The following is a 230,686-nucleotide window of genomic DNA, read 5'->3' on the forward strand; positions in this document are numbered from 1 at the left end:
GTTGGATTCTCGTGTGTGATACACACAACTCAAAATTACTGCTTCTTCCCAGATTGGTTCTGTTGGCCACGCCAGCAGAACAACCCCCTTTGCCTGATGACCATAGCGAGTCGGTCCCACCCCTTCCCATCCCGAACAGGACCGTGAAACGACTCTACGCCGATGATAGTGCGGATTCCCGTGTGAAAGTAGGTAATCGTCAGGCTCCCCTCAAGCCAGAAACCCCCGCCCGAAAGGCGGGGGTTTTTGCATTGGCGCGCCATAAAAAGCGATCGGCGAAGAGTTAACGAAGGCTACGGATACGGCTTCCCGTTGACCCACAATCACAACGCCGAGCCCGTCAATTTCGCGCTCCGCCGTTCGCGAGGACTCCGCAGTCGTGTCGTCCGGAAACCTCGGCACGTCCTCCGCCAACCGAACCCCACCCGTCTTCAAGAATCGATTCCGACCGACGGCGCAACGTCCGCCAGCGATTTTGCGATGGCAGATGATGGACGATGTTGACCGGCGATGATCGATACACGTCACTTTCTGGGCGAAAACTCCCGCTTCCTCCCGCTTCATCTGGCCGTTCGTCGATGCGCAGTGTCATGCGCTCCTCTCCGCGAACACCGCGCGAAAGCATCATAAAAATCTATGCGCATAAAGTTCATTCGCGTGACTTGTTCGACAGAGCGGCGGGCAAGCCCTTCGAGGTAATATCACCGCTTGTCCTGATTCCCCGGTACTTGCTTGCATCCGCTGGCGATCGGTGTCCTTTGTACTCCGCCTTCTGCATTCTTCATGACTGACAGCCCCGCCCAAGGTGGTCGGACGACCGACTTCTTGCCATACCTCGTCGCCGCGACGTTCTTCATGGAGTACCTTGATACGACCGTGATCGCGACGGCGCTACCGCAAATGGCCCACTCGTTCGGCGTGGGGCCTAACGCGCTGAGTCTCGGGATGACGGCCTACATGTTGGCGCTGGCGGTGTTCATTCCTATCAGCGGCTGGATCGCGGATCGCTATGGCTCGCGTACGGTGTTCGCGAGTGCGATCGTTGTCTTTACCGGCGCGTCGGTGCTGTGCGGGCTGTCCGAAGGCGTGATGTCGTTCACCGCTGCCCGGCTGCTGCAGGGTGTCGGCGGGGCGATGATGGTGCCGGTCGGGCGAATGATCGTCGTGCGAAGTACCGAGAAGGCGAAGCTGATGCGTGCGATCGCGACGATCACGTGGCCGGGCATCGTCGCGCCCGTCGTCGGGCCGCCGATCGGCGGCTTCATCACGACCTACGCGTCGTGGCGATGGATCTTCCTGTTGAACGTCCCGTTCGGCCTTGCCGCACTCGTTTGTACCTGGCTGATCGTCCGGAATACGCGGGCCGACGAGCAACGGCCGCTCGACTGGGTTGGCTTCGTGCTGGCCGGTGGCGCATTGACCTGCTTGCTGATCGGCACCGAAGCGGCTGGCCAGCAGGATGTCGACTTCACGCGCGCGGGGGGCCTGGTGGGCGCAAGCGTGCTGTTCGGTATCGCTGCGTGGCTGTATGCGCGACGCTGCGCGCATCCGCTGCTCGATTTCACGACGCTGAAGGTGCCGACGTTCTCGGTGACGGTCATCACCGGCTCGATCACGCGGATGGCGATCAACGCTGTCCCGTACCTGCTGCCGCTGCTGTTCCAGATCGGCTTCGGGCTGTCGCCGTTCCAGTCAGGTCTGCTGCTGCTCGCGAGCGCGCTCGGCAATCTCGGGATGAAGGCGGGCACGTCGTGGATCCTCGACCGTTACGGCTTTCGGCGTGTCGCGCTCGTCGACGTGACGATCGTCGGCATCTTCACCATCGCATGCGGCTGGCTGACCGCGTCGACGCCGCTGGCGATCACGCTGCTCGTCGTATTCGTCTACGGGCTCACGCGGTCGATGCAGTTCACGACGCTCGCGACGCTGGCTTATGCGGATATCCCGTCTCACCAGACGAGCGCGGCCAGCACGCTGTGGAGCGCCGCGCAGCAGATGACGATCGGGATGGGGATCGCGTTCGGTGCATTGTCGCTGCGGCTCGCGGCATTGGTGCGCGGCGATGCGGCTGGCATGCACTACGTGCTCGACGATTTCCGCTGGGCGTTCGTCGCGGCGGGCGTGCTCGCGCTGCTGACGTTGCCGGGCTATGCACGGCTGGCTTCCGATGCTGGCGACCGGCTGCGGGCCAACGTGGCGCGAGGATAGGCCAGACTGCTCATCGTATTGGCGGGGTGACGGGCGAGAGCGCATGTTTTGCGGCGCTCACCGAAAGCGCTGGTTCGTTGCGGCTGCGATTGCTTGACGGTCAGCGCAATCGGCCTCCAGTCACCGCGGGCGAACGGCCTCCTGGCTGACCATACTTGGTCCGAGCGCTCACGGAACGATGACGTGCGGTGCTGGGACGAGCAGGAATGCGATGCGCGACAAGCGGCACGGCGGCAGCGCAGCGGTCCCACCTCCCGCTACTGCGCGTCGTGGAAGATGATGCCAACCGTATGGCGGTGGCCGCTTCGAATCCGGCTGACGCCGTGGCGCAGGTTGACGCGATAGACGCCTCGGGTTCCCTGCACCGGCCGGCCGTGTACTGCGAAGATCACCGCGTCGCCTTGCGTCAGCGGCACCACTTCCGCACGCGACTGCATGCGTGGCCGCTGTTCCGTCAACACGAATTCGCCACCAGTGAAATCACGGCCCGGCGCCGACAGCAGGATCGCGATCTGCAGCGGAAACACGTGCTCGCCATAGAGGTCCTGATGGAGGCAGTTGTAGTCGTCGGTGCCGTATTGCAGGATCAGCGGCGTCGGTCGCGTCTGTCCCGCCGCGTGGCAGCGAGCGAGGAACGTCGCATGGTCTTTGGGATAACGAACGTCGATCCCGAGCGCCTGGTTCCAGCGATTCGCGATCGGCGCGAGATGCGGGTAGATCGTCGCGCGGAGCTCGGCTATGACCGCAGGCAGCGGATACGCGAAATACTTGTACTCGCCGCGGCCAAAGCCGTGCCGCGCCATCACGACACGTGAACGATAGAGCGCGTCGCGCGGATAGAGCGACGTGAGTGCATCGCACTCGCTGGCCGACATCAGGCCCGGTACGCGCGCGCATCCGTAGCGGTCGAGCTCGGCATCGACGCTCGGCCAGTCGAGGGTGTCGACGCGCTGCGCGATGTCCAGCGATTCGACGGCGGGGTGCAGATCGGCAATGTTCACGGGCGTACCTCGGGCATCGGCAGTGTGGCGCCGTGCGGTCGCGCACGGTCGAGTTCACGATGAAAGTTGATGAACCCAGTCTAGCGGCGTCCATGCGCGGGCACGCTCCAGATCTTGCGCTTTAATTCGGACGAAACGGGGAGGCGGGGACCGCAGCATCGGGACACTGAAGGTGGCGACGTGCCAGAGCGGGGAGGCGGAGAGGCGGAGAGGCGGAGAGGCGGAGAGGCGGAGAGGCGGAGAGGCGGAGAGGCAGGGAAGCAGAAAAGCGAAGCCCCAGACCCAACCTGCCGCGGCGGGCAGCCGGCTATCGCCCGCTACCCGCCGCGCCCATGATCAGGCCAGCGACCGGAACAGCCAGTAAAGCGCTCCCGCCAGCGCGATCGACGCCGGCAGCGTCAGCACCCATGCGAGGACGAGGCTGCGCACCGTGCTCCATTGCAGCCCCGAGCCGTTCGCCGCCATCGTGCCCGCGACGCCCGACGACAGCACGTGAGTCGTCGACACGGGCAGCCCGTACATGTCGGCGGCGCCGATCGTCAGCATCGCGACGAGTTCGGCCGATGCACCCTGTCCGTACGTCAGGTGCTGCTTGCCGATTTTTTCGCCGACGGTCACGACGATCCGCTTCCAGCCGACCATCGTGCCGAGGCCCAGCGCGATCGCGACGGCCACCTTCACCCACGTCGGAATGAACTTGGTCGCGTGGTCGAGCTGCTTGCGATAGTTGTCGATCGCGAGCTTGTCGTCGGCGGCGAACGCGGGCTGGCCCGCCTTCTCGAGCAGACGAATGGCTTCGGACACCAGATACATCGTGTTGCGCACGTTGTCGACGTCGCGCTGCGGCACGGCCGCCATCGAGCCCGACGCGCCGACGGCGGTCGCGAGCGACGTGGACAACTGCGCGACGGCCGGCAGCACGGCAGGCGTCAGTTCACGATGCTGCACGTAGTGTTCGACATCGGCGCGCGGGTTCGCGGACGGCGCGACGCCATTCGTGTACTTTCCGAACGTCGCGGCCGCCTGGTTCGCGACCGCCACGAAAGTCTGCGATTCGGCGGGCGTGACGGCCTTGTTCAGCGCATAGGCGGTCGGCACCGTGCCGATCAGGATCAGCATGATGAGGCCCATCCCTTTCTGCCCGTCGTTCGACCCGTGCGCGAACGACACGCCGGTGCAGGTGAGGATCAGCAGGCAGCGAATCCAGAACGGCGGCGGCTGGTCCTTCGGCGGCTCCTTGTACAACTCCGGAATCCGCACGACGGCCTTCAGCACGAGCAGCAGCAGCGACGCACACAGGAACCCGACGATCGGCGAGAGCAGCAGCGACTTGCCGACGCCGAGGGCCTGGCCCCAGTCGACTCCGCTCGTGCCGGACGGCCCGTGCATCAGCTGGTTCATCAGCCCGACGCCGATGATCGACCCGATCAGCGTATGCGAGCTCGACGACGGCAACCCGAAATACCAGGTCGCGAGGTTCCAGACGATCGCGGCGATCAGCAGCGCGAACACCATCGCGAAACCCGAGCCGCTGCCGACCTGCAGGATCAGCTCGACCGGCAGCAACTGCAGGATGCCGAACGCGACGGCGCCGCTCGAGACCATCACGCCGAGGAAGTTCCACATGCCCGACCAGATCACCGCGACGTTCGGCGTCAGCGAGTGCGTGTAGATCACGGTCGCGACCGCATTCGCGGTGTCGTGGAAGCCGTTGACGAATTCGAAGCCGAGCGCGATCAGCAGTGCGGCGCCGAGCAGCAGGTACGGGAACAGCGTCCCTTCGCGGACCGGCGCCAGATCGGCGACCAGGTGCGTGGCGATATAGACGGCGCCGAGCACGAGCACCAGCAGGAACGCGGCATAGCCGACCTGCCTGGTGCGTGCGACGGAGCCCGGATTGTTCGGGGCGGACGAAGCGGGTTGATTCATGACGGCATCTCGTGAGGGAACCGCGTCCGATGCTAGCCGGGGCTAGCAGTCAGTTTGATGACAGTCGGGATGACGAACGGTGCGTCTTACGGGATGTAAGGCGAGCGGCTGCATGCGAAGTGGGGGGCGCGCATCGTCGGCTCACATGGTGAACACGCCAAGCGGTTTACGCGCTGGTGCCGAGCACGATGTCCGTCGCGGCCAACGTCCAGCCGGCCGGCGCCGCGACGAACGTCGTGCACGACAGCGGCGCGACGTGGAGACGCGCGGCCACTCCAGGAGCCATCCGCAGCACGTGCGCGATGGCCGCGCGGACGATCGGCGCATGCGTGATCGCAATGACGTCGCGATCGGGCCGCAGCACGTTCAACCAGGTACCGATTCGATGCGCGGCGGCTTCGAACGATTCGCCGCGATGCGGCGACGCGGACGGCGTGCCGATCCACGCGGCAAGTTCGTCGGGCAGGTCGCGTGCGAGATCATGCAGCCGCTTGCCGCGCCAGTGGCCGTAATCGATGTCGCGCAGCGCGTCGTCGATATCGGCGCGCAGCCCGAGCGCATCGGCGGTCTGCCTGGCGCAGCGTGCCGGGCTGCACCGCACGAGCGAGCCGGCAGCAGCCGCCCACCGGCCGCGCAGCGCAGCGGCTTCGGCGAGCCCGTGCGCGTCGAGCGGATCGTCGTCGGGAAACGTGCCGGTGCGCATGGCGCGGGTCGATGCGTGGGCGATCAGGCGCAGTGAGGCAGGTAGGGTCATGTCGGTTGTCGGATGATCCGGAACGGGGCGCGCTCGCCCATGTGTCATCGCTTCAATACGCGAACGTTCGCGCGTACAATTCGCCCGATACGAAGCGCGGAAGCCGGTGCAATTCCGGCGCGGTCGCGCCACTGTAACCGGGGAATCGATGATCCCGGAAGCCAGACCTGCCTTCGTACCCATCCATCATTTGTCGGGGCGCGATTCCCCTGAGGTGCATCCATGAGCGAAGCAGTGCTGAAGCCGGCGGTCGTGCCGGCACCCATCCCCGTCCGTGAGCTGTTGCCGTGGGCCGTGTTCGTCGGCCTGATGCTGCTGCTCGCGCTGTATTTCGTCGGTGCGGAACAGGGCGCGACGTCGCTCGTGCCGGGCATGCTCGTACACGAATTCGTCCACGACGGCCGCCATCTGCTCGGCTTTCCCTGCCACTGACGCGGAGCCTACGATGGTCGGAAAGCTGCTCATGCGCGGGATGCTCGCAGGCATCGCCGCGGGCCTCCTCACGTTCGGTTTCGCCAGGATCGTCGGCGAACCGCAAGTCGATCAGGCGATCGCCTTCGAAGAAAAAACCACCACCGCCCAAGGCGAGGCGCCGGAGCCCGAGCTGGTCAGCCGCCACACGCAGGCTGGCCTCGGGCTCTTGACGGGCGTCGTGACCTACGGCGCGGCATTCGGCGGGCTGTTCTCGCTGGTCTTCGCGTATGCGTATGGACGCGGCAGCCGCCTGCCGGCACGGCCGCTGGCCGCGTGGCTCGCGCTGGCGGCGTTCGTCGCGCTCGTGATCGTGCCGAACCTCAAGTACCCGGCCAATCCGCCGTCGGTCGGCGACCCCGACACGATCGGTTATCGCACCGGCCTGTTCTTCCTGATGATCGCGATCTCGGTCGCGACGATGGTGTTCTCGGTCAGCGTGCGCCGCCATCTGCTGGCGAAGCTCGGCCAGTGGAACGCGTCGATCGTCGCCGGGCTCGTGTTCGTCGCGATCGTCGCGGCCGTGCAGATCGGGCTGCCGTCGGTCAGCGAGTTGCCGGCCGATTTCCCGGCGGCGTTGCTGTGGAAGTTCCGCGTGGCGGCCATCGGCATGCAGGTGATCATGTGGACGACGATCGGCCTGCTGTTCGGCGCGTGGGTCGAGCGCGGCGAACGCGCCGGCATGCGCGCCGCCTGACGCGCGGGCAGGGCAGCGGGCGCGCCTAGCGCAGCATGCGCGGCGCGCTCCACGTCGATTCGCGCGCGAGTGCGACGAATGCGGCCAGATAGTCGATCGCTGCGTCCGCTTCACGGATGCCGAGGAAGATCTGCTTCGCGATGCCCTGCTTGCCGAGCTTGACCGGCACGACCGGCATCCGGTCCGCGTACTCGTCGGCGAGCCACCGCGGCAGCGCGGCCACGCCGCGTCCGCTCGCGACCATCTGCAACATGATGTCGGTCGTCTCGATCGACTTGTGCCGCCTCGGCACGATGCCGGCCGGCGTCAGGAACTGGTTGTAGATGTCGAGCCGGTCGGTTTCGACCGGGTACGTGATCAGGATCTCGTCGGTCAGTTGCTCGGGCGTCACGTGGTCGACGTTCGCGAACCGGTGCGACTCCGCGACCACCAGCACCTGTTCGTAGTCGAACACGGGATCGAAGCGCAGCCCCGGCTTGTTCAGCGGATCGGGTGTGACGAGCACGTCGATGTCGTAACCGAACAGCGCGCCGATGCCGCCGAACTGGAAGCGCTGCTTCACGTCCACGTCGACGTCGGGCCAGCGCGACAGGTACGGCGACACGACCTTCAGCAGCCACTGGTAGCACGGATGGCACTCCATCCCGATGCGCAGCGTGCCGCGCTCGCCCTTCGCGTACTGCTTCATCCGCTCCTCGGCGAGCTCGAACTGCGGCAGCAGCCGGTTCGCCAGCTTCAGCAGATATTGCCCGCCCTGCGTGAGCCGCAGGCCGCGGCCTTCCCGGTCCCAGATCGGCGTGCCGAGCTGCTGCTCGATCTTCCGGACGGTGTGACTGAGCGCCGATTGCGTGAGGTGCAGCGCATTGGCCGCCGCGGTCAGCGAGCCCTGGCGCTCGACTTCACGAATGACGACGAGATGGAATCGTTCCAGCATGGATCGCGCGCATCCCACGGATGCATGAATAATGTTAATGGATGAATGAAATAATGCCATTTTATTTCATGGTTTGAAATCCCTATGATGGCTGCCGGATCTACTATTTCTTCTGGACGGCAGCTTCATGGTCACGACACACAACCTCGGTTTTCCGCGCATCGGCGCGAAGCGCGAACTCAAGTTCGGTCTCGAACGCTACTGGAAGGGCGAATCGTCGCGCGACGAACTGAAGGCGCTCGGCGCCGAATTGCGCAGGCGCCACTGGCACGACCAGCGCGATCTCGATCTCGCGCCGATCGGCGACTTCGCGTTCTACGACCAGGTGCTCGACATGAGCTTCACGCTCGGCAATCTGCCGAAGCGCGTGCAGGACTTCCACGGCGATGCGCTCGACAATTATTTCCGCGTCGCGCGCGGCCGGTCCGCGCAGTCGGCGGAGGAGCACGCCGCATGCTGCGGCGGCGTCGCGGCCGGCGAAATGACGAAGTGGTTCGACACGAACTATCACTACATCGTGCCGGAGTTTCATGCGGACACGAACTTCTCGCTTGATCCGTCGCGTCTGCTGCAGCAACTGGCCGAAGCGAACGCGCAGGGCGTGCACGCGAAGCCGGTGATTCTCGGCCCCGTCACGTACCTGTGGCTCGGCAAGGCGAAGGACGATTCCGATCGCCTCGCGCTGCTGCCGAAGTTGCTGCCGGTGTACGGTGCGCTGCTCGACACGCTGACCGCGCAGGGCGTCGAATGGGTGCAGATCGACGAGCCGATCCTCGTCACCGAACTCGATGCCGAATGGCGCCAGGCATTGCGCACCGCGTATGCGGCGCTGGAAACGCGGCGCATCAAGCTGCTGCTCGCCACGTACTTCGGCCAGCTTCAGGACAACCTGACGCTCGCGGTGTCGCTGCCGGTCGACGGCCTGCATATCGACGCGATCAATGCGCGCGATGAAGTCGACGCGCTGGTACGCGAACTGCCGGCCGAGCGCGTGCTGTCGGTGGGCGCGATCAACGGCCGCAACATCTGGAAGACGGACCTGAACGCGGCGCTCGACTGGCTCGAACCGCTCGCGACGCAACTGGGCGACCGGCTGTGGCTCGCGCCGTCGTGCTCGCTGCTGCACGTGCCGGTCGACCTCGCGAGCGAGGAGAAGCTCGACGCGGACATCCGTTCGTGGCTCGCATTCGCGCTGCAGAAGCTCGACGAACTGAAGGTGCTCGCGATCGCACTGAACGAAGGCCGCGACAAGGTGGCCGACGCGCTTGCCGCAAATGCCGCCGCGATCGATTCGCGCCGCCGCTCGCCGCGCGTGAACAACCCGATGGTGAAGGCCGCGATCGCGCGCATCGACGCGCGGCTCGGCAATCGCACGAGCCCCTATACGCAGCGTGCGTCGAAGCAGTCGGCGCGCCTGAACCTGCCGGCGTTCCCGACGACGACGATCGGCTCGTTCCCGCAGACCGCCGAAATCCGCCAGGCGCGCAGCCGGTTCAAGGCGGGCGCGCTGGATGAAGCCGGTTACCGCAAGGCGATGCAGGCCGAGATCGAACGCAGCGTGCGCGAACAGGAATCGCTCGAACTCGACGTGCTCGTGCACGGCGAAGCCGAGCGCAACGACATGGTCGAATACTTCGGCGAACAGCTCGACGGCTACGCATTCAGCCAGTTCGGCTGGGTGCAGTCGTACGGTTCGCGCTGCGTGAAGCCGCCGATTCTGTTCGGCGACATCAGCCGCCCTAAGGCGATGACGGTCGAGTGGATCGCCTATGCGCAGTCGCTGACGGACAAGCCGATGAAGGGCATGCTCACCGGCCCGGTGACGATCCTGAACTGGTCGTTCGTGCGCGACGACCAGCCGCGCTCGGTATCGTGCTACCAGCTCGCGCTGGCGATCCGTGACGAAGTGCTCGATCTCGAGAAGGCCGGCGTGCGCGTGATCCAGATCGACGAGGCCGCATTGCGTGAAGGATTGCCGCTGCGCCGCGCGCAATGGAGCGAATACCTGAAGTGGGCGGTGGAGTCGTTCCGCATCACCGCGAACGGCGTGCAGGACGACACGCAGATCCACACGCACATGTGCTATTCGGAGTTCAACGACATCATCGCGTCGATCGCCGACATGGATGCCGATGTGATCACGATCGAGACGTCGCGTTCGGACATGGAGCTGCTCGATGCGTTCGATACCTTCAAGTATCCGAACGAAATCGGGCCGGGCGTGTATGACATTCACTCGCCGAACATCCCGACGCAGGATCACATCGTCGGGCTGATGAAGAAGGCGGCCGAGCGGATTCCGGCGGAGCGTCTGTGGGTGAACCCGGATTGCGGGCTGAAGACGCGTCAGTGGGCGGAAGTGATTCCGGCGCTGACGAACATGGTCGCCGCCGCGAAGACGCTGCGCAATCAGGTGCGATAACGCGATAACGCTGCGCGCGGGCCGTTGCGATCGACGATCGGGCGGCATACAAGCGGCCCGCATGTGCGGGCCGCTTGTCGTCATGAATGTTCAGGGAGAGGCGGGGGCGTTGCGGCGTGCAGCCGGATGCCCGGTGCAAACGGGCAGGCGATGTCGCTTGCCCGTTGCATGAGGTGGGTTACGCGGTGCGCGTGCCGCGCGGCAGCGCGCCGTCCGTCTTGCCGGGCGCGCCCGCATCGTCGATGCTGACGCGGCGCGAGATCAGCCACACGCACAGCGACGACAGCACGGCGGCGCTCGTGTACTGGAGCGCGAGCGGCCACCATTGCGGCGCGGTGTTCTGCGCGATGACGGTTGCGACGAGCGGCGTGAGACCACCGGCGAGCGCGCCGCACACCTGGTATGCGATCGAGATCGCCGTATAGCGAATCCGCGCGACGAAGATGCCGCTGACGAAGCCCGCGACGACCGAGTAGTAGCCCGATTCCGCGAGCGTCGCGAGGCCGACGCCGACCGTGATCGATACCGGCGTGCCCAGGTGCACGAGCGGCAGCATCACGAACGGGACGATCATCGCCCAGGCGCCGGTGATCAGCAGCACGCGCGTGGTGCCGAAGCGCTGCGCGAGGAACGCGGCGGCGAGCTGCACGACGAACTGCAGCACCGCGACGATCGTCATGCAATGCAGCACCATCGACCGGTCGAGCGACAGGAACTGCGTCGCATAACTGATCATGAAGATGTTGCTGAAATACACGCCGGCGATCCCGTACACGTTCGCGCCGATCGCGAGCAGCAGCAGCGGCCAGACCTTGAGCGCTTCGCGCAGCGGTTTCTGCGCGATGTTGCCGCTCTTCCTGACTTCCTCGAATTCGGGCGATTCCGACACGCTCGCGCGGATCACGAAGCCGACGATCAGCAGCACGGAACTCGCGAGGAACGGCACGCGCCAGCCCCAGCTCATCATGTCGTCCTTCGACAGCGTGCTGATCGCGCCGAACGCGAGCATCGACAGGATCAGGCCGCTCGCGCTGCCGAGCTGCGCGAACGACGCGAAGAACGTGCGCTTGCCTTCGGGCGCGTGCTCGCCGGCCAGCAGCACCGCGCCGCCCCATTCGCCGCCCACTGCGATGCCTTGCAGCACGCGCATCAGCACGAGCAGGATCGGTGCGACCACGCCGGCTTGCGCATGGGTGGGCAGCAGGCCGATCGCGACCGTCGACACGGCCATCAGCATCAGCGTCGCGAGCAGCGACCGCTTGCGGCCGAAGCGGTCGCCGAGATAGCCGAACATCACGCCGCCGAGCGGCCGCGCGAAGAAGCCGACCGCGAACGAGCCGAACGACGCGAGCAGGCTGATGAAGCGGTTTTCGCCGGGAAAGAACAGCGGCCCGAATACGATGGCGGCGGCGGTCGCATAACTATAGAAGTCGTACCACTCGATCGTGGTGCCGACGAACGACGCGAGCGCCGCCCGCTTCGGTTGCTTGACGGAAGTCCCCATCTCGATGTGTGCTCCTCTGGAATCCTCTGATTTTGGAATAGTGGCGGCGCCGGTGTCAGTCGCGGTACGCGACGCCCGGCAGCACGCACAGCAGTTCGTACGCGAGGTTCGCGCCGAGCAGCGCCGTGGTGCCGAACGGGTCGTACGGCGGCGCGACTTCGACGAGATCGCAGCCGACGATGTTCAGCCCCTTCGCGCCGCGGATGATCTCGAGCGCCTGCGGCACCGTGAGGCCGGCGATTTCCGGCGTGCCGGTGCCCGGCGCGTAGGCCGGATCGATGCCGTCGATGTCGAACGTGATGTAGACAGGCGTGTCGCCGATGCGCGCGCGCACTTCTTCCATCAGCGGCGCGAGCGACTTGTTCCAGCATTCCTCGGCCTGGACCACGCGGAAGCCTTGCTCGCGGCACCAGTCGAAATCCTCGGCCGCGTAGCCGGTGCCGCGCAGGCCGATCTGCGTGACCTTGTCGCCGTGCAGCAGGCCTTCCTCGACCGCGCGGCGGAACGGCGTGCCGTGCGCGATCTTTTCGCCCATCATCGTGTCGTTCACGTCGGCATGTGCATCGACGTGGATCAATGCAACCTTGCCGTGCTTGCGGTGGATCGCGCGCAGGATCGGCAGCGCGATCGTGTGGTCGCCGCCGAGCGTGATCGGCTTGCAGTCGTGCTCGAGGATCGCGTCGTACGCGGCCTCGATGCGGGCGATCGAATCGTGCAGGTTGTACGGATTGACAGCGACGTCGCCGATGTCGGCGATCTGCAGTGAATCGAACGGCGCTGCGCGCGTGGCCATGTTGTACGGACGCAGCAGCACGGATTCGGTGCGGATCTGGCGCGGGCCGAAGCGCGCGCCGGTGCGGTTGGAGGTGCCGAGATCGAACGGCACGCCGACGAAACAGGCGTCGAGGCCTTCGGCGCTCGACACGTGCGGCAGGCGCATCATCGTCGCGATGCCGCCGGAGCGCGGCATTTCATTGCCGCCGAGCGGCTGGAAATGGGTGTGGTCGTTCATGGGGTCGTCTCTTCCGATGTGGGGTTGCCGTATCATGCGACGCGGCCTGGCGCACAGTTTTACGCGCTCCGCCGGGAAAGAAGAATGCGAAGATATCGACGTAAACATCGATCTTCATCGATGTATGGAAGGGGATGAACGTGCTGGGGAATCTGTCGACCCTCGATCTGCGGTTGATCCGCGTATTTCTCGCGGTCACGGACGCGGGCGGTGTGTCGGCCGCGCAGGCGATGCTGAACGTCGGCCAGTCGACGATCAGCGCGCAACTGTCGTCGCTCGAGACGCGGCTCGGCTACCGGCTCTGCGAGCGCGGCCGCAGCGGCTTCCGGCTCACGCCGAAGGGCGAGCGGTTCCATGCGATGAGCCGCAAGCTGCTCGCGGCGCTCGACGAATTCGGGATGGCCGCCCGGCACATGGATCGCCAGCTGGTCGGCACGCTGAACATCGGCCTGATCGGCCATACGCCGGTCAGCCAGAACGCGCGGATCGCCGAGGCGATCGCCGCGTTTCGCACCCGCGACGAGGCCGTGCGCTTCTCGATTTCGGTGCGCGCGCCCGGCGATCTCGAGGAAAAGCTGCTGAGCAACGAGATCCAGATCGCGGTCGGCTATTTTTGGCATCGCGTGCCGACGCTGCACTACACGCCACTGTTCATCGAGCGGCAGATCGCGTATTGCGGCCGCGGCCATCCGCTGTTCGACGGCGCCGGCACGCTGACGCCGGCCGACGTCGCCGGCTTCGAGTGGGCCTGGCGCTCGTATCCGCTGCCGGAGGCGCAGATGTCGACGACGCCCGATCGCGTGACCGCGACCGCCGACAACATGGAGGCCGTCGCGCTGCTGATCCTGTCCGGCCACCATCTCGGCTACCTGCCGCAGCACTTCGCGGCGCCGTATGTCGCGCAGGGGCTGCTCGCGCCGCTCAATCCGGATCGACTGCACTACGAGGTCACGTTCCACATGGTCGTGGCGCGCGACGGGCGCGGCGATCCGGTCGTCGAAGCGTTTCTCGAGGATCTCGAACGCGCGCATCAGTCGCCCGACGTGGTGTGACGCCGGCGCGGCCGGCAATGTGAGCGAGCGTTGCGCCCGGGCCGCTTGCCGGCCCGGCGCGCGTCACGGCACCGGCAACCCGGCGTCGTGCTTCACCTCTCGCAGCGACAGCGCCGATTCGATCGACGTCACGCCCGGCAGCATCCGCAGCGAATCGCGCAGGAACGTGCCGTAGTCGTCGAGATCGCGCGCGACCACCTGCAGCAGGTAGTCGGCCGTGCCCGCGACGTTGTGGCACGCGAGAATCCGCTCGATGCCGAGTACTTCGCGCTCGAACCGGTCGGCGACCTTGCGGTCGTGCGTCGCGAACCGCACGAGCACGAACGCGACCACGCCGAAGCCGAGCGCCTGGCGTGACAGTTGCGCGCGATAGCGCTCGATGTAGCCGTCGTTTTCGAGGCGTTTCAGGCGCCGCGCGCAAGGCGTCTCGGACAGCCCGACGGATTCGGCGAGCCGTGCAATCGGCAGGCGGCCGTCGCGCTGCACCGCGGCGAGGATCGCGCGGTCGGTTTTGTCGAGGTCGATCATGTTGGCGGAATCCTTGTCGTGATTTCATGATTGTGGCGGATTCCCCTATGAATCGCCAATTCTGTGCCAAAGATGGCCAGTAATCCCTCCACCTTCAGCGGCAACATATCGTCAACGAAGGATGGGGGCAGACCATGATTTCCACGCATTTGCTGTTGATTTATCTCGCCGCGCTGGCGGCCATTTACGCGGTACCGGGGCCCGACATGGCGCTCGTGCTGCAGACCAGCATCGGCCGCGGCGTGCGGCCGGGGATGGCGGCGGCGGCCGGCCTGTCGCTCGCGCGCACCGCGCACGTGACGCTGTCGGCGTGCGGCGTCGCGGCGCTGATCCGCAGCGCGCCGTGGCTCTACGAGGTGATCCGCTATGGCGGCGCACTCTATCTCGCGTATGTCGCGATCCAGGTGTTCCGCTCGCCGGTGTTCGCGCTCGGGGACGGCGACGCGCCAGCGGGAGCGTTGCGGCAGTCATTCGTGAAGGGGCTGCTGACCAATCTGCTGAACCCGAAGGCGCTGCTGTTCTGTTCGGTGCTGCTGCCGCAGTTCGTGCGGCCCGAGGTCGGGCCGGTCGTCTGGCAGATGTTCGAGCTCGGCGCGCTACTGGTGGCGGCCGGCGTGTGCTTCGACCTCGCGTGCGTGTTCGGTGCGTCGCGCATTGCGGCGTGGATGCGCGCGCATCCGCTCGCGCAGACGGTGCAGCGCTGGACCTTTTCCGCGGCGTTGATCGGTTTCGCACTGCGGCTGTCGATGGACTGAGGGTTGCGCCGACATGGCCGCCGCGCGGATCGATCGGCCGCGCAGGCAGGCCCATGCTCGAATCGATACGGGCCGCGCGCGATGCCGGCCGGAGCGCGTGTGCCTTGCCGCGGAAGGGTGTGCGCGCAAATCGTCTGACTGTTCTAAACTTCCTGTTACTTCGCGCGTCGCGAACGCAGTGGCAAACGCGCCGTCGCGAATCGACTGACCGAACGGAACCGTCTTCCGCGGGCTATGTCCGATTTCCTGGCTGTTCCGTGCAACGCGGTACCAAGGAGGGTCTGAACATGGCAAGGCATCTTCAAGCCGACCGTGAACCCCGCATCGTCGCCGAGTCCAAGTGTCTCGGCCAGTGCGATCCGGCAGAACGCATCCACGTCACGATCATGTTGCGGCGGCAGGAAGAAGGGCAACTCGACGCATTGGTTCACCAACTCGCCACCGGCGACGCCCGTGCAAAACCGGTGTCGCGCGACGCATTCGCGCAGCGTTTCTCCGCCAATCCCGACGACATTCGCAAGACCGAGGACTTCGCGCACCGTCATCAGCTGACGGTCGATCGCGTCGATCCGGTCGAGAGCGTCGTCGTGCTGTCCGGCACGATCGCGCAGTTCGAAGCCGCGTTCAGCGTGAAGCTCGAGCGTTTCGAGCACAGGTCGATCGGCCAGTATCGCGGCCGCTCGGGCCCGATCGTGTTGCCCGACGATATCGGCGATGCGGTCACGGCCGTGCTCGGCCTCGACAGCCGCCCGCAGGCGCGGCCGCACTTTCGCTTCCGTCCGCCGTTCAAGCCCGCGCGCGGCGCGGCGGCCGTCACGTTCACGCCGATCCAGCTTGCGTCGCTGTACGACTTTCCGGCCGGCGACGGCGCGGGGCAATGCATCGCGATCATCGAGCTCGGTGGCGGCTATCGCGCGGCCGACATCCAGCAGTATTTCCGCGGGCTCGGCATCACGACGCCGCCCAAGCTCGTCGACGTGAACGTCGGCACCGGCCGCAATGCGCCGACCGGCGAGCCGAACGGCCCGGACGGCGAAGTCGCGCTCGACATCGAAATCGCCGGCGCGATCGCACCGGCCGCGAAGATCGCGGTGTACTTCGCGCCGAACAGCGACGCGGGCTTCATCCAGGCCGTCAACGCGGCCGTGGCCGACAAGACGAACCAGCCGTCCGTGATCTCGATCAGCTGGGGCGGCCCGGAAGCGATCTGGCAGGCGCAGTCGGCTCAGGCGTTCAACCGCGTGCTGCAGGCGGCCGCCGCGCAGGGCATCACCGTCTGCGCGGCGTCGGGCGACAGCGGCTCGGGCGACGGGCTGCAGGATGGCGCCGATCACGTCGACTTTCCCGCGTCGAGCCCGTACGTACTCGGCTGCGGCGGCACGCAGCTCGACGCGCTGCCCGGGCAGGGCATCCGCAGCGAGGTCACGTGGAACGACGAGGCATCCGGCGGCGGTGCGGGCGGCGGCGGCGTCAGTGCGCTGTTCGACCTGCCGGCGTGGCAGCAGGGGCTGAAGGTCGCGCTCTCCGATGGCACCACCACGCCGCTCGCGAAGCGCGGCGTGCCGGACGTGGCCGGCGACGCGTCGCCGCAGACGGGCTACGAAGTGTCGGTGGCCGGCACGCCCGCCGTGATGGGCGGCACGAGCGCGGTCGCACCGCTGTGGGCCGCGCTGATCGCGCGAATCAATGCGGCGAACGGCGGGTCGGCCGGCTGGGTCAATCCGGTGCTGTACAAGCATCCGGGCGCGCTGCGCGACATCACGAAAGGCTCGAACGGCACCTATGCGGCCGCGTCCGGCTGGGACGCCTGCACGGGCCTCGGCAGCCCGAACGGCGCGCAGCTCGCCACGATCCTCGCGCGCAAGCCGTCGAGCTGACGCACGGGCACACGCCTTTCCGTTCGACGCGGGTGGTCTGCCCGCGTCTTTTTTCACCTCCAGGAGCAGCACGATGGACATCGATTCCGCATCTTCCGGCGGCGTGTATCCGCTGCATCACGGCGACCACAATTCGCATGGCGTGCCGCCGACCATCAACCCGGTCGCGCTGAGCCACGGCCGCGACCAGCCGTTCTTCGATCCGGTCGCGTACGGCAACGGCCCGGACGACTCGGTGACCGACACGACCGAGGCGGCCGCGATCACGCACCACACGATCCTGATCGACGGGAAGCGGATCGCGTACACGGCGACGGTCGGCCACCTCGTGACCGTCGATCCGAGCAGTTCGCAGCCGGCCGCGAAAATCTTCTATGTCGCGTTCACGGCCGACGGCGCGAAGGAGGAAACGCGGCCCGTGACGTTCTTCTACAACGGCGGCCCCGGTTCGTCGTCGGTGTTCGTGCTGCTCGGCTCGTTCGCGCCGAAGCGCATCAAGACGTCGATGCCGGGTTTCACGCCGCCCGCGCCGTACCAGATCGAAGACAACCCGGACAGCATGATCGACCACAGCGACCTGGTGTTCATCAACCCGGTCGGCACCGGCTATTCGGCGGCCGTCGCGCCGAACAAGAACCGCGACTTCTGGGGCGTCGACCAGGATGCAAACTCGCTGAAGCAGTTCATCAAGCGCTACCTGACGAAGAACAATCGCTGGAATTCGCCGAAATACCTGTTCGGCGAATCGTACGGCACCGCGCGCAGCTGCGTGCTCGCGTACAAGCTGCACGAGGACGGCGTCGACCTGAACGGCGTCACGCTGCAATCGTCGATCCTCGATTACCGGCAGGCCGGCAACCCGGTCGGCACGCTGCCGACCGCCGCGGCCGACGCGTGGTATCACAAGAAGCTCGGCATCAAGCCGGCGCCGACCGATCTCGGCGCGTTCGTCGAGGAGGTTGCGCAGTTCGCGCGCACCGACTACCTGAGCGCGCTGCGTGCGGTGCCGCATGCGAACCCGGCCACCGTGCAGAAACTGTCGGAATACACGGGCATCGACACGGCGACGCTACAGACGTGGGGGCTTGACATCGCCGGCTACGACACGCGCGGCAATTCGCTGTTCCTGACGACGCTGCTGCATGCGCAGGGGCTCGCGCTCGGTTCGTACGACGGCCGCGTGACCGGGATCTCGTCGGGCATCGCCGGCAAGATCGACCCGAATTCGGGCGGCAACGATCCGACGATGACGGCCGTGACGGGCGTCTATACGGCGATGTGGAACAGCTACCTGAACGAGCAGTTGAAGTTCACGTCGAACTCCGCGTTCACGGACCTGAACGACCAGGCGTTCCAGAACTGGGATTTCAGCCACATCGACCCGACCGGCGCGCAGCAGGGCATCGATGCGCAGGGGAACGTGATCCTCTACACGGCCGGCGACCTCGCCGCGGTGATGGCGCTGAACGTCGACCTGAAGGTGCTGTCGGCGAACGGCTTCTACGATTTCGTCACGCCGTTCTACCAGACCGTGATCGATCTGCAGCAGATGCCGCTGGAGGACCGGAAGGTGCGGCAGAACCTGTCCGCGCGGTTCTATCCGTCGGGGCACATGGTGTATCTCGACGGGGGCTCGCGCACCGCGCTCAAGCGCGATCTCGCGGCAATGTACGACGCGACGGTCAGCGATACGGGCGCGCGGCTGCGCATTCGTGCGCTGCAGGCAAAGAAGACGGGCGGGAACGCGTAGCGTTGCCCCGCGCCGATGTGCCGCGCGCGGCCGGGACGGTGCGCGCGGCGGTAGGTCGGCCGCGGGGCGCCCGGCTTGTGCGGTTGGCTTACGCGGTCGGCTTATGCGGTCGGCCAGTCGAACATCGTGTACGGCAGCGCGCGCTTGTGGCGCGAGCCGTCGTAGAAGCGCAGCACCGTTTCGTACACACGATCGGCGACCGGCTTGCCTTCGAGGAAATCGTCGATCTCGTCGTAGGTCACGCCGTACGCGTGCTCGTCGGGGCGCAGCGGACGCAGTTCCTCCAGGTCGGCCGTCGGCACCTTCATCACGATCAGCTCCTCGCCGCCGAGCGCGCGTGCGACCGCGCGCACGCGGCGCTTGCTCAGGCCCGCGAGCGGCAGGATGTCCGCGCCGCCGTCGCCGAACTTCGTGAAGAAACCCATCAGCGATTCGGCCGCGTGATCGGTGCCGATCACGATGCCGCGCCGTGCGCCGGCCACCGCGTACTGCGCGATCATGCGCTCGCGCGCCTTGATGTTGCCGTGCACGAAATCCTGCTGCGCGGGCGTTTCGAATGCGTGGCCCGACGCGACCAGCGAACGGAGCATCGCATCGGCGGCCGGCTTCACGTCGACCGTCAATACCTCGTCCGCGCGCACGAATGCGAGCGCGCGCTGCGCATCCTCTTCGTCGTTCTGCACGCCGTTCGGCAAGCGCATCGCGATGAAGCGCGCATCGTAGCCGTCGGCGCGCAGGCGCTCGACCGCCAGTTGCGCGAGCCGGCCGGCCGTCGACGAATCGACGCCGCCGCTGATGCCGAGCACGTAGGTCCGCAGGCCGGTCGAACGAAGGTACTGCGCGAGGAAATCGACGCGGCGCTCGATTTCGGCTTCGACGTCGAAGTGCGGGGCGACGTTCAGTTCGGCAATGATCGCGCGTTGGCGGCTGGCGTAATCGGCGGAGGTCATGAGGGAAGATCCGGAACGAATTGCAAGGCGCTCATCATAAGCGCAATCGCGGCGTGCCGCCGCGCCGGGCCTGCGTTTCCGGCGGTGTCGCGTTGCATCGACGAGACGCGGCGCATCGCCGTGGTGCACGGTGCGCCGGGCGGGTGCAGGATGCCGCGCGAAGGGCGGCCGTGCGCGCGGCTTCGGCGAGGCGGGATGGAGGCTCGATGACGGCGTGGCAGCTCGATCCCGCATGCGTCGTCGCCCGTCAGCGCCGTGCGAGCACGACGCCCACCAGCGCGAGCGCGAAGCCCGCGAGCTGGATCGGCGCGAGCGTTTCGCCGAACAGACCGTAACCCTGCAGTGCGGCCAGCGGCGGCGCGAGGAACAGCAGCGACGTCGCGCGCGCCGCGTTGCCGCGCCGCAGCATCCACATCAGCATCGTGACCGCGCCGCCCGACAGGAACACGACGCCCCACACCAGCGACACCCACAGCGCCGGCGCGCCGATCCAGCGGGTCTCATGGAGCAGTACGACGAACACGGCCGCGACGATCGCCGCGCCGAAGTTCTGCACGGCGACCGCCGTGCGCAGATCGCTCTGCGCGAGCTTGCCTTTCTGGTACAGCGAACCGGCGGTGATCGATCCGACCGCGAGGACCGACACGGTGACGACGAGCCATGCAGGCGCGGCGCCCGGCGGCGGCGCGACGCCGCCCGTGACTTTCGGCGCGAGCACGAGCGCGACGCCGGCCAGCCCGAGCGCCATTCCGAGCCAGCCGCGCGCGGGCAGGCGTTCGTCGAACAGCGGGACCGCGAGCACGGCGGTGGCGAGCGGCTGCAGCGCGCCGAGCAGCGCCATCACGCCCGCATTCAACCCTTGCGCGACGGCCCAGTAGCTCGCGCCGAGATAGACGCCTTGCAACAGCGCGCCGGCGATCAGGTGGCGCGGCCATTCGCGGCGGGCCGGCCACGGTGCGCGCGCGACGAGCGCCACCACGGCGAACAGCGCGGCCGTGCCGGCGAAGCGCGCGAGCAGGAACAGGTTCGGATCGGCGTAGGGCTTGATCGCCCGTGCGACGATGAAGCCGGTGGACCAGAGCGCCACGAAGGCGGCGGCGACGATCGAGGTAAGCATGCGTGACGGGCCGCGAGGCGGCCGGACAGAACCGGGAAGTCGGCCAGTATCGGGCGAAGCGGCGCCGGCGTCTTGTCGAATCCTGCACTCATGCCGCGCGGCGCGTGACCGGGCCGGCGGTCATCGCGCGCCGGGTGCTCGGTGCGGCGGCGATCAGCGCTCGCCGCCGGCCCGGCGCAAGGCGGGCGCGCAGCCGCGACGATCAGTCGATCGAGAACGTGTCGAGCGGCTGGTTGGCGCGCGCGTCGGTCGCGAAGCGCGCGGCGAGCTGTTCGTAGAGCCGGCGTGCTTCGTCGAGCGTCAGGTCGATCCAGTACGGATCACCCGCCGCGTCGTTGAGGCGTTCCGGCGGAAACTGGATTTCGATCACACTGCCTTTGCGATACATGGCGCGAGCCCCTTTGATGGTCGGTATTGGTCGGTCGTTCGGCGAAGCGCAAAGTGTAGCAACCGGCGCCGCGCGAATTCACGCGCGCCGGACAATACTGAATTTCGCTTTCGGGAAACGCGCCCGGATGCTGCGTGGCCGCTTACCCGGCGCAGTCAAATGGTCGTCAAACGTCCGTAATACAATGGCCGGCTTACCCATTACCAGTCGCCTCGGGCGCACACGCGATGCTGGCGGAACAACGTCATCAATACATCCTGTCGGAGCTCGGACGCTCGGGCGCGCTGTCGGTCGCGGAACTCGTGCGTTCGCTCGACGTGTCGCGCGAAACCGTGCGGCGCGACCTGAATGCGCTGGCCGCGCGCGGCCTGCTCGTGATGACGCACGGCGGCGCGCTGGCCGCGGATCGCCGCGAGCCGAGCCTGTCCGAGCGCGAAGCCGCGAACGCCGACGCGAAGCGCACGATCGGGCGGCGCGCGGCCGAATTCGTGCCCGACGATGCATCGGTGCTGATCGATTCGGGCAGCACGCCGCATGCGGTCGCGCTGGCGCTCGCCGACCGGCACCGGCTGTCGATCTACACGAACGACTGGCGGACCGCATTCGTGCTCGCGCGGCGCAACGGCAACCGTGTGACGCTGCTCGGCGGCGAGCTGTCCGACGACGAGGACGCCACCTTCGGGCTCGACACTATCCACCAGCTCGCGCAATACCACGTCGATTTCGCGTTCGTCGGCGCCGGCGGCATCACGCCCGACGGCGAGTGCACCGACTACTCGCGGCTCGCGGCCGAAGTGCGCAGCCGGATGATCGCGGCGGCGGGCACGGCGATCATCGTCGCCGACCATTCGAAATTCGGCCGCGTGACGCCGGTGCGGATCAACGGCGCGGCGGCCGCCCGCTATCTGGTGACCGAGCGCGCACCCGACAAGGCCGTGCGCCGCGCGCTGACGGCGCGCGGAATCGAACTGCTCGTGTGCGACTGACGCGCATCCGACATACAAGGTTCATCGAAGCGTCATCGCGCGGGAAGAACCGTCGTCAAGACTGACTCATTCACCTCGACCGGCCGCCGGGCCAGGGAGCAACGAATGACCGTCAGCGTGCGCAGCTATCTTTCCCCCACTCTGGTCCTGCTGGCTTTCGACTGGCCCGATGCGGCGTCGCGGTCCGATTTCCTCGGCTTCGCGATCCGGCGCACGCCGGGCTTCTGGTCGGCCGACGGCAAGACGCGTGCGCCGGACAGCTGGCTGCCCAACCGCCTGACGTTCGACGGCCCGGCCGCCGACACGCAGGGCGATGCGCCGACCGACCAGGCGCCGATCCAGAAATTCATGTGGTGGGATGCACGCATCGATCCGCAGGATCGCGGTGCGTCGTTCCGCTACGACGTCTATCCGGTCGTCGGCACGCCGGCGAACCTGCAGGTGCTCGACGCGCAAGCCGGGGTGTGCGACGTCGTGCTGCCCGCGCACATCGAGGACGGCATCGGCACGTGGTTCAACCGCGCGGTGGTCAGCTCGCAGGCGTTCGCGAAGCAGGTTGCTGTGCTCGGTCTCGCGCCGAACGAGGCGCCGAGCGCCGCGCAGGCGCTGAAGCTGCGCACGTGGCTCGCGAACGACATGGAGCAGGTGTTCGCCGAGATGCTCGATCCCGCGTCGCGCGCGGTGTCGGCCGTCTATCACCTGACCGACACGCTGTGGGCGCTGCCCGCGTTCGTCGGGTTCGGCCGCCGGCACGGTGAAGCGTCGCTCGCGATCGTCTACGACGCGCACACGACGGCGCGCAAGGGCAGGCCGCCGCTGCCGTCGCCGAACCAGCCGGCCGTCGATGCGTTGCAGGGCCTGGCGACGCTCGCGCCGCGCGACCGGACGCACATCATGCACGACAAGTTCATCGTGACCGATGCGCCGTCGAACCCGGCGCCCGCGCGCGTGCTGACCGGCTCCGCGAACTTCACGACCGAGGGGCTGACCGAGCAGGCCAACGTGCTGCATGCGTTCGACTCGCCCGCGCTCGCCGCGCTGTACAACGCGCGCGCCCACGCGCTGGCTGGGAATCCGTCGATCGCGGAGACCGCGCGGCTGTCGTCGGGCTGGTCGGCGCCGATGACGATCGGCAGCGCGCAGGTGCGCGTCGCCTACTCGCCTGAGCCGGCGGGGCAGCGTACCGAGATCGATACGATCGTCGCCGCGATCGCGGCCGCGAAGCATTCGGTGTCGTTCTGCCTGTTCATGCCGACCGACGCCGCGCTGCGCGATGCGTGTTTCGCGGCCGGCGACCGCGGGCTGATGATGTTCGGCCTGGTGAACAAGATCAACGTGGGCAGTGCAACGAAGGCCGATACCGCGCAGCAGGCCGGCCAGACGCTCGATGCGGCGACGCTCGCGAACCTGGAGCTGTACCACCGCAGCCGCGACAACCACGACGTGATCGACGCGTCGTATTTCTCGCCGGCCACCGTGCCGCAAGGCTTCGAGCCGGAGTTGCGGCTGTTCCCGGGCGAACCGGCGCCGGCCTTTCCGCCCGTCGTAATCCATCACAAGTTCATCGTGATCGACGCGGAAGGCGCGAATCCGGTCGTCTATACGGGCTCGGCGAACATGAGCCGCAATTCCGAGCAGTACAACGACGAGAACCTGCTCGAGATCCGCGACAAGCGGATCGCGGCGATCTATCTCGCGGAATTCCTGCGTCTGTATGAGCACTACCGCGCACGCGCGCTGGCGATCAACGCGAAACGGCAGCACGGCACGGATACGGATGCGGGCGCGCATGCGCGGCTCGCGCTTGCGCGCGATTCGAGTTGGGCGAAGAAGTATTACGTGGCGGGCAGCCCGGAACAGAAGGCGCGGATCGCGCTGGCGTCGGTCGCGCCGACGGACTGATGCGCTGAAGGGCTGAAGTTGGAGGGGGCGCGGATATCGCGTGCCCCGGTCGGCGACTGCCGCCGCTTACGCGGCGACGTAGCGGAGCACCGCGTCGGCGATCGTGTCGCGATGCCGCGCGCGCAGGCGCGGCGCCGACGGGTCGCGGCCGAATGCGGCGCCGAACGTGTAGCGGTTCGACACGCGGTGGAAGCAGAACGAGCTGATCAGCAGATGCAGGTCGAACGCGTCGATGTCTTTGCGGAACGCACCGCTCGCCGCGCCGCGCTCGAGCAGTTCCTCGAGCGTCTTGATGATGCTGACGTTGCGGTTCTTGAACGACTTCAGCTGTTCGACATACTTCGCGCCGTGGATGTTCTCGATCGACACGAGGCGGACGAAATCGCGATGCTTGTCGTGATAGTCGAACGTGAACTCGACGAGGCGGCGCATGCCTTCGCGCGGCTCCATGTCGCCGACGTGCAACTCCTGCTCGAGTGCGCGGATGTCGCCGTACACCTTCTCCAGCACGGCCTCGTACAGGCCTTCCTTGCTTTCGAAGTAGTAGTAGAGCATCCGCTTCGTCGTGTTCGTGCGCTCGGCGATCGCGTCGACGCGCGCACCGGCGAGACCCATCGCGGAGAATTCCTGCGTGGCGACATCGAGGATGTTGCGCTTGGTTTGCTCGGGATCGTATTTACGCCGCGCATCGGACGCAAGCGCGCGGGGGTCGGACGTGGCGGCCTTGCTTCCTGCTTTCATGTGACTTTGTTGTGGTTCGCGGCGGCTTGGAAAAGGCATTCTAGCATGTGGAAAATGCCCGCCCGGCCGACCTTCCGCTCTAATCGGCAAGGCCGTCGGCACGGTCGTTTCGGCCGCCGCGGGCGCTCAGCGGCGGCAGGACGCGAGCGCGTCGCGAGCCTGGTACGCCGTATACGTGAGCTGCGCGGCGGCGAGGCCGGCCAGCCCGAACGTGCGCGTGAGCCCGAACGCCGCGAAGCCGTCCGGCACCGGCCGGCCTTCGGCCAGTGCGGCGGCGAGCGCCTCGCCGGCTACCGTGGTCGGCGCCATCCCGTGGCCGCCGAACGCGATCGCGTGCCATACGCCGTCCGCGTCGCGGCCGATCTGCGGCATCTTGTGCCGCGCGTAGCTCATCAGGCCGCCCCACGCGTAGTCGACCTTCACGCCTTCCAGTTGCGGATACACGCGCAGCAGGTCGCGCCGCAGCAGGCGCGCGATCGCGTCGGGGCCGCGGTCGAGCACGGAGATCCGGCCGCCCCACAGGATCCGCGTGTCCTTCAGCGGACGGTAGTAGTCGAACGCGAAACGCGTGTCGTAGATTGCGTACGGCGCGTCGATCGCGTCGGGCAGGCGCGTGCCGAGCGGTTCGGTCGCGATCACGTAGGTCGCGATCGGCAGCACCGCGCGCTCGATGCGCGGCGATACGCCGCGCGCGTAGCCGCCGCCGGCGAACACGACGTCCTTCGCGCGCACCGCGCCCTGCGCCGTGCGCACGACGTAGCCGGCGCCGTCGCGCGCGATGCCGAGCGCGGCCGAGCGTTCGTACACGCGTGCGCCGCCGCGCGACGCGGCCGCCGCGACGCCGAGCACGTACTTCAGCGGATGGAAATGGAACGCGTTCGGCTCGAACAGGCCGCCGTAATAGCGCTGTGTTTTCAGCCGCTCGCGCAGCGCGCCGGTCGGCACGGGCTCCCAGTCGACGCCGAGTTCGTTCTTCATCAGCGTGCGCACGCTGTCGAGCCGCGATGGATCGTCGAACCAGTTCGCGAGCATCACGCCCTGGTCGACGATGTCGCAGTCGATCCCGTAGCGGGCGATGCGCGCGCGGATCAGGTCGACCGCGTCGACGGTGAGCCGGTACAGCCGGCGCCCTTCGTCGCGGCCGAGCGTGCGCAGCAGGTCGGCGTTGTCGAGGCTGTAGCCGCCGAACACGAAGCCGCCGTTGCGGCCCGACGCGCCGAAGCCGACCCGCTCGCTGTCGAGCACGACGACGTCCGTCACGCCGCGCTCGACGAGGCCGAGCGCCGTGCACAGGCCGGCGAGGCCGCCGCCGACGATGCAGACCTGGGTATCGATCGTGCCGGTCAGTTGCGGGTGGGGCTGGCGGGTAACGGTGGCTTCGTAGAAGTTCTGCATGCGTGTTGGTGACTCGTGACGGCGGAAAAACGGACGGCGCGCGTCGATCTTGCCTGAACGCGCGCGCCGCGTCGAATGGGGTTTCAGCGCGGCGGCCGCCGTGGTGGGGCGGCTGCCGCGTTACCGGGCGTCAGGCGCCCGGCGTCGGGTTGACCGGACGGGCGACATAGGCCGGATAGCCGGCGTTGGCCTTGTCGGTTGCTTCGTGCGTCGCGTTGCGTTCGATCCACGGCGCGATTTCCATGTCCTCGTAGCGCACCAGCCGGCATTTGCGCACGAGCGCGTAGCCGAGCCAGATCGCGAGGAAGAACGGCAGGCCGATGTAGGTTGCGGCGACGCCCGCCCAGTCGATCTTGTCGGCGAGGAACGCCTGGTAGTCCTGGCCGAGCGCGACGACCGCGCACAGCGCGAACGCGAACAGCGGGCCGAACGGGAACCACTTCGACCGGTACGGCAACTGGTCGAGCCGGTAGCCCTGCTTCAGGAAACCCTTGCGAAAGCGGTAGTGGCTGACCGCGATGCCGAGCCATGTGATGAAGCCGGCCATGCCCGACGTGTTCAGCAGCCACAGGTAGACCGTCTTGTCGCCGTACAGCGACGTGAGGAAACACAGCGCGCCGATGGCGGTCGTTGCATACAGCGCATTGCGCGGCACGCCGCCCGGCGACAGCTTCGCGAACAGCTTCGGCGCGCGGCCTTCGACCGCGAGGTTGTAGAGCATCCGCGTCGACGCGTACATGCCCGAGTTGCCGGCCGACAGCACGGCCGTCAGGATCACCGCGTTCATCACGCCGGCGGCAAAGGCGAGGCCCGCGTGGCGGAACACCAGCGTGAACGGGCTCACGCCGATATCGGTCACGTCGCTTTTCAGCAGGCTCGGATCGGTGTACGGAACCAGCACGCCGATCACGAAGATCGCGAACACGTAGAACAGCAGGATGCGCCAGAAGATCTGGCTCACCGCGCGCGGAATCGTCGTGCGCGGGTTTTCCGATTCGCCGGCCGCGACGCCGATCATCTCGGTACCCTGGAACGAGAAGCCCGCGATCATCGCGACGCCGAGCATGGTTGCCCAGCCGCCGACGAACGGCGCGTCGCCGATCGTGAAGTTGCCCCAGCCGGCGCTCGGGCCGCCCTGCATGATCCCGAAGATCATCAGCAGGCCGACGCCGACGAACGCGAGCACGGTGAGTACCTTGATCAGCGCGAACCAGTATTCGGCTTCGCCGAAGCCGCGCACCGACAGTGCGTTGAGCGCGAAGATCAGCGTGAGGAACAGCGCGCTCCACCAGACGCCCGGCACGTGCGGGAACCAGTAGTGCATCACGAGCTGCGCGGCGACGAGCTCCACCGCCAGCGTCACGGCCCAGCTGTACCAGTAGTTCCAGCCGAGCGCGAAGCCGAAGCCTTCGTCGACGAACTTCGCGCCGTAGGTCGCGAACGAGCCCGACACCGGCATGAACGCGGCCATTTCGCCGAGGCTCGTCATCAGGAAATAGACCATCAGGCCGATCAGCATGTACGCGACCATCGCGCCACCGGGGCCGGCTTGCGAGATCGATGCGCCGGACGCGACGAACAAGCCCGTGCCGATCGAGCCGCCGATCGCGATCATCCGCAGATGGCGGGCCTGCAACGCGCGGTGGAGGGAGGGCTTCGCGGGCGGCGAGGCGGACGGGCGGGACGAATCGGGGCGGGCATCTGAATGCATGGCGGGCGCTGGGCGCTGTCTCCGGGATTGTTTTTCGGTGACGAAGCGCGACGCGTTGCCGCCCGCGGGCCGGGCAGCGGTGATGCGGTGCGAAACCGGTCCGCTGAGCCGGGCCGTGGTACGTGTCGCCTTCGTCGGTCGTCCGGCTGCCGTGGTGGCGGCCGGCGGCGCGCCGGGTGCGTTGCACCTCGACGTCGCACCGATTGTGTGTGCGCCGGGGCACGGCCGGCAAACGATATTTCCGAACAGGGTGATGCGGGATGGTCATCAACTTGTGTCGGGCCGTGATACGTCCGAGTACTCGCCTGCGGGCTTTGGAAACGTCCGATATTGCCGTGGGCACGGGCGCGGCTGGCCTGCTCACTTCTTGCGTTTTGGGAATGAAGTCGTGAGTTAATATCAATAGCGGCCCGACTTGTGGCCATCGACAATGTGTTTCATGGATCGTGCCTCGCGAGGCTGGGGTGCGCCGTTTGGCCGAGCTTGCCGGCGGCGGCGCAGCGCAATGCGCCGGATGGCGCACCGGGCCCGCCGCGCGGCGCGTCCGCTTGCACGACGCGCTCGAACGCGCTCCAATCGAATCACGCGGGCGGCGCTGCCGCCGCACCGATCAATCTGTCCCTGAAGAGGAAGTGATGCAATTCAACGACATTCTCGCCGCGCTCGACATCGATCTCGCCCAGTGGAAAGGCAACGCGCTGACCGCGCGTTCGCCGCTCGACGGCGCGACGCTCGCGACGCTGGCCGTCGACACGCCCGCCGACGCCGAGCGCAAGATCGACGCCGCGCACGATGCATTCCTCAAGTGGCGTACGGTGCCGGCGCCGGTGCGCGGCGAACTCGTGCGCGTGTTCGGCAACGTGCTGCGCGAGCACAAGGCCGAGCTCGGCCGCCTCGTCACGCTCGAAGCCGGCAAGATCACGTCGGAAGGCCTCGGCGAAGTGCAGGAAATGATCGATATCTGCGACTTCGCGGTCGGCCTGTCGCGTCAGCTTTACGGCCTCACGATCGCGTCCGAGCGCCCGGGCCACCGGATGATGGAAACGTGGCATCCGATCGGCGTGTGCGGCGTGATTTCGGCGTTCAACTTCCCGGTCGCGGTGTGGGCGTGGAATGCGGCGCTCGCGTTCGTGTGCGGCGATTCGGTCGTGTGGAAGCCGTCCGAGAAGACGCCGCTCACCGCGATCGCGTGCCACGTGCTGCTCCAGAAGGCGCTCCGCGAGTTCGAGAAGACGCATCCGGGCGTCGCGCCGGCGGAACTGAGCCAGTTGGTGCTCGGCATGCGCGACGTCGGCGAGGTGCTGACCGCGTCGAAGAAGGTGCCGGTCGTCAGCGCGACGGGCAGCGTGCGGATGGGCCAGGAAGTCGCGAAGGTGCTGAGCCAGCGCCTGGCACGCGGCATCCTCGAACTCGGCGGCAACAACGGGATGATCGTCGCGCCGAGCGCGGATCTCGACCTCGTCGTGCGCGCGGTCACGTTCGCGGCGGTCGGCACGGCCGGCCAGCGCTGCACGACGCTGCGCCGCCTGATCGTGCATCGCAGCCTCGTCGAGCAACTGCTGCCGCGCATCGAGAAGGCCTATGCGTCGGTGAAGGTCGGCAATCCGCTCGAGGAAGGCACGCTGGTCGGCCCGCTGGTCGATCGTGCGTCGTTCGACGCGATGCAGAAGGCGCTGGCCGATGCGCGCGAGCAGGGCGGTGAAGTGAAGGGCGGCGAGCGCATCGACGTCGGTCACGCGGATGCGTACTACGTGCGTCCGGCCATCGTGCGGATGCCGAAGCAATCGGCGGTGGTCGAGCGCGAGACGTTCGCGCCGATCCTGTACGTGATGGTTTATGACAACTTCGAGGACGCGATCGACGTGCACAACGCGGTGCCGCAAGGCCTGTCGTCGGCGATCTTCACGAACGACATGCGCGAGGCCGAGCAGTTCATGTCGGCGGCCGGCAGCGATTGCGGGATCGTCAACGTGAACATCGGCACGAGCGGCGCGGAAATCGGCGGCGCGTTCGGCGGCGAGAAGGAAACGGGCGGCGGGCGTGAATCGGGTTCGGATGCGTGGAAGGCGTATATGCGCCGTGCGACGAATACGATCAACTACAGCCGGCACCTTCCGCTGGCGCAGGGGGTGAAGTTCGACGTGTAAGGGCAGGCGCCCGGCCAGGGCGCGTCGACGGTCGAATGGCAAGGGCCGGTTGCCGCGAAAGCGGTAACCGGCCCTTGTCGTTTACTGCGGTGCGCGCGGCGCGCCGAGCGATCGCGAGCGTACTCGCTCGATGGCTCGCCTACGATTCGTGCGGCGTGGAACCCTCGTTCGCCGGCATGTTCTGCACGACCAGCATCTGCGGGCTCGACAGCGTGATCCCCGCCGCGCGCAACTGCTTGAGGATCTCGAACAGCAGATCGCTCTTCGTCGAACTCGCGATCCGCGGGCTCGACACGTAACCCGTCACGCTCAGCGTGATCCCGTCCGGCGCGAGCTGGCTGAACGTCACCGACGGCGCCGGTTTCTCGAGAATCGCCGGGTGTTCGCGATACGCATCGAGCAGCAGGTCGCGCACCTGCTCGGGATCGGTGTTCAGCGGGAACGTCAGCACCAGCGTCGCAACGCCCTGCGTGCTGTTGCCCATCGTCACGTTGCGCACGTTCTGCGAGATCAGTTGCGAATTCGGCACGATCACGGTCGAGCGGTCGCTCAGCTGGATCTCGGTCGCGCGCACGTTGATGCGGCGGATGTCGCCTTCGACGCCCGCGATGCTGACCATGTCGCCCACCTTCACCGGGCGCTCGGTCAGCAGGATCAGCCCCGACACGAAGTTCTTGACGATTTCCTGCAGGCCGAAGCCGATACCGACCGACAACGCGCTGACGATCCACGCGAGGTTGTTCCACCGGACGCCGAGCAGCCCGAGCGTCATCAGCACGAGCAGCACGTAGCCGACGTTGGTGAACAGCGTGATCAGCGACACGCGCATGCCCGTATCCATGCCGAGCGCGGGCATGAATTCGCCGTCGAGCCAGCGGCGCAGCGAGCGCAGCAGGTAGAAGCCGATCGCGAAGCCGATCACGGCGTTGAAGATCCGGTCGGGCATGATGTTCAGGCTCTGCAGCCGCTGGCTGCCGATCATCGCGACCGCGCTGTCGAGCAGGTCGCCCGGCGTCGTGCCGAAACCGCCGGTCACCAGCGCGATCGCCGCGATCAGCATCAGCAAGCTCGTGCCGAAACCGGACAGGACCGTGCGTGCCTGATCGAGGTGGCGGTCTTCGAGCGCGAACAGGTGCTTGATCTGCTGGCCCGTCGACAGGCTCGACGAGAACAGGCTTTCGCTCGCGTCGCGCGTCAACTGGATCAGGATGTAGGTCGCGCACAGCACGATTTCGAACCACACGAGCTCGTACGTGATGAAGCGCGCGACCGTGATGTAACCGATCAGGAGTGCGATCAACGACGCGACGATCGCAAGCGTGACGCCGGCATGGATCAGCCCGGCCAGCGTCGAGCGCTGCTCCGGTGCCTCGCCTGCCGCCGCGAGGGCGCTGCGCGCACGGTTCGCGCGCAGCAGCGACGCGCCGACCGTCAGCGCGACGACGAGCGACACGATGCCGCGACCGAACAGCGTGACCGACAGGCTGGTGTCGACGATCCGGTTGATCGATTCGAGCGTGCCGGATACCAGCAGCAGCCCGGCCAGGATGCTGGGGAACGGCTTCATCGCGAGCGCGACGGGATCGGCGAGCGCGGGCAGGCGCCACGACGGATGCTTCGTGCAGAGCAGTGCGCGGCCGAGCCCGGCGATCAGCGCGCAGGTCGCGGCGAGCTTTGCGAACTGGTCCCACAGGTCGGTCAGCGACGGCGTGAGCTCGTAGTGGCGCGCGACGGCGAGGTAGAGGATCTGGATCGCGATGGCCGTCGCGAGGAAGGTCGACAGGGCGGTCGTCAGCGCCAGGGCGCTGCGGCGCAAGCGGGAGGGCGGCAGGCGGTTCAGCGCGATCCACGCGAGCCCGCGCTCGATGAGCCGGCGGCCGCCGAGCCAGGCGGCGAACGCGGCGACCAGCAGCAGCGCGGTGATCGCCCGTTGCCCAGGCACCCACGACGAATGCAGCATGTCGATCAGCTCGCCGTTGAAATCGTCGAGCCGCTGGCGATCGTCCGGTGACAGGTGGAACAGCGGCAGCCAGAACTGCGCGCTGAAGATGCTGCCCGAACGGAACGCGAGCTGGTTCTTCAGCAGGCTGCGGTGCAGCTTCGCGAACTGCTCGGTCAGGTTCGCGAGGCTTGTCTTCTGGTCGGCGGCCTGCTTCAGCGCGGCGTCGATCTGCGTCTTGCGCGCGTCGAGCGCGGCGCGCTGCTTCGCGACGGCCGGCGCTTCCGGCGCGGCGCCCTCGGCCGGCGCCGGCCCGAGCACGTCGAGCTGCGCCTGAACCTGCGCACGTTGCGGTGTGAGATCACTCTGCAGTTTCGCGACATCGGTGCTCAGTTCCTGCGCCGAGTCGTCGAGCGCGTCCAGCTCCTTGCTGTTGGACGCGGTCGAGGTCTGCTGCTTGATGCGGTCCAGCTCGGCCTGCATCTGCTTGAGTTGCGCGATGGCGTCGGGCAGGGAAATGGCCGGCGCGGCGGCGCCGACGCCGCTCGCGACGGGCGCGGAGGCTGCCGCCGGAAACGCCGACGCGGTCGCGATCGCCGCGAACTGCAGCAGCGCGATCAGCGCGATCCGGCGGGCGTACGTGGAAAGTCGTTGTATGGACATGGAATGCTTACGTTTTGCCGACAATGCCGGTTGCCGAAAGGCAGCCGGAAGCCGGTAGTTGGCCCGGTAGCATGTTACCGGGGCGCGGAACGCGTGGTTGTACCGATTGCGTGTCCTCCTTCGCCGCGATTCGGGCGGCGCGCGCCTGCGCGAAACAGCGGGGGAGGCTTGTCCTTGCCGGTCTGCGCGGGGCCCGAGCGGAGGCCAACGGCCGGGGAACGCCGCGCCGACGCGCTTCCCGTATTCGACATACGGTTACGCAATTTACACAATGTCCGGGGGAAAACGGGGCGTCGAACGGCTTCGGCAGCCGGCGCGGCCGTCATGCCGGCTTGCCGATGCGCCGAACGGGCGTGCCGGTACAATGCAGCGATTCGCACGGCGGCGGTTCGGCTGTCCGCCGGAGAACGACGCACAACGCGACACAACACGACACGATCAGGAGACGCGCCCAAGATGGCCTCAACGGACAGCCTTCCGCAGGCACAAGCCCCATCCCCCTCCATCGACCCCGGCTCCATCTCGGCCCGTCTCGACCGCCTGCCGCCGACGCGCAGCGTCTGGAAGCTCGTCGTGCTGCTGAGCCTCGGCTTCTTCTTCGAACTCTACGACCTGCTGTACAGCGGCTACGTCGCGCCGGGCCTCGTGAAAAGCGGCATCCTGTCCGCGACGACGCACGGCCTGTTCGGCACCACGGGCGTCGCGAGCTTCATCGCCGCGTTGTTCTCCGGCCTTTTCATCGGCACGATCGCGTGCGCCTTCCTCGCCGACCGCTTCGGCCGCCGCGCGATCTTCACGTGGTCGCTGCTGTGGTACACGGCCGCGAACGTCGTGATGGCGTTCCAGGACACCGCCACGGGGCTGAACTTCTGGCGCTTCGTCGTCGGTCTCGGCCTCGGCGTCGAGATGGTGACGATCGGCACCTACATCTCCGAACTCGTACCGAAGCAGATCCGCGGCCGCGCGTTCGCGTGCGAGCAGGCGGTGGGGTTCGTCGCGGTGCCGGTGGTCGCGTTCCTCGCATACCTGCTGGTGCCGCACGCGCCGCTCGGCCTCGACGGCTGGCGCTGGGTCGTGCTGATCGGCGCGCATGGCGCGCTGTTCGTGTGGTGGATTCGCCGCGAACTGCCGGAAAGCCCGCGCTGGCTCGCGCAGCAGGGCCGGGTCGACGAAGCCGACCGCATCATGCGCGCGCTCGAGGCGAAGGTCGAAGCCGAATACGGGCGGCCGTTGCCGCCGCCCGCGCCGGCCGAACCCGTGCCGCCGCGCGGCAGCTTCCGCGACATGTGGGTGCCGCCGTATCGCAGCCGCACGATCATGATGACGATCTTCAACGTGTTCCAGACGGTCGGCTTCTACGGCTTCGCGAACTGGGTGCCGACGCTGCTGATCAAGCAGGGCATCACGATCACGTCGAGCCTGATGTATTCGAGCGTGATCGCGCTCGCGGCGCCGATCGGCCCGCTGATCGGCCTCGTGATCGCCGACCGCTTCGAGCGCAAGTCGGTGATCGTCGCGATGGCGGCGGCGATCGTCGTCTGCGGGCTGCTGTTCAGCCAGACGACGGTGGGCGCGTTCCTGATCGTGCTCGGCATCGGCCTCACGCTCGCGAGCAACATCATGTCGTACAGCTTCCACGCCTACCAGGCCGAGTTGTTCCCGACGTCGATTCGCGCGCGGGCCGTCGGTTTCGTCTATTCGTGGAGCCGCTTCTCGGCGATCTTCTCGTCGTTCGTGATCGCGGCCGTGCTGCGGGGCTTCGGCACGTTCGGCGTGTTCGCGTTCATCGCGGGCGCGATGGTGGTCGTGATGGCTGCAATCGGATGGATGGGGCCGCGTACGAAGGGCATCGCGCTCGAAACCATCTCGAAGTAGTCGGCGCGGTGTGCACGCGTGTCGCATGGTTCGTGCGGCATGCGCGCGTGCGATGCGGGCGAAGTCCCGGTTTCCGATCGCCCAGATCGCCGGATCAAAAAAATGCTTCGTCATGCAAATCATAAACAGGGCGACACGCTCGATCCGGATGAAACCTGCGTGCCTTCGGACAACGTGTGCCGAAACTGCCCAACGCGTCAGCCTGCCACGCAGCGAACACGCAAGCGGAAACGAGTTGAAACAAAGCGTGACGAAGCGCAATTCCCCGTAAAAGCGTGCTTCGGGCCGCGGCCGATTCGCGTATCGACGAGTAAAATAGGGGGCCTGACGACTCATTAGCCGCCATCGGAGTGCCCGCGTTGCATCAGCGAACGGCTCCGCCGCGAAGAGGCGTCGGCGCCTGGCGCACGCGATGCGCCGGACGTGTCGATGGCTCGCGCGGAAGATGCGCCGCTCGCGGCAGCACCATGCGGCGGCCGGATCGGCCGATGGCTTCGAACATATGATTCTTTCCCACCTGGCGCGGCGCTCTGCGCGGCCGCGTTGCCGCAACCGCGCAGTCGCCGCATACGTGTGGCTCGCTGCCGCGGTGTCGATTTCCGCTGTCGCCGAACGGCCTGCCTTTGCCGCGTCCGACACGCCGTCGTCTGCTGTGCAATCCTCGTCTGTCGCGTCGCCTGCTTCGGCGGCCTCTCGCACGCATCCGGCTTCGTCCGCGCATGCGGTGTCGGGTGCATCGGCCGCAGCGCCGACATCCGGGGCGTCACACGCGAATCACGCGGAATCCGCGAGCGCGGCCTCCGGTGCGTCGGCCGCTTCCTCGGCTTCCGCGGCATCGGCGGCATCGGCGGCATCGGCGGCATCGGCGGCATCGGCGGCATCGGCGGCATCGGCCGCCGCACCTGCATCGGCCGCATCCGGCACGCCCGCGAGCGAAGCCGAGCCGCCTCCGCCCACGCCGCCGCGTCGGCATCCGCCGCTGTCGGCCGAGGAGGCGCAAAACGCGACGGCGCGCGCACTCGACATGCGCAAGCGCTTCACGCAGGAAGTCACGCGGCGCCTGAACGTGCCCGCGAGCGAGCAGCGCGCGTACGGCGACCGCCTCCAGAAAGCGCTCGCCGATGCGGATCTCGGCGATCTCGCCGGCGAGTACGTCGCGCTGGTCGACCGCGCGCCGAACGTGCAGGCATTGTTCATCTACTTTCGCGCGACACCGGCCAATGCGTGGCTGATGATCGGCGCATCGCCGGTCGGCACCGGGCTGCCGGGCCAGTACGACCATTTCCTGACGCCGCTCGGTGTGTTCCATCACTCGCCCGACACGATGGATTTCCGCGCGGAAGGCACGACGAACGAGAACGGCATTCGCGGCTACGGCCACCGCGACATGCGTATCTACGATTTCGGCTGGGTGGACGGCGAGCGCGGCTGGGGCAAGGGCGGCGTGTCGCCGATGCGTTTCCAGATGCATGCGACCGACCCCGACCGGCTCGAAGCGCTGCTCGGTATTCGACACTCGAAGGGCTGCGTGCGGATTCCCGCGTCGCTGAACACGTTCCTCGACCGGCACGGGCTGCTCGACGACGACTACCAGGCACGCGTCGAAGCCGGCAAGTCGCTATGGGTGCTGCGTCGCGATCGCGACATCACGCCGATCGCGGGCCGCTATCTGGTCGTGATCGACAGTGCCCGCAAGACCCGCCCGGTCTGGTCGCCGCTGCCGGGACGCGGCGCGTGGTCGAAGCTGCCGAAGGGCGGCGACACGGCGGACTGAGCGCCCGTTCGCCGGGCGCGGGCGGGGTAGAGATGAGAATAAGTCCGTTTTATTGAGATATAAGGAAAGCAAACTTTTATTATCCGATCCGGGTTCGTATAGTCGAGTCCAGTTTCGCGGAACCCTGCCGCGCCTGGACCACCACCGACCACACGACCCGCATGAAAACTCTCTACAAGCTCGCCCCGCTCGCGATGCTCGGCGCCTTCGCGACCCATGCCGGGGCGCAAAGCAGCATCACGCTGTACGGTCTCATCTCGGCCGGTGTCGGATTCGCGACGAACCAGGGCGGCAAGAACGCGTGGCAGGCGCTGTCCGGCACGAACCAGAACCCGCGCTGGGGGTTGAAGGGCAAGGAGGATCTCGGGCAGGGGCTGTCCGCGGTGTTCCAGCTCGAGAACGGCTTCAACGTGATGACGGGCACGGCCGCGCAGAACGGTCGCGAGTTCGGGCGCATGGCGTACGTCGGCCTGGCCGACCGCACCTACGGCGCGCTGACGCTCGGCCGCCAGTACGACGCGATCCACGACTACATCGGGCCCGTGATCATCGCGAGCAACGGCGTGAACATCGGCGACAACGACAACGGCTACAACGACATCCGCGTGCAGAACTCGGTGAAGTACGTGAGCCCCGTCTACTACGGGCTGAAGTTCACCGCGCTGTACGGCTTTAGCAATGCGACCGGTTTCGCGAACAACAGTGCGTACAGCTTCGGGCTCGGCTATGAGCGGGGCCCGCTGCGCTGGAGCGTGGTCTATGCGCAGTACAACCATCCGTATAGCGCAACGAACCAGGACGGCGCGATCGCGAACGACTATGCGTCGCCGCTGCTGATCTTCAGCAAGAGCGCGATGTCGCCGGCCGCGTATGCGAGCCGACAGCGGATCGCGGGCACGGGCGGCTTCTATACGATCGGCCGCGCGCAGTTCGCGGCGATGTTCACGGACGTACGCTACGATTACCTCGACAATTCGCACCTGCACTTGCAGAACCTCGGCGTGAACGTCGTCTACGCGATGACGCCGCAGCTCTTTCTCGGCGCGGCGTATGCGTTCACGAACGGCAAGTACGACGTGATCGACAAGCGTCCGAAATGGCATCAAGTGAACCTGCAGGCCGACTACTTCCTGTCCAAACGCACCGACGTCGCGCTGACGGTGATCGCGCAGCAGGCGGCCGGCGATGCGGATCATGCGCAGATCTTCGCGTATGCGCGTTCGACCGGCACACGCCAGATGATGGCGACGCTCGGCGTGCGGCACGTGTTCTGAGCCCTCGACCATGACCCATCCGATCGCATCCCGCCGCACTTTCCTGAAACTGTCCGCCGCGCTGGCCGGCACCGCGCTGCTGCCCGAGACGGGCGCATTCGCGGCTGGCGGCGACGCCGCGCGCCGCACGGTGATCATCGATACCGATCCGGGGCAGGACGACGCCATCGCGATCCTGTTCGCGCTGGGCGCGCAGGACCGGCTCGACGTGCGCGCGCTGACGGCCGTGGCCGGCAACGTGCCGCTCGATCTCACCGAACGCAATGCGCGGATCATCCGCGACTGGGCCGGCCGCACGAACGCGCTGCCAGTATATGCGGGCTGCCCGCGCCCGCTCGTGCGCGACCTCGTGACGGCCGCGAACGTGCACGGCAAGACGGGGCTGGAAGGCGTCGAACTGCACGCGCCGCGCGCGCCGCTCGCCACCGGCCACGCAGTGTCGTACCTCGTCGATACGCTGAGCCGCGCGGCGCCGAACAGCGTGACGCTGTGCGCGCTCGGCCCGCTGACCAACCTCGCGACCGCGCTGGTCGAAGCGCCGCAGATTCGCGCCGCGCTGCGCGAGATCGTGCTGATGGGCGGCGCGTTCTTCGAGCGCGGCAACATCACGCCGGCCGCCGAGTTCAACATCTACGTCGATCCTCAGGCGGCCGAAGTGGTGTTCGGCAGCGGCGTGCCGATCGTCGTGCTGCCGCGCGACGTCGCGGTGAAGGCGCCGATCACGCCGGCGCGTGTCGCGCCGTTTCGCGCGCTCGGCAACCGCTGCGGCGCGATCGTCGCGGACATCATGGAGGCAGAGCTCGCCTACAACAAGAAGCGGCGCGGCGTTGAAGACGCGCCGATGTACGACCCGACGGCCGTCGGCTATCTCGTCGATCCGACGCTGTTCGGCGGCCGCAAGGTGAACGTGATGGTCGAGACGACCGGGCAGTGGACGCTTGGCGAGACCGTCGTCGACTGGAACGGGCGCAGCGGCCGTGCGGCGAATGCGACATGGATCAACGAGGTCGACGCGGACCGCTTCTACACAGCGCTCGTCGAACGGATTGCGAAGCTGCCCTGAACATGGGCAGCCACCCGGCGGACCGCGAACGTAATCAGATCTGCTTCGCAATCCATTCACGGCACGCGCGCACGTGCGGGCCGCGATCGTCGGCGGCGAGCGAGATCAGCGAGATCGCGCGCGTGACGCGCGGTTTGTCGACGCGCAGCGCGACGAGTTCGGGATCGTGCAGATGCATCGTGTAGAGGCTTGGCAGCACGGCGGTCGCGAGGCCGTTGCGTGCGAGCGCGTACAGCGGCTCGGTGTATTCCATCCGGTACGTGACGTTCAGGCGCAGCTTTTCGGCGCCGCCGGTGCGATGCAGCGATTCGCTGACGCTGCCGCGCACGAACACCGCGAGTTCGCGATCGACCAGCTTCGCCCACGTGACGCTCTTCGCGCGGGCGAGCGGATCGTCGTGCCGCACGACGATCACGATCTCGTCCTCGAACAGCTGCTGATAGCGCAGCGTGCCGTCGTCGCCGTCCGGTTCGCGCACGCCGATGCCGAGATCCGCGACGCCGTCGCGCACCGCTTCGACGAGCGCGCTGTTCGGCAGATCGGTGAGCGTGAAGCGCAGCGTCGGATGGGTGCCGCGCAGTGCGTTGAGCGCGGGCAGCAGGCGGCCCGCGACCGACGGGATGAAGGCCATGCGCACGGTCTGGATGCGTTCGCCGATGAGCCGCGTCATGTCGTCGAAGGTGCCGCGCGCCTGGTTGAGCAGGCGTTCGGCGAGCGGCAGCACGGCTTCGCCGGCGGTGGTGAGCGTGAGCCGGTGCGCGCTGCGGGCGAACAGGCGGCCGCCGAGCAGGAATTCGATCTGGCGGATCGACGCGGTGAGCGCGGGCTGCGTGAGCGACAGCGCCTGCGCGGCCTGCGTGAAGCTGCGCGCATGCGCAAGGACGACGAAGTGCTGGACCTGCCGCAGCGTGAGCGCGGGGAGCAGCGACGAGCGGTCGGACATCGGGTAATAGCGGTCGGGATGCGGTACGCGGCAGTATAAGACCGCGCCGCACGAATCGACACAGGACAATATTCGGAATCACGGGAGAACCACCATGTCAGCGACTGACACGATGCCGGCGCGCACGCCGGCCAACTGGCTCGAACGACGCTTCGCGCTCGCCGCGCGCGGTACGAGCGTGCGCACCGAGACGATCGCGGGCGTCACGTCGTTTCTCGCGGCCGCGTACCTGCTCGTCGTGATTCCGTCGCTGCTCGCGACGGGCGGCATGGAGCGCGGCGCGGCGACGACCGCGACGATCGTCGTGTTCGTGCTGTTCACCACGCTGATGGGGCTTTACGCGAACCTGCCGTTCCTCGTCGGCCCCGGTATCGGCGGCTCGGTGATCATCGGCGTGACGCTCGCGACGACCGAGCACGTCGGCTGGCAGACGGGCCTCGGCATCGCTTGCGTGTCGGGCGTGCTGTTCTTCCTGCTCACGATACTCGGCGCGCGCGGCGTCGTGGTGCGGCTGATTCCGGTGCAGATCAAGCTCGGGCTCGGCGCGTCGATCGGGCTGTTCGTCACGATGCTCGGGCTGCGCAATGCAGGGATGGTCGTTGCGAACGCGAAGACCAACGCGTTCGCGCTCGGCGACTTCTCGCACCCGGGCGCGCTGGTCGCGCTGATTGGCCTCGCGGTGGCGATCGTGCTGCAGGCCCGCAAGGTGCCCGGCGCGATCCTGATCGCGATCCTCGTCGCGGCCGCGGCCGGCGTGCCGCTCGGCGTCACGCATCTGCCCGCGTCGTTCATGTCGCTGCCGCACAGCATCGCGCCGATCGCGTTCAAGCTCGATATCGGCGGCGCGTTGAGCCTCGCCGCCGCGCCGTACCTGTTCGCGTTCTTCGCGGCGGAATTCTTCTCGACGCTCGGCACCGCGCTCGCGGTCGGCGCGAAGGCGAACCTGCTCGACGAACAGGGCAACCTGCCGGACATCAACCGGCCGTTCCTCGTCGATTCGCTCGCCGCGACGCTCGGGCCGGTGTTCGGCATTCCCGCGCTGACCGCGCTGATCGAATCGGCGGCAGGCGTCGAGGCGGGCGGCCGCAGCGGGCTGTCGTCGCTGGCCGCGGCCGTGCTGTTCGCCGCGATGCTGCTGTTCGTGCCGGTCGCGCTCGGGATCCCGAAGGAGGCCACCGCGCCGGCGCTGATCCTGATCGGACTGTCGATGTTCGCGACGATCCGCCATACGCATTTCGACGACTTCACCGATGCGCTGCCCGTGATGTCGATGGTGCTGCTCACGCTGATGTCGAACAGCTTCGGCACCGGCATCGCGGGCGGGCTGCTGTGCTACGTGCTCGTCAAGCTGCTGGCCGGCCGCTGGCGCGACGTGTCGTGGGGGCTCGTCGTGCTCGCGCTGCCGCTCGGCTATTACTTCTGGACCGTCGTGAAACCGCACTGAGAGACGGCTTGCGCGACGCATCGCACTACCGAAAAAAGAGACTGACATGAAGGGAACACCAGGCAACGTCCCGGCCGCGCGCACGGGCATCGAGATCACGCCCGCGCATCGGGCCTTCTTCCGCGCGCTGCCGAAGGCCGAGCTGCATTGCCACCTGCTCGGCGCGGTGCGGCACGACACGTTCGTCGCGCTGGCCGAACGCAGCGGCGCGCCGATCGAGCGCGCGGAGATCGACGCGTTCTACGCGCGCGGGGAGAAGCCGGTCGGCGTGCTGCACGTGCTGCGCGCGCTCGATAAATATCTGCTGACGCAACCCGACGATCTGCGGCGCATCGCATACGAGTATCTGGAAGACGCGGCTGCGCACAACGTCCGGCACGCGGAATTCTTCTGGAATCCGACGGGAACGGTGCGCGTGTCGGGCATCGCGTATCCGGACGCGCAGGCCGCGATCGTGACGGCGATCCGCGACGCCGCACGCGATTTCGGCATCGGCGCGCACCTGATTCCGAGCATCGACCGCGAGCAGGACCCCGACGAAGCGGTTGCGATCGTCGAATGGATGAAGGCGAATCGCGTGGACGAAGTCGCGGGGCTCGGCATCGACTATCGCGAGAACGACCGGCCGCCGGAACTGTTCTGGAAGGCGTACCGCAACGCGCGCGCGGCCGGCTTCCGCACGACCGCGCATGCGGGCGAGTTCGGGATGCCGTGGCGCAACGTCGAGACGGCCGTCGATCTGTTGCAGGTCGACCGCGTCGATCACGGCTATACGATCGTCGACAACCCCGATCTGTGCGCGCGCTACGCGGAGCGCGGCATCGTGTTTACCGTCGTGCCGACGAATTCGTACTACCTGCGCACGCTGCCGCCGGAGCAATGGGCCGAACTGCATCCGATGCGCAAGATGCCGGGGCTCGGGTTGAAGATCCATCCGAACACCGACGATCCGACGCTGCACAAGGTCGATCCGAGCGAAGCGTGGGAGCTGATGTTCAGCCATTTCGGCTTCACCGTGGCCGAGTTGAAGCAGTTCATGCTGAACGGGATCGACGGCGCGTGGGTCGACGACATGACGAAAGCCGCGTGGCGTGCGGCGTGGGCGTCGGAGTTCGATGCGCTCGCAGCAACGCTCGCGGCGGGCTGAACGCGTTTCCTGGCCAGGCCCTGCGCCGGCACGATCAACGGAAGAAGCGCAGCCAGTCGAAAAGGCCTGAATGCTGCGGCGCGCGCCGCTTCGGCGCCGGCGCGCTGCGTGGCCGGAAATCGGGCGAGAACTGCACATGCGGATCGATCGCCTGCGCGCGCAGCGCCGCATCGTAGAACGATCCGACGATCGGCAGCGCACTGTGCGCGCCCGCACCCCAGTAGTCGCTGCGCAGCGTCACGCTGCCATCGTCGAAGCCGACCCACGCGCCGGCCACCAGTTGCGGATGCATCAGGATGAACCAGCCGTCGGTGTTGTCCTGCGTCGTGCCGGTCTTGCCCGCGACGTCAGTGCGAATCCCGTAGCGCGAGCGGATGTCCGCGCCGGTCCCGTAATCGACCACGCTGCGCATCGCGTCGACGAGCGTCAGTGCGGCGGGCGCCGGCAGCGCGCGTTCCGGCGGCGCGCTGCCGAACGCGGCGAGCACCTTGCCGTCGCGATCCTCGATGCGCGTGATCATCTGCGGCGCGACGTACACGCCACGATTCGCGATCGTGCCGTACGCGGACACCATCTCTTTCAGCGTGACCGGGCTCGTGCCGAGCGCGAGCGACGGCACCGCGTCGAGCGGGCTGTCGCGCACCCCCATCGCGCGTGCAAGCTGCGCGACCTTCGCGGCGCCTTCCCGCTGCATGACCTGCGCGGTGATGCGGTTGCGCGACAGCGCCAGCCCGTCGCGCAGCGTCATCGGCGCGCCGGTCGGCGGCTCCGCATCGGTCGGCCGCCACACGGCGCGGCCGTCGATCGGGATCGCGACGGGGCCGTCGACGAATGTATCGCCCGGCCGCATGCCGTCCGCGAACGCGGCGCCATAGACGAACGGCTTGAACGTCGAACCCGGCTGGCGGCGCGCCTGTACCACGTGATCGAACGGCTCGCTGCCGAAATCGGGGCTGCCGACCCACGCGCGGATCGCGCCGTTGCGCGGATCGATCGCGACGAAGCCGGCCTGCACCTGTGTCTTGCGCTCGCACAGCGCCCGCATGAATTCGCGGTTCGCGCCGAGCTGCTTCAGCGCAACCACGTCGGCGAGCCCGGTGTCGCGGGCCTGCCGATACTCCGGTGTCTGACGCATGAAGCCGCGGAACAGGTCGTTGCGTAGCCCGCAGCCGGACGGCCCGCGCCATGCGCCGTCGGCGATCGCCTGCAGCCGTTCGGTCTGCCGCGTCAGCGCCTGCGTGGCCATGTCCTGCAGCCGCGCATCGAGCGTCGTGCGCACGACGAGGCCGTCCGAGTACAGATCGTAGTTGTTGCGGTCGGCCCACGCGATCAGCCACTTGCGCAGTTGCACCGCGAAATGCGGCGCGAGGCCCGGCTGCGCGGTCTGCGGTTCGAAGTCGACGCGCAACGGCTGGCGCTGCAGTTTCGCGAACTGCCGCGGCGACAGCATGCCCATCTGTGCCATCCGGCCGAGCACGACGTTGCGCCGCTGGACCGCGCGTTCCGGATTCAGCACCGGGTTGTAGTAGCTGTTGCCCTTCAGCATCCCGACGAGCGTCGCGCTTTCCGTGAGGTCGAGCTGGTCCGCCGACTTGCCGAAGTAGGTGCGCGCGGCCATCTCGACGCCGTACGCGTTGTACAGGAACGGCACGGTGTTCAGGTAGGTTTCGAGAATCTCGTCCTTGCTGTACACCGCTTCGATCTTGAACGCGGTGATCAGCTCCTTCACCTTGCGCGTGAGCGTCGGCGCGCGGCCGACTTCGTCGGGATACAGGTTGCGCGCGAGCTGTTGCGTGATCGTCGAGCCGCCCTGCCGGTCGCCCGAGAACGTATGCAGGCCGGCCGCAAGCGTGCGGCGCCAGTCGATGCCGTGATGCGCGTAGAAGCGGTGGTCCTCGGTCGCGATCAGCGCGTCGACCATGTGCGGCGAGATCTGCTTGAGCGGCACCCATTCGCGGTTCACCGGCCGGAATTCGGCGATCAACTGGCCGTCGGCCGACAGCACGCGCGCGGGGCGGTCGATGCGCGCTTTGCGGATGTCGCCGATGCTCGGCGTGAACGGAACGAACGCGAGCAGGACCAGCAGGCCCAGCACCGGGATCGCGGCGAGCGTCAGCGCCATGCCGCGCCGGGTCGGATGGCGCAGGCGATGGAGCATGCCCGCGCCCAGCGCGCGGACGCGCGTGCGGCCCGCGGCGGCGAGCGGCGCGACATGGGCGCGGCAACGGAGCCACGCGTCTCGGAGAAACGGCACGAAGCGATTCAAGGCGTCAGGAGCGCGGAGGGAAGACGCGCGATCCTAGCAAACGGAACCCGTGCGCCGGCGGCCGAAACGGCCGTTTGCTTGCAGGATTTACAGACGATTACGTTTGTTGCCCGCCGCCAACCTTTTACCGTGCGCGGGGCCGCGATTCCGCTGACGAAACCACGTCCGCGAGCCGCTGCGCGGCCGCTTCCATCTGCGCGCGGCCGAACCCGCCGAAGCCGAGCACGAGCCCGGGGCGCGCGGTGCCGGGTGCGAACATCGGCGACACCGCACGCACGGCGACACCGGCCCGGGCGGCGCGCGCGACCACGTCGAGATCGTCGATGCCTTCCGCGAGCCACAGCACGACGTGCATCCCCTGGTCGCCCGGCTGCACCCATGCGCGCTCGCGCGGCAGCCGCGCGCCGAGCGTGTCGATCAGCGCCGCGCGTTGTTCCGCATAGACGCCGCGCACGCGACGGATGTGGCGATCGAGATGACCTTCGGCGATGAACGCGGCGAGCACGTGCTGGTCGGCGGTCGGCGCGTGGCGGTCCATCAGCACGCGCGCGCCGCAGAAGGCGGGCACGAGATCGTCGGGCGCGATCACGTAGCCGAGCCGCAGCGACGGAAACAGGATCTTGCTGAAGGTGCCGAGATAGATCACGCGATCAGGCGCGAGGCCCTGCAGCGACGGGAATGGGTAGCCTTCGTAGCGTAGCTCGCTGTCGTAGTCGTCCTCGACGATCCATGCACGCTGTGTGCGCGCCCATGCCAGCAGCGCATTGCGCCGCGCCATGCTCAGCGGCATGCCGAGCGGGTACTGGTGCGACGGCGTGACGAATGCGGCGCGCGCATCGGGCGCGAGCCGGATGCCGGCGTCGACGTCGAGGCCGTCGGCATCGACCGGCACGCGCACCATCGCATCGCGCCGCCCGGTGCTTTCGAGCAGCGCGGTGATGCCGCGATAGGCCGGATTCTCGACCCATGCGCGGTCGTTTGCGCCGAGCAGCACCTGGGTCGCGAGATGCAGCCCCTGCTGCGTGCCGCTCGTGATCACGACCTGGCCGGCATCGCAGCGCACCGAGCGCGACCGGCGCACGTAGTCGGCGATCGCTTCACGCAGCGGCAGCGCGCCTTGCGGATCGGCATAGCCGGACGGCGCGCCGGCGCCGCGGGCGCGCAGGCGGTTGCCGAGCCGGCGCCAGATGTCGTCGGGCGCGGTGAGGCCGAGCGGCACCGAGATCGCGAACGGCATCGCCGGCAGCGGGCTGAATTCGCGGGCAAGCCGCGCGAAGGCGGCGGCCGGCTCGGGCAGGGCATCGCGCGCCGGGTCCGGGCGCGGCGTTGGCGATTCCGGCGTGTTGGCGGGCGATGGTTCCGCGAGCGCATTCGCGACTCGCGTACCCGCGCCGCCGCGCGATTCGAGAAAGCCTTCGGCGATGAGCTGCGCATACGCGTCGACGACGGTGCCGCGCGCCACCTGCAGCGATGCGGCCAGCAGCCGTGTGGAAGGCAGCGTATCGCCGGGCCGGACGTCGCCGCGGCGCACCGCGTCGCGCAGCGCCTGCGCGAGCTGGCGGCTCAGGTCGCCGGCCGCGCGGTCGAGCACGCCGAGCGACGGGATTTCGAGGATCCGGGCCGTTCTTGCCATGATTCTGGTCTGCTGAAATTGTTTCAAACCGGCTCTACAGAATAAACCAGTTTAAGGCCACAATCGACGCATGACGGGCCTGCGCCCACGCCTATTTCCTACCCCGCACGACCGTGGAGCCGACATGTACGTCCCCGCCGATTTCAACGAACCCAACCCCGACGCGCTGCGCGAGCTGATCGTCCAGCATCCGTTCGGCAGCCTGATCACGCACGGCAAGCGCGGGCTCGACGCGAACCACATTCCGTTCGAACTGATGCCCGGCGACGGCGGGCTCGGCGAACTGCACGCGCACGTCGCGCGGGCGAACCCGGTCTGGCAGGACGTCGCGGACGGCGACGAGGTGCTCGTGATCTTCCGCGCCGGCGACGCATACATCTCGCCGAACTGGTATCCGAGCAAGCACGTCGCGCATCGGCAGGTGCCGACGTGGAACTACCGGGTCGTGCATGCGCACGGCCGCATCACGGTGCGCGACGACGAGAAGTTCGTGCGCGGCGTGGTCGCACGGCTCACGCGTACACACGAGGCGTCGCAGCCGGTGCCGTGGAAAATGGGCGACGCGCCGCCCGACTACATCGACACGATGCTGCAAGCGATCGTCGGGCTGCAGATCGAGATCACGCGGCTCGTCGGCAAGCGCAAGCTCGGGCAGAACAAGGCCGAGGCCGATATTCGCGGCGCGGGGGAAGCGCTGGTCGCGGACGGGAAGCTCGCGATCGGGGAGGCGATGCTGGCGGAGGCCGACGCGAAGCGCGAATGAGCGCGTGACGCGAGCGGGCGCGGGCGAGTATCGCGCCCGCTCGCCACCCAGGTCACTGCGTGCGCGTTGCACCCTTCATCTCTTCCCCCGCCTGCGCCAGCGCCCCCCGAATCGCCGCCTCCGTCTTGTCGTACCCGCCTTCGCCATACCGCGTATAGACGATCTTGCCGTTCGCATCGATCAGGTACAGCGCGGGCCAGTACTGGTTGCCGTATGCGCGCCACGTGTCGTAGCGGTTGTCCTGCGCGACCGGATACCGGATGTCGAAGCGCCTGATCGCATCGGCGACGTTCTTTGCATCGCGTTCGAACGGATATTCCGGCGTATGCACGCCGACCACGACGAGCCCCTGGTCGCGATACTTCCGGTACCAGTCGTTCACGTACGGAATCGTATGAATGCAGTTGATGCACGAGTACGTCCAGAAATCGACGAGCACGACCTTGCCGCGCAACTGGTCGAGCGTCAGCGGCGCGCTGTTGTGCCAGCGGTCGATGCCGGTGAAAGCGGGCGCCGTCATGCCGGCCGGCGATGCCTGCACGCCCGCGTCGTCGCGGGTGCCGGCGAAGGCGGCGAGCCCGGCCGTGGCGGCGAGGGCGATGACGAGGGCGGCGGTCTTGAAGCGAGGCAGCATGGCGTTCTCCTGATCTTTGGGGGCCGCGACGCAAGGGCGGCGGCCCGACGGGTTTCGACAGGCCCCATTAGGCGGCGCCGACGTATCTGCGATGTGTCCGGCCCGCCGCGCGTGTGCAACGTTGTGTGTCGCCACGCTGGCGCGATACATTGCGATACAAACGCGTGCCCGCCGTGCGGTATAACAGCGGACATCGCCCCGCCCGAACCCCGACACCGATACCGGCAACGACTCATGGACAAGATCGACCACGTGCTGATCGTCGACGACGATCGCGCGATCCGCGAACTGATCGCGGACTACCTGGAGAAGAACGGCATGCGCGTGTCGCTGGCCGCGAACGGCCGCGAGATGCGCAATGTGCTGGATGACGGCGCGCCCGACCTGATCGTCCTCGACCTGATGCTGCCCGGTGAGGATGGCCTGACGCTGTGCCGCGACCTGCGCGCCGGCAAGTTCCGCACGGTACCGGTGCTGATGCTGACCGCACGCGGCGAGGAAACCGACCGCATCATCGGCCTCGAGATGGGCGCCGACGACTACCTGGCCAAGCCGTTCGCGGTGCGCGAGTTGCTCGCGCGAATCCGCTCGGTGCTGCGCCGCGCGCGCATGCTGCCGCCCGGCATGCAGGTGACGGAGACGGCCGCGCTGCTCGCGTTCGGCGAATGGCAGCTCGACACGACCGGGCGCCATCTGCTGGACACCGAAGGCACGCTGGTCGCGCTGAGCGGCGCCGAATACCGGCTGCTGCGCGTGTTCCTCGACAACCCGCAGCGCGTGCTGACGCGCGACCAGTTGCTGAATCTCACGCAGGGGCGCCAGTCCGACCCGTTCGACCGCTCGATCGACCTGCTGGTGAGCCGGCTGCGCCAGCGGCTGCGCGACGGCGCGCGCGAGCCGCGCTACATCAAGACGCTGCGCAACGAGGGCTACGTGTTCTCGTCGGCCGTCACCGCCGTCGACGGTACGTCATGAGCGCGCGCACGCCGTGGCACTGGCCGCGTTCGCTGTTCGCGCGGCTCGCGCTGATCCTGTGCGTGGGCCTCGCGCTCGCGCAGACGCTGTCGTTCTGGCTCACCGTGACCGAGCGCGACCAGGCGACCACGAACATGATGATGGGCTACATCGAGCGCGAGGTCGCGAGCTCGGTCGCGTTGCTCGACCATCTGCCGCCTGCCGAGCGCACCGCATGGCTGCCGCGTCTCGCGCGGCGCAGCTATACGTTCATCCTGGGGCCGGGCCAAACCGGCACGCCGCCGGAAGCGCGGCTGTCGGCGCGCGTCGAGCGCTCGATCTCGGACGGCATCGGCGGCGACTACCCGCTGACCGCGAATTCGATCCCCGGCGACCGCGAGCATCTGCAGGTGCATCTGCGGCTGACCGACGGGTCGCCGCTGACGATCGACATTCATCCGATGTCGACGGTGCCGATGTCGGGCTGGCTGCCGGCCGTGCTCGTGGTGCAGCTCGCGGTGCTGGCCGCGTGCTGCTGGCTCGCGGTGCGGGTGGCGACGCGGCCGCTCAAGCAGCTCGCGCAGGCCGCCGACGCGCTCGGCCCCGACCTGAAGGGCGAGCGGCTGAACGAAGGCGGGCCGTCGGAAGTCGCGCGCGCCGCGCGGGCGTTCAACGCGATGCAGGACCGTATCGCGCAGTACATGGCCGAACGCATGCAGATCCTCGCGTCGATCTCGCACGACCTGCAGACGCCGATCACGCGGATGCGGCTGCGCGTCGACGTGATGGACGACGACACGCAGGGCGCGAAGCTGCGCCAGGACCTGCTCGAGATGGAGCATCTGGTGAAGGAGGGCGTCGCGTACGCGCGGACGCTGCACGGCACCGAGGAAGCCGCGCGCCGCATCGATCTCGATGCGCTGCTCGACAGCATCGTGTACGACTACACGGATGCGGGGCAGGACGTCGCGCTGCACAGCCGCGCGCCGCTCGCGCTCGTCACGCGGCCGAAGGCGCTGCGCCGCATCGTCGGCAACCTCGTCGACAACGCGCTGAAGTTCGCGGGCGCGGCCGAGATCGACGTGCAGGCGGCGCCGGACGGCGGCGCGGTGATCGCGGTGCTCGACCGCGGGCCCGGCATCCCGGACGATCAGCTCGATGCGGTGTTCGAGCCGTTCCGGCGCGTGGAGACGTCGCGCAATCGCGAGACGGGCGGCACGGGGCTCGGGCTTGCGATCGCGAAGCAGCTCGCGCTCGCGATGGGCGGCACGCTCACGCTGAACAACCGGCCCGACGGCGGCGGCCTCGAAGCGAGGCTGACGCTGAGGAACGCGGGATGATGCGACGCGGCGCGCGAGCGTCGCGGCTTCAGGTGCGTGCCGAACCGTGCGATGCGTGCGGCGTCATACGCGTTGCAGATGCGCGTCGACGAGCGGCGCGAGCGCTTGCGAATGCACGGCCGCGAGATCGTGCCGGCCGCCCGGCACGACGTGCAACCGCGCATCGGGCAGCCGTTCGAGCAGGCGCCGGCCGGCCGCGACCGGGCTGATCGGATCGTCGTCGCCCCACAGCAGCAGCGTTGGCTGCGCGATACGGCCGATGTCCTGCGACAGGTCCGCGCGAAACGTCATGAACCAGTCCGGCAACCGCGGGTTCGCTTCGGCGAAGCCGGCGCGCCAGTCCTGCGCGCCGAGCCCGGCCATGTCGAGGCCGCCGGACGTGACCGTCAGCACGAGATGCGTGACGAGATCCGGCTTGTCGAGCGCCGCGCGCATCGCGATCACGCCGCCCATCGATTGCGCGATCACGGCCGTCGGCCGGTCGATGCTGGCGAGCACATGGCGCACGAGACCGTCGAAATCGTCGACGGCGGGATGGCGCGGCGTGTCGCCGAAGCCCGGATACGCGACGATCCGCCGCTCGGCCGGATGCGTGAGCATGCCGGCCAGCGGTTGCCAGAACGCGGTGCTGCCCGATGCGCCGGGCAGGAAGAGCAATTGCGATGGAGCGGGCATGATGTTTCGTGTTCCTGTGATCGAAGCGAAGTGGGGTGACCGGGCGCTGCGTGCGCGTCAGCAGCGGCCGGTGCGCAGCGCAACGGTCCAGTCGTCGCGCCCACGCGAGGCCGCTGTGGCGGCGGCCATGCGCCAATCGTATTCGACCGCATGGAATTCGACGTTCCAGCCGGCGGCGGTGCGCGACACCATCGCGTAGCGGGCATGCGGCGAGCCCGTCTCGATCCGGTGCGGATGCGGCAGGTCGTCCGTGTACGCCTGCAGCCCGACGCTGCCCGGATTGACGATCAGCCGGCCGTCGTCGAGCTTCGCGGTACGCGGCACGTGCGTGTGGCCGCACAGGATCAGCGAGGCCCTCGTATCGCCCGCGCGCTGCGCGACTTCACCGGGCGTGGCCGCGCGGCAGCCATCGGGCGTGACCGTTTCGAGGAAATAGACGAGGTCGCTGTCCGGCGTGCCGTGCACCATCAGCACGTCGCTGTCGAGCGTCAGGCGTTCGGGCAGCGCGGCGATCCAGGCGCGATGGTCGGCGCTTAGCGTGTCGTGTGCCCAGCGATCGGACAGCCGCATCGCGTCGCGCTCGAGCGTCAGCAGTTGCCGTTCGTGATTGCCCTTGATGGTCGGCAGGTCGAGCGCGATCAGGCGGTCGGCCGTTTCGGCCGGATGGAGCGCGCCGGACACGATGTCGCCGAGATTGACGATCACGTCGGCGCCGCGGCGGCGGACGTCGTCGAGCACCGCGTCGAGCGCGGCGAGGTTGCCGTGGATGTCGGAGAGCGCGGCGATTTTCATGGCGGCAAGTCGATGAGGGGAGTGGCGATTGTCGCCAATTCGGCGCGGGTCGTGCAATCGAGTCGTGCAATCGCTTCACGGCATCGGTACGCGATGCCGCGGCGCACTCGTCAGTCGGTCGCGAGGCGTGCGTACATCGCGAAATCACCCGGCGTGCCGCGCACCATCCTGTAGGCGCGCAGCAGCCCTTCGTAGCGGTAGCCGCACTTCTGCAGCACGCGCGCGGAGCCCGCGTTGCTGGTCAACACGACCGCCTGCATGCGCATGAAGCCGCCGTGTGTGTACGCCCACGCGGTGACGGCTTCGCACACCGCGCTCGCGATGCCGCGCCCCCAGTGCGACGGCGCGAGATCGTACGCGATCTCCGCCGAGCGGTTCACGGTGGACACCGTATGCAGCCCGACCGTCCCGGCGAGCACACCCGATGCGGTGTCGACGATCGCGAGACGCCGGATCGAATCCGGATCGGCCGATTCGATGTTGTCGAACAGCGGCAGCAGATCGTCGGGCGAGCGCAGGTTCCAACTGGTGTGACGGAAGACGTCGGGATTCGACAGGTACGCGTACCACGCGTCGAGATCCGCGCGCTCGAGTTGCCTGAGCGACAGGCCGGGGAAACCGGCGCGGGGCGGTGCGGCGATTTTCATCGAGCCCGGCTCCTACGCGGCATGGCGCCGGTACAGCGCCAGCGAACCGGCGAGCGCGAGCAGCATCGCGCCGCACGTGCGTTCGAGCCACAGCGCGCCCGAACGCTTCAGCAGCCGCACCGCGCGTGCGCCGAGCAGCGCGTAACCGAACATCACCGCGCCGTCGAGCAGCGCGAACGTGACCGCGAGCGCGACGTACTGCGGCGCGAGCGGTGCCAGCGGATCGAGGAACTGCGGCAGGAACGCGGAGAAGAACAGATAGCCCTTCGGGTTCGTCACCGCGGTCAGGAAGCTTTTCGCGAAGATCGACGCGTTGCGTCCGGAGGCCGTGCCGCGCTGTGCGGCCGCGATGTCGAGCGCTCCCTTCGACATCAGCAGCCGGATGCCGACGTAGGCGAGGTACGCGGCGCCGAGCCACTTCACGACCGGGAACCAGAACGCCGACGCCATCAGCAGCGCGCCGAGGCCGAGCGCGACCGCGACGATCAGCACGAAGTCGGACAGCATCGCGCCCGCGAAACCGTAGGCCGCGCGGCGCACGCCGTAGCGCGAGCCGTTGGTCAGCGCGAGCAGCACGGTCGGACCGGGTGTCGCGATGCCGACGAACGCGACGGCGGCGAAGATCAGCAGGGTCGTTTCATGCATGAAGAAGCTCCCGGTCGAAAGCGCGCAGCCGATTATCGTCCGCGTCGCCTCGCGCTGTACAGGCGCGGCAGCCGCGACCGTAGCGGCGCTCCGACTATCTCAATTTTGGCAAGAAACTGTTGTCATTATTCCGCTTTGGAACGGAACCGGTTCCAACTACCATACCGGCCGCAGCGGGCATGCCCGCCACGTCGTCGCGCGTGGACGTCGCCGGTCTTGCACCGCCGGCGGATGTCGGCGCCCGCGCGCGCTACTCGCAAACAGCCAGCCAGAACAACGGGTTCACCGCCCGGAGACATAAAACCATGAACAAGCAACTGATCGCAGCGCCGCTGCTGCTCTCGCTCGCGGGTGTCGCCGCCGCGCAAAGCTCCGTCACGCTGTACGGCATCGTCGACGCGGGCGTGACCTATCGCAGCAACGAACGGGTCGGCTCGGCGGGCGCGTACACCGGGCATTCGAGCGTCGGGCTCACGACCGGCAACCTGTCCGGCAGCCGCTGGGGCATCAAGGGTTCCGAGGATCTCGGCGGCGGGATGCGCGCGCTGTTCGTCCTCGAGAATGGCTTCGACATCACCAACGGCACGTCCGGCCAGGGCGGCCGCCAGTTCGGCCGGCAGGCGTTCGTCGGCGTCGGCAGCGACCGCTACGGCACGGTCACGCTCGGCCGCCAGTACACGTCGCTAGACGATTTCGTGAGCCCGGTCGGCCCGTCGTCGTTCATCGGCGGCTTCGGCGCGCACCCGGGCGACATCGACGATCTCGACCAGACCGCGCGCGTTGACAGCTCGATCAAATATACGAGCGCGAACTACTCGGGCTTCACGTTCGGCGCGCTGTACGGCTTCGGCGGCCAGCCGGGGAGCATGAAGCAGCGCAACACGTGGAGCGTCGGCGCCGCATACGCCGCCGGCCCGCTGCGCGTGGGCGTAGGCTACGAGCGCTCGGACAACAGCAAGAAGGGCGCGACCGACCCGACGGCGGGCAAGTGGCAGAGCACCGACGACGGGCTGTTCAATTCGTCGATCAACGAAGGCTATGCGAGCGCGCAGTCGCAGCAGGTGATCGCCACCGGCGCGACGTACGACTTCGGCCCGGCCGTCGTCGGCGTGAATTACAGCAACGTGCAGTACCGCGGCGGCGCGCAGTCGCTGTTCAGCGGCCATGCGACGTTCAACGTCGCGGGCGTGTTCACGCGCTGGAACGTGCAGCCGCAGACGCAGCTGTTCGCCGGCTACAGCTACACGCGCGGCAGCGACGTCGACGGTATCGACAACCGCGCGCAGTACCACAACGTCACGCTCGGCGCGGTGTACGACCTGTCGAAGCGCACCAGCGTGTACCTGCTGGGCGCGTACCAGCATGCGTCCGGCACGACGCTCGACGCGCTCGGCCGGCCGGTGGCCGCGACTGCGTCGGTGTCGGACAAGGCGAACGGCCATTCGTCCGATTCGCGATCGCAGGCGATCGTGAGCCTCGGGCTGCGCCAGAAGTTCTGACGCAGCGGTCGTTGCGCGTGCAACGGGGCTCGCAGCCGATGCGGGCCTCGTTGTCGACATGCTCGTCCGCAGCCGACGAGGCACCTGTTCCACCGGCAACGCGTGATCGACGTCGTCGATGCGCTGCCAGATACGTCGACGGCCGGGCCGGCCCGACGCGTGATCCGGCGAGCTGAACGATTGCCGCCGCGTGCCGGTACGGCCGGTGCGCGGTTTTCCCCTCCGTATTCCCCCTTTCCCTCCCGCTCTGCCTTCCGTGCGCGAAATCGCAAAAAACCGATCGCGCCGGACAATATTTTTTCTCTTTCATTTTGATTTCGATTTGTAATAATCAAAGTGACTTCCGGGGAATGAAAATGCAATGCGGTCATATCAGAAAAAATGACGTATTCGCATTGAATGACCCGGAACAAAATGCCGGGAAATGCGCTGAAACCGCGTGGCTGGCAGGCTGTCGTGGCGCGGTTTCGGAGATTTTGCGATCGTTGACGAAAAAGCGCCGGACGGCAAAGGGAGTGGAGTGAATAATTCGAGGGAACGGCGAATACGCATTTGCCGAAATCACCAATATTTCATGCGCCGCGATTTACAGTGTCGACCATTGTTCGTCTGGGAGCATTATTCATGTCAATGAAACAAATCCGCGCGGCGTTGCTGATCATGTGCATGGCGATGCTGGCGCCGGCTAGCCACGCGCAGGCGCAGTACTCGACCGACTGGCTCGCGAACACGTACGGCACACTGGCCTCGCACGTCGGCAACGGCGCGCGTTCGATGTGGGTCGCACCGGAAGGCGTGATCTACACGGCGTCGCGCTGGGACGAGAACGCGGGCGGCGTCGCGATCTACCAGAACGGCCAGCCGCTCGGTACGATCGGCATCCACGACGAATTCCATGGCGGCGCGATCACCGGCAATTCCACGTCGCTGTTCGTCGCGCTCGGCTACAACCGCACGTTCGGCAGCGGCTCGGTGGGCCGCTACAACCGGAGCACGAACCAGCGCGACCTGCGCATTCCGGTCAGCACGTGGACGGGCATCCAGTATGCGGACGTGATCACGGGCCTCGCGACGGGCGGCAACCTGCTGTACGTGAGCGACTTCTACGGCAACCGCGTGCGCGTCTATACGACCGATGGCGTGTGGCAGCGCGACATCGGCGTCACGGGCCCCGGCGCGCTGGCGCTCGATGCGGCCGGCAATCTGTGGGTCGCACGCAAGAGCGCGGGCGTCGTCGCGCAATTCAGCCCGACCGGTACGGCGATGAACACGCTCCAGATGGCGGCCGGCGCGCGGCCGGCGTCGCTGTACTTCGATGCGTCGATGGGCCGGTTGATGGTCGGGGACGAAGGGCCCGACATGAACATCAAGCTATACGGCGGGCTGCCCGGGCTGCCGGTGCAGGTCGGCACGTTCGGCGTGCAGGGCGGCTATCTCGACACGACGACGGGCATCAAGGGGCAGGTCGGCGACAAGCGTTTCACGCGCGTCGCGGCGCTCGGCAAGGATGCGGCCGGCAACCTGTACGTGCTGAACAACGCCTGGGGCGGCGGCTGGGATCTCGGCCGCAACGGCAGCACCGATCTGCATGCGTACAGCCCGGTCGGCACGCTGCAATGGAAGCTGCAGGCGCTGAACTTCGAGGCAATCGCCGCGCCCGATCCGGTGACGGACGGGACGTTGTTCTACAGCGGCAACAACGTGTATACGGGCACCGCGGGCGGCACGTTCGTCGCGAACACGGTCGACCCGTTCACCTATCCGAAGGACCCGCGCCTCGACATGAACGACTATCAGCGCGGCCAGCACTTCGGGCAGCTCGTGAGCGTCGGCGGCAACCGGATCCTCGTCGCGTCGGGCCAGAACCCGGGCAATTTCAACTTCTACTACTTCAACACCGCGAGCGGCTACATCGCGATTCCGGCCGGTTCGCTGCCCGGCAAGCCGTTCAACACGACGCTGCAGGTGACGGCCGGCTTCGACATCGACGGCAACGGCGACGTGTGGGCAGGACTGGACGGCTCCAACGTGATCACGCGCTACCCGATGACGGGCTTCGACGCGACCGGCAAGCCGTCGTGGGGCAAGCCGGTGACGACGGCCGTGCCGAGCAGCGTGGCGCCCGTCACGCGCATCATCTACCAGGCCGACAGCGACACGATGATCCTGGCGCAGGGCCTCGCGGGCAACTGGGACTGGACCGCGATGAACGGGCACATCGAGGTTTATCACGGCTGGAAGAACGGCAACACGAGCGCGCCGAACCCGGTGATCAATCTGACGAGCGCGAACCCGAAATCGATCGCGGCGGCCGGCCACTACCTGTTCGTCGGCTATGTGCACACGGTGCCGAACATCGACATATACGACCTGAACACCGGCGCGCTCGTCACGACGCTGACGAATTCGAACCCGTCGGCGATGGACGTCGGCAACGACGTCGACTCGATGTACGGCGTGCGCGCGTACCTGCGTTCGACCGGCGAGTACGTGATCACGAAGGACAACTACAACGGGTCGAGCATCGTCGTGTATCGCTGGCGTCCGTGAGCGCGCTGGGGCGTCAGAACGATACCGTCGTCGTCAGCGTGACGAGCCGCGGCTCGCCGACCGCGACGATCAGGTTGCTGTTGCTCGACGGATAGTAGGTCTTGTCGAGCAGGTTCTTCACGTTGAGCTGGAAGCGGGTCGGAAACTTGCCGATCGTCGTTTCGTACGCCGCGAACGCGTCGACGCTCACGTAGCCGGGCAGCGTGAAGCTGTTCGCCGTGTCGCCGGAGCGGGCGCCGACGAGACGCGCGCCGCCGCCGAAGCGCCAGCGCCCGGGCAGGTTCGCGATGGCCGTGTCGTACACCGCGAACAGGCTGCCCGTGTGGCGCGCGACGTTGACGAGCGGCGTGTTGCCGTCACGATCGTTCGCGTTCGTATACGCATAGCTGCCGATCACGCTCAGGTGGCGCGTGATCTGCCCGGCCACGTCGAGCTCGATCCCGCGCGAGCGCGCGGTGCCGATCGTCGACGTGAGGTCGCCGACCGTGACCGCGACGTTGCGCTTGTCGATCTGGTACACGGCGAGCGTGCCCGTGATCGCGGGCTTCAGGCTGAGCTTCAGCCCGGCCTCGAGCACGCGGCCGTATTCCGGCGCGAGCGGCGCCGCGACGTTCGATGCGACGTTCGGCTTGAACGAGCGGCTCACGTTCGCATAGGCGGTGAGCGCCGGCGCGAGCGCATACGCGAGCCCGAACTGCGGCAGCCAGACGCTGCCGCGCGAGCGGTCGGCGAACCCGAACGGCCGGCCCATTCCCGATTCCTGCTGCCAGTTTTCCCAGCGCAGCCCGCCTACCGCGGTGAGGCGGTCGGTGATCTTCACCGAGTCCTGCACGATCGTCGAATACGCATGCACGACCGAGCGCGAATCGCTCTGCTTCGCGTTGGGCATGCCGCCCGACGCGAGCAGGCCGTACACGGGATCGTAGAGATTGAAGCCCGTCGTCGCCTTGCCGCGGATCGTGTCGCCGCGGAAGCTGCGCTGCCGCTCGTATTCGCCGCCGACGTAGATCGCGTGCTGCATTCCCGCGAGCGTCACGTTGCCGAGCAGGCCGAGCGTCGCGATCTGGTCGGAATCGTTGCGACCCAGGTTCGCATCGGACGAGCGCGTGAGCGCGCCGGTTTTGCTGTTGAACGCGGTGGCGCGGGTGATGTATTGGTCGTAGCGGTCGCGGCCCCAACCGTAAGTCGCGCGCACGCGCCAGGCATCGGAGAAGCGGTGCTCGATGCGCGTGCGCAGCGTTTCCTGGACGCCACTGCTTTGCGACCACGCTTCCTCGTAGCGGCGATAGCGCAGTGCATCGTCGAGCTGGCCGTTCACGAGCACGGTGCCGCGGTCGAACGGCATCGTGTAGTCGACGTACTGATAGCTGACGTCGATCGACGTGTTCGCGTCGTGCCACGACAGCGCGGGCGCGATCAGCGCGTTGCGTTCGCGGCCGAAGCTGCGCCAGTAGCGGCTCGTGTCGTATTCGCCGGTCAGCCGGAAGGCGAGCGTGCCGCCCGCGACCTGGCCGGGCTTGCCGAGCGGCCCCGTGAGATCGAACTGTGCGTTGCTGCCGCCGTGGTTCGTGCGTGACGCGGAGATCGAGCCGCCGAACGTATCTTCCAGCTTGCGCGTGACGAGGTTGATCACGCCGCCGGGGTCCTGCATCCCGTACAGCAGCGAAGCGGGGCCCTTCAGCACTTCGACGCGGTCGATCGTCGCGAGATAGCTGTGCAGCACCGGCGTGCGCACGCCGTCGACCAGCACCGAGCCGTCGTTGTTCGATCCGAAGCCGCGCTTGATGAACGCGTCGCGCGTGCCGCCGAGCGTGTTGGTCTGCGTGACGCCGCTGATGTTGCCGAGCACGTCGTCGAGCGAGCGCGTCTGCTGGTCCTGCATCACGCTGCTGCTGACCACCGCGACCGATTGCGGGATCTCTTTCAGCGCACGGGCGTCGCCGCCCGCGATGCTCGTCGTGCGCGGCTGATAGCCGATCGTCGGATCGACGGCGGCCGATGCGTTGATGCTGATGGCCGGGAGTTCGTGTTCGGCGGCCGGTGCAGCGGCGGGGGCGGGCGCAACGGGTTCGGCGCCGGCTGCATGCGCGCCGCCGGCGACGCACAGGGTAAGCAGGGCAGACAGGCGCGTGCGCCACGGATGGAGGGTCCGGGCGCGGCAGGGCGTTCGACGGGATGGCATGAATCGATGCAGGACGAGGAGTGCTAAGGATCGTGTTGCTGGCCGCGGCATTGCATGGCGGCCAGGGTGCGCATGATATATGTAATGAGAATCATTTGCAATTGTAATGGCGTGGCCGGCGATCCACTGCGCCCGGTTGCCGGGCCGCCGGCCGTCTGCTACCGTAGCGGCCAAAATCAGACGCAGTGAAATTCAACGAGAGAACCGGGGGCCGCACCATGTCATCTTCCTGTCCCGTCGCGTTCGGCGCGACGCCACGCACCGCGCACGAGCGTCCGGGCGATGAAGTGATCGCAGCCGTGTACCGCCATTCGAACGATTAAAGCGACGCAAGCGAATTCGACCGGCGTCATGCCGGGCTTCGATCATTTCAACCACCACGCTGGACGGGAGACCACCTATGAAGAAAATTTCCGCGCCGTTCGCGGCGGCCGCGCTGGCGGCCTGCGCGCTGCTGGCGGGCGTTTGCCAGACCGCCTGTGCGGCGTCGAACGCCGAACCCGCGATCGACGCGCACTACGGCGCCGTGATCGAGGCCTATACGCAGGACATGGCCGCCGCGAAGGCGAAGTACGACGGCAAGCGCCTCACGTTCGTCGGCGCCGTGATCCGGATGGGCAGCGATCCGGGCGGCACCTATTTCGGCGCGCTGACGGCCGACGGTGAGCAGTTCGATACGCATTTCGACGTGGCCGACCAGGACGCGTTGAAGCCGAAATTCCCCGGCGGCGAGATCAAGCCGTTCGTCACATCGGCGGCGTTCCGGTTCAGTTGCATGAACGAAGGCTATATCGATGCGCCGGTGCTGCCCGGGTTGAAGCTCGCGCATTGCCGGCTCGCCGATTGATTCGATCGATGCGCGGTATCTGGCGCTCAGAACTTCTGCTGGATACCGGCCATCGCGCCGAGCTGATTCATCCCGGTGCCGACCGTCCCGCCGGCCGCGACCGCGTTCGCGGCGAGCTTGCTGTTGAACATGTAGCCCACCGACGTGTAGACGGTCGTCCGCTTCGACAGGAAGTAGTTCGCGCGGCCGACGAGCAGCGTGCCGTTCGCGCCCTCGCTGTTCTCGCGGCGTTGCAGATAGCGCACGCCCTGCACGTCGAGCGCGAGGTAGGGCGTCGCGTAGTACGTGCCGCCCGCGAACATGATGTCGGCCTGCAGGTGTGCGGCCGCCGCGAGGTTGCGGCGGATCCACCCGGCGCCGAGCTTCGCGGGGCCGAGCTTCACGTAGCCGGCCACGATGTCGCGCGTGTCGGTGTACGCCGGATTGTTCAGCGGCGCGAGCGCACCGCCGCCGCCGCGCATCACGTCGTGCGATGCGGCGAGCCCGAAATTGCTCGCGTCGTACGCGAGCATCGCCGTGTATTGGCGGCACGCGACGATGTCGCCGGCGACTTGGCCGGCACAGCCCGTCGCCGACGGTCCTGCCGGCCCGGCTGCGTCGCGGCCGAAACTGTAGGTGGCGCCGAGCGTCACGCCGTGGAACGTCCCCTTGTAGCCGATCGCGTTGTCGCTGCGCGCATTCGGCAGGTAGGAATCGAAATCCGCCATCGAATGGATCGACGGGCCGATCACGTCGGCGTTGGTCAGCACGATCATCGACATGTTCATCTGGCGGCCGAGCGTCAGCGCACCGAACGGGCCGTTCACGCCGACGTTCGCCTGTCGCCCGAACAGGCGGCCGCCGTAATTCAGCGCACCGGTGCCGGGCTGGAAGCCGTTTTCAAGCACGAAGAACGCCTGGTAGCCGCCGCCGAGATCTTCGTTGCCTCGCAGGCCCCAGCGTGACGGCACTTCGCCGGTGAGCGTCGGCATCCCGGTGAATGACCCGCCGTGCGCGGCGTTGTTGTAGTAGGACACACCGGTATCGATGATCCCGTACAGCGTGACGCTGCTTTGCGCGTACGCCGGGGCGGCCAGCGCCACCCCCATCGCCGTCGCCAGCGCGACGCCCAGTTTCGTTTTCATGGCTGTCTCCAAACAGTATGCAGACCTACTTATCGATTTTTTATGACCCGGACGTGGCCAGGATGACGACGGGTATGAAGTGAAACGGCGCGCGGTGCGCGCGTTACGACAGCGCCGGGCCGCGTTGCCCCAGCGGCGCGGCGGCACGCGTGCCGACCACGGCGACGGCGATCGCCGCACCGGCCATCGGCAGAAGGAACGCGAAATAGAGATGCGGCACGGACCAGCCGTCGTCCAGCAGCGCACCGACCGTCATTGGCGACAGGATCGCGCCGAGGCGGCCGATGCCGACCGCGAGGCCGATGCCGGTCGTGCGGATCTCGGCCGGATACGGCGTCGGCGACAACGCATACATGCCGGCCACGCACGCATTGATCACGGCGCCGAGGAATACGGCGACCGTCATCCCGATGCCGAGCGAGCCGGTGTTCGCGCCGAACACGACCATCAGTACGCCACCGAGCAGCAGCGTCGCGGTGAGCAGGTTGCGCAGGCCGAACCGCGTCGACAGCAGGCTGAAGAGCGACGCGCCCGCGATGCCGCCGAGATTGAGCAGCACGCCGCCGGTCACACCCTGCGACGCCGACAACCCGGCCTGGACCAGCAGTTTCGGCGTCCAGCTCACGGCGAAATAAAAGCTGCCCATCACGAGAAAGAATGCGATCCACAGCGCGATCGTGCGGCGCGCGAGCGGTGCGCGCAGCACGGCGGTCCAGTTCGACGCGGGGCTTGCGGTATCGACGGAAGCCGTCGCGGCCGGCAGCGCGTCGATCGGCGCGCGCTTCATTCTCGCGAGGATGTGGTTGATTTTCTGCAGCGCGTTGTCCGGGCGCCGCACGAGCAGGAAGTCGAGCGATTCCGGCAGCAGCGCGAGCACCATCGGGATCGCCAGCAAGGTCAGGATGCCGCCGAACGCGAACACGCTGCGCCATCCCCACATCGACAGCAGATACCCGGCAATGACGCCTCCGACGGTGGCGCCGATCGCGTAGCCGGCCGACTGCATGCCGATTGCGGCGCTGCGCCATTTGTTCGACGCGTATTCACCGCTGATCACGGTGAGGCTGGCGAGCATGCCGCCGATGCCGAGCCCCGTGTAAGCACGCGCGACCGCGAGCTGCAACGTGCCGTGCGTGGCCGCGCACGCGAGCATCCCGGTCGAGATCACGGTCAGGCAGAGCAGGATGATGCGGCGGCGGCCGACGCGGTCGGCCAGCGGCGCGATCAGCACCGAGCCGAACCCCATGCCGGCGAGCCCGGCGCTCAGCAGCAGGCCGATTTCCTTGCCGCTCAGTTTCCATTCGGCGGCCAGATGCGGCGCGGCGAACGCGATGGCCAGCACGTCGAAGCCGTCGAGCATGTTCAGCACGACACAGGCGGTGACGGCCATCGTCTGGAACGCGCTCATCGGGGATTCGTCGATCGTATTGCGGATATTTGCGCTCACGTCAAAGATCCTTCATAAGAATAGTATGACTAATTGATTGGGGTGAAATCGAAGCCGGGTGAAGCGGATCAGACAAAACCGAATGCGATTGCGGGGGATGGCTAGACCCCAGGACGAGCCCGCCGCGAATGGCCGGCGTCGTTCGTACGCCGGCGTGCGAGGGTCAGGCGGGCTCCGGTTGCAACAGCAACCGCTCGATTACGCGCCGCGCGCGATTGGGGCCGGCATCGACGTGAATGTCGATCTGGCGGCCGTCCGGAAAGCGCAACTGATTCCGGTATTGCGCTTCGATCACGGTCTTGTCCTCGTCGAAGGTCGCCGCGGATTGCTCGATGACCGTTTGCGCGACGCGTTCGACGTCGTGTTGCGGATTGGTCGCGACGGTCCAGAAGTAGTGCGTCGTCGTGTCCGTCTCGGGCGTGATGCCGTGGAAGCCGCGCATGTGGAAGCCGCCGCGCGCCGGGTCGAGCAGGTCGCCGGTACCGGCGTCCATCGCGCCGGTCCAGATGCGGATATGCGACACGTGGAACTCGATTTCCTGCCAGCGATCGACACGGCCCGCGAACGGCCAGGCGGCGGTGTAGGTCGGCGGCGGCTCGGAATCCGGCATCCGGCGGACCAGCGTCACCGTGTCGCCGTCGCTGCTGACGTGCGTGTCCGCGCCCATGTGCAGCGGTGCGTTGCCGCCGATCGTTTTCAGATGCACGTAGCCGAGGTGGCTCAGGTCCATCAGGTTGTCGTGGATCAGCTGATACGGCGCGTCGTAATGGTAGTGGCCGCCGCCGAACCGGTATTGCGGATCCGAGTGGAACGGGTAGTGCGGCGGCGCGCAGGCCGGTTCGGCGTGCGCGTCCGCGCCGATCCAGATCCAGACGATCGCGTCCTGTTCCCGCACCGGATACGACGCCACGCAGGCTTTCGCCGGAATCCTGTCCTGCCCCGGAATCTCCACGCATGCGCCGCCACGGTCGAACAGCAGGCCGTGATAGCCGCAGCGCAGCCCGCGCGCTTCGAGCGAGCCGCACGACAGCGGCAGCGACTTGTGGCAGCAGCGATCCTCCAGCGCGCCGACTTCCCCGGACGGCAGCCGGAACAGCACGACCGGCCGGCCGAGCAGCGTGCGGGCAAGCGGTTGGTCCGTCAGTTCGGATGACAGCGCGGCGACCCACCATCGGTCGACCGGGAACTTAGGTATCTTGATTGATGGCGGGGCAGGATGGGTCATTGATCGTCTCCAGTATCGTGGTTGGCCGCCGCGTGTCGGGCGGTCCGTCTACCGCCTGCCGATCTACAGATCGAGTACCAGCAGGTCGGTTCGCGACCGCGAGCAGCACGGCATGAACTGGTCGCCGGCCGCCTTTTCGTCGTCGGTCAGATATGAATCGCGATGATCGGGCTCGCCTTCGAGCACCCGGGTCAAGCAAGTGCCGCACACGCCTTGCTCGCACGACGTCAGCACGTCGACGCCGTTCGCCGCCAGCGCCGCGATCACCGTGCATTCGGCCGGCACGTCGATCACCTTGCCGCTGCTTGCGAGCCGGACCTGGAACGCGCGGTCCGCGCCGGACGTCGCCACCGCGCCACCGAAGAACTCGTAGTGCAGCCGCGCTTCGGCCCAGTTGCGTGCGCGTGCGGCGTTCAGCACCGCGTCCATGAAGCCGCGCGGGCCGCATACGTACAGATGCGTGCCGTCGGGCGCGCCGGCCAGCACGGCCGCCAGATCGAAGCGTTGCGCGGGATCGCCGTCGTCGACGTGGAAGCCGACGCGATCGCGAAACCCGGCCGAATGGATCCGCTCGACGAAGGCCATGCGATCGGTCGAGCGCGCGCAGTAATGCATGTCGAACGGCATGCCGGCCGAAAACAGCCGTTCCGCCATGCTGAGAATCGGCGTGACGCCGATCCCGCCGGCGAGCAACAGATGGTGCGGCGCATCGGACGCGAGCGGGAATTGATTGCGCGGCAGGCCGATCCGCACGGCATCGCCTTGCCGGACTTCGTCGTGAATCGCGCGCGATCCGCCGCGGCCGTCCGCTTCGCGCAGCACCGCGATCTGGTAGCGATCGTGTTGCTCCGGGTGGCTGCACAGCGAGTACTGGCGCACGAGCCCGCCCGGCAGATGTACGTCGATATGGGCGCCGGCGTCGAAGCGCGGCAACGGCGAGCCGTCGTCGCTGACGAATTCGAAGCCGCAGATGTCGTGCGCTTCCTGCCACTTGCGCGCGACGCGCACCGTCAAGGTTGCCGCGCTCATGACGCCTCCTTGACCTGCGCGACCGGAATCACGGGCCGCCGCGGGCTGGCCGCGTGTTCGGCGGCGAGCAGCCGGTCGATCACCTTGCGCGACAGCACGCCGCCGGCGTCGATGTTGAGTTTCAGCAACTGGCGGTCCGGCCATTGCTCGAGATTGCGCTGCTGGCGCTCGAGCATCTCGAGATCCTCCGCGAAGATCTTGCCCTGGCCTTCGCGGATTTCGGCGGTCAGCGCGTCGTCGTCGGGCCGGAAGTTGCGCGCCATTCCCCAGAAGTACCAGATCGACGTGTCGGTCTCGGGTGTGATGAAGTCGACCACGATCGACGACGCCTTCTTGTTCGCCGGCGCATCGTAGCCGCCGTGGCCCGCATGCGCGACGCCCACCTCGATCATCACGTGGCTCGGCGGCGTGAAGCGGCAGATCTGCCAGCGGTCGACCGGCACGTCGTCGGCGAGCCCGTTGCCGCGCAGCGCCATTCGCCAGAACGGCGGCGGCATCACGTTCTCCATGAAGCGGCTCGTGACGATTTCATCGCCGTGGCTCGCGGTCTTCGGCGCCGCTTCGTCGATTTCCTTCTGGCCGATGCTCGACGCATGCACGTAGGTCTCGTGCGTGAGGTCCATCAGGTTGTCGATCATCAGCCGGTAGTCGCAGCGGATGTGATACAGGCCGCCGCCGTGCGCCCAGGCCGGGTCCTCGGCCCACGTCAGCGCGGGCAGCTTGGCGGGATCGGCTTCGGACGCGTCGCCCGGCCAGACCCACACGAAGCCGTACCGCTCGACCGCCGGGAAGCTGCGAATCGGCGGGAAACCGCCGACGCGCTGGCCCGGCATGCCGGCCGTCTTGCCGTTGCAGCCCATTTCGAGCCCGTGATAGCCGCACACGAGCACGCCGTCGCGCACGAAGCCGAGCGACAGCGGCGCGCCGCGGTGCGGGCAGAAATCCTCGAGCGCGGCGACCTGGCCGTCCGCCGCACGGTAAAACACCATCGATTCGTTGCAGATCTTGCGGCCCAGCGGCTTGCCGTCGATCTCGTCAGGCGTGCACGCCACGTACCACGCGTTCTTGAGGAACATGTTCTTTGTCTCCATCGGGGCGGTGCCGCCGGGGATGCGGCCCGATCTTCATTCCGTGTACTGAATGAGATTCAGTGTACTCATTGAGATTGGCGGAAACAAGGCGAGCGGTATACTGGTTTTCCCGGGAAATGGCGCGAGGCAGCGCCATGCCGATAGCGTGCGCAACCGGCGCGCGCCGCCTATGTCATCGACTCATTCATGGAAAAAACGACTCCCGCCGACCTGCCGGCTTTCCCGCTCGATCTGTACGACGAACCCGGGCACCTGATCCGGCGCGCGCACCAGATCGCGGTCGCGATGTTCTACGAGAAGCTGGGCCGGGACGTGACGCCCGTGCAGTACGCGGTGCTGCGGATGCTCTACGAGAATCCGGGGCTCGACCAGGTGACGCTCGCGCAGCGGGTGGCGCTCGACACGTCGACCACCGCCGATCTCGCGGTCCGGCTCGAAGCGAAAGGTTTGATCGTCCGCGAGGTGCTGCCGCGGCGTCAGCGGCGCCTGCTGCTGACGCCGGCGGGCGTGGAGTTGCTCACGCACCTGATTCCGTCGGTGAAGGAGTTGCGTGCGGGATTGTTCGACGGGATGGGCGAGGACGATTCGCAGGAACTGATGCGGCTGTTGCGCAAGTTCGTGCATTTGAACAACGAGCAGAGCCGCGCGCCGCTGCGCGTGAGCGAGGATTCGTAGCCGCGCCGAACTCCGCTCGACGGCGGAGCGGCGGGCGTGCCGCCCGCCAACGTCACCCGCGTGACGCTTGCCCTTCCAGCCGCCGCACGGCTTCGGCGACTTCATTCCTGAAGCGCACCAGCGCCGCCTGCTCCGGCGCCGGCGGCTGCACGGCCGCCCACAGCATGTCGATCAACTGCGTGGCCGTCGTTTCCGTATCGAGCTTGCGGTGCCCGAGGATCGCGTCCCACAGCACGTGCTCCATCGGCCCGAACACCATCGAGCGCAACAGGCTCAGCGGCAGGTCCGCGCGAACCTGCCCGGCCGTCTGGCCGCGCGCGAGCACGTCCATCAGCGGCGCCGTGTAGCGGCGCTGCAGCGCGGTGAGCTCGTCGCTCAGCGCATGCTGCTTCGCGCGGCCTTCCGACAGCACCAGTGCGCACAATCCCGTGCCGTTCACGAGCATCAGCCGCAGGTGGGTGCGCACGATGAACGCGAACTGCTGCTGCACCGACGCCTCCCGCGGCATCCCGTGCTCGAACGCGGCGATGATTTCGTCGTACCAGTCGGCGATCACACGCGCGCACAGCTCGCGCTTGCCGCGGAAATAGCTGAACACCGTCGCCTCCGACACCCCCACGCGCTGGGCGATCTCGGCGGCAGTCGCATGCTCGTAACCTTTTTCGGCGAACACTTCACGGCCGGCGCGCAGGATGTCCTGCACACGCTGCTGGGATTTGCGCCCGGCGGGTGCGCGCGGCGTGTCGGCGCGGTCGGCTTTGGCGGTGGCGGTCATGGTGTCGGCGGGAGCGGCTGTCATGCTCGCATCATATCTGAGTATCACTCAGAAAACTATTGACGGCGAACCCGGCGAGGCGCGAAACTGTGCAAAATTTCCGCTGTATTGGTCAATGAATCGACGTATTCATTCGATTTGAGCGAAACTCAGAAATCGGTGAGTGCGACACACTTTCTGGAGACGGAGGAGACATGATCAACCTGCCCGGCGTGCAATTCATGCTCGGTGAAGACATCGAGATGCTGCGCGACGCCGTCGCGACGTTTGCGGCGAAGGAAATCACGCCGCGCGCGGCGGAGGTCGACCGTACCGACCAGTTTCCGATGGATCTGTGGAAGAAGTTCGGCGATCTCGGCGTGCTCGGCATGACCGTCTCCGAGGAATACGGCGGCGCGAACATGGGCTACACCGCGCACATGGTCGCGATGGAAGAGATTTCGCGCGCGTCTGCGTCGATCGGCCTGTCGTACGGCGCGCACTCGAACCTGTGCGTGAACCAGATCCACCGCAACGGTACCGAAGCGCAAAAGCGGAAGTACCTGCCGAAGCTCGTGTCGGGCGAACACATCGGCGCGCTCGCGATGAGCGAGCCGAACGCCGGCTCCGACGTCGTCAGCATGAAGCTGCGCGCGGACAAGCGCGGCGACCGCTACGTGCTCAACGGCACGAAGATGTGGATCACCAACGGGCCCGATTGCGACACGCTGGTCGTCTACGCGAAGACGGATATCGAAGCCGGCCCGCGCGGCATCACCGCATTCATCGTCGAGAAGGGGATGAAGGGCTTCTCGGTCGCGCAGAAGCTCGACAAGCTCGGCATGCGCGGCTCGCACACGGGCGAGCTGGTGTTCCAGGACGTCGAGGTGCCGGAAGAGAACATCCTCGGCCAGCTGAACGGCGGCGTGAAGGTGCTGATGAGCGGCCTCGACTACGAGCGCGCGGTGCTGTCGGGCGGCCCGACGGGCATCATGGCCGCATGTCTCGACGCGGTCGTGCCGTACATTCACGACCGCAAGCAGTTCGGCCAGGCGATCGGCGAGTTCCAGCTGATCCAGGGCAAGGTCGCCGACATGTACACCACGTTCCAGGCGTGCCGCGCGTACCTGTATGCGGTCGGCCGCCATCTCGACTCGGCGGGCAGCGACCACATTCGCCAGGTGCGCAAGGACTGCGCGGGCGTGATCCTCTACACGGCCGAGAAGGCGACGTGGATGGCCGGCGAGGCGATCCAGATCCTCGGCGGCAACGGCTACATCAACGAATACCCGGTCGGCCGCCTGTGGCGCGATGCGAAGCTCTACGAGATCGGCGCCGGCACGAGCGAAATCCGCCGGATGCTGATCGGCCGCGAGCTGTTCGCGGAAACGATGTAACGCCCCACGTCACGCGAACGGAGCCCCGTCGATGCCGATCATCGAATCGAAACTGAACCCGCGTTCGGAAGACTTCCGCGCGAATGCCGCGGCGCTCGAGGCGGTCGTCGCCGACCTGCGCGCGAAGATCGAACAGCTCGCGCAGGGCGGCGGCCAGGCCGCACGCGACAAGCACCTGTCGCGCGGCAAGCTGCTGCCGCGCGATCGCATCTCGCAACTGCTCGATCCGGGCGCGCCGTTCCTCGAGTTCTCGCAGCTCGCGGCGAACGGCATGTACAACGACGACGCGCCGGGCGCGGGCGTCATCACCGGGATCGGCCGCATCGCCGGCCGCGAATGCGTGATCGTGTGCAACGACGCGACGGTCAAGGGCGGCACCTACTACCCGGTCACCGTCAAGAAGCACGTGCGCGCGCAGGAAATCGCCGCGGAAAACCGGCTGCCGTGCGTGTACCTCGTCGATTCGGGCGGCGCGAACCTGCCGAACCAGGACGACGTGTTTCCCGATCGCGACCACTTCGGCCGCATCTTCTTCAACCAGGCGACGATGTCGGCGGCGGGGATCGCACAGATCGCCGTCGTGATGGGCTCGTGCACGGCCGGCGGCGCATACGTGCCGGCGATGAGCGACGAATCGATCATCGTGAAGGACCAGGGCACGATTTTCCTCGGCGGGCCGCCGCTCGTGAAGGCAGCAACCGGCGAGGAAGTGAGCGCGGAGGATCTCGGCGGCGGCGACGTGCATACGCGCCTGTCGGGCGTGGCCGACCATCTCGCGCAGAACGACGCGCATGCGCTGTCGATCGCGCGCAACATCGTCAGTCACCTCGCGCCGAAGATCGCGCCGCCGGTCGCGCTGCGCGAGCCGAAGCCGCCGCGCTACGACGCGAAAAGCCTGTACGGCGTGATTCCGGTCGATACGCGCAAGCCGTTCGACGTGCGCGAGGTGATCGCGCGCATCGTCGACGATTCGGAGTTCGACGAATTCAAGGCGCGCTTCGGCACGACGCTCGTCACGGGCTTCGCGCACATCTGGGGCCATCCGGTCGGGATCGTCGCGAACAACGGCATCCTGTTCTCCGAATCGGCCGTGAAGGGCGCGCACTTCATCGAACTGTGCTGCCAGCGCAAGATCCCGCTCGTGTTCCTGCAGAACATCACGGGCTTCATGGTCGGGCGCAAGTACGAGAACGAAGGCATCGCGCGGCATGGCGCGAAGATGGTGACGGCCGTGTCGAATGCGAAGGTGCCGAAGTTCACGGTGATCATCGGCGGCTCGTTCGGCGCCGGCAACTACGGGATGTGCGGCCGCGCGTTCGGCCCGCGTTTCCTGTGGATGTGGCCGAATGCACGGATCTCGGTGATGGGCGGCGAGCAGGCCGCATCGGTGCTCGCGACCGTGCGCCGCGACGGCATCGAGGCGAAGGGCGGTTCGTGGTCGGCCGAGGAAGAGGACGCGTTCAAGCAGCCGATTCGCGACCAGTACGAGCGCCAGGGCCATCCGTATTACGCGAGCGCGCGGCTGTGGGACGACGGCGTGATCGATCCCGCGCAGACGCGCGACGTGCTCGGCCTCGGCCTGGCGGCGTCGATGAACGCGCCGATCGACGACACGCGCTTCGGCGTGTTCCGCATGTAACGCCCGGGAGGACTGACCGATGCGATACGAAACGATCAAGGTAAGCGAGGCCGGCCGCGTGGCGACCGTCACGCTCGCGCGTCCCGACGTGCGCAACGCGTTCAACGAGACGACGATCGCCGAGCTGACCACCGCGTTCGAATGGCTCGATGCGCACGAAGGCGTGCGCGCGATCGTGCTGGCCGCGGAGGGCGCCGCATTCTGCGCCGGCGCCGACCTGAACTGGATGAAGAAGATGGCCGGTTACTCGGACGACGAGAACCGCGCCGATGCGCGCAAGCTTGCGCGGATGCTCGAAGCGATTCATCGCTGCGGCAAGCCGGTGATCGCGCGCGTGCATGGCGACGCGTATGCGGGCGGCGTGGGCCTCGTCGCGGCGGCCGACATCGCGATTGCCGCCGACGGCGTGAAGTTCTGCCTGTCGGAAGCGCGGCTCGGGCTGATTCCGGCGACGATCGCGCCGTATGTCGTGCGTGCGATGGGCGAGCGCGCGGCGCGCCGCTACTTCACGACGGCCGAGGTGTTCGACAGCACGCGTGCCGCGTCGCTCGGCTTCATTCACGATGCGGTGCCGGCCGACGCGCTCGACGAAACGGTCGCGAAGCTGGCCGCGACGCTGGTCGCGAACGGCCCCGACGCGGTGAAGGCGTGCAAGCGGCTCGTCGCCGACGTGGCCGGCCGCGCGCTCGACGCGACGCTGATCGAGCAGACCGCCGAGTGGATCGCGAAGACCCGCGCCGGCGCGGAAGCGCGCGAAGGGATCGCGTCCTTCCTCGAAAAGCGCACGCCGTCGTGGCGTGAATGATCGCGTGACCTCAACCTTCCGGACGACATCGAAGCCATGTTCGACAAGATTCTGATCGCCAACCGCGGCGAAATCGCGTGCCGCGTCGCCGCGACGTGCAAACGTCTCGGGATCGCGAGCGTTGCCGTCTATTCCGACGCGGATGCGAACGCGAAACACGTGGCCGCGTGCGACGAGGCCGTGTACATCGGCGGCTCGGCCGCGGCAGACAGTTACCTGCGCATCGAGCGCATCATCGAAGCCGCGCGCGCGACCGGCGCGCAGGCGATTCACCCGGGTTACGGCTTTCTGTCGGAGAACGAAGATTTCGCGCAAGCGTGCGAAGCGGCCGGCATCGTGTTCATCGGGCCGCCGGTCGACGCCATCGCGGCGATGGGATCGAAGGCTGCCGCGAAGGCGCTGATGCACGCGGCCGCCGTGCCGCTCGTGCCCGGCTATCACGGCGACGACCAGGACGCGGCCAACCTGCATCGCGAGGCCGATCAGATCGGCTATCCGGTGTTGCTGAAAGCCAGCGCGGGCGGCGGCGGCAAGGGGATGCGCGTGGTCGAGCGCTCCGAGGACTTTCCCGCGGCGCTCGCATCGTGCCAGCGCGAAGCGGCAAGCAGCTTCGGCAACGATCGTGTGCTGATCGAGAAATACCTGACGCGCCCGCGTCACGTCGAGGTACAGGTGTTCGGCGACACGCTCGGCAATACCGTGTACCTGTTCGATCGCGATTGCTCGGTGCAGCGCCGTCACCAGAAGGTGCTTGAGGAAGCGCCGGCGCCGGGTCTGCACGACGACGTGCGTCAGGCGATGGGCGAAGCGGCCGTCGCGGCCGCGCGCGCGGTCGGCTATGTCGGCGCGGGCACGGTCGAATTCATCATGACGGGCGAAGCGTTCTACTTCATGGAGATGAACACGCGCCTGCAGGTCGAGCACCCGGTGACCGAGATGGTCACGGGGCTGGATCTCGTCGAATGGCAACTGCGCGTCGCGTCCGGCGAGCCGCTGCCGCTGAAGCAGGAGGAGCTGCGCGTGCAAGGCCATGCGCTCGAGGCGCGCCTGTACGCCGAGAATCCGGCACGCGGCTTCTTGCCGTCGACGGGCACGCTGAAGCACCTTCGGTTGCCGGCCGGTGTCGAGTTCGACATCGGTGCGGCGGTGCGTATCGACAGCGGCGTGCGCGAAGGCGATGCGATCACGCCGTTCTACGATCCGATGATCGCGAAGCTGATCGTCCACGGCGCGGATCGCGCGGAAGCGCTGGGCCTGATGCTGCGTGCGCTGCGCGCGTGCGAAGTGGTCGGCTTGCATACCAACGCCGCGTTCCTGCAGCGGATCGTCGCGTGCGAGCCGTTCGCGATCGCCGATCTCGATACGGGCCTGATCGAGCGCAACCACGATGCGCTGTTCGCGCCGCAACAGCCGCCGCGTGCGACGCTCGCACTCGCATGTGCCGCGCTGCTCGCACGCGAACGCGGCGCCGCCGCGCAGGAAGGCGTGTCACCGTGGAGTTCGCTGCCGGACTGGCGGCTGAACGGCGGCTATCGCCGCACGCTCGAATGGCATGCGATCGATCGCGACACCGACGTGACGGTCACGTACGAAGACGACGGCGCGGGCACGCGCATCGCGATCGGCGACGCGGTCGCGCAACCGTTCGCGTGGACGCACGGCGCCACGCCGCTCGATTTCGATGTGACGCTCGGCGGCGTGCGCAGCAGCGGCCGCGTGTATGCGGACGGCGACACGTTCCATGTGTTCACGCAGGGTGCGGCCGAGACGTTCGAGTGGCGCAACCTGCTCGCGCATGCGGGCGACGCGGAGCAGGGCGGCGGCCGCCTGACCGCGCCGATGCCCGGCAAGGTGATCGCGGTGCTGGTCGAGCCGGGCCAGAAGGTCGAAGCCGGCACGCCGCTGATCGTGATGGAAGCGATGAAGATGGAGCACACGATCGGCGCGCCGAGCGCGGGCGTCGTCGCGGAAGTGCTGTACGGCGTCGGCGACCAGGTCGCGGACGGCGCGCAGTTGCTGATGATGGCGGAAGGCTGAGTTGCATACGCGTGAGGGCCGTTACCGGCTCTCACGCACGGGCTATCGTGTCCCGTAATATCTGAACGTCCCCGATACGATCCGGCTGCGAACGCCGATGTGCCTGCATCAGGACGCCATCGCATTCTTGTGTTGTGATCGTCGCTCTCGTCGCGCATAGACAAAAACAAACAATCTGCGTGTCGCATCTTCACGATTTTTGAATAATGCCGGGATTCTCGCCGGCGACCGGCCGCTCGACATGCGCTGTCGGGTTGCCTTGCACCGGTTTGCCCGTTGCAACAGTTGTTCAAAGATCGAAACCGGCCCCGTCCGGACTGCTTCGCCAAAACGACCTGACTGCTTTCTCTTGTGGAGAAAGGCCGCGTGCGATCGCGACTGCTTTCCGGGGTGTCCGGGAAATGAGGCTTGATTGAAGAAACCGCTGCGCGTTCCTGCTCATGCGCGACATGGCTGCGTTAGCGTAATCGCCGGGATGTGCGGCCCGGTGTCCTGCGCAATGTAGCCGAGAGAAAGACCGAGATGGCGAACAAATATAAGTACGGAATTCACATCGACCTTACCCCACCAGAACTTTTCTGCCTGATCGTTATCGACGTGGCCTGTGAAGAATTGGGTATCGATGACGCTGTCGGGATTGCAATGATTTTGTTAGGTCAAAGGTTCGTGCCGACCAGAGGGAAATTCGGCGGAGCAGTCAAGGGAACCTCGATCGCATCCAGGGTATCGAGAAAGATATTGCCCTATGAGCTCAAGTACAAAATTCGCCAACGGTAACGTCATTCAGGAGCCTCCTGCTGCTCAAGATCAAATTTACCCGGGAGCTCGGCACCTTTGTCGGGCGGGCCGTACCGGTGGTCGGTTGGGTCATTACCGCTATCGATATATCGGTCATCATGTATCGCTCGACAGTCACGTACAATGGCTTGGTCAAGCAGGAGGATCGCTTTTAATGGACGGTCGTCTGATAGAGATGGTGCGGGATGAGGCCGATTCGCCACTATGGGGCGCGCTCGAGATTACCGAGGACACGGATCTCTGCATCGATCTTGAAATTTCCGACAGGGCCATGTTGAGATTGATGCGGAGATTTTCGGAAACGTTTGGTGTCGATATTTCTGATTTCGACATTGATTATTATTACCCTTCCCGGAAACTGGGAATGGGCCGATTCTTGATGACGGTATTCAGGTCGCCATTTAGTGCCGACGCCAGGGACAAAATACTGGAGCGTCCGCTCACCATCAAAATGATGGAGACGGCGATTGAAACCGGGCGGTGGACGATGTAACGGCTCGAAAAACGGCCAGTCGACGGCGCACCTGCCATTTCCGCACCCACGCGGGCATTCGCATGCACGTCGGCCCCTGTCACGCGACACTGTCGTGTCACACGTCGAACATAGCATCTCGGCGTCGATATGACCGGCGCGGGGTTCGCGTCCGCGTCACGTCATCATCCTCACGGAGAACCGTTATGCGAACGTCGGCCCTACGGCCTCTCGCGGTCGCCGGTCTGATCGCGCTGACCGCCGTCCTCGGCGCCTGCAACGACGACCTGAGCGCACCCGCCGCGCCCGTCGCGCAGCAGAAGGCCGCGTGCGGCGGCGCCGTGGTCGCCACCGCGCAGATGCGCTGCCCGCCGGGTTTCACCGCGCCTGCATCGTCGCCCGCTTCCTGATACCGGCCGTTTCCACCAGAAATCCCATCAAGAGCAACCAGCATGGCCACTCATTCGCGACGCGATTTTCTGAAGTTCTCGGCCGGCCTCGCCGGCGCGACCGCCGCCACCGCACTGCTGCCGGAATCGATCCGCAAGGCGCTGGCGATCGAGCCGAACACCGTGACGGGCACGATCCAGGACGTGCAGCACATCGTCGTGTTCATGCAGGAGAACCGCTCGTTTGACCACTACCTCGGTCACCTGAGCGGCGTGCGCGGCTACAACGACCGCTTTCCGGTCACGCTGCCGAACGGCAAGCCGGTGTGGTTCCAGCCGCGCCAGGAGGACAAGTCGAGCGTGATCGCACCGTTCCGCTACGACACGACCAATCCGGGCGTCAACGCGCAATGTATCGGCGGTCTGCCGCATACCTGGGCGACCACCCATGGCGCGATCGACAACGGCCGCGCGGATCAGTGGGCCGTGCAGAAGTCGAACATGACGATGGGCTATCACGTTCGCGACGACATCCCGTTCCACTACGCGCTCGCGGATGCATTCACGGTGTGCGACAACTACTTCTGCTCGATCCCGGGCAACACGCACCCGAACCGCATGTACCTGATGACGGGCATGGTCGATCCGCTCGGCACGGGCGGCGGTCCACTGCTCGACAACACCGACTACATCGACAACCAGTTCGACAAGATCCAGTTGCCGCCTTTCAGCTGGACGACCTACCCGGAACGGCTCGAACAAGCCGGCATCTCGTGGCAGGTCTATCAGCAGGGCACCGGGTTCGACAACTTCACCGGCAACTACGGCACGAACATGCTGGCGTGCTTCAACAATTTCGTGAATGCGCCGGCCGGGTCGTCGCTGCAGACGCGCGGGATGAGCACGCGTCCGATCACGCAGTTGAAGGCCGACGTGCAGGCGAATACGCTGCCGCAGGTGTCGTGGCTGCTGCCGCCGGCCGCGTATTCGGAGCATCCGAAGTTCACGCCGCTGTACGGCGCGTACTACCTGTCGACGATCCTCGATGCGCTGACGTCCAACCCGGACGTGTGGAGCAAGACCGTCCTGCTGATCATGTACGACGAGAACGACGGCTTCTTCGACCATGTCGTGCCGCCGTCGGCGCCGACGCTGCCGGGCTCGGGCATGAGCACCGTCGACGTGTCGCTCGAGCGGCACAACGTCGTGACCGCGACGCAAGCCGGCACCTATACGGCCGACAACCTGCCGTACGGCCTCGGCCCGCGCGTGCCGATGTTCGTCGTGTCGCCGTGGTCGAAGGGCGGCTTCGTGTGCTCGCAGGTGTTCGATCACACGTCGGTGCTGCAATTCATCGAGAAGCGCTTCGGCGTGATGGAGACCAACATCTCGCCGTGGCGCCGCGCGATCTGCGGCGACCTGACGTCGGCGCTCGACTTCTCGAAATCGGATGCGACGCTGCCGACCCTGCCGAACACGCAGGCGTATGTCGCGCAGGCGGACCTGCAATGCTCGCGCGCGTCGTCGCAGACCGCGCCGGCCAGCACCGCGCAGCAGGTCGTGACCGCGCAGGAACCCGGCACGCGGCCGGCGCGCGCGCTGCCGTACGAATTGCACGTCACCGGCCAGCTGCAGGCGCAAGGCTACGCGCTGACGTTCGCGAATACCGGCACGCAGGGCGCGCACTTCTGGGTCTATACGGGCGACCCGACCGCGATGCCGCGCCGCTATACGGTCGAAGCCGGCAAGCAACTGACCGACACGTGGGCGCTCGATGCGAACGGCAACTACCTGGTGAGCGTGTGGGGGCCGAACGGCTATTTCCGGCGCTTCGCGGGTTCGGCGGCGGCGGATGCCGCGGCCAAGCCTGAAATCACGCCGTGCTACGACACCGCGAACGGCGACGTGTACGTGACGATCGCCAATGCGGGCACCGGCCCGCTCACGGTCACGGCAACCGATGTCGCATACGGCGGCGCGGCGCGCACGCTGACGGTCCCGGCCGGGCAGCGCATCGAAGCGCACTGGGACCTGTCGTGCAGCAGCCACTGGTACGACCTGCAATTCGCGGTGGCGGGCAATGCCGGCTGGACGCGCCGCATCGCGGGGCACGTCGAGACCGGCAAGCCGAGCATCACCGATCCGGCGGCCGTGGCGCCGACGATCGCGGCGATCTGACGACCGTAACGGATGCGACGACGCGCCGGCCGGTGGAATCCGGCCGGCGCGTCGTGTTTGTGCGTCGAGGGTATGGCGGCGCTTGTGTCAGGGCAGCAGCCCGTCGTCGTGCGCCATCATCAGCGCACGCATCGCGGACCACATGCCGTAGTAATGCACGATGTAGCTGTCCGCGCGGCGAAACAGCCAGGGGGTGTTGAGGCTGACGAGATCGGCCACGCCTTCGCCTTGCAACTGCCCGTCGCGCTCCATCGCGCGAATGAAATGCAGCTGGTCGCCGTCGCTCGCATAGACGCTCGAACGGTCGTGCAGCGCGGCGATCGTCGTCATCAGGTCGCGCAGCATCGCGTCGTTGCGTTCGGTGCGGCGAAACGCCATCACGCCGGAATTGAACGCCCATTGGCCGATATCCTGCGCGAGCAGCCAGTCGCGTCCTTCGAGCAGCGGCGCCAGCGGTTGCCGCTGGTTCGCGATCAGCACGTCGGCGTCGAGCCACACGACCCATTCGTGGTGCTGCAGGTAGGCGTGCAGCAGCCACGGCTTGAACCAGTTGCCCGTCGCGTTCAGCCCGATCTCGGCGGGAATGTCGCGATGCACGTACAGCGTGTAGCCGTGCGTGTCGCAGTAGCGCCGGAAATTCCGTTCGGCGACGCGTGCATAGCTGCCGATGTTCGGCGTGTACAGCATCATCAATGCGATCGGTCGGCCCGGGTTGTACGTGCTGCGCTCGGCGGTTTCGTCCTGCGCGGCGGCCGCGTGATCGAACGCGAACAGCGGCCGGCCGGCGGCGCGGCAGCGGTTGATGTACGCGACGAGCGTGTCGCGAAAGCGCGGCGTCGCGCCTTTGCGTTCGGGGTCGTGCGGCGTGTCGTCGAGGCTGATCGCGAACGTCGGTTCGCGGCTCCACATCGGATCGAGGTCGGGGCCGGACGGCATGACCGCATACAGCCCGTCGATCGGCGTCATGTAGCGATGCGTATCGAGCTCCGCGAACAGCGCGGCTTCCGACGTCAGCCTCGGCTCGCTGCCGAGCTTGCAGCGCTGCACGAGCCGCATCACGATCGCACGCACGTCCGGCGTGTTGCGCCAGATCTGCACGTCGACTTGCGGCAGCGGCGACGCGAACGCGTCGACCAACAGCATGTCGCGCCCGGTCATCAGGCGGTCGAGCGCGACGGGTTCGATGATTGCGGCATCTTCGCTGAGCAGCAGCACGAGTTCGCCAGGGGGGGCGCCGCGCAGCACGTGCAGCAGCGATTCGTAGCGATGCAGCGGGCGCAGCGGCAGTGCCTGCGGCATGCCGGATGCATCGACGATCTCGTGACGATAGCCGTGCACCTGCGCGTACCAGCGGTGGTTATCGAGGCTCGCGGGCGCGTGCTGGCTGAAATGACTGAGGACGATCATCGCGCGCTCCGAGCGCGGGGAAGCGCGCACACGATCCGCGCGGTGCGCTTCAGCTCGGCATGCCGTCCGGATACGCTGACCGGCGAGCGCCGCCCCGGTTCGTCGTGGAGGGTCTGGAAGCCTTGCGCGGCATCATGTTCCATGCTTTGTGTGCCTTGGTCTTGATCGTGGTGCGGCGAGGTCGTGTGCTGCGCGCCGAACGCACCGAGAAAGCCGGCCGCCGGGCGGCACGAGTATCGCATAACGATCGGCCGGATTGGCCTGGCCGGGGCGGCCGCTGACCATCCCTGACAGTGTGCGGCCGGCGCTCCGCTAGAATGCCGGATCGCCGCCGCTTGACGCGGGCCGCGCGTCAAGCGCTACACTGCGCCATGCCATCCCCGTTCAACCTTCCATCCTGCCGACGATGACGTCTCCTGTTCTGACCGGCCTGCGCATCGGTATCACGATCGGATTGCGTGCCCCCGACGAAAGCCTGTGGATCAACGGCATCAAGCAGAACGCGCTGTTCCTCGCGAAGCTGCTGATGGCGTCGCCGCACGGCTATCGCGTGACGCTGGTCAACACGACCGACGTGCCGCTGACCGATGCCCTGCCGTGGGATCGCAGCGTGTACGACACGCGTGCGTTCGCCGACATGAAGGATGCGCTCGACGTGGTGATCGAGCTCGGCGGGCAGGTCAACGCCGAGCAGACGGCCTACCTGAAAGCGCGCGGTGCGAAGCTCGTCAGCTATTGCTGCGGCGTCGAGTACATCGCGGCGATGGAGTCGATACTGTTCGGTCGTCGGCTGTGGGATTCGCTGTTCATCAATCGCGGCTACGACGAAGTGTGGGCGATTCCGCAGATCGCGCCGTCGTCGCTGCCGTTCCTGCAGTCGCTGCGCCGCTGCCCGGGGCGCGTCGTGCCGTTCGTGTGGGACCCGATGTTCCTCACCGAACGCGCGCGGTCGCTGCCCGAGCACGGCGAATACCGGCCGCGCAGCGAGCCCGGCAAGCGGCTCACGGTGATGGAGCCGAACCACGACGTCGTGAAGTTCTGCGTGTATCCGATGCTGATCATCGACGAGGCATATCGCCGCGATCCCGATGCGATCTGCTTCACGCACGTGGCGAACGCCGATCGCCTCGCGCACGACAGCCCCGAGTTCGTGATGCTGATGAACTACCTGGACATCGTGCGCGCGGGCAAGGCGAGCTTCGTCGGGCGCTTCGATACGCCGCTGTTCCTGGCCGACCTGACCGATATCGTCGTGTCGCACCAATGGTCGAACCCGCTGAACTATTTCTATTTCGACGTGTGCTGGCAGGGTTATCCGCTCGTGCACAACGCGAGCCTCGCGCCCGATCTCGGCTACTACTATCCGGACAACGACGTGCAGCAGGGCGCCGATGCGCTGCTGCGCGCGCTGCATACGCACGACGACGACTGGCAGGCGTATGCGCGGCGCCAGCGCGAAATTCTCGGCCGTTACACGTCGGCGAATCCTGCGCTCGTCGCCGAGTACGACGCGCTGCTCGCGAACCTGATCGGCGCGACGGCGGCCTGAGGCACGTTTTCCGCGGCGCACGTCCGTTGCGCTGCCGGCCACCGTCGGGTTTGTCCCGCCCTAATGTCTGACGAAATAGTGCCGTTAAAAAAGAAACCGCCGAACCCGAGGGGTTCGACGGTTTTGGAAGGCACGAAATTGACGGCTCCGAGGGAAGTCCGTCAAAAACAAGTTTATAGGTTAACAAGTCGGAAAGATTGTTAAATATGGTTCAATTTATAATCTTCATATAATTGAAGTTGGTATTATTGTTTGAACGGGACTTGATTCAGTTTCGGAATTTAATGATATCGTTTGAAACGAGAAAATTGAATGCTGCGATGATCGAATCACGCGCGGCGGCAGGTTTTCCGCAGGTGATCGCATGTGTGGAAGCTGGTGTTTCCACCCGGCATATCGAGTACGTACGACACTTCGCGGCATGGTATTTATCTGATCAATTGGCGGTGTCCCGATTCGCGCGACCAGCCAATCCGGGAAGGGATGATTCGGATAAAACTGTTTAGATGAAAAAGATAAACGATTCGGATTTATGGTTTTCGTGATTTGCGTTGTGTAACCTGTCGCACTGTCGGCACCGCGCACGCATGGTGTATTTCAAGTAACCGAATATCGTAAAAATATCGAATTTGACGGCGCGCCGAAGCGAACAGTACGCCCCCGGAAAAAATCGACATGACAGGATTGGCCGGGTAGGCGGCGGAGCGCGTCGAGGTAGGCTCGTTCCGCATATGTGTTGAGGTCGAGCCGTGATCGGCGGCTCGCCATTTGCCGGAGCGCCGGATGAATGCGGTCGAAGCTCGCCAGGAGGCGAACCGGAAAGCGAATCGTGACGAAATCGATCTGGTGTTCGGCGTACCCGCCGATCATCCCGACCTTGCGTCGGTACGCAGTTTCGTCGAAAGCCGGCTCGGATTCGCGCACGAGCCCGTGTGCCGATCCGACCTGTCGGGCGGCGTGCTGTACCAGGAGCGCCTCGCGCGGCTGCGGTGGGGCGAGCGCGATGCGTTGCCGCCGCTCGCCTTCCTGCCGCGCCTCGAGGCGCTCGGGCTGATGCGCTGGTTCGACCGGCTGGTGGTCGGCCGCACGATCGACGCGCTGCGCGCCGAGCCGGGCGCCGTGTACGGTTGCAACGTCACGGCAGCGAGCGCCGTGCTCGACGACGCGTGGCTGGCCATCTTCAGGCGGCTCGAGCGCGAGCCGTCGGTGGCGGCGCGGCTGGTGATCGAGATCACGGAGACGGGGCCGCTGAACCCCGTCGCGGGCCGGTCGTTCGTGAACCGCTTCCGGCAAGCCGGGTGCCGGATCGCGATCGACGATTTCGGCGTCGGTTTCAGCGCGTTGAACAATCTGGTGGTCGGCAACCCCGACATCGTGAAGCTCGACCGGTCGGTCCTGTCGTTGATCAAGCGCAACGCGATCGGGCGTTACCAGTTTCGCCGGCTGATCGCGTTTGCGCATGAAGGGGCGCGGCACGTCGTCGTCGAAGGCGTGGAAAGCGAGACCGACCGGCAGATCATCGTGGATGCCGGCGTCGCGTGGGCACAGGGCATCCGCTTTTCATGGCGGTCGCCGGCGGCGGCGTGAGTGCGGAAGCGGGCAGGGCGGCGCGCCGGGTGCGTGTCGCGGGTGGGACGAATCGCAAAGGGGACGTGGGCATGGCGGGGACGAAAGCCGGAGGCGGAACGGGCACGCAGGCGACCGATGTGCGCGACCTGGTCGCGCTCGCCGAACTGGCCGACATGCTGTGGCAACTGGGCGCCGAGTCGACCGAGGCGCCGATCGATGTCGCGCCCTATCTCGACGGCCTGACGACCGTCGCGTGCCGCATTCAGCGGATGAGCCCGCTCGACGCGGGCGGCCGCGAGCTGGCGGCCCGGCACTATTACGCGGGCGTCATCGCCGGTGCGTGCGGCGACGAGTCGGCGATCGCGCGCGGCGTATCCGACAGCCTCGTCAGGCAATCGGGCGGCGCAGGCCGGCCGGCGGCCCGTTGCTTCGTGCTGCTGGCGCGCATGGGGCGGCGGCATGGCCGCGCGTTCGCCGCGCAAAGCGGCGATCGGGTACTGGTGTAACGCAACCGGCGCGGATGCTGGCCCGGTACCGCGGCCCGCTCGCGCGGCCGTCGAATCTCAATCCTTCCCGAAACCGCCGAGCACCAGCGCCATCGCGCGGTCGATCGCATCGTCCCATCGACCGACGTGCGCGGCGCGCACGATCCGGATGCCGGGGTAGAGCGCGGTGCGCGAGCCGGTTTCCCAGCGCGCGTCCGCTTTCGGGCTGAGCAGCAGCACGGCCGGCACGCCGAGTGCGCCGGCGAGATGGATGTGGGCGGTGCAGGTGGTCACGACGGCGTCCATCGCGAGCATCAGCGCGGCCAGATCGCTGAAATCGCCGATTGCCTGATGCGGGAAGGTGACCGGCAGGTCCGATTGCTCGGATTGCGCGGACAGGTCGCGATTGAGACAGTACGCGGCGTAGCCATGCATCCGCGCAAGCGGCGCGAAATCGCGCAGGCTGGCTGCGCGATGGAAGCGTGCATCGCTTTCGTCGCGTCCGCGCCAGTTCAGCCCGATGCGACGCGTGCCGGGCGCATGGCCGTCGTGCGATACGCGCTCGCGCCACGCGGCCGCATGCGCGGGCGGGCACGTCAGGTACGGGGCCGGCATGCCTTCCGGCGTCGGCGCGTAACCGAACTGCGCGGCGAGCACCAGGAATGAACACCAGTAGTCGTGGGCGAGCTGCGACGTGTCGACCCATGCGCCGTGCGCGCCGACGAATTCGATGCGCGGGAACGTCTCGCGCAGCAGGCCCGTCAGCGCGTCGGGTACGACCACGGTCACGCCGGCGCAGCCGAGCGCGTCGAGCGCATGCAGGTAGCGGGCGTACTGGAGCTGGTCGCCGACGCCGCCATAGCTGAGCACGAGCAGCCGCTTGCCGTGCAGCGGCTGACCCTGGTAGAGCCGTTCCGTCGGCAGCCCGAATTGCGCGGCCGTCAGCACGTTTTCGCTGTCGATGGTCGCGCGTGCGGCCTCGTCTCGCCGGCCGGCGCGCAGCAGCAGCGCCGAGCGCGCCAGCTGGATGCGCCCGCGCGCCGCGTCGGGCAGCGCGGCCGGATCGCCGAAATGGTCGAGTGTCGCGAGCCCGGCCTCCGGTGCGCCGGCGAAGCCGTAGCACGACGCGAGCTGCAGCGCGATCGCATCGTCGTCGAGCCCGCGGCCGCGTGCGCGTTGCCAGCGGTCGATCGCGTGTCCCCACTCGCCGCGCGATTCGTGGTCGAGCGCGCGGTTCCAGTTCGTTTCGGGGGCGTCGGCGTCGGTGGGCGCGGCCGTCGCGGAATCCGTGCCGCGTTCGGCCGCCGAGCCGGCGGCGAGCGGTTCGCCGGTGATGAACAGGCGCTGCCGGTCCCAGCGCGGGTTCGGCACGCACAGCATGTTCAGCCCGTCGATCCGGTAGAACGTGTAGTCGAGACCGGCGAACGTGTCGATGATGGGCGCCTCGCCGACTTTCCAGTATTCGATCCAGCACCACGGCAGGTTCGTTTCGATCAGCCGCCGCGCGCCGCGCAGCGCGTCGATTTCCATTCCTTCGATGTCGAGCTTCAGGAAGTCCAGCCGGGGCAGGCCGAGCGAATCGAGCCTGACGACCGGCGTGGGCGTGCCGCCGGAGGCTTGCGCGCCGACGGGCGACACCGAACCGAATTCGGCGTCCTGCCCGTAGTCGACATCGGGCACCTTCATCGTGCCGTTGGCGGCGGCCAGCCCCATGTTCAGCAGATGGAGGTTGTCGAGCTGGTTGAGCGCGACGGTGCCGCCGAGTGCGTGAAACAGCGTGCGTTGCGGCTCGAACGCGTAGACGCGGCCGCCGCGCTCGCGCAGCCGGTGCGCGATCGGCACGCACACCAGCCCCGCGTTCGCGCCGCCGTCCACCGCGATCGCGCCGTCGGGCAACTGATCGATCACCTGCAGGATCGTGTCGAGTTCGCCCTGGATATGCGGCCGGCCGGTCTTGATCAGCGCCTCGGCCTGCAATGCGCAATGCCGGTTGATGACGAACGGGCCGTGGATCGAATCGATCACGACGAAATTGCGGACGGTCTGATTCATGGGCTGGGGCGCGTGCGAAGGCAATCAGCCGAGCGGGCGGTCGGCGAACAGGTGCTGGATCTGCGCGGAATACGCGCGGACGTTGTGCTCGGCGAGCGTGTCGACCTGGTGCAGGCAGCGGCGGGCGGCGGCCGCGTAGTCGTCGAGCCGTGCGTCGTGCGTCCGCGCGGCGGTCGCGATCGCGCGCGCCGCATCGAAGATCTCGAAGTCCGGATAGTAGTAGCCGACGTCGCGCAGGAACGGCGAGTTGTGCACGAGCGGGTAGTTGCCGTACAGCGCGTCGTACAGCAGGTAGTTCAGGCCGTTTTCCCAGTGGTGCGACACGACGATGTCGGTGTGATGCGCGGCCCATGCGACGAACGGCGCGCGCACGTCGGCGGTGGCCTTGCCGTCGCGCACCATCTCGAGCCCGAGCGCGAGATGCTTGAAGGCGACGTTTTCCTTCTTGTCGAACGTGTTGGTCATGTAGACGTGCTCGACGAGCTCCGGATGCTCGACGTAGCACGCGTTCGCGGCGAGCATTGGCACGATCGCGCTCTTCACGACGTTCAGATTCGGCTCGAAGAACGCAATGCGCTTGGCCGGGCCGTGGTTGCGATAGCCGAAGCGGGCCTTCAGTTCAGGATCGGCGTCGAGGCTGCGCTCGATGAAATACGGCGACCAGATATGCGGCAACTCGATCACCGGGGCACGGTACACGGCCTGGAAATACGCGGCGCACGTGTGCATGTGCTGCGGATTGGTCCAGATCTCGTCGAACTGCACGCGGTGCGGGTTCGGCCGCCAGTCGTTCTTCTCGAAGTTGATCGTCTCGACCGCGATCACGTAGTCGTTGCCGAAGCGATACGACACGCACTTGCCGCCGCGCTGGCGCACGACGTCCGTGTGCGATGGATCGATGAACGCGTTCATCTCGATCAGCAGGTCGGTCTGGTGAACGACGGCCGACAGCGGCCGCAGCGCGTCGCCGAACGCGTCCATCATCAGCGCCTGCGGATACTCGGTGATGCCGTTGTCGTGCGCGAGCCAGACCTCGCCGATCAAAGGCGACTGCTTCAGCAGCATGTACAGGTACACGCAGTGCTGGTTCGCGCCGTTGTACCAGATCGACTGCGTCGCGTCGCGCTGCACGTTCATCGTTATCGCGACATTGAGTTTCATCGGATCGGCTCCGTGGGGCGGGCAGTGCGCGGCTTACTGCGCGGCGCTTTGCGTCTGACGCGGCACGTAGCCCGTCAGATGCCAGCGGCCGTCGGTTTCGAGGCGAAAGCTCAGCTTCTCGAACATCGTGGCGCCGCTCGTGAGCGTCGTCGCGTAGTCGACGTTCGCGTAGAGCCCGTCGGGCATCCCGGTCGTCCGCTCGTAGCGGATGCGCGTGACCTGCGCCCAGCCACGATGGCTGACCGCGCCGACCGACTGGCGTGCCTGCTGCATCTGCGCGGCGAACTGGTCCTGCTTGAAGCGCGCCTTGACGAACGGCGCGGCGTCGGTCCATACCGCGCCGTACTGGCCGGCGTCGAGCTGCTTGAACACCGCATCGGAGTCGCGCAGCAGCGTGTCGGCCGATTCGCCGGCGGCTTGCGCGTGCGCGCCGATCGCGATCGATGCGGCGGCGCAGCCGATCAGCCATTTTGCGCGGGTGAGGGGCGGGCGTGCGTTCATTGTCAAGGTCCGGAAAGGGCGGCGCGTCACGCGTCGCGATAGAGGTTGGCGATCGCGTCCGTATAGGCGGCGACGTTCTCGGGGTTGTAGATGCTGACCGAGCTGAGCACGTGCTTCGACTGCTCGCGGTAGGCGTCGAGATTCGCGTCGTGCTCGGCGAACGCCTGCAGCAGCGCGCGGCCGCCCGCCTGGCAGTCGAAATCCGGATAGAAATACCCGGCCTTGCCGAGGAACGGCGAGTTGTGGATCAGCGGATAGTCGCCGTACAGCAGCTCGTAGTACAGGTAGTTCTGCGCGTTCTCCCATGTGTGCGACACCACCGCATCGCCGTACGCGGCCATGAACTCGTACACCGCATAGCGGCTTTCGAACGTCGTGATGCCGTGATTCACGATGTCGAGGCTCTTCGCGAAGTGCACGAACGTCGGATGCTCCTTCAGGTGGATCGTGTTGCACACGCGCACGAACTCGAGGAACTCGGGCTTCGCGCGATACGCTTCCTCGGTCACGAGCATCGGAATGACGCTCGTCTTCACCATGCAGATGTTCGGCTCGAACATCGTCACGCGCCAGCGCGGCTTGCCCGGCTGATAGCCGAACGACAAACCGGCGCCGAGCGTCGCGCGCGCCTTGTCGAACAGCATCGGATGCCAGATGTGCGGGACGATCGTGACCGGTGCGCGCAGGCCCGTCTGGTAGTAGTGCAGGCACGAGCGCTCGAACTCGGGAATCGTCCACACCGCGTCGTACGGCGCGCCGGAGAACAGGAAACCCGACGGCTTGTCGAACATCGCGCGCTCGATGTCGATCACGTAGTCGTTGCCGACCCGCATCGTGACCACCTTGCCGCCGCGCTCGCGAAACGCGCGCAGGTAGTCCGCGCCGAACTGCGCGCTCATTTCGATCAGCACGTCGCAGCGCTCGAGCGCTTCATCCATCGACAGCAGCGGCACGTTCCACTCGCCGAGCATCATCTGCGGATCGGCGACCTGTTCGCCGCCGTTCACCATCACGGCATCCGCGACGAGCGGCGACTGACGCAGCAGCAGGATCAGCAGCAGGCAGTTCTGGAAGATGCCGTTTTCCCACAGCGACTGGCCGGCGCCGCGCACGAACAGCGACACGCCGACGACGAGACGCTTGCCCTCGCCGGGCGCTTGACGGGCATTGGAGTCCGACATGCGTATGCTCCGGTTCAGGCGACCAGACGCGAGACGAACGCGTCGAGGTTCGCGGGGTTGTCGATCGAGACCGACTGCAGCAGCCGGCCCGCCTTCGCGCGGTAATCGTCGAGGCGTTCGTCGTGATGCAGCCACGCTTCGAGCAGCGCGCGGCCGCCGGCGGCCGAGTCGAAGTCCGGGTAGTAATAGCCGGCGTCGCCGATCAGCGTCGAGTTGTGGATCAGCGGATAGCCGCCGTACAGCACGTCGTAATACAGATAGTTCTGCCCGTTTTCCCAGTGGTGCGACACGACCGCATCCGCGTGACGCGCCATGAAGCCCGGCAGGTCGAGTCGCGGCTCGAACGTCGCCTTGTGCTGGCGCACGAGATCGAGGCTGTTCGCGAAGTGCACGAAGGTCGGATGTTCCTTCATGTGCATCGAGTTGACGACGAACATGTGTTGCACCGCATCAGGCCGCGCGCGGTAGAACGCGTCGCACGCGAGCATCGGGTAGTGGCAGGACTTCGCGACCGAGATGTTCGGCTCGAGCATCGCGAGCTTCCACGGCCGCTGGCCGGGCCGATAGCCGAACGTCGCGCCTTCGTCGGCGAGCGTGGCCACGCGGCGCTCGAGGAAGTACGGCGACCAGATGTGCGGCATCAGGTGGACGGGCGCGCGCAGGATCGTCCGCAGCATCGGCGCGGCGGTCTTGTCGTATTGCGGCAGCAGCCACACTTCGTCGAACGGTGCGCCGTTGAACACGTGCCCCGACGGTTTCCCGAAGATCGGCGTTTCGCACAGGCCCGCATACACGTGCCCGCAGAAGAACGCGGCGATCTTCTTGCCGAGCGCCTTCATGTGCCTGAGCCATTCGACCGGCAACTGCGCGCCCATTTCGATCACGACGTCGAGTTCGTGCGTGACGTCGGCGGGTTTCACGAGGGGGATGTCGAGGCCGTCGAGCTCGAGGCCGGCCGGCAGTGCAGTGGCGTCGCCGCCGTTCAGGAAATAGACGGGACCGACGCGATCCGAGCGCTTGAGCATCATCGCGAGGAACGCGATGTTCTGGTGAATGCCGTTTTCCCAGATCGCCTGGCCGTCGCGCGCAAACAGCGAGATGCCGACGGCCGGCCGTTGCTTGCGAGTGCCGCCCGCGGCGGCTTCATTGATGTCCGTCACCGGTTGGTTTCCTCTGCGGCGTCGTGCGTCCGGGCATCGCGTCGAGCGTCTGGCCGGCAGCGGCGCGCCGTGGATCGTCATGGTTGGAGTCGCGCCGGTGGCACCGCGGCGCGCGAATCGGGCGACGGGATTCGCGAAGGCGGCAGCCGGATTCCGGCGTGTCGCCGGGCACGCCTGGGACGGCGCGCGTCGGGCGGGCTGCCCCGGCGACTGTCTGCGGCGATTGTGGCATGGAAACCGCCGGTTTTGACAGGACGTGACGAACTTTGACATAGCCGCCGGCCAACGGCAGCTGGCGCAGGCGTTGCGGCGCCCGGTCGTCCGGTGGCGTGCCGGCGTGGCGCGGCTGGCCTGCCGGATCGCGCGGCCGCATGGGCGGCCGCGGACGGCTCAGTGCTGCAGCCGGATTTCGACGCGGCGGTTGCTGGCGCGGCCTTCCGGCGTCGCGTTGGACGCGACCGGATCGGCCTTGCTGCGGCCCGACACGGTGATCGAGTCGGTCTTCAGCCCGTGCGCCTTCAGATAGGCGGCGACCGATTCGGCGCGGCGCTTCGACAGCGCGAGGTTGTAGTCGTCGCTGCCCACCGAGTCGGTGAAGCCGGTGACCGTCACTTGCGAGTACGTGCGGTCGGCGCGTTCGCTCAGCAGCCGGTCCAGCGATTCGCGCGCGGTCGGCGCGAGCGTCGCGTGGTCGGTGGCGAACAGCGCGTCGCCGGACAGGTTCACGCGTTCGATCACGGCGGCGGGTGCGGGTGTGGCGGCCGAGGTCGCCTCTGCCGGCGCGGCGCCGCACTGGAAGATGAGCGTGGCCGGATCGGATTTGTCGCGCAGCGCGCGGGCCGAGTCGACGGCGCGAACCGGCTCGTCGCCGCAGATCTTGCGGGCGGCCTTCATGCAGGTCTGCGGGCCGGACAGTAGGCCGTGGCAGTCCACCTGGAAGGTGCGCACGCCGTCGCGCGGCTGCAGTTCGGAGGCGCTGAAGGTCGGGCCGGAGGCGGTCGAGCACGCGGCGAGGGCCGTTGCGGAAAGCGCGAGCGCAAGAGCGAGTTTGTTCACGGTGACATCCTTAAAGCTTGGGTTGACCGAGGCCCGCCGCGCGGTGCGCAGCGGGCTCGTCCTGCCGTCGGAGCCGCGGGCTGCCCGGCTGGCGAGCCGGACGGCCGGGCGGCGCGACGCGTTACTTCCACTGATACAGCATGCCGGCACCGATCACCTTCTGACCGCCGCTGAAACCGCCGTTGATCGACGCCTTCAGGTTTTCCGTGATGCGCGCCTGCATGTTGACCGCCATCGCCTTCTGGCCGAGGAAGGTCGACGTGCCCACGCCCATCCCGAAGTTGGCGTCGCGATCGAGCTGCGGGATCGACGCCATCGCGCCGACGGCCGCGATACCCTGCTTCGCCATCTGGTCGGTCTGCTGCAGTTGCGAACCCAGCGAGTTGATCTGCGCCTGCTGGCCCGACAGTGCCGTCGACAGTGTCGTCTGCACCTGCGTCAGCTGGTTCACGTTCACCGCGTCGGTGCCTTGCGTACCCGGCGCGACGTTCGTGATCTGGCGCTGCTGCGTGTCGCTGCCGACCGACACCACGTTCGAGCGGCCGCCGTCCGTCGAATTCGCGCCAATCGCCACCGAGTTCGAGCCGGCGGTGACGGTCGGGACGTCGGTGCCCTTGCCGTTCATGTCGGCCGCGATGCCGTTGTTGTTCACCGCACGCGTCGTGTTGTTGTTGATCGTCGTCGACAGCTGGCTCACTTGATCGCCGAGGTTCGTCACGCCGGTCGACAGCGAGGCCACCGTGCTGTTGGTCGTGCTCAGGCCGGTCGACAGCGAGCCGATGCCGGTCGAGGTCGACGTGGACAGCGACGTGAGGTTGCTGTTCGTCGAACTGAGGCCCGTCGACAGCGAGTTGATCGCGGTCGAGGTCGACGTCGACAGCGAGGCCACGTTGCTGTTGGTCGTGCTCAGGCCGGTCGACAGCGAGTTGATGCCGGTCGACAGCGATGCGACGTTCGACGCGGTGGACGTCGACAGCGTGTTGAGCGCGTTGTTCGTCGCGTTCAGCTGGCTGCCGTTGATCGCGTCCGTGCTCGTGGCCGAGATTCGGCCCGCGGCGACGTTCGTGATCTGGCGTTCCTGGCCCGGTGCGCCGACGCTCACCACGCCGACGGGCGAGCCGCCCGCGAAGGGGTACGTGACGCCGCCGATGGTGGCGCTCGATGTGCCGACCGCCGCGGCCGTGACCGAGTTCGCGCCGAGCGCGATCGAGTTCGCGACGTTCGCTTGCGCGTTCGTGCCAAAGGCGAGCGCGTCGGCGGCCGTGGCCTTGGCGGCCGAGCCGTAGGCCTGGGCGCCGGTGGCGCTGGCCGTGGCCTGGCTGCCCAGCGCGATCGTGTTGTCCGCGGTGGCCTGGTTCGAGCTGCCGAGGGCAAGCGCGCTGGCGCCGGTTGCCGTGTTCTGGTTGCCGAGGGACACCGCGCCGTCGCCGGTCGCCGTGTTGTTCGCACCCATCGCCACGGCGCCGGTGCCCGTCGCCACGTTCGGATCGCCGATCGCGACCGCGCCATCGCCGGACGCCGTGTTGCCGGAGCCGATCGATACCGCCTTGCCGCCCGTTGCCGATGCGTTCTGGCCGATCGCGACCGCGCCTGCCGTCTGTGCGTTCGAGCCGTCGCCGACTGCCACGCTGCTCGCGCCCGCCGCGCTGGCGTTCACGCCGGCGGCGAGGGCGTTGGTGCCCGTAGCGCCGTCGTTCGCGTAGTTGGCTTGCTGCACGCCGTTGTCGTTGACGCTGTAGTAGTGCGTCTTCGCGGCGTTGATCGCGGTCGAGGTGGACGTCGAGAGCGACGACACCGAGCTGTTCGTGCTGCTCAGGCCGGTGGACAACGAGCCGATGCCGGTCGAGGTCGAGGTGGACAGCGACAGGATCGTGCTGTCCGTGCTGCTCAAGCCGGTGGACAGCGAGCTGATGCCGGTCGAGGTCGAAGTCGACAGGGACGTGATCGAGCTGGTGGCCGACGACAGGCCCGTCGAGGTGGAGGTCGACAGGGAGCTGATCGAGCTGTTCGCGGACGACAAGCCGGTCGACGTCGAGGTCGACAGCGACGATACCGAGCTGTTCGTGGTGCTCAGGCCGGTGGACAGCGAGTTGATGCCGGTCGAGGTCGAGGTGGACAGCGAGGTGATCGAGCTGTTGGCCGACGAGAGACCCGTCGAAGTCGAGGTCGACAGAGACGTGATCGAACTGTTGGCCGAGGACAGGCCGGTCGAAGTCGAGGTTGACAGCGATGACACCGAGCTGTTCGTAGTGCTCAGGCCGGTGGACAGCGAGTTGATGCCGGTCGAAGTTGACGTGGACAGCGACGTGATCGAGCTGTTCGCGGACGACAGACCGGTCGAGGTCGAGGTCGACAGCGAATCGATCGAGCTGTTTGCCGAAGACAGACCGGTCGAAGTCGAGGTCGACAGGGACGTGATCGAGCTGTTAGCGGACGACAGGCCGGTCGAGGTCGAAGTCGAGAGCGAGGTGATCGAGCTGTTCGCGGACGACAAGCCCGTCGAGGTCGAGGTCGACAGCGAAGTGATCGAGCTGTTAGCCGAAGACAAGCCCGTCGAGGTCGACGTCGACAGCGAGGTGATCGAGCTATTGGCCGACGACAGGCCCGTCGAGGTCGAAGTCGACAGCGAGGTGATCGAGCTGTTCGCGGACGACAGACCGGTCGAGGTCGAGGTCGACAGCGAATCGATCGAGCTGTTTGCCGAAGACAGACCGGTCGAAGTCGAGGTCGACAGGGACGTGATCGAGCTGTTAGCGGACGACAGGCCGGTCGAGGTCGAAGTCGAGAGCGAGGTGATCGAGCTGTTAGCCGAAGACAGGCCGGTCGAGGTCGAAGTCGAGAGCGAGGTGATCGAGCTGTTAGCCGAAGACAGGCCGGTCGAGGTCGAAGTCGAGAGCGAGGTGATCGAGCTGTTCGCGGACGACAGACCGGTCGAGGTCGAGGTGGACAGCGAATCGATCGAGCTGTTCGCGGACGACAGACCCGTCGAAGTCGAGGTCGAGAGCGAGGTGATCGAGCTATTAGCCGACGACAGACCCGTCGAAGTCGAGGTCGAGAGCGAGGTGATCGAGCTGTTCGCGGACGACAAGCCCGTCGAGGTCGAGGTCGACAGCGAAGTGATCGAGCTGTTAGCCGAAGACAAGCCCGTCGAGGTCGACGTCGAGAGCGAGGTGATCGAGCTATTGGCCGACGACAGGCCCGTCGAGGTCGAAGTCGAGAGCGAGGTGATCGAGCTGTTCGCGGACGACAGACCGGTCGAGGTCGAGGTCGACAGCGAATCGATCGAGCTGTTTGCCGAAGACAGACCGGTCGAAGTCGAGGTCGACAGGGACGTGATCGAGCTGTTAGCGGACGACAGGCCGGTCGAGGTCGAAGTCGAGAGCGAGGTGATCGAGCTGTTAGCCGAAGACAGGCCGGTCGAGGTCGAAGTCGAGAGCGAGGTGATCGAGCTGTTTGCCGAAGACAGACCGGTCGAAGTCGAGGTCGACAGGGACGTGATCGAGCTGTTAGCGGACGACAGGCCGGTCGAGGTCGAAGTCGAGAGCGAGGTGATCGAGCTGTTAGCCGAAGACAGGCCGGTCGAGGTCGAAGTCGAGAGCGAGGTGATCGAGCTGTTCGCGGACGACAGACCGGTCGAGGTCGAGGTGGACAGCGAATCGATCGAGCTGTTCGCGGACGACAGACCCGTCGAAGTCGAGGTCGAGAGCGAGGTGATCGAGCTATTAGCCGACGACAGACCCGTCGAAGTCGAGGTCGAGAGCGAGGTGATCGAGCTATTAGCCGACGACAGGCCCGTCGACGTGGAAGTCGACAGCGAAGTGATCGAGCTATTGGCCGACGACAAGCCGGTCGAAGTCGAAGTCGAGAGCGACGTGATCGAACTGTTAGCCGAAGACAAGCCCGTCGAAGTCGAAGTCGACAGCGAGGTGATCGAGCTATTAGCGGACGACAGACCCGTCGAAGTCGACGTGGACAGCGAATCGATCGAACTATTCGCGGACGACAGACCCGTCGAAGTCGAGGTCGAAAGCGACGTGATCGAACTGTTAGCCGAAGACAAGCCCGTCGAGGTCGACGTCGACAGCGAGGTGATCGAGCTGTTAGCCGAAGACAGGCCCGTCGAAGTCGAAGTCGAGAGCGAGGTAATCGAGCTATTAGCCGACGACAGACCCGTCGAAGTCGAGGTCGAAAGCGACGTGATCGAGCTATTGGCCGACGACAGACCGGTCGAGGTCGACGTCGACAGCGAGGTGATCGAGCTGTTAGCCGAAGACAGGCCCGTCGAAGTCGAAGTCGAGAGCGAGGTAATCGAGCTATTAGCCGACGACAAGCCCGTCGACGTGGAAGTCGACAGCGAAGTGATCGAGCTATTGGCCGACGACAAGCCGGTCGAAGTCGAAGTCGAGAGCGAGGTGATCGAGCTATTAGCGGACGACAAACCCGTCGAAGTCGACGTGGACAAAGACGTGATCGAGCTGTTCGCCGACGACAAGCCCGTCGAGGTCGAGGTCGACAAAGACGTGATCGAGCTGTTCGCGGACGACAGACCGGTCGAGGTCGAGGTCGAAAGCGACGTGATCGAGCTGTTAGCCGACGACAAGCCGGTCGACGTCGAGGTCGACAGTGACGTGATCGAGCTGTTAGCCGACGACAGGCCAGTCGACGTCGAAGTCGAGAGCGACGTGATGGAGCTGTTAGCCGAGGACAGACCCGTCGAGGTCGAGGTCGAAAGCGACGTGATCGAGCTGTTAGCCGACGACAAGCCGGTCGACGTCGAGGTCGACAGTGACGTGATCGAGCTGTTAGCCGACGACAGGCCAGTCGACGTCGAAGTCGAGAGCGACGTGATGGAGCTGTTAGCCGAGGACAGACCCGTCGAGGTCGAGGTCGAGAGCGACGTGATCGAGCTGTTAGCCGACGACAGACCGGTCGACGTCGAAGTCGAGAGGGACGTGATCGAGCTGTTAGCCGACGAAAGACCCGTCGAAGTCGAAGTCGACAGCGACGAAATGGCGCTGGTCGCAGTACCGACTTGCTGGGCGACCGAATACAGCTGGCTGCCGTTGATCGCATCGGTACTGGTGGAGGTCACTTGACCGGCGGCGACGTTGGTGACTTGCCGTTCCTTGCCGGCATCGCCCACGCTGACGACGCCGACCGGATTGGCACCAGCGAATCCGCTGAACGTCACGCCGTCGACGGTTGCGCTGCTCGTGGGCGTTGCCGGGATGGTCTTCGAGCCGGCGCCGAGCGCGACGGAATTGTCCGTGCTGGCGGTAGCGCCGAGGCCGACGGCGACGGAGTTGATCGTGCTGGCGACAGCGCCGGAGCCAATGGCGATGGCGTCGGTGCCCGTTGCGGTGCTGTCGGCGCCGGTCGAGTTCGCGTGGAAGTACTTGATGCCCTGGCTGTTGATGTTGTTGATCGCCGAGCCCACGCTGTTGGCGGTCGACGTCGTGCCGTTCGCGTTGTAAGTCGTATATGCCGGCGCGGAAACCGTCCCCGTCGTCGGGTCGTACGTGGAGCCGCCGCCGAGTGCTGATGCCGTGCTCGTGCCGAGGTTGTCCGTCTTAGTCGTGACCGAGCTCAGGCCGGTGGACAGCGAGCCGATGGAGCTCGTAGCCGACGACAAACCGGTCGACGTGGAAGTCGACAGCGAAGTGATCGAGCTGTTAGCCGACGACAGCCCCGTCGAAGCCGACGTGGAAAGCGAGGTAACCGAACTGTTGGTCGAGCTGAGGCCGGTGGACAACGAACCGATGGAGCTCGTAGCCGACGACAAACCGGTCGACGTGGAAGTCGACAGCGAAGTGATCGAGCTGTTAGCCGAAGACAGCCCCGTCGAAGCCGACGTGGAAAGCGAGGTAACCGAACTGTTGGTCGAGCTCAGTCCGGTGGACAGCGAACCGATGGAACTCGTGGCCGACGAAAGGCCGGTCGACGTGGAAGTCGACAGCGAAGTGATCGAGCTGTTAGCCGACGACAACCCCGTCGAAGCCGACGTGGAAAGCGAGGTAACCGAACTGTTGGTCGAGCTGAGGCCGGTGGACAACGAACCGATGGAACTCGTAGCGGACGAAAGACCAGTCGACGTGGAAGTCGACAGCGAGGTGATCGAGCTGTTAGCCGACGACAGCCCCGTCGAAGCCGACGTGGAAAGCGAGGTAACCGAACTGTTGGTCGAGCTGAGTCCAGTGGACAGCGACCCGATGGAACTCGTGGCCGACGAAAGACCGGTCGACGTGGAAGTCGACAGCGAAGTGATCGAGCTGTTAGCCGACGACAGCCCCGTCGAAGCCGACGTGGAAAGCGAGGTAACCGAACTGTTGGTCGAGCTGAGGCCGGTGGACAACGAACCGATGGAGCTCGTAGCCGACGACAAACCGGTCGACGTGGAAGTCGACAGCGAAGTGATCGAGCTGTTAGCCGAAGACAGCCCCGTCGAAGCCGACGTGGAAAGCGAGGTAACCGAACTGTTGGTCGAGCTCAGTCCGGTGGACAGCGAACCGATGGAACTCGTGGCCGACGAAAGGCCGGTCGACGTGGAAGTCGACAGCGAGGTGATCGAGCTGTTAGCCGACGACAACCCCGTCGAAGCCGACGTCGACAGGCTCGTGATGCTCGACGTCGTCGTGCTCGCAACCGAATAGAGCTGGCTGCCGTTGATCGCGTCGGTGCTGGTTGCGGTGACGAGGCCCGCCCCGACGTTCTGGATACGGCGTTCCGAGCCCGACTGCCCGACGCTGACGACACCGCCCGCCGAATTGGAGCCGGCGAAGTTGCCGAACGTCTGACCACCGATCGTGGCGCTGCTGACGGTGGTGGTGCCGCCGGACGTCGCCGTTGCCGCACTGGTCGTCAGCGCGTTGTAGCCGAGGGCGACCGAGTTTGCGACGCTTGCGGTCGAATTCGAACCGAGTGCCGTGCCATAGCTTCCAGACGCCACGGCCGCCGCACCGACGGCGACCGCCCCAGCGTTGCCGCTGGCCGTCGAGCCGTTACCGAGCGCGAGTGCGTCCGTACCGCTTGCGATCGAGGTGGCGCCGAAGCTGCCGGAGTTACCGAGCGAGATTGCGCCAGTGCCCGTTGCCGTCGAGGAATTGCCGATGGCGACCGCGCCATTGGTACCCGTCGCCGTCGCCGAGCTGCCGATGGCGACGGAGCTGTTGGTCGCCGTGCTGCTGTTGCCGAGCGCCACGGCACCCGTACCGCTCGCCGAGTTGTTGTTGCCGAGCGCGATGGCGCCGGAGCCGTTCGACGTGTCGTTCGCGCCGATTGCCAGCGCGCCCGTGCCGGTTGCGCTGTTCGGATCGCCGATCGCAACGGCGCCGTCGCCGCTTGCGTTCTGGCCTCGGCCGATCGCGACCGCGCCGCCGGCTGAGGTCGCGCTGTTCGCTGTCGTGCCCGACGAGCCGATTGCCACGTTTCGGCCCGTTGCGCCGGAGACGACGCCATCGCCTTGCGCGATGCCATACGCACCATTGACCGTCGCACCACGGCCAACTGCAATACCCGACGTGGCGGCCGACGCGACGGATGACTGCCCGCCGATCGCGATACCGTCCGACGCGGCCGATTGCGCGCCCTTCGTTGCGTTGCTGCCGATTGCGATCGCGCCGGCGCCCGAAGCGATGGTCGAGTTCGCCTGCGACAGCGGCGTTGTTCCGTTGCCGCCTGCGCCGCCGATCGCGACGGAGTTCGCTGCGTTCGCCGTCGAGCCAAAGCCGAGTGCGGTCGCGCCGGCGCCGCTGGCGGTGGTTTCGAGGCCGGCCGCGACGCCCCAGAGGCCGGCCGAGCTGAGGAAGCCCATCGCGGTGCCGCCCTTGCCGGTAGCTTGCGAATATGTGCCGTAGACCGTTGCTGCGAGATTGCCGTTGCCGGATGCGTTACAGCCGGTCACGGTCGACCACGTGCCCGAACCGTCGGTGGGATACGCGTTGGTGTCGCCCATTGTCGTGCGGCCGGCGGCCGTGTTGCCGCTGCTGGACGTACAGCTTGATACCGTGAACTGCCCGAATCCGTTCACTGTTCCAGGAATGTAAGTCGACGCGCTGGCAAGCGACGGCAGACTGATCGCCAAGGCCGCGACTGTTGCCACCACGACGGCCGACTTGTTCGGCTTGCCCCGTGCCGAATCGTGTTCCGATGCCGCTACCCAGGCGCCAAGGGCTTCGTTCCAGATCGAGCGGTATGTGCGGTTCATGTCCTGCTACCTCCAAATGTGCACGCCACACACCGGTCTCTTTTGTTAGAGGATTACTCCGTGCGCTCGCGCGAATCTCAAAATTGATGGGCGGAGTTTATTGGAGGTGGATTTTGGAGATTGACAAACAGTGATAAATGAAGGGATTGGAAAGTTAAAGAATGGTTAATGCATCGTGTTTTGACGCATTGGGGAAGAATGAATTTGAAAGCTGTAAGAATGTGTCGTGTCGGGTTTGATTTTTTCTTAGGTCGTCTTAATTTTTATATAAAAAACAACAACTTATATGTGTTTTGTGCGTTGGGTAACACATCGGAATGCCCCAAAAGTAAGACAAATGAAATAGCAAACGTTTGCGAGCAGACCAATTCTTTCATGTCTGTAATGTTTAATGGCGTATTGGTTGATAATGCATTTTCCACATTATTAACTTGTTAATTGATTTGCTTTTGTTGAATTTGGTTTTCTATTTATGGATTATCAATTAATTAAATTTATCTGTCGGGATGAGCGTTGGATTGTGCTGATTTGCGCATCTTGTCCGGCGCGGGCGCCCGTGTGACGGGCGTTTCGGGTCGCCCAGCTCCGCGAAGTTGTAAAAAAGTGCTACAGGGCGAAAAATGAAACGGTCTGCGTCAATTTATCGGATTCGTCCTATTGACGATTGCGCGGACATCGGTGTCGGGGCGGAATCGGCACGCATGCGGGAAGCTGAGCGGACGCGCTCGCGGCGGGTGTTTCGCGGGTGCCGACAGGTCGTCAAAGACCGCGGGTCGGCGTCGAGCTGGAGGCGCTCGAAATGTCAGATCCGGGGGTGCGGCAATTTGTCAGTCATGCCGACGACGGCGCGACGTGCCGAATAAAAATAGGGATGGATTGAATGTATCGGGCCCGCCACATTCGGTCCACGGGCGTGGACCGAACTGGGCGCTTGCCGCCTGACCCGCGGCAAGCGCCCGACTTCACTTCTTCAGAAACCGCAGCGCGAACCGCGCCATCCGCGGCACGAACATCGGGCGCAGCAGGCGCTTGTCGTAACCGGCCATCCGCCGGTCGTTCTCCACGAGACACAGCTCGATCAACTCGCGCGGGTTGAGCGCATCGCCAATGTCGGCGGTGCCGGTTGCTGGGAAATTCGCGTCACGGGCCGCGCCGTCGGCATCGATGCCGCGCGCGATGCTCATGCGGTCGCGGATCAGTTGCACCCACACGGCCGCCACCCGTGCGAAGAACCACGGCCGACGCCACCACGGCATCGTGCGCCAGTACCACGCGTACCAGTTCACGAAGAACAGGATGTGGCGGCCTTCTTCCTGGATCACGGGCTCGAAGGTCTCGACCAGCTCAGGCGGGAAATAGCCGGAGCGCTGCGCGGAGCGGAACAGGCCGAACGCGAAAAAGCTGTCGATGCATTCGCTGAAGCCCGTCATCATCCACGACCATTCCGGATCGGTCGGCGCCGGGTAGGCCGGCTCGGGCGCGAGCCGGATGCCGTACGCCTCGACCAGCTTCGACAGCACGACCTTGTGGCGGGCTTCCTCGCCGCCGTCCATTTCGAGCGCGCGGCGCAGCAGCGGATCGTCGACGGTCGCGGCGTAGGTGGCCACGCGGATCGACGCGCGGCCTTCGGTTTGCACGGCGATGTCCCAGATCGGCAGTGACGTGAGCCGTCTGAGTTCGGCCGGCTGGAGCGCCGGCCAGTCGATCACGGCCGGCTTGTACGGGTTGTGTGTGTCGAGCAGCATCCGACAGAACATCTGCTTGTGCGCGTCGGAACCGATCCGGACGGGACCTTGCCTCTCGAAGGTCCAGTTGCGCATCGCGTGATCTGCGGCTGCATGCTCTTCCTGCAGCGTGTCGGTCATGGCTATTGTTATGCGATTACGGATCGAAAGATTCTTGCACAGCTTCCGTCATCGCGTATTTTCGAGCGGCCATGTGCACGCCGGCCCGGCGCGCGTCACGCGTTCGTGTCGACCCAGAGGCGGCCCCAGCGTGATGCGTAGGCGAGGGCGTGCTCTTCCTCGAAGAAGAAATCGATTGCGTCGAACGACACGGAGCGCGGCGACGGCCCGCCGCTCGCACGTTCGATCGTCAGGTTGGCGGCGAACAGCCCGTTCGGCAACCGGGCGGCAGCGGGAGCGACTTCATAGCCCTTGTAGCGGATCGTACGGTTCATGGCGTGCGCGGAAAAAGTTCGGACTTTCAGCGTACGAAAACCCGCCGGCTGCGTGAACCAATCTTTCGGCCAATGCAAATCACGCGGCGGGCTGAATCGTTATCGGGGCGGTACGCGGAAACGGTATGTTCGAGAGGCGAGACGACGCGCCCGGCATATCGCCACGCGCTGGAAGACGCGCCGCGCGCCTCGTCGAATCCTGTCGATCGGAGGCGCGCGGCGGAATGCAGGGGTTACTGGTTGGCGACCTTCAGTACGGGCGCAAGCGCATCGACCGACGCCGCGTGCGAGGCCGCTCGATGCGACGCGAACGCGAGCGCGAATTCGGCGGCTTGCGTGCCGACCGTCTCGAGTTGCGCGACGACCTTCGGGTCCGAGCAGCTGTCGGCGCTTTCGAAGCGCGTTTCCAGCGTGTTGACGGTGGCGCCGAACGGCGTCGGCCAGCCGCGCAGCGCATGGACGATCGAGCGCAGCGACGTCAGCACGGTGCCGGCCGCCTGCCAGCCGTACGCGGTGACGATCAGGCCGACCGCGCGGCCGTCGAGATAAGGGCGTTCGTCCGCGCGCAGTTCCTCGAGCGTGTCTAGGGCGTTCTTCACGAGACCGGACACGCCGCCGTGATAGCCGGGCGTCGCGATGATGATCGCGTCGGCCTGGCGCACGGCGTCGATCAGCTCGCGCTGCGCGTCGGTCAGCGTTTTATGTTCGGGTGCATAGTGCGGCAGCGTATGCAGGAACGGGCCGTCGAACAGGCGCGTGCGTGCGCCGGCGGCTTGCGCGCCGCGCAGTGCGAACGACAGCGCGCGTTCGGTGGACGACGCGGCTCGGGTGGTCCCGCCGATGCCGACGACGAACGGGCGGCGGTGTTGATCGAATGCAGTCAAGGGGCGCTCCTGGGATTGGCTTGCCCGGCTAAGCACAGGCTTAAAACCAGATGGTAACGACCCCGTCGCCACTCTGAAAACGACTTTTCGTTCTATCGATATGCCGCGTGGCGGGGGCAATCGTGTGCGCGGCCCCGCAGATCGATAGCAGAAATGCTTGGTTGAGACGGTGCGCCACGGTCGATAAGATGGGCTCGTCTCCTCCATGATGTCTCTACTGACATGGGTTGGCCCCGCCGCGCGGATGCAGGCGGGGCTTTTTTTCGTCCTCGGCCGGAAAACGGGGCACGATACGCGGCGACGCCGCCCGTTACTCGAACACCGGCCGGAAGAAGCTGCGCTCGTAGCTGATGATGCAGCGGGTTTCCTCCGCGTAGCGGAACGCGGCCTGGCAGGCCGGATCGTCCTTCGAACGTTCGCGGTAGCGTTCGTATTCGGCGAGGCTCGGGAACGAGAACATTGCGAGCGCGATGTTGCTCGCGCCTTCGGACGGCAGGAAGTAGCCGTGATGCGTGCCGCCGAACTGCTCGACGAGCGGAATCCACATCTTGCCGTAGGTTTCGAATTCGACGAGTTTGTACGGATCGACGACGTAGCGAAGGAAGCAGGTGATCATGGGCGCTCGCGGGGCGGTGACGGAGCAGCGAGTCTGGAGCGCGGGGCGGCACGTGTCAACGGCGTGCGCGCGGGTGTGGACATCACCGTGCGACTTCATTGCATGACGCGTTGCTTGCGCGAACAACGATCGGTGCTTCGATGCGTTCGCCACGACGTGCACGCAGCATCGGAACGATGCCGTATTCGCGACCTCCGCCCGCCGTCTTGGCCCGGAATTTTTACGACATTTTTTCTTGCGACGGCAACCGGCGCGCTCCTAGACTTCGTGCATCTTCACCACGGAGCATGGCCATGTCGATACCCTGGAACGCGATCGCCGACCCCACCCCTGCCGCGCTGCCTTCCAGGTGCGTCGATCGGGTGATCGTCCGGCGTTTCGATCCGGCAATCGACAGCTATGCACAACTGACGCCGATGCTGCACCGCGCGTTCGCGCGGCTCGGTGCGATGGGGCTCAACTGCACGTGCGTCGACCAGGACGAAGACGTCACGCGCCGCCGCGCGGAAGCGGGCGAGTGCTATGTCGCCGTGTGCGGCGGGCTTGTCGTCGGTACGGCCACGCTGTATGCGACCGATCCGTCGTCGGCCTGCTCGCTGTACCGGCGCGAAGGCGTCGCGAGCGTGCGCCAGGTGGCGGTGGACCCGGCTTGCCAGAGCCGCGGGATCGGCGCGTTGCTGCTGTCGTTCGCCGAGCAGTGGGCCGCGTTGCGCGGCTATGCGCTGCTCGCGCTGGATACGCCGCATCCTGCTGCGCACCTGCTGGCGTTCTACGGCGCGCAGGGCTTCGAGGTGGTCGACGTGATGCGCTTCGCCGGCAAGCGCTACGACAGCGCGATCCTGTGCAAGCGGCCCGTTGCACATGCTGTGCGCCGTGTGTCTCCGGCATCGCGGCTGGCCGCGCGCGTGGCGGCCGTGCGGCGTGTCATGGTGGCGTGGGCGCCGCGCGTCCTCGCGGTGGCGCGGCGCGAGTCAGGCGTGCGTCGCACCGGACGTTTCGCGGCGCGCCGCGCGGCCGGTGCGGCCAGTTGCCGGTCGTCGCCGTGGCGGCCGCGTCAGCACGGCCGCTTCGTGGCGCGATAGCGGCGAGTGGGCGCCGGCTCGTGCCGCTGGCGCGTCGGGTGGCCTTTACGCCACGACGGGCCGCGGACCACTCGATGAATCGGTGCGATCACGCGTTGTGATGGCTGAAGAAACGAACCTGCTCGATGAACGTGAACGCCGCGTCAAGCGGCATGCAACCGCACGCCGACGTCACTCGTCGCGGCTGCGCGTCTCGCCGCCGCCTTTCGCGAGACGCCATGCAATCGTGCCGAGCACACCGACCGCCACCACCAGCGCGCCCCACAGCACGTAGCGGCGCGCGGCATCCGCATCGGCGGCTGCCGCCGGCGCGACCGCCGATGCCGGCAGCGCCGCGCCGACGCGGGCGGGCCGCACTTCGGGCGCCATGCCGACCAGCAGTGCGTCGCGGCTCACGGCGGACGACATGAGCGACGCGTCGCCCACACCGAGCGTAAACGGCGGCGTGCCGCGCGCGACGAAGGTCAGCGCGGCCGGATGCCAGCCGATCGCGACGGCCGGCTGGCCGCTGCCGAGCCCGCCGTTGCGCATGTCGACGACGATGCGCCACGCGCGATCCGTGTTCGCGATGAACTCGAGCGGCGGATTGCGCTGCTCGCCGCCCTTGCCCTGCAGCCGGAACAGCACGGCGCCCGCGACGTCGCGCCACGGCGCCTGCGCATCGGCGCGGCTTTGCAGCGTCGCGCGCGCGACGGTATTCGGCTGCGGCACGGCGATGCGCACGCGGTCGACCGGATACGCGCCGTCGGTGTCGAACAGATACTCGCCCGGCGCGGCGCCGGCGCGTATCCGCACGGCGTCGCGCCACTGGCGCGGCACGGACGCCGTATCGGTGCCGCGCGCGTCGCGCGGATGCGTCTCGACGTCGATCGACGCAATCGCGGGCGCGCCGTCGAGCCAGTCGAGTCGCAGGTAGCGCGGCGCCGCGCCGTCGAGCGCGATGCGTTCCTGCACCAGCATGTCGTTGCCGCGGCCGACCTTCAGCAACTGCGTGCTGCCGAGCGGCCGCCAACTGCGCAGGTCGTCGCTGGCTTCGACGGACACGCGCCCCTCGTAGCTGTCGTCGTTCACGTGCACGAGCAGCGCATCGATGCTGCCGTCGGTATGCGACAGGTCGACGAGGTCCGCGCCGCGCCCAGGCCGCGAAGGCGTCGCGACGGCCGCGCGCAGCGCGCCGTCCGGGCCGACCGTCACGCCGAGCGGCGCGTTGCCGTGCTCGGCGCGCGCGGGCGGTAGCGGAAACCAGTGCACCGGCGTGCGGGATGGCGGCACGGCGGCCGTGGCCGCGGCGGGCGCGTCGAGCGAGTACGGCACCGGCTCGCCCGCGCCGTTGAAGATACGCACGTCGCCGAGATCGTCGCGCCGGCTCGCCGCATACACGGGCTGCGGCACGGTGAGCTGGTAATACGCGGCGCTGCCGTCGAGGTCGAGCGCGAAGCGCTGCGTGACGCGGCCGGCGTTCGGCGCGCCATCGGCCACCGCGAGCGACGCGAGCAGGCTCAGCCCGAGCAGGGCGGCGAGTCGTTTCATGGCTGGCCGTCCTGTTGCGCGGCGGCCTTCGGTGGCAGCGGCGAGAAATAGCCGATCAACAGCAGCAGCACGCCGATGCCGATGAACGACACGATCCGCTCGATGCCGGTGACGTGCGACAGGTCGAACAGGAATAGCTTGACGACCGTGAGCGCGAGCAGCGCGGCGCCGACGAACCATAGCGGTCGCAGCCCGCGGCGCGTGGCCCAGATCGTGATCGCGAGCGCGCAGACCGTCCAGTACACGGATACCGACGCCTGCACGAGCGTCGATTCGGCCATCGCGCCGAATTCGTACGGCACGCCGGCCCAGTGATGCAGCGTGCGCAGCAGGATCGCGTTCAGCCACAGGAACCCGGTCGCGCCAGCCGCACCCAGCAGCTCGACGCGATAGTTGCCGAACGACCAGCCGAGCCTGCGCGCGCGCACGAACCACGACGCGGCAAGCGCATAGACGACCGCGAGCACGAGATCGAGCGGGTTGAACAGCGGCACGCGCGCCCAGCTTCCGCCGTCCTGCGTGAAGTTCGCGTAGAAAGTCCACACCCACATCACGACGATCAGCGGCAGCGACGCGAACGCGCAGAGGCGGGCGATGCCGTCGCGGCGCGTGAGCCACATCCCGGCGAACGCGAACAGGCTCCAGCCGACCATGAACACCTGCTGGATACCGAACGACGACAGCACGGTGTCGATGTCGTAGCCCAGATGGAAGCGCTGATGCAGCGTGCGCAGCAGCAGCGCGTTGAACCACAGGAACACGGTCGCGATCGCCAGATAGTCGACGACGCGCGGATGCCACGCGATGCCGAGCGTCTTCAGGCGACGCAGCCACGCGGCGAACGCGACGAACGCGAGACCCTGCGCGACGTCGAGCGGATTGAGCAGCGGCAGCCAGAAGAGCGGAGAGGCGTCGCCGTCGCTCACCGTGCTGGCGAGGCTCCACAGCCACAGCAGCGCGGCGAGCGGCGCGGCTCCCCACACCTGATACGCGCGCGGGAACGCGGCGACCGGCCAGCGCAGGCGCGAGCCGGGGCCCGATACGAGCAGGAGCAGCGCGCCGAAGCCGTACGCCCATGCGCTCCAGCTCCAGGCGCCTTCCGGGACGAACGCGCGCAGGCGCCAGAAACCTTCGAGCGACAGCAGCCCGCACAGGGTCCAGAACGCCAGCGTATGCAGCGGCGCGAGGATGCCTGCTGCAACGGAATGCGCTGTGCCGTTCGCGGCAGCGGCGCCGGTCGTGCCGCGCGACTGGCGCCACAGCAGTGCAAACCCGGCGCCGACGGCCACCGGCCATGCGAACGCGCCCATGCCCGACAGCGGCGCTTCGTGCGCATCGAACGCGCGCAGCGCGAGCAGCGCCAGCACCGGCGTGAGCGCGAGCGCGGGCCATTCGGCGAGCGGCCACGCGAGCCGGCGGCGCGCGACGTGCGCGAGCCACGCGGTGCCGGCCGCGAACAGCGCGGTCGTATCGACGACGAAGCGGTCGGCATGCAGGTCGACGTGACGGCTCGCATGGACGAGGATCTCGTGCAGCCCGCCGCTGACCCACCACAGCAGCCCCCACGCGGCGGCCGCGACGCCGATCTCGGGCATCCACGCGTGCCATGCGCGCGCTTCGCCGCGCCCGTGCAGCCACCAGCCGGTGAACAGGCCGGCGAGCGCGATCAGCAGCATCGCGATAGTCGGGCCGTTGAGCACCGGCAGCGCAGCCGGGTCGGTCGGCCCGAGCAGGCTCGTGAAGAACGCGCCGGCCGCGGCGACCTGCATCAGCAGCCCGAAGCCGAACGCGAGCAGGCGCTTCTGGCGCACCCCGAGCCACACGACGGCCGCGCCTTCGATGGCCCACGCGGCGCTGGTCGTCGGCCCCGAGAACGCCAGCGGCACCGCGAGGGTCGCGAAGATGACCGCGAGCGCGAGCATCGATTCGAACAGCAGCCCGAGGCGATCGCGGCGCCGCGCGAGCCATGCGGCGATCGCGACGTAGAACGCCGACAGCGCGACCGCGCTCCACGCGAGCCCGAACGGCATGCCTTTCACGAGCGACGCCTGCAGCGCGGTCGCGACGATCGGCGTGCCGAACACGAGCGTGCCGTCGACATAGTGCCGCAGCGCGAGTTCGCGTTTCACCGCATACAGCAGCGCGATGCCGACATACATCAGGAAGAACAGGATGAGGAACGGCTCGGTGCTCGCGAACAGCGCGGGGCGATAGGCCGTCACGCCCCACGCGGAGCCGATCGTGAACGTGAACACGAAGCCGAGCAGGTTCAGCGGGCGCCACGCCTTGAACCACGCGATCGCGAAGATCCCCGCGTTCAGCAGTGCGTAGTAGCTGAACAACGCGACGTGGTTGCCCTGGCCGGTGGACAGCAGGATCGGCGCGAGGAAGCCGCCCGCGCTGCCCATGAACGCGAGCGGCAGCGCGTTCTGCCGCACCGCGAGGAACGCGCTCAGCGCGCAGACCGCGACCATCAGCGGGAACGCGGCGCCGACGGGCAGCAGCGCATACAGCTTGGTCGCGGCGAAGATCGTCAGGTACAGGATGCCGACGCCGCCGCCTTGCAGCACGAGGCCGTAGGCGGCGCGGCGCGCCCGCACGCGCCAGCCGATCGCGAGCAGCGCGGCCGCGGCGAGCGCCGTGCCCGCGAGGCGGAATTCGATCGGCAGCATGTCGTTGTCGGCCGCGTACTTGAGCAGGAATGCGACGCCGAAGAACAGCACGATGATCCCGACACGCACGACCGTATTGCCGCCGAGCAGCCAGTCGCGCGCGGCGCCGAACGCGCGTTCGGCGAGGCCGGGTTCGCGCGGCGTGGGTGGTGCGGGCGGGACAGGGCGGGTCGGGGTGGCGGGTGGGCTGGCGGTGGTATTGGCCTGAGCGGACGCAGCGGCGGTGCGGGCTGTGTTTGCCGGTGCGGGGGCCGCGGCAGGTGCCGGCGTCGAACTGGATGCTGGTGTGTCGGCCCGTGCGGCGACAGGTTGTGGCGTGGGCGTGGCCGGAACGTGGGCTGGCAGCGGCGCTGCGGAGGCGCCGGCCGAAGCCGTTTGCGCGAGGTCGCCGGAGGTCGCCGCGCCAGCCTTCGCGCCCGCTAGTTGGGCGCGCAGCGTGTCGAGTTCGCGCGTGAGCGTGTCGACGGTTGCCTCGAGGCGTGCGACGCGATCGGCGAGCGGTAATGGGGTCGGCGGCGGCGTCGCGGAGAGCGCGAACGCGTCGGCCGCGGCTCGCGGGTTTTGCTGCTTGCGTTGGCGCAGCGCGTGCCCGATGCAGAATCCGACGGCGGCCCCGAGCAGCGAGCCGCTCCCGGCCGAGAAATCCCCGATCAACGCGGCGATGCCGCCCACGATGAAACCGATTACGGCGAATGCCCAGTTCAACGCCTTGCTCCCTCTCACTGTCGTTATCGTCCTTCGATCGCGGATCGCACCGGATCGAGGTGGTTTCAGCACGGCCGGCAGGCGAACCGGCATGTGCGCGTCGTGCGGCAGGGCCTGCGTGCGAAAGGCTCGCGGCGACGTCGCGCTCGGCGTGTTTGCGGCGAATGTATCACAGCGTGCGTGCGCCGATTTCCGGGTTTGACGCGGTATCGCGGCGCGCGCCGTCCGGTGTCACGATCCGGTTTTTTGCACGGTCATGCTTTTTACTGGCGAATGCGGCGCGCGCTTTCGTCTGAATAGATCGGCGCCGGAACGGACGTGAACTTGTCGTAAAGCGACGCGCGCCGGAGGCGGGCTGGCGCAAAACCTCATGTGCCGTTTGGCGCGTTGCTGCGCACAAGGCCGCCGGGTGACGCCCGTCGTTGCTGGCCGTGCGCGTTTTGCGCCGCCGCAATCGGCTGCGCGGCCCGCCCGGCGGGGCTGCCGGCCGTGTCGTATTTGCGCAAGCGTTTGTCGTAATTCGTCGGCAGGTCGGGGTTTTTTCTGGCAACTATGTAGGCACGCTATGACAAGCGCGAGTCCCCGCTACACGAGGAGAAGGTTTCGATGGATGCCCCCAAGGTTGTGGTCGAAGGTCTGTGCAAGGTGTTTGGAAGTAATCCGCAGCAGGCGCTCGACATGCTCGCCGCCGGCGCGACGAAGGACGATGTGCTCAAGCGCACCGGCCAGGTCGTCGGCGTGCACAACGTCTCCTTCGATGTGCAGGAAGGCGAAATTTTCGTGCTGATGGGCCTGTCCGGCTCCGGCAAGTCCACGCTGATCCGCCTCGTGAACCGGCTGGTCGATCCGAGCGCCGGCAAGGTGCTGATCGACGGGCTCGACGTCGCGTCGGCGCGCCGCTCCGCGCTGACCGCGCTGCGCCGCAAGGACATGAGCATGGTGTTCCAGTCGTTCGCGCTGATGCCGCATCGCACCGTCGTGTCGAATGCCGCGTTCGGGCTCGAAGTCGGCGGCATGGGCAAGAAGGAGCGCGAGCGCCGTGCGATGGAAGTGCTCGAGCAGGTCGGCCTCGCGCCGTTCTCGCACAAGCTGCCGTCCGAGCTGTCGGGCGGCATGCAGCAGCGCGTCGGCCTTGCTCGCGCGCTGGCCGTGAACCCGTCGCTGATGATCATGGACGAGGCGTTTTCCGCACTCGATCCGCTCAAGCGCCGCGAAATGCAGGACGTGCTGCTGCAACTGCAGAAGGAGCAGCGCCGCACGATCATGTTCGTGTCGCACGATCTCGAGGAAGCACTGCGCATCGGCAACCGCATCGCGATCATGGAAGGTGGCCGCCTCGTGCAGGTCGGCACGCCGCAGGACATCATCGCGAACCCGGCCGACGATTACGTGCGCGCGTTCTTCGACGGCATCGACACCAGCCGCTACCTCACCGCCGGCGACCTGATGCAGACGGGCGCCGTGCCGCTCGTGTCGAAGTGCGATGCCGAGAACGTCGCGGCGTCGCTGAACGGCAGCGCCGAATACGCGTTCGTGCTCGATGCCGCACGCAAGATTCGCGGCTTCGTCACGCGCGAGGCGCTCGGCCAGGACACGCCGTCCGTGCGGCCGATCGAAAGCATCCGGCGCGATGCGTCGCTCGAGCATGTCGTCGCGCGCGTGGTCGCGAGCCCGAATGCACTGCCCGTCGTCGACGACGACGGCTGCTACTGCGGCTCGGTCGATCGCGCGCTCATCCTGAAGGCCATCACGCGTTCGCGAGGCTCCCATGTCTGAAATGATTCCGCTCGGTACCTGGGTCGACCAGTCCGTTCACTACCTGCTCGACCACGACGCGAAGACGTTCGACGCGATCGGTCAAGCGATCGAGGGGCTCGCGGCATTCGTCGAGCATGGCCTGCAGGCGATCCCGATGTGGCTGATGATGGCGATCTTCATCGGCGTCGGGCTGTGGCGGGTGGGCTGGCGCTTCGCGCTGTTCACCACGCTGTCGCTGCTGCTGATCTTCGCGACGGGCTTCTGGGATCAGACGGTCATCACGCTCGGTCTCACGCTGTCGTCGACCATCATCAGCCTCGTGCTCGGCATTCCGCTCGGCATCTGGGCCGCGAAGAGCAAGTGGGTCGCCGCGATCGTGCGCCCGATCCTCGACCTGATGCAGACGATGCCCGCGTTCGTCTACCTGATTCCGGCCGCGATGCTGTTCGGTCTCGGCCGCGTGCCGGGGATCCTGTCGACGGTGATCTTCGCGATGCCGCCCGCGGTGCGTCTCACGAGCCTCGGCATCCGTCACGTGAACCGCGAGATCGTCGAAGCCGGCCAGGCGTTCGGCTGCACGCCGTGGCAGCTGCTGTACAAGGTGCAGTTCCCGAACGCGCTGCCGTCGATCATGCAGGGCGTGAACCAGACGATCATGATGGCGCTGTCGATGGTGATCATCGCGTCGATGGTCGGCGCGGGCGGCCTCGGCAACGACGTGCTCGCGAGTATCCAGCGCCTCGACATCGGCCTCGGTTTCGAAAGCGGTCTGTCGGTCGTGCTGCTCGCGATCATTCTGGATCGCATCACGGAGAGCTTCGGCCGCGCGCCGGGCACCGTGAAGGCGCCGCTGTTCTCCGGCCTCAAGCAGCTCTTTCGCGTGAAGACTGCGCCCGCACGGGCCTGATCTTCGGCGGCCGGGAACGCCCTGGTCGATCACCCTGAATGAATAGATAACGGCTCCCGCGGTTTCCGCCGCGGGGCTGGCCTCCCGCAACCTCCTCGCCAGGAGACCGATGTGACGTCCGCCGTCGCTGTCGCGCCCGCCGCCTGCGTTTCACCGGTTTCGTCCCTCGCCCATTTCGGCTTCCTGACGCTGCCGAACTTCTCGATGATCGCGTTCTCGAGCGCGGTCGAAGTGCTTCGGATGGCGAATTACGTCGGGCGGGCGGATCACTACAAGTGGTCGATCTACTCGCTCGACGGCGCGCCCGCGCATGCCAGCAACGGCATCGCGGTGCGGCCCACGCAGGCGCTCGACTACGACAACCTGCCCGACGTGATGATCGTGTGCGGCGGCATCCGCATCCGCGACGTGGTCGACGAGGGCGCGCGCGATACGCTCGCGGCGCTCGCCGAACGCGGTCTGCCGCTCGGCGGCATCTGCACGGGTGCCTATGCGCTGATGTCGAGCGGGCTGCTCGACGGCTATCGCTGCACCGTGCACTGGGAGAACCTGTCCGCGCTGCATTCCGAATTTCCGCGAGTGGGCTTCGCCGACGAGCTGTTCGTCGTCGATCGCGACCGGCTGACCTGCACGGGCGGCACCGCGCCGCTCGACCTGATGCTGAACCTCGTCGGCATGCGGTTTGGCCAGCAACTGGCCGCGCAGGTATCCGAGCAGTTCATCCTGGAGCGCATTCGCAGCTCGACCGATACGCAGCCGATTCCGGTCGATGCGCGGGTCGGCTTCTCGCGCGCGGAGCTGATCGAGGTCGTGCGGCTGATGGAGGCGAACATCGAGGAGCCGCTGTCGCTCGAGGAACTCGCGCGGCTCGTGCGGTTGTCGCAGCGCCATCTGCAGCGCATGTTCAAGGTGTACCTGAACGTATCGCCGACCCATTATTACCTGACGCTGCGCCTGAAACGCGCACGCGACCTGCTGCGCACGACCGACGCATCGATCGCACGCGTGACGACGGTCTGCGGCTTTCATTCGCCGTGTCATTTCAGCAAGGCATACCGCGCGCAGTTCGGCCATGCGCCGAGCTACGAGCGCCGGCTGCCGGGGCGCTGAGCCTCGGCAATCCGTCGGTACGCGACGTCGCCGGGATCGCGGCGCGCGGCTTCAATAAACGATCCCGCATTCAAGCAAACGACATCACTTTGAGGAGAAGCAAGATGAAGCGCCTATTGATCGCAGCGGTGTGCGGGATCGGGGTGACCGCGCCGATGTCGGCCGTTTATGCGGCCGATCCGCCCGTATGCAAGAACGTGCGCTTCGCCGATGTCGGCTGGTCCGACATCGCGGCGACCACGGGCCTCGCATCGACGATGCTGCAGGGGCTCGGCTACAACCCGACGAAGACGATCGCCTCGGTGCCGATCACGTTCGCGGGGATCAAGAGCAAGCAGATCGACGTGTTCCTCGGCTACTGGTCGCCGACGATGGACCCGATCATCCAGCCGTTCACGAAGGCCGGCACGATCAAGGTGCTCGCGACGCCCAACCTGACCGGCGCGAAATACACGCTCGCGGTGCCCGACTACGTTTACCAGGGCGGCCTGAAGTCGTTCGCGGACATCCAGAAGTACGCGGACAAGCTGAACGGCAAGATCTACGGGATCGAGCCGGGCAACGACGGCAATGCGCTGATCAAGAAGATGATCGACGGCAACCAGTTCGGCCTCGGCAAGTTCAAGCTGGTCGAGTCGAGCGAGGCCGGGATGCTGGTCGAGGTAAATCGCGCGGCCCGCGACAAGCAGTGGATCGTGTTCCTCGGCTGGGAACCGCATCCGATGAACGTGCAGATGAAGATCGACTACCTGACTGGCGGCGACGACGTGTTCGGCCCGAACTACGGCGAAGCGAAGGTGCTGACGGCAACCCCGCCCGACTACGCGCAACGCTGCCCGAACGTCGCGAAGTTCGTGTCGAACCTGCAGTTCACGACGTCGATCGAGAACCACGTGATGGTGCCGATCATGAACAAGCAGGACCCGAACAAGGCCGCCGCCGACTGGCTGAAGGCGAACCCGCAAGCGCTCGACAAGTGGCTGGCCGGCGTGACGACGCTCGACGGCAAGCCGGGCCTGCCGGCGGTGAAGGCGTATCTCGGCGTGCATTGAGCGTGACCTGTCGGGCTTGGCGGCTGCGGCCCGAAGCCCGACGTGAATGTTGAGCCGGCGTAAGCGGGGTGACCTGCTTGCGCCGGCTTTTTGCTGCGTGCTTCGCGCTTCACCCGACGGTCGCCGGACGATGCGCTAGACTGCTCGATCCCCGATCGAGGAGACGACGATGACCCGCAACCCGCTTGATGCATTCGGACGGCGACACGCAGCCGGCACGCGGCCGAACAACCCGTCGGCTTCGATCGGCGCACGCAACAACCGGACGATGCTTCACATCGGCCATTCACTCGCATGAAGCGCATCGAGCAAGTCGTGCTCGCCGCCGATCTCGCGGGCACGGCGGTGTTCGCGATCGAGGGCGCCAATGCGGCGATCGGCGCCGGCCTCGACCTGTTCGGGGTGATGGTGCTGTCGCTCGTCGTCGCGCTCGGCGGGGGCGTGATTCGCGACCTGCTGATCGGCGCGCGGCCGCCGAGCGCCGTGAGCGACTGGCGTTATCCGGCGCTCGCGTTCGCCGCCGGGCTGTTCGCATTCGTGTTTCATGTGCGGGTCGCGTCGTTCTCGCCGTCGCTGCTGACGACGCTCGATGCGGCCGGCCTCGCGCTGTTCGCGGTAGCGGGCGCGGTGAAGGCGCTCGAATTCCGCGTCCATCCGTTCATTGCAACGCTGATGGGCGCCGTGACCGGCTGTGGGGGCGGCGTGGTGCGCGATGTGCTGCTCGCGCGGATACCGGTCGTGCTGGTCACCGACATCTATGCGAGCGCGGCGCTGCTCGGCGCGGTCGTCGTCGTGCTGTGCCGGCGACTCGGTTGCCCGCCCGTCGTCGCGGCCGTGCTCGGCGGCATCGCATGCTTTGCGCTGCGGATGGCGGCGGTCCGCTTCGGCTGGCAGTTGCCGAAAATCGCCGCTGGGGCGTAGGCGCCCGGCTTACGACTGCTTCGTCGCCGCAGGCACGTCGAACACGCGGTCGAACGCCCACTGGAACACGAACGCGTAGCAGAAGAAGAACGCGAACAGCCCGATATCGACGACGAACGCATCGAACCACGAGATGTCGAGCCACCCCGACACGACCGGCACGAGGATGAAGATCAGTCCGCCCTCGAATCCGATTGCGTGCAGGAGCCGCCGCCCGAGCGTACGCTTCGGCTGTCGGCGCGACGCTTCCCAGCGCTCGAACAGCGCGTTGAAGATCAGGTTCCACAGCATCGCGATCGCCGACATCGTCGCCGACAGCGCGCCTGAATAGACGAGATCCTGCTTGAAGATCGCCGCGATCACGGGCGAGATGCAGGAAATGGCGATCGCTTCGTAGAGCACCGCCTGCGTGATCCTGCGCGGTAGGCCTTGCACGGGTTCCTCCGGTTCGAGGGCAACCGTCGCGGCGGCATGCCGCGACGTCCCGCAAGGCTAGCCGCGTTGCGCACCCGCTTCAATTCACCTAATCTCACCCCGATTGAATCGAATTCAACCCGGCCGCATCCGGTCCGCGAGGCCCCGTGTTCTCGAAAATTCCCCTGACTGCATTGCGTGTATTCGAATCGTCGGCGCGGCTCGGCACCTTCAAGGCCGCGGCCGATGAACTCTCCGTGACGCCGGCCGCCGTGTCGCACCAGATCAAGTCGCTCGAAAGCCGCGTCGGCGTGCTGCTGTTCGAGCGCGGCGCGGGCGGCGTGCGGCTGACGGAAGAAGGCGAGCAGCTGTTTCGCGCGAGTCACGATGCGTTGCTGGTGTTGAGCCGCGGGCTCGATGCGGTGCGTCCGGACGCGGCCGGCGAGCGCTCGCTCGTGCTGACCACGACGCCGGCGTTTGCGGCGATGTGGCTGATTCCGCGTCTCGGCGCGTTTCGTCGTGTCGATCCGCACTTGCACATCAAGGTCGAAACGGGCAACGCGCTCGTCGATCTCGAACGCGATGCCCGAATCGATCTCGCGATTCGGGCGACGTCGCGAAAGTTTTCCGCGCTGCACGAGATCGCGTTGATCGACGAGTATTTCGGTGCGTATGCGGCCGCCGGGTTCGACGCGCATCGCACCGACGAACCGCTCGACCTGATCGAGACCGTGTGGGATACGCCGCTGCCGGTGTCGATCGACTGGGCGTCGTGGTGTCGTGCGGCGGGCCGGCAAGCGTGGCTCGAACGCGCGGTGTTTCGCCATTACGACGACGAGCATTACGCGTTGCAGGCCGTGCTGCACGGACAGGGTATCGCGCTGCTCAGCTCGGTGCTGGCCGCCGAGCATGTCGAGCGCGGTGCGTTGATGCCGATCGAGCCCGCGGTGCGGCTCGACGGCGCGCGCTTCGTCGCGCTGTGCCGGCCGGGGCGGGAGCGCGAGCCGCAGGTCAGGCGGTTTCTCGACTGGCTCGAAGCGGAAATTGCACGGACCCGTGCGGCGGTCGAGCGGATAGTGCCGGCTGCGTGAAGCGTCGCTCGGTTACGTCGGCGCGCGAATTCCGTTCCGCACGCCTGGATGGTTGCGTTTCGTTCGGTGTCCGCACGTGATTATCCGAAGCGCACGCAATACACCGGCGGCAAATGCGCCGATACCTGTTGCCAGTGCTCGCCGCCATCGGCGGACGTCCATAGCCCGCCGGTCGTCGACGCCATCGCGAGGCGCGTGCCTGAATCGTCCACCGCGAGCCCATGCCGGTATACGAGGTCGTACGCGGGTGCGGCCGGCAACCCGTTCGACAGGCTTTCGAAACTGCGGCCGCCATCGCGCGTGCGCGTGACGACGAACCGGCCGTTCACCGGAATCCGGCACGCGTCCTTCACGGCCGGCACGAACCATGCGGTATCCGGTTCGTGCGGATGCACGGCCACCGCGAAACCGAAGCTCGACGGCTCGGCTTCGATCCGCCGCCAGTGTTCGCCGCTGTCCGTCGAGCGGAAGATCGCGCAATGATGCTGCGTCCACAGCACGTCGGGGTTGGCCGCGCACTGCACGACGCGGTGCGGGTCCTGCATGTTGGGCTCGCCGCGCCGCTCGGGCGGCATGTAGTCGGCCTCCATGCCTTCCGCGGTCACGCGCCATGTCACGCCGCCGTCCGCGGTCTGCCAGACGCCGCCGCACGAGATGCCGACGATGACGTGCCGGCTGTCGCGCGGATCGACCATCACCGAATGGATGCCCGGCGCGTCGTACCCGCCGCCGCCCCATTCGGCGCGTTCGGGGCGATCCCACAGCGCGCGGTTGAGGACCCACGAATCGCCGTGGTCGGCGGAGCGGAACAGGCCGCCGGGAATCGTGCCGGCCCACAGCACGCCAGGTTCGTCCGCGCCGCCGGCTTCGAGCGACCAGATTTGCTGAAGCGTCCACGGCGGTTGCGGCGATCCGGCAGGTGCGTCGCCGGGGTCGCCGCCGCCTGCATGCGTGTCGGCGCGGGCGGGCGACGCGTCGGCGGGCTGCGGCGGATAAACCGGGACTGCACATTCCTCCCAGTCGGTGGCGCCGGCGCGCAGGCGATGCAGCTTCACGCCGAAATGGCCGAGATTGAGCGCCGCATACAGCGTGCCGTCGCGCGGGTCGGCGAGCGCCATGCTGACGGGCTCGCCGATGAAATGCGGTTCGCCGGGCGTCCAGCCGCCATGACCGTCGGATTGCAGGACGAACAGGCCCTTGCGGGTGGCGACGAGCAGTCGATCGTTCATGCGCAATGTCTCCTGATGGTCCGCCTTGGTGCGACGGCGCTTGGTATGGGGCTGTGCTCGTGCATCGGTCCCTTTATCCGCCGGTCAGCGCCTGCACGACATACACGCGGCTCGTGTCGCCAAGCGCATCGGACAGGCGCTGCCGGTCGCGGATCGGCTGGCCGTCGATGAACACCGACAGGTGCTTTCGCAGCGCGCCCTGGTCGTCGACGATGTAGCCGCGCAGCCGCGGCTGCTCGTTGAAAATGGTGTCGAATGCCTCGCCGACCGTATGCGCGTCGACGTCGCGCTCGGGCGTTTCGACGTGCCGCTGGATCGACGCGGCGAAGAAGAGGTGCGCCATGGCGGTAGCTGGCAGGAGCCGCACAAAGGGACGGCTTGTAGTTTAGGCGATCCGGCGGGTGTCGAAAGGCGGAACGGAGCGGCCGCATCCGATGGTACTTGCATGGCCGATGGCGGCTAAACCGGAATCGACCGCCCTCTGATCCGGATGCCGAGCCGCACGGCCCCGATCACCGCATTCGACAGCCACATGAGCCCGCGCGGCATCCCGCGCCGGCGGATATCGAGCAGCAGCACGATCCGCACGGCATCGCTGTCGTTCCACACCTCGTGCGTGAACGTGTCGTCCCACAGCAGGAAGCGGCCTTCGTCGAGCCGGTATTCGTGTCCGTCGACTTTCAGCACGGCGGCCGGTGTGCCGTCCGCGCGCTTCGGCATCGACAGTACGAGATAACCGCGCAGGATGCCGCGAAACGGCCCGCGATGCGGCGGGATGTGCTTGCCGGGCGCGAGGAACGACAGCGACGCGGACAGCACGTCCGGCGACGTCGCGACGAGCGAGGCGACGGTCGGGCAGCGCGACAGGTTGCGCGGAAACGGCTGGCCGTACGCCTGCATGATGAACATGCGCCAGTCGCGTGCATCGTTGGCCGAGATGTCGTACTGCTCGCGCATGATTTCGTGAAAGCGCGGGATGCGCGGCATGTCGCGTGCGACGTCGAGCGCCTCCGCGCGGATCGCGGGCCACGCGCGCACGAAACGCTCGGCATCCGGGAATGTCGACGCGTCGAGCACCGCACCGCTGTCGATATGGCGGTCGTACAGCGTGCGCAGCAGGGCGGCTGCATGGTCGTAAGCGGCGGACATGTCGATCGATGGGCGGCCCGGATGAAGTGGTGGTCAGTCTGCCCGAAGCACGGCGGGCATTGCGTTACGTCAGGTTACGCCGGCTGACGAATGAATGACAGTTCGATGAACGTTCGGCAGGCGCGCATGGAAAGGCGGGAATAAACCCGGCCCCTCCGTCGTCATACGGGTGTAGCACGTCGTCTCATTGACTGATGAAGGAGTGGAGCATGAACACGCACTGGCTGGTAGCCGCCACGGTGGCGGCGATTTCTCTCGCAGGTGTCGCGACGCAAGCGTCGGCACAGGCGCTCACGCGCGAACAGGTCCGGCAGGAACTGATCGATGCACAAAACAACGGGCTGCGCTTCGTGACCGATACGTCGTATCCGGACGTGAGCCCGCTGTTCCAGCAGCAGGCCGAGCGGATGCCGCAACGACAGGCCAGCATGGCGGTCGGCAGCGATCCGGCCGTGTCGTCCGACGCGGGCAAGCCGGCGGCAATGTCGCCGCGTCCAGGCGCCGCCGCATGCGTCGGCCCCGCGAGCTTCTGCACGATCTATTTCGGAAGCTGATTCACCGCCTGCATCCGCAGGTCACGCCTATCCCGTGGTTGATCGATACGTCACATTGAAGGAGTTCATGATGAAAACATATATCGCACTACTGACGATGATCGGGGCGATCGTCGGTCAGTCGGCATTCGCGCAATCGGCCGCGCCGCTGACGCGTGCGCAGGTTCGCGACGAACTGATGCGTCTCGAAGCGGCCGGGTACGACCCGGCAAAGGGCGACGACGGCGAGTATCCGGCCGATATCCAGGCCGCGGAAGCGAAGCTCGCCGAGCAGGACCGGGCGCGGATGGCGGCGTCGGTCGCGCATGCGCCGGCTTCCGGCATGCCGGCGCCAACCAGCAACTAGGTGCCGACATGATCGTGTGTGAAGTCTGGCCGTCGTGTTCGCGAGATGGCAAACCGCATGTCCTTCGCGCCACGCGAGGTGGCCGAAGGGCGCCGGCCGCGATACCGCTCATTGCACGCCGATTCGCGCGGCGTCGCGATCAGTTCGTCGACCGGTCGCGATGAGCCTGCGCGGTGTTCACCAAGGCATCATGCGCTGCACGACCTGATCGCGCAGCACGAAGCGGTGCAGCAGCGCGGCCGCCACGTGCAGGCAGATGCCGGCGAACAGGACCCACGCGAGGATGCCGTGCACGTCGCCCATCGCGTGACCGAATCCGGAGCCGGCCGCCGACAGCGCCGGCAACGGAATGACGCCGACCAGCGTCACGGCCCACGCGCGCGACGATGCGTTGATCCAGCCGAGCAGCGGCACGACGATCAGCAGCGCGTAGAGCGCGCCATGCGTGACGCTCGACAGCGCGCGCATCGCGGGCGACAGGTCGCTGGCGGGCGGCCGGTGCGTCGCACGCCACAGCACGCGGCACGCCATCGCCGCGAGCAACGCCGTGCCGACGATCAGGTGCGCGGCGATCAGGCCGACCGGTTGCGTGTCGCGATGCACGTCGGGCATCGTCCAGCCGATCGCGTATTGCGCGACGACCAGCGCCACGATCAACCAGTGAAGAAAACGCGCAACGGCGTCATAACGGGCGGGTGTGGACATGGAGGCTCCTGACGGGAGGCGGGTGAAAGGGGACGGGTTTGGGGGCGGATTCTACGGTCGAATCCTTAACGAAACGTTAAGCGCATGGCGTCGAGCCACCAGAATCCGCCGACGGCAGCGTGACGGCCACGCCGAGCCCCTCGCCGCCGATACCGGACGCGAACCGCACGGTGCCGCCGAAATACTGCGCAATGCGGGTGACGATCGACAACCCGAGCCCGCTGCCGGGCGACTGCGCGCCGCTGCCGCGATAGAAGCGATCGCCGAGCCGTTCGTGCTCGCCAGGTGCGACGCCAGGCCCGTCGTCGCGTACGACGATGCGTTGCAGCGCGCCGTCGTCGTGCACGCCGAGCTCGACGCGCCCGCGGCGGCGGCCGTACTTGACGGCGTTGTCGACGAGATTGTCGAGCAGGATGCCGATCAGGATCGGATCTGCATGGATCGCGCGTGTCGAGAGTTCGCCGGCGACGATGGCGATGTCCTTGTCGGCGGCCTTCGCCAGATGGCGGTCGATGGCCGCATCGACGAGTTCACGCACGACGACCGCGCGCGTCGGAATGCGTTCGTACTCGTCGAGCCGCGCGAGCAGCAGCAACTGTTCGGCAAGCCGCGCGCTGCGGTCGACGCCTTGTACGACGCGCTGCATCGCCAGTTGCTTGGCCGTCGGATCGTCGGTCGCGATCGCGACCTGGGCCTGCACCTTGATCGCGGCGAGCGGCGTCTTGAGTTCGTGCGCGGCGTCCGACGTGAACGCGCGCTCGCGCACGATCGATTGCCGCAGCCTCGCCAGCAGGCGGTCGATCGCGTCGACCAGCGTGCGCACTTCGTCCGGGACGGTCGCGATGCCGAGCGGTTCGAGCGATCGCGCATCGCGCGTGCCGATCAGCGTGGAGAGTGTCTTCAACGGCGCGAGACTGCGTCCGATCGTGACCCAGAGCAGCAGCGCGAGCACCGGCAGCGCGACGATCAGCGGCAGGACGATGCCGTGTGCGATACCGGTCGCCAGATCGCTGCGCGTATTGAGGGTCTCCATCACGCGCACGCGGCGCCCCGACGTGTTGTCACGCAGCGCGTACGTGCGCCACTGCGTGCCGCCGATCACGATCGTCAGCGGCGCGCCGCGCGGGTCACGCGCATCGGGCACCCCTGCCGCGGCGGCGGGAAGGCTCGATGCGACGACGTTGCCTTGCGCGTCGCGCACGTCGAACAGCACGTCGCGCGGCAAGCGGTCGCCGTCGTTGTTCGACCCGTATCCCGACGCGCCGAACCCGAGTTCGACGCGGGCATCGGGCGGCACGCGGGCAAGGCGGTCGAGATCGGCCGGTGCGAGATCGACCAACAGCGACGCGGTTTCGGCGAGGCGGGCATCCTCCCATTCGCCGATCTCGCGCGTCGCGTAGCGGATGCCGCCGAACACGGCGACGAGCCAGACGACGGTCACGCAGCCGATCGCCATCAGCGACGCGCGGCGTCGTATCGATCGCGCGATCATGGGAGGTCGACGACGTAGCCGATGCCACGGACGGTGCGGATCAGTTCCGCGCCGAGCTTCTTGCGCAGGTTCGAAACATGAACCTCGATCGCGTTGCTTTCGATGCCTTCCTGCCATCCGTACAGGCTGTCCTCGAGACGCGCGCGCGACTGCGGCATGCCCAGGTGGCTGACGAGCTGAACGAGGATTGCCCATTCGCGCGAGGTGAGCGCGATGCGCGACGCATCGCGCGTCACCGTATGCGCGGTCAGGTCGATCGTGATGTCTCGCCATACGATTTCGTCGCCGGTGCGACCTTGCGAGCGCCGCACGAGCGCGCGGCAACGGGCGAGCACTTCGGACAGTTCGAACGGTTTCGCGAGATAGTCGTCGGCGCCGTCGTCGAGGCCGCGGACCCGGTCGGCGACGGTGCCGCGTGCGGTCAGCACCAGCACGGGGACCGTATCGCCCGCGTCGCGCAGCGCGCGCAGCAGTTCCGTGCCCGATTTGCCGGGGAGGCCGAGATCGAGCACGACGAGCGCGAAGCGCGTCGTCGCGAGCGCGGCGGCGGCCGCGTGACCGTCGCGCAACCAGTCGACGTGATAGCCGGCCTGGCCCAGGCTGATCTCGAGGCCGCTGCCGATCAGGTCGTCGTCTTCAACAAGGAGGAGTCGCATGGTTGATTCGTTTGCACAGGCGTCTGCGATTGTACGAGCGTGACTGTGCGCACCGTGAAACGGATTGTAATTGCGCTGCCTCAAATGTCGGTCGATTCTGAAGAACGCTTAAGGTTCGACGCCGGCAATCCCGCTACCATCGGCCACAACATTTCTCGGGTAGTTTTCCGCTTCCCCTGATCCCGAACCGGGGCAGGCACGTCCGGCACGAGCCGGATGCACCTGCTCGTCACTCCGCGACCCTTTCGATCGGCATACGGTCGATGCATGTCGCCCGTACGGGAGGTTCATTCCTGATGGCACCGTCGACGATCGAGCAATGGCGCGCCCACCTGCTGGTCGCCGCACTGGCCGGCATGTTCATCCAGTGTGTCGTATTGGTTTCGCTGCTTGCATGGCGCGTACCCGAAGCATTTTTCACGACGACGACGTTTCGCGCGTGGATCGTCGTCGCGCTCGTCACCGCGATCCTGTCGATCCGTAAGCTCGCCGGCGAGGCGTTCAAGGCCGCGGCGGCATGCGGTTGCGTGCGCATGACCGGAATCGATCGACGCACGATAGTTGTGTCATCTGATTGCGCGTACCGTTGGCTGGTCGTCCTTCATATCCGGCTCAACGGGAACCGATACGGCGGCGTGCACGGGTGAGCCCGCGCGCGCGGCCGTTTCCGGCTGTTGCGGCCGTACGGGCACCACTGGGGAGAAGCATGGTTCTGCTGCATGTGCTGCGCGCGCCGGTCGAGGCAATGTCGATCGTCTGCGGACTGGGGGCGTTGCTGGGCATGGTGTACACGCTCACGGCGAGCGTGCTGGTCGGCCGGTTCTTTGCGCGGGCGGCGACGGAGCCGCGCGCGTTTCCGGGCGTCACCGTCGCGAAGCCGCTGCACGGCGACGAATGGGATCTCGTACAGCATCTCGAAAGCTTCTTCACGCAGAATTATCCGGGGCCGGTCCAGCACCTGTTCGGCGTGCACGATGCGGATGACGCGGCACTCGCGGCCGTCGAGACGTTGCGCGCGCGGTACCCGCACGCGAACATCAAGGTGGTCGCCGATGCGCGGCTGTACGGACCGAATCGCAAGATCGCCAATCTCGTGAACATGCTCGAGCACGCGGAGTATTCGGTGCTTTGTCTCGCCGACAGCGACGTGCTGGTGGAGCCCGATTATCTGCGCGCCGTCGTGGGCGCGCTCCAGCAGCCGGATGTCGGCATCGTGACGAGCGTGTATCGCGGCGTCGCATCGCCGGGCTTCTGGCCCGCGGTTGCCGCTGCGATGACGAACTATCATTTCCTGCCGGGCGTGATCACCGGGCTCTTCATCGGGCGCGCGCGGCCATGCTTTGGCCAGACGATTGCAATCACGCGCGCGACGCTCGAACGCATCGGCGGGCTTGCGCGTTTCGCGCACCACCTGGCGGAAGACCACGCGCTCGGCGAAGCGGTGCGGCAGGCGGGCGCGCAGGTCGTCATTCCGCCGTTCGTCGTCGGGCATGCGTGCGTCGAGGAGACGTTTGCCCGGTTGTATACACACGAATTGCGCTGGAGCTGCACGATCCGCGCGGCGGATCGGCTCGGTCACCTCGGATCGGTACTGATGCACCCGGTGCCGCTTGCGCTGCTGGCGGCGCTGTTCTCCGGCGGCACGGCTCTCGCGTGCGCGCTGGCGGTCGCGGCGCTGGCGTCGCGCGCGTGGTTGTTGCTCAGCACGAGCCGGGCGACCGGTGCGGGCCTGCGCGGTGCGCTTTGGCTGCCATTCGTCGATCTGCTGCAATTCGCGATCTTCGTTTCGAGCTTCTTCTCGTCGCATGTCGTGTGGCGCGGCACGCGCTTTCGCGTCGACCGGGACGGTCTGCTGTCGGCGGCGGGGGAATCATGACGACGGAGCCGAACGCCGACGTCGCGCGTGCGGACCGGGGCGCCGGGCGCGGCGACGCACGGCTGCGGCATGCAGGGCGCGCGATCGCGCTCGTCGGGCTGGCGCTCGCTGTGTGGCTGGTCTGGCGCGAGCATCCGCAGGACATCCTGCATCGCCTGCGGAGCGCCGGCGCGGGGCTGCTGGTCGCCGCGCTTGCGCACATCCTGCCGATGCTCGCGAATGCGTGGGACTGGCGGATGCTGATCCGCGGCCCGCGCCGGCCGTCGTTCGCGACGATGCTGAAGCTCGTGTGGATCCGCGAATCGATCAACGGGTTGCTGCCGGTGGCGCGCATCGGCGGCGAGATCGTGTCGTTCGGCTTGCTGCGGCAGGCGGGCGTGCGGCCCGCGACCGCCGTGGCCAGCCTCGTCGCCGACATGCAGCTGACGCTGATCAGCCAGTTGATCTTCGCGCTGGTCGCGATCGGCTACGTGCTCGAACGCGTGTCGTCCGACGCCGCGCGGGTGGCCGCGCACCTCGCGATCGGCATGGCCGCGCTGGTGCCGGTGCTGCTGCTGTTCGCGCTGGTGCAGCACGCGCGGCCGTTCGAACGTGCGATGCGTGTGCTCAACCGCGTCACGAGCGGCAAGGTGGTCGCGCTGGTCGGCGAATCGGCGCGCACCGATCAGTCGATCCGGATGATCTGGAGAAGGACGGGCGTCGTCGTGCGCTATCTGGGGATCTGGCAGACGCTGCAGTTCGCGGGCTACGCGCTGGAAATCTGGCTGGCGCTGCACTTTCTCGGCGCGGATCCGACCTTCGCGCAGGCGCTCGCGATCGAGGCGCTGATCCAGCTCGTGAGCAGCATCGCGTTCCTGATGCCGGGCGGCCTGGGCGTGCAGGAGGGCGGGTTCGTGCTGATCGGCGGGCTGCTCGGGTTCGACCCGCCGACCTGCCTTGCTCTGGCCGGCGCGCGCCGCGTGCGTGACCTGCTGTTCTATCTGCCGGGCCTGCTCGCGTGGCAGCATGCGGTCGGCACGACGCGTTCGCCGGCGGGTGCAGCGCGCGCATCGATGCCCGTCGGGGAATCCGCCGGGCGCCGCTGATGCGGCTCGACGCTGCCGGCGTGCGGGGCGGGCAGCAGGCGCACCCATGGGGCCGCTTGCCGGCCGGGCGGCGCGGCCGTCAACGCCGTTCGTCGGCGATATGACTGCGGATCACGTCCGCGAACGAAGTATCGCCCTTCAGCCCGAGCGCTTCCGCGCGCGACGTATCCCAGCGGCCGGGCCAACTGCCGACGATCTTCTCGACGCGTTCGTCGGGCGCATGACGGATCAGCTTCACGACCTCGTCGCCCGCGACTTCGCGCAGCGCCGCGATCATCTCGTCGACCGACACCGATAGCCCCGGCAGGTTGATCACGCGCTTGTTGCCGAGCCGCGCGCTGTCGATCTCGCACCCGGCGACGAGCGCGTCGATCGCGCCGCGCGGCGACAGCAGCCACAGCCGCGTCGAGCCGGGCACCGGGCACACGCTTTCCTCGCCGTTCAGCGGCTCGCGGATGATGCCGCTCGCGAACGACGACGCGGCCGCGTTCGGGCGGCCAGGCCGCACGCTGATGGTCGGCAGCCGCAGCACACGGCCGTCGACGAAGCCGCGCCGCGCGTAGTCGCACAGCAGCAGCTCGGCGATCGCCTTCTCGGCGCCGTACGACGATTGCGGGTTGAGCGCGGTGTCGTCCTGCACGACGTCGGGCAGCGCGCCGCCATATACCGCGACGGAACTCGTGAACACGACGCGCGGCTGGTGGCCGCGCGCGCGGCACACTTCCAGCAGCGTACGCGACGCGTCGAGGTTGATCCGCATGCCGAGGTCGAAATCGGCTTCAGCCTGCCCGCTGACGATCGCCGCGAGGTGGAAGATCGCGCCCGTGCGCGTGTCGATCGCGCTGTCGAGCACCGCGCGATCGGCGATGTCGCCGACGATCGACGTCACGCGCGCATCGCCGAAATCGCAGCCCTTGACGACGTCGAGCAGCACCAGCTCGTCGATCTTCTCGATATGGCCGTCGGGGCCGGTCAGTTCGCCGCGCTCGAGCAGCTTGCGCGCGAGACGCTGGCCGAGAAAGCCGGCGCCGCCGGTGATCAGTACTTTCATGTTCTTTACCCTATGTGGAATACGGGAATTACAGATATGTCTTGATCCAGCCGAGGCCTTCCGACGTGCCGGCTTTCGGCCGGTATTCGCAGCCGATCCAGCCGTCGTAGCCGAGCGCGTCGATCACCGAGAACAGGTACGGGTAGTTGAGTTCGCCGATGTCCGGCTCGTGGCGCTCCGGCACACCCGCGATCTGGATATGGCCGATGCCCGCGAAATCGCGCTTGAGCTTCATTGCGAGATCGCCTTCGACGATCTGGCAGTGGTAGCAGTCGAACTGCACCTTCAGGTTCGGCGCGCCGACTTCCGCGCGGATCGCCTGCGCGTCGTCCTGGCGGCTCAGGAAGTAGCCGGGCATGTCGCGCTGGTTGATCGGCTCGATCAGGATCGTGATGCCGTGCGCGGCGGCCGCCTGCGCCGCATGACGCAGGTTCGCCAGATACGTATCGCGATGGCGCACACGATCGGCGCCCGGCGGCACCATGCCGGCCATCACGTGCAGCTTCTTGTTGCCGATCACACGCGCATAGTCGAGCGCCTGGTCGATGCCGCGGCGGAACTCGTCCTCGCGGCCCGGCAGCGATGCGATGCCGCGCTCGCCCGCGGCCCAGTCGCCCGGCGGCGCGTTGAACAGCGCCTGTTCGAGGCCGTGCGCGTCGAGGCGCGCGCGGATGTCCTCGGCGGCGAAGTCGTACGGGAACAGGTACTCGACGGCCTTGAAGCCGTCATGGGCGGCAGCGGCGAAGCGTTCGAGAAACGCGTGCTCGGTGTACATCATCGAGAGGTTGGCGGCGAAGCGTGGCATGGCAGCGGGTCCAGTGTATGAATGGGGCGGGGCGCCGGGCGCCCCGCGTCGAATGATGAATCGGCCAGCGGCGGATCAGCGGTTCACGAGTTTGGCGGGCGTGAGCCACACGGCGATCGCGCCGATCACGAGCATCGCGGCGAGCACGTACATGCCGGACGCGGTGCTGTGCGTGGCGTCCTTCAGGTAGCCGATCACGTACGGGCTCGCGAAACCGGCGAGGTTGCCGACCGAGTTGATGATCGCGATCCCGGCCGCGGCCGCGGAGCCCGCGAGGAACGCGGTCGGCAGCGACCAGAACAGCGGCGCGCAGGTCAGCACGCCGCCTGCCGCCAGCGACAGGAACACGATCGACACCGCCGTATTGTGCGAGTACGACGCGGCGACCGCAAACCCGATCGCGCCCATCAGCGCCGGCACGATCAGGTGCCAGCGGCGTTCGCGGCGCTTGTCCGCGCTGTGGCCGAACAGGTTCATCACGATGATCGCGACGACGAACGGAATCGCCGACAGCAGGCCGATCTGCAGCGTATCGGTGATGCCGGTCGATTTCACGAGCGTCGGCATCCAGAACGTGAGCCCGTACTGGCCGGTGACGAACGCGAAGTAGATCAGCGACATCCACCACATGCGCGGGTCCGAGAACACGGCCTTCAGCGAATGGCCGTGCTGTTGCTGTTCCTGCGGCTGCGCGGCGATTTCGTCCTCGAGCAGCTGCTTCTCGCGCTCGTCGAGCCACTTCGCGCCGCGGATGCTGTTGTCGAGATACAGGATCGTCGCGATGCCGATGAGCACGGCCGGCACGGCTTCGATCATGAACATCCATTGCCAGCCGTGAAAGCCCGAGCCGCCGTGGAAGCGCTCCATGATCCAGCCCGACAGCGGGTTGCCGAAGATGCCCGACACCGGAATCGCGGACATGAACACCGCGATGATCTTCGCGCGGCGATGCGACGGGAACCAGTACGTGAGGTACAGGATCACGCCCGGATAGAAGCCGGCTTCCGCGAGCCCGAGCAGAAAGCGCAGCACGTAGAACTGCGTCGGCGTCTGCACGAACGCGAACAGCGCGGACAGCAGGCCCCACGTGATCATGATCCGCGCGATCCAGATGCGCGCGCCGAGGCGGTGCATCAGCAGGTTGCTTGGCAGTTCGAACAGAAAGTAGCCAAGGAAGAAGATGCCGGCGCCGAGTCCGAACACGGTTTCGCTGAACGCGAGATCCTGCGACATCTGCAGCTTGGCGAAGCCGACGTTCACGCGGTCGAGATATGCGACCACGTAGCAGAGCATCAGGAACGGCACGATGCGCCAGAACACTTTCTTGTAGGTGCGGTCGAGTTCGCCCGATTGGGCGGCCGCGGCGGGCGAGCGGCTTGCGGCCGCGTCGAGAGCAGTCATCGTCGTCTCCAGGACTATGGTGTGCCGGCGGCGCGTACGCCGCCGGATCGTGTGTGTGCTGACGGAAAGGCCCGCGCACACGGCGGGCATGGAAATCGGTATGGACTACTGCGCGATCAAGGCGCGGCGCGTTACCAGCGCGCGCCGAAGGTCTGGCGCAGTTCGTCGAGCGCCGCGTCGGTCAGCGGTTCGGGCTTCGGCTGCGTCATCAGCCACAGCCGCGCCGTTTCCTCGAGCTCCTCGAGCGCGTACGACGCGTGCGATACCGACGGCCCCCACATCACGGGGCCGAGGCGATCGAGCAGCACGCCGCGCACCCGGTCGGCCAGCGCCGCGACTTCGGCCGCGACGGCCGGGTCGCCGGGGCGGCGGTAACGGATCAGCGGGATGTGGCCGACCTTCATCACGTAGTACGGCGTGATCGGCGGCAGCGCGTCGGTGTCGCGCCACACGCCGGCGAGCGTCAATGCGACGAGATGCGTCGAATGCGTGTGGACGACGCCGTGCGCCTGCGCGTTGCGCGCGTAGATGCCGCGATGCAGCGCGAGCGTCTTCGACGGCTTGCCGCCCGAGACGGGCTGGCCGTCGGTGCCGACCTTCGCGATGTCGTTCGGGTCGAGCCGGCCGAGGCAGGCGTCGGTCGGCGTGATCAGCCAGCCGTCATGCAGGCGCGCGCTGATGTTGCCGGCGCTGCCGACCGCATGGCCGCGCGCATACAGGCTCGCGCCGACCACGCAGATCTCTTCGCGCAGTTTCGCTTCGTCGCTCATCGTGCGGCTCCGTCCAGCGCGCGCAGCGCCTTGTCGAAAAAGTCCGTGGTGCCGAAGTTGCCGGATTTCAGCGCGAGGCCGAGCGGCTGCGCGTCGATGGTGGCCGTGGCGGGCACCCCCGGATCGATCTGCGCGCCGATCTGCAGCGACTTCACGTCGAGCGCCTGCACGACCGCGCCGGACGTCTCGCCGCCGGCGACGACGAACTTGCGCACGCCGAGTTCGCGCAGCCCGCGGGCGATCGCCGCGAGCGTGCTTTCGACGAGATGGCCGGCCGCGTCGACGCCGAGCGCCTGCTGCACGGCCTTCACTTCGTCGGGCGTGGCCGTTGCATAGATCAGCACGGGCTGCGGCAGGTGCGAGCGCGCGAAGGCGAGCGCCTGCTCGACGACGGGTTCGCCGCGCGAGGCCGCGAGCGGATCGATGCGAAAGCTCGGCCGCGTCGCGCGCCACGCGGCGACCTGCGCGTTGGTGGCTTTCGACGCGCTGCCGGCGAGCACGGCCGACAGGCCGTCGATGCGCGGCAGCGACGCCGCGTTGTCGCGCTCGGGCAACTGCTCCGCGCGACGGAAATTCGCGGGCAGGCCGAGCGCGATGCCCGAGCCGCCGGTGACGAGCGGCAGGCCCGCGCACGCTTCGCCGAGCACGTACAGATCGCGGTCCGACAGCGCGTCGGCGATCGCGAAACGGGCGCCTTCCGCGCGCAGCTGGTCGATCCGCGTGCGTACGGCGGCCGCGCCGAGCGCGATCGTGTCGTAGCGGATCAGGCCGACCGGCGACTTCGTCTGCCGTTGCAGCACGCGCACGAGGTTCGCGTCCTTCATCGGCGTGAGCGGATGGTTCTCCATCCCCGATTCGTTCAGCAGCACGTCGCCAACGAACAGGTGGCCGCGATAGATCGTGCGGCCGTTCTCCGGGAACGCGGGGCACGCGATCGTGAAGCCGCCGCCGGCCGCATCGAGCAGCGCGTCGGCCACCGGGCCGATGTTGCCCGCGTCGGTCGAATCGAACGTCGAGCAGTACTTGAAGAAGAACTGGCGGCACCCTTGCGCGCGCAACCATTCATACGCGGCGAGCGATTGCGCGACGGCGTCGGCGGCGGGGATCGTGCGCGACTTCAGCGCGACGACGATCGCGTCGGCGTCGACGATCGTATCGGCAGCGGCGCCGTCGGCGGGCACGCCGATCGTCTGCACGGTGCGCATGCCGCTCTTGACGAGCATGTTCGCGAGATCGGTCGCGCCGGTGAAATCGTCGGCGATGCAGCCGAGCAGGGGACGGGAAGCGGAAGCGGTCATGGCGAGAACGTCGTTCGAATCAGCGGGCGGGCGGCAGCGTGATGCCGGGGAAAGTCTTGATCACGGCGGAGTCGTCCTCGCCGCCGTGGCCGGCGCTCGACGCGCTCATGAACATCTGGTGCGCGGTGGCGGACAGCGGCAGCGGGAATTTGCTGCGGCGCGCGGTATCGAGCACGAGGCCGAGATCCTTCACGAAGATGTCGACGGCCGACAGCGGCGTGTAGTCGCCGTTCAGGATGTGCGGCACGCGGTTCTCGAACATCCACGAATTGCCCGCGCTGTGCGTGATCACGTCGTACAGCGCGTCGGCATCGACGCCTTCGCGCAGGCCCAGCGCCATCGCTTCGGCGGCGGCCGCGATGTGCACGCCGGCCAGCAACTGGTTGATGATCTTCACCTTCGAGCCGATGCCGTGCGCGTCGCCGAGGCGGTACACCTTGCCGGCGATCGCGGCGAGCACGTCCTCGCAACCGGCATACGCGGCGGCCGGGCCGGACGTCATCATCGTCATCTCGCCGGAGGCCGCGCGCGCGGCGCCGCCCGACACCGGCGCGTCGAGCATCTGCAGGCCGGCCGCTTCGATGCGTGCGCCGAGCGCGACCGCGAATTCGGGCGCGACGGTCGCGCTCGCGATCACGACGCCGCCCGGCTTCATCGCCGCGACCGCACCGTGTTCGCCGAACAGCACCGTTTCCGTCTGCGCGGCATTGACGACGAGCGTGACGACGACGTCGCACCGCGCGCCGAGTTCGGCCGGCGTCGCGCAGGCGATGCCGCCTTCGGCGGCGAACGCCTGCAATACGGTGTCGCGCACGTCGCATGCGTGGACACGCAGGCCGGCGCGCAGCAGCGAGCGGGCGACGCCGAGGCCCATCGCGCCGAGGCCGATGACTCCAACATTTCGTGACATGGTCAACCTTGTTCGATTCGGTAGAGGTTCCGGACAACGGCGGCGGGCGCCGCCGGCTTCAGCAGATGCCGGCTTCCGCGAGACGGCGGGCCGCGTTGTACATGTGCGTGCGTGCCGCGTTGCGGGCGGCCATCGGGTCGCGTGCGCGGATCGCATCGGCAATCGCCGCGTGCTCCTCGCGCACCTGCCGCGAGAAGTCCTCGCGCGTCGCTTCGTTGCTGCGCGTGACCTTCACGCCGGCTTCGAGGTACTGGTTCAGGAACTGCAGCGTCTTCAGGAAATACGGGTTGCCGGTGACGGCCGCGATCGTGCGGTGGAACGCGACGTCTTCCGCGACGCCGTCGCGCCCTTCGGCCACCGCTTCATCGATCTTGCGCAGCGCGTCGTCGATGTCGGCCATGTCGTCGGCGGTGTGGTGCAGCGCGGCCTCGGCCGCGACTTCCGCCTCGATCGCGCGGCGCACGGCGAGCAGGTGCGGGAGCGAACTCGCCTCGACGGCTTCCGCGTAGTCGATCCGCAGCGGCCGGATCGCGCCGTGCTGGTTCACGAACACGCCGCTGCCCTGGCGCGGCTCGACCACGCCTTCGTTCTTCAGCCGCGAGATCGCCTCGCGGATCACGGTGCGGCTCACGCCGAATTCCTGCGCGAGCACGGCTTCGGTCGGCAGCTTGCCGGTGGCCGAGAAGCTGCCCACTTCGATCTGCTTGAGCAGTTGCTGCGCGACATGGTCGCTCATCGCGCGGGCGGGGATTTTCTCGAACATGGGTGCTCAGGTTTGTAAGGTGATGTGGTCATCATACAAATTTGAGCGGACATCAGCATCCGGGATAACCCTCGTTGAAGAAGATCAACGTCGGTTAAATTGACTGAAACCGGTTCCAAAAGAATCGAAGCCGACGCAAACGTGTGTTCTGCAATCGATCAGGGAAGGCACGGGCCGCCGGGACCTTCAGTCGGCGATGTCCTCGACGGGGTCGGCCGACGCATCGGGCATCGCGGCTACTTCGGCCACGTCGCCGCCGCGCTCGCGATACGTCGCCGGCGGCACGCCGAACTGCTTGCGGAATTCGCGCCCGAGGTGCGACGCATCGGCGAATCCGCAGCTCGACGCGATATCGGCGACCGTGCGGTCCGAGCTCGTCAGCAGCCACGCGGCCGTGCGCAGCCGCACCTGTTTCGCGAAGGCCTGCGGGCTCTTGCCGGTCTCGGCCTTGAACAGCCGCTCGAGCTGCCGTGTCGACAGGTCGAGCTTGCACGCCAGCTCCTCGAGCGGCAGCGCACGCCCGACGTGCTGTTCCATCAGAAGAATCGCGCGCTTGACCTTCGGATGCGTCGCCGGCTCGAGGCCCGGCGGATGCGGCTGCGGCGCGTTGCCTTTCTGCATCTCGCCGACCAGCAGGATGCGCAGCGCCTTCTGCACGGTCGCATGATCGAAATGGCGCAGCAGGATCGCGGCGGCGACGTCGATCGACGCGCGGCCGCCCGAGCACGTGATCCGGCGCCGGTCGATCACGAACAGTCGGTCGGCGATCAGCAGATCGGGATCGGCGGACGGAAAGCGCTCGATGAAGTCCCAGTAATGGAACCAGCTCACGCAGGTGCGGTAGCCATCGAGCACGCCGGCGCGCATCAGCGTGAACACGCCGGTGCAGATGCCGACGACCGTCGCGCCGCCCGTCGCCGCGCGGCGGATGAAGTCGAGCGTTTCAGGGCCGGCCTGCGGCCCCGAATGCAGCAGCCCGCCGACCACCACCACATAGTCGAACGGCTCGGCCGCGTCGAACGTCTCCCACGGCGTGATCTGGATCCCGCAACTCGCGCGCACCGGCGCGAGCGTCTCGCCGATCACGCTCCAGGCGCAGCGCACCGGCTTGCTGTAGTCGCCGTCGTCGGCCGACAGCCGCAGCATGTCGACGAAGCCGGAGAAGGCCGTCAGCGTGAAATTCGGCAGCAGCACGATGCCGAAGCGGATGCGCCGCGGCGCGGGTTCTGCGAGGGGGGAAGCGGGTACGTCGGGGGTCATCGCGGCCAATCTCTTCACGCCGGGCAGGCGGTCTCACTCGTTTCACTCGGTTTGCGGGTTGCGGCGGCCGGAGGCGGCGCGGATGCAGCCAGCGTCGCCGATCGGCCGTGGCCGGACTTGTGGTTTTCCGTCGCGAACCATCGCCAAAACGCACTTTCGGGCCGGCCGGCGCGGCGCTTGGCGGCGCTATCCCACGCCGATGCCGTTTTTGTTCTATCGGCCGATTTTACGCTTTGATGTACTGGGGCCCAACGACATTTCACGCATGCAATCCAAAGGAAGCCAGATGAACGTCAGCGCGTTCGACCTGTTCAAGATCGGCATCGGCCCGTCCAGTTCGCATACGGTCGGCCCGATGATCGCCGCGTGCCGCTTCGCGTCGCACGTGGAGGACGCGAACCTGCTCGGCTTCGTGCGCCGCGTGCGGGTCGAGCTGTACGGCTCGCTCGGCGCGACCGGCAAGGGCCACGGCACCGACAAGGCGGTGCTGCTCGGTCTCGAGGGCCACCTGCCCGACACGATCGATCCGGACCTGATCGAGCCGCGGCTCGCCGCGATTCGCGCGGAGAAGTCGCTGTCGCTGCTCGGCAAGCAGACGGTGCGCTTCGACGAAAAGGAACACATCGGCTTCTATCGCAAGCTGATGAGCGGCACGAGCATCGTGCATCCGAACGGGATGCGCTTCCAGGCATTCGACGAGCACGGCCAGTTGCTGGTCGAGAAAGAGTATTACTCGGTGGGCGGCGGCTTCGTCGTGAACCGCGACGGCGATCGCGTGAACGGCGTGCGCGCGGCGGTCGAGGTGCCTTATCCGTTCCGCACCGGCGACGACCTGATGCGCCAGTGCCGCGAACACGGGCTGTCGATCGCCGAGCTGATGCTGCGCAACGAATCCGCGCTGCGCCCCGCCGACGAAGTGCGCGCCGGCCTGCTCGCGATCTGGCGCACGATGGCCGCCTGCGTCGAGCGCGGCTGCAAGGTCGAGGGCGACCTGCCGGGGCCGATGCGCGTGAAGCGCCGCGCGGCCGAGCTGAACGGCCGCCTGCGTTCGCGTTCCGAAGAGTCGCTGCGCGACCCGCTGTCGATGCTCGACTGGGTCAACCTGTATGCGATGGCCGTGAACGAGGAAAACGCGGCCGGCGGCCGCGTGGTCACTGCGCCCACCAACGGCGCGGCCGGCGTGATTCCCGCGGTGCTGCACTACTACGTGAAGTTCGTGCCGGGCTCGAACGAAGCCGGCATCGTCGAATTCCTGCTGACGGCCGCGGCGATCGGGATCATCTACAAGGAAACCGCGTCGATCTCCGGCGCGGAAGTCGGCTGCCAGGGCGAAGTGGGCGTCGCGTGCTCGATGGCTGCCGCCGCGCTCGCCGCCGTGATGGGCGGCACGCCGGACCAGGTCGAGAACGCGGCCGAGATCGGCATGGAGCACAACCTCGGGATGACCTGCGATCCCGTAGGCGGGCTCGTGCAGATTCCGTGCATCGAGCGCAACGCGATGGGCGCGATCAAGGCGCTGAACGCGTCGCGCATGGCGCTCAAGGGCAACGGCCAGCACTACGTATCGCTCGATTCCGTGATCAAGACGATGCGCGAAACCGGCGCCGACATGAAGACGAAATACAAGGAAACGTCGCGCGGCGGCCTCGCCGTGAACGTCATCGAATGCTAACGAAGGATCCAAACATGAGCCGCTACTCGATATTCAGCCTGTTCCGCAACGGCCTCTCGTATCACGAGAACTGGGAAAAGCAGTGGAAGAGCCCGGAGCCGAAGAAGGAATACGACGTCGTGATCGTCGGCGGCGGTGGTCACGGCCTCGCGACCGCGTACTACCTCGCGAAGGAGCACGGGATCACGAACGTCGCGATCCTCGAGAAGGGCTGGATCGGCGGCGGCAACACCGCGCGCAACACGACGATCGTGCGCTCGAACTATCTGTGGGACGAATCGGCCGCGCTGTACGAGAAGGCGATGAAGCTGTGGGAAGGGCTGTCGCAGGATCTCAACTACAACGTGATGTTCAGCCAGCGCGGCGTGATGAACCTCGCGCACACGCTGCAGGACGTGCGCGACACCGAGCGCCGCGTGAACGCGAACCGGCTGAACGGCGTCGACGCGGAATTCCTGACGCCCGCGCAGATCAAGGAAATCGAGCCGACGATCAACCTGAACAGCCGCTATCCGGTGCTCGGCGCGTCGATCCAGCGCCGTGCGGGCGTCGCGCGTCACGACGCGGTGGCCTGGGGCTTCGCGCGCGGCGCGGACCGCGCCGGCGTCGACATCATCCAGAACTGCCAGGTGACGGGCATTCGCCGCGAAGGCGGCGCGGTGGTCGGCGTCGATACGGTGAAGGGCTTCATCAAGGCGAAGAAGGTCGCGGTGGTCGCGGCCGGCAACACGACGACGCTCGCCGACATGGCCGGCGTGCGTCTGCCGATCGAAAGCCACCCGCTGCAGGCGCTGGTGTCCGAGCCGATCAAGCCGGTCGTCAACTCGGTGATCATGTCGAACGCGGTGCACGCGTACATCAGCCAGTCCGACAAGGGCGACCTCGTGATCGGCGCCGGTATCGACCAGTACACGGGCTTCGGCCAGCGCGGCAGCTTCCACATCATCGAAAGCACGCTGCAGGCGATCGTCGAGATGTTCCCGGTGTTCTCGCGCGTGCGGATGAACCGCCAGTGGGGCGGCATCGTCGACGTGTCGCCGGACGCGTGCCCGATCATCACCAAGACCGATGTGAAGGGCCTCTATTTCAACTGCGGCTGGGGCACTGGCGGCTTCAAGGCGACGCCCGGCTCGGGCTGGGTGTTCGCGCACACGATCGCCCGCGACGAACCGCATCCGCTGAACGCGCCGTTCGCACTCGACCGCTTCTACACGGGCCACCTGATCGACGAGCACGGCGCTGCCGCCGTCGCGCACTAACCGCACTGAGGAGAAAGAAACATGTTGCTGATCGAATGTCCGTGGTGCGGGCCGCGCGCCGAATCCGAGTTCACGTGCGGCGGTGAAGCCGACATCGTGCGCCCGGTGGCGAACGAGACGATGACCGACCGCGAATGGGGCGAATACGTGTTCATGCGCGAGAACAAGCGCGGGCTGCACAAGGAGCAATGGCTGCATACGCAGGGTTGCCGCCGCTGGTTCAAGGTTACGCGCGACACGGTGACCTACGATATCAAGGGCTACGAAAAGTTCGGTAGCGCCGCTGCCGGCAACGCACACGAAGAGGGCACGAGCAAATGAGCCAGAAAGACCGCCTCGGCACCGGTGGCCGCATCAATCGCGCGATTCCGTTGACGTTCACGTTCAACGGCCGCACGTATCAGGGCTTCCAGGGCGATACGCTCGCGTCCGCGCTGCTCGCGAACGGCGTGCACTTCGTCGCGCGCAGCTTCAAGTACCACCGTCCGCGCGGGATCGTGACGGCCGACGTCGCGGAACCGAACGCCGTCGTGCAGCTCGAAACCGGCCCGTACACGGTGCCGAACGCACGCGCGACCGAGATCGAGCTGTACCAGGGGCTCGTCGCGACGAGCGTGAATGCCGAGCCGACGCTCGAGAACGACAAGTACGCGATCAACCAGAAGTTCTCGCGCTTCATGCCGGCAGGGTTCTACTACAAGACCTTCATGTGGCCGCGCAACATGTGGCCGAAGTACGAAGAGAAGATCCGTGAAGCGGCCGGCCTCGGCAAGGCGCCCGAAGTGCTCGACGCCGATCGCTACGACAAGTGCTACGCGCACTGCGACGTGCTCGTGGTCGGCGGTGGCCCGTCGGGCCTCGCCGCCGCGCATGCGGCCGCCACGGCCGGCGCGCGCGTGATCCTCGTCGACGACCAGCGCGAACTCGGCGGCAGCCTGCTGTCGTGTCGCGCGGAGATCGACGCGAAGCCCGCGTTGCAATGGGTCGAGAAGATCGAAGCTGAACTGCGCAAGCTGCCCGACGTGACGATCCTGTCGCGCAGCACCGCGTTCGGCTACCAGGACCACAACCTCGTGACGGTCACGCAGCGCCTGACCGATCACCTGCCGGTGTCGATGCGCAAGGGCACGCGCGAGTTGCTGTGGAAGGTCCGCGCGAAGCGCGTGATCCTCGCGACCGGGGCGCACGAACGGCCGATCGTGTTCGGCAACAACGACCTGCCGGGCGTGATGCTGGCGGGCGCGGTGTCCACCTACGTGCATCGCTTCGGCGTGCTGCCGGGCCGCAACGTGGTCGTGTTCACGAACAACGACCGCGCGTACCAGACCGCGCTCGACCTGAAGGCGTGCGGCGCGAAAGTGACGGTCGTCGATTCCCGCGCATCGTCGAACGGCGCATTGCCGGCGGCGGCCAAGCGGCAAGGCGTGACGGTGATGAGCGGTGCGGTCGTCACGGCCGCTTCGGGCAAGTGGCGCGTATCGTCGGTCGACGTCGCGTCCTACTCGAACGGCCAGACCGGCGGCAAGCTGCAGACGCTGCCGTGCGACCTCGTCGCGATGTCGGGCGGCTTCAGCCCGGTGCTGCACCTGTTCGCACAGTCGGGCGGCAAGGCGTGCTGGAACGACGAGAAGGCGTGTTTCCTGCCGGGCAAGCCGGTGCAGGCGGAAGCGAGCATCGGTGCGGCGGCCGGCGAATTTGGTCTGGCCCGTGCGCTGCGCCTCGCGGTCGATGCGGGCGTGGAAGCGGCGAAGGCCGCGGGCTTCACGGCCGCGCAGCGCCCTGTCGCACCGCAAGTAGCCGAAGCCGTCGAGGGCGCGCTGCAACCGTTGTGGCTCGTCGGCAGCCGCGAGGCGGCCGCGCGCGGACCGAAGCAGTTCGTCGATTTCCAGAACGACGTCGCGGCGGCCGACATCCTGCTCGCCGCGCGCGAAGGCTTCGAGTCGGTCGAGCACGTGAAGCGCTACACGGCGATGGGCTTCGGCACCGATCAAGGCAAGCTCGGCAACATCAACGGGATGGCGATCCTCGCGGGCGCGCTCGGCAAGACGATTCCGGAAACGGGCACGACGACGTTCCGCCCGAACTACACGCCCGTGTCGTTCGGCACGTTCGCGGGCCGCGAGACCGGCGATTTCCTCGACCCGATCCGCAAGACGGCCGTGCACGAATGGCACGTCGAGCACGGCGCGATGTTCGAGGACGTCGGCAACTGGAAGCGGCCGTGGTACTTCCCGAAGAACGGCGAGGATCTGCATGCGGCCGTGAAGCGCGAATGCCTCGCGGTGCGCAACAGCGTCGGCATTCTCGACGCGTCGACGCTCGGCAAGATCGACATCCAGGGCCCGGACGCGGTGAAGCTGCTGAACTGGATGTACACGAACCCGTGGAACAAGCTCGAAATCGGCAAGTGCCGCTACGGGCTGATGCTCGACGAAAACGGGATGGTGTTCGACGACGGCGTGACCGTGCGCCTCGCCGACCAGCATTTCATGATGACAACGACCACCGGCGGCGCGGCGCGCGTGCTCACGTGGCTCGAACGCTGGCTGCAGACCGAATGGCCTGACATGAAGGTGCGGCTGGCATCCGTCACCGATCACTGGGCGACGTTCGCGGTGGTCGGCCCGAAGAGCCGCAAGGTCGTGCAGAAGGTGTGCCAGGACATCGACTTCGGCAATGAAGCGTTCCCGTTCATGAGCTACCGCAACGGCACCGTCGCCGGCGCGAAGGCGCGCGTGATGCGGATCAGCTTCTCGGGCGAGCTGGCCTACGAAGTGAACGTGCCGGCGAACGCGGGCCGCGCGGTGTGGGAAGCGCTGATGGCGGCCGGCGCCGAGTTCGACATCACGCCGTACGGCACGGAAACGATGCACGTGCTGCGCGCGGAGAAGGGCTACATCATCGTCGGCCAGGACACCGACGGCTCGATTACTCCGTTCGATCTCGGGATGGGCGGCGTCGTCGCGAAGTCGAAGGACTTCCTCGGCAAGCGTTCGCTGTCGCGTTCGGATACCGCGAAGGAAGGCCGCAAGCAGTTCGTCGGCCTGCTGACCGAAGACGAACAGTTCGTGCTGCCGGAAGGCGCGCAGATCATCGCGAAGGACACGCAGGTGTCGGCGGTCGATCCGACGCCGATGATCGGCCACGTGACGTCGAGCTACTACAGCCCGATCCTGAAGCGCTCGATCGCGCTGGCGGTGGTGAAGGGCGGCCTGAACAAGATGGGCGAGAGCGTCGTGATTCCGCTGGCCAACGGCCGCCGCATCACCGCGAAGATCTCGAGCCCGGTTTTCTACGATACCGAAGGGGTGCGTCAGCATGTGGAATGAAACGAGAAACCAGACGCAGGTGGCGGGTGCGGGCGGCGTGACGCTTGAATCGCCGTTCGTCGGCGCGGCCGACGTGCTGAAGGCGCACCAGGCGCGCGCGTCGAAGAAGTTCACGCTGCGCGAGCGGCCGTTCCTCGATCTCGTCAACGTGCGCGGCGAGTTGAGCGATCCGGCATTCGTCGCCGCGTTCGAGCGCGTGGTCGGCTGCTTGCCGCCCGCGGCGCCGAACACGGTGGCGCGCGGCGCCGAATACGACGTGCTGTGGCTCGGCCCCGACGAATGGCTCGTGCGATCGAACGGGCCAGTTCAGGCCGGCGTGCTCGAAGCGAAGCTGGCCGAGGTCGTGCAGGGCTTGTATGCGGCGGCTGTCGACGTCGGCAGCGGCTACACGGTGGTCGAGATCAGCGGCGAACGCGTGCGGGACGTGATCGCGCGCGGCTGCCCGCTCGATCTGCATCCGCGCGTGTTCAAGCCGGGCCAGTGCGCGCAGTCGCACTACTTCAAGTCGCCGATCACGCTGATCCCGACCGGCGACGACACGTTCGAGATCGTCCTGCGTCGCAGCTTCGCCGACTATTTCGTGCGCATCATGCTCGACGCCGCGGCGCCGCTCGTCTCATGAAGCCGTTCGACGAACCGTTCGTGGCGATCGACGCGCCGCGCCTGCGCGGGCGCGGCTGGAGCGTGTTCGTCGACGAACTGAAGGTGCCCGCGCGGATTGGCATTCATGCGCACGAGCATGAAGCGCCGCAGCCGGTCGTGATCGACGCGCGGCTCGGGTATCGCTGCGAGCCGAGCGAGCAGGGCGAGTGGATCGACTACGACGGCTATTGCGCACGCGTGGCGTCGTTTCTGGCGCACAAGCCGCATACGCGGTTGCTGGAGACGCTCGTTGCCGATCTCGCGGTGCTGTCGTTCCGCGAATGGCCGGCGCTGGAATCGCTGACGCTGTCGATGTACAAGCCGAAGATCCGGCCGGGGACGAAGCGCGTCGGCGTGTCGCTCGACTGGACGCGGGGGGATTACCTGCGGTGGACGGGGGCGGCGGGGCAGCTTTGATCAGAGGGGGCCGGATCAAGGCACGAGGGAGGTGATCCGGCGATTCCATGGGGCGGCGGCGCGAATGCGCCGCCGCACTCGTTTATAGTTCCTGAAATATGAGAATAATGAGTCGTCGACGGACTTTTGTGTTTTTGTTCCTGAAATATCGGAACAATTGGCGATCTGGCCGGCGAATCACTATAATTCCGATATTCTCGTAACTATGCTGTCGATCGCCCTTCGATGGCGCTTTGTTCCTGAAATCCCGGAATTATGGCCCGCACCTTACCGCAACCCGTCGCGATACCTGACCCGCTCGCACTGGATCTCGCCGCCTTGGGGGCGCTCGTGCGCAACCGGCGCGCGCAGAACCAGATGCGGATCGACGATGCAGCCGACATGCTCGGCGTCTCCAAGGACGTACTGTCACGCCTCGAAAACGGGCGTGCGGTGAGTCTCGACAAGTTGTTCAAGGTGCTGGACGGCTTTGGCCTGAATTTGCTCGTCGTGCCGAAACGCGACGTTCAGGTGGCGCGCAAGGCAGTGCGCGATCACGCGACGATACGTGCCGTTTCGCCTGGCACGTCCCGTTCGTCCGAGGGCGCGTGATGATCCATCGCCTGCGGATTTCGGCTGACGGCTTGCCGGTCGGACAACTGACCTATGATGCCCGCCGCGACGACTACGGTTTTTCCTACGATCCGGCGTGGCTCGCGCGGGCAGACGCGTTTGCGTTGTCGCCGTGCATTCCGCTCGATGGCGGCAAGCCGCCAGCGGGCGCGATCCAGCGCTTCGTGGGCAATCTGCTTCCCGAGGGCCGCGCACTCGACGTGGCCGCATCGATGTATCAGATATCGAAGGACAACGTATTCGGTCTGATCCGGATGCTTGGCAAGGAGCCCGTTGGTGCGTTGAGCTTCATTCCGGACGACGACGAGGCCGGGCGGGCATCCGAACCTCTCGAACCCGTGCGCCGACCGATCTCCGCTGAGGAACTGGCCGACCGTATTCGCAAGCGCGATGCGATCCCGTTTCCCGTCTGGGACGATCGGGTGCGCCTATCGATCGCCGGCCATCAGGACAAGCTGCAAGTGCTCGTCGAAGGCGAGCAGTTGGCCCTTGTGGACGGGGCACTGAGCAGCTCGCATATTCTGAAGCCCGAGTCGCGCAGCCCGAACGCGCCATTCATGGTCGCCAACGAGCATTTCTGCATGACGTTGGCAGCCCGCATGGGTTTGCCGGTCGCGCATGTCGAGATTCGACGCATCCCCGAGCCCATTCTGCTGATCGAGCGATTCGACCGGCTCGTGACGGTCGACCCGGACGACCCGCAGCGCGCGAGCGCTGTGCGACGGCTTCATGTCATCGATGGATGCCAAGCCCTCGACTTGCCGGCGACGCTCAAATACGAACGCAATCTCGGCAACAACGCGGACGTGCGCAATATTCGCGAAGGCGTGAGCTTCGAGAAGCTGTTTTCGCTGACATCGTCTTTGGAGACACCGGCCGTCGCGCGCACAGTCATGCTGCGCTGGGCGTTGCTGCAACTGCTGATCGGCAACAGCGACGCGCATGGCAAGAACATTTCGTTTTTTGTCAGCAGCACCGGGCTCGAGCCGGCGCCGTTTTACGATCTGGTATGCGTGAACGTGTACGGCGACGCTTATGTGCAGGACATGGCGATGGCGTACGGAGATGTATTCCGGACCGAGGAACTGACCGCTTTCGCGCTCGCGGACTTCGCGCATCGCGTGCAGATCCGGCCGGCGCTCGTTGCGCGTGAAATGACGCGGATGGCGACGCTGGCTGCGGAACTGGCTCCCGGGTTGGCGGAGTCGGGCGTCTATATGGGCGACGAGCGTGCGTGGGTGCATCGTATCGCCGAGTACGTGCGAGTGCAGGCGGAACGCATCACGCGTATTGCGCCCATGGTGCCCAAGGTCGACGTTACGCTGCTCTGAGCGTGTGCTTCACCGACCATCGGCACGCCACGTCTGCGCCCGCGTTGCGTGCAGGAATGACGGGTGATACGGGATGGGCGGCATTCAGTTCGGCTGCGTCAACTGGGCTTCCCACTTCTTCAGGATGCGCACGCGTGCCTGACTGAAATCCACCCAACAGTTCAGCCAGGCGTCACTCGGAATCGTCTGCTGCGGATTGGTGGTCTTCACGTAGTCACACGTATCGCCGGCAAACGCGGCCCAACTTGTCTGCGATTTCGCGAGCTGGGCGGCAGCGTCGGGGTTGCGTTGGCGCAGCTTGCGAGCGAGCGACCGGTATGCGTTGTCGACTTGCTGCTGCTGCTGATCGAGCACGCAGCGTCGCACGGCTTCCATCGTCGGCCCTGCCTGTTCGCAGTCGACGACAGCGAAAGCCGATACAGGGCCGGCCGACAGCGCGGCCATGGCGAGCAGCCGGGCCGCACAGCGTCGGGCCGGAGCCGCGCGAACGCGGGTGCCCATTGCTTACTTCGCGTTGCGGTTCGCGGTGGGCGCCGGTGACGGATCGCTGACCGGCACCATGTGCGCCTTCGCGTTGTTCGCGTCGTTCGCGGTATTCGCGCTTTTCGCATCGTCCTCGGGTTCGAGCACGAACCTGAACGAATCGACCCGCTGCATCACTTTCGCCGCATACGCACTCGATCCGCCGCTGTAGCTCTTCAGCCCGGCCTGCACGTTGCCGCCGGCCGCCTTCACGTAGCCCGACAGAATGCGCGAGCCGACCTCGACGTTCGCATTCGGCTCCGTCAGATCCTTCACGTTGCGCAGCATGCCGCGGTGCGCGGACGGCACGACCTGCATCAACCCGGTCGCGCCATGTTGGCCGCGCGCCTTTTCCTGGAAGCGCGATTCGATCGAAATAATCGCGTAAACGAGTGCCGGCGGCAGCGAATATTTCGTCGCAGTGACGCTCACGATATCGGCGAGCTTCGCGGCGCGCTCCTTCGCGACGCCGAATTTCTTCGTCAGGTAGGACGTGATGCGGCGGTTTGCTTCGTTGGGCTGATCGTTGGCGAGCGGTGCGGATGCGTCGCCTGACGCGGATGCGGCTGCTTCGGGCGCAGAGGCAGGCAATGCAGGCGCCTGCTGCGCCGCGGCGTGCTGCGCAATGCCGAGCGAAAGCACGATCAGCCAGAAGAACCGTCGTCGCATGGTCGAGTGCGGGGAAATGGGAGGCGCATAGTATATCGACCAATCGCCGTGGGTGGTCGAGCACGGGCTTGAATGAAAGCGATGTGTAGGCTTGTCACATTCGCGATGGTCGACGCGCCGATCGTTGCGCGGACACGCATCGGAGTCCGGATGAACGCTAGTTGATGATCTCGCCGATACCGGTTTCGATGCGGATTCTGAGTTGCTGGATGAAATCCGGATCGTAGGGTTCCCAGCTATCGAGTTCGCCAACGATCTTCAGCGGCGATGTGCTTCGATACGACCGCGTCGGATTGCCGGGGAATTTCTTGTCCGTGACGTTCGGGTCGTTTTCGAATTCGCCGGTGGGCTCGACGATGTAGACCCGTGGCCGGCCATCGCCTTTGGCCATTTCCGCAGCCAGGCCGGCGCCTTTGGGCAGGGCCGTGAAATAAATGTGATTCATCACGACGTCATGCCGATAATTCGATCGGAAGCCTGCCGTCAGCAAGTCGCCGATCCGCAAATCCGCTTTCGTGCCATGAAAAAACGGGCCGGTGTCGAGCACAGCCATGGTTGCTCCTTCGAAAAATTCCGTAACGGCTTCTACGCGCGCCGCGCGCTCGCCGCCCGCGCGATCGCGCCGATCGCATCGCTGACGAGCACCGCGAGCAAGCCGACGATCACGCCGCCTTGCAGCACGAACGCGGTGTTCGATGTCTGCAGGCCCGCGATGATCACGTCGCCGAGCCCGCGCGCGGCGACCGTCGAGCCGATCGTCGCGGTGCCGAGATTGATCACGACGGCGAGGCGGATACCGTTGACGATCACCGGGAACGCGAGCGGCAGCTCGACGGACACCAGTTGCTGCCAGCCGCTCATGCCCATTCCGCGCGCGGCGTCGACGACGTCGTGCGGCACGTCCTCGAGCCCCGCGATCGTGCTTTCGAAAACCGGCAGGAGCCCGTACAGCACGAGCGCGATCAGCACCGGCTTCAAGCCGAAGCCGACGGCCGGCACGGCCAGCGCGAGCACGGCGACCGGCGGGAAGGTCTGGCCGATATCGACGACGCTGCGCGCGACCGGCAGGAAATCCGCGCCGAACGGCCGCGTAACCGCGATGCCGGCCGCGACCGCGACGATCGTGCCGATCAGGCTCGACAGCGCGACCGTGCCGAGATGCGCGAGCGTGAGATCGAGCAGGCTCGCGCGATCGTAGATCACCGGCGCGCCGTTGTCCGCGAACGGCGCGAACAGACCCTGCAGCCAGGCGGGGCGCAACAGCAGCACGAGCAGCAGCGCGAGCGCGGCCGCACGGGCGACGTACGCGGGAAGTGACGACTGCTTGAACTGCACGCTGCCGCGGGTCGTCATGCGGGCTTCCTCGCATGTGCGCGGATCGCGTCGAGCGTGATGCGGCGGGGGCCGTGTGCGTTGGGGGTGCCGTTGGCCGTATCGTCCACGGGCAGCGCATCGACACCGCGCCACAACAATTCGGATACCGCATCGCGCAGCGTGCGCGTCGCGGCGATCGGTTCGCCATCGACATGGCCGGCTTCGGCCACGGTGTCGATCGGCGTCAGCGCGAGCAGGCGCAGCGGCCGGTCGACGCCCGCGACGAGCTGTTCGACCACACCCGGTGCCGGCCCGCCGAGAATCTCGGCCGGCGACGCGACCTGCAGCAGCCGTCCGCCGTCCATCACCGCGATCGTGTCGCCGAGCTTCAGCGCTTCCTCGATATCGTGCGTGACGATCACGACCGTGATGCCGAGGCGGCGCTGCAGCGCGAACAGGTCGTCCTGCGCCTTGTTGCGGATGATCGGATCGAGCGCGCCGAACGGTTCGTCCATCAGCAGGATCGCGGGCTCGGCCGCGAGTGCGCGTGCCACGCCGACACGCTGCTGCTGGCCACCCGACAGTTCGTGCGGCAGCTTGCCCGCGAACTCGGCCGGCGCGAGATGGAACAGGTCGAGCAGTTCGTTCACGCGCGCGTCGATGCGCTCGGCCGGCCAGCCGAGCAGGCGTGGCACGGTCGCGATGTTGCGCGCGACGCTCCAGTGCGGAAACAGTCCGTGCCCCTGGATCGCATAGCCGATGCCGCGCCGCAACTGCTCGGGTGCGACGGTCGCCGTATCGACGCCGTCGATGCGGATCGTGCCGCTGGTCGGTGCGATCAGCCGGTTGATCATGCGCAGGAGCGTCGACTTGCCGCTGCCCGATGCGCCGACGAGCGCGGTGATCGTGCCGCGCTGCACCGTCAGCGATACGTCGTCGACGGCGAGCGCGTCGCCGAAGCGTTTGCCGACTCCTTCGATCTCGATCATCCTGCACGCCCTTTCGCGAGCGACGTCGCGGCTTCGAACACGACGGCGGCCGCCAGTGCGAGCGCGATCGTCGGGATCGCGCCGAGCAGCACGAGATCGGCGGCCGATTGCCCGATCCCCTGGAAGATGAAGGTGCCGAATCCGCCGCCGCCGATCAGCGCGGCCACCGCGGTCAGGCCGATGTTCTGCACGAGCACGATGCGCACGCCGCTCAGGATCACCGGCAGCGCGAGCACGAGATCGACGCGCAGCAGCCGCTGCATGCGCGTCATGCCCATTGCGCGGGCCGCTTCGGTCACGTGCGGCGGCACCTGTTCGAGCCCGACCACGACGCTCGATGCGATCGGCAGCAGCGAATACAGGAACAGCGCGAGCACGGCCGGCGCAACGCCGATCCCGCGAATGCCGAGCGCGGCCGCGAGCGGCACGTGCGCGGCGAGCAGGCCGAGCGGCGCCATCATCAGCCCGTACATCGCGATGCTGGGGATCGTCTGCACGATATTGAGCACGGGCATCGCGACGGTGCGCACCGTCGCGATGCGCGCGCAGGCGATGCCGAGCGGCACGCCCGCGACGAGCGCGGCGGCGACCGAGCCGCCCGCGAGCGACACGTGACGGATCGCCTCGCGCCAGAAATCGTCGCTGCGCACCGCGTATTCGCGCATCACGGAGAGGCCGTCCCACCAGCCGCTCGCGAGCGGCACGGAAACTGCTGCTATTGCGACGGCGAGCGCGGCGAAGCGCCGCCACGGGCCGAACGCGAGGCGCGCGAGCGCGTCGGCGATGAGCACGGCCCATGCGAACAGCAGCAGCCAGACGCCGGCATCGGGCGACACGCGGGCCAGCATGTCGTCGGGCGCGACGACATGCGTCGCAGCCGCGCCGACCGCATACGCGAGCGTCGCGAGCCCCGCGCAGCCGGCCGCGAGCCGCCACGCGGGGCGACTCGCCGTCATCGCCCATAGCGCGCCGACGGTCCATAGCGCGGTGAGCGCGGCGCCCTGCATCGGCGGCAGCGCGGCGAATACCGACAGCCCGGTGCCGGCCGCGATCCGGTTCGGCCGCAGCACCGCGAACGACAGGCCGAACACGGCGACGATCGTCAGGATGCCGATCAGGATGCCGACCTTGTCGAGCGTGACGCGCCGCGCGGACGCGGCCGCGCGCTCCGTCATTTCACGAAACCCTTCGCTTTCAGGTAGCTTTTCGCGACGCCGGCCGCCGGCTCGCCGTTGAGCTGGATGCGGGCGTTCAGCGATTGCAGCGTCTTCAGGTCGAGGCTCGCGAACACGGGCTTGAGCAAGTCGGCGATCTGCGGATGCGCTTTCAGCGCGGCTTCGCGAATCACCGGCGCCGGCGCGTAGACGGGCTGCACGTGCTTGTCGTCGTCGAGCACCGCGAGGCCGCTCGATGCGATGCCGCCGTCGGTGCCGTAGACCATCGCGGCGTTCACGCCGTCGGTCTGGTTCGCGGCGGCCTTGATCGTCGCGGCCGTGTCGCCGCCGGACAGCACGACGAGCTGCTCGGGCTTCAGCTTGAAGCCGTACGCTTTCTCGAACGACGGCAGCGCGGACGCGCTGTTCACGAATTCGGCCGAGGCCGCGAGCTTTACCTTGCCGCCGCCGGCCACCCACTTGCCGAAATCGGAGAAGGTCTTCAGGTGCTGCGACTGCGCGACGGGCGCGAGCAGCGCGACGCCCCACGTGTTGTTCGCGGGCGCCGGGGCGAGCCACACGAGATGGTTCGCCGCGTAGTCGAGTTGCTTCGCGGTGTCGTAGCCCTGGCTCGCGTTCTTCCACACCGGGTCGTCGGCCTTGTTGAAGAAGAATGCAGCGTTGCCCGTGTATTCCGGGTAGACGTCGATCTCGCCGCTCGTGAGCGCCTTGCGCACGATCGGCGTCGTGCCGAGCGCGATCTTTTCGGTGACGGGAATGCCGTGGGCCTTCAGCACCTGTGAAATGAGGTTGCCGAGCAGGTTGCCTTCGGTGTCGATCTTCGATGACACCACGACGGGCGTGTCGGCGTGCGCGCCGGGCGCGACGATCGCGGCGGCGAACGCGAGGCCCAGGATCCGGGCGGGCAGGGCGAGCTTCATCGGGGCCAATCTCCAGGACGGGGGCGTACGCCGAAAGTTACTTGACTGAGCGGGCTTTGGCAAACCGCGTGCGGCGGCGTGTCCACAGTTGGCGTGGGGATAACCCGCATCCGTCATGCGGGCTTGTTACACTGAAATTCGTTCCCTGCCTGCGGACATTTGCTGACATGAAGCCCGAGCTGCTGGTCCTCATCGCACTGCGCGGCGACGCGCATCGCGAGATCGCCGCGTCGTTCGACGTGCGTTATGCCCCGACGCCCGATGCGCGCGAACGCGCGATCGCCGAACACGGCGGCACGATTCGCGCGGTGCTGACCAACGGCAGCACCGGGCTGACCGCCGCCGAGATCGACCGGCTGCCGCAGCTCACGTTCGTCAGCGCGCTCGGCGCGGGCTACGAGCACATCGACGTCGCGCACGCGAAGGCACGCGGCATCACCGTGGTCACGGGCGCCGGCACCAACGACGATTGCGTCGCCGATCATGCGTTCGCGCTGCTGCTCGCGGCGGTACGCAACGTCGTGCAGCTCGATGCGAAGACCCGCGCGGGCGTGTGGCGCGACGGGCTGGCGATGCCGCCGAACGTGTCGGGCAAGAAGCTCGGCATCGTCGGGCTCGGCAAGATCGGCGAGAAGTGCGCGCGCCGCGCGGCCGGCTTCGACATCGAGATCGGTTATCACAACCGCTCGCAGAAGCCGGTGCCGTACCGCTATTTCGACCGGGTCGACGCGCTCGCGCAGTGGGCCGATTTCCTGATCGTCGCGACGCCGGGCGGCGCGGGCACGCGGCATCTGATCGATCGCACCGTGCTCGACGCACTGGGCCCGGGCGGCTTTCTCGTCAACGTGTCGCGCGGCAGTGTTGTCGATACCGCTGCTTTGGCAGACGCGCTGCGCGAAGGGCGCATCGCGGGCGCGGGGCTCGACGTGTACGAAGGCGAGCCGGAGCCGCCGCGTGCGCTGACCGATCTCGACAGCATCGTGCTGACGCCGCACATGGGCGGCTGGTCGCCCGAGGCGCTCGATCGTTCGGTGCGGCAGTTTCTCGACAACGCGGCGCGGTATTTCGCGGGGCAGCCGGTGTTGACGCCGGTGTGAGTGCCGGACGGCAGGCGTCGAATCAGTCCGCCTGCTTGCAGAATGCCCGGTAGACATCCGGCAGGTTCGCCGGTTTGTCGGCATCGAGATCGATCCAGCCGAACCGGACGTGCTCGTCGCTCAGCACGATTTCCCGACGATCGGCCTGACTCTTCCTTCATCCAGCGATCCCCCGCCCGCATCGACGGGCATGCAGGCGGGGGCGGCGCCGCCGTTATGCCGGCAGCCGGCGCAGGATCACGCGCCCGCCGACGGCGACACCAGCGGCACCGTCACCGACGTGCCGGCCGGATCGAGCGTCAGGCCCGTGCCCGGCGTCGGCCGCAGCGTCGCTTCGTAGTCGCTGGAGAGGACGACGAGCCCCAGCCGGTGGCCGGCTTCCAGCTTGTAGTCGCGCGGCATGAAGGTCAGCTTCAGGTCGTACGGCATGCCGGGCAGCACCGGTTGCGACACCCACTCGGACAGCCGGTTGCGCGGGTCGGTCCACGCACGCGTGACGATCGTCGCCGTGCCGTCCGGCGCGCGGTCGACCAGCAAGGCCGTCACGTTCGCGACGCCCGTGAAGGTCAGCCTGACGCGTGCGGTCGCGGCGCCGGACAGGCGTGCCGCGGCCGTCAGCGGGGCCGTCTCGAAGCGGCTGCGGTTTTCGCCGGTCGCCGTGTTTGCCAGCGTGAGCGCGGGAATGCGCGCATCGTCGGTGAAGCGCGCGAGCGGGCCGCCGCTCGGCAGCCGCAGCAGCGTGCCGGTGCTCGCGCCGTCGCCGCCCGCGAAGTACGTGACCGGCGTCGCATGACGCGCGGCCCAGTCGGCTTCCTTGAGCAGCGTGCCGTCCGCCTGCGCGACCACCGCGCGCGGATCCTGCTCGACGCCGTTGTCGAAGCCGATCAGGTAGCGCGTGAACCAGCGGTTCACCTCCGCGGTCCACGCGTCGGCCATTCCCGGCACGCGGGTCGGATCGGTGTGCTTCAGGCGATGCAGCCACAGCTGGGTCGGCACGCCCTGGCGTCGCATCGCCAGATACCACGACGTCGACTGGTCGACGCGCACGTTGTCGTCGGTGAGGCCCTGCGCGACGAGCGCCGGCGCGACCGCGAACGCGGTCGGAATGTCGCGCGCGGCCCAGAACGGCGAATAGTCGCCGGTCTTGCGGTCTTCCTGTTGCAGCGCTTCGTCGATCAGGTGCGTGCAGCGCTCCGGATGCGCGTTGGTCAGCAGCGCCTTGATGTACACGTCGACATCCTCGCCCTGATAGCCTTCCGGCGCACGCACGAGGCCGCCCGAGCGGTAGTAGCCGTACATGTTCGACAGCCCGGCGATCGGCACGATCGCGTCGAGCCCGCGCGTGCGCAGGCTCGCGACCATCTTCGGCAGCGTGCCGTCGTACGACACCCCGTACATGCCGACGTGGCCGGTCGACCAGTTCGCGACGACCGTCTTGCCGTTCGCGTCCTTCGCGGTCGCGTCGCGGCCGAGCCAGCGGATCACCGACGCCATCGCCACCGATTCGTCGCGCGTCAGGATCGTCGGGCAGCCGTCCGAGCCGGCGGTGCCGAGCGAATCCGCGTAGACGATCGTGAAGCCGCGCGGCACGAAGTAGCTTTCGATCCACGAGCGGCCGGCGGCGGCGGCCTCGACCTGCTGCAGCATCCGCGATTGCGGCGCGGCGGCCAGGATGCGGGTGGACGCCGATGCCGCGGTACCGGCGGTCGCGGCCGGATGCGGCGTGCCGTCGAGTTCGACGTCGACGTCGTGGTCGGGGCTGTCGGCGAGCCCCGCGTAATACGGGCTCGCGAGCACGATGACGGGGGTGCGCGCGCCGTTCGCCGTTTCGGACGGCCGCACGATGCGTACGTGAATGCGGTCGCGCGTGCCGTCGCCGTCGGAATCGACCGGCGTGTCGACCCACGCGTTTTCCTCGATCGTGCCGCCCGACAGCGATGGCTGCACCTGGCCGTTGCTGATCACCGGCTTGTAGCGTCCGCCGCTCGCCGGGTTCGCGTACGGCACGCCGGACGGCGAAAAGCGCGACGCGAGCGATTGCGCACTGGCTGTGTCGGCCGCGGCGGCGGCCCCCTCCTGTTGGCCCTGCGCGAGGGCTGACACGCCCGCCACGCTGCCGCCGTCGTCGCCGCCGCACGCGGCGAGCGTCGCGGCCGCCACGAGCGCGGGCAGCCATGCGCGCCGCACTCCGGTTCGATGAATGTTCATTGAATCGACCTCGTCTCTTGTGTTTGTCTGGAACCGGCCGGCTCGCGATACGCCCCCTGCGGCCTGGCCGGGTGCTGCGCCGGATGAAGCGGAACTGCACCATCAAAAACGGCGGGCGAGATGGATGAGCGTCTCGCCCGGTGCCGGCGCGCGTCAGGCGGCGCGCATCCGGCCGGCGTCGAGGCGAGCGCGTCGCCCCGAACGGAAATCGTCAATGCGGCGGTTCACTGCGAATGCAGGACTGCGAATCAAATGCGGGCATGCCCGGGCTTCCTTCAGGTTTCGGATGAAACGGAACGGCGCGATGCGATGAGGCGGGAGTGTTGCGAACGGCGGTGCTGCAACGGCAGGAAAGCGCGACGCGAGTCGGCACGCTGGCCGGATTGCTTTCCGGAAGCTTGCGCAAAAGTTATCTCAGTGAAATGTCCGTGTCAAACTTTTTTAGCCTGAGTCAAACAAAGTTTTGGTATGTATGCGGCATGCGCGCTCAACTTCCCGGCAATCCGTCCGTAAACAATGAAAAGCACGTTTAAAACGAGAGAGAGGGCAATGACGATTACGGTCACGGCAGCGGGCGGCCTTACGCTCGCGCAAATGGCGCAGGCGGCGCTCGACGGGCGCCAGACGACGGACGCGAAGCCGTCCGGCGCACCGCAAGACGAATCGATCAGCATCCGGGCAATCGATCCGCAAGCGCAGCAGGCGGCGATGACGAAACAGTTGTCGATGGTGGGCGATCTGTCGATGAAGCTGCGCGGCGTGACCGACGCGCTCGCGACGAGCCTGCAGGACATCGTCGCGAAGCGCCCGGATCTGGCCGATGCGCAGTTCGACTTCGCGACCGACGCCGGCAGGATCAAGGTCGTGTCGAAGACGATGACGGACAGCGATCGCGCATGGGTCGAATCGACGCTGAATTCGAATGCCGGCCTCGTGCTCGCGACGCGCGATTTTCACGAGCAGGCCGTCGATATCGCCGCGCAGGGTGCGGTCGTGCGCGGCGACACGTTCACGGACAGCGATCGCGCGGCGGCGAGCCAGGCCGCCGATGCGCGCTTTCACTTCATGAGCCTGCTCAACCGGTCGGTCGAGGAGAACCCGCCGCCCGTGGCGCCCGGCGGGCACTTCACCACGCAGGACGGCACGACGCTGACGATCGAGCCGTCGGCCGGCACGGCGCGCGGCACGCTGACGCTGCTGAACACCGCGCGGCAGTTGTCGTCGGGCGCGGCGATCTTCGTCGACGCGTCCGGCAACAAGTCCTACGGCATGCGCACGGAACTCGTCAACGTCGGCTTCGACGTGCTCGCCGGCTACACGCCGGACGGCGGCAACAGCGTCGGCTTCCACGAGATCGCGTAACGCCGCGCCAATCGAGCAGATCGCGCCGCTCGCACCTATTCGTCGCGCAGCGCCTCGGCCGGCCGCACCCGCGCGGCGCGCCAGCTCGGGTACAGCGTCGCGACGCACGACATCAGGAACGCGGCCGACGCGATCTCGATCACGTCGAGCGCCGACAGCTTCGACGGCAACGCGCTGAGGAAATACACGGACGGCGTCAGGAAGCGGATGCCGAGCAACTGCTCGACCGCCGGCAGCACCACCGGGATGCTCACCGCGATCGCGCAGCCGAGCGCGACGCCCGCCAGCGTGCCGGTGAGCCCGATCGTCATCCCCTGGATCGCGAAGATCTTCATGATCGAGCGGGGCGGCGCGCCGAGCGTGCGCAGGATCGCGATGTCGCCCTGCTTTTGCGTGACCGTCATCACGAGCGACGACACGAGGTTGAACGCGGCGACCGCGACGATCAGCATCAGGATCAGCGACAGCATGCGTTTCTGCAGCCGCTCGGCTTCGAACCACGTGCGGTTCTGCCGCGTCCAGTCGCGGATGTAGAGGTTGCCCGACAGCGTGCGCGACAGCGCGAGCGCGATTTCCGGCGCGCGCTGCAGATCGTCGATGCGCAGCCGGATGCCGGTCGGCGCGTTCACGTTGGACAGTTGCTGCGCGTCGCGGATATGGATGTACGCGAGCGCGCTGTCGTACTGGTAGTGGCCCGACTCGAACGTGCCGACCACGTTGAACTGGCGGAACCGCGGCAGCGCGTCGCCCAGGCGCGCGGTGTTGCCGGGCGCGAAGAACGTGATGCGGTCGCCGATCTTCACGTGAAGCGCGTCCGCAAGTGCGGCGCCGAGCACAATCCCCATCTCGCCCGGCACGAGCGCGTCGAGGCGCCCGGTCTTCAGCTTGCGCGCGATCTCGGACACGCGCGGCTCGAGCACCGGATCGATGCCGCGCAGCGCGACGCCCGTCACGTTGCCCGCGTTCGTCAGCAGCGCCTGCGCGTCGACATAGGGCGCGACGGCGCGTACCGCCGCATTCTGTAGCGATTCGTGCGCGGTCAGTCGCCAGTCGGGCATCGCGCCGGACGGCGAGAAGATTTCCACGTGCGCGAGCACCGACAGCATCCGGTCGCGCACCTCGGTGCGAAAGCCGTTCATCACCGACAGCACGACGATCAGCGCGGCCACGCCGAGCGCGATGCCGGCCATCGCGGCGCCGGCGGTGAACGACACGAAGCCGTCGCCGGCCGAGCGCCGGCCGCCGCGCGCGTAGCGCAGCCCGATCTGCCATTCGAACGGGAGTTTCAAGCGGTTTCCTTTCATTTCGATTCGATCGTGCCGAGCCGCGCATTCTAGCGAACGCCGCGCGAGCGTGTGCAGAGGTCGATCGGCGGCCTGCACGCCGGCCGAAATTCGCCCGACCGGCCGGTCGTCGGCCGGCGTTGCGCGTCGGCACACCGCTGTTTCCATCGTTTCGGGTCTGATCGATAATGACGCCCAGCATCCGGTCGAACATACCAAGTATTCACGGCGCAACCGGGCCGCGCCGTCACAGACCCATAACGATTCGGGGAAGGTTGCCGCTGGGGCAGCATGTCCTTGACAAGGAAATAACAAAATGGATTTGCTGCGCTTCCTGCTGCTCCTGCCGATTCGCGTGGCGGGCTTCGTCTGGTGGCTGCTCGGCTGTGCGTTGCGGCCGCTGGTCGGCGACGTGTCGTGGACGGCGCCCGCGTGGATGGGCGTCACCGTCGCGGCCGTGCGCCGCCGCCCGTGGCATGCCGGCGGCCTCGTGCTGCTCGCGGCCGCGCTCGGTTACGGCGGCTACTGGTTCAAGCATCGCCCGAAGCCGCCCGAGCCCGAAACCGTCGGCTTCACCGTGAAGGCGCCGGCGATCACGACCTACGAGGTCGACGATACCGACAAGCCGAAGATCACCGTGCATCCGCTCGAAGTGGCGTTCTCTCGATCGGCCGCGCCGATCGAGCAGGTCGGCAAGCCGGCCGGTGACGGCATCGAGATGACGCCTGCGTTGAAGGGCGCGTGGGAGTGGGCCGACGACAAGACGCTGCGCTTCACGCCGGCGGCCGACTGGCCGGTCGGCGCGCACGTCGAGGTGCGCTTCGCCGTGCATCGCGTGTTCGCGCCGCAGGTGACGATGCACGACGACCGTTTCGCGTTCGACGTGCCGGCGTTCGCCGCGACGTTCGGCGACAACCAGTTCTACCAGAACCCCGACAATCCGGCGGAGAAGCAGGCGCTGCTGCAGTTGCGCTTCAACTACCCGGTCGATCCGGCCGAGTTCGAGAAGCGCATCGGCCTCGTGCTGGTCGGCCGCGACGGCAAGACCGTGTCGCCGCTGCGCTACACGGTCAACTACGACAAGATGAAGACGAGCGCGTGGGTCCACTCGCAGCCGCTCGAGATTCCGCGCGATCCGCTCGCGGTGCGGCTCGACGTCGACAAGGGCGTGAAGAGCGCGCGCGGCGGCAACGGCACGCCGGATGTGCTGCACGCATCGGTCGGCGTGCCGGGGCTGTACAGCCTGACGATCGGCAATATCGCGCCGACGCTCGTCGACAACGAGCGATACGAGCCCGAGCAGGTGCTCGTCGCCGAAGCGTCCGACGGCGTGCGCAGCGCCGAGCTGGCCGCGCGCGCGAAGGCGTGGGTGTTGCCCAAGCGCAAGCCGGGCGTCGATCAGTCGGACGACGAGCCGCCGTACGAATGGAGCCTGACCGACATCAGCGACGCGGTGTTGAAGCAGTCGAAGCCGCTGCCGCTCGAAGCGGTGCCGACCGAGAACGACTACGCTACGCTGCAAAGCTTCAAGTATCACGCGACGCCGGGCGATCGCATCGTCGTGCGAATCGAGGGCAACCTGAAATCGGCGGGCGGCTACCTGCTCGCCGAGGCGGCGACGACCGCGTTCACGGTACCCGATTATCCGAAGCTTCTACGCTTCATGGCCGATGGCTCGCTGCTGTCGATGAGCGGCAGCAAGCGGCTCTCGGTCGTGTCGCGCAACCTGCCGGGCATGAAGGTCGAGATCGGCCGTGTGCTGCCCGACCAGATCCAGCATCTCGTGAGCTTCAACAACGGCACGTACGCGCGGCCCGAGCTGTCGTATTCGTTCAGCGAGGATCACATCGTCGAGCGCTTCGTGCAGACCCGCGCATTCCCGGCCGGCGATCCCGGCCGTGCACATTACGAAGGCATCGACCTCGGCCAGTACCTGAAGGACGGCAAGCGCGGCGTGTTCCTGCTGCATCTGTCGAAGTACGATCCGGCGGCCGAGAAGAAGAAAACCGACGACGCGAAGGGCAGCGATTCTGCATCGGATGACGGCAGCCAGGATCAGTCCGACAACGCCGATTCCGGCGACAGCAGCGGCAACGGCGACGACGGCGACAACGCGCTCGGCGACACCCGCCTGATCGTCGTGACCGATCTCGGGATGCTGGTCAAGAAGGCGCTGGACGGCAGCCAGGACGTGTTCGTCCAGTCGATCCGGTCGGGCAAGCCGGTTGCGGGCGCAACCGTATCGGTGCTCGCGGTGAACGGCCAGGCGCTGTTTACGCAGACCACCAGCGCCGACGGCGTCGTGCATTTCCCCGCGTTCAAGGGGCTCGACCGCGAGAAGCGGCCGCAACTGTACGTCGTGAAGAAGGACACCGACCTGTCGTTCCTGCCGGTGGCCGGCCGCGACCGTCAGCTCGACTTCTCGCGCTTCGACGTCGACGGTGAACGCAATGCGACGGGCCAGGGGCAACTGTCCGCGTACCTGTTCTCGGATCGCGGGCTGTACCGGCCCGGCGATCCGTTCCACATCGGCCTGATCGTGCGCGCGGCCAGCTGGGCGCGCAGCCCGGCCGGCGTGCCGCTGCAGGCGGAGATCGTCGACCCGCGCGGCATCACTGTCGAGCGCAAGCCGGTGACCGTCGATGCGACGGGCTTCACCGAGCTCGGCTATACGACCGCCGAAACGGCGCCGACCGGCACGTGGACCGTCAACCTGTATATCGTCAAGGACGGCCAGCCGGGCGCCGAGCCGATCGGCAGCACGACGGTGCAGGTGAAGGAGTTTCTGCCCGACCGGATGAAGGTCGACGCGAAGCTGTCGCAGCAGGTCGTCGAAGGGTGGGTGAAGCCGAAGGGGCTGAAGGGCCTCGTCGATGCGCAGAACCTGTTCGGCACGCCGGCCGAGAAGCGCCGCGTGGCGGCCACGCTGACGCTGCGCCCCGTGTGGCCGTCGTTCCGCAGCTGGCAGGGTTATCACTTCTTCGACGCACGCCGCGCGAAAGAGGGCTATACGACCGCGCTGCAGGACGGCACGACCGACGACAAGGGCCACGCCGAATTCGATCTCGATCTCGACAAGTACGCGGACGCGACCTACCAGCTCTACTTCCAGGCGAAGGCGTACCAAGCGGAAGGCGGGCGCAACGTCGCCGCGAACGCGCAGACGCTCGTGTCGAACAACGACTGGCTCGTCGGCTACAAGTCGGTCGACGATCTCGGCTACGTGAAGCGCGCCAGCCCGCGCACGGTGCGGCTCGTCGCGATCGACCCCGGCGCGAAGGCGATCGACGTGAAGGACCTGCGCGCGCAACTCGTCGAGCAGCGTTACGTGTCGGTGCTGACCAAGCAGGATTCCGGCGCGTACAAATACGATTCGCGGCTGAAGGAAGTGCCGGTCGACGAGAAGCCGCTGTCGATTCCGGCAGCCGGGCTCGACTACGCACTGCGCACCGACAAGCCGGGCAGCTATGCGCTCGTGATCCGCCGCGCGGATGGCGCGGCGGTGAACCGGATCGAGTATTCGGTCACGGGCGCCGCGAACGTCACGCGTTCGCTCGACCGCAACGCGGAGCTGCAGGTGAGCCTCGCGAAGCACGACTTCAAGCCGGGCGAGCAGGTGGAAATCGCGATCCGCGCGCCTTATGCGGGCAGCGGCCTGATCACGATCGAGCGCGACAAGGTGTATGCGCATGCGTGGTTCCATGCGGACACGACGAGTTCCATCCAGCACATCACGGTGCCGGCCGGCTTCGAAGGCAACGGCTACATCAACGTCCAGTACATCCGCGATCCGTCGTCGGACGAGATCTTCATGAGCCCGCTGAGCTACGGCGTCGTGCCGTTCTCGGTGAACCTCGATGCGCGCCGCAACGCGGTGAGCGTCGATGCGCCGGCGCTCGTGAAGCCCGGCGACACCGTCAACTTCACCGTGCATTCGGCGAAGCCCGCGAAGGTCGTCGTGTTCGCGGTCGACGAGGGCATCCTGCAGGTCGCCCGCTACAAGCTCGGCAATCCGCTGAAGTTCTTCTTCCGCAAGCGGATGCTCGAAGTCGGCACGTCGCAGATCCTCGACCTGATCCTGCCGGACTTCGAGAAGCTGATGGCGATGGCCGCGCCCGGCGGCGACGCCGACGACGCGATCGGCCGCCAGCTGAACCCGTTCAAGCGCAAGCGCGACAAGCCGGTCGTCTACTGGTCGGGGATCGTCGACGTGAACGGCGACACGCGCCTGAGCTACACGGTGCCCGACTACTTCAACGGGAAGCTGCGTGTAATGGCCGTGTCGGTGTCGCCGGATCTTGTCGGCACGTTCGAAGGCGCGACGACGGTGCGCGGCGATTTCGTGCTGTCGCCGAACGTGCCGACGACGCTCGCGCCGGGCGACGAGGCCGACGTCAGCGTCGGTGTCGCGAACAACCTGACGGGCGTCGGCAACCAGCCGGTGCCGGTCGCGGTCACGCTGAAGACGGGCCCGCAACTGCAAGTGATCGGTCCGGCGACGCAGAACGTCGCGCTCGCGCCGCAGCACGAAGGCGTCGCGCTGTTCCGCGTGAAGGCCACCGATACGCTCGGCTCGGGCGCGCTCTCGTTCGGCGCGCGCTACGGCGCGAAGGGCGCGCAGCAGCGGGTCGACGTGTCGGTGCGGCCGGCCGCCGCGTTCCGCACGCAGCTCGACATCGCGCGGCTCGACCCGGGCAAGAAGGCGAGCGTGCCGAACCTGCGGTCGATGTACGACGCGTATGCGTCGCGCGACGCGAGCATCTCGACCGCACCGCTGGTGCTGTCCGAGGGGCTGTCGTCGTATCTCGTCAACTTCGAGCACGCCTGCAGCGAGCAGATGGTGAGCGCGGCCGTGCCGCGCATGTTCGCGGCGAAATGGCTGTCGGTGCGCGCGCTGACGAGCGCGATGCACGCGCCCGAAGCCGGCAGCGGCGCCGATGCGGCGAACGCGAGCGCGATCGCGCAGTTCCTCGGCGTGCTGCGCAGCCGGCAGAACGCGCAGGGCGGCTTCGGCCTGTGGAGCGCGACGCCCGATGCCGATCCGTTCGTGTCCGCGTATGCGATGCACGTGCTGCTCGACGCGCGCGACCGTGGCGTCGCGGTGCCGAAGGACATGCTCGACGCGGGCAACGCGTACTTGCAGCGGCTCGCCGCGAACGATTCGCTCGGCTCGCTCGACCTGTTGCGTCAGCGCGCATACGCGGTGTATCTGCTCACGCGCCAGGGCAACGTGACGACCAACAGCCTCGCGGCCGTGCAGAAGCGGCTGCAGGCGGCCTATCCGAACGACTGGAACAACGATCTCGCGGCCGCGTGGCTCGCCGCGTCGTATCAGTTGCTCAAGCAGGACAAGGAGGCCGCCGCGCTGATTGCCGGGCCGCAGACGTTGCTCGAACGCAAGCGCGCGTCCGACGGCGACTATTCGGCCGGCTACTACATCGACCCGCTGACGCGCGACGCGAGCGTGCTGTACCTGCTCGCGAAGCACTTCCCGGAGCGCGTGCGCAAGCTGTCGCCGCGCGCGGTGGACAACCTCGCCGCGCCGCTCGTCGACAACCGCTACAACACGCTGTCGTCGGCGATGACGATTCTCGCGCTCGACGCGTACGCGGCATCGAACGCGGGCCAGCTCGACCAGCTCGCGATCAACGAGGTGCGGGCGGGCGCCGCGCCGAAGGACGTGTCGTCGATCCAGGCGAACCTGGTGCGCTCGGGTACGTGGGCGGCCGGCGCATCGCGGGTCGACTTCGTGAACGGCAGCACGTTGCCGGCGTGGTGGGTCGCGAGCCAGTCGGGCTACGACCGCGGCACGTCGACGAAGGCGATCAGGAACGGGCTGGAGATCGTGCGCGACTACACCGACACGGACGGCAAGCCGCTCGCGAGGATCGCGCTCGGCCAGGAGATCGACGTGCACCTGAAGATCCGCGCGACCGGTTCGGCGAACGTCGGCAACGTCGCGATCGTCGACCTGCTGCCGGGCGGCTTCGATCCGGTGATCGCGCCGCCGCCCGCGACCGACGCGCAGGACGGCGGCGACGGCAGTGCGTCGGCGCCGGCGGCCGATGCGCCGTGGCATTCGCCGATCGGCGTGAAGGGCTCGACGTGGCAGCCGCAGTTCGCGGATATCCGAGAGGATCGCGTGGTGATCTACGGTACCGCGACGACCGACGTGCGCGAGTTCGTCTACCGGATCAAGGCGAGCAACGCGGGCCGCTTCGTTGCGCCGCCGGCCTACGGCGAATCGATGTACGACCGCCGCGTGCAGGCGCAGGCGCCGGGCGGCACGGCGCTGACGGTAGAGCGCGTGCGATGACGAGGCGTTTTTATTCGTGTTGCACGTCGCGCACGTCGCCAGGAGCGACCGCGCGTGCGTGACGCATCCCTGCTCCGGCGCGCGCTGCACGGCGCTGGCCGCTGGCTGCATCGCTGGCAGAACTGGCTCGCGGGCGCGTCGCTCGTGTTCGGCGCGCTGGCCGCGTGCCGGCTGTGGCCGCATCCGCCGCTGCGCGACTGGAAACCGTCGTCGGTCGCGGTGACCGACGCGCGGGGCCGGCTGCTGCGCCTGACGCTCGCGAAGGACGACCGCTACCGGCTGTGGGTGCCGCTCGACCGGATGTCGCCGCAGCTCGTCGAAGCCGTGATGCTGCACGAGGACCGCTGGTTCCGGTGGCATCCGGGTTTCAATCCGTACGGGCTCTTGCGCGGCGCGTGGATCACCTACGTGCGCGGCGGCAATCCGCAGGGCGGCTCGACGTTGACGATGCAGCTCGCGCGCTCGCTGTGGAAGCTGAACACGCGCACACCGGCCGGCAAGCTCGAGCAGGTCGCGCGCGCGGTGCAGCTCGAACTGTTCTACTCGAAGCGGCAGATTCTCGAAGCGTATCTGAACGACGCGCCGTACGGCCGCAACGTCGAAGGCGCGGGCACCGCGAGCGTCGTCTATTTCGACCGGATGCCGGACGCGCTGACGCTGCCCGAGGCGCTCGCGCTCGCGGTGATTCCGCAGGACCCGGCGCGGCGCGTGCGCGGCGGGCAGGACGCGATCAACCGCGCGCTGGCCGCGTCGCGCAACCGGCTGTATGCGCGCTGGCTGACGAAGCACCCGGGCGATGCGTCGCTCGCGCCGTTGTTCGCGCTGCCGCTGGCGATGCGGCCGCTGTCCGCGCTGCCCTTCGATGCGCCGCACGCGGTCGGCCAGGCGCTCGCCGCGCGCAGCGCGTGGCGCACGACGTCGGGCGCCACGGCGGCCGATGGCAATCGCGATGACGGCAGTGAGGGCGGCGCGCGGCTCGCGACGACGCTCGATCTCGATCTGCAACGCACGCTCGAACGGCAGATTTCACGCTATGTCGCGCGCAACGATACGCGGGGCGTGCGCAACGCGGCGGCCATCCTCGTCGATACGCGCGACATGGGCGTGAAGGCGCTGGTCGGCTCCGCGAACTTCTTCGACCGGACGATCGACGGGCAGGTGAACGGCACGCTCGCGCGGCGCTCGCCGGGCTCGACGCTCAAGCCGTTCATCTATGCGCTCGGCTTCGACCAGGGCGTGCTGCATCCGCAGACCGTGCTGCGCGACGTGCCGACGTCGTTCGGCCCTTACGCGCCGGAGAATTTCGACGGTCATTTCCTCGGGCCGATCACCGCGACCGACGCGCTGAACCGAAGCCGCAACGTGCCGGCCGTGTGGGTCGCGTCGCAGCTCAAGTCGCCGGACCTGTACCGGTTCCTGCAGGACGCCGGCGTGCGCCGGCTCGCGAGCGCGCAGCACTACGGGCTTGCGCTCGTGCTCGGCGGCGGCGAGGTGACGATGCAGGATCTCGCGGCGCTCTATGCGATGCTCGCAAATCGCGGCGAGTTCCGGCCGCTGCGGCTGCGCGCGGACGAGCCGGCGCTGCCGGGCCGGCGCCTGCTGAGCGCCGAAGCGAGCTACATGACGATGGACATGCTGCGCCAGCACCTGCGCCCCGACGAGACGAGCGGCGCGCAGCCGTCGAGCGTGCCCGTTTACTGGAAGACCGGCACGTCGTGGTCGTTCCGCGATGCGTGGACGGCCGGCGTGTTCGGCCCGTACGTGCTGGTCGTATGGGTCGGCAATTTCGACAATTCGACCAATACCGCGTTCGTCGGGGTCGATGCGGCCGCGCCGCTGTTCTTCCAGGTCGTCGACGCGATGAGTGCGGAACGCGTGCTCGTCGAGCCGCCGCGCGCGGTGCCGCCGAACCTGAAACGCGTGCGGGTTTGTCTCGCGAGCGGCGATCTGCCGAACGAATGGTGCCCGCAGCAGGGCTGGACGTGGTTCATTCCGGGCACGTCGCCGATTCGCGTGAGCACCGTGCACCGGCCCGTCGTGATCGACGACGCGACCGGGAAAGCCGCGTGCCCGCCGTACGACGGCAAGCGCACGCATACGGAGGTCTTCGAGTTCTGGCCGTCGGACTTGCAGCAGGTGTTCGCGCAGGCCGGCATTCCGCGCCGACGGCCGCCTCAGAATGCGGATTGTCGCGATGCCGGGCAGGTCGAAGGCGATCCGCCGCGCATCACGTCGCCGCTGCGCGGCAGTACGTATGCGATGCGCGTGAAAAGCACCGACGAAACGCGCATCGCGTTCAACGCGACCGCCGATGCGAGCGCGCATGCGCTGTACTGGTTCGTCAACGACGCGTATGTCGGCCGCAGTACGCCGGGCGATGCGCTGTTCTGGCAGCCGCGCACGGCCGGCAGTTACACGGTGCGGGTGGTCGACGATCACGGCCGCAGCGATCAGCGGCCGTTGGGCGTCGGGCTGGAGCAGTAACGCGCGCGGCCCGCCCGCGCCGGTTCAGACGGTATAGCCGATCCGAAGCACACCCCATGGCCGTCCGCCGACGACGATCGGCGCGGACACGTCCTTCATCAGCACGAACTGGCCGTTGCCCATGTCGCGGCGATAGGTCTGCAGCAGGAACGGCTTGTCATGCGCCACGGACATGCGCGCCGTCCGGTCCGTGTAGATCCGCCGATTCCGGCAATTCGCCGCATTCCACGCGGCGTCCGCACGCTGAGGCAGCGAGAACTTGCGGTTGTGGGTCGGCAGGTAGCATTGCCGGTCGAAGCTTGCGCAATAGACGACGCGTGCGTCGACGTCGAGCACCGGCTCCTGGATGGCGGGCAGCACACGATCGGTAAACGCCGTGAAGCGCGTCATGAACTGCTGCGGGTCGGTGCCGGGAATCGGTTCGTAGTGCGTGTCGAAGAGTGCGTCGAGCGTGATGTCACCGCGACCGACCGCTTCCTCGAAGCATTTGCTGATCGCCGCGGCCGTGCTTCTAGCGGTGTCGATCAGGCGCGTGTCGGGCGATTCGATGCCGGTCGCGGCGGTGAGCTCGATCAGCGTCTCGGAGACGGAGAGCAGATTGCCGAGCCGGTCCTTGGCCTGCGAGAAATTGTCGGCCGAGTTCTCGACGCCGGACGCCATCTCGCCCACCTGCTCGTCGAGACGGTGGCACTGCGCCTCGATCTCGTCCGTCAGCGATGCGATCTGTTCGGCCTCGCCGGCCAGCTCGGTGATCGCGTGGCCGGTCGCGTGCACGACCTCGCCGATCGTGCGCGTGCCCTCGCGCACGCGGTGCGCGCGGGCGGCGTTGTCGGTGCCTTCCGCGAGCAGGTGCTCGGTCTGCTCGGCGAGCCGCGCGAGCGTCGTCTCGATCTGGGCCGTCGCCTGCCCGGTCTTCGCGGACAGGTTCTTGACCTCGGCCGCGACGACCGCGAAGCTGCGGCCCGACTCGCCGGCGCGCGCGGCCTCGATCGCGGCGTTCAGCGCGAGCAGGTGCGTCTGCCGCGCGATGACGGAGATTTCCTCGGAGACCGCCCGCACGTGGTCGAGCGCGTCGCGCAGCGCGCCCATCTGGTCGCTGATCGTGGTGACGCCCTCGACGAGCCCGTGAATGTCGGCGAGCGACGCCTCGATCGTCTGCTGCGACTGCCGGACCGCATTCGACGCATTGGCGCTGACGTCGCGCACCTGCTGCGCGGCCTCGGCGATCCGGTGGTTGCCGCTCAGCGTGAGGGCGGCCGATTCGCGCAGCGTGTGGCACACCTCCGCCTGCCGGGCGACGCGGGCCGCGACTTCCTCGACGTGTCCCGACACGTCGCAGATCTCGATGCCGAGCCTGCCGGCCTGCTCGGCGATGTCGCCGACGAGCGCGCGCGACGAACGGCGGTGGCGGCCGATTCCGAAGAAGTTCACGTTGGTGGGTCTCCTTGAGGGCATGCGCGCCGGGTTCCCGGCGGATGTTGGGCGTGCGTTACTGACTTGACGGCCGCACGGCCGCGGACTTGAGGTCGGGTAAACATCGAGATCGGCATGCCGAATGGCCGGAGCGGCGCCGGGAAAGGGCGCGTTTGCGTCACGTTTGCGCGATGTTTTCGGGGCGGCTGCGCGGCGGTGTGGAGCCGGACGGGCGGCCTGTCGCGACCGCCCGTCCGCAGGCGCTGCGTCAGAACACGTGGTGGATGCCGGCATTGACGCCGACCGTCGTGCCCGGCAGCCCGTACAATGCGCCGCCCGTGATGCCGAGGCCGGTATTCATCGCGCCGTGGTTGTTGACCACGCCGACCTGCGCATACAGGCCGGTTCGCTTCGACAGGCTGTAGTCGGCGCCGATCGCGGCCAGCAGCGAATGATTGTGCGAATCGTTGCGGTCGGTCGTGTACCACGCGCCGGTGTTCAGGTCGAGGGCCGGCGTGACGCGATAGTCGAGGCCGGCGCTATACACGTTGTTGCTGAACGAGCCGGCGACCTTGTAGCTGGTGAACGACGCCTTGCCGGTCACCGGCCCGAACGTGTAGGCGGCGCCGATCGTGCGGCCGACGAACGCGACCGTGCTCGCAACCGGCGTCGGCGACGTGCCGCCGTTGCCGTCGTAGAGCGCCGCGTTGAGCATGAAGCCGCCGTTCGCATAGGTGAGGCTGCCCGAGTATTGGCGTCCCGCCTGGAAGTCGCCGGCCTTTCCGCCGAAGCCGAACATCGCGCTGGCCGTCAGCCCGGCGATCGTCGGGCTCGTGTACGAAATCGCGTTCGGATTGAAGAGGCCCGTGACGAGCACGTTGTCGACGTACGGCACCAGCGCGGCACCGAAATGCGAGACGTTGCGCGGGTCCGATCCGAGGATCGCCAGCACGAACGGCGAGAACTGCAGGCCGACTTTGGTTTCGCCGAAGCCGCCGTCGATACCGACCCACGCCTGGCGGCCGAAGAAGTTGCCGTTCGAATGGCCGAACGCGCCGTCCGTGATGTTGAAGCCGCTTTCCAGCTTGAATCTTGCGTGCAGCCCGCCGCCGAGATCCTCGGTGCCCGTGATGCCGAAGTTGGTCGGCGTCATGCCCGTGTCCGTCAGCGCGAACTGGCGGCCGCCATTGCCACCGGTGGCCGAATCGAGAGAGCGGTTCGTATAGAGCAATGCGGCGTCGAGATCGCCGTACAGCGTGACGCTGCTCTGCGCGAAGCTGCTCGTGCTGGCGGCCGCGCCGAGCAACGCCGCGCAAATCGTCCATGTCCTGTTCTTCATCGTCTGTCTCCGTTTTGTGAGTGTTGTAATACGCATGACTAATTAAAAATGCAGTGGCGGAAGCGTTGCGAGCCGCCTGCATGCCGTGCCGTCGGGAAACGCACGGCGATGCTTGTCGACGGCGCTGCAACGCGGCTGCGAGCCCGGTGTGAGAGGCGGGCAGGCGGCCGTGCTGCGGCGCCGCGGTGAAGCAAGCCACCCGCCGTGGCGGGCGGCGTTACATCGAGCGGTTCAACTGTTCGAGGATGGCCGGATTCTCGAGCGTGGACGTATCCTGCGTGATCGCCTCGCCCTTCGCGAGCGAGCGCAGCAGGCGCCGCATGATCTTGCCCGAGCGGGTCTTCGGCAGGTTGTCGCCGAAGCGGATGTCCTTCGGCTTCGCGATCGGTCCGATCTGCTTGCCCACCCAGTCGCGCAGCGTCTTCGCGAGCGCCGCCGCTTCGTCGCCTTCCGGACGCGCGCGCTTCAGCACCACGAAGGCGACCACCGCTTCGCCGGTCGTGTCGTCCGGACGGCCGACCACCGCCGCCTCGGCCACCAGCTCATGCGACACCAGCGCCGACTCGATCTCCATCGTGCCCAGCCGGTGGCCCGACACGTTCAGCACGTCGTCGATCCGGCCCATGATCGTGAAGTAGCCGGTCTCCTTGTCGCGCACGGTGCCGTCGCCGGCCAGATACAGCGTGCCGCCGAGTTCTTCCGGGTAATAGCTCTTCTTGAAACGCTCCGGGTCACCCCAGATCGTGCGGATCATCGCGGGCCACGGGCGCTTGACGACCAGAATGCCGCCTTGCCCGTTCGGCACGTCCTGCCCCGTCTCGTCGACCACCGCAGCCGTGATGCCCGGCAACGGCAGCGTGCACGAGCCCGGCACGGTCGGCGTCGCGCCCGGCAGCGGCGTGATCATGTGGCCGCCGGTTTCGGTCTGCCACCACGTGTCGACGATCGGGCAGCGCTCGTGGCCGACGTGCTTGTGGTACCACATCCACGCTTCCGGGTTGATCGGCTCGCCGACCGTGCCGATGATGCGCAGGCTCGACAGGTCATAGCTCTTCGGATGGACCTTGTCGTCGGCTTCGGCGGCCTTGATCAGCGAACGGATCGCGGTCGGTGCGGTGTAGAACACGGTGACCTTGTGATCGCCGATCATCTTCCAGAAACGGCCGGCGTCCGGATACGTCGGCACGCCTTCGAACACGACCTGCGTGCCGCCGCACGCGAGGGGGCCGTAGGTGATGTACGTGTGGCCCGTGACCCAGCCGATGTCGGCCGTGCACCAGAACACGTCGTCGGGTTTCCAGTCGAAGGTCCACTTCATCGTCTGCGCGGCCCACAGCAGGTAGCCGCCCGTGCTGTGCTGCACGCCCTTCGGCTTGCCGGTCGAGCCCGACGTGTACAGGATGAACAGCGGATGCTCGGCGCCGACCCAGGTCGGCTCGCAGGTGTCGGACTCGCCGTCCGTGAGCTCGTGCATCCACAGGTCGCGATCCGCATGCCAGTCGATCTTGCCGCCGGTGCGGCGATAGACGATCACGCTTTTGACCGCTTCGCAGCCGCCCAGCGCGATCGCTTCGTCGGCGATGCTCTTGAGCGGCAGCGTCTTGCCGCCGCGCGCCTGCTCGTCGGCGGTGATCAGCGCGACCGCGCCGACGTCGACGAGCCGCTCGTTCAGCGATTTCGCGGAGAAGCCGCCGAACACGACCGAGTGCGTCGCGCCAATGCGCGCGCAAGCCTGCATCGCGACGATGCCTTCGATCGACATCGGAATATAGATGACGACGCGATCGCCCTTGCCGATGCCGCGTTTCTTCAGCGCATTGGCGAAGCGCGACACGCGCGCGAGGAGGTCCGCATAGGTGACGCGGGTGACGGTGCCGTCGTCGGCCTCGAAGATCACCGCGACGCGCTCGCCGTTGCCGGCTTCGACGTGGCGGTCGAGGCAGTTGTACGACGCGTTCAGTTCGCCGTCGTCGAACCACTTGTAGAACGGCGCGTTGCTCTCGTCGAGCACCTTGGTGAACGGCTTGTGCCACGTGAGGCCTTCGCGCGCGAGACGCGCCCAGAAGCCTTCGTAATCTTGCTCGGCCTCGGCGACGAGCGCGCGGTAGGCCGGCATGCCGGAAATGGTCGCCGTCTTCTCGAGCGCCGCGGGCGGCGCGAACTGACGGGTTTCGTGAAGAACCGATTCGATCTTGGACAAGCGTGTCTCCATGCGTTCATGTGATTCCTGACGGCGCTCGGGAAAACGCAACATGCGTGCCAGTTGCGCGACCGGTGCGTGCCGGCGGTGAAAGCCGCGACAGTCGGGTGCGTGGCGCCCGCTCCGGCCGGACCGGCGGCATCGCGGACGGTGGCGCGATGCGGCGCGGCGTTCAGAAATGCAGCAGGTCGTGTTGCAGTCCTGAGCAGTTGGGGCGAGCCGGCAGATGATCGTCCGGCACGGCCGCGTCAGGCGAGCAGCGAGCGCAGCGCCGGTGCGTGCCTGAATTGCCGGATGCGTTCGAGCGCCGATACCTCGAGCTGACGAACGCGCTCGGCCGACAGGTTCAGTTGCCGGCCGATCTCGCGCAGCGAATATTCGTTGTCGACGTCGATGCCGTATCTCAGGCGAAGAATCCATGCCTCGCGTACCGGGAGGCTGTCGATCAGCTGGGCAACCGCCGTGCGCAACTGACCGGCGCTCGCGGCTTCTTCCGGCGTCGGCGCATCGGGGTCGATCGTGACGTCGCACAGTGTGAGGTCGTGATCGGGCGAAACGGGCAGGTCGGCGGAGATCGGCTCGCGCACGATGCTCATCAGCTCGCGCACCTTGTCGACCGGCAGCCGCATCTGCGTGGAGAGCGCCCGCGCGTCGGCGACGTCGCCGGTGCGTTGCCGGTGGAGTCGCGCGAGCCGCGACAGTTTGTTCAGCGTATCGACCGTATGCGCGGGAACGCGTATCGTGCGGCCCAGATCGGCCAGCGCATGCGTGATCGCCTGCCGGATCCACCACGTCGCATACGTCGAGAATTTGAAGCCGCGCCGGTGATCGTAGCGATCGACGGCCTTCATCAGGCCGATATTGCCTTCCTGGATCAGATCGGAGAACGGCAGGCCTCGATCGGCATAGCGTTTGGCGACCGACACGACGAGCCGCAGATTGCTCTGGAACAGCTTCGTTCTTGCGGGTTGCATTGCCCGCTCGATACGCGAGAGCCGCGCATCGAGCGCGATCGCGATGTCGAGCGGCAATGCGGACTCGCCGGCGAGACGGGCGAGCGCGCTGCGCGCGTCGATCAGCGCCGGCGCGTGGCGAGCGAGCGCGGCGGCGCAGTCGGGATGCGCGGCGCGGCAGGCGTGTAGCCATGCGCGTACGTCGTCGCACGGCGTGAAGAGGTCGTGGCGCGCGGATTCGGCACGTATGCCCGCGGTGGCCAGCGTATCGACGAGTCGTTGTTCGAACGTGCGCGCCCGAGTCGCACGCTCGCCGTTCGCTTGTCCGATCCGTTCGATCGCGCGCGAGGTGAAGCGGATGCGGCGGGTCGACGCGGTAGCCTCGCGCAGCAGTGTCCGGTAAGCGGCCGACGCGAAACCGTCGGCATGCAATGCACGCTGCATCGCGGGTGCCAGCGCACCGACACGTTCGAGCGCATCGACGACCGTATCGCGCCACGCCGGGCTGTCGAGGGAAAGGTCGGCGTCGTCGTTGGGCGCCGGTGATTCGGTGGCCGGATCGTCGGGCAACATCGTCGGCGTACTTGCAGGCGATTCGGCATCGCCGGCGATCCCCGTCACGTAAGCCGACGCCGCCACCTTGCCGGCACGGATGTCCTCCGCGATCGCCGCGACGGCGGCGAGTGCCGCCGGATCGCGGCTCAACGCGTCGATGCACGCCGCGCGGCCGCTTTCCAGACGCAGCGCGAGCGCGATCTCTTCGTCGCGTTCGAGCAGCGGCGTCGCGCTCATTTCTCGCAGATAGAGCCGGATCGGATCGTTGGTCCGGCCCGCGAGCAGGTCGTCGGCCGCGAGCGGCGTCGATGCGTCGGCGAGCGGCGACGCGACTTCCGTCACTTGCGCGAAATGACGGTCGAGCGTCCATGCGGTATCCGCGCCGGCATGCTCGCGCACGTCGATGCCGAGCTCGCGCAGCATCGACGCGGCGGCGTCCGCCTGCGTGCCGTCGGCCGCGTCGTCGGGCAACGCATCGGCGATTTCACCGTGCGTCACGTAGCCGCGATCGATGCCCAGCGCGATCAGCGCATGCAGATGGGCGGCGCGGTCGGCGTGGGCGCCGCGACACGGCGACGGCGCGCCGTCGCGTTCGCGAGCGGGCCCGGCGTCAAGCGAGCTTGGCATAGACGTTGCACCAGCCTTCCGCGGCAACCGTCTTGCCCGCGAACATCGGGCACGTCCCGGAGGATTCGCCCGCGGCGGCCTTGTAGAAGCGGCAGTTCGAGCACGTCTGGCCGGCCTGGTACTTCGGGAACTTGCCGGCGTCGACGGTCGTCGCCTTGGCGCGGTAGCCGAGCGTCTTCGCCGCCGCGTCGTTTTCGTCGACGGGCGGTGCGGCGGCGAATGCGCGCGTGCCGGCCGCGAGCGCGGCGCACAGGCCGGCGGCCTGCACGAAGAAGGTTCTGCGATGACGGGAGATCATGATGCGGTCCTGAATGAAATGAACGGAAAAAGCCCGGCCCGCGCGCCGGGCAAGCTGCCCGGCGCGACGGTGGATCGAAACGAAGGAGGGTGGAGCGGTTACTTGCGCGGCCCGGCGATCAGCGGCGCCTTCGACGCGTTGGCGATCTCGGCGGTCAGCTTGCTCTTCGACGCGTCGTAGCCGTTCGAATAAAGCAGGAACGCCATCAGATCCTCGTATTCCTGTGCGGTCATCTTGCCGGGGCGATCGGCCGGCATGTTGCTCGACATGTACAGGAAGATGCCGCCGACCGTGATGTGCGACTTGCCTTCGGGCGCGAACGATTCCCCGCTCAGCGCGGGCGCGGTATTGCCCTCGAGCTGGTCGCCGTGGCATTTCGCGCACGCATCGCCGTAGAGCTTCTTGCCATGCTGCACCTGAGCCTGGTCGAACGACGGCACGCCGCTGCCTTCGCTCGTCGACACCTTGATGAAGCCGGGCCGTTGCGCGGACGCGAACGCGCCGTCGAGAAACTGGCCGGGCACGCGCGTGGCGGCGGCTTGCGCGATGCCGTCGGGAAGCGTCCAGCCGCGCGTGAGCGACGCGAGGCGGCCGTTGCCGCTCAGTTGCGACAGCGTGGCGTCGATGCGCTGTTGCAGCGCGTCCTTGCCCGGCCCGAACGCGAACGACAGTTGCCAGTCGGAGTACGGCGACGACGTCGCCGCCACCTGGAACCGTTGTTTCGGATGCGCACGCTCGTACGCGACGACGCTCGGATACCAGACGATCGCGCGCTGCGCACGGCCCGCGGCGAGCGCGTCGATCGTTTTCTCGCTCGTGTTCTCGAGGTCGAAGCGGGCGTTCGTCTGCTGCGCGGCGATCAGTTGCGACGGGCTGCCGTAGGTGGCCGCGATCGTTTCCTTCGCGCCGGGCGGCGCGGGCGCATCCCGCAGCGACACGCTGACGTAGCCGGAGCGCAGATAGCCCTGCGAGAACGTCATCTTCGATCCCGACGCGTCGGCGATCGCCGAACGTGGGAAGCCGGCGATCACGTCGCAGTCGCGTTCGAGCGATTTCGTCAGCTCGCTGGCGGAGATGCCGTCGTCGTCGCCGTTGTCGTCGACGCCGCGTTTGCTGAAGGTCGCGGCGATGCCCGCGGTGCGGAACACTTCGCGCGCGACGGAGCGATCGAGCGCCGTGGTGGGGCTGCCGGGCAGCGTGCAGACGCGCACGCCGGCCGACGCGGCTGCCGGTGTCAGCGCCACGCCCACGGCGAGCAGACTGGCGACGGTAACGGAAGTGAGGCGAGTATTCATGGTCGTGTGTCCGGTTGAAGCGGGTGGGGCGTCGCGCCCGCATCGGGCGCATGCGGGCGCGACTCGGGCGTGGCGCCGGGTCAGTTGAGCGCGAACACGTAGAGCGTGCCGCCCCGCGGAACGTCCTTCGCGATGTCGGCCATCGGGCCGCCCCAGATCGGGTTCGCGCCGCCGTAGCCGGCGAGCACCGCGACATACTCCTTGCCGTCGACCTCGTACACCGACGGCTGCGAGATGATGCCGCTCGCCAGTTGCGGGCTTTCCCACAGCACCTTGCCGGTCGCCGTGTCGAACGCGTACAGGTGGCCGTCGAGCGAGCCGCTGAACGCGAGGCCGCTTGCGGTGGTCGCGACGCCGCCGTTCCACGGCTTCTTCGACCAGTGGCTCCACAGCTTCTTGCCGGTGTTCACGTCGATGGCCGTCAGTTCGCCGTAGCCTTCGCTGCCCGGTTCGGGCTTGATCTCGAAGCCTTCGCCGAGATACGGCAGGCCTTCCATGTAGCTGACCGACTTGCCGGTCAGGCTCATGCACGCATGCAGCGCCGGCACGACCGCGATGTTGCGTTCCTGGTCGTACGAGATCGACCACCAGTTCTTGCCGCCGAGGAAGCTCGGGCACGTTTCGATCGTCGTGCCGGCCTTCGGGAACTTCGACGCGTCCTGGATCGGCTTGCCGTCCTCCGTGTAGCCGGTGACCGACAACGCCTTCACGAACGGCGTCGCGTAGATCAGCTTGCCGGTCGTGCGGTCGATCGCGTGGAAGAAGCCGTTGCGGTCGGCGTGGATGATCGCGTCGTAGTCCTTGCCCTTGTACTTGATGTCCGCGAGGACGGCCGCGTTCACGCCGTCGTAGTCCCACGTGTCGTTGTTCGTGTACTGGTAGTGCCACTTCAGGTTGCCGCTCTTCGCATCGAGCGCGAGCAGCGAGTCGGAATACAGGTTGTCGCCGGGGCGCAGCGCCGCGAGCCACGGGCCGGGGTTGCCGACGCCCCAGTACAGCGTGCGCGATGCGGCGTCGTAGGTGCCGGTGAGCCATGCGGCGCCGCCGCCATGGCTCTGCATGCCGTCGGGCCAGGTTTCCGCGCCCTTTTCGCCGGCGGCGGGGATCGTGTAGCGTTTCCAGACCTGCGAGCCGTCCTCCGGATTCAGCGCGGCGATGTAGCCGCGAATGCCGTATTCGCCGCCGGACGTGCCGACGACGATCGCGCCGTCGATCGCGAGCGGCGCGAGCGAGAACGCGTAGCCGAGGCCCGGCTCGAACATCTGCTTCTTCCACACGAGCGTGCCGGTCTGCGCGTCGAGCGCCGCGATTTCGCCGTTCAGCATCGCGATGTAGACGTTCTTGCCGTACAGCGCGACGCCGCGGTTGACGACGTCGCAGCACGCGGTCTTGAACGAGGCCGCGCCGAGCTTCGGCTCGTATTTCCACAGCTGCTTGCCGGTCTTCGCATCGAACGCGTAGACGTTGTCCTTCGGCGTCGTCACGAACAGATAGTTGCCGTTGACGATCGGCGTGGCCTCGAAGCCCTGCTTCAGGTCGGCGGGGAACTTGTACGCCCACACCTGCTTGAGATCCTTCGCGTTCGACGTGTCGATCTGCTTGAGCGGCGAATGCGAGCGGCCGTCATAGGTGCGGTAGTAGGTCAGCCAGCCCGGGTCGCCGTGTGCATCGGTCAGGCGCTGGTAGGTCACGGCCGGGTAATCCGCGGCCGCTTCGACGAGGCCGGGGTTCAGCGCGACGGCGGCCGCCACCGCGATGCCGATCGTCGCCAGCCGGCTCGCTGAAGCCGAGAGTTTCTTCATGGTTGTCTCCTGGGTCATTGTGGTCGCACCGCCGCGAATGATTCGTCGCGCCGGCACGGTTGGGTTTCCGGGCCGAGTGCACTGCCCGTTACGCAAGTCGCATGCCATCGAGGCCGGAAGCCGGTGTGGCGCGGCACACCGACGCATCGCAGGTGATGCGTCGAGCGACGATGCGCGTCATGACGTCGAGGTAGGTGTTGCATTCAGGTACACCGTCGCCGGCGAAGTGTTGCCAAACATGACAGGTGGCGCAGTTCGCAGAACAGCGGCGAGTCGGTCGCACGCGTGCCGTTCCGAAGCGATGTGCGGCGCGCCGCGCGCTGCTCGTACTTGCGGCGCTGGCACGGTTCTCGCACGCCGGCTTCGCGACAACCCGTCGCCGCGCGGTGCACTGCACGGCCCGGCGAAATACAAGTACGGAGACAACGGAATGATCAGGAGACCAAAGGCCGCCGGGTGGTACGGCGCGATGCGGCATGGCCGGCGTGCGCGATGCGTTGGCATGACCGTTGGTACGTTGGCGCTGTTCGGCCTGCCGCCCGGCAGCGTGCGCGCGCAGCAGCAGGCGGACGGCGGTGCGATCGCGCCGGCCGAGCCGTCGGCCATCGTGCTACCCGCGGTGGTCGTCGTCGGCACGACGCCGCTGCCCGGGATCGGCACGCCGCTGTCGAAGGTGCCGGCGAACGTGCAGAGCGTGCGGGCGGCGGAGCTCGACGCGCAGCACCGCGCGACGCTCACCGATTTCTTCGCCGCGAACCTGCCGAGCGTGACGATCTCGGACGCGCAGGGCAACCCGTATCAGGCGGACGTCAACTATCGCGGCTTCACCGCGTCGCCGCTGCTCGGCACGCCGCAGGGGTTGTCGGTGTTCGTCGACGGCGTGCGCGTGAACGAGCCGTTCGGCGACGTCGTGAACTGGGACATCCTGCCCACGCAGGCGATCGACCGCGTGCAGCTGATTCCGGGCTCCAACCCGGTGTACGGGCTCAACACGCTCGGCGGCGCGCTCGCGATCACGACGAAGAACGGCAGGTCGAACCCCGGCGGCGAAGCGGAGGTGTCGGGCGGCTCATGGGGCCGCAAGACCGCCAGCGTCGAGCAGGGCGGCACGATCGGCCCGAACCTCGACTACTACGCGACCGCGAACGTCGCGAACGACGGCGGCTGGGCCGACCATAACGCGAGCCGCGTGCGGCAGGCGTTCGGCAAGCTGCGCTACACCGATGCCGACACGACGCTGTCGATTGCCGCGGGCGGCGCGGACAACACGCTGTCCGGCACCCAGACGATCCCGCGCTCGTTCCTCGACAACCGGAAGCAGGCGTATACGTATCCGGACCGGAACCGCAACAGCGCCGGCTACCTGACGCTGTCGGGCGAGCGATTTTTCGGCGAACACGTCGAGCTGAGCGGCAACGCGTACTACCGGCACCTGCGCAACGCGAACACGAGCAGCAACAACAATACGGATTACGGATCGGTGGACGAGGACGGCACGGTCGACACGGCGCAGGGCAGCAATGCGCAATCGACGATCGTCACCGACAGCTACGGCGGCAGCGTGCAGCTCACGCTGCTCGGCAAGCTCGGCGGGATGGCGAACCGGCTGGTCGCGGGCGTCTCGGTCGATGTCGCGAATTCGAGCTATGTCGCGTCGTCGCAGGACGCATCGTTTACCGATGCGCGCGCGGCGATCGGCATCGGCGATTTCGTTCCGCAGACGAGCGCGAAGACGCGCAACGCGAACGTCGGTGTGTACCTGAGCGATGCGCTGTCGCTGACGCCGCACTGGACGCTGACGTTGTCGGGCCGCTACGACTGGTCGAAAGCGCGGATCGGCGACGAGAGCGGCGTGCAGCCGCTGCTCGACGGCAGCCATGTGTTCTCGCGCTTCAACCCGGCCGTCGGGCTCAACTGGAACCCGGTCCCGGGCTTCACCGCCTATGCGACGTACAACGAAGGCATGCGTTCGCCGACCGCGATCGAGCTCGCGTGCGCGGACCCGGCCGCGCCGTGTTCGCTGCCGAACGACTTCATCGCCGACCCGGCGCTCAAGCCCGTGATCTCGAAGACGTTCGAGGCCGGCATGCGCGGCCGCATCGGCGCGGCGACCACCTGGAGCGCCGCGGCCTACCGCACGACGCTGACCGACGACATCCAGTTCATCAGCAGCCCGGCCAGCGCGCAAGGCTACTTCCGCAACGTCGGCGATACGCGGCGGCAGGGTATCGAGCTCGCGGGTCGCACGCGGGTCGGCCCGCTCGGTGTCGGGCTGTCGTACAGCTATGTCGACGCGACCTACCGATCGTCGTGGACCGAACACAGCCCGGCGAATTCGGCGGCCGACGCGAACGGCAACGTGACGGTCAAGCCGGGCGACCGCATCCCCGGCATTCCCGCGCATACGGTGAAACTGCGGCTCGACTACGCGGCGACGCCCGCGTGGGACATCGGCGCGAACGTGACCTGGCGCGGCGGCGTGTATGCACGCGGCGACGAGAACAACGGGGACGTGAACGGCCGGATCGCGGGCTACGTGCTGGTCGATCTCGACATGCGTTACCAGCTCACGAAGCGGTTCGAGGTGTTCGCGAGCGTGACGAACCTGCTCGACAAGCGCTACGCGAGCTTCGGTGCACTCGGCCAGAATTTCTTCAACGGGCCGAACCATACGTTCGACGGCGCTCATCCGGTGAACGAGCAGTTCGTCGGGCCGGGTGCGCCGCGCGGCGCGTGGGTCGGCGTGCGCTATGCGTGGGATTGAGCGGCGCGCGGTCGCGTGTGTCGCGCGTGTGTCGTCGCGTCATGACACGAACGAGTGCGGGGCCGTCCACGTGAGCGGCGCCAGCGCGAACATCGCATTGACGGCGCGTGCGACGCTGCGCGCCAATGCCGGGTCGCTTGCCAGATGCCCGGCCTGCACGCGTTCGATTTCCGCTTCGGGGGCGGCCCGCGCGAGGCGTTCGACGTTGCCGACCGGGCAAACGGGATCGTGCACCCCGTGTGCGGCGAACAGCGGCACGTTTGCCTGTGCGGCCCGTCGCGCGAGCGCGAGCACGCGGCGCTCGCCGAGCCAGCAGTCGTGTTGCAGGTAGTGCGCCTGGACCCGGTATTTGTCGATCAGACGGCCGACGGTCTGGTTCGAACGGACCGCACGCACGGGCGAGCGGCGCGTGCGTGCCGATGCGAGGATCGCGCTTTCGTATGCGTGCCACGCGAGCGCCACCGCGCGCTGGCGGGCCGCGCTTGCGCCGTGACGCAACCGCTGCGCGCAGTGCGACAGCAGGCGATCCGGCCGGCCGCCGCCGGCTGCTGCATGCAAGCGCCGCCATTCGCGCGGCGCACGCGTGCGGGACGTCATGAAGAGCCTGCGGACTTCGCGTGGCGACGTCAGGAACAGCCCGCGCAGCACGACGCCCGTCACCCGCGCCGGATGCGTGCCCGCATACGCGAGCGCGAGCGCGGCGCCCCACGAGCCGCCGACGACGCCCCAGCGTGCGATGCCGAGCTGCTCGCGCACCGCCTCCAGATCCGCGATCAGCCGCGCGGTGTCGTTGTGGCGCGTGCCGCCGCGCGGCCCCGATGCACCCGCGCCGCGCTGATCGACGAGCACGACGCGCACGCGGGTGAGGTCGAACAGCCGCAGGATGCCGGTCTGGCTGCCGCTGCCGGGCCCGCCGTGCAGCACGACGACCGGATGGCCCTGCGCGGCGCCGGCCACGGCGAATGCGATCGATTGCGCGTCGCGGTGCAGGCGCCGGCGGACGGGTGTGGCCGGTGACGCCGGCGTATCGGGCAAGGCCCGCGGCGCGGGCGATGGCGTGGATCGAGTCGGGTGACGCGTCATGTCTGTCGATAGGGTTCGGAAGGGGGAACTTTCGGCGGCCGGACGGTGGCCGGGCCTGCCCTGCGACCAAGCGAGAAGCGCGCCAGCCGCGAAGATCCGGATTCGCACGGGTAGTCACGCGTCGGGAAATCACGGTATCACGAAGGCAGGCCGTCGCCTGACGCGACACGCCGCCGCTGCGCCCGGCCGATTCATTACATCGCCCTTTCAGTTTCGTTGCGTGGCGCCAGCGTGGCCCGATGCTTGCTTGCAATGACGGCAAAGAGTCCGGCAGTTGACCGGAAGGATCCCCCGGAGGAGACAATGCGCGATGACGTAGAGCAGGCGGCCGGGTCACGGGCCGCGCATCCCGCCGGCTGGCCCGCGCCGTCGATCCAGAAGGCCCATGAGCGTTCGGAGACGTTCGGCCTGCAGGTATCGGCACGGCCCGACTACGACGTGCTGTCGAATGCGGCGCTGGTGCTCAAGCGCGAGCAGAGCCGGGTGCTGTGCGTACACGCGATGCCGGTGATGGAGACGCTGCACGAGCAGATCGTCAACACGCAGAGCATGATCGTGCTGACCGATGCGGAAGGGCTGATCCTGCATTCGATCGGCGACGACGATTTCCTGCGCCGCGCGGAGAAGGTCGCGCTGCGCCCGGGCGCGAACTGGGCGGAGAACCGGCAAGGCACCAACGCAATCGGCACGGCGCTGGCCGAGCTGTGCCCGATGGTCGTCCATGGCGACCAGCACTTCCTGGCCGCGAACCGCTTCCTGACCTGTTCGAGCGTGCCGATCCTCGATCCGTACGGCGACGCGATCGGCGTGCTCGACGTGACGGGCGACCACCGCAGCTATCACCAGCACACGATGGCGCTCGCGAAGATGTCGGTGCAGATGATCGAGAATCACCTGTTTACAACGACCTTTCAGGAAACGCTGCAGGTGTCGTTCCATGGCCGCCCCGAGTTCCTCGGCACGCTGATGGAGGGGATCGTCGCGTTCACCGCCGACGGGCGCTTCCTGTCGGCCAATCGCAGCGCGCAATTCCAGCTCGGCATGCCGCTCGCCGCGCTGCGCGCGCACACGCTGTCGTCGCTGTTCGACGTCACCAGCGCACAGCTGATCGACCGCATGCGCGCGAGCACCGACCGGCACCTGATGCTGAATCTCGGCAACGGCGCGGTGGTCTGCGCGCGCGTGCACTTTCGCCGCGCGACGCTCGCCGAAGGCAGCCGGCCGACGGACGTCCACGACGCGGGGGCGCAGGGCGCGCGTGCGAGCGCGGTGCCCGCGCCGGCGGCGGGCACGTCGGCCGGCCTGTCGCGGCTCAACTATCTCGACACCGGCGATGCGCAGGTCGCCAGCGTGATCGCGAAGGTGCGCAAGGTGATCGGCAAGGACATCCCGATCCTGATCACCGGCGAGACCGGCACCGGCAAGGAACTGCTCGCGCAGGCGATCCACAACGACTCGCCGCGCCGCGACGCACCGTTCGTCGCGGTCAACTGCGCGTCGATTCCGGAGACGCTGATCGAGTCCGAGCTGTTCGGCTACGAGGAGGGCGCGTTCACCGGCGCGCGCCGCAAGGGGGCGATCGGCAAGCTGCTGCAGGCGAACGGCGGCACGCTGTTCCTCGACGAGATCGGCGACATGCCGTATCCGCTGCAGGTGCGGCTGCTGCGCGTGCTGCAGGAGCGCCTCGTCAACCCGCTCGGGTCGACGAAGACGATCGCCGTCGACATCGCGATCATCTGCGCGACGCACCGCGATTTGCGCGACATGATCGCGCAGAACCGTTTCCGCGAGGATCTCTATTACCGGCTGAACGGCCTCGTGGTGCGCCTGCCGCCGTTGCGCGACCGCACGGATCTCGCGGTCGTCGTGCAGAAGATGCTGCAGCGGGAAGCGTTCGCGGGCCCGGGCCGGCCGCCGCTTTCGGTCGCGCCGGACGTGATGGCGTTGTTCGTGCGGTGCACGTGGCCGGGCAACTTCCGCCAGCTCGGCAACCTGCTGCGCACGGCGGCCGCGATGGTCGACGACGACGGTGAAATCCGGCGCGAGCACCTGCCCGACGACTTCTTCGACGACCTGCGGCGTGGCGATGCACACGTCGGGCAGCCCGTGCAGGCGGCGGCCGATTCGCCTGCCGCGGCCAGCGCCGGGCCGTGCGTCGCGGACGCGTTGCCGCCCGCCGACGCGCGCCTGCAGGACGTCGCCGCGTCCGCGATCGCCGCCGCGCTCGCGCGTCATGGCGGCAACGTGTCCGCCGCGGCGCGCGCGCTCGGCGTCTCGCGCAACACGATCTATCGGAAGATGCCGGCCGCCGACGCGGGACGCCATCCGTCGTCCGACGAAGACTGACGCGCGCAGCCGTCGCGCGGTGCGCGACCTGTCACAGCCGGTGTGTCAAGTTGCAACACCGGTGTTCAACGATTCAACACTTGTGACCACTCGCGGACATCGTGCCGCCGGGGTGGCGGACCGCATTCGCGCGGATCGTGTCGGCTAATCGTAAGGATTCCGCCTCGATGCCCGGATGACGGCCGTCTACCGCCGCCGCGCCGCCGCAATACGCGTTCGGCACGCTCCTTGCTGAAGAGGAACCGACCGCTCGATTGCCGCGGTCGTTCGATTCATCCAGCAACGCATCGACTCATCAACTCGACAGGAGACACACCATGCAGTGGACGACACCGTCTTACACCGACCTGCGCTTCGGCTTCGAAATCACGATGTACATCGCCAACCGCTGATCGCCGTGCGTGCCGCCCGTTTCGCCGTGGTCGGCGCGGGCGGCCTCGGGAGCTGACGCCCATGAAGATCAAGATACTCGGCTCGGGAGCCGGCGGCGGGCTGCCGCAATGGAACTGCAATTGCGCGAACTGCCGTCGTGCGCGCAGCGGAAGCGGCCACGTGCTGCCGCGCACGCAGTCGTCGATCGCGGTCAGCGACGACGGCGTCGACTGGGTTCTCGTCAATGCGTCGCCCGACATTCTTTCCCAGTTGCGCGCGGAGCCGGACCTGCAACCGGCGCGCGCGATTCGCGACAGCGGCATCGCCGCCGTCGTGCTGTGCGACGCGCAGATCGATCACGTGACGGGCCTGCTGATGCTGCGCGAGCGCTCGACGCCGCTGCCGCTCTACGCGAGTGCGCCGGTGCTCGACGACCTGTCGACCGGCTTGCCGCTCGTGCCGCTGCTCGGTCATTACTGCGGCGTCGCCGCGCACACGATCGTGCCCGGCGAGCCGTTCGCGGTGCCGGCGGCGCGCGGCATCCGGTTCACCGCGATCGCCGTCGACAGCAAGCCGCCGCCTTATTCGCCGCGACGCGCGTCGGCCGCGCCCGGCGACAACATCGCGCTGTCGATCGAAGACGTCGCGAGCGGGCGGCGCGCGTTCTATGCGCCGGGGCTCGCGTCGGTCACCGACGACGTGCGCGCGGCCATGGACGGCGCCGATCTCGTGCTGGTGGACGGCACGTTCTGGACCGGCACCGAGATGATCGATCTCGGCCTGTCGGGCAAGCACGCGGCCGACATGGGGCATCTCGCGCAGTGCGCGGAACCCGGGCGGCCCGGCATGATCGACTGGCTCGACACGCTGCCCGCGCGAACGCGCAAGGTGCTCACGCACATCAACAACACGAACCCGATTCTCGATCCGCATTCCGTCGAGCATGCGCACCTGCGCGCGCACGGCATCGACGTCGCGCACGACGGCATGCAATTCCAGGTCTGACGATGAACGCACCGATCCCCGCTACGGCGTTGCACGCGACGCCCTGGACCGCGACCGAATTCGAGGCGCGCCTGCGTGCACTCGAATCGCGCTATCACATCCACCATCCGTTCAACCGGCAGCTCAACAGCGGCGCCTGTTCGCCCACGCAGATCCGCGGCTGGGTCGCGAACCGCTTCTACTACCAGATCTGCATCCCGCTCAAGGATGCGGCGATCCTGTCGAACTGCCCTGACCGCGAGACGCGGCGCCGCTGGATTCAGCGGCTGATCGACCACGACGGGCAGGGCGACAACGCAGGCGGCATCGAGGCGTGGGTGCGGCTCGGCGAAGCATGCGGCCTCACGCGCGACGAGCTGTGGTCGCTCGAACACGTGCAGCCCGGCGTGCGTTTCGCGGTAGATGCGTATGTGAACTTCGCGCGGCGCGCACCGTGGCAGGAAGCCGTGTGCTCGTCGCTGACCGAGATGTTCGCGCCGCAGATCCATCTCGACCGGCTCGCGGGCTGGCCGTCGCATTACCCGTGGATCGAACCGGCCGGGCTGCATTACTTCCGCAGCCGCGTGCCGCTCGCGCAGCGCGACGTCGAGCATGGGCTCGCGGTGACGCTCGCGCATTTCACGACACCGGAGGCGCAGCAGCGCGCGCTCGGCATTCTGCAATTCAAGCTCGACATCCTGTGGTCGATGCTCGACGCCGTCGAAAAGGCCTACCCGTTATGAACGCGATCGAAGCCGCCAGCGGCGTGCCGCTGCGCCCCTGCCTCAGGGGCATGTACCGCCTGCAATGGGAGGCGGCCCAGGATGCGTACGTGCTGCTCTATCCGGAGGGCATGGTCAAGCTGAACCCGAGCGCCGGCGAGATTCTCGCGCGCTGCGACGGCACGCGCGAACTGGACGACATCATCGGCGAACTCGAGCGCCTGTTCATGCAATCGGATCTCGCGACCGACGTGTATCGTTTTCTCGATCATGCGCGCCTGCGCGGCTGGCTGGACTGACATGACGCCCGACACTCCCCGTCCGTCCGCGCCGCTGTGGCTGCTCGCGGAACTCACGTACCGCTGCCCGCTGCACTGCGCGTTCTGCTACAACCCGGTCGACTTCGCGACGCACGGCGCGGAACTCGACACCGACGCGTGGCGCACGGTCATCAGCGACGCGCGCGCGCTCGGCGCCGCGCAAATCGGCTTCTCGGGCGGCGAGCCGCTGCAGCGCGGCGACCTCGAGACGCTCGTCGCGCATGCGCGCGGGCTCGGCTTCTATACGAACCTGATCACGTCGGGCATCGGGCTGAACGTCGCGCGCATCGAGCGGCTCAAGGCCGCCGGGCTCGATCACATCCAGTTGTCGCTGCAGGATTCGACGCGCGAGCTGAACGATTTCCTGACCAGCACGCGCACGTTCGAACTGAAGCGCGACGTGGCGCGGCTGATCAAGGCGCACGGCTACCCGATGGTGCTCAACTGCGTGCTGCATCGCTACAACCTGCCGCACGTGGGGCAGATCATCGAGATGGCGCTCGATCTCGGCGCCGATTACCTGGAGCTCGCGAACACGCAGTACTACGGCTGGGCGATGCTCAATCGCGGCCAACTGATGCCGACCGTCGAGCAGGTGCGCGAGGCGGAGGACACGGTCAACCGCTATCGCAAGCTGATCGGCGAGCGTTGCAAGATCCTGTTCGTCGTGCCCGACTATTTCGAGCGCCGCCCGAAGGCGTGCATGAACGGCTGGGGCTCGGTGTTCCTCGGCGTCGCACCGGACGGCACCGCGCTGCCGTGTCATGCCGCTCGCTCGCTGCCGGGGCTCGCGCTGCCGAACGTGCGTGACCAGTCGTTACGGGAAATCTGGTACGACAGCGACGCGTTCAACGCGTTTCGCGGCGACGACTGGATGCGCGAGCCGTGTCGCACGTGCGACGAGCGGCATGCGGATCACGGCGGTTGCCGGTGTCAGGCCTATCTGCTGGCCGGCGATCCGCGGGAGGCCGACCCGGTGTGCGCGAAGTCCGCCCATCACGGTCAGGTCGAACAGGCCGTGCAGTTCGCGCGACGTCGTGCGCCGAGCGACGAACAGCCGCTGGTTTTTCGCAGCAAGGAGAATTCGCTCGCGCAATGCGGCGCGGCGTGCGATTGCTGACGGGGCGCCACCCGGGCGACGGCAGGGGAAACACGGCACCGTGCTCGTCGAACCGGAAACCGATGCGGCCGGGCGGTCGCCGCGCGTGTCGTGACCGGCAGCGGCTATCCGCGCCTCGATGCCGCGGCGCGCGATGCGGTGCTGGCAAGCAGCTGCGCCGCGCCTGTAGAAAACGGCGCGCCGTCGCCGATCCTGGTGCGCGTGCCGATCACGTTCAATCTCGATGAATGACCGGGTACGTTGCCGCGATTACCCGTCATCCGCCTTCGCCTGCAAATCCTTCAGCCCCTGAATCACGACCAGCAGCGCGCGCCCGTGCTCGTCCGAGCCGTCCCACGCGTCGACGATCGCGTCGCGCAGCAGGTCGTTGTATCGGCGGCGCGACGGCTCGGTGTCGACCCCATAGAAACTGCATAGCTTGTTGAATGGCGCGCTGCGGCGCAGCCGGTGCCCGTTCGACAGCCGAAGGCGCGATACGGTGGGCTGACTGACCCCGGAAAGTCGCGCGATTTCGCTGGACGAGCGTGTATCTGCCATCAGGCGGCGCAACAGGTCTTGAACGGGAAAATCTTGGTCCGGGGCTTCCATACGATGCATTATACCTATACAGTTACGGCTGTTGAATGGGCTTGCTGTCAGCAGCGAGGCTGTATCCCGAGAAAGTTGATGACACTGAAACACCTCCCACCCACGTTCTGCTGGACCAAGATCGGTACCGAGTCCGGCGAGGAACTGCCGACCGTCGTGCTCCGCAAGGAATGGGAGCGCCGGCTCGGGGGCGGGCGTTTTCTGTGGGGCATCAACCAGCCGCTCGGCAGCAGCGCGCAGGTCGCCGCGCATCGCACGGGTTCGTTGCTCGCACTGTTCTCGCCGGTCGCGTCGCGTCCGCGTGCGGGCGCGCGCAAGGACGCGCTGCTGTGGAATGCGTGGATCGACGCCAGCGGGCAGGTGCGGCCGTTGCCGCCGCATACGTTCATTGCCAGCCGCTCGACGTTACCGTCGGGCCGGCGTCGCGAGCAGCACTACGCGCTCGTGTGTGCGTCGTCCACCGCGCTGACGGTCGGCACGCAGTTGCGCGTGTTTCCCGACCACCTGCGCAGCGTGAGCACCGGCAAGCCGCTGGGCGCCGCGCAAGGGGCGGCCGTGGTCGACTGCATCGGGCGGGCGAAGGAGCAGACGGGCAAGAGCTACCCGCTCGCGCTGTCGGTCGAGCTCGAGGCGCCGTATTTCGTGCGGCTTGCGCAGCCGTGCGTGCTGAAGGCGCGCGATCTCGCGGAAGTGAACAAGGCCACGCGCGCGGGCGATTTCGATCGCTTCGTCGAGCTGGTCGCGCGCCTGCGCGGCCGTTCGCCGACGGATGCCGTGCGTGGCGTCACGCGCGATCTGTTCGACGTGCCGCCGCTGGAAACGGCCGCCGCGTATGTGGCGCCCACGCATGTCGCGCGCCTGCGCAACCGGCCCGCGGCCGAGCATCCGCGCGATCTCACGGGCGATCTGTTCGACCTGTCGCCGGGCGAGGCGGCCGCGTTCGCGGGGTTGGCGCATCCGCGCGTCGGGCGCGCGTGACGAGACGCGCGAAGCCGTTCGCGCAAGAATTTGTTGCAATCTCGCCGTAGCGGAGCGGCGAGCGCGGAGCGACAATCGGCACGAAGCGCGCGGTGCGGCGGCCGATGCGTCGACACGCGGCGGCTCGTGGTTCACGCCGCCGACATGCGTACCACGCACACTGAGCGTCGGCGTGCTTCACACTGCAATCCCGAGGGAGGAGTGTCGATGTCGACCCACATCTGTTCGCCGGAAGCACAGGCCGCACAACGCTTCGTCGAAGCGACGCGCAACGTCGACCAGGCGTTTCGCGCGGTGCGCGGCGAAAGCGACGACGACGGCTCGTCGGCCGAATACGCACGCGCGATGTCGCGTCTCGATCGCGCGCTCGACGAGCTGGCGCGTGCACAGGAATTCTTCGATCGCGTCGTCGGCGCGGACACCACGCACGGCAACTGACGGCTTCGTCGTTTCTCTTTTCGCGCGTCGGGCGACGCGCGTTCATCTTCTTGCCGGGCGCTGCCCGGCATGCCGGTTCATCATCCCGTTTCGATTTTCAGGCCCGGCAGCCTTCGACCGGATAGCCGCCGCCGTAAAGGCTAAGGGCTAGGGCTAGCCGTGCGTCAGCTCGCGCGCGTCATGCCGGGCGCGGACGGCGCGGCACGAGACGCGTAACCGCGATGCTGGAACGACGTCGCGAAGAACCGCATCTGGTAGCGGATCGCATTCGCCCAGTAATCCCACGTATGGCCGCCCGGGCGCTCCGCATAGTCGTGCGGCACGCCGAGCGCGACGAGCCGTTCGTGCAGCGTGCGGTTCGAGTCGACGAATGCATCGTCGCGGCCGCAATCGATCGTCAGGTCGAGATGCGCGCGCACGAACGCCCGCGCGCTTTCGGCGATCACGTTGCGGTTCCAGAACGACGGATGGCGATCGGGATCGCCGAACACGTGGGCGATCCCCGGCTCGTCCGTGCAGCAGCGCGGATCGACCGCGCCGCTGATGCTGCCGACCGCGCCGAACGTCTCGGGCCGGTCGAGCGCGATGCGCAGTGCGCCGAAGCCGCCCATGCTGAGCCCCGTGATCGCGCGCGCATGCTGGGTGGCGATCGTGCGGAAATGCAGGTCGACATAGGACACGACTTCATCGCCGACGAAGGTCTCGTAGCGGCTGCCCGAATCGAACGGGCTGTCGATGTACCAGCTTTCGTGTCCGCCGTCGGGCATCACGAGGATCACGTGATAACGGTCGGCGAGCGCGGCGATGTGCGTGTTCGACGTCCAGTCGGTATGGTCGCCGCCCGAGCCGTGCAGCAGATAGACGACGGGGTAGCGTTCGCCGTGGTTGTCGCGCGCGTAATCGTCGGGCAGCACGATGGTGGCCTTGAGCGTTTCGCTCATCGCGGCGCTCGGAATCGCGACGACCCGCGCGTGAAATGCGAAGGCAGGGCTCATGACGGCGAGCAGCAGAAGCAGCCAGAAAGTACGTGCCAGGCGCATCGATCCTTGCATGTGTCGATCCAGTCCGGCCGGATGCCGGGAAAACCCTGTTCCGACGACTCTAGCAACCGCGCCTTTCAACCATATTTCGGCGAATCCTACGGGTTGTCAGGCAAACGGTTTGCATACGATGCGTTCAAGGGTGGCGCGCAATGCGTCGGGCCGCTCGGCCGCGATCAGGTGCCCGCAGCCGGCGATCGTGTCGAAGCCGGCGCAGCGTGCGAGCGCGAAGGCCGGCACGTGCCAGCCCGCGCGCGAGCGTTCGCCGGCGATCAGCCAGACGGGATGACGGTCGAACACCTGTGCGAGCGCCGGCAGGTAGCCCGCATCGCCGGTCGTCTCGACCACCGAGCGGCCCATCGCGCGCAGCGTCGATGCCGGCTGATGCGCGAGCCAGCGGCGTGCGTCGTCGAGCTGGCCCGGCGACGGTGCGTCGATCGCGCCGCGCAGCCAGTCGAGCGGGGCCGCGCGCAGGCCGTCGAGCATCGCATCGGCTTCGCCGGGCGTCATGCGGCCGACCGATGCGGACCAGAACGCATCGTCGAGCGTGAAATTGCCTTCGACGTTGACGATGCGCCGCACGCGTTCCGGGTGCGCGTGCGCGAACAGCATCGCGATCGCGCCGCCGACCGAATGGCCGACGACATCGACCGGCTGCATGCCGAAGCGCATCTCGACGGTTTGCCGCACGTGCTCGACCTGCGCGGCAAGCGAGATTGCGTCGGGCGGCGCGGCGCGATGCGCGCCGTAGCCGAGCAGGTCGGGGCGCAGATGCGGGCCGTTCCATCCGTGCACGTCGAACGTGCCGATGAAGCCGTGAATGAAGACGACGGGCGTGTGCTGGATCATGCGGCGTGTGCTGAAGGAAGCGGCGGCAATTCGAGTTCGGCGAGCAGTTCGTCGAGTTCGAGCCCGTGCGTGCGGTCGTGGTCGAGCAACTCGCGCACGAGTTCGTCGAGCGACATGCGGCGGATGCCGTCGCGCAGCCCGCAGCGTGCGAGTTGCGCCGGCTCCAGCGCGGCCGCGGTGGCGCACAGCGCGGCGCGCCCGCTGCCGAACGCCGCGACGGCGAGATCGAGCGGCTGCGCGAGGTAGTCGCGTTGTGCGGCGAGCGCGGTGCCGTCGACGGACTCGATCACGGGCAACTCGGCCGTGCGCACCGCGTCGATGCGCGCGGCGAATACCGCATCGAGATCGCGCAGGTGGCACGCATGTTCGACCAGCGAGAAGCCGGTGCCGGCCGGGCGGCGCGTGGCCAGCGCGGCCGGCACATGCGCCGCATAGGCGGCGAGCCGGGCCGGCATGCGCGCCAGCGCGGCGACGACGTCGGCGAACGGCAGCCGGTGCGGGCACGCGCTGAACACCGCGCCATAGCTGAACAGCGCACCGCCGAGCCGCCCGCGCGCCTGCACGACCTCGTGGCCGTGGCGGCGCATCACGTCGGCGACCATCGCGCCGCAAAACTGGCGGGCCGTCGTGTCGGCTTCGACCTCGGGGAAAGTGCACGCGATCTCGTCCTGGATCGCGCCGATCGCGGCGACGCCGACGCGCGACAGCGCCGCGAACTCGAGATAGCGCTCGGGCTGCTCGATCAGCGCTTCGAGCTGGGCGCCGAGCGGGGTCGAGCGGAAACGGTCGAAACGGGAATGCATGACGAGCCCCGGTCATTAACGTGTCAAAACGATACGTTACTGACCGGGGCTCGTCAACCGGCTCCTCCGGGGCGCGAGCGCCGCCCCCTGCCGCTCAGGGTTGCTGCCGGGCGTCGACTTCCGCCCGCATCCGCGCCTCCTGCTCCCGCAGCTCCGGCGTGAATGCGTCGCCGAAATCTTCCATCTCGAACAGCGGGCGGATCTCGATGTCGGAGTCGCCGGGCATCGGGTTCGGGCAGCGCTTCACCCATTCGACGGCTTCCTCCATCGATTTGACCTGCCACAGCCAGTAGCCGGCGACGAGTTCCTTCGTTTCGGCGAACGGGCCGTCGATGACCGAGCGGTTCTTGCCGGAAAAGTGCACGCGCTTGCCGTGGCTGCTCGGGCGCAACCCGTCGGCGGCGAGCAGGATGCCGGCTTTCACGAGTTCTTCATTGAAGCGGCCCATTTCAGCCATGAGTTCGGTGTCGGGCATTTGGCCGGATTCGGAATCGGCGGTGGCTTTGACGATGACCATGACGCGCATTGTCGTTTCTCCTTGAACGGGAACAGGGCGTTTGCCGGCGGTGCGACGGCGAAACGATCGGTTACGACAACACGACGCGCGACGGCGGCGCGAATCGACATCGCGGGCAAAAAAATTCAGCGGCGATCGAAATCGCGAAAGGCGCCATATCGGCGATGCGTCATGCCGTGTCGGCCTGCGCATCGAGCACGCTGCGAATCCGGGCCGCGAGTTCGTCGCGCCGGTACGGCTTGCCGAGCAGCATCACGCCGGGGTCGAGCCGCCCCGCATGGAAGATTTCGTCGCGCGTATAGCCGGACGTGAACAGCACCGGCAACGGCGGCGTGCGCAGCGCGGCGCGGCGTCCGAGTTCGCCGCCCTTCACGCGGCCCGGCATGATCACGTCGGTAAACAGCAGATCGATCGGCGTTTCGCTGTCGAGCACGCGCAGCGCGGCTTCGCCGTCGGACGCCGTGATGACCTTGTAGCCGAGCTGCGCGAGCATGTCGACCACCGTCAGCCGGACGTCCGCATCGTCCTCGACGACGAGGATCGTTTCGCGTCCGCGCACCGCGTCGTGCTGCGGCGTGCGGGCAGGCTCGTCGGCTGCCTCGTGGCAGCGCGGAAACGTGAGGCGCACGGTGGTGCCCTGGCCGGGCGTGCTGTCGATCGACACGTGGCCGCCGCTCTGCTTGACGAAGCCGAACACCATGCTGAGCCCGAGCCCCGTGCCTTCGCCGTCCGGCTTGGTCGTGAAGAACGGTTCGAAGACCCGTTCGAGCACATCGGCCGTCATGCCGATGCCCGTGTCGGCGATCTCGAACGTCACGTATTCGCCGGGCGGCATCGGTGTGCCGCGCGTGCCGGCCGCGTGGCCGGGCTGCGTGCTGTTGTACGCGGTGATCGTCAGCGTGCCGCCGCCGCGCATCGCATCGCGCGCATTGATCGCGAGATTCAGCAGTGCATTCTCGAGCTGGTGCCGGTCGGCGAGCACGTTGCCGACGTCGGGCGCCAGCGCGGGGACGATCCGCACCGTCTCGCCGAGCGCGCGGTGCAGCATTTCGTTCATGCCTTCGATCAGCCGGCACGGGTTCAGCGTGGTCGGCGCAAGCGGCTGGCGTCGCGCGAACGCGAGCAGGTGCGACGCCAGTTGCGCGCCGCGCCGCACGGCATTGTTCGCGTTCTCGATCCGCGGCTGCGCGCTCGCATGGGCGCCGAGTTCGACGGAGAGGATCTGCAGGTTGCCGCTGATCACTTGCAGCACGTTGTTGAAGTCGTGCGCGATGCCGCCGGTCAGGTTGCCGATCGCCTCCATCTTCTGGGCGTGGCGCAACTGCTCCTCGATCGCCGCGCGCTCGGCGATCGCGTCGGTCACGCGCTGTTCGAGCGTTTCGGTCAGCTCGCGCAGCTCGGCATTGGATGCCTGCAGCGCCGCTTCCGCGCGATCGCGATGGCGCGTGGCGAGCACGCGCTCGGTGGTCTCGACCACGACGGCGAGCACGCCGCCCGGTGCACCTTCGTCGTCGGGCAGCGGGCTGTAGTGCAGATCCATCCAGACATCTTCGGGGCGGCCGCTGCGCAGCAGCACGAGGGCCTTGTCGCGATAGGACAGCGTGCCGCCGGCGAGGCACGTGTTCATCACGTTGCGGTTGAAATCGGCGACTTCAGGCCAGCCGAGTTCGACCGGCTGACCGAGCAGATACGGGTGACGGCCGCCGGCGAATCCGGCATATGCGTCGTTGTAGATCATGTAGCCAGGGCGGCCCCACAGCATCACCAGCGGCAGCGGCGAGGCGAGCACGGTGCGGACTGCAGCGACGAGGCTGGCGGACCAGCCGTCGAGCGGGCCGAGCCCGGTGGCCGACCAGTCGAATGCGGTAATGCGTCGGGCCATGTCGCCCTGCCAGCCGGGGCAAGCGTGATGCTGCGCGAACAACTCGACATGCATGGAAGCGCTCCGATGAGGACATGCGGCCGCGGGCGGGCCGGCAGGTCGCGTAAGCGGGCTCCATTTTAAGGCAGATCGATTCACGCGGCCGCTGTCACGGAGCGCCTCGGCAAAACTGGTATGCTGATCCGCATCACGTGTACGCGGAGGGCGCCATGGCTGCTAAGGAAGTCTCGAAGAAGAAATACCTGAAAATCCTGAACAAACGCCTGCGCGCGGAGCCGGCGGCCCCGGCCGGCGCGTCGTTCGTATTTTTTCCACTGGGGGCGAAGGCCAAGCATGCGACGGGCGTCGTGTCCGGCGATGTGCGCAGCAAGCGCGAACTGGCCGTGATGGCCGCGGTCCAGCGCAAGGCGGCCGAAGAGTTCGTCGTCGCCGACGCTTGACGGGCCCCAGCCGCACCGCTGCAAGATGACCGCCTCCGCGGCTGACGCGGGGCGGTTTCGTGATGGGCGACCGCGCCGGATGCGAAGCCGGGCGATTCATGCGGCAGGCCGGGCACGGCGCTGAACGCCTGCCCGGCTCGAGACGGCTCGAAACCGACCCCGACGATCAGGACGCCTTGTCGGTTGCCGCCGCCGGATACCGGCCGCTGCCGCCGACTTCGTCGCCTGCCGCCAGTTGCTCCAATGCGAGCCCCTTCGTCTCGATCCCGAGCGTCCACACGGCGATCGCCGCCGCGATGAACGACAGCGCGCCGAGCGTGAACACGCCGCCCTGGCCGAACACCGGCAATACGACGCCGACCACGTAAGGCCCGATCAGCGAGCCGATCCGACCGATCGCCGACGCGAAGCCCGAACCGGTCGCGCGTGCGCCGGTGCCGTACAGCTCGGGCGTGTACGTGTACAGCGCCGCCCACATCCCGAACAGGAAGAACTGCATCGCGAGGCCCGTGACGATCAGCAGCGTCGTGCTGCCGCCGTACAGTGCGCTCTGGCCGTACGCATACGCCATCGCGCCGCCGCCGATCAGCGACGCGATGCAGGTCGGCTTGCGGCCCCAGCGTTCGACGAGCCACGCGGCGCACAGGAAGCCCGGCACGCCGCCGAGCGAGATCAGCACCGTGTAGAACACCGATTTCGTGACTTCGAAGCCGGCCTGCTGCAGCAGTGCGCCGAGCCACGACGTGAGGCCGTAGAAGCCGAGCAGCGCGAAGAACCACAGCAGCCACACCATCACCGTGCGGCGGCGGTACACGCCGCTCCAGATCTCGCGCAGCGCGCCGCGGCCGCGCGTGGCGGCCGGTTCGGCGAGCCGCGACGGCGGCGGCAGCGTCGTGACGCCGGCCGAGCGCATCACCTTCGCCTCGATCGTGTGCATCACCGTGTCGGCTTCCGCGTGCCGGCCCGCATGTTCGAGCCAGCGCGGCGATTCCGGCACGATGCGGCGCACGACGAGCACGAACACGGCCGGAATCGCGAGCAGCGCGAACACGGTGCGCCAGCCGAACTGCGGCAGCACGAAATACGCGACGATGCCGGCCGTGATGAAGCCGAGCGGCCAGAAGCCGTCCATCAGCGCGATCAGGCGGCCGCGCTTCTCGGCAGGCACGAATTCGGACAGCAGCGTCTGCGCGACCGGAAACTCCATCCCCATCCCGATGCCGAGCAGCACGCGGTAGACGATCAGCGCGTCGACGCTCTGCGCGGTCGAGCACAGGTACGACGCCGCGCCCCACAGCACCATGCTCCACTGGAACACGGGCCGGCGGCCGAAGCGGTCGGCGAGCAGGCCGGCCACGGCCGCGCCCAGCACCATCCCGAAGAAGCTCGCGCTCGCGACGAGGCCGGCGGCCGCGGTCGACAGCCCGAACTCCTTGCGGATCGAGCCGAGCACGAACGTCATCGTGCCAAGATCGACCGAGTCGAAGAAGAACGCGATCGCGATGATGAAGAAGATGCGCTTGTGATAGCCGGAGAACGGCAGGCGTTCGAGCCGGGCGGCGGCGGAGGCGGGAGCGGTGGCGGCGGGCATGGCGTCCTCTGAAATGAAAAAGGGGCCGCGCAGCGCATGCTCCAGGGCCCCGATGCTTCGTATTCAGTAGACGCGACCACAAACTGCCGCATCAGAGGAAAAGCGCCGCCTGCTTGCCCAAATGCGTCATCGGCGGGCGGCGCGCGTGACGCCCGCCGGCGTCAATTCTTCAGCTTGTAGCCGGTGCGGAACATCCACGCGACGATCGCCAGCAGGATCACGAGGAACAGCGCGGTCGCGGCGAGGCTGATCCACACGTGCACGTCGGCGATCCCGTAGAACGACCAGCGAAAGCCGCTGATCAGGTAGACGATCGGGTTGAACAGCGTGACGACGCGCCACGCGGGCGGCAGCATGTCGACCGAGTAGAAGCTGCCGCCGAGGAACGTGAGCGGCGTGATGATCAGCAGCGGCACGAGCTGCAGCTTCTCGAAGCTGTCGGCCCAGATGCCGATCACGAAGCCGAACAGGCTGAACGTGACGGCCGTCAGCACGAGGAACAGCACCATCCAGAACGGATGCAGGATGTGCAGCGGCACGAACAGGCCGGCCGTGGCGAGGATGATCACGCCGAGCAGGATCGACTTCGACGCGGCCGCGCCGACGTAGGCGATCACGATCTCCCAGTACGACACGGGCGCGGACAGGATCTCGTAGATCGTGCCGGTGAAGCGCGGGAAGTAGATGCCGAACGACGCGTTCGAGATGCTCTGCGACAGCAGCGACAGCATTACGAGGCCCGGCACGATGAACGACCCGTAGCCGATGCCGTTCACGTCGCTGATGCGCGAGCCGATCGCGGAGCCGAACACGACGAAATACAGCGACGTCGAGATCACCGGCGCGATGATGCTCTGCATCAGCGTGCGGCGCGTGCGGGCCATTTCTGCGCGGTAGATCGCGCGGATTCCTTGCCAGTTCATGCGCCGGCTCCTTGCACGCCGTTGCGGCGGTTGTCGATCAGGCTGACGAAAATGTCCTCGAGCGAGCTCTGCGTCGTGTGCAGGTCGCGAAAGCCGATGCCGGCCGAGCCGAGCGCGTTGATCAGCTTCGCGATGCTCGCGTCGTCGCGTTGCGAGTCGTACGTATAGACGAGCGCGGCGCCGTCTTCCGTGCGTTCGAGCCCGAACGGCGCGAGCGCGGGCGGCATCTCGGCGAGCGGGTGCTCGAGCTGCACGGTGAGCTGCTTCTTGCCGAGCTTGCGCATCAGTTCGCGCTTTTCCTCGACGAGCACGAGCTCGCCGCCGAGGATGATGCCGATCCGGTCGGCCATCTCCTCGGCTTCCTCGATGTAGTGCGTGGTGAGCAGGATGGTCACACCGCTTTCGCGCAGCGAATCGACGAGCTTCCACATGTCGCGGCGCAGCTCGACGTCGACGCCGGCCGTCGGCTCGTCGAGGAACAGGATGCGCGGCTCGTGCGACAGCGCCTTCGCGATCATCACGCGGCGCTTCATGCCGCCCGACAGCGTCATCAGCTTGTTGTCGCGCTTGTCCCACAGCGACAGCGCCTTCAGCGTCTTCTCGATGTACGCGGGATCGGGCGCCTTGCCGAACAGGCCGCGGCTGAACGACACGGTCGCCCAGACGGTTTCGAACGCATCGGTGGTCAGCTCCTGCGGCACGAGGCCGATCATTTCGCGGGCGGCGCGGTATTGATCGCGGATGTCGTGACCGCCGACCGTCACGCGGCCTTCGGTCGGCGTGACGATGCCGCAGATCGAGCCGATCAGCGTCGTCTTGCCGGCGCCGTTCGGCCCGAGCAGCGCGAAGATCTCGCCGGGGCGGATGTCGAGGGTCACGTGCTTCAGCGCCTGGAAACCGGACGCGTAAGTCTTGGAGAGGTCGGAGACGGAAAGGATCGGTTGCATGCTCACGGATGGCACGGCCGCCCGGCGCGACGGCGGGCGCCGCGCATGCCCGGCGCCGCCGCCGCTGCGAAGCGGCCGGGACCGGGCACGGCATGGCGAACGGGCGTCATGTCGAACGGCAGGGTGGTGCGGGATCGCGGGACCGCCATATTAGCAATCGGCAGATCGAAATGCATTCCGATGGAAAGGCCGGGCAGTGCCGGTGCCGGATTGGCGTGAATTGCCGTGATATCACTCAATGATTCGATGCTTTATTTGAGCGATGCGAACAATCCGGCGGATTTTCCGGGAATCGGGCCACGCTCGCGTTGCCGCCCGACCGGCTGGCCGACTGTGCTGCCCGCATGCCCTCGCGCCGTACCGGGACGGCGCGCTCGGCGCTCGCGATAATGCGTTCCTTTCACGGCGATATGGAGCGGGGCGCATGTCTTTGATCGATTTCAAGTCCGTGGCGGACGCGCAGGCGGCCGCATGGAAATCCACGATCGTCGGCGAAGTCGGCCCGGCACGGATCAAGGTGCTGCGCATGGATGCGCAGCCGTACGAAGCCGAAGTGCACGACTACAACGAGGGGCTGCTGGTGCTCGACGGCATGCTGATGCTCGAGGTCGACGCGGAAACGGTCGTGGTCGGCGCCGGCCAGATGTATCTCGCGCATGCCGGCACGCGCCACGCGGTGCTGCCCGGCAGCCACGGCACGCTCGCGATCATCGACGTGTGAGGTTGCGCCGCAACATGCGCGCGGGCCGCTGAAGCCCGGCTGGCGTGGCTCGGCGCGGATTGGCGGCCGCGGTTCAAACGCATGTTCCACGGCCCCGGTATTTGTCTGAGCAAATAAAATGAAGGCTGTTTGAAAATCTGTTAAATACCGTATAGGCGCTAGGATTGCGGGGGTTCCGTCGTTTGGAACTCTGCATCCATTTACTTGCGCGAATGGTCCGATCATAGTCTCGACAAACGACGCATCACGATAACGAATCAAGCGTACGTATGGAGACCAAATCATGAGACGCCTATCCGAGGGCCCAGCGGGATTGTCGTTTTCCGATTTTTCGCTGAATGCAGGCGCGACGCAGGTCGCGTGCCTGCCTCGTCACTTCGCCGTGTAGCGGCGACCCAATTCCGTTTCGATCGTTCCGACGGCGCCGTGCCGCATGACGGCGCCGCGGGAGCGCGTTCGTCTGCCGCCGCGGCGTGTGCCGCATGGGCCTGACCGGCCTCGCGGCAGTCCTGCGTGCATCGTCATGCGCCGCGCCTTCGTGCGGCGGCGCGATACCAACCGGCGGGCCATGCAGCCCGGCCGGGCGAGACTTGTCGTACCTGAAAAGGAGGGGTTGATGATTTGCATTCCTGAATGGCGGAAGGCGATCCTGTCGTGCGCGGTGCTGGTACTGCCGTTCGTCGCCGGCTGTGGCGGCGGCGACGATCCTGGGCCGATCACCGTACCGCAGTGCTCGGGCAGCGCCTGCGGGCCGAGCGGTGCCGAAACGACGACGCCCGTCGTGACGAAGCTGTGTCCGGACGCGCTCGACTACACGACGACGTACACGGGCGGCGCCGGTAGCGGCGAGTACGTGAAGGTGAAGTTCGACACGACGAAGCTCACCTACCAGATGCAGTTCATCGAATCGTCGGTGCCGACCTCGGCGGGGCAAGTCAACGACACGCGCGCAGGCCTGACGATCAGCGGCGCGTTCCATCATCCGACCACGCTTCCGACCGCCGAGCAGAACCGTTGCGCGTTCGTGCTCGACAGCGGCGCGACGAGCGACGGCGCGTATTCGGTAACGATCAACCGCGCTGATCCGCCGATGCTGTTCGTCGGCAACGGCGTGGTGGGCGGCGGGATTCCGGGGGCGACGATCGCGTTCGCCGGTATCCCGCTGCTTCCGGGCATCACGCTCGGCGTCGTCCCGTCGCGCACCTTCGATTTCTATCCGTTCATCGGCTTCACCGACACGGAAACCGACTTCACGAAAGTGGCGGGCAACTACAACGAGGTCGGCATCCATCTGTCGCCCATCGGCGGTGATGGTCAGAGCCCGACCGGGGCGGTTGGCTGGGAATCCGACGTCGTCAACTGGAATCAGACGTTGAACGCGGACGGCTCGTGTTCGATCACGCAGGGCAGCGACTACTCGTGTCAGACGACCGGGACGCCGTGGGCGCAGCGCAAGAACGCGGACGGATCGGCGGACAATGTATTCGTGAGCAATCCGGCCGGGGGGCAGGGGTATCCGATCGCGGGGCAGAGCTCGACGCTGATCATTGCACCGAGCCAGGCGAAAGGCATCATGATCGTCGGCAGGCTGAACGGCGTACTCGTGCCGATCGTGATTCGGGTCGGCTACACGCACGTCGATACGGTCAATCTGCTCGCCTCGGTCGCCGATGCCGAAGTCGGCATCTCGATGCTGTCGTCGACGAAGGCGATTGCCGCGAACTCCCTGAAGGGCGGGTACATCGGCGCGACCAGTGCCTCCGCATGCGGCATCGTGACATCCAGCGGCCAGGGGAACAAGTTGGCGTCGGCGGGGCCGAGCTTCAACCCGAACGTGCCGCACCCCGACCTGCCCGGCATTTTCGCCAACAACGCCTTCTATTCGGTCGCCGGCAGTTGCAACGACGGCACCGCCGTGTCGACGCTGGCGGCGAACTATACGTCCACGCTGTTCCAGGGTAGTACCGCGGCATTCATCGATCCGCAGACGTCGTCGGTCACCTCCCAGTTCGCGCTGGACTATACGCAGGCCACGCCCGGCAAGATCAGGGTGACGGCCGCGCAGGACTTCAACGCGAAGGGCGCGAACGGCAACGTGGCGATCTTCGGCAAGGGCGACACGGGCTGGCTCGTGACGGCCGGCAACGTCTACGCGATGGTCGTCAACGACAACAAGGTCAACCCGTTCTTCACGATCGGCGCGTTCGTCCAGTAACCCCGTATTGAACACGTCACACCGGCGGCGCACATGTCGCCGCCGGCGAATCGAATTTCAAGAGGATTCCTATGAATTTGAAACAATGGATGGCCGCGGCGTCGCTCGCGCCCGTGCTGGCCGCATGCGGCGGCGACGGCGACCCGCCGCCCGCGCCGGTGGTCCGGCTGTGCCCGCAGACGATCGACTACAACACGGTGTTCGTCGGCGGTTCCGGGTCGGGCGAGCTCGTGAAGGTGCAGCTCGACACGACGAAGATGACGTACCGGATGACCTACCTCGCGTCGCCGGTGCCCGCCACCACGGGTACCGTGCAGCCGACGCGGGACACCGCGCCCGCGAACGTGGTCGACGGCACGCTGGCCGACGAAACGGGGCTGCCGACGGTGAAGCTGAACCAGTGCACGTTCCGGATGCAGAACGCGAGCCTCGACCCGAGCCGTCCCGCGCGGCTGTTCCTCGGCGAAGGCGTGCTGGGCGGCGCGATCCCCGGCGCGACGATCCAGTTCGACGGCGTGATCGGCGTCGGCAAGATCACGAAGACGACGTTCCCGTACTACCCGTTCATCAGCTTCTCGTCGCTGGAAACCGACCTGACGAAGATCGCCGGCACGTACAACCAGCTCGGCTATCACCAGGTGCCGTCGCAGAACTTCCAGCCGGTGGCGCTCGACCAGACGGTGACGATCAACGCGGATGGCAGCTATACGGAAACCGACAACTTCGGCAAGAAGAACGGCGGGCAGCCGCTTGCGTCGAACGCGACCGTGAACCAGCCGTTCACGCTGCGTCCCGATGCGCCGGCGTTCCAGTCGCTCAACTACCAGCCGCAGATTCCGCCGACGCTCGCCGCGCTCGATCCGGCGAAGGCCGGCAAGGGGATCCTGATCGTCGGCAAGCTGCGCAACCAGCTCGTGCCGATCTTCATCCGCACCGGCGCTGCGAACGCGGACCTCACGCAAGGCCCGCCGAGCGCGGACGACGAATCGGGGATCTCGTTCCTGAGCCCGCGGACGGCGATCGCGCAGGGTTCGCAGGACGGCGAGTACACGGGCGTCGACAGCGCATTCAACTACCGCGCGACCGCGCTCGTCGGCGCGCAGGCCACGCTGCTCGATCCGTTCAACGCGTCGCAGGCCGCGCTCACGCGCGCGCTGAACCTCGACTACACGCAGAAGGTGCCGGGCGTCGTGACGACCGTGCATACGGATGCGGCATCGGGCGCGGCGACCGGCAAGTTCGTGTTCACCGGCGGCGTGTTCGGGTTCCTCGACATGGCCGATACGAGCAACCCGTACTTCACGGTCGGCGCGTTCGTTCAGTGACCGCGCGTGGATGGAGACACGGCGGCGCCGCGCGAATGCGCGGCGCCCCGACAGAATGAGGGGGAGACTTCATGAAGAAGCTGATTGTCGCGGGTGTCGTCGCTGGCGTATCGACGCTCGCATCGGCCCAGCAAGCGGGCGACAACGTCGCGACGCTGGGCTGGCTGCACATCATGCCGCAGGATTCGACCAACGGGCTGACGACGAATCTCGCGGGCATGCCGATCAACGGGCCGCTGCGCCTGCCCGGTTCGTTCACGTCGCCGGGTACGAGCCTCACGGTCAACAACGCCGATACGGTCGGCCTCACGCTCACGCACTTCTTCACCGATCACATCGCGGTGACGTCAGTGCTCGGCGTGCCGCCGGAATTCACGCTGACCGGACACGGCGTGATCAGGCCGCCTGGTCCGGCCGGCGCGCTCGGCAACGTCGACATGGACAAGTCGGCGAACCAGCCGGCGGTGAAGAACGCGCGGCAGTGGAGCCCGACGATCATCCTGCAGTACTACTTCAATTCGTCGACGGCGAAGTTCCGCCCGTTCGTGGGGATCGGCGTGGCCTACAGCTGGTTCAGCAACATCGAACTGAACGGCAACTTCGCGAAGGACATCAACGAGAACCTCGGCAGCGTGCTCGCGGCCGGCGCCGGCAAGCCGGGCGCGACGTCGGTCGAGGGCAAGGCGTCGTCGTCGTTCACGCCGGTCTACAACGTCGGCGCGAGCTATGCGATCGACAAGCACTGGGGGCTGACGGCGACGCTGACGTACATGCCGCTGAAGACCTACTCGTCGCTCGTGATCAAGGCGGCCGACGGCTCGACGCTCGCGACCACGCGCACGAAGCTGAAGGCCGACCCGCTGATCACGTTCGTCGGGATTTCCTACAAGTTCTGAGCCGACCGGCGCGCATGACGCGCGCCGGCGGTTTCCTGCGACCGGCTGGCCGGACCGTTCCGGCCGGACGGTCGCGTTCCTGGCGGCGTGCCGCCATTTGTGAAGAGAGGGGGCAGTTCAAATGAGCATTCGCAAAATCGTATCGCTTGTTGCTGCAGTGGCTTTCACCGCGGTTTCGGCCGCGCCTGCTTTCGCCGTCACCGTGTCGCGTGCCGATGGCCAGCCGATGAATCCGAACGGCGAGCCGTTCTCGGCGTCGGGGCTCACGAATCTCAGCAAGGGATCGATCAACGCCAGCTGTACCGCGACCTTCAACGGCACGATCACGTCGACCGGCATCGTCAACATCACGTCGACGACGTTCGCGGGCGGCGCGACGTGCGGCCTCATCAGCGGCAGCGCGAGCAGCACGTCGCCGTGGACGGGGCAGGCCGACAGCACGACGCAGCTGTCGATCAACAACGTGAAGGTGAACGTCACGCTGCTCGGCACGTGCGGGCCGAGCAAGGTCGTGACCGCGTGGAGCGACGCGAACTCGTCGCTGGCGTTCAACAATTCCGTACTGACGCCGGACTGCACGGTGACTGGTACGGTCCTGACGTCGCCGAAGTTCCACGTGCAGTAAGCGTTGCGCGATCGAAGCCGGGACCCGCCGCGCGCGAGGGCCGTGCGGCATGCGCGGCGGGTTCCGGGGCCTTGATGGGTTCGTGCCGTCGCGCGTATCGGCGCGACGGCCGGATGCGTCGGGCAGCGTGGTCGTTTGTGCCGCCATCCATCGATTGCCGAAGCGCCGCGTGCAGTCGGCGCCGCGAAGCGGGGCGCGCGTCGCGCGTGTGAGTCGTGCGGCGCATACGCGAGTTTCCGCTTCTCCGATTCATGCGAGCCGTCATGCTTACCAGCGTGACGGCCGGTTGACCGCCCGTGTCGCGATCCGACACGGGGGGAGTTGCAGGGCCGGCGTCGCGTGTATGGCGCCTCCCGATCCGATTGAACAAAACCAAGCCAATTGGCCAGAACCATCCCGGACGACCCATGCTGACCGATCCAGCAAAGTATGGCGATGCCCGCGGCGCGACGCCCGACCGGCTGCGCACGGCCGCGTGGTTGCAGTACCTGATCGACCATCTCGACACGGCGGTTTGCGCGATGGCCTCGACCGACGTCGGCGACACGCCCGTCGTCGCTTCGTATGCGATCCGTGCGGGAACTGGCGCGCATCTGTCTCGCGAAGCGACGGCCGTACTCCACCGGCTGGTCCCGTGGATCGCGACGGACGGTGGCGGTTGTGCATGCGATCCGGCCGATCCGCTCGGCGCATGCGCGCATGTGCCTTCCGCGCAGCAGCTCGCGGAAGCCGAACACTGCTGCCCCGGCTCGCGTGCCGTATTCGACACCGCGCACGGCGTGATCGATGCGTGCGCATTCGATGATCCCGACGTCGGCTGGGCCGCGCTCGAACGGATCGCCGGCGGCGTCGAATGCCACAGCGAAGACGCGATCGAACGCGTCGCGAATGAACATGACGGGCAACGCGAGACGCCGCCTGCGAAGAACCTGAGAGAAAGGCTGGCCGCTGTCGCGGCAACGAGCACGGAAACCCCGATTCGTCCCGGCGCGGTCATCGATGCGATCGTGTTGCGCGTATGCGGCCCGCGCGATGACGCGACGCGTGTCGACGAGATGGCTGCGCTCGCGATGTTCTCCGCCGAACTTGCCGCGGGCAACGGCGTTTCCGTTCAGGCGTATGGCGGTCGGCACAACTTCGTCGCGCAAGCGATCAGAACGCATCGCGCCGATCTCGCGTCGGTGAACGGGCTGTTCGCGGCGCTATCCGTATGCAGGCTCGATCGACTGACAGGCGCCGGCAGCTTCTGGGCCCACTACCTGCTGGCGGGCATCGCGATCGCCGCGCCGGATGCGGTACGGGCAATCGGCCGCCGGTTTCATGGCGACACCTGGCAGACGTGGCTCGACCACGTGCTCGCATGGCCGGCGGTCAGCCGCTTCGGGGCGAAGGAGGATGTCGCATTCGACCGCCTGCGCGACGCGATGAGCCTGACGTCGGGCAGGAACCCGATCGTCCGCGCCAAGCGAATGCGGGGCGTTTCGGCAGCCCGGCCGCGCAACGCAAACGAGAAGGCACGATGAAATGCGGCTCGCGGCGAGAACGCCGCGAGCCGCGCGGGGGTATCGCGGCGCCCGGGCAGGCGCCGTCTTCGTCAGACCGTCTCGGGTTGCCGCACGGCCTTCGCGACATTCCTCGCCAATGCGCCGTTCGCGACGAAGTACGGCACGTCGACCCGCGCGAGCGGCGTGCGGCCGCGGATCTTGTCGGCGATCTTCTCGGCGATCATGATCGTCGGCGCATTCAGGTTGCCGGTCGTGATGATCGGCATGATCGACGCATCGACGACACGCAGCCCGTCGAGCCCGTGCACGCGGCCTTCTTCATCGACCACCGCCATGTCGTCGTAGCCCATCTTGCACGAGCACGACGGATGGAACGCGGTTTCCGCGCGCGCTCGCACGAACGCGTCGAGTTCCTTGTCGCTCTTGCAGTCGGCGCCCGGATTCAGCTCGCGGCCGCGATAGCGGTCGAGCGCGGGCTGCCGCATGATCTCGCGCGTCGCACGGATCGCATCGCGGAACTCGCGCCAGTCGAGCGCTTCGGCCATGTAGTTGAACAGGATGCTCGGATGATCGTTCGGGTCGCGCGAGCGCAGCTTCACGCGGCCGCGGCTGGGCGAGCGCATCGAGCCGACGTGCGCCTGGAAGCCGTGCATCTCGATCGCGTTCGAGCCGTTGTAATTGATCGCCACCGGCAGGAAGTGATACTGGATGTTCGGCCACGGGTCGTCGTCGCGCGTGCGGATGAAGCCGCCCGCCTCGAAGTGGTTGCTCGCGCCGAGGCCCGTGCCGTTCAGCATCCATTCGAGGCCGATCTTCGGCTGGTTCCACCACTTGAGCGCCGGATACAGCGACACCGGTTCCTTGCACTCGTACTGGATGTACATCTCCAGGTGGTCCTGCAGGTTCTGGCCGACGCCGGGCAGGTCGAGCACGACCGGAATGTCGAGTGCCTTCAACCATGCGCCGGGGCCGACGCCCGAGCGCTGCAGCAGTTGCGGCGACGCGATCGCGCCGCTGCACACGAGCACTTCGCGGCGCGCATGCGCGGTCGCGCGCTCGCTGCCGCGCAGGTAGGTCACGCCCGACGCGCGCTTGCCGTCGAACAGGATGCGATCGGCCAGCGCGTGCGTGACGATCTCGAGGTTGGGCCGCACCTTCGCCTGGTCGAGGTAGCCGCGCGCGGTGCTCGCGCGGCGGCCCTTCGGCGTGACGGTGCGGTCCATCGGGCCGAAGCCTTCCTGCTGATAACCGTTCAGGTCGTCGGTGCGCGGATAGCCGGCCTGCACGCCCGCGTCGACCATCGCCTCGAACAGCGGGTTCACGCCCGGCTTGCTGGTCGTGACCGACACGGGGCCGCTGCCGCCGTGATAGTCGTTCGGGCCGACGTCGCGCGTCTCGGCTTTCTTGAAGTACGGCAGGCAGTCGAGATACGTCCAGTTCTCGAGGCCCTTGTGTGTCGACCAGTTGTCGTAGTCGAGCGCGTTGCCGCGGATGTAGCACATCCCGTTGATCAGCGACGAGCCGCCGAGCCCCTTGCCGCGGCCGCACTCCATCCGGCGGTTGTCCATGTGCGGCTCGGGATCGGTCTCGTACGCCCAGTTGTAGCGGCGGCCCTGCAGCGGATAGGCCAGCGCCGCCGGCATCTGCGTGCGGAAGTCGAAGCGGTAGTCGGGGCCGCCCGCTTCGAGCAGCAGCACCGTGACGTCCGGATCTTCCGTCAGGCGCGTTGCGAGCACGTTGCCCGCGGAACCCGCGCCGCAGATGATGTAGTCGTATTCGCGTGTCGTCATGACGGATCTCCTTGTCTTAAAACACCGGGTTGTAACGGCCGAGCTCGACCTGCACCGACTTGATGCGAGTGTAGTGCTCGAGCGTCGTGATGCCGTTCTCGCGCCCGACACCGGATTGCTTGTATCCGCCAACCGGCATCTCGGCCGGCGATTCGCCCCACGTGTTGATCCAGCAGATGCCGGCTTCGAGGCGATGAATCGTGCGGTGCGCGCGCGACAGGTTCTCGGTCACGACACCGGCCGCGAGGCCGTAGTGCGTGTCGTTCGCGCGGGCGATCACTTCGTCTTCCGATTCGAAATCGAGGATGCTCATCACCGGCCCGAAAATCTCCTCGCGCACGATCTTCATGTCGTCGCGGCAGTCGCCGAACACGGTCGGCGCGACGTACTGGCCGCTGCCGAAGTGACCGTCGGTCAGGCGTGTGCCGCCCGCGAGCAGCTTCGCGCCTTCGGCCTTGCCGCTTTCGATGAAGCCGAGCACCTTGTCGAGCTGCGCGGCCGACACGAGCGGGCCGAAGTTGGTGTCGGCATCGGTCGGCTTGCCGACGCGGATGCGCTTCACGCGTTCGAGCACCTTCTGCGTGAACGCGTCCTTGATCGAGCGGTGCACGAACACGCGCGTGCCGTTCGTGCAGACCTGGCCCGAGCTGAAGAAGTTGGCGGTCACCGCGATGTCCGCCGCGCGATCGAGGTCGGCATCGTCGAACACGATCAGCGGCGACTTGCCGCCGAGCTCCATCGTCACTTCCTTCAGCGACGACGCGCCGGCGAGCGACATCACCTTCTTGCCGGTCTCGACGCCGCCCGTGAACGACACCTTCGCGATGTCCGGATGGCCGGTGAGCAGCGCGCCGACCGAACCGTCGCCCTGCACGACGTTGAACACGCCGGCCGGCACGCCGGCTTCCGTATAGATTTCCGCGAGCTTCAGCGCCGTCAGCGGCGTGACTTCGCTCGGCTTGAACACCATCGCGTTGCCGGCCGCGAGCGCGGGCGCCGTCTTCCAGCACGCGATCTGGATCGGGTAGTTCCACGCGCCGATGCCCGCGCACACGCCGAGCGGCTCGCGGCGCGTGTACACGAACGACTCGGCGCGCAGCGGCACCTGCAGCCCTTCGATCGCGGTCGCGAGGCCCGCGTAGTACTCGATCACGTCCGCGCCGGTGACGATGTCGACCGCGAGCGTCTCGCCGATCGGCTTGCCGGTGTCGCGCGTCTCGATGGCCGCGAGTTCGTCGTTGCGTTCGCGCAGCAGGTCGACCGCGCGGCGCAGGATGCGCGAGCGCTGCATCGCGGTCATCGCGGCCCATTCGCGCTGGCCTTCCTGAGCGGACGCGACGGCGCGGTCGACGTCGGCCGCGCTCGCCTGCTGCACCTGCGCGAGCAGTTCGCCGGTGGCGGGGTCGAAGGTGTCGAAAGTCTTGCCGCTGGTGGCGTCGACGTAACCGCCGCCGATGTAGAGGCGCTGCAAACCGTATACGGACATGAGGATCTCCTTGAGGGCGACTGCGTCGCGCGTCAGTCGGACGCGAGCAGCAGGTCGATGTAATCGTGGGCGAGCTTCAAAGCGGCTCGGGTGTCGATCGGGCCGCCGGCGAGTGCGCCGCGCAGCCACAGGCCGTCGATCAGCGCGGCGAGGCCGCTGGCGGCTTCGCGCGCTTTCGCGAGCGGCAAGGCCTTCGCGAATTCGGCGCAAAGGTTCGAATGCAGGCGCCGCGTGTTCACGTGCTGCAGCCGCTTGAGCATCGGGTCGTGCATGCTCTGCGACCAGAACGCGAGCCATGTCTTCATCACGGGCGCGCTGACCTGCGTGTCGTCGAAGTTCGCGGCGACGACCGCGCGCAGCCGCGAACGCGGGTCCTTGCGCGCGGCGACGCGGCGGCGCGTGGTGGCCGACCACAGGTCGCGCAGCACGTGCCGCATCGTCGCTTCGAGCAGGCCGTCCTTGTCGCCGAAGTAATGGCTGACGATGCCCGTCGAGATGTTCGCGCGTTGCGCGACCGATGCGAGCGTCGTGCCGGGCAGGCCCGCTTCGTCGATCGAGCGCAGCGTGGCGTCGATCAACTGTGCGCGGCGGATCTCCCGCATTCCGACTTTCGGCATCGTGACTCCCTTCGCCCGGGCGGGCCGTCCATGGAAGTCGAGAGCTTAGCGGTTTTTTATTGATCGTTCAATCAACAAAAAATCGGGGCCGAACGGGAGACTGCGTTCTAAACGGGGGAGGATGCTTCGTCTCCGGAACCATGTGCAGGTGCGGAAAAACGGTTGAAAGAAGATTAATTAAGTTTGAATCTGTTTAAAACGGATCGTGAAAATATGACGCAATGCAGAGGACCGTTTCCAGGCGCGGATTCATTACAAATCGAAAGAGTGTCGAAAACTGCAATATTATTCACGATATGAAATTGTCAAATCGGATTGTGAAGGCGTGCGGTTTTATAAAAACCGTTTCAATCGAGCGATCAAAACGATATAAAGTATTGAATAAGAACAATAATTTATGAAAATTGAACGCTGAAGCGGATTGCTCGCAAACGATTGCGGTGATCTTTTTTGAGATTCCGCATACCATAGAAATTGATAAAAAAATTTGAATCCAGCGTATTTCCGGGCCGAGTAGAGGGATTTTTGGAATGACTTGAGTAAGTAATATCGACCGTATTAGTATGGCGCCGCACCATGAGGAATGAATGGCGCCGCCGGCAATTGCCGCGGCGCGTCGGCGATGGCCGTGTCGATCGACCGCGCCCGCAGCCGGCGCCAGCCATTGCGCACTTGCAGCATGCCGCGACGTCGAGACGCCGCATTCACCGGAGAACGACGATGCCGACCGAAAAACACGTGGTCCCGCTGCCGAATGGTCTGAAGGTCTACGTCGAACGGAACGTGTTCGACCCGGCGTTCGACACGGCGATGCTCGTCAACGGCGCGCTCGCGACCACCGCGTCGTTCGGCCAGACCGTCCAGTATCTCGGCGAGCGGATGAACACGATCTGCTTCGATCTGCCGTATGCGGGGCAGTCGCGCCAGCACAACCCCGGCTGCTTCATCCTGACCAAGGACGACGAAGCCTCGATCCTCCAGTACCTGGTCGAGCATTTCGCGCCGGCGTACCTCGTGTCGGTGTCGTGGGGCGGCGTCGCGTCGCTGTTCGCGCTCGCACGCGGCTGCCCGAGCGTGCGGCGCGCGGCGATCTGTTCGTTCTCGCCGTTCCTGAACGACGCGATGGTCGACTACGTGACGCGCGCCCGCGACCATATCGCGGCCGGCGAGAACCTGAAGGCCGCGCAGTTGCTGAACGACACCGTCGGCCGCTATCTGCCGCGCATCATGAAGCTGTACAACTACCGGTATCTCACGCGCCTGCCGCGCGACGAGCAGGACCAGGTCGCGTTCCACGTCGACCAGATCCTGTCGCTGCAGCCCGAGCGCTACTTCAGCGAATTCGCGAACATCGGCTGCGAGCTGCTGTTCCTGAACGGCGAGCGCGACGAATACACGACGCCGGCTGACGTGCGCCAGCTCGGCGCGTACGTGGCGCGCGCGCGGTTCGCGACGGTGCCGGACGCCGGCCACTTTCTCGACATAGAGGGCCGTGCGCAACGCGAATACACCCGTGCCGCGTTGCTCGATTTCTTCTGCGGCGAGACGGCCGCGGCGGCAGGCATCGCACGCGCTGCCGCGCATGCATGTGTGCCCGCGCCGATGCACGCGCTGTCGTCGTGACGCCGTCCGTCGTGCAGCAGGCGCGTCCCGCGCATCCGAATTCCCATCCCAACGAGGCAGGCCAGCCGTGAATATCGTTCAGACCATCGCCATCGTCGTTCCGTGGGCCGCCTGGCTCGCGTACTGGATCGCCACGTCGCAGGGCGTCAAGACCACCGTGCGCAAGGAGGCATCGCGCTCGCGCACGCTGCAGTCGATTCCGCTGATCGTCGGCGGCGCGCTGATCATCCTGCCCGATCCGTCGTGGCAGGCGCTCGCGCCCGACTGGCAGCGCTTCGGCCTGCAGGCGCAATGCGGGCTCGCGGTGCTGGTGGCCGGCCTGCTGTTCTCGGTGTGGGCGCGGCTGCATCTGGGCACGAACTGGAGCGTGTCGGTCACCTTGAAGGAAAACCACGAACTCGTGCGTACGGGGCCGTATGCGCTCGTGCGTCACCCGATCTATACCGGCTGCCTGATCGCACTGGTGGGCGCCGCGCTGATCGGCGGCGAATGGCGCGGCGCGATCGGCGTGCTGCTCGTGTTCGCGTCGCTCGCGTACAAGGTGCGCGTCGAGGAGAGCTGGCTGACCGGATATTTCGGGCCGGCGTATGCGCAGTACCGCCGCGAGGTCGCGGCGCTGATCCCCGGCTTCTACTGATACCCGCGAGGCGCGCGATGGCGAAGATGATCGTGACCGCGATCGGCTCGGCGGGCGACGTGCACCCGCTGCTCGGCGTCGCGCGCACGCTGGCCGCGCGCGGTCACGACGTCGTGTTCTGCACGCACGCGCCGTTCGAGGCGGCCGTGCGCCGCTGCGGGTTCGCGTTCGTGCCGGTCGGCACCGCGGCGGAATACGATGCGGCGATGGCGAACCCCGCGCTGTGGAATCCGCGCACGTCGTTCCGCACGCTGTGGCAGGTGATCGCGCCGACGTTGCGCCCGCATTACGATGCGCTGCGCGCGCTGACCGATGCCGACACGGTGCTGATCGGCACGCTGTGGGCGTTCTCCGCGCGCTTCATGCAGGAGCTGCACGGCACGCCGTACGTATCGGTACAGGTGTCGCCGTCGACGCTGCTGTCCGCGCATGCGCCGCCGACTCACCCGCGCCTGACGATTCCCGCGCGCTGGCCGTTGCCGGTGAAGTCGGCGCTGATGACGCTGATCGAGCGGCAGGTGCTCGACCGCGTGTGCGGCCCGGCGCTCGATGCGGTACGCCGCGAGCTGGGGCTCGCGCCCGCACGGCGCGTGCTCGGCCGCTGGCTGCATTCGACCGACGGCGTGCTGTGCCTGTTTCCCGGCTGGTTCGCGCCGCCGCAGCCGGACTGGCCGTCGAACCATCTGCAAAGCGGTTTTCCGTTGTTCAACGATATCGCGACACCCGACGATGATGGGGCACTCGATGCGTTTCTCGCGGCCGGCGAAGCCCCGGTCGTGTTCACGGCCGGTTCGACGCTCGTCGATCATGCGGCGTATGCGCGTGCGGTGGCGGACGCGCTGCGCGCGACCGGCGCGCGCGGCATCCTGCTGACGCCGCACGATGCGGTGCCGGGCGACGACCGGCTGCTCGTGCGCCGCTTCGTGCCGATGCGCACGCTGCTGCCGCGTTGCCGCGCGCTCGTGCATCACGGCGGGATCGGCACGGCGGCGCTCGCGTGCGAAGCCGGCATCGTGCAGGTCGTCACGCCGTTCGCGCACGATCAGTTCGACAACGCGCAGCGCGTCGTCGCGAACGGCTGCGGCGTGCGGGTCGATGGCCCCCTCGACGGCGCGAGGCTCGGCGCGGCGCTTGCACGCGTGCTCGACGAACCTGCGTTCGCGGTGCATGCGGAGCGTGCGCGTGCGCTGCTCGCGGCCGCGCCGGACGGCTGTGATGCGGCCGCCGATTTCATCGAACGGTTCGTGCCCCGGCGCGGGCGCGGGCGTGCCGCGTCGCGGGCCGATGTCGTGGTGGCCGGCGCATGAGCACCGCGTCGCCGCCGCACGACGGGAGCGTCGCGCCGTCCGCGTTCGACGTGCCGGCCCCTGCGTCGGCCGCGCAGCCGGTGCGCGGCATCCGGCTCGCGCTGCTGACGTTCGCGCTGTCGCTCGCGACCTTCATCGAAGTGCTCGACTCGACCGTGACGAACGTCGCGGTGCCGGCGATCTCCGGCAGTCTCGGCGTATCGAACAGCCAGGGCACGTGGGTAATCAGCTCGTATTCGGTCGCGGCCGCGATCGCGGTGCCGCTCACCGGCTGGCTCGCCCGCCGTGTCGGCGAACTGCGGCTGTTCGTCGGCGCGGTGCTGCTGTTTACGCTGACGTCGCTGCTGTGCGGGCTCGCGCGCGACCTGCACGTGCTCGTGATCTGCCGCGCGCTGCAGGGGCTGTGTTCGGGGCCGATGGTGCCGCTGTCGCAGACGATCCTGCTACGCACCTTTCCGCCCGACAAACGCACGATCGCCCTCGCGCTGTGGGCGATGACGGTGCTGCTCGCGCCGATCTTCGGGCCGGTGGTCGGCGGCTGGATCGTCGACAACTTCTCGTGGCCGTGGATCTTCCTGATCAACTTGCCGATCGGGCTGTTTTCGTTCGCGGTGTGCACCGCGATGCTGCGCCCCGACGCGCAGCGCGGCGCCGCCGGCCCGATCGACGTGCCGGGCATCGTGCTGCTCGTGATCGGCGTCGGCTCGCTGCAGGCGATGCTCGATCTCGGCCACGACCGCGGCTGGTTCGATTCGCCGCTGATCGTCACGCTCGCGGTGGTCGCGACGCTCGCGATCGTGTCGCTGCTGATCTGGGAAGCGGGCGAAGCGCATCCCGTGGTGGATCTGAGCCTGTTTCGCGACCGCACGTTCTCGTTCTGCGTGCTGATCATCTCGCTCGGGATGATGAGTTTCTCCGTGGTCGGCGTCGTGTTCCCGCTGTGGATGCAGGCCGTGATGGGCTACAACGCGTTTCATGCGGGGCTCGCGACCGCGTCGCTCGGCGTGCTCGCGCTGGTGTTCTCGATCCTCGTCGGGCTGCATGCGCACCGCTTCGACGCGCGCGTGCTCGCGACGTTCGGCTTTCTCGTGTTCGCGGCCGTGCTCGCCTGGGACGCGCAGTTCACGCTGAAGATGACGTTCGCGCAAATCGCAGCACCCGGGCTGATCCAGGGCATCGGGCTGCCGTGCTTCTTCATCCCGCTGACCGCCGCGACGCTGTCGCGCATTCCGGACGACCGGCTTGCCGCCGCGTCGAGCCTGTCGAATTTCCTGCGCACGCTGTCGGCCGCGTTCGGCACCGCGATGAGCGTGACGCTGTGGGACAACCGCGCGACCTATCATTACGACGTCGTGTCGCAGTCGGTCACGCATGCGTCGGCGAACACGCAGCGCTTCGTGCATGCGCTGAACGCGATGGGCGTGGACGGCGTGCGCGAGCTGACGACCTTGCATCACGTCGTGATGCAGCAGGCCTACATGATGGCGACCAACGACATGTTCTGGATGGCGAGCATGACGTGTCTCGCCCTCGCGGGGATGATGTGGCTGACGCGGCCCAAGCGCGGCGCCGCAGCTTCGTTCGGGCATTGAGGAGCGGACCATGACGACACTCGGCGCACTCGTGATCCTGTATCACCCGAGCGACGCGCAGCTCGACGCGTTGCGTGCATGGCGGCACGCGTGCGACGCGCTGCTCGTCGTCGACAACACGCCGCAGCCCGATGCGCGGGCGCGCGAACTGTGCGCACGCGAAGGCATCGCGCTGCTGCATCACGGCAATCGCGGCGGCATCGCCGGTGCGTACAACGCGGGGCTCGCGGCGCTGTTTCGTGACGGCCTCGATGCGGTCGCGCTGTTCGATCAGGATTCGGCGGTGCCGGTCGCGTATTTCCCGACGATGCGCGACGTCTGCGCGGGGCTCGCCGGGCGCGCGTTCCTCGCCGGCCCGCGCATCTTCGACGAGAATGCGCGCAGCTTCCTGCCCGAACTCGCGACCAACGGCATCGGCCTGCGCCGCCTGCGCATCGAGCCGGGCACGCCGATGCAGCGCTGCGCGTTCCTGATTTCGTCGGGCTGCGTCGTGTCGCGCGACGCGTTCGACGTGCTCGGCCGTTTCGACGAGACGCTGTTCATCGATCACGTCGACACCGAATACAGCTTCCGCGCGCTGGCGCGCAACGTGCCGCTCTATGTCGTGCCGTCGCTGGTGCTGCCGCACCGGATCGGCGCGAAGCAGCGGCACGCGATCGGCCCTTTTGAAATGACGTCGATGAATCACTCGTGGCAACGGCGCTATTACAGCGCCCGCAATGCGGTGCAGCTCGGGATGCAGTACGGGCTGCGCTTTCCGGTGGCGCTCGTGCCGAACCTGCTGACCGTGTGGCAGATCGTGCAGATTGCGCTGGTCGAGCGCGACAAGCGCGCGAAGCTGGCCGGCATCCTGTTCGGCGTCGCGGACGGCCTGTTCGGCCGGCTCGGCCCGCTCGAGCGCACGCGGCCGCGTCTGGCCGCGCGGGCACAGCGCGTTCGACAGGGGTGACGATGCGGCGTTTGATGAAAGCGGCAGGTTCAGCGCGTGGCGTGAAGGGCGGCTCGATGGTCGCGGCGGCGGCCATGCTGTTCGCGTTGGGTGGATGCGTGCCGTCGGGCTTCCTGCCGTCGCTGTCGCTGCGTGCGCCGGCCGACGATGCACTCGTGCATACCGCCGGCCCGGGCGCGAACGGCGCGTGGCCGGCGCCCGACTGGGTGAAGCAGTTGCAGGACCCGCAGCTCGACGACCTGGTCGCCGAGGCGTCACAGAACAGTCCCGATGTGCAGGTCGCGCAGGCGCGGTTGCGGATCGCGCAGGCGCAGCTTCAGCAGTTCGATTCGCTGACCGGTTTGACCGGCACGGCCGGCGCGACGATCAGCCGGGCACGGATGCCGAAGCCCGGCGATATCGCCGACGTGACGGCCGGCGGCTATCGCGTGCCGGTGCAGATCTTTGGCGATCCGAACGTGTCGCCGTCGTCGATCTTCGTCGGGCTGAACTATCAGCTCGATCTGTGGGGCAAGAACCGCGCGGCGACGAAGAGCCTGATGTCGCTGCGTGACGCGGCCGGCGTCGAGGCCGAACAGGTGCGCCTCACGCTCGCCGTCGCGATCGTCACCGTGTATTGCCAGCTCGACCAGGCGTACGCGGTGCGCGACCTGTTGCAGCAGAAGCTGAAGATCAGCCAGCGCGTGACGGCCGTGCTGCGCGAGCGCGCCGCGCGCGGCCTCGACAACGCGTACGACGCGAGCGATGCGTCGATCAAGCGCAGCCGTCTGCTCGAGCAGATCGCGCTGAACGACGAGCAGATCAAGCTCGCCCAACTGCAACTCGGCGTGCTGTCGGGCCGCGGCCCGGAGCGCGGGCTCGCGCTGCAGCGGCCGCGCGTCGGCGCGTTCGCGGGCGGCGCCGTGCCCGCGCGGCTGCCGGCCGATCTGCTCGGCCGCCGGCCCGACATCGTCGCCGCGCGGCTGCGGGTCGAGGCCGCGTTCGCGAATGCCGACTCGACGCGTGCGCAGTTCTATCCGGACGTGAATCTCGTCGCGCTCGGCGGTGTGTTCGCCCTGACGCCCGCGTCGCTGTTCTCGCGCGATTCGCTCGCGGGCTCCGTCGGCCCCGCGATCTCGCTGCCGATTTTCGATCGCGGCCGGCTGAAGGCGAAGCTCGGCGCGGATGTCGCGCAGGCCGACGTCGCGATCGGGCTGTACAACAGGACCGTCGACGACGCGCTCGGGCAGGTCGCGCAACTCGTCACGTCGCTGCAGACGTCGCAGACGCTCGTCGCGCAGCAGCAGGATGCGGTCGCGGCCGCGCAGAAGATCGTGCAGATCGCGGCGGATCGGCATCGGCGTGGCGTGCTGATGCAGAAGGACGTCGATGTCGCGGATCTCACGCTGATCGACGAGCGCGCGCAGATGATCGCGCTGCTCGGCAAGCAGCGGACGCTGCGGGTGGGGCTGATCGGCGCGCTGGGCGGCGGATTCGATGCGGGCGCAACGGTCGCGCAAGCGCAGACGCCGGCCGTGCAGCGGGCGCGGAACGGGGCGGCGAGGCGCGGGGCGGCAACGGCCGTGGCTGCCGTGGGCCCCGTGGGCGCGAATCGGGCGACGGCTGGCCCGTCTGACGATGCACGCGCAGGCAGCACGGCAGTGTCGACGACCGCGACGCGCAACGCGCCTGCGTCTGCATCGGCACGACGCGACGACACGGCGCGCCCGTCGACGGTCGGCTCGACCTACCCCGACGCGACGCCGCGCGGCATGCCCGTTCTCGCGCGCACGGCCTCGGCGAGCCCGACGCGCGATTCGTCCCCGATGCCCGCGATTCCCGTCTTCCAGCACGATCGTCTGATCGTTACGCAAAGCGACTGATGCACCACGACAACCTCCATTCCGCCGCGCCGCCGGCCGCACTGAACGACCCGGCGCTCGACGCGCGCCGCGCGACGCGCCGCAAGCGCTTCACCGTGTTCTTCGCGATCGTGCTGCTGGCCGCGATCGCGTGGATCGCCTACTGGCTGCTGAGCGACCGCTATTACGAAGACACCGACGACGCATATGTCGCGGGCAGCATCGTGCAGGTCGCCGCGCAGATCCCGGGCGCCGTGACCGACGTGGTGGTCGCCGATACGCAGGCCGTGCGCGCCGGGCAGACGCTCGTGCGGCTCGACGACACCGAGGCATCCGTCGCGTTCGCGCAGGCGAAGGCGCAGCTCGCGCAGGCCGTGCGCCAGGTCGCGAACGCGAGAATCTCGAACACGATGTACGTCGAGGCCGTGAATGCGCGCCGCGCCGACCTGTCGCTGGCGCAGCGCGCGCTCGCCGCGCGTTCGGGCGCCTCGGTCGAGATCGTCGCGCCGGAAGAACTGGCAAGGGCGCGCGCGGCGGTGGCCGGTGCGCAGGCGAACCTCGCGGCCGCGCAGGCGCAGCTCGACGCGGCGCGCGCGCTCGGCAGCAAGCTGCCCGTCGACGAAAGCCCGGCCGTCGTGCAGGCGGCCGCGCAGTTCAAGCTCGCGTACCGGAACCTGAAGCGCACGACGATCGTCGCGCCGGTCGACGGCACGATCGGGCAGCGCTCGGTGCAGGTCGGACAGCAGGTCGGGCCCGGTGTGCCGCTGATGTCGATCGTGCAGCTCAACCGGCTGTGGGTCGAGGCGAATTTCAAGGAAGGGCAGATCCGCCACATGCGCGTCGGGCAGCCGGTCGAGGTCGTGTCGGATCTCTATGGTTCGCGCATCGCCTATCGCGGCCGCGTGCAGGGCTTTTCGGCCGGCACGGGCAGCGCGTTCTCGATGCTGCCGTCGCAGAATGCGGCCGGCAACTGGATCAAGGTCGTGCAGCGCGTGCCGGTGGTGATCGCGCTCGATCCGCGCGACCTCGCCGCGCATCCGCTGCGCGTCGGGCTGTCGATGCGCGCGACGGTCGACACGCACGACCGCAACGGCCACGCGCTCGACAGCGAGCCGCCGACGCCGGCCGTCAGCACGCGCGTGCACGACGGCGTCGCGAGCGACGCGGAAGCGGCCGCCGCCGCGATCATCCGCGAGAATCAGGGCGGGTAGGCGCAGGGCCGCCAAGGTAGGGCCGGCCGCACGGGCCGGTCCGACCCCCGGTAGATTCCTGCCCGACTTTCGTATTTCCGCCATCGATGTCGGCGCCGATCAAACGCATGTCGCGTTTGAGACATCGGCGCCCCTGCCTCCCGGACTACTCTCGAACAGCACGTTGCGCGTGCGCCGCATGGCGCCGGCGCGCCGCGGCGCCATCCAACGAGACATGGAGACAATACGATGAGCAGCAATCGAGGTGTCGTCTATCTTGGGCCAGGCCAGGTCGAAGTCCAGAAAATCGATTATCCGAAGATGGTCGACCCGAGCGGCCGCGCGATCGGCCACGGCGTGATCCTGAAAGTGGTCAGCACGAACATCTGCGGCTCCGACCAGCATATGGTGCGCGGCCGCACGACCGCGCCGGTCGGCCTCGTGCTCGGTCACGAGATCACCGGCGAAGTGGTCGAAGTGGGCCGCGACGTCGAGACGCTGAAGCTTGGCGATCTCGTGTCGGTGCCGTTCAACGTCGCGTGCGGTCGCTGCGCGATGTGCAAGGACACGCATACGGGCGTGTGCCTGAACGTGAATCCGTCGCGTGCGGGCGGCGCGTACGGCTATGTCGACATGGGCGGCTGGATCGGCGGCCAGGCCGAGTACGTGCTCGTGCCGTATGCCGATTTCAACCTGCTGAAATTCCCCGATCGCGACCAGGCGATGGCGAAGATCCGCGACCTGACCTGTTTGTCCGACATTCTGCCGACCGGTTATCACGGCGCGGTGAGCGCGGGCGTGAAGCCTGGTTCGACGGTCTATATCGCGGGCGCGGGCCCGGTCGGGATGGCGGCGGCCGCATCGGCGCGCCTGCTCGGCGCGGCCGTGACGATCGTCGGCGACATGAACGCGGAACGCCTGGCCCATGCGCGCGCAATGGGGTTCGAGACGGTCGACCTGTCGAAGGACGCGTCGCTCGGCGAGCAGATCGAGCAGATCCTCGGCGTGCCCGAGATCGACTGCGCGGTCGACTGCGTCGGCTTCGAGGCACACGGTCACGGGTCGTCGGGCCATTCGGAGGAAGCGCCCGCGACGGTGCTGAACTCGCTGATGGAAATCACGCGCCCGGCCGGCGCGATCGGCATCCCGGGCCTGTACGTGACGGACGATCCGGGCGCGAAGGACAAGGCCGCGCAGCACGGCAGCCTGAGCATCCGCTTCGGCCTCGGCTGGGCGAAGTCGCATTCGTTCTTCACGGGCCAGACGCCGGTGCTGAAGTACAACCGCAACCTGATGCAGGCGATCCTGTTCGACCGGCTGCCGATCGCGAAGATCGTCAACGTCGAAGTGATTTCGCTCGACCAGGCGCCGGAAGGCTACAAGAAGTTCGACGGCGGCGCGCCGCGCAAATTCGTCATCGACCCGCACGGGTTGCTGGCGGCGTGATGCACTAGCGTTCGACACGCGCGACGCGTGACGCGAGTACGGGCGGTTCCGGAAACGGGCCGCCCGTTTTTTGTTGCGACCGCGTTCAGTGGCCGCGATAGAGCTTCGCGAGTTCGGCGTTGCTGGCCGCGGTGCGGCGTGTACGCCCGGTGTGCAGGCTGACGCGGCGGATCGCGCGCGCGGGGCGATGGGCGGTGTCGCGGCTGCCTTTCCAGTCGGCCACGCGGACTGCGCCGGCGCGCGTCCGGTCAGGCGTGCGCAACGACGGCGCGGCTTGTGCAACCGCCATCGCGCGAGCGGGTTTGCCGGCGAGCGGGGTGCTCTGTTGCGGATTGGCTGCCGCTTGCGTTTGATCAGGCGAATGAAACGGGTAGACGGGTGCCGGCACGACCGGCAGCAACGGATCGTTCGATGCGTGCAGCACGGTTTCGGTCGCGACGGCGGCCGGCGCGCTGGAGCCGCGACAAACGGGGTCGGCCTTGCAGGTCTGGTCGACAATCACGTAGCCGCCGACCAGCAGCACGAGCGTGAGGATACTCAGGAGCGGTGCGCTCGACGCGCGCGGCCGCTGGAAAGCCGCGTTGCGCAGCGCCCGGGCGACGCGCGACGACCACGTGTGGAACGATCGCGGCGCATGCGCGGCACGCGCGTCGGCCGGCGTGTGGCGAATCGGCTCGAACGGCCAGTTCCACCGACCGCAAACGGGGCAATGCTCGAGCGCGCGGAACGCGACGAAACCGCATTCGCGGCAGCGGCAGCACGTCGCGTGCCGCGATTCGGCGCGTGCATTCAGCACGGCACGCCAGGCATCGCGCGCGCGGACACTCCGGTTGGGCAGGACGCGCATCGTCAGCGGCGGGCGAGCGCCATCGTCGGGCTACACATCGGCGGTCGTTCGCATGCGGTGTTCATGTGATTCTCCATAACATCGGACGCGTGGAACCCGTTCGTCCGCGTCTGCCTGGCGCTTCATTCTTGGTCGTCCGTGCGCGAAACGCAAGGCGCATGTCGCGCGTTGCGTGGCGCACATTTCGTGCCGCCGGTTTCGTGCTAGCCGCCGTGCCGCTGCCGGGCCGCGAGCGTGCCGAGCGTCTCCAGCGCGCGCTCGACGGCCGGTGTCCACGGCCGCCCGTAGTTGAGCCGCAGATAGCGGCGGAAGCCGCCGGTCGCGGAGAAGATCGGCCCGGGCGCGATGCTGACGCCGCTTTCCATCGCGTCGTCGAACAGGTGCATCGCATCCATGTGCGGCGGCAATTCGATCCACAGGAAATACCCGCCGCGCGGCGCGAACACTTCGGTATCCGTCGGAAAATACGCGCGCACGGCCGACAGCATTTGCGCCTGGTGCGCGGCGAGATTGCGCCGCAGCTTGCGCAGGAAGCGGTCGTATGCGCCGTCGCGCAGGTAGCTCGATATCGCCATCTGCGCGGGTACGTCGGCGGCCGGCGCGCTCGTGCCTTTGGCCTCGCGGATCTGCCGCACGAAGCGGCCGGCCGCGACCCAGCCGATCCGGAACCCGGGCGCAAGACATTTCGAGAACGATCCGCAATGCAGGACGAGCCCACTGTCGTCATACAGTTTCGCGGGCCGCGTGGGCGCCGTGCCGAACTGCAATTCGCCATACACGTCGTCCTCGATCAGCGGCACACCGCGCGACGCGAGCAGGTCGATCAGCGCGCGCTTGCGCTCGTCGGTCAGCGTCGCGCCGGTCGGGTTGTGAAATGACGTCATGAACCAGCACGCGCGTACCGGATGCGTGTCGAGCGCCTCGGCGAGCGCGTCGAGGTCGAGGCCCGTGCGCGGGTCGACCGGAATCTCGACGGCCTTCAGATGCAGGCACTGGACGGCCTGCAGCACCGCGTGGAAGGCCGGCCGTTCGATCGCGACGATGTCGCCCGGGCGCGTCAGCGCCTGCAGGCTGAGCGTCAGCGCTTCGGTCGCGCCCGTCGTGATGACGATTTCCTCCAGCGGCAGCGACGCGCCCGCGTTCAGGTAGCGCAACGCGATCTGGCGGCGCAGCGCTTCGTTGCCGGGCGGCAAGCCTTCGAGCAGTTTCGTGCGGTCCATGTGGCGCGCGGCCGACGCCACCTGACGCCACAGGCTGCTCATCGGGAACAGCGAATAGCTCGCGAATGCCGAGCCGAGCGGCACGATGTCGTCGCATTTGAGCGAGTCGAGCAGGCGGAACAGCGCATCGTCGTCGCCGGTTTGCGCGGCGTCGTTCTGCGCGACGCCCGGCTTGCGCGGCGGATCGCGGCCGAACCGCACGTGCTTGTCCGCGACGTTCGCCACGAAATAACCCGAGCGCGCCCGCGCGACGATCAGGCCCTCGCTTTCGAGCGCGTAGTACGCACGAAACACCGTGGACGGGCTCACCCGATACGCGCGGCATGCCGCGCGCACGGTAGGGATGCGCGCGCCGGCCGCCAGGTCGCCGCGCCGGATCGCGTCGGCGATCGTCTGCGCCAGCACCGCATAGAGCTTCATGCGTGTCCCCCGGCCGTTGTGCCCTGATGACACAGAGTAGTACGGCAGCCGTCACGTGCAAGCGCGCCCCAAATCGCTGATCCGTATGTTTTATCAGCGCTCTGATCCTGTTCTTTCGTCTGACGAACGGGCATCCTCTCGCAAGCTTTGTTCCCGCTGTCCGACCGATACGGAATTCACGCTGCCGACCGCCGATCCGGGACGCCCGCGCGTGTCGCGCGAGTCCTTTCTGAGGCGTCCGTACCTTACCCGGAAGTATCCAGCGTGAAACTGAAGACCCTCGTCGCGGGCCTCGTGGCCGGCATCGCCCTCAACCTGTTCAGCGGCGTGGCCGCCGCAGCCTGCGTCAACAATCCCGCTGCCCAGCCGACCGCGACGTTCCCCGCCGCGCTGACCGGCAAGCTCGTCTACCACAGCTACGTCAAATACGGCGACGGCACGAGCCAGTTGTTCCTCTACGATTTCTCGGCCCATACGCTGACGCAACTCAGCAAGAGCGCGTGGGGCATCACCGATCCGATGAACGGCGTGTTCAGCCCCGACGGCAAGTGGCTCGCGTTCATGGGTATCCGCAACGGCGCGTGGAACGTATTCATGCTGCAGCTCGGTGCCGGCACGCCGCCCGTCAACATGACGAACAGCACGGGCGCCACGCGCAACGAAGACCCGAAGTTCAGCACGGACGGCAAGACGCTCGTGTTCAAGCAGAACGGCGACGTCAAGCAGGCGACGCTGTCGTACACGAGCGCAGGCCCGGTGTTCACGTCGGTCGTGAGCCTGACGAACGCGCCGGCCGGCGCCGAATACTCGATGCCGTTCCTCGCGCCGGACGCGAGCGCCGTGTACTACGCGACCGGCACCGGCTCGAACATGGGGCTGATGAAGCGCACGATCGCGACCGGCGCGACCGCCGTGTTCGATCGTCCGGCCGGGCTGCAGACGTATTACCCGATCGTGCGCGCGGACGGCATGGTGTACTACGCGCGCTGGAAGGACAGCGGCGGGGCCGACCAGATCTACTCGAAGACGGCCGACCCGGCCTCGACGCCGAACGCGCTGGCGCTCAACGACTGCACGAGCAACAACTCGGATCCGGCGCCGGTGAACGGCACGAACTACCTGTTCTTCTCGTCGACGACGGCGGGCGGTTATCAGTTGTATGTGGGCGACGTGACGACCGGCCAGCGCTGGAGCCTGTCGCAGTTCGGCGTGAATGCCGACACGACGAAGGCGAAGCTCGGGTCGAGCTACTACGGCGGCCCGGCCGTGACGCGCACGCTGCTGTCGCAGGGGCGGCCGGCCGCGGCGTCGGCGAGCTACAACGCATCACTCACGGCGGACAAGGCATTCGACGGCAACACGGCGAGCACGCGCTGGGATTCGCCGGAAGGCGCGGGCGTCGATCCGCAATGGATCTCGGTGGATCTCGGTGCGACGAAGACCATCAGCAGCATCGATCTGTACTGGGACGCAGGCGCGCTCGTCTACCAGATTCAGACGTCGAACGACAACGTGAACTGGACGACGATCTACTCGACGAGCAACGGCGGTTCATATAGCCACGTCACGCTGCCGAATCTCAACGGAAGCGGCCGCTACGTGCGGATGCTCGGCACGAAGCGGGCGACGCAGTGGGGGTATTCGCTCTATGAAATGCAGGTGTGGGGATCGTAAGTAGAAGCCGAGCGAAAACGCTGGTGAAGGTGTTGGAAGAAGATGGCCCGCATTGCGCGGGCCAGTAAATGCGTCGTGTAACGTTAGTGCGTGTTAGGTATCGGGTTCAGGTTCGGGCAACAGTGATCGGGGCACCCTGGGCCGAACGTGATCTCGACGCGACGCCCGGTATCGTCGAACTCACTCGGGGGAAACGGCAACTTATAGATTCGCGCGATGATGGAATTCCGCTCGCCTCGAATCGAAAACTGATCCAATGCAGCCTTGACATTCGCGGCACGTTGTTGAGCAAGGACCTTCGGATCTTTCTCAGTTGGTTCCGCCAGTCCGACAATCGACACCACATCGATAATGGAATATCGGTTGCGCATGTCGGTCGACCATACGGACAGCTTCGCCAGTTCGGCGATAGACAGGTCGCTCGAATCCTTGCTGAATCGAACATCAAAATCCCAACCCGGCAAGTTCGACGGACCTTCACATGCCAATACTGATTGTGTGCAGCTCAATGCGAGCGCGAGCGCTGTTAGGAATTTAGTCAATATCAACGACGTACCCCGCGATGCTGTCGGCGTTGTGGATTGACAACTCGGGATGTGATTGTCCCCACCCAGGGAGCAACGGGGTAATCGTGTATTGGTCATCGGTTGACGACATAGTGTCGTGGAAATGAGTCGCTTCGTGAATGATAGTTGATACGTGTGAATCGGCATTCGCGGTCCACGGACGCATCGTGCAGAATCGCTCGCCAATCGCGATCGTATGCGTCGTTGTGTCAGGCGCACACACGTGAGCGGCCTCGTTGGTCGTTCCGCGCGGATGAGGCGTGCAACCCGTCGCTAGATCGCCGGGGCTACCGCTCCGAACGACGTTGTTTTCATTGAATGCCCGAACTACGCCAAGTACCTTCGTTAAGCCCGTGAGCAAATGCATCCGAGTTTTGTCGTCGTCGCGACCGAACCACTTGAACACGCGATCTTTGTCCTGCTTTGACCACTTCTTCAAGTCGGCGATGCGAATCGTCAATCGATCGACCGCGCGCCCCTGTGCGACCGCGAACATCTTACGAAATTCTGAATTCGTCATGTTTTCGCAGATCGGACGCAAGTCGACGTCCGCGAATCGCTGCGAGCCCTCGATGGTGTTTGTCGTTGTCTCGGCAACGGTAGTTTGGTTTCCCATCTTCTCAGTCCTCGATGTCCAGCGTCAAAATTTGCGCGTCTTCGGTTTGCACGCGTGCGGTACAACCATGCCGATCGCTCACGCCCGTTGCTAGTACGTTTCCGGATCGATCCTTGATCCAATAGCGCACGTTGCTTAATCGCTGCTTTGTCCGCACGTCGCGGATCACGAATTGGTCGTCGTGGATACCGGGTGCAGCCATGTGCCGCGTGGGTGCCAATGCCGAACCCGCAGCGAACGGGTTCGCTGCATTTCCGCTACCGCTGCCCCCATAAAAAATCGTGCTGTCGCTTCCCGCGATCAGTCGGTTTCGCCCGCATGGACACAATACGGCGTCACCCTCCAGCGCAACACATCGCCCGTGGTGAATCATGCGCTGTGCGCCGCCCACTATCGGGAACGCCCCTTCGCAATTCCCGCATGTGGCCTTGTCGCCATCCACGGCTACCTGTTTGCCGTGATTGAACATCGTAGACGTCACCGCAATGACAACACCGCCCGTTGTCGTCGGATCGCCATTCCTCACTGCTCGTCGTCTCATGTTGTTTCCTCAATCGAAGTTGGTAAAGACCCAGTCAACCGACTCGGGATCGTAAATCGCGTACTGATCGATTTCCGCGCCTTCAATGGCGACGGTCAGCGGCATATGTGCCGATGCTTCGGCCTCTGCATCGGCTATTTGCTCGGTGGTCCATGTATCCATCGTGTCGAGCGTCTTGCTGAACTCGGATAGTCCGGCGCGTGAATAGGCGGTTTCAATTCGATCGGCCACACTGTCGGGGAAGCGGATGGTGAAGTGGTCGCGATGTTCGACCGGCACGTCGAAGGATGCAGAGGTGTAGGTCATCAACGGATAGCCTGCATCGGAAACCACCAGACGGCCCCCGGTCGCCGCATACGCATAGTTCACGGCGATCAACAGTCGGCCATGCTGTTCTATGAAATGACGGGTGTCGACCTGCCGGAAATCGATGGGCCAGAAGTGGCCATCGTCGCGCGCAAGCGTCCGCGAACCTATGACTGCATCAACGGGTGAAAGGTAGGTGCAAATGAACGGATCAATCGTGCAGATCATTTGCATGTTGCCGCTATCTGCTGAATCGATTGCGTCGGGAGCATAGGGCCGCGTGGTGCTCGAATGCTGAACCATCGCGTAAAGCTGGATCGACGAGTGAAGAAAATATGGACAATCGGCTTGTTCTTTTTCTGTCATAGGCTCGGATACTTCATGCATGAACGAGCTATGAACGTTCGCCGGGAATGGTCGCCGTGTCTATCGGACGAGTATGATTTTAGTTTGGATTCCGTCTGAAAATAGATGCCGTGACAATCGGCAATATTGAATAAGCGATTCGCGAAAACCCCACGCTAGCTTCAATACATGATCGCGCTTATCGTCGTGCCGGACGACAGCGAGGCGCGATTACATGATGGAGGCGGTATGCCTGCTCTCGGGAATGGCTAGCCGCGGACGGGCTGGGCTATTTGGCGGGACGTCCGCCGATTCTCGACGAACACGTTTTGTAAGGGGAGCGTACCGGGAGGAGGGATCGGCGATTACAGCGGTAATGCCGTCAGTTGAAGCGGCGCGAAAGCATCGCGCCGAAAAGCTGAAACGTCCACCTGGCGTTTTGGATCATGCCTTTGCAGTCGCTCGGCATGTTTCCTCCCGCACAGCGCCCGCCTCACGCATGCAGCACACGCGCCGGAAACGCCGGCGCAGCACTCACCGCACCCTGCGCGAGCGGCGCGACCTGCTTGCGGCGCTCGCGCGTCGGCGCGACGCCGAACGCGTCGCGATAGCTCTTGCTGAAGTGGCATGCCGACTGGAAGCCGCACGCCATCGTGATGTGCATGATCGACATGTCGGTCTGCAGCAGCAACTCGCGCGCACGGCGCAGCCGCAGCGTCAGGTAGTAGTGCGTCGGCGTCATTCCGAGATGCTCGCGGAACAGGCGCTGCAACTGCCGCTGCGACATGTTCGCGAGTCGCGCGAGCTCTTCGCGCGACAGCGGCTCCTCGATGTTGTTCTCCATCAACGAGATCACTTCGAACAACGACTTGTTCGCCGAGCCGAGGCGCGCGACGAGCGGCATGCGCTGCTGCGCACTCGTGTCGCGCACGTGTTCGACGATGAACTGCTCGGCGATCTGCGTGACCCGGGCCGTGCCCACGCGCGCGGCGATCAGGTTCAGCATCATGTCGAGCGGTGCGACGCCGCCCGTGCATGTGATGCGGTCGCGATCGATCACGAACAGTTCCTTCAGGAAGCGCGTGTCCGGAAACTCTTCCTTCAGCGCCGACATGTTCTCCCAGTGGATCGCGCACGCGTAGCCCGCGAGCAGCCCCGATTTCGCGAGTGCATAGGTGCCCGTGCACAGGCTGCCGAGCGGGATGCCCGAGCGCGCGAAGCGGCGCAGCGTCGACAGATGGGCGGGCGTGGTCGCACGCTGCACGTCGACGCCGCCGCACACGAACACGATGTCGGGTTGCCCCGCGCATTCGGCCGGGCCCGTGTCGACCGTGAGGCCGTTGCTCGCCGTGACCGGACCGCCGTCCGGGCTGATCACCGACCAGCGGTAGAGCGGCTGGCCGCTCAGGTAGTTCGCCATCCGAAGCACCTCGATCGCATTGGTGAACGCGATCATCGTGAAGTTCGGTAACGGCATGAACGCGAAGTGGGACAGCGACGCTGTGCGGTCGGGCGACATGGGGAGCGTTCCTTGAATCTCTAATAGCTTTTGGCCCGGGGCACGGATCGGGCTGCGGTATTGTGTGAGCGAGTGCAACAAGCGTGCCATACGGCTAAACCCTAGCTCCATACGTTGTCTGGGCATCGGGCCGTTGCTGCACTGCACCGTATCCGGGAGACGCCGCACGCGAACGTGCGGCAAACGCACTGCCGGTGTGCGTGTCCATAGGTGAACACTGCACACCGTTTCGGGCGGTCGTCCCGAAAAGCACGACCGGTCACTTGTATAAAACGGACGCGCATGGCGGAAAAGGCAAAGAACGCGTCTAAATTCATCAATCCGCCGAAAATCCGAACGACAAGAATAGAGCCGTCGGCAGCCTTGTACTGGACGAGCGGGAAACCCAGGCACGGCGGGCCCTGAGCTTCGGTTGCAGCCCTTTATTCTTCGTCACGGACGCACTATGTCGAACACCCAGCCTTTCTTCTCGCAGCCCCTTGCCGAGCGCGACGCGCCGGTGCGCAGCGCCATCCTGAAGGAACTCGAGCGTCAGCAGTCGCAGGTCGAGTTGATCGCGTCGGAAAACATCGTGTCGCGCGCCGTGCTCGAGGCGCAGGGCTCGGTGCTGACCAACAAGTACGCGGAAGGCTATCCCGGCAAGCGCTACTACGGCGGCTGCGAATTCGCCGATGAAGTCGAGGCGCTCGCGATCGAACGCGTGAAGCAGATCTTCAACGCCGGCTATGCGAACGTGCAGCCGCACTCGGGCGCGCAGGCGAACGGCTCGGTGATGCTCGCGCTGGCGAAGCCGGGCGACACGGTGCTCGGCATGTCGCTGGATGCCGGCGGCCACCTGACGCACGGCGCGAAGCCGGCGCTGTCCGGCAAGTGGTTCAACGCCGTCCAGTACGGCGTGAACCGCGACACGCTGCGCATCGACTACGACCAGGTCGAGGCCCTTGCTCACGAGCACAAGCCGAACCTCATCATCGCCGGCTTCTCGGCGTACCCGCGCGCGCTCGACTTCGCACGCTTTCGCGCGATCGCCGACAGCGTCGGCGCGAAGCTGATGGTCGACATGGCGCACATCGCGGGGGTGATCGCCGCGGGCCGCCACGCGAACCCGGTCGAGCACGCTCACGTCGTCACGTCGACCACGCACAAGACGCTGCGCGGCCCGCGCGGCGGCTTCGTGCTGACCAACGACGAGGAGATCGCGAAGAAGATCAACTCGGCGGTATTCCCCGGCCTGCAGGGCGGCCCGCTGATGCACGTGATCGCCGGCAAGGCCGTCGCGTTCGGCGAGGTGCTGCATGCCGACTTCAAGACCTACATCGACAACGTGCTCGCGAACGCGCAGGCGCTCGGCGAAGTGCTGAAGGCCGGCGGCGTCGATCTCGTCACGGGCGGCACCGACAACCACCTGCTGCTGGTCGACCTGCGCCCGAAGGGCCTGAAGGGCGCGCCGGTCGAGCAGGCGCTGGAACGCGCGGGCATCACCTGCAACAAGAACGGCATCCCGTTCGACACCGAGAAGCCGACCGTCACGTCGGGCATCCGCCTCGGCACGCCGGCCGGCACGACGCGCGGCTTCGGCGTCGCGGAGTTCCGTGAAGTCGGCCGCCTGATCCTCGAAGTGTTCGACGCGCTGCGTGCGAACCCGGAAGGCGACCCGGCAACCGAACAGCGCGTGCGCCGCGAGATCTTCGCGCTCTGCGAGCGCTTCCCGATCTACTGATCGACCCCACAAGAACAGTCACACGAGCGAGAGCAGATATGAGCACGCTGCATCAGGACAGCATCATCATCGACGGACTGAACATCTCGAAGTTCGAGAAGCCGGTGTTCGAGGACATGCGAAAGGGCGGCATCACGGCCGCGAACTGCACGGTGTCGGTGTGGGAGAACTTCACCAAGACCGTCGACAACATCGGCGTGATGAAGAAGAAGATCCGCGACAACGGCGAGCTTCTGACGCTCGTGCGCACGACGGACGACATCTTCCGCGCGAAGAAGGAAGGCAAGACCGGGATCATCCTCGGCTTCCAGAACGCGCATGCGTTCGAGGACAACCTCGGCTACATCGAGGCGTTCGCCGACATGGGCGTGCGCGTCGTGCAGCTCTGCTACAACACGCAGAACCTGGTCGGCACCGGCTGCTACGAGCGCGACGGCGGCCTGTCGGACTTCGGCCGCGAAGTGATCACCGAGATGAACCGCGTCGGCATCATGGTCGACCTGTCGCATGTGGGCGGCAACACGTCGTCGGAAGCGATCGCGTTCTCGAAGAAGCCGGTGTGCTATTCGCACTGCCTGCCGTCGGGCCTGAAGGAACATCCGCGCAACAAGAGCGACGCGCAGCTGAAGGAGATCGCCGATGCGGGCGGCTTCGTCGGCGTGACGATGTTCGCGCCGTTCCTGAAGCGCGGCATCGAAGCGAACATCGACGACTACATCGAGGCGATCGACTACGTCGTGAACCTGATCGGCGAAGACGCGGTCGGCATCGGCACGGACTTCACGCAGGATTTCGCGAAGGAATTCTTCGACATGCTCACGCATGACAAGGGCCGCTATCGCCAGCTGACGAACTTCGGCAAGGTGATCAACCCGGACGGCATCCGCACGATCGGCGAATTCCCGAACCTGACGGCCGCGATGGAACGCCACGGCTGGAGCGAGTCGCGCATCCGCAAGATCATGGGCGAGAACTGGGTGCGCGTGTTCAAGGACGTGTGGGGCGCGTAAGCCCTCGCCGAGCCGAACCGCTCCCTTCGTTTCAACATAAAAAAATCGGGACGTGCCCGCGCAAGCAGCGTGGGCGCGCGGACGATGTCGCGCCGGCGCACCGAGCCGCGCGGCCAATTTCCTCACGGAGTCACCACGATGCAACCGCAACTGCCGATCAACGTCGATCCCGATACCGGCGTCTGGACCACCGACGCGCTGCCGATGCTATACGTGCCGCGCCACTTCTTCACGAACAACCACGTCGCCGTCGAGGAAGCGCTCGGCGTCGAAGCGTATGCCGAGATCCTCTACAAGGCCGGCTACAAATCCGCTTACCACTGGTGCGACAAGGAAGCGAAGCAGCACGGCATCACCGGCATGGCCGTGTTCGAGCACTACCTGAAGCGCCTGTCGCAACGCGGCTGGGGCCTGTTCTCGATCATCGAGGCCGATCCGGCGAGCGCACGCGCGAAGATCGAGCTGCGCCACTCATCGTTCGTGCTCCAGCAGCCGGGCAAGGAAGGCAAGCTCTGCTACATGTTCGCGGGCTGGTTCGCGGGCGCGATGGACTGGGTCAACGACACGACGCCGGAAGGCAAGGGCGCGCCGCGTGCGTACTCGAAGGAAGTGCAGTGCGCGGCCGAGCATCACGACCACTGCGTCTTCGAAGTGTCGCCGATCGCGCACTGATGCACTGACGCATTGATTCACTGAAGCAGAACAACACCCGCAACACGAGACATTCGAACGCCAGAGGTCGCCAGCGATGCGTTATCCCCACCTGTTCAAACCCATGCAGCTGAACCAGCTGACGCTGCGCAACCGGATCGTCAGCACCGCGCACGCGGAGGTGTATGCCGAGCCGGGCGGCCTGCCGGGCGACCGCTACATCCGCTATTACGAAGAAAAGGCGAAGGGTGGCGTCGGCCTGGCCATCTGCGGCGGTTCGAGCCCGGTGTCGATCGACAGCCCGCAAGGCTGGTGGAAATCGGTGAACCTGTCGACCGACAAGATCATCGATCCGCTCACGCGCCTGGCAGACACGATGCACAAGCACGGCGCGAAGATCATGATCCAGGCGACGCACATGGGCCGCCGTTCGTCGTTCCACGGCGAGCACTGGCCGCACCTGATGTCGCCGTCGGGCGTGCGCGAACCCGTGCACCGCGGCAACGCGAAGATCATCGAGATCGAGGAAATTCGCCGCATCATCGGCGATTTCGCGGCGGCCGCGAAGCGCGTGAAGGCGGCCGGCATGGACGGCATCGAAATCTCCGCCGCGCACCAGCACCTGATCGACCAGTTCTGGAGCAAGCGTTCGAACCATCGCACCGACGAATGGGGCGGCAGCCTCGAAAACCGCCTGCGCTTCGGCATCGAAGTGCTGACGGCCGTGCGCGAGGCGGTCGGCAAGGATTTCTGCGTCGGCCTGCGCATGTGCGGCGACGAATTCCACGAGGACGGCCTCGATCACGAAGCGCTGAAGGAAATCGCGCAGGCGATGTCGGAGACGGGCCTGATCGACTACCTGAGCGTGGTTGGGTCGGGCGGCGACACGCACAACACGATCGCCAACTGCATGCCGCCGATGGCGTTGCCGCCGGAGCCGTTCGTGCACCTCGCGGCTGGCATCAAGTCGGTCGTGAAGATTCCGGTGATGCACGCGCAGAGCATCCGCGACGCGGGCCAGGCCGAGCGCCTGCTCGCGAACGGGATGATCGACCTGGTCGGCATGACGCGCGCGCAGATCGCCGATCCGCACATGGTGATCAAGATCCGCGACGGCCGCGAGGACGAAATCAAGCAGTGCGTCGGCGCGAACTACTGCATCGACCGTCAGTACAACGGCCTCGACGTGCTGTGCATTCAGAACGCGGCGACGTCGCGCGAAGCGACGATGCCGCACATCATCGAGAAGTCGCGCGGCCCGAAACGCAAGGTCGTGGTGGTCGGTGCCGGCCCTGCGGGCCTCGAGGCCGCGCGTGTCGCGAAGCTGCGCGGCCACGACGTCGTGCTGTTCGAGAAGAACGCGGAAGTGGGCGGCCAGGTGATGATCGCCGCGAAGGCGCCGCAGCGCGAGCAGATGTCGGGGATCATCCGCTGGTTCGACATGGAAACGAAGCGCCTGGGCGTCGACCGGCGCCTCGGCGTGGCCGCCGACGAGAAGATGATCATGGCCGAGAAGCCGGACATCGTCGTGCTCGCGACAGGCGGGTCGAGCTTCACGTGGCAGGTGCCGGCGTGGGGCGTGGCCGAAGGCCTCGCCGTCAGCTCGTGGGACATCCTGACCGGCAAGGTCGAGCCGAAGCAGAACGTGCTGCTGTTCGACGGCGTGAGCACGCATGCGGGCGCGGGCGTGGCCGACTTCATGGCGAGCCGCGGCTCGAAGGTCGAGGTCGTCACGCCGGACGTGAAGGTGGCCGACGATTGCGGCGGCACGACGTTCCCGATCTTCTATCGCCGCCTGTACGCGTTCGGCGTGATCCCGACGCCGAACACGATGCTCGATCGCGTCTATGAAGAGAACGGCAAGATGATCGCCGTGCTGCGCAACGAGTACACGGAAGAACTGGAAGAGCGCGCCGTTGACCAGGTGGTGATCGAGAACGGTTCGTCGCCGAACGACGAACTGTACTGGAAGCTCAAGCCGGAATCGGTGAACCGCGGCCAGATCGACCCGCACACGCTGTTCGCGGCCGAGCCGCAACCGTGCCTGTCGGAAGAACTCGGCAACGGCCGTTTCCTGCTGTTCCGTGTCGGCGACTGCATCTCGATGCACAACGTCCACGGTGCGATCTACGACTCGCTGCGTCTCGTGAAGGATTTCTAAAAGATGAACCCGTCCTTCCTCATTACCGCCCTGTTGTGGCTGTCGGTGGCGGGGCTCGCGTTCGCGGTCGCGAAGCGCTCGTCCTACTGGCGCCTGGGCCGCGCGACGGCGCCCGGCTCGTTCGGCGTCGCGAACCTGTTCGCGATCCCGAAGCGTTATTTCGTCGACCTGCACCACGTGGTCGCCCGCGATCCGTACATCGCGAAGACCCACGTCGCGACCGCCGGCGGCGCGATCGGCGCGCTCGCGCTGGTGTTCGTCAACTACGGCCTCGCGATCTACTCGCCGTGGCTCGACAAGCTGATCTTCCTCGCGGCGCTCGCGATGCTGGTCGGCGCGGTATTCGTGTGGCGTCGACGCGCGGCGAAGGACGTACCGGCGCGCCTGTCGCGCGGCCCGTGGAACACGCTGCCCTGGCTGCTCGGTTCGTTCGCGCTCGGCCTCGTGCTGTTCATGCTGGTGCCGACCAGCGCGATGTCGGGTACGTTCGCGGTGCTCTGCGCGCTGCTGATCGGTATCGGCGCATTCACGATGACGGTCGGTGCCGCGAAGGGCGGCCCGATGAAGCATGCGATCGCCGGGCTGCTGCACCTCGCGTTCCACCCGCGCCAGGAGCGTTTCGCGGCGACGCGCGAATCGTTCACCGGCAACGGCACGGCCACGCCGCCGACCGCGCTGAAGCTGCCGGACATCGAGCACCAAGAGTACGGCGTCGCGAAGCCGGTCGAATTCCGCTGGAACCAGCTGCTGAGCTTCGACGCATGCGTGCAGTGCGGCAAGTGCGAAGCCGCGTGCCCCGCGTTCGCGTCGGGCCAGCCGCTGAATCCGAAGAAGCTGATCCAGGATCTCGTGGTCGGGATGGCCGGCGGCACCGATGCGGCATACGCGGGCAGCCCGTCGCCGGGCATCCCGGTCGGCCAGCATCGCGGCGAGCCGAACGGCCCGATCGTGTCGGGCCTGATCGAGGAACAGACGCTGTGGTCGTGCACGACCTGCCGCGCGTGCGTGCAGGAATGCCCGATGCTGATCGAACACGTCGACGCGATCGTCGACATGCGCCGCAACCGCACGCTCGTGCACGGCACGGTGCCGGGCAAGGGCCAGGAAGTGCTCGCGAACCTGCGCGAGACCGGCACGATGGGCGGCTACGACACGGCCGCGCGCTACGACTGGTCGGTGGACCTGAGCGCGCCAGTCGCGCAACCCGGCAAGCCGGTCGACGTGCTGTTCGTCGCGGGCGAAGGCGCGTTCGACATGCGCTACCAGCGCACGTTGCGCGCGTTCGTCAAGGTGCTGAACAAGGCGGGCGTCGATTACGCGGTGCTCGGTTCGACCGAGACCGACACGGGCGACGTTGCCCGCCGGCTCGGCGACGAAGCGACGTTCCAGCAGATGGCGAAGCGCCTGATCGGTACGCTCGGCACGCTGTCGTACAAGCAGATCGTGACGGCCGACCCGCACGTGATGCACAGCCTGCGCAACGAATACCGTGCGCTCGGGCTGCGCGTGACGGTCAAGCATCACACGACCTATCTGGCCGAACTGGCCGACAGCGGCAAGATCGCGCCGAAGGCGGTCGAGGCGCTGCAGGAGAAGCGCACCACGTATCACGATCCGTGCTACCTCGGCCGCTACAACGGCGAGATCGAGGCACCGCGCAAGCTGTTGAAGACGATCGGCATCCAGGTCGTCGAGATGGAGCGCAACGGCATGCGCGGCCGCTGCTGCGGCGGTGGCGGCGGTGCGCCGCTGACCGATATCCCCGGCAAGCAGCGCATCCCGGACATCCGCATCGCCGACGCGCGCACGATCGGCGCGGACGTGGTCGCGGTGGCCTGCCCGAATTGCACGGCCATGCTCGAAGGCGTCGTGGGCCCGCGCCCCGACGTGCTCGACGTCGCCGAACTCGTCGCCGCCTCGCTGGAGTGAATCGATGAATACGATCAAACGAATCGATCCGCGCCGGCCGTTCATCATCACGGCCGCCGGCCTGAAGCGCATCACGCTCGGCGAGGAAGGCAGCGCCGATGCGAACGCCGCGCAATGGTCCGCGCACGGTCATGGCGCCGCGGCAGCGAAGCCGCGCCGCGCGCTGCAGGACCCGAAGCACGTGATGCTGGTGGTCGCCCATGGCGAACGCGGCGCGCTCGACGACCATTCACGGCAGGCGATCGCCGCCGCCGCCGTGCTGGCCGATGCGCAGACGGAAGTCGCGCTGCTGGCATTCGGCGAACTGAAGGATGACGTCGCGGAACTCGGCGTCGACAAGCTGATCGAGCTGGCCGGCTTCGATCGCCGTGCGTTCGATCCCGAAAGCGAACTGCAAGCATTGCAGGCCTGCGTGGCCGCGCTCGCACCGAAACACGTGTTCGTGCCCGACAACGCGACGGGCGACGGCGATCTCGGCCGGCGTTACGCGGCGGCCGCCGGCGCCAGCGTCGCGACCCACGTCGTCGAGATCGATGCGAAGCATGTGGGCGCGTATGCGCAGGCCGGCCGTGCATTCGCGACCCGTGCGCTGCCCGACGTGATCCTGCTCGCGCAAAACGCGGTGGACGCGAAGCTGCCGTTCGTCGGCGCGGGCGAGCGGCTGGCCGCCGATTTCATCCGCCCCGCGCATGACGCCGCGCAGCCGTACCGCGATCTCGGCCTCGACGAAATCGACGCGGCCCAGGTCGCGCTCGAGGAAGCCGATTTCATCGTGTCGGCCGGCAACGGCGTGTCCGACATCGGCGCGTTCGAGCGGCTGGCCGGCGTATTCGGCGCGGCGATCGGCGCGAGCCGCGTCGCGGTCGACAACGGCCACTTCACGCGTGACAAGCAGGTCGGTGCGACCGGCAAGACGGTCGAGGCGAGCGTGTACATCGCGTTCGGCATCTCGGGCGCGGTGCAGCACCTGCAGGGGATCAAGGACTGCCGCCACGTGATCGCGGTCAACCTCGACGGCAGCGCGCCGATTGCGAAGCGCGCGAACCTGACGGTGGTCGGCGACGCGCAGGCGACGATCGCCGCGCTGATCGAACAGGTCCAGGCCGCGCGGGCCGCGCGCGGCGAATCGCCGGCCGCGGTCGGCACCCGTGAACCCGAAGGAGTCGCCGCA

The 230,686-nt window shown here is 67.2% G+C and carries 185 protein-coding genes, 1 rRNA gene, 3 pseudogenes and 1 riboswitch (2 of these 190 only partly in view); of the genes and pseudogenes, 93 read left to right on the forward strand and 96 right to left on the reverse strand.

The features are described 5' to 3' along the window. Nucleotides 1-92: 92 nt before the first annotated feature. Nucleotides 93-205, forward strand: a 5S ribosomal RNA gene (rrf, locus tag HWX07_RS00705). Nucleotides 206-340: 135 nt separating this feature from the next. On the opposite strand, the gene HWX07_RS00710 is transcribed toward rrf, so the two are convergent. Continuing rightward, a complete protein-coding gene (locus HWX07_RS00710; protein ID WP_175874758.1) occupies nucleotides 341-592 on the reverse strand; it encodes a hypothetical protein in 252 nt (83 codons plus the stop codon). Nucleotides 593-783: 191 nt separating this feature from the next. Here HWX07_RS00710 and HWX07_RS00715 point away from each other — a divergent pair, with 191 nt between their 5' ends. After that, nucleotides 784-2,208: an MFS transporter gene (locus tag HWX07_RS00715; protein ID WP_175874759.1), complete on the forward strand. Its 1,425-nt coding sequence runs from the start codon at nucleotides 784-786 to the stop codon at nucleotides 2,206-2,208. Nucleotides 2,209-2,465: 257 nt separating this feature from the next. Here the strand turns inward: HWX07_RS00715 and HWX07_RS00720 are convergent, their stop codons facing one another. From HWX07_RS00720 to HWX07_RS00730, 3 genes are all read right to left on the reverse strand, one after another. Further along, nucleotides 2,466-3,209, reverse strand: a complete 744-nt coding sequence (locus HWX07_RS00720; RefSeq protein WP_175874760.1) for a 2OG-Fe(II) oxygenase — start codon at nucleotides 3,207-3,209, stop codon at nucleotides 2,466-2,468. A gap of 336 nt (nucleotides 3,210-3,545) precedes the next feature. Further along, a complete protein-coding gene (locus HWX07_RS00725; protein ID WP_175874761.1) occupies nucleotides 3,546-5,138 on the reverse strand; it encodes an inorganic phosphate transporter in 1,593 nt (530 codons plus the stop codon). Between the two features lie 166 nt (nucleotides 5,139-5,304). After that, on the reverse strand, nucleotides 5,305-5,892 hold the full coding sequence (locus tag HWX07_RS00730) for a histidine phosphatase family protein (RefSeq protein WP_175874762.1): 588 nt from the start codon (nucleotides 5,890-5,892) through the stop codon (nucleotides 5,305-5,307). A 46-nt stretch (nucleotides 5,893-5,938) separates the two neighbouring features. Then, nucleotides 5,939-6,082, forward strand: a riboswitch (cobalamin riboswitch). A gap of 32 nt (nucleotides 6,083-6,114) precedes the next feature. On the opposite strand from HWX07_RS00730, the gene HWX07_RS00735 reads away from it, so the two are divergent. After that, a complete protein-coding gene (locus HWX07_RS00735; RefSeq protein WP_175874763.1) occupies nucleotides 6,115-6,324 on the forward strand; it encodes a CbtB-domain containing protein in 210 nt (69 codons plus the stop codon). Between the two features lie 13 nt (nucleotides 6,325-6,337). After that, nucleotides 6,338-7,060 carry a CbtA family protein gene (locus HWX07_RS00740; RefSeq protein ID WP_175874764.1) on the forward strand — a complete coding sequence of 241 codons (723 nt, stop codon included), beginning with the start codon at nucleotides 6,338-6,340 and terminating at the stop codon, nucleotides 7,058-7,060. 25 nt (nucleotides 7,061-7,085) lie between these two features. Here the strand turns inward: HWX07_RS00740 and HWX07_RS00745 are convergent, their stop codons facing one another. Beyond that, a complete protein-coding gene (locus HWX07_RS00745; protein ID WP_175874765.1) occupies nucleotides 7,086-7,994 on the reverse strand; it encodes a LysR family transcriptional regulator in 909 nt (302 codons plus the stop codon). Nucleotides 7,995-8,121: 127 nt separating this feature from the next. Between HWX07_RS00745 and metE the strand changes: the two genes are divergently transcribed. Then, nucleotides 8,122-10,416 (forward strand): 5-methyltetrahydropteroyltriglutamate--homocysteine S-methyltransferase, encoded by a 2,295-nt coding sequence (gene metE / locus HWX07_RS00750; RefSeq protein ID WP_175874766.1) that lies wholly within the window; start codon nucleotides 8,122-8,124, stop codon nucleotides 10,414-10,416. Nucleotides 10,417-10,594: 178 nt separating this feature from the next. On the opposite strand, the gene HWX07_RS00755 is transcribed toward metE, so the two are convergent. Beyond that, complete coding sequence (locus HWX07_RS00755; RefSeq protein WP_175874767.1) at nucleotides 10,595-11,920, reverse strand: MFS transporter; 1,326 nt, start codon at nucleotides 11,918-11,920, stop codon at nucleotides 10,595-10,597. Nucleotides 11,921-11,975: 55 nt separating this feature from the next. Further along, the gene (speB, locus tag HWX07_RS00760; RefSeq protein ID WP_175874768.1) at nucleotides 11,976-12,932 is read right to left on the reverse strand and encodes an agmatinase; all 957 of its coding nucleotides are present in this window, start codon (nucleotides 12,930-12,932) and stop codon (nucleotides 11,976-11,978) included. Nucleotides 12,933-13,066: 134 nt separating this feature from the next. Between speB and HWX07_RS00765 the strand changes: the two genes are divergently transcribed. Beyond that, the gene (locus HWX07_RS00765) at nucleotides 13,067-13,984 is read left to right on the forward strand and encodes a LysR family transcriptional regulator (RefSeq protein ID WP_175874769.1); all 918 of its coding nucleotides are present in this window, start codon (nucleotides 13,067-13,069) and stop codon (nucleotides 13,982-13,984) included. 63 nt (nucleotides 13,985-14,047) lie between these two features. On the opposite strand, the gene HWX07_RS00770 is transcribed toward HWX07_RS00765, so the two are convergent. Next, a complete protein-coding gene (locus HWX07_RS00770) occupies nucleotides 14,048-14,512 on the reverse strand; it encodes an Lrp/AsnC family transcriptional regulator (RefSeq protein WP_006488501.1) in 465 nt (154 codons plus the stop codon). A gap of 134 nt (nucleotides 14,513-14,646) precedes the next feature. Here HWX07_RS00770 and HWX07_RS00775 point away from each other — a divergent pair, with 134 nt between their 5' ends. The 3 genes from HWX07_RS00775 (at nucleotide 14,647) to HWX07_RS00785 (ending at nucleotide 18,894) form a co-directional block, all read left to right on the forward strand. Next, nucleotides 14,647-15,267 carry a LysE family translocator gene (locus HWX07_RS00775; protein WP_175780439.1) on the forward strand — a complete coding sequence of 207 codons (621 nt, stop codon included), beginning with the start codon at nucleotides 14,647-14,649 and terminating at the stop codon, nucleotides 15,265-15,267. A gap of 287 nt (nucleotides 15,268-15,554) precedes the next feature. After that, nucleotides 15,555-17,144 carry a S53 family peptidase gene (locus HWX07_RS00780; protein WP_175874770.1) on the forward strand — a complete coding sequence of 530 codons (1,590 nt, stop codon included), beginning with the start codon at nucleotides 15,555-15,557 and terminating at the stop codon, nucleotides 17,142-17,144. A 73-nt stretch (nucleotides 17,145-17,217) separates the two neighbouring features. Further along, on the forward strand, nucleotides 17,218-18,894 hold the full coding sequence (locus HWX07_RS00785) for a peptidase S1 (RefSeq protein WP_175874771.1): 1,677 nt from the start codon (nucleotides 17,218-17,220) through the stop codon (nucleotides 18,892-18,894). Between the two features lie 101 nt (nucleotides 18,895-18,995). Here the strand turns inward: HWX07_RS00785 and nadE are convergent, their stop codons facing one another. The 3 genes from nadE to HWX07_RS00800 all read right to left on the reverse strand — a co-directional run bounded on the left by nadE (nucleotide 18,996) and on the right by HWX07_RS00800 (nucleotide 21,349). Beyond that, the gene (nadE, locus tag HWX07_RS00790; protein ID WP_175874772.1) at nucleotides 18,996-19,844 is read right to left on the reverse strand and encodes an ammonia-dependent NAD(+) synthetase; all 849 of its coding nucleotides are present in this window, start codon (nucleotides 19,842-19,844) and stop codon (nucleotides 18,996-18,998) included. Nucleotides 19,845-20,091: 247 nt separating this feature from the next. Next, on the reverse strand, nucleotides 20,092-20,961 hold the full coding sequence (locus HWX07_RS00795) for a DMT family transporter (RefSeq protein ID WP_175874773.1): 870 nt from the start codon (nucleotides 20,959-20,961) through the stop codon (nucleotides 20,092-20,094). Between the two features lie 202 nt (nucleotides 20,962-21,163). Next, the gene (locus tag HWX07_RS00800) at nucleotides 21,164-21,349 is read right to left on the reverse strand and encodes a hypothetical protein (protein ID WP_006480515.1); all 186 of its coding nucleotides are present in this window, start codon (nucleotides 21,347-21,349) and stop codon (nucleotides 21,164-21,166) included. A 227-nt stretch (nucleotides 21,350-21,576) separates the two neighbouring features. Here HWX07_RS00800 and HWX07_RS00805 point away from each other — a divergent pair, with 227 nt between their 5' ends. Continuing rightward, nucleotides 21,577-22,335: a DeoR/GlpR family DNA-binding transcription regulator gene (locus HWX07_RS00805; RefSeq protein WP_006491117.1), complete on the forward strand. Its 759-nt coding sequence runs from the start codon at nucleotides 21,577-21,579 to the stop codon at nucleotides 22,333-22,335. Between the two features lie 105 nt (nucleotides 22,336-22,440). Beyond that, nucleotides 22,441-24,237, forward strand: coding sequence for a phospholipase D-like domain-containing protein (locus HWX07_RS00810; RefSeq protein WP_175874774.1), 1,797 nt, complete (start codon nucleotides 22,441-22,443; stop codon nucleotides 24,235-24,237). 66 nt (nucleotides 24,238-24,303) lie between these two features. Here the strand turns inward: HWX07_RS00810 and HWX07_RS00815 are convergent, their stop codons facing one another. The 3 genes from HWX07_RS00815 to HWX07_RS00825 form a co-directional block, all read right to left on the reverse strand. Beyond that, nucleotides 24,304-24,978: a TetR family transcriptional regulator gene (locus tag HWX07_RS00815; protein ID WP_175874775.1), complete on the reverse strand. Its 675-nt coding sequence runs from the start codon at nucleotides 24,976-24,978 to the stop codon at nucleotides 24,304-24,306. A gap of 126 nt (nucleotides 24,979-25,104) precedes the next feature. After that, complete coding sequence (locus HWX07_RS00820; RefSeq protein ID WP_175874776.1) at nucleotides 25,105-26,373, reverse strand: FAD-binding oxidoreductase; 1,269 nt, start codon at nucleotides 26,371-26,373, stop codon at nucleotides 25,105-25,107. A gap of 130 nt (nucleotides 26,374-26,503) precedes the next feature. Beyond that, nucleotides 26,504-28,084 (reverse strand): amino acid permease, encoded by a 1,581-nt coding sequence (locus HWX07_RS00825; RefSeq protein ID WP_175874777.1) that lies wholly within the window; start codon nucleotides 28,082-28,084, stop codon nucleotides 26,504-26,506. 635 nt (nucleotides 28,085-28,719) lie between these two features. Here HWX07_RS00825 and HWX07_RS00830 point away from each other — a divergent pair. Next, nucleotides 28,720-30,231, forward strand: coding sequence for an aldehyde dehydrogenase family protein (locus HWX07_RS00830; RefSeq protein ID WP_175874778.1), 1,512 nt, complete (start codon nucleotides 28,720-28,722; stop codon nucleotides 30,229-30,231). A gap of 139 nt (nucleotides 30,232-30,370) precedes the next feature. Here the strand turns inward: HWX07_RS00830 and HWX07_RS00835 are convergent, their stop codons facing one another. Continuing rightward, the gene (locus tag HWX07_RS00835; RefSeq protein WP_175874779.1) at nucleotides 30,371-32,833 is read right to left on the reverse strand and encodes a DUF3772 domain-containing protein; all 2,463 of its coding nucleotides are present in this window, start codon (nucleotides 32,831-32,833) and stop codon (nucleotides 30,371-30,373) included. A 456-nt stretch (nucleotides 32,834-33,289) separates the two neighbouring features. Here HWX07_RS00835 and HWX07_RS00840 point away from each other — a divergent pair, with 456 nt between their 5' ends. The 4 genes from HWX07_RS00840 to HWX07_RS00855 all read left to right on the forward strand — a co-directional run bounded on the left by HWX07_RS00840 (nucleotide 33,290) and on the right by HWX07_RS00855 (nucleotide 38,819). Continuing rightward, nucleotides 33,290-34,708, forward strand: a complete 1,419-nt coding sequence (locus HWX07_RS00840) for an MFS transporter (protein ID WP_175874780.1) — start codon at nucleotides 33,290-33,292, stop codon at nucleotides 34,706-34,708. A gap of 412 nt (nucleotides 34,709-35,120) precedes the next feature. Then, on the forward strand, nucleotides 35,121-36,482 hold the full coding sequence (locus HWX07_RS00845; protein WP_175874781.1) for a hypothetical protein: 1,362 nt from the start codon (nucleotides 35,121-35,123) through the stop codon (nucleotides 36,480-36,482). Nucleotides 36,483-36,643: 161 nt separating this feature from the next. Next, nucleotides 36,644-37,756, forward strand: coding sequence for a porin (locus HWX07_RS00850; protein ID WP_175874782.1), 1,113 nt, complete (start codon nucleotides 36,644-36,646; stop codon nucleotides 37,754-37,756). A gap of 10 nt (nucleotides 37,757-37,766) precedes the next feature. After that, nucleotides 37,767-38,819: a nucleoside hydrolase gene (locus tag HWX07_RS00855; RefSeq protein ID WP_175874783.1), complete on the forward strand. Its 1,053-nt coding sequence runs from the start codon at nucleotides 37,767-37,769 to the stop codon at nucleotides 38,817-38,819. 34 nt (nucleotides 38,820-38,853) lie between these two features. Here HWX07_RS00855 and HWX07_RS00860 read toward each other — a convergent pair whose 3' ends face one another. After that, complete coding sequence (locus HWX07_RS00860; RefSeq protein WP_175874784.1) at nucleotides 38,854-39,762, reverse strand: LysR family transcriptional regulator; 909 nt, start codon at nucleotides 39,760-39,762, stop codon at nucleotides 38,854-38,856. A 94-nt stretch (nucleotides 39,763-39,856) separates the two neighbouring features. Here HWX07_RS00860 and HWX07_RS00865 point away from each other — a divergent pair, with 94 nt between their 5' ends. Continuing rightward, nucleotides 39,857-41,206 (forward strand): NCS2 family permease, encoded by a 1,350-nt coding sequence (locus tag HWX07_RS00865; protein WP_175874785.1) that lies wholly within the window; start codon nucleotides 39,857-39,859, stop codon nucleotides 41,204-41,206. Between the two features lie 46 nt (nucleotides 41,207-41,252). Beyond that, a complete protein-coding gene (add, locus tag HWX07_RS00870) occupies nucleotides 41,253-42,353 on the forward strand; it encodes an adenosine deaminase (RefSeq protein ID WP_175874786.1) in 1,101 nt (366 codons plus the stop codon). Nucleotides 42,354-42,387: 34 nt separating this feature from the next. Here add and HWX07_RS00875 read toward each other — a convergent pair whose 3' ends face one another. Continuing rightward, nucleotides 42,388-44,619 carry a transglycosylase domain-containing protein gene (locus HWX07_RS00875; protein WP_175874787.1) on the reverse strand — a complete coding sequence of 744 codons (2,232 nt, stop codon included), beginning with the start codon at nucleotides 44,617-44,619 and terminating at the stop codon, nucleotides 42,388-42,390. Between the two features lie 124 nt (nucleotides 44,620-44,743). After that, nucleotides 44,744-46,252, reverse strand: coding sequence for a PLP-dependent aminotransferase family protein (locus HWX07_RS00880; protein ID WP_175874788.1), 1,509 nt, complete (start codon nucleotides 46,250-46,252; stop codon nucleotides 44,744-44,746). A 124-nt stretch (nucleotides 46,253-46,376) separates the two neighbouring features. Here HWX07_RS00880 and HWX07_RS00885 point away from each other — a divergent pair, with 124 nt between their 5' ends. After that, nucleotides 46,377-47,015, forward strand: coding sequence for an FMN-binding negative transcriptional regulator (locus HWX07_RS00885; protein WP_034175151.1), 639 nt, complete (start codon nucleotides 46,377-46,379; stop codon nucleotides 47,013-47,015). Between the two features lie 52 nt (nucleotides 47,016-47,067). Here HWX07_RS00885 and HWX07_RS00890 read toward each other — a convergent pair whose 3' ends face one another. After that, nucleotides 47,068-47,649, reverse strand: coding sequence for a thioredoxin family protein (locus tag HWX07_RS00890; protein WP_175874789.1), 582 nt, complete (start codon nucleotides 47,647-47,649; stop codon nucleotides 47,068-47,070). A 234-nt stretch (nucleotides 47,650-47,883) separates the two neighbouring features. Here HWX07_RS00890 and HWX07_RS00895 point away from each other — a divergent pair, with 234 nt between their 5' ends. After that, complete coding sequence (locus HWX07_RS00895; protein ID WP_175874790.1) at nucleotides 47,884-48,624, forward strand: response regulator; 741 nt, start codon at nucleotides 47,884-47,886, stop codon at nucleotides 48,622-48,624. Continuing rightward, a complete protein-coding gene (locus tag HWX07_RS00900) occupies nucleotides 48,621-49,943 on the forward strand; it encodes an ATP-binding protein (RefSeq protein ID WP_175874791.1) in 1,323 nt (440 codons plus the stop codon). The genes HWX07_RS00895 and HWX07_RS00900 overlap by 4 nt, the downstream gene beginning before the upstream one ends. Before the next feature lie 63 nt (nucleotides 49,944-50,006). Here HWX07_RS00900 and HWX07_RS00905 read toward each other — a convergent pair whose 3' ends face one another. From HWX07_RS00905 to HWX07_RS00920, 4 genes are all read right to left on the reverse strand, one after another. Next, entirely contained in the window at nucleotides 50,007-50,618 is a 612-nt protein-coding gene (locus HWX07_RS00905; RefSeq protein ID WP_175874792.1) for an alpha/beta fold hydrolase, read from the reverse strand. 57 nt (nucleotides 50,619-50,675) lie between these two features. Continuing rightward, entirely contained in the window at nucleotides 50,676-51,410 is a 735-nt protein-coding gene (locus tag HWX07_RS00910; RefSeq protein ID WP_175874793.1) for a metallophosphoesterase family protein, read from the reverse strand. A 110-nt stretch (nucleotides 51,411-51,520) separates the two neighbouring features. Further along, on the reverse strand, nucleotides 51,521-52,057 hold the full coding sequence (locus tag HWX07_RS00915; RefSeq protein WP_175874794.1) for a GNAT family protein: 537 nt from the start codon (nucleotides 52,055-52,057) through the stop codon (nucleotides 51,521-51,523). Between the two features lie 12 nt (nucleotides 52,058-52,069). Beyond that, nucleotides 52,070-52,702, reverse strand: a complete 633-nt coding sequence (locus HWX07_RS00920) for a LysE family translocator (protein ID WP_175874795.1) — start codon at nucleotides 52,700-52,702, stop codon at nucleotides 52,070-52,072. 305 nt (nucleotides 52,703-53,007) lie between these two features. On the opposite strand from HWX07_RS00920, the gene HWX07_RS00925 reads away from it, so the two are divergent. Beyond that, nucleotides 53,008-54,201, forward strand: coding sequence for a porin (locus tag HWX07_RS00925; protein WP_053526352.1), 1,194 nt, complete (start codon nucleotides 53,008-53,010; stop codon nucleotides 54,199-54,201). Between the two features lie 624 nt (nucleotides 54,202-54,825). Next, complete coding sequence (locus HWX07_RS00930; RefSeq protein ID WP_175874796.1) at nucleotides 54,826-56,751, forward strand: SMP-30/gluconolaconase/LRE-like region family protein; 1,926 nt, start codon at nucleotides 54,826-54,828, stop codon at nucleotides 56,749-56,751. 13 nt (nucleotides 56,752-56,764) lie between these two features. On the opposite strand, the gene HWX07_RS00935 is transcribed toward HWX07_RS00930, so the two are convergent. Next, on the reverse strand, nucleotides 56,765-58,933 hold the full coding sequence (locus HWX07_RS00935) for a TonB-dependent siderophore receptor (RefSeq protein ID WP_175874797.1): 2,169 nt from the start codon (nucleotides 58,931-58,933) through the stop codon (nucleotides 56,765-56,767). A 400-nt stretch (nucleotides 58,934-59,333) separates the two neighbouring features. On the opposite strand from HWX07_RS00935, the gene HWX07_RS00940 reads away from it, so the two are divergent. Further along, nucleotides 59,334-59,780, forward strand: coding sequence for a hypothetical protein (locus HWX07_RS00940; protein ID WP_175874798.1), 447 nt, complete (start codon nucleotides 59,334-59,336; stop codon nucleotides 59,778-59,780). A gap of 26 nt (nucleotides 59,781-59,806) precedes the next feature. On the opposite strand, the gene HWX07_RS00945 is transcribed toward HWX07_RS00940, so the two are convergent. The 5 genes from HWX07_RS00945 to HWX07_RS00965 all read right to left on the reverse strand — a co-directional run bounded on the left by HWX07_RS00945 (nucleotide 59,807) and on the right by HWX07_RS00965 (nucleotide 65,681). After that, complete coding sequence (locus HWX07_RS00945) at nucleotides 59,807-60,904, reverse strand: porin (protein ID WP_175874799.1); 1,098 nt, start codon at nucleotides 60,902-60,904, stop codon at nucleotides 59,807-59,809. A gap of 103 nt (nucleotides 60,905-61,007) precedes the next feature. After that, entirely contained in the window at nucleotides 61,008-62,351 is a 1,344-nt protein-coding gene (locus HWX07_RS00950) for an MFS transporter (RefSeq protein ID WP_175874800.1), read from the reverse strand. A gap of 163 nt (nucleotides 62,352-62,514) precedes the next feature. Beyond that, nucleotides 62,515-63,576 (reverse strand): aromatic ring-hydroxylating dioxygenase subunit alpha, encoded by a 1,062-nt coding sequence (locus tag HWX07_RS00955; protein WP_175874801.1) that lies wholly within the window; start codon nucleotides 63,574-63,576, stop codon nucleotides 62,515-62,517. Nucleotides 63,577-63,639: 63 nt separating this feature from the next. Then, nucleotides 63,640-64,605 carry a PDR/VanB family oxidoreductase gene (locus HWX07_RS00960; protein ID WP_175874802.1) on the reverse strand — a complete coding sequence of 322 codons (966 nt, stop codon included), beginning with the start codon at nucleotides 64,603-64,605 and terminating at the stop codon, nucleotides 63,640-63,642. Further along, entirely contained in the window at nucleotides 64,602-65,681 is a 1,080-nt protein-coding gene (locus HWX07_RS00965; protein ID WP_175874803.1) for an aromatic ring-hydroxylating dioxygenase subunit alpha, read from the reverse strand. Before HWX07_RS00965 ends, HWX07_RS00960 begins: the two co-directional genes overlap by 4 nt. Nucleotides 65,682-65,882: 201 nt before the next feature. Here HWX07_RS00965 and HWX07_RS00970 point away from each other — a divergent pair, with 201 nt between their 5' ends. Next, the gene (locus HWX07_RS00970; protein ID WP_175874804.1) at nucleotides 65,883-66,371 is read left to right on the forward strand and encodes a MarR family transcriptional regulator; all 489 of its coding nucleotides are present in this window, start codon (nucleotides 65,883-65,885) and stop codon (nucleotides 66,369-66,371) included. Between the two features lie 52 nt (nucleotides 66,372-66,423). On the opposite strand, the gene HWX07_RS00975 is transcribed toward HWX07_RS00970, so the two are convergent. After that, complete coding sequence (locus tag HWX07_RS00975; RefSeq protein ID WP_175874805.1) at nucleotides 66,424-67,170, reverse strand: TetR/AcrR family transcriptional regulator; 747 nt, start codon at nucleotides 67,168-67,170, stop codon at nucleotides 66,424-66,426. A gap of 170 nt (nucleotides 67,171-67,340) precedes the next feature. Between HWX07_RS00975 and HWX07_RS00980 the strand changes: the two genes are divergently transcribed. From HWX07_RS00980 to HWX07_RS01015, 8 genes and pseudogenes are all read left to right on the forward strand, one after another. Beyond that, nucleotides 67,341-68,522: an isovaleryl-CoA dehydrogenase gene (locus HWX07_RS00980; protein WP_175874806.1), complete on the forward strand. Its 1,182-nt coding sequence runs from the start codon at nucleotides 67,341-67,343 to the stop codon at nucleotides 68,520-68,522. A gap of 31 nt (nucleotides 68,523-68,553) precedes the next feature. Next, on the forward strand, nucleotides 68,554-70,161 hold the full coding sequence (locus HWX07_RS00985; protein WP_175874807.1) for a carboxyl transferase domain-containing protein: 1,608 nt from the start codon (nucleotides 68,554-68,556) through the stop codon (nucleotides 70,159-70,161). 19 nt (nucleotides 70,162-70,180) lie between these two features. After that, nucleotides 70,181-70,966 carry an enoyl-CoA hydratase/isomerase family protein gene (locus HWX07_RS00990; RefSeq protein WP_175874808.1) on the forward strand — a complete coding sequence of 262 codons (786 nt, stop codon included), beginning with the start codon at nucleotides 70,181-70,183 and terminating at the stop codon, nucleotides 70,964-70,966. 36 nt (nucleotides 70,967-71,002) lie between these two features. Further along, nucleotides 71,003-73,003: an acetyl/propionyl/methylcrotonyl-CoA carboxylase subunit alpha gene (locus tag HWX07_RS00995; protein ID WP_175874809.1), complete on the forward strand. Its 2,001-nt coding sequence runs from the start codon at nucleotides 71,003-71,005 to the stop codon at nucleotides 73,001-73,003. 522 nt (nucleotides 73,004-73,525) lie between these two features. Continuing rightward, a pseudogene (locus HWX07_RS37240) lies at nucleotides 73,526-73,956 on the forward strand (STM2901 family protein). After that, nucleotides 73,956-74,294 carry a DUF1493 family protein gene (locus HWX07_RS37245; RefSeq protein ID WP_175874811.1) on the forward strand — a complete coding sequence of 113 codons (339 nt, stop codon included), beginning with the start codon at nucleotides 73,956-73,958 and terminating at the stop codon, nucleotides 74,292-74,294. Before HWX07_RS37240 ends, HWX07_RS37245 begins: the two are co-directional and overlap by 1 nt. A gap of 185 nt (nucleotides 74,295-74,479) precedes the next feature. Next, nucleotides 74,480-74,683 (forward strand): hypothetical protein, encoded by a 204-nt coding sequence (locus tag HWX07_RS01010; RefSeq protein ID WP_175874812.1) that lies wholly within the window; start codon nucleotides 74,480-74,482, stop codon nucleotides 74,681-74,683. 42 nt (nucleotides 74,684-74,725) lie between these two features. Then, nucleotides 74,726-76,840, forward strand: a complete 2,115-nt coding sequence (locus tag HWX07_RS01015) for a phospholipase C, phosphocholine-specific (RefSeq protein ID WP_175874813.1) — start codon at nucleotides 74,726-74,728, stop codon at nucleotides 76,838-76,840. Between the two features lie 87 nt (nucleotides 76,841-76,927). On the opposite strand, the gene HWX07_RS01020 is transcribed toward HWX07_RS01015, so the two are convergent. Continuing rightward, entirely contained in the window at nucleotides 76,928-78,247 is a 1,320-nt protein-coding gene (locus HWX07_RS01020; protein WP_175874814.1) for a galactosyl transferase GMA12/MNN10 domain protein, read from the reverse strand. 406 nt (nucleotides 78,248-78,653) lie between these two features. Between HWX07_RS01020 and HWX07_RS01025 the strand changes: the two genes are divergently transcribed. The 3 genes from HWX07_RS01025 to HWX07_RS01035 all read left to right on the forward strand — a co-directional run bounded on the left by HWX07_RS01025 (nucleotide 78,654) and on the right by HWX07_RS01035 (nucleotide 81,871). Beyond that, nucleotides 78,654-79,796, forward strand: coding sequence for a DUF2827 domain-containing protein (locus HWX07_RS01025; RefSeq protein WP_175874816.1), 1,143 nt, complete (start codon nucleotides 78,654-78,656; stop codon nucleotides 79,794-79,796). 783 nt (nucleotides 79,797-80,579) lie between these two features. Continuing rightward, nucleotides 80,580-81,383 (forward strand): EAL domain-containing protein, encoded by an 804-nt coding sequence (locus tag HWX07_RS01030; protein ID WP_124702140.1) that lies wholly within the window; start codon nucleotides 80,580-80,582, stop codon nucleotides 81,381-81,383. 71 nt (nucleotides 81,384-81,454) lie between these two features. Beyond that, the gene (locus HWX07_RS01035) at nucleotides 81,455-81,871 is read left to right on the forward strand and encodes a hypothetical protein (RefSeq protein WP_175874817.1); all 417 of its coding nucleotides are present in this window, start codon (nucleotides 81,455-81,457) and stop codon (nucleotides 81,869-81,871) included. A 57-nt stretch (nucleotides 81,872-81,928) separates the two neighbouring features. Here the strand turns inward: HWX07_RS01035 and HWX07_RS01040 are convergent, their stop codons facing one another. The 11 genes from HWX07_RS01040 to HWX07_RS01090 form a co-directional block, all read right to left on the reverse strand. Continuing rightward, nucleotides 81,929-83,902: an FkbM family methyltransferase gene (locus HWX07_RS01040; protein WP_175874819.1), complete on the reverse strand. Its 1,974-nt coding sequence runs from the start codon at nucleotides 83,900-83,902 to the stop codon at nucleotides 81,929-81,931. A 24-nt stretch (nucleotides 83,903-83,926) separates the two neighbouring features. Next, complete coding sequence (locus HWX07_RS01045; protein ID WP_175874820.1) at nucleotides 83,927-85,063, reverse strand: DUF2827 family protein; 1,137 nt, start codon at nucleotides 85,061-85,063, stop codon at nucleotides 83,927-83,929. A 33-nt stretch (nucleotides 85,064-85,096) separates the two neighbouring features. Further along, entirely contained in the window at nucleotides 85,097-85,564 is a 468-nt protein-coding gene (locus HWX07_RS01050) for a DUF4019 domain-containing protein (protein ID WP_175874821.1), read from the reverse strand. A gap of 26 nt (nucleotides 85,565-85,590) precedes the next feature. Next, nucleotides 85,591-86,745 (reverse strand): DUF2827 domain-containing protein, encoded by a 1,155-nt coding sequence (locus tag HWX07_RS01055; protein WP_175874822.1) that lies wholly within the window; start codon nucleotides 86,743-86,745, stop codon nucleotides 85,591-85,593. A 14-nt stretch (nucleotides 86,746-86,759) separates the two neighbouring features. Beyond that, nucleotides 86,760-87,905 (reverse strand): DUF2827 domain-containing protein, encoded by a 1,146-nt coding sequence (locus HWX07_RS01060; RefSeq protein WP_175874823.1) that lies wholly within the window; start codon nucleotides 87,903-87,905, stop codon nucleotides 86,760-86,762. 390 nt (nucleotides 87,906-88,295) lie between these two features. Further along, a complete protein-coding gene (locus HWX07_RS01065) occupies nucleotides 88,296-88,961 on the reverse strand; it encodes an OmpA family protein (protein ID WP_175874824.1) in 666 nt (221 codons plus the stop codon). A 121-nt stretch (nucleotides 88,962-89,082) separates the two neighbouring features. Further along, entirely contained in the window at nucleotides 89,083-97,164 is an 8,082-nt protein-coding gene (locus HWX07_RS01070; protein WP_175875458.1) for an ESPR-type extended signal peptide-containing protein, read from the reverse strand. Nucleotides 97,165-98,126: 962 nt separating this feature from the next. Further along, a complete protein-coding gene (locus HWX07_RS01075; RefSeq protein WP_012339443.1) occupies nucleotides 98,127-99,029 on the reverse strand; it encodes a hypothetical protein in 903 nt (300 codons plus the stop codon). A gap of 95 nt (nucleotides 99,030-99,124) precedes the next feature. Then, entirely contained in the window at nucleotides 99,125-99,343 is a 219-nt protein-coding gene (locus tag HWX07_RS01080; RefSeq protein WP_006480563.1) for a hypothetical protein, read from the reverse strand. 233 nt (nucleotides 99,344-99,576) lie between these two features. Then, complete coding sequence (locus HWX07_RS01085) at nucleotides 99,577-100,227, reverse strand: NAD(P)H-dependent oxidoreductase (protein WP_012339459.1); 651 nt, start codon at nucleotides 100,225-100,227, stop codon at nucleotides 99,577-99,579. Between the two features lie 310 nt (nucleotides 100,228-100,537). Further along, complete coding sequence (locus tag HWX07_RS01090; protein ID WP_175874825.1) at nucleotides 100,538-100,843, reverse strand: NIPSNAP family protein; 306 nt, start codon at nucleotides 100,841-100,843, stop codon at nucleotides 100,538-100,540. Nucleotides 100,844-101,136: 293 nt separating this feature from the next. On the opposite strand from HWX07_RS01090, the gene HWX07_RS01095 reads away from it, so the two are divergent. Then, complete coding sequence (locus HWX07_RS01095; protein ID WP_175874826.1) at nucleotides 101,137-101,925, forward strand: GNAT family N-acetyltransferase; 789 nt, start codon at nucleotides 101,137-101,139, stop codon at nucleotides 101,923-101,925. A 171-nt stretch (nucleotides 101,926-102,096) separates the two neighbouring features. Here the strand turns inward: HWX07_RS01095 and HWX07_RS01100 are convergent, their stop codons facing one another. Beyond that, nucleotides 102,097-103,455 carry a DUF3999 domain-containing protein gene (locus HWX07_RS01100; protein ID WP_175874827.1) on the reverse strand — a complete coding sequence of 453 codons (1,359 nt, stop codon included), beginning with the start codon at nucleotides 103,453-103,455 and terminating at the stop codon, nucleotides 102,097-102,099. Beyond that, a complete protein-coding gene (locus HWX07_RS01105) occupies nucleotides 103,452-106,832 on the reverse strand; it encodes a DUF2339 domain-containing protein (protein WP_175874828.1) in 3,381 nt (1,126 codons plus the stop codon). The genes HWX07_RS01100 and HWX07_RS01105 overlap by 4 nt, the downstream gene beginning before the upstream one ends. A 484-nt stretch (nucleotides 106,833-107,316) precedes the next feature. Here HWX07_RS01105 and HWX07_RS01110 point away from each other — a divergent pair. The 5 genes and pseudogenes from HWX07_RS01110 to HWX07_RS01130 all read left to right on the forward strand — a co-directional run. Then, nucleotides 107,317-108,608, forward strand: a pseudogene (locus HWX07_RS01110) (glycine betaine/L-proline ABC transporter ATP-binding protein); the annotation flags it as partial. Next, complete coding sequence (gene choW / locus HWX07_RS01115) at nucleotides 108,601-109,497, forward strand: choline ABC transporter permease subunit (protein ID WP_175874829.1); 897 nt, start codon at nucleotides 108,601-108,603, stop codon at nucleotides 109,495-109,497. The pseudogene HWX07_RS01110 and the gene choW, both read left to right, overlap by 8 nt. A gap of 111 nt (nucleotides 109,498-109,608) precedes the next feature. Next, a complete protein-coding gene (locus tag HWX07_RS01120) occupies nucleotides 109,609-110,607 on the forward strand; it encodes a GlxA family transcriptional regulator (protein WP_027808672.1) in 999 nt (332 codons plus the stop codon). A 104-nt stretch (nucleotides 110,608-110,711) separates the two neighbouring features. After that, complete coding sequence (locus HWX07_RS01125) at nucleotides 110,712-111,659, forward strand: choline ABC transporter substrate-binding protein (protein ID WP_006480573.1); 948 nt, start codon at nucleotides 110,712-110,714, stop codon at nucleotides 111,657-111,659. Between the two features lie 294 nt (nucleotides 111,660-111,953). Next, a complete protein-coding gene (locus HWX07_RS01130; protein ID WP_175874830.1) occupies nucleotides 111,954-112,580 on the forward strand; it encodes a trimeric intracellular cation channel family protein in 627 nt (208 codons plus the stop codon). A 9-nt stretch (nucleotides 112,581-112,589) separates the two neighbouring features. On the opposite strand, the gene HWX07_RS01135 is transcribed toward HWX07_RS01130, so the two are convergent. Further along, the gene (locus HWX07_RS01135; RefSeq protein ID WP_175874832.1) at nucleotides 112,590-113,015 is read right to left on the reverse strand and encodes a PACE efflux transporter; all 426 of its coding nucleotides are present in this window, start codon (nucleotides 113,013-113,015) and stop codon (nucleotides 112,590-112,592) included. Nucleotides 113,016-113,161: 146 nt separating this feature from the next. Here HWX07_RS01135 and HWX07_RS01140 point away from each other — a divergent pair, with 146 nt between their 5' ends. After that, nucleotides 113,162-114,085 carry a LysR substrate-binding domain-containing protein gene (locus tag HWX07_RS01140; protein ID WP_175874834.1) on the forward strand — a complete coding sequence of 308 codons (924 nt, stop codon included), beginning with the start codon at nucleotides 113,162-113,164 and terminating at the stop codon, nucleotides 114,083-114,085. Nucleotides 114,086-114,165: 80 nt separating this feature from the next. Here the strand turns inward: HWX07_RS01140 and HWX07_RS01145 are convergent, their stop codons facing one another. The 3 genes from HWX07_RS01145 to HWX07_RS01155 form a co-directional block, all read right to left on the reverse strand. After that, the gene (locus HWX07_RS01145) at nucleotides 114,166-115,314 is read right to left on the reverse strand and encodes an exo-alpha-sialidase (protein WP_175874836.1); all 1,149 of its coding nucleotides are present in this window, start codon (nucleotides 115,312-115,314) and stop codon (nucleotides 114,166-114,168) included. Between the two features lie 73 nt (nucleotides 115,315-115,387). Then, complete coding sequence (locus tag HWX07_RS01150; protein WP_175874837.1) at nucleotides 115,388-115,657, reverse strand: MoaD/ThiS family protein; 270 nt, start codon at nucleotides 115,655-115,657, stop codon at nucleotides 115,388-115,390. 116 nt (nucleotides 115,658-115,773) lie between these two features. Beyond that, the gene (locus HWX07_RS01155) at nucleotides 115,774-116,463 is read right to left on the reverse strand and encodes an aspartyl/asparaginyl beta-hydroxylase domain-containing protein (protein WP_175874839.1); all 690 of its coding nucleotides are present in this window, start codon (nucleotides 116,461-116,463) and stop codon (nucleotides 115,774-115,776) included. Between the two features lie 209 nt (nucleotides 116,464-116,672). On the opposite strand from HWX07_RS01155, the gene HWX07_RS01160 reads away from it, so the two are divergent. Further along, nucleotides 116,673-117,017 carry a DUF4148 domain-containing protein gene (locus HWX07_RS01160; protein WP_175874841.1) on the forward strand — a complete coding sequence of 115 codons (345 nt, stop codon included), beginning with the start codon at nucleotides 116,673-116,675 and terminating at the stop codon, nucleotides 117,015-117,017. Nucleotides 117,018-117,087: 70 nt separating this feature from the next. Further along, nucleotides 117,088-117,363: a DUF4148 domain-containing protein gene (locus tag HWX07_RS01165; RefSeq protein ID WP_175874843.1), complete on the forward strand. Its 276-nt coding sequence runs from the start codon at nucleotides 117,088-117,090 to the stop codon at nucleotides 117,361-117,363. 177 nt (nucleotides 117,364-117,540) lie between these two features. Here HWX07_RS01165 and HWX07_RS01170 read toward each other — a convergent pair whose 3' ends face one another. From HWX07_RS01170 to HWX07_RS01180, 3 genes are all read right to left on the reverse strand, one after another. After that, on the reverse strand, nucleotides 117,541-118,068 hold the full coding sequence (locus HWX07_RS01170) for a cytochrome b (protein WP_175808412.1): 528 nt from the start codon (nucleotides 118,066-118,068) through the stop codon (nucleotides 117,541-117,543). 76 nt (nucleotides 118,069-118,144) lie between these two features. Next, nucleotides 118,145-119,560 (reverse strand): ATP-binding protein, encoded by a 1,416-nt coding sequence (locus HWX07_RS01175; protein WP_175874845.1) that lies wholly within the window; start codon nucleotides 119,558-119,560, stop codon nucleotides 118,145-118,147. Beyond that, a complete protein-coding gene (locus HWX07_RS01180; protein WP_175808410.1) occupies nucleotides 119,557-120,216 on the reverse strand; it encodes a response regulator in 660 nt (219 codons plus the stop codon). Before HWX07_RS01180 ends, HWX07_RS01175 begins: the two co-directional genes overlap by 4 nt. A gap of 296 nt (nucleotides 120,217-120,512) precedes the next feature. On the opposite strand from HWX07_RS01180, the gene HWX07_RS01185 reads away from it, so the two are divergent. From HWX07_RS01185 to HWX07_RS01195, 3 genes are all read left to right on the forward strand, one after another. Beyond that, the gene (locus HWX07_RS01185) at nucleotides 120,513-120,863 is read left to right on the forward strand and encodes a hypothetical protein (protein ID WP_175808409.1); all 351 of its coding nucleotides are present in this window, start codon (nucleotides 120,513-120,515) and stop codon (nucleotides 120,861-120,863) included. A gap of 98 nt (nucleotides 120,864-120,961) precedes the next feature. Then, on the forward strand, nucleotides 120,962-122,092 hold the full coding sequence (gene hpnI / locus HWX07_RS01190; protein ID WP_244129926.1) for a bacteriohopanetetrol glucosamine biosynthesis glycosyltransferase HpnI: 1,131 nt from the start codon (nucleotides 120,962-120,964) through the stop codon (nucleotides 122,090-122,092). Then, a complete protein-coding gene (locus tag HWX07_RS01195; RefSeq protein WP_175874860.1) occupies nucleotides 122,089-123,177 on the forward strand; it encodes a lysylphosphatidylglycerol synthase domain-containing protein in 1,089 nt (362 codons plus the stop codon). The genes hpnI and HWX07_RS01195 overlap by 4 nt, the downstream gene beginning before the upstream one ends. 79 nt (nucleotides 123,178-123,256) lie before the next feature. Here HWX07_RS01195 and denD read toward each other — a convergent pair whose 3' ends face one another. From denD to HWX07_RS01235, 8 genes are all read right to left on the reverse strand, one after another. Further along, complete coding sequence (gene denD, locus HWX07_RS01200; protein ID WP_175874862.1) at nucleotides 123,257-124,228, reverse strand: D-erythronate dehydrogenase; 972 nt, start codon at nucleotides 124,226-124,228, stop codon at nucleotides 123,257-123,259. A 28-nt stretch (nucleotides 124,229-124,256) separates the two neighbouring features. Beyond that, complete coding sequence (gene otnI / locus HWX07_RS01205; RefSeq protein WP_175874864.1) at nucleotides 124,257-125,033, reverse strand: 2-oxo-tetronate isomerase; 777 nt, start codon at nucleotides 125,031-125,033, stop codon at nucleotides 124,257-124,259. A gap of 75 nt (nucleotides 125,034-125,108) precedes the next feature. Further along, entirely contained in the window at nucleotides 125,109-126,434 is a 1,326-nt protein-coding gene (locus HWX07_RS01210; protein ID WP_175808404.1) for an MFS transporter, read from the reverse strand. A gap of 131 nt (nucleotides 126,435-126,565) precedes the next feature. Continuing rightward, nucleotides 126,566-127,204 (reverse strand): aldolase, encoded by a 639-nt coding sequence (locus HWX07_RS01215; RefSeq protein WP_175874865.1) that lies wholly within the window; start codon nucleotides 127,202-127,204, stop codon nucleotides 126,566-126,568. After that, nucleotides 127,201-128,502, reverse strand: a complete 1,302-nt coding sequence (otnK, locus tag HWX07_RS01220; RefSeq protein WP_175874867.1) for a 3-oxo-tetronate kinase — start codon at nucleotides 128,500-128,502, stop codon at nucleotides 127,201-127,203. The genes HWX07_RS01215 and otnK overlap by 4 nt, the downstream gene beginning before the upstream one ends. Nucleotides 128,503-128,521: 19 nt before the next feature. Beyond that, nucleotides 128,522-129,412, reverse strand: a complete 891-nt coding sequence (ltnD, locus tag HWX07_RS01225; protein WP_059575397.1) for an L-threonate dehydrogenase — start codon at nucleotides 129,410-129,412, stop codon at nucleotides 128,522-128,524. Between the two features lie 58 nt (nucleotides 129,413-129,470). Next, a complete protein-coding gene (locus tag HWX07_RS01230) occupies nucleotides 129,471-130,175 on the reverse strand; it encodes an FCD domain-containing protein (protein ID WP_048989515.1) in 705 nt (234 codons plus the stop codon). 186 nt (nucleotides 130,176-130,361) lie between these two features. After that, on the reverse strand, nucleotides 130,362-131,435 hold the full coding sequence (locus tag HWX07_RS01235) for a GlxA family transcriptional regulator (protein WP_175808401.1): 1,074 nt from the start codon (nucleotides 131,433-131,435) through the stop codon (nucleotides 130,362-130,364). A 286-nt stretch (nucleotides 131,436-131,721) separates the two neighbouring features. Between HWX07_RS01235 and HWX07_RS01240 the strand changes: the two genes are divergently transcribed. The 8 genes from HWX07_RS01240 to HWX07_RS01275 all read left to right on the forward strand — a co-directional run bounded on the left by HWX07_RS01240 (nucleotide 131,722) and on the right by HWX07_RS01275 (nucleotide 140,697). After that, nucleotides 131,722-133,107, forward strand: a complete 1,386-nt coding sequence (locus HWX07_RS01240; protein ID WP_124556351.1) for an L-serine ammonia-lyase — start codon at nucleotides 131,722-131,724, stop codon at nucleotides 133,105-133,107. 14 nt (nucleotides 133,108-133,121) lie between these two features. Further along, nucleotides 133,122-134,366 carry a sarcosine oxidase subunit beta family protein gene (locus HWX07_RS01245; protein ID WP_006480591.1) on the forward strand — a complete coding sequence of 415 codons (1,245 nt, stop codon included), beginning with the start codon at nucleotides 133,122-133,124 and terminating at the stop codon, nucleotides 134,364-134,366. A gap of 21 nt (nucleotides 134,367-134,387) precedes the next feature. Beyond that, nucleotides 134,388-134,687, forward strand: a complete 300-nt coding sequence (locus HWX07_RS01250) for a sarcosine oxidase subunit delta (RefSeq protein ID WP_124654753.1) — start codon at nucleotides 134,388-134,390, stop codon at nucleotides 134,685-134,687. Next, entirely contained in the window at nucleotides 134,684-137,695 is a 3,012-nt protein-coding gene (locus tag HWX07_RS01255; protein ID WP_175874869.1) for a sarcosine oxidase subunit alpha family protein, read from the forward strand. Before HWX07_RS01250 ends, HWX07_RS01255 begins: the two co-directional genes overlap by 4 nt. Beyond that, on the forward strand, nucleotides 137,685-138,317 hold the full coding sequence (locus HWX07_RS01260) for a sarcosine oxidase subunit gamma (protein WP_175874871.1): 633 nt from the start codon (nucleotides 137,685-137,687) through the stop codon (nucleotides 138,315-138,317). The genes HWX07_RS01255 and HWX07_RS01260 overlap by 11 nt, the downstream gene beginning before the upstream one ends. Beyond that, nucleotides 138,314-138,754: a dihydroneopterin aldolase gene (locus HWX07_RS01265; RefSeq protein WP_012339474.1), complete on the forward strand. Its 441-nt coding sequence runs from the start codon at nucleotides 138,314-138,316 to the stop codon at nucleotides 138,752-138,754. The genes HWX07_RS01260 and HWX07_RS01265 overlap by 4 nt, the downstream gene beginning before the upstream one ends. A gap of 255 nt (nucleotides 138,755-139,009) precedes the next feature. Beyond that, nucleotides 139,010-139,345 (forward strand): helix-turn-helix transcriptional regulator, encoded by a 336-nt coding sequence (locus HWX07_RS01270; RefSeq protein WP_012339475.1) that lies wholly within the window; start codon nucleotides 139,010-139,012, stop codon nucleotides 139,343-139,345. Beyond that, nucleotides 139,345-140,697 (forward strand): HipA domain-containing protein, encoded by a 1,353-nt coding sequence (locus HWX07_RS01275; RefSeq protein WP_175874872.1) that lies wholly within the window; start codon nucleotides 139,345-139,347, stop codon nucleotides 140,695-140,697. The genes HWX07_RS01270 and HWX07_RS01275 overlap by 1 nt, the downstream gene beginning before the upstream one ends. A gap of 84 nt (nucleotides 140,698-140,781) precedes the next feature. Here the strand turns inward: HWX07_RS01275 and HWX07_RS01280 are convergent, their stop codons facing one another. The 7 genes from HWX07_RS01280 to HWX07_RS01310 all read right to left on the reverse strand — a co-directional run bounded on the left by HWX07_RS01280 (nucleotide 140,782) and on the right by HWX07_RS01310 (nucleotide 146,286). Continuing rightward, the gene (locus HWX07_RS01280) at nucleotides 140,782-141,141 is read right to left on the reverse strand and encodes a lysozyme inhibitor LprI family protein (RefSeq protein ID WP_244129904.1); all 360 of its coding nucleotides are present in this window, start codon (nucleotides 141,139-141,141) and stop codon (nucleotides 140,782-140,784) included. A gap of 60 nt (nucleotides 141,142-141,201) precedes the next feature. After that, nucleotides 141,202-141,888 carry a lytic transglycosylase domain-containing protein gene (locus tag HWX07_RS01285; protein WP_175874876.1) on the reverse strand — a complete coding sequence of 229 codons (687 nt, stop codon included), beginning with the start codon at nucleotides 141,886-141,888 and terminating at the stop codon, nucleotides 141,202-141,204. A gap of 157 nt (nucleotides 141,889-142,045) precedes the next feature. After that, the gene (gene arr, locus HWX07_RS01290) at nucleotides 142,046-142,441 is read right to left on the reverse strand and encodes an NAD(+)--rifampin ADP-ribosyltransferase (protein WP_175874878.1); all 396 of its coding nucleotides are present in this window, start codon (nucleotides 142,439-142,441) and stop codon (nucleotides 142,046-142,048) included. A 32-nt stretch (nucleotides 142,442-142,473) separates the two neighbouring features. Further along, nucleotides 142,474-143,241, reverse strand: a complete 768-nt coding sequence (locus tag HWX07_RS01295; RefSeq protein ID WP_175874879.1) for an ABC transporter permease — start codon at nucleotides 143,239-143,241, stop codon at nucleotides 142,474-142,476. Continuing rightward, nucleotides 143,238-144,191 (reverse strand): ABC transporter ATP-binding protein, encoded by a 954-nt coding sequence (locus HWX07_RS01300; RefSeq protein ID WP_175874881.1) that lies wholly within the window; start codon nucleotides 144,189-144,191, stop codon nucleotides 143,238-143,240. Before HWX07_RS01300 ends, HWX07_RS01295 begins: the two co-directional genes overlap by 4 nt. Then, a complete protein-coding gene (locus HWX07_RS01305) occupies nucleotides 144,188-145,366 on the reverse strand; it encodes an ABC transporter permease (protein ID WP_175874884.1) in 1,179 nt (392 codons plus the stop codon). The genes HWX07_RS01300 and HWX07_RS01305 overlap by 4 nt, the downstream gene beginning before the upstream one ends. Then, nucleotides 145,363-146,286 carry an ABC transporter substrate-binding protein gene (locus HWX07_RS01310; protein WP_175808395.1) on the reverse strand — a complete coding sequence of 308 codons (924 nt, stop codon included), beginning with the start codon at nucleotides 146,284-146,286 and terminating at the stop codon, nucleotides 145,363-145,365. Before HWX07_RS01310 ends, HWX07_RS01305 begins: the two co-directional genes overlap by 4 nt. 167 nt (nucleotides 146,287-146,453) lie before the next feature. Here HWX07_RS01310 and HWX07_RS01315 point away from each other — a divergent pair, with 167 nt between their 5' ends. Continuing rightward, nucleotides 146,454-147,383: a 2-hydroxyacid dehydrogenase gene (locus HWX07_RS01315; RefSeq protein WP_175874885.1), complete on the forward strand. Its 930-nt coding sequence runs from the start codon at nucleotides 146,454-146,456 to the stop codon at nucleotides 147,381-147,383. 237 nt (nucleotides 147,384-147,620) lie between these two features. On the opposite strand, the gene HWX07_RS01325 is transcribed toward HWX07_RS01315, so the two are convergent. Next, complete coding sequence (locus HWX07_RS01325) at nucleotides 147,621-149,591, reverse strand: Xaa-Pro dipeptidyl-peptidase (protein ID WP_175874887.1); 1,971 nt, start codon at nucleotides 149,589-149,591, stop codon at nucleotides 147,621-147,623. Nucleotides 149,592-150,140: 549 nt separating this feature from the next. On the opposite strand from HWX07_RS01325, the gene HWX07_RS01330 reads away from it, so the two are divergent. After that, a complete protein-coding gene (locus HWX07_RS01330; RefSeq protein ID WP_244129905.1) occupies nucleotides 150,141-150,953 on the forward strand; it encodes a hypothetical protein in 813 nt (270 codons plus the stop codon). A gap of 35 nt (nucleotides 150,954-150,988) precedes the next feature. Here HWX07_RS01330 and HWX07_RS01335 read toward each other — a convergent pair whose 3' ends face one another. After that, the gene (locus tag HWX07_RS01335; RefSeq protein ID WP_175874890.1) at nucleotides 150,989-152,257 is read right to left on the reverse strand and encodes a lipoprotein-releasing ABC transporter permease subunit; all 1,269 of its coding nucleotides are present in this window, start codon (nucleotides 152,255-152,257) and stop codon (nucleotides 150,989-150,991) included. Between the two features lie 295 nt (nucleotides 152,258-152,552). Between HWX07_RS01335 and HWX07_RS01340 the strand changes: the two genes are divergently transcribed. Continuing rightward, on the forward strand, nucleotides 152,553-158,552 hold the full coding sequence (locus HWX07_RS01340) for an alpha-2-macroglobulin (RefSeq protein WP_175874891.1): 6,000 nt from the start codon (nucleotides 152,553-152,555) through the stop codon (nucleotides 158,550-158,552). A 54-nt stretch (nucleotides 158,553-158,606) separates the two neighbouring features. Continuing rightward, nucleotides 158,607-161,036 carry a penicillin-binding protein 1C gene (gene pbpC, locus HWX07_RS01345; protein WP_175874892.1) on the forward strand — a complete coding sequence of 810 codons (2,430 nt, stop codon included), beginning with the start codon at nucleotides 158,607-158,609 and terminating at the stop codon, nucleotides 161,034-161,036. A gap of 24 nt (nucleotides 161,037-161,060) precedes the next feature. On the opposite strand, the gene HWX07_RS01350 is transcribed toward pbpC, so the two are convergent. The 7 genes from HWX07_RS01350 to HWX07_RS01380 all read right to left on the reverse strand — a co-directional run bounded on the left by HWX07_RS01350 (nucleotide 161,061) and on the right by HWX07_RS01380 (nucleotide 171,518). Beyond that, nucleotides 161,061-162,467 carry a methyl-accepting chemotaxis protein gene (locus HWX07_RS01350; RefSeq protein WP_175874893.1) on the reverse strand — a complete coding sequence of 469 codons (1,407 nt, stop codon included), beginning with the start codon at nucleotides 162,465-162,467 and terminating at the stop codon, nucleotides 161,061-161,063. Nucleotides 162,468-162,717: 250 nt separating this feature from the next. Then, nucleotides 162,718-163,788, reverse strand: coding sequence for a porin (locus HWX07_RS01355; RefSeq protein WP_175874894.1), 1,071 nt, complete (start codon nucleotides 163,786-163,788; stop codon nucleotides 162,718-162,720). A gap of 217 nt (nucleotides 163,789-164,005) precedes the next feature. After that, nucleotides 164,006-165,988, reverse strand: coding sequence for an acetate--CoA ligase (gene acs, locus HWX07_RS01360; RefSeq protein ID WP_175874895.1), 1,983 nt, complete (start codon nucleotides 165,986-165,988; stop codon nucleotides 164,006-164,008). Between the two features lie 248 nt (nucleotides 165,989-166,236). Next, nucleotides 166,237-168,123, reverse strand: coding sequence for a sigma-70 family RNA polymerase sigma factor (locus HWX07_RS01365; protein ID WP_175874896.1), 1,887 nt, complete (start codon nucleotides 168,121-168,123; stop codon nucleotides 166,237-166,239). Further along, nucleotides 168,107-168,421 carry a high-potential iron-sulfur protein gene (locus HWX07_RS01370; protein WP_011547057.1) on the reverse strand — a complete coding sequence of 105 codons (315 nt, stop codon included), beginning with the start codon at nucleotides 168,419-168,421 and terminating at the stop codon, nucleotides 168,107-168,109. The genes HWX07_RS01365 and HWX07_RS01370 overlap by 17 nt, the downstream gene beginning before the upstream one ends. A 98-nt stretch (nucleotides 168,422-168,519) precedes the next feature. Then, nucleotides 168,520-169,716, reverse strand: a complete 1,197-nt coding sequence (locus HWX07_RS01375) for a c-type cytochrome (protein WP_175874897.1) — start codon at nucleotides 169,714-169,716, stop codon at nucleotides 168,520-168,522. Between the two features lie 80 nt (nucleotides 169,717-169,796). Then, on the reverse strand, nucleotides 169,797-171,518 hold the full coding sequence (locus HWX07_RS01380; protein ID WP_012339494.1) for a methanol/ethanol family PQQ-dependent dehydrogenase: 1,722 nt from the start codon (nucleotides 171,516-171,518) through the stop codon (nucleotides 169,797-169,799). A gap of 430 nt (nucleotides 171,519-171,948) precedes the next feature. Between HWX07_RS01380 and HWX07_RS01385 the strand changes: the two genes are divergently transcribed. Further along, nucleotides 171,949-174,282 carry a TonB-dependent receptor gene (locus HWX07_RS01385; RefSeq protein ID WP_175874898.1) on the forward strand — a complete coding sequence of 778 codons (2,334 nt, stop codon included), beginning with the start codon at nucleotides 171,949-171,951 and terminating at the stop codon, nucleotides 174,280-174,282. A 39-nt stretch (nucleotides 174,283-174,321) separates the two neighbouring features. Here HWX07_RS01385 and HWX07_RS01390 read toward each other — a convergent pair whose 3' ends face one another. Beyond that, nucleotides 174,322-175,365 (reverse strand): alpha/beta fold hydrolase, encoded by a 1,044-nt coding sequence (locus tag HWX07_RS01390; protein WP_175874899.1) that lies wholly within the window; start codon nucleotides 175,363-175,365, stop codon nucleotides 174,322-174,324. A 303-nt stretch (nucleotides 175,366-175,668) separates the two neighbouring features. On the opposite strand from HWX07_RS01390, the gene HWX07_RS01395 reads away from it, so the two are divergent. From HWX07_RS01395 to HWX07_RS01425, 7 genes and pseudogenes are all read left to right on the forward strand, one after another. Then, nucleotides 175,669-177,711 (forward strand): sigma-54-dependent Fis family transcriptional regulator, encoded by a 2,043-nt coding sequence (locus tag HWX07_RS01395; protein WP_175874900.1) that lies wholly within the window; start codon nucleotides 175,669-175,671, stop codon nucleotides 177,709-177,711. A gap of 317 nt (nucleotides 177,712-178,028) precedes the next feature. Beyond that, nucleotides 178,029-178,103, forward strand: a complete 75-nt coding sequence (pqqA, locus tag HWX07_RS01400; protein WP_006485436.1) for a pyrroloquinoline quinone precursor peptide PqqA — start codon at nucleotides 178,029-178,031, stop codon at nucleotides 178,101-178,103. Nucleotides 178,104-178,164: 61 nt separating this feature from the next. Beyond that, a complete protein-coding gene (pqqB, locus tag HWX07_RS01405) occupies nucleotides 178,165-179,088 on the forward strand; it encodes a pyrroloquinoline quinone biosynthesis protein PqqB (RefSeq protein WP_175874901.1) in 924 nt (307 codons plus the stop codon). 2 nt (nucleotides 179,089-179,090) lie between these two features. After that, nucleotides 179,091-179,810, forward strand: a complete 720-nt coding sequence (pqqC, locus tag HWX07_RS01410; protein ID WP_175874902.1) for a pyrroloquinoline-quinone synthase PqqC — start codon at nucleotides 179,091-179,093, stop codon at nucleotides 179,808-179,810. Next, the gene (pqqD, locus tag HWX07_RS01415; RefSeq protein ID WP_006480620.1) at nucleotides 179,807-180,088 is read left to right on the forward strand and encodes a pyrroloquinoline quinone biosynthesis peptide chaperone PqqD; all 282 of its coding nucleotides are present in this window, start codon (nucleotides 179,807-179,809) and stop codon (nucleotides 180,086-180,088) included. Before pqqC ends, pqqD begins: the two co-directional genes overlap by 4 nt. Nucleotide 180,089: 1 nt before the next feature. Next, complete coding sequence (gene pqqE / locus HWX07_RS01420) at nucleotides 180,090-181,229, forward strand: pyrroloquinoline quinone biosynthesis protein PqqE (protein WP_175874903.1); 1,140 nt, start codon at nucleotides 180,090-180,092, stop codon at nucleotides 181,227-181,229. A gap of 78 nt (nucleotides 181,230-181,307) precedes the next feature. Further along, nucleotides 181,308-181,460, forward strand: a pseudogene (locus HWX07_RS01425) (TonB family protein); the annotation flags it as partial. An 18-nt stretch (nucleotides 181,461-181,478) separates the two neighbouring features. Here HWX07_RS01425 and HWX07_RS01430 read toward each other — a convergent pair. Next, nucleotides 181,479-181,817, reverse strand: coding sequence for a helix-turn-helix transcriptional regulator (locus HWX07_RS01430; protein WP_011547066.1), 339 nt, complete (start codon nucleotides 181,815-181,817; stop codon nucleotides 181,479-181,481). A gap of 78 nt (nucleotides 181,818-181,895) precedes the next feature. Here HWX07_RS01430 and HWX07_RS01435 point away from each other — a divergent pair, with 78 nt between their 5' ends. Together HWX07_RS01435 and HWX07_RS01440 are read left to right on the forward strand one after the other, a co-directional pair. Continuing rightward, the gene (locus HWX07_RS01435) at nucleotides 181,896-182,795 is read left to right on the forward strand and encodes a hypothetical protein (RefSeq protein WP_175874905.1); all 900 of its coding nucleotides are present in this window, start codon (nucleotides 181,896-181,898) and stop codon (nucleotides 182,793-182,795) included. Between the two features lie 207 nt (nucleotides 182,796-183,002). Next, nucleotides 183,003-183,233 carry a hypothetical protein gene (locus HWX07_RS01440; protein WP_011547068.1) on the forward strand — a complete coding sequence of 77 codons (231 nt, stop codon included), beginning with the start codon at nucleotides 183,003-183,005 and terminating at the stop codon, nucleotides 183,231-183,233. A 164-nt stretch (nucleotides 183,234-183,397) separates the two neighbouring features. On the opposite strand, the gene HWX07_RS01445 is transcribed toward HWX07_RS01440, so the two are convergent. The 5 genes from HWX07_RS01445 to HWX07_RS01465 form a co-directional block, all read right to left on the reverse strand. Next, entirely contained in the window at nucleotides 183,398-184,285 is an 888-nt protein-coding gene (locus HWX07_RS01445; protein ID WP_244129906.1) for an alpha/beta hydrolase family protein, read from the reverse strand. A gap of 96 nt (nucleotides 184,286-184,381) precedes the next feature. Further along, on the reverse strand, nucleotides 184,382-185,122 hold the full coding sequence (locus HWX07_RS01450; RefSeq protein ID WP_175874906.1) for an alpha/beta hydrolase: 741 nt from the start codon (nucleotides 185,120-185,122) through the stop codon (nucleotides 184,382-184,384). Next, on the reverse strand, nucleotides 185,119-185,925 hold the full coding sequence (locus HWX07_RS01455; RefSeq protein ID WP_175874907.1) for a DinB family protein: 807 nt from the start codon (nucleotides 185,923-185,925) through the stop codon (nucleotides 185,119-185,121). Before HWX07_RS01455 ends, HWX07_RS01450 begins: the two co-directional genes overlap by 4 nt. Nucleotides 185,926-186,019: 94 nt before the next feature. Beyond that, nucleotides 186,020-186,451, reverse strand: coding sequence for a YciI family protein (locus HWX07_RS01460; protein WP_077179404.1), 432 nt, complete (start codon nucleotides 186,449-186,451; stop codon nucleotides 186,020-186,022). Between the two features lie 160 nt (nucleotides 186,452-186,611). After that, entirely contained in the window at nucleotides 186,612-188,378 is a 1,767-nt protein-coding gene (locus HWX07_RS01465; protein WP_175874908.1) for an ATP-binding protein, read from the reverse strand. A gap of 155 nt (nucleotides 188,379-188,533) precedes the next feature. On the opposite strand from HWX07_RS01465, the gene HWX07_RS01470 reads away from it, so the two are divergent. Then, the gene (locus tag HWX07_RS01470; protein WP_124676570.1) at nucleotides 188,534-188,764 is read left to right on the forward strand and encodes a hypothetical protein; all 231 of its coding nucleotides are present in this window, start codon (nucleotides 188,534-188,536) and stop codon (nucleotides 188,762-188,764) included. A gap of 166 nt (nucleotides 188,765-188,930) precedes the next feature. Here HWX07_RS01470 and HWX07_RS01475 read toward each other — a convergent pair whose 3' ends face one another. The 4 genes from HWX07_RS01475 to HWX07_RS01490 form a co-directional block, all read right to left on the reverse strand. Next, a complete protein-coding gene (locus HWX07_RS01475) occupies nucleotides 188,931-190,355 on the reverse strand; it encodes an MFS transporter (RefSeq protein WP_175874909.1) in 1,425 nt (474 codons plus the stop codon). Between the two features lie 161 nt (nucleotides 190,356-190,516). Then, complete coding sequence (locus HWX07_RS01480) at nucleotides 190,517-191,278, reverse strand: ABC transporter permease (protein ID WP_011547075.1); 762 nt, start codon at nucleotides 191,276-191,278, stop codon at nucleotides 190,517-190,519. After that, nucleotides 191,275-192,225 (reverse strand): ABC transporter ATP-binding protein, encoded by a 951-nt coding sequence (locus HWX07_RS01485; protein ID WP_175874910.1) that lies wholly within the window; start codon nucleotides 192,223-192,225, stop codon nucleotides 191,275-191,277. The genes HWX07_RS01480 and HWX07_RS01485 overlap by 4 nt, the downstream gene beginning before the upstream one ends. Before the next feature lie 2 nt (nucleotides 192,226-192,227). Continuing rightward, the gene (locus tag HWX07_RS01490; protein ID WP_154233603.1) at nucleotides 192,228-192,464 is read right to left on the reverse strand and encodes a hypothetical protein; all 237 of its coding nucleotides are present in this window, start codon (nucleotides 192,462-192,464) and stop codon (nucleotides 192,228-192,230) included. A gap of 185 nt (nucleotides 192,465-192,649) precedes the next feature. Here HWX07_RS01490 and HWX07_RS01495 point away from each other — a divergent pair, with 185 nt between their 5' ends. From HWX07_RS01495 to HWX07_RS01520, 6 genes are all read left to right on the forward strand, one after another. Further along, the gene (locus HWX07_RS01495; RefSeq protein ID WP_175874911.1) at nucleotides 192,650-192,946 is read left to right on the forward strand and encodes a cupin domain-containing protein; all 297 of its coding nucleotides are present in this window, start codon (nucleotides 192,650-192,652) and stop codon (nucleotides 192,944-192,946) included. Nucleotides 192,947-193,562: 616 nt separating this feature from the next. Beyond that, entirely contained in the window at nucleotides 193,563-195,161 is a 1,599-nt protein-coding gene (locus tag HWX07_RS01500; protein WP_175874912.1) for a DUF2957 domain-containing protein, read from the forward strand. Between the two features lie 71 nt (nucleotides 195,162-195,232). Beyond that, nucleotides 195,233-196,486: a DUF2957 domain-containing protein gene (locus HWX07_RS01505; protein WP_175874913.1), complete on the forward strand. Its 1,254-nt coding sequence runs from the start codon at nucleotides 195,233-195,235 to the stop codon at nucleotides 196,484-196,486. Nucleotides 196,487-196,557: 71 nt separating this feature from the next. Next, complete coding sequence (locus HWX07_RS01510) at nucleotides 196,558-197,382, forward strand: OmpW family outer membrane protein (RefSeq protein ID WP_175874914.1); 825 nt, start codon at nucleotides 196,558-196,560, stop codon at nucleotides 197,380-197,382. Between the two features lie 121 nt (nucleotides 197,383-197,503). Beyond that, a complete protein-coding gene (locus HWX07_RS01515; RefSeq protein ID WP_012339514.1) occupies nucleotides 197,504-198,007 on the forward strand; it encodes a hypothetical protein in 504 nt (167 codons plus the stop codon). Between the two features lie 407 nt (nucleotides 198,008-198,414). Beyond that, nucleotides 198,415-199,530: a hypothetical protein gene (locus HWX07_RS01520; RefSeq protein ID WP_175874915.1), complete on the forward strand. Its 1,116-nt coding sequence runs from the start codon at nucleotides 198,415-198,417 to the stop codon at nucleotides 199,528-199,530. Nucleotides 199,531-199,601: 71 nt separating this feature from the next. Here the strand turns inward: HWX07_RS01520 and betA are convergent, their stop codons facing one another. From betA to betI, 3 genes are read right to left on the reverse strand one after another with little or no spacing between them, the layout of a single operon-like run. Then, nucleotides 199,602-201,302 (reverse strand): choline dehydrogenase, encoded by a 1,701-nt coding sequence (betA, locus tag HWX07_RS01525; protein ID WP_175874916.1) that lies wholly within the window; start codon nucleotides 201,300-201,302, stop codon nucleotides 199,602-199,604. A 16-nt stretch (nucleotides 201,303-201,318) separates the two neighbouring features. Next, entirely contained in the window at nucleotides 201,319-202,788 is a 1,470-nt protein-coding gene (gene betB, locus HWX07_RS01530; protein ID WP_078041628.1) for a betaine-aldehyde dehydrogenase, read from the reverse strand. A gap of 32 nt (nucleotides 202,789-202,820) precedes the next feature. Beyond that, nucleotides 202,821-203,405: a transcriptional regulator BetI gene (gene betI / locus HWX07_RS01535; RefSeq protein WP_006480642.1), complete on the reverse strand. Its 585-nt coding sequence runs from the start codon at nucleotides 203,403-203,405 to the stop codon at nucleotides 202,821-202,823. Between the two features lie 720 nt (nucleotides 203,406-204,125). Here betI and HWX07_RS01540 point away from each other — a divergent pair. The 8 genes from HWX07_RS01540 to fdhA all read left to right on the forward strand — a co-directional run bounded on the left by HWX07_RS01540 (nucleotide 204,126) and on the right by fdhA (nucleotide 213,990). Then, nucleotides 204,126-205,028 (forward strand): alpha/beta hydrolase, encoded by a 903-nt coding sequence (locus HWX07_RS01540; RefSeq protein ID WP_175874917.1) that lies wholly within the window; start codon nucleotides 204,126-204,128, stop codon nucleotides 205,026-205,028. A 67-nt stretch (nucleotides 205,029-205,095) separates the two neighbouring features. Then, complete coding sequence (locus tag HWX07_RS01545) at nucleotides 205,096-205,665, forward strand: isoprenylcysteine carboxylmethyltransferase family protein (protein WP_175874918.1); 570 nt, start codon at nucleotides 205,096-205,098, stop codon at nucleotides 205,663-205,665. Nucleotides 205,666-205,682: 17 nt separating this feature from the next. Beyond that, nucleotides 205,683-206,972: a glycosyltransferase gene (locus HWX07_RS01550; RefSeq protein WP_175874919.1), complete on the forward strand. Its 1,290-nt coding sequence runs from the start codon at nucleotides 205,683-205,685 to the stop codon at nucleotides 206,970-206,972. After that, nucleotides 206,969-208,564, forward strand: coding sequence for a DHA2 family efflux MFS transporter permease subunit (locus HWX07_RS01555; RefSeq protein ID WP_175874920.1), 1,596 nt, complete (start codon nucleotides 206,969-206,971; stop codon nucleotides 208,562-208,564). The genes HWX07_RS01550 and HWX07_RS01555 overlap by 4 nt, the downstream gene beginning before the upstream one ends. 10 nt (nucleotides 208,565-208,574) lie before the next feature. After that, nucleotides 208,575-209,513 (forward strand): glycosyltransferase family 2 protein, encoded by a 939-nt coding sequence (locus tag HWX07_RS01560; RefSeq protein WP_175874921.1) that lies wholly within the window; start codon nucleotides 208,575-208,577, stop codon nucleotides 209,511-209,513. Between the two features lie 2 nt (nucleotides 209,514-209,515). Then, nucleotides 209,516-211,375 (forward strand): efflux transporter outer membrane subunit, encoded by a 1,860-nt coding sequence (locus HWX07_RS01565; RefSeq protein ID WP_175874922.1) that lies wholly within the window; start codon nucleotides 209,516-209,518, stop codon nucleotides 211,373-211,375. Beyond that, nucleotides 211,375-212,565: an HlyD family efflux transporter periplasmic adaptor subunit gene (locus HWX07_RS01570; protein WP_011547089.1), complete on the forward strand. Its 1,191-nt coding sequence runs from the start codon at nucleotides 211,375-211,377 to the stop codon at nucleotides 212,563-212,565. Before HWX07_RS01565 ends, HWX07_RS01570 begins: the two co-directional genes overlap by 1 nt. Before the next feature lie 228 nt (nucleotides 212,566-212,793). Next, entirely contained in the window at nucleotides 212,794-213,990 is a 1,197-nt protein-coding gene (gene fdhA, locus HWX07_RS01575; RefSeq protein ID WP_011547090.1) for a formaldehyde dehydrogenase, glutathione-independent, read from the forward strand. Nucleotides 213,991-214,075: 85 nt separating this feature from the next. On the opposite strand, the gene HWX07_RS01580 is transcribed toward fdhA, so the two are convergent. After that, nucleotides 214,076-214,837, reverse strand: a complete 762-nt coding sequence (locus HWX07_RS01580; protein WP_175874923.1) for a hypothetical protein — start codon at nucleotides 214,835-214,837, stop codon at nucleotides 214,076-214,078. A gap of 203 nt (nucleotides 214,838-215,040) precedes the next feature. Further along, complete coding sequence (locus HWX07_RS01585) at nucleotides 215,041-216,477, reverse strand: PLP-dependent aminotransferase family protein (RefSeq protein ID WP_175874924.1); 1,437 nt, start codon at nucleotides 216,475-216,477, stop codon at nucleotides 215,041-215,043. 264 nt (nucleotides 216,478-216,741) lie between these two features. Between HWX07_RS01585 and HWX07_RS01590 the strand changes: the two genes are divergently transcribed. Next, the gene (locus tag HWX07_RS01590; RefSeq protein ID WP_175874925.1) at nucleotides 216,742-218,151 is read left to right on the forward strand and encodes a discoidin domain-containing protein; all 1,410 of its coding nucleotides are present in this window, start codon (nucleotides 216,742-216,744) and stop codon (nucleotides 218,149-218,151) included. 83 nt (nucleotides 218,152-218,234) lie between these two features. Here the strand turns inward: HWX07_RS01590 and HWX07_RS01595 are convergent, their stop codons facing one another. The 5 genes from HWX07_RS01595 to HWX07_RS01615 all read right to left on the reverse strand — a co-directional run bounded on the left by HWX07_RS01595 (nucleotide 218,235) and on the right by HWX07_RS01615 (nucleotide 222,134). Further along, nucleotides 218,235-218,660 (reverse strand): hypothetical protein, encoded by a 426-nt coding sequence (locus HWX07_RS01595; RefSeq protein ID WP_244129907.1) that lies wholly within the window; start codon nucleotides 218,658-218,660, stop codon nucleotides 218,235-218,237. Nucleotides 218,661-218,685: 25 nt separating this feature from the next. Next, nucleotides 218,686-219,333 carry a M35 family metallo-endopeptidase gene (locus HWX07_RS01600; RefSeq protein ID WP_175874926.1) on the reverse strand — a complete coding sequence of 216 codons (648 nt, stop codon included), beginning with the start codon at nucleotides 219,331-219,333 and terminating at the stop codon, nucleotides 218,686-218,688. A gap of 4 nt (nucleotides 219,334-219,337) precedes the next feature. After that, a complete protein-coding gene (locus HWX07_RS01605; RefSeq protein WP_175874927.1) occupies nucleotides 219,338-219,874 on the reverse strand; it encodes a PAAR domain-containing protein in 537 nt (178 codons plus the stop codon). Between the two features lie 9 nt (nucleotides 219,875-219,883). Continuing rightward, nucleotides 219,884-220,546, reverse strand: a complete 663-nt coding sequence (locus HWX07_RS01610; RefSeq protein WP_244129908.1) for a hypothetical protein — start codon at nucleotides 220,544-220,546, stop codon at nucleotides 219,884-219,886. 472 nt (nucleotides 220,547-221,018) lie between these two features. Then, entirely contained in the window at nucleotides 221,019-222,134 is a 1,116-nt protein-coding gene (locus HWX07_RS01615) for a GlxA family transcriptional regulator (protein WP_011547094.1), read from the reverse strand. A 355-nt stretch (nucleotides 222,135-222,489) separates the two neighbouring features. Here HWX07_RS01615 and HWX07_RS01620 point away from each other — a divergent pair, with 355 nt between their 5' ends. Then, nucleotides 222,490-223,764, forward strand: coding sequence for a serine hydroxymethyltransferase (locus HWX07_RS01620; RefSeq protein WP_175874929.1), 1,275 nt, complete (start codon nucleotides 222,490-222,492; stop codon nucleotides 223,762-223,764). A gap of 38 nt (nucleotides 223,765-223,802) precedes the next feature. Beyond that, nucleotides 223,803-224,774 (forward strand): dipeptidase, encoded by a 972-nt coding sequence (locus tag HWX07_RS01625; RefSeq protein ID WP_006480656.1) that lies wholly within the window; start codon nucleotides 223,803-223,805, stop codon nucleotides 224,772-224,774. Nucleotides 224,775-224,912: 138 nt separating this feature from the next. Beyond that, the gene (locus HWX07_RS01630) at nucleotides 224,913-225,446 is read left to right on the forward strand and encodes a DUF5943 domain-containing protein (RefSeq protein WP_006480657.1); all 534 of its coding nucleotides are present in this window, start codon (nucleotides 224,913-224,915) and stop codon (nucleotides 225,444-225,446) included. Between the two features lie 76 nt (nucleotides 225,447-225,522). Continuing rightward, the gene (locus tag HWX07_RS01635) at nucleotides 225,523-227,586 is read left to right on the forward strand and encodes an NADH:flavin oxidoreductase (RefSeq protein WP_006488987.1); all 2,064 of its coding nucleotides are present in this window, start codon (nucleotides 225,523-225,525) and stop codon (nucleotides 227,584-227,586) included. A gap of 3 nt (nucleotides 227,587-227,589) precedes the next feature. Continuing rightward, on the forward strand, nucleotides 227,590-229,515 hold the full coding sequence (locus HWX07_RS01640; protein ID WP_175874930.1) for a (Fe-S)-binding protein: 1,926 nt from the start codon (nucleotides 227,590-227,592) through the stop codon (nucleotides 229,513-229,515). A gap of 4 nt (nucleotides 229,516-229,519) precedes the next feature. After that, nucleotides 229,520-230,686, forward strand: partial view of an electron transfer flavoprotein subunit alpha/FixB family protein gene (locus HWX07_RS01645; RefSeq protein ID WP_023475631.1) — the 5' portion only. 3 nt of this gene lie beyond the right edge of the window; the window shows 1,167 of its 1,170 coding nt (coding positions 1-1,167); it begins with the start codon at nucleotides 229,520-229,522; its stop codon lies off the right edge, out of view. Beyond that, nucleotide 230,686: a 1-nt sliver of an electron transfer flavoprotein subunit beta/FixA family protein gene (locus HWX07_RS01650; RefSeq protein ID WP_175874931.1), read on the forward strand. 785 nt of this gene lie beyond the right edge of the window; only 1 of the gene's 786 nt is visible here; only part of the start codon is in view: it crosses the right edge, with 1 base visible at nucleotide 230,686; the stop codon falls past the right edge of the window. Before HWX07_RS01645 ends, HWX07_RS01650 begins: the two co-directional genes overlap by 4 nt.

The organism is Burkholderia sp. BCC0097, from assembly GCF_902832985.1.
GTDB classification, from domain to species: domain Bacteria; phylum Pseudomonadota; class Gammaproteobacteria; order Burkholderiales; family Burkholderiaceae; genus Burkholderia; species Burkholderia orbicola.

What these genes read in the sequence shown, in the direction of transcription:
- HWX07_RS00710 (WP_175874758.1), bottom strand. Translation starts at nt 592, where the DNA reads ATGACACTGCGCATCGACGAACGGCCAGATGAAGCGGGAGGAAGCGGG.
- HWX07_RS00715 (WP_175874759.1), top strand. Translation starts at nt 784, where the DNA reads ATGACTGACAGCCCCGCCCAAGGTGGTCGGACGACCGACTTCTTGCCA.
- HWX07_RS00725 (WP_175874761.1), bottom strand. Translation starts at nt 5,138, where the DNA reads ATGAATCAACCCGCTTCGTCCGCCCCGAACAATCCGGGCTCCGTCGCA.
- HWX07_RS00730 (WP_175874762.1), bottom strand. Translation starts at nt 5,892, where the DNA reads ATGACCCTACCTGCCTCACTGCGCCTGATCGCCCACGCATCGACCCGC.
- HWX07_RS00735 (WP_175874763.1), top strand. Translation starts at nt 6,115, where the DNA reads ATGAGCGAAGCAGTGCTGAAGCCGGCGGTCGTGCCGGCACCCATCCCC.
- HWX07_RS00740 (WP_175874764.1), top strand. Translation starts at nt 6,338, where the DNA reads ATGGTCGGAAAGCTGCTCATGCGCGGGATGCTCGCAGGCATCGCCGCG.
- HWX07_RS00745 (WP_175874765.1), bottom strand. Translation starts at nt 7,994, where the DNA reads ATGCTGGAACGATTCCATCTCGTCGTCATTCGTGAAGTCGAGCGCCAG.
- metE (WP_175874766.1), top strand. Translation starts at nt 8,122, where the DNA reads ATGGTCACGACACACAACCTCGGTTTTCCGCGCATCGGCGCGAAGCGC.
- HWX07_RS00755 (WP_175874767.1), bottom strand. Translation starts at nt 11,920, where the DNA reads ATGGGGACTTCCGTCAAGCAACCGAAGCGGGCGGCGCTCGCGTCGTTC.
- speB (WP_175874768.1), bottom strand. Translation starts at nt 12,932, where the DNA reads ATGAACGACCACACCCATTTCCAGCCGCTCGGCGGCAATGAAATGCCG.
- HWX07_RS00765 (WP_175874769.1), top strand. Translation starts at nt 13,067, where the DNA reads ATGAACGTGCTGGGGAATCTGTCGACCCTCGATCTGCGGTTGATCCGC.
- HWX07_RS00770 (WP_006488501.1), bottom strand. Translation starts at nt 14,512, where the DNA reads ATGATCGACCTCGACAAAACCGACCGCGCGATCCTCGCCGCGGTGCAG.
- HWX07_RS00775 (WP_175780439.1), top strand. Translation starts at nt 14,647, where the DNA reads ATGATTTCCACGCATTTGCTGTTGATTTATCTCGCCGCGCTGGCGGCC.
- HWX07_RS00780 (WP_175874770.1), top strand. Translation starts at nt 15,555, where the DNA reads ATGGCAAGGCATCTTCAAGCCGACCGTGAACCCCGCATCGTCGCCGAG.
- HWX07_RS00785 (WP_175874771.1), top strand. Translation starts at nt 17,218, where the DNA reads ATGGACATCGATTCCGCATCTTCCGGCGGCGTGTATCCGCTGCATCAC.
- nadE (WP_175874772.1), bottom strand. Translation starts at nt 19,844, where the DNA reads ATGACCTCCGCCGATTACGCCAGCCGCCAACGCGCGATCATTGCCGAA.
- HWX07_RS00795 (WP_175874773.1), bottom strand. Translation starts at nt 20,961, where the DNA reads ATGCTTACCTCGATCGTCGCCGCCGCCTTCGTGGCGCTCTGGTCCACC.
- HWX07_RS00800 (WP_006480515.1), bottom strand. Translation starts at nt 21,349, where the DNA reads ATGTATCGCAAAGGCAGTGTGATCGAAATCCAGTTTCCGCCGGAACGC.
- HWX07_RS00805 (WP_006491117.1), top strand. Translation starts at nt 21,577, where the DNA reads ATGCTGGCGGAACAACGTCATCAATACATCCTGTCGGAGCTCGGACGC.
- HWX07_RS00810 (WP_175874774.1), top strand. Translation starts at nt 22,441, where the DNA reads ATGACCGTCAGCGTGCGCAGCTATCTTTCCCCCACTCTGGTCCTGCTG.
- HWX07_RS00815 (WP_175874775.1), bottom strand. Translation starts at nt 24,978, where the DNA reads ATGAAAGCAGGAAGCAAGGCCGCCACGTCCGACCCCCGCGCGCTTGCG.
- HWX07_RS00820 (WP_175874776.1), bottom strand. Translation starts at nt 26,373, where the DNA reads ATGCAGAACTTCTACGAAGCCACCGTTACCCGCCAGCCCCACCCGCAA.
- HWX07_RS00825 (WP_175874777.1), bottom strand. Translation starts at nt 28,084, where the DNA reads ATGCATTCAGATGCCCGCCCCGATTCGTCCCGCCCGTCCGCCTCGCCG.
- HWX07_RS00830 (WP_175874778.1), top strand. Translation starts at nt 28,720, where the DNA reads ATGCAATTCAACGACATTCTCGCCGCGCTCGACATCGATCTCGCCCAG.
- HWX07_RS00835 (WP_175874779.1), bottom strand. Translation starts at nt 32,833, where the DNA reads ATGTCCATACAACGACTTTCCACGTACGCCCGCCGGATCGCGCTGATC.
- HWX07_RS00840 (WP_175874780.1), top strand. Translation starts at nt 33,290, where the DNA reads ATGGCCTCAACGGACAGCCTTCCGCAGGCACAAGCCCCATCCCCCTCC.
- HWX07_RS00845 (WP_175874781.1), top strand. Translation starts at nt 35,121, where the DNA reads ATGCGCCGGACGTGTCGATGGCTCGCGCGGAAGATGCGCCGCTCGCGG.
- HWX07_RS00850 (WP_175874782.1), top strand. Translation starts at nt 36,644, where the DNA reads ATGAAAACTCTCTACAAGCTCGCCCCGCTCGCGATGCTCGGCGCCTTC.
- HWX07_RS00855 (WP_175874783.1), top strand. Translation starts at nt 37,767, where the DNA reads ATGACCCATCCGATCGCATCCCGCCGCACTTTCCTGAAACTGTCCGCC.
- HWX07_RS00860 (WP_175874784.1), bottom strand. Translation starts at nt 39,762, where the DNA reads ATGTCCGACCGCTCGTCGCTGCTCCCCGCGCTCACGCTGCGGCAGGTC.
- HWX07_RS00865 (WP_175874785.1), top strand. Translation starts at nt 39,857, where the DNA reads ATGTCAGCGACTGACACGATGCCGGCGCGCACGCCGGCCAACTGGCTC.
- add (WP_175874786.1), top strand. Translation starts at nt 41,253, where the DNA reads ATGAAGGGAACACCAGGCAACGTCCCGGCCGCGCGCACGGGCATCGAG.
- HWX07_RS00880 (WP_175874788.1), bottom strand. Translation starts at nt 46,252, where the DNA reads ATGGCAAGAACGGCCCGGATCCTCGAAATCCCGTCGCTCGGCGTGCTC.
- HWX07_RS00885 (WP_034175151.1), top strand. Translation starts at nt 46,377, where the DNA reads ATGTACGTCCCCGCCGATTTCAACGAACCCAACCCCGACGCGCTGCGC.
- HWX07_RS00890 (WP_175874789.1), bottom strand. Translation starts at nt 47,649, where the DNA reads ATGCTGCCTCGCTTCAAGACCGCCGCCCTCGTCATCGCCCTCGCCGCC.
- HWX07_RS00895 (WP_175874790.1), top strand. Translation starts at nt 47,884, where the DNA reads ATGGACAAGATCGACCACGTGCTGATCGTCGACGACGATCGCGCGATC.
- HWX07_RS00900 (WP_175874791.1), top strand. Translation starts at nt 48,621, where the DNA reads ATGAGCGCGCGCACGCCGTGGCACTGGCCGCGTTCGCTGTTCGCGCGG.
- HWX07_RS00905 (WP_175874792.1), bottom strand. Translation starts at nt 50,618, where the DNA reads ATGCCCGCTCCATCGCAATTGCTCTTCCTGCCCGGCGCATCGGGCAGC.
- HWX07_RS00910 (WP_175874793.1), bottom strand. Translation starts at nt 51,410, where the DNA reads ATGAAAATCGCCGCGCTCTCCGACATCCACGGCAACCTCGCCGCGCTC.
- HWX07_RS00915 (WP_175874794.1), bottom strand. Translation starts at nt 52,057, where the DNA reads ATGAAAATCGCCGCACCGCCCCGCGCCGGTTTCCCCGGCCTGTCGCTC.
- HWX07_RS00920 (WP_175874795.1), bottom strand. Translation starts at nt 52,702, where the DNA reads ATGCATGAAACGACCCTGCTGATCTTCGCCGCCGTCGCGTTCGTCGGC.
- HWX07_RS00925 (WP_053526352.1), top strand. Translation starts at nt 53,008, where the DNA reads ATGAACAAGCAACTGATCGCAGCGCCGCTGCTGCTCTCGCTCGCGGGT.
- HWX07_RS00930 (WP_175874796.1), top strand. Translation starts at nt 54,826, where the DNA reads ATGTCAATGAAACAAATCCGCGCGGCGTTGCTGATCATGTGCATGGCG.
- HWX07_RS00935 (WP_175874797.1), bottom strand. Translation starts at nt 58,933, where the DNA reads ATGCCATCCCGTCGAACGCCCTGCCGCGCCCGGACCCTCCATCCGTGG.
- HWX07_RS00940 (WP_175874798.1), top strand. Translation starts at nt 59,334, where the DNA reads ATGAAGAAAATTTCCGCGCCGTTCGCGGCGGCCGCGCTGGCGGCCTGC.
- HWX07_RS00945 (WP_175874799.1), bottom strand. Translation starts at nt 60,904, where the DNA reads ATGAAAACGAAACTGGGCGTCGCGCTGGCGACGGCGATGGGGGTGGCG.
- HWX07_RS00955 (WP_175874801.1), bottom strand. Translation starts at nt 63,576, where the DNA reads ATGACCCATCCTGCCCCGCCATCAATCAAGATACCTAAGTTCCCGGTC.
- HWX07_RS00960 (WP_175874802.1), bottom strand. Translation starts at nt 64,605, where the DNA reads ATGAGCGCGGCAACCTTGACGGTGCGCGTCGCGCGCAAGTGGCAGGAA.
- HWX07_RS00965 (WP_175874803.1), bottom strand. Translation starts at nt 65,681, where the DNA reads ATGTTCCTCAAGAACGCGTGGTACGTGGCGTGCACGCCTGACGAGATC.
- HWX07_RS00970 (WP_175874804.1), top strand. Translation starts at nt 65,883, where the DNA reads ATGGAAAAAACGACTCCCGCCGACCTGCCGGCTTTCCCGCTCGATCTG.
- HWX07_RS00975 (WP_175874805.1), bottom strand. Translation starts at nt 67,170, where the DNA reads ATGACAGCCGCTCCCGCCGACACCATGACCGCCACCGCCAAAGCCGAC.
- HWX07_RS00980 (WP_175874806.1), top strand. Translation starts at nt 67,341, where the DNA reads ATGATCAACCTGCCCGGCGTGCAATTCATGCTCGGTGAAGACATCGAG.
- HWX07_RS00985 (WP_175874807.1), top strand. Translation starts at nt 68,554, where the DNA reads ATGCCGATCATCGAATCGAAACTGAACCCGCGTTCGGAAGACTTCCGC.
- HWX07_RS00990 (WP_175874808.1), top strand. Translation starts at nt 70,181, where the DNA reads ATGCGATACGAAACGATCAAGGTAAGCGAGGCCGGCCGCGTGGCGACC.
- HWX07_RS00995 (WP_175874809.1), top strand. Translation starts at nt 71,003, where the DNA reads ATGTTCGACAAGATTCTGATCGCCAACCGCGGCGAAATCGCGTGCCGC.
- HWX07_RS37245 (WP_175874811.1), top strand. Translation starts at nt 73,956, where the DNA reads ATGGACGGTCGTCTGATAGAGATGGTGCGGGATGAGGCCGATTCGCCA.
- HWX07_RS01010 (WP_175874812.1), top strand. Translation starts at nt 74,480, where the DNA reads ATGCGAACGTCGGCCCTACGGCCTCTCGCGGTCGCCGGTCTGATCGCG.
- HWX07_RS01015 (WP_175874813.1), top strand. Translation starts at nt 74,726, where the DNA reads ATGGCCACTCATTCGCGACGCGATTTTCTGAAGTTCTCGGCCGGCCTC.
- HWX07_RS01020 (WP_175874814.1), bottom strand. Translation starts at nt 78,247, where the DNA reads ATGATCGTCCTCAGTCATTTCAGCCAGCACGCGCCCGCGAGCCTCGAT.
- HWX07_RS01025 (WP_175874816.1), top strand. Translation starts at nt 78,654, where the DNA reads ATGACGTCTCCTGTTCTGACCGGCCTGCGCATCGGTATCACGATCGGA.
- HWX07_RS01030 (WP_124702140.1), top strand. Translation starts at nt 80,580, where the DNA reads ATGAATGCGGTCGAAGCTCGCCAGGAGGCGAACCGGAAAGCGAATCGT.
- HWX07_RS01035 (WP_175874817.1), top strand. Translation starts at nt 81,455, where the DNA reads ATGGCGGGGACGAAAGCCGGAGGCGGAACGGGCACGCAGGCGACCGAT.
- HWX07_RS01040 (WP_175874819.1), bottom strand. Translation starts at nt 83,902, where the DNA reads ATGAATCAGACCGTCCGCAATTTCGTCGTGATCGATTCGATCCACGGC.
- HWX07_RS01045 (WP_175874820.1), bottom strand. Translation starts at nt 85,063, where the DNA reads ATGAAACTCAATGTCGCGATAACGATGAACGTGCAGCGCGACGCGACG.
- HWX07_RS01050 (WP_175874821.1), bottom strand. Translation starts at nt 85,564, where the DNA reads ATGAACGCACGCCCGCCCCTCACCCGCGCAAAATGGCTGATCGGCTGC.
- HWX07_RS01055 (WP_175874822.1), bottom strand. Translation starts at nt 86,745, where the DNA reads ATGTCGGACTCCAATGCCCGTCAAGCGCCCGGCGAGGGCAAGCGTCTC.
- HWX07_RS01070 (WP_175875458.1), bottom strand. Translation starts at nt 97,164, where the DNA reads ATGAACCGCACATACCGCTCGATCTGGAACGAAGCCCTTGGCGCCTGG.
- HWX07_RS01075 (WP_012339443.1), bottom strand. Translation starts at nt 99,029, where the DNA reads ATGACCGACACGCTGCAGGAAGAGCATGCAGCCGCAGATCACGCGATG.
- HWX07_RS01080 (WP_006480563.1), bottom strand. Translation starts at nt 99,343, where the DNA reads ATGAACCGTACGATCCGCTACAAGGGCTATGAAGTCGCTCCCGCTGCC.
- HWX07_RS01090 (WP_175874825.1), bottom strand. Translation starts at nt 100,843, where the DNA reads ATGATCACCTGCTTCCTTCGCTACGTCGTCGATCCGTACAAACTCGTC.
- HWX07_RS01095 (WP_175874826.1), top strand. Translation starts at nt 101,137, where the DNA reads ATGTCGATACCCTGGAACGCGATCGCCGACCCCACCCCTGCCGCGCTG.
- HWX07_RS01100 (WP_175874827.1), bottom strand. Translation starts at nt 103,455, where the DNA reads ATGAAACGACTCGCCGCCCTGCTCGGGCTGAGCCTGCTCGCGTCGCTC.
- choW (WP_175874829.1), top strand. Translation starts at nt 108,601, where the DNA reads ATGTCTGAAATGATTCCGCTCGGTACCTGGGTCGACCAGTCCGTTCAC.
- HWX07_RS01125 (WP_006480573.1), top strand. Translation starts at nt 110,712, where the DNA reads ATGAAGCGCCTATTGATCGCAGCGGTGTGCGGGATCGGGGTGACCGCG.
- HWX07_RS01130 (WP_175874830.1), top strand. Translation starts at nt 111,954, where the DNA reads ATGAAGCGCATCGAGCAAGTCGTGCTCGCCGCCGATCTCGCGGGCACG.
- HWX07_RS01145 (WP_175874836.1), bottom strand. Translation starts at nt 115,314, where the DNA reads ATGAACGATCGACTGCTCGTCGCCACCCGCAAGGGCCTGTTCGTCCTG.
- HWX07_RS01150 (WP_175874837.1), bottom strand. Translation starts at nt 115,657, where the DNA reads ATGGCGCACCTCTTCTTCGCCGCGTCGATCCAGCGGCACGTCGAAACG.
- HWX07_RS01155 (WP_175874839.1), bottom strand. Translation starts at nt 116,463, where the DNA reads ATGTCCGCCGCTTACGACCATGCAGCCGCCCTGCTGCGCACGCTGTAC.
- HWX07_RS01160 (WP_175874841.1), top strand. Translation starts at nt 116,673, where the DNA reads ATGAACACGCACTGGCTGGTAGCCGCCACGGTGGCGGCGATTTCTCTC.
- HWX07_RS01165 (WP_175874843.1), top strand. Translation starts at nt 117,088, where the DNA reads ATGAAAACATATATCGCACTACTGACGATGATCGGGGCGATCGTCGGT.
- HWX07_RS01170 (WP_175808412.1), bottom strand. Translation starts at nt 118,068, where the DNA reads ATGTCCACACCCGCCCGTTATGACGCCGTTGCGCGTTTTCTTCACTGG.
- HWX07_RS01175 (WP_175874845.1), bottom strand. Translation starts at nt 119,560, where the DNA reads ATGATCGCGCGATCGATACGACGCCGCGCGTCGCTGATGGCGATCGGC.
- HWX07_RS01180 (WP_175808410.1), bottom strand. Translation starts at nt 120,216, where the DNA reads ATGCGACTCCTCCTTGTTGAAGACGACGACCTGATCGGCAGCGGCCTC.
- HWX07_RS01185 (WP_175808409.1), top strand. Translation starts at nt 120,513, where the DNA reads ATGGCACCGTCGACGATCGAGCAATGGCGCGCCCACCTGCTGGTCGCC.
- hpnI (WP_244129926.1), top strand. Translation starts at nt 120,962, where the DNA reads ATGTCGATCGTCTGCGGACTGGGGGCGTTGCTGGGCATGGTGTACACG.
- HWX07_RS01195 (WP_175874860.1), top strand. Translation starts at nt 122,089, where the DNA reads ATGACGACGGAGCCGAACGCCGACGTCGCGCGTGCGGACCGGGGCGCC.
- denD (WP_175874862.1), bottom strand. Translation starts at nt 124,228, where the DNA reads ATGAAAGTACTGATCACCGGCGGCGCCGGCTTTCTCGGCCAGCGTCTC.
- otnI (WP_175874864.1), bottom strand. Translation starts at nt 125,033, where the DNA reads ATGCCACGCTTCGCCGCCAACCTCTCGATGATGTACACCGAGCACGCG.
- HWX07_RS01210 (WP_175808404.1), bottom strand. Translation starts at nt 126,434, where the DNA reads ATGACTGCTCTCGACGCGGCCGCAAGCCGCTCGCCCGCCGCGGCCGCC.
- HWX07_RS01215 (WP_175874865.1), bottom strand. Translation starts at nt 127,204, where the DNA reads ATGAGCGACGAAGCGAAACTGCGCGAAGAGATCTGCGTGGTCGGCGCG.
- otnK (WP_175874867.1), bottom strand. Translation starts at nt 128,502, where the DNA reads ATGACCGCTTCCGCTTCCCGTCCCCTGCTCGGCTGCATCGCCGACGAT.
- ltnD (WP_059575397.1), bottom strand. Translation starts at nt 129,412, where the DNA reads ATGTCACGAAATGTTGGAGTCATCGGCCTCGGCGCGATGGGCCTCGGC.
- HWX07_RS01230 (WP_048989515.1), bottom strand. Translation starts at nt 130,175, where the DNA reads ATGTTCGAGAAAATCCCCGCCCGCGCGATGAGCGACCATGTCGCGCAG.
- HWX07_RS01235 (WP_175808401.1), bottom strand. Translation starts at nt 131,435, where the DNA reads ATGACCCCCGACGTACCCGCTTCCCCCCTCGCAGAACCCGCGCCGCGG.
- HWX07_RS01240 (WP_124556351.1), top strand. Translation starts at nt 131,722, where the DNA reads ATGAACGTCAGCGCGTTCGACCTGTTCAAGATCGGCATCGGCCCGTCC.
- HWX07_RS01245 (WP_006480591.1), top strand. Translation starts at nt 133,122, where the DNA reads ATGAGCCGCTACTCGATATTCAGCCTGTTCCGCAACGGCCTCTCGTAT.
- HWX07_RS01250 (WP_124654753.1), top strand. Translation starts at nt 134,388, where the DNA reads ATGTTGCTGATCGAATGTCCGTGGTGCGGGCCGCGCGCCGAATCCGAG.
- HWX07_RS01255 (WP_175874869.1), top strand. Translation starts at nt 134,684, where the DNA reads ATGAGCCAGAAAGACCGCCTCGGCACCGGTGGCCGCATCAATCGCGCG.
- HWX07_RS01260 (WP_175874871.1), top strand. Translation starts at nt 137,685, where the DNA reads ATGTGGAATGAAACGAGAAACCAGACGCAGGTGGCGGGTGCGGGCGGC.
- HWX07_RS01265 (WP_012339474.1), top strand. Translation starts at nt 138,314, where the DNA reads ATGAAGCCGTTCGACGAACCGTTCGTGGCGATCGACGCGCCGCGCCTG.
- HWX07_RS01270 (WP_012339475.1), top strand. Translation starts at nt 139,010, where the DNA reads ATGGCCCGCACCTTACCGCAACCCGTCGCGATACCTGACCCGCTCGCA.
- HWX07_RS01275 (WP_175874872.1), top strand. Translation starts at nt 139,345, where the DNA reads ATGATCCATCGCCTGCGGATTTCGGCTGACGGCTTGCCGGTCGGACAA.
- HWX07_RS01280 (WP_244129904.1), bottom strand. Translation starts at nt 141,141, where the DNA reads ATGGCCGCGCTGTCGGCCGGCCCTGTATCGGCTTTCGCTGTCGTCGAC.
- HWX07_RS01285 (WP_175874876.1), bottom strand. Translation starts at nt 141,888, where the DNA reads ATGCGACGACGGTTCTTCTGGCTGATCGTGCTTTCGCTCGGCATTGCG.
- arr (WP_175874878.1), bottom strand. Translation starts at nt 142,441, where the DNA reads ATGGCTGTGCTCGACACCGGCCCGTTTTTTCATGGCACGAAAGCGGAT.
- HWX07_RS01295 (WP_175874879.1), bottom strand. Translation starts at nt 143,241, where the DNA reads ATGACGACCCGCGGCAGCGTGCAGTTCAAGCAGTCGTCACTTCCCGCG.
- HWX07_RS01300 (WP_175874881.1), bottom strand. Translation starts at nt 144,191, where the DNA reads ATGATCGAGATCGAAGGAGTCGGCAAACGCTTCGGCGACGCGCTCGCC.
- HWX07_RS01305 (WP_175874884.1), bottom strand. Translation starts at nt 145,366, where the DNA reads ATGACGGAGCGCGCGGCCGCGTCCGCGCGGCGCGTCACGCTCGACAAG.
- HWX07_RS01310 (WP_175808395.1), bottom strand. Translation starts at nt 146,286, where the DNA reads ATGAAGCTCGCCCTGCCCGCCCGGATCCTGGGCCTCGCGTTCGCCGCC.
- HWX07_RS01315 (WP_175874885.1), top strand. Translation starts at nt 146,454, where the DNA reads ATGAAGCCCGAGCTGCTGGTCCTCATCGCACTGCGCGGCGACGCGCAT.
- HWX07_RS01325 (WP_175874887.1), bottom strand. Translation starts at nt 149,591, where the DNA reads ATGAACATTCATCGAACCGGAGTGCGGCGCGCATGGCTGCCCGCGCTC.
- HWX07_RS01330 (WP_244129905.1), top strand. Translation starts at nt 150,141, where the DNA reads ATGACGATTACGGTCACGGCAGCGGGCGGCCTTACGCTCGCGCAAATG.
- HWX07_RS01335 (WP_175874890.1), bottom strand. Translation starts at nt 152,257, where the DNA reads ATGAAAGGAAACCGCTTGAAACTCCCGTTCGAATGGCAGATCGGGCTG.
- HWX07_RS01340 (WP_175874891.1), top strand. Translation starts at nt 152,553, where the DNA reads ATGGATTTGCTGCGCTTCCTGCTGCTCCTGCCGATTCGCGTGGCGGGC.
- HWX07_RS01355 (WP_175874894.1), bottom strand. Translation starts at nt 163,788, where the DNA reads ATGAAGAACAGGACATGGACGATTTGCGCGGCGTTGCTCGGCGCGGCC.
- HWX07_RS01365 (WP_175874896.1), bottom strand. Translation starts at nt 168,123, where the DNA reads ATGCCAAGCTCGCTTGACGCCGGGCCCGCTCGCGAACGCGACGGCGCG.
- HWX07_RS01370 (WP_011547057.1), bottom strand. Translation starts at nt 168,421, where the DNA reads ATGATCTCCCGTCATCGCAGAACCTTCTTCGTGCAGGCCGCCGGCCTG.
- HWX07_RS01375 (WP_175874897.1), bottom strand. Translation starts at nt 169,716, where the DNA reads ATGAATACTCGCCTCACTTCCGTTACCGTCGCCAGTCTGCTCGCCGTG.
- HWX07_RS01380 (WP_012339494.1), bottom strand. Translation starts at nt 171,518, where the DNA reads ATGAAGAAACTCTCGGCTTCAGCGAGCCGGCTGGCGACGATCGGCATC.
- HWX07_RS01385 (WP_175874898.1), top strand. Translation starts at nt 171,949, where the DNA reads ATGATCAGGAGACCAAAGGCCGCCGGGTGGTACGGCGCGATGCGGCAT.
- HWX07_RS01390 (WP_175874899.1), bottom strand. Translation starts at nt 175,365, where the DNA reads ATGACGCGTCACCCGACTCGATCCACGCCATCGCCCGCGCCGCGGGCC.
- HWX07_RS01395 (WP_175874900.1), top strand. Translation starts at nt 175,669, where the DNA reads ATGCGCGATGACGTAGAGCAGGCGGCCGGGTCACGGGCCGCGCATCCC.
- pqqB (WP_175874901.1), top strand. Translation starts at nt 178,165, where the DNA reads ATGAAGATCAAGATACTCGGCTCGGGAGCCGGCGGCGGGCTGCCGCAA.
- pqqC (WP_175874902.1), top strand. Translation starts at nt 179,091, where the DNA reads ATGAACGCACCGATCCCCGCTACGGCGTTGCACGCGACGCCCTGGACC.
- pqqD (WP_006480620.1), top strand. Translation starts at nt 179,807, where the DNA reads ATGAACGCGATCGAAGCCGCCAGCGGCGTGCCGCTGCGCCCCTGCCTC.
- pqqE (WP_175874903.1), top strand. Translation starts at nt 180,090, where the DNA reads ATGACGCCCGACACTCCCCGTCCGTCCGCGCCGCTGTGGCTGCTCGCG.
- HWX07_RS01430 (WP_011547066.1), bottom strand. Translation starts at nt 181,817, where the DNA reads ATGGAAGCCCCGGACCAAGATTTTCCCGTTCAAGACCTGTTGCGCCGC.
- HWX07_RS01435 (WP_175874905.1), top strand. Translation starts at nt 181,896, where the DNA reads ATGACACTGAAACACCTCCCACCCACGTTCTGCTGGACCAAGATCGGT.
- HWX07_RS01440 (WP_011547068.1), top strand. Translation starts at nt 183,003, where the DNA reads ATGTCGACCCACATCTGTTCGCCGGAAGCACAGGCCGCACAACGCTTC.
- HWX07_RS01445 (WP_244129906.1), bottom strand. Translation starts at nt 184,285, where the DNA reads ATGCAAGGATCGATGCGCCTGGCACGTACTTTCTGGCTGCTTCTGCTG.
- HWX07_RS01450 (WP_175874906.1), bottom strand. Translation starts at nt 185,122, where the DNA reads ATGATCCAGCACACGCCCGTCGTCTTCATTCACGGCTTCATCGGCACG.
- HWX07_RS01455 (WP_175874907.1), bottom strand. Translation starts at nt 185,925, where the DNA reads ATGCATTCCCGTTTCGACCGTTTCCGCTCGACCCCGCTCGGCGCCCAG.
- HWX07_RS01460 (WP_077179404.1), bottom strand. Translation starts at nt 186,451, where the DNA reads ATGCGCGTCATGGTCATCGTCAAAGCCACCGCCGATTCCGAATCCGGC.
- HWX07_RS01465 (WP_175874908.1), bottom strand. Translation starts at nt 188,378, where the DNA reads ATGCATGTCGAGTTGTTCGCGCAGCATCACGCTTGCCCCGGCTGGCAG.
- HWX07_RS01470 (WP_124676570.1), top strand. Translation starts at nt 188,534, where the DNA reads ATGGCTGCTAAGGAAGTCTCGAAGAAGAAATACCTGAAAATCCTGAAC.
- HWX07_RS01475 (WP_175874909.1), bottom strand. Translation starts at nt 190,355, where the DNA reads ATGCCCGCCGCCACCGCTCCCGCCTCCGCCGCCGCCCGGCTCGAACGC.
- HWX07_RS01480 (WP_011547075.1), bottom strand. Translation starts at nt 191,278, where the DNA reads ATGAACTGGCAAGGAATCCGCGCGATCTACCGCGCAGAAATGGCCCGC.
- HWX07_RS01485 (WP_175874910.1), bottom strand. Translation starts at nt 192,225, where the DNA reads ATGCAACCGATCCTTTCCGTCTCCGACCTCTCCAAGACTTACGCGTCC.
- HWX07_RS01495 (WP_175874911.1), top strand. Translation starts at nt 192,650, where the DNA reads ATGTCTTTGATCGATTTCAAGTCCGTGGCGGACGCGCAGGCGGCCGCA.
- HWX07_RS01500 (WP_175874912.1), top strand. Translation starts at nt 193,563, where the DNA reads ATGATTTGCATTCCTGAATGGCGGAAGGCGATCCTGTCGTGCGCGGTG.
- HWX07_RS01505 (WP_175874913.1), top strand. Translation starts at nt 195,233, where the DNA reads ATGAATTTGAAACAATGGATGGCCGCGGCGTCGCTCGCGCCCGTGCTG.
- HWX07_RS01510 (WP_175874914.1), top strand. Translation starts at nt 196,558, where the DNA reads ATGAAGAAGCTGATTGTCGCGGGTGTCGTCGCTGGCGTATCGACGCTC.
- HWX07_RS01515 (WP_012339514.1), top strand. Translation starts at nt 197,504, where the DNA reads ATGAGCATTCGCAAAATCGTATCGCTTGTTGCTGCAGTGGCTTTCACC.
- HWX07_RS01520 (WP_175874915.1), top strand. Translation starts at nt 198,415, where the DNA reads ATGCTGACCGATCCAGCAAAGTATGGCGATGCCCGCGGCGCGACGCCC.
- betA (WP_175874916.1), bottom strand. Translation starts at nt 201,302, where the DNA reads ATGACGACACGCGAATACGACTACATCATCTGCGGCGCGGGTTCCGCG.
- betB (WP_078041628.1), bottom strand. Translation starts at nt 202,788, where the DNA reads ATGTCCGTATACGGTTTGCAGCGCCTCTACATCGGCGGCGGTTACGTC.
- betI (WP_006480642.1), bottom strand. Translation starts at nt 203,405, where the DNA reads ATGCCGAAAGTCGGAATGCGGGAGATCCGCCGCGCACAGTTGATCGAC.
- HWX07_RS01540 (WP_175874917.1), top strand. Translation starts at nt 204,126, where the DNA reads ATGCCGACCGAAAAACACGTGGTCCCGCTGCCGAATGGTCTGAAGGTC.
- HWX07_RS01550 (WP_175874919.1), top strand. Translation starts at nt 205,683, where the DNA reads ATGGCGAAGATGATCGTGACCGCGATCGGCTCGGCGGGCGACGTGCAC.
- HWX07_RS01555 (WP_175874920.1), top strand. Translation starts at nt 206,969, where the DNA reads ATGAGCACCGCGTCGCCGCCGCACGACGGGAGCGTCGCGCCGTCCGCG.
- HWX07_RS01560 (WP_175874921.1), top strand. Translation starts at nt 208,575, where the DNA reads ATGACGACACTCGGCGCACTCGTGATCCTGTATCACCCGAGCGACGCG.
- HWX07_RS01565 (WP_175874922.1), top strand. Translation starts at nt 209,516, where the DNA reads ATGCGGCGTTTGATGAAAGCGGCAGGTTCAGCGCGTGGCGTGAAGGGC.
- HWX07_RS01570 (WP_011547089.1), top strand. Translation starts at nt 211,375, where the DNA reads ATGCACCACGACAACCTCCATTCCGCCGCGCCGCCGGCCGCACTGAAC.
- fdhA (WP_011547090.1), top strand. Translation starts at nt 212,794, where the DNA reads ATGAGCAGCAATCGAGGTGTCGTCTATCTTGGGCCAGGCCAGGTCGAA.
- HWX07_RS01580 (WP_175874923.1), bottom strand. Translation starts at nt 214,837, where the DNA reads ATGCGCGTCCTGCCCAACCGGAGTGTCCGCGCGCGCGATGCCTGGCGT.
- HWX07_RS01585 (WP_175874924.1), bottom strand. Translation starts at nt 216,477, where the DNA reads ATGAAGCTCTATGCGGTGCTGGCGCAGACGATCGCCGACGCGATCCGG.
- HWX07_RS01600 (WP_175874926.1), bottom strand. Translation starts at nt 219,333, where the DNA reads ATGGGAAACCAAACTACCGTTGCCGAGACAACGACAAACACCATCGAG.
- HWX07_RS01605 (WP_175874927.1), bottom strand. Translation starts at nt 219,874, where the DNA reads ATGAGACGACGAGCAGTGAGGAATGGCGATCCGACGACAACGGGCGGT.
- HWX07_RS01610 (WP_244129908.1), bottom strand. Translation starts at nt 220,546, where the DNA reads ATGACAGAAAAAGAACAAGCCGATTGTCCATATTTTCTTCACTCGTCG.
- HWX07_RS01615 (WP_011547094.1), bottom strand. Translation starts at nt 222,134, where the DNA reads ATGGCACGCTTGTTGCACTCGCTCACACAATACCGCAGCCCGATCCGT.
- HWX07_RS01620 (WP_175874929.1), top strand. Translation starts at nt 222,490, where the DNA reads ATGTCGAACACCCAGCCTTTCTTCTCGCAGCCCCTTGCCGAGCGCGAC.
- HWX07_RS01625 (WP_006480656.1), top strand. Translation starts at nt 223,803, where the DNA reads ATGAGCACGCTGCATCAGGACAGCATCATCATCGACGGACTGAACATC.
- HWX07_RS01630 (WP_006480657.1), top strand. Translation starts at nt 224,913, where the DNA reads ATGCAACCGCAACTGCCGATCAACGTCGATCCCGATACCGGCGTCTGG.
- HWX07_RS01635 (WP_006488987.1), top strand. Translation starts at nt 225,523, where the DNA reads ATGCGTTATCCCCACCTGTTCAAACCCATGCAGCTGAACCAGCTGACG.
- HWX07_RS01640 (WP_175874930.1), top strand. Translation starts at nt 227,590, where the DNA reads ATGAACCCGTCCTTCCTCATTACCGCCCTGTTGTGGCTGTCGGTGGCG.